This is a genomic window from Ruegeria sp. CI5 (assembly GCF_056536885.1).
In genome coordinates this window covers 1,295,531-1,514,067 of sequence record NZ_JBQFQN010000001.1, presented here as the reverse complement: position 1 = coordinate 1,514,067, position 218,537 = coordinate 1,295,531, and the positions used below count along the sequence as shown (strand labels likewise).

At 61.9% G+C, this 218,537-nt stretch carries 221 protein-coding genes, 4 tRNA genes and 1 other RNA gene (2 of these 226 running past the window's edge); 123 read left to right on the top strand and 103 right to left on the bottom strand.

All coding sequences use genetic code 11. The annotated features are described in order from the left end of the window. The 6 genes from ACR0BA_RS07525 to ACR0BA_RS07500 all read left to right on the top strand — a co-directional run. Positions 1-66, top strand: the 3' end of a protein-coding gene (locus ACR0BA_RS07525) for a DUF2161 domain-containing phosphodiesterase (RefSeq protein ID WP_480727161.1). It extends 609 nt beyond the left edge of the window; the window shows 66 of its 675 coding nt (coding positions 610-675); its start codon lies off the left edge, out of view; it ends in the stop codon at positions 64-66. A gap of 166 nt (positions 67-232) precedes the next feature. Then, the gene (groES, locus tag ACR0BA_RS07520; RefSeq protein WP_093964650.1) at positions 233-520 is read left to right on the top strand and encodes a co-chaperone GroES; all 288 of its coding nucleotides are present in this window, start codon (positions 233-235) and stop codon (positions 518-520) included. 57 nt (positions 521-577) lie between these two features. Continuing rightward, positions 578-2,221 carry a chaperonin GroEL gene (gene groL / locus ACR0BA_RS07515; RefSeq protein ID WP_170339978.1) on the top strand — a complete coding sequence of 548 codons (1,644 nt, stop codon included), beginning with the start codon at positions 578-580 and terminating at the stop codon, positions 2,219-2,221. 220 nt (positions 2,222-2,441) lie between these two features. Continuing rightward, the gene (locus ACR0BA_RS07510; RefSeq protein WP_480727159.1) at positions 2,442-3,284 is read left to right on the top strand and encodes a DMT family transporter; all 843 of its coding nucleotides are present in this window, start codon (positions 2,442-2,444) and stop codon (positions 3,282-3,284) included. A gap of 38 nt (positions 3,285-3,322) precedes the next feature. After that, positions 3,323-4,096 carry an alpha/beta fold hydrolase gene (locus ACR0BA_RS07505; RefSeq protein WP_170340560.1) on the top strand — a complete coding sequence of 258 codons (774 nt, stop codon included), beginning with the start codon at positions 3,323-3,325 and terminating at the stop codon, positions 4,094-4,096. Then, positions 4,093-5,253, top strand: coding sequence for an alpha-D-ribose 1-methylphosphonate 5-triphosphate diphosphatase (locus ACR0BA_RS07500; protein WP_480727158.1), 1,161 nt, complete (start codon positions 4,093-4,095; stop codon positions 5,251-5,253). The genes ACR0BA_RS07505 and ACR0BA_RS07500 overlap by 4 nt, the downstream gene beginning before the upstream one ends. Here ACR0BA_RS07500 and ACR0BA_RS07495 read toward each other — a convergent pair. The 3 genes from ACR0BA_RS07495 to ACR0BA_RS07485 all read right to left on the bottom strand — a co-directional run bounded on the left by ACR0BA_RS07495 (position 5,250) and on the right by ACR0BA_RS07485 (position 7,104). Continuing rightward, positions 5,250-6,317, bottom strand: a complete 1,068-nt coding sequence (locus ACR0BA_RS07495; protein WP_480727156.1) for a 5-(carboxyamino)imidazole ribonucleotide synthase — start codon at positions 6,315-6,317, stop codon at positions 5,250-5,252. The genes ACR0BA_RS07500 and ACR0BA_RS07495 overlap by 4 nt on opposite strands. Further along, positions 6,310-6,798, bottom strand: coding sequence for a 5-(carboxyamino)imidazole ribonucleotide mutase (purE, locus tag ACR0BA_RS07490; protein ID WP_170367967.1), 489 nt, complete (start codon positions 6,796-6,798; stop codon positions 6,310-6,312). The genes ACR0BA_RS07495 and purE overlap by 8 nt, the downstream gene beginning before the upstream one ends. 81 nt (positions 6,799-6,879) lie before the next feature. Then, positions 6,880-7,104, bottom strand: coding sequence for a YdcH family protein (locus ACR0BA_RS07485; RefSeq protein ID WP_480727154.1), 225 nt, complete (start codon positions 7,102-7,104; stop codon positions 6,880-6,882). 165 nt (positions 7,105-7,269) lie between these two features. Between ACR0BA_RS07485 and ACR0BA_RS07480 the strand changes: the two genes are divergently transcribed. From ACR0BA_RS07480 to ACR0BA_RS07465, 4 genes are all read left to right on the top strand, one after another. After that, positions 7,270-7,683 (top strand): Hsp20 family protein, encoded by a 414-nt coding sequence (locus ACR0BA_RS07480; RefSeq protein WP_093964658.1) that lies wholly within the window; start codon positions 7,270-7,272, stop codon positions 7,681-7,683. Positions 7,684-7,686: 3 nt separating this feature from the next. Next, entirely contained in the window at positions 7,687-7,911 is a 225-nt protein-coding gene (locus ACR0BA_RS07475) for a DUF1150 family protein (RefSeq protein ID WP_093964659.1), read from the top strand. A gap of 107 nt (positions 7,912-8,018) precedes the next feature. Beyond that, entirely contained in the window at positions 8,019-8,906 is an 888-nt protein-coding gene (locus ACR0BA_RS07470; RefSeq protein WP_480727152.1) for a PhzF family phenazine biosynthesis protein, read from the top strand. After that, positions 8,903-9,772, top strand: a complete 870-nt coding sequence (locus ACR0BA_RS07465) for a hypothetical protein (protein ID WP_480727151.1) — start codon at positions 8,903-8,905, stop codon at positions 9,770-9,772. Before ACR0BA_RS07470 ends, ACR0BA_RS07465 begins: the two co-directional genes overlap by 4 nt. A gap of 37 nt (positions 9,773-9,809) precedes the next feature. On the opposite strand, the gene ACR0BA_RS07460 is transcribed toward ACR0BA_RS07465, so the two are convergent. The 4 genes from ACR0BA_RS07460 to trxB all read right to left on the bottom strand — a co-directional run bounded on the left by ACR0BA_RS07460 (position 9,810) and on the right by trxB (position 15,218). Beyond that, complete coding sequence (locus ACR0BA_RS07460) at positions 9,810-10,367, bottom strand: hypothetical protein (RefSeq protein WP_170340578.1); 558 nt, start codon at positions 10,365-10,367, stop codon at positions 9,810-9,812. 193 nt (positions 10,368-10,560) lie between these two features. Next, entirely contained in the window at positions 10,561-12,279 is a 1,719-nt protein-coding gene (locus ACR0BA_RS07455; RefSeq protein ID WP_170340581.1) for a bifunctional sulfate adenylyltransferase/adenylylsulfate kinase, read from the bottom strand. A gap of 195 nt (positions 12,280-12,474) precedes the next feature. Next, positions 12,475-14,166 carry an adenylate/guanylate cyclase domain-containing protein gene (locus ACR0BA_RS07450; RefSeq protein ID WP_480727148.1) on the bottom strand — a complete coding sequence of 564 codons (1,692 nt, stop codon included), beginning with the start codon at positions 14,164-14,166 and terminating at the stop codon, positions 12,475-12,477. A gap of 110 nt (positions 14,167-14,276) precedes the next feature. Next, positions 14,277-15,218 (bottom strand): thioredoxin-disulfide reductase, encoded by a 942-nt coding sequence (gene trxB / locus ACR0BA_RS07445; RefSeq protein ID WP_480727147.1) that lies wholly within the window; start codon positions 15,216-15,218, stop codon positions 14,277-14,279. A 222-nt stretch (positions 15,219-15,440) separates the two neighbouring features. On the opposite strand from trxB, the gene ACR0BA_RS07440 reads away from it, so the two are divergent. Further along, entirely contained in the window at positions 15,441-15,941 is a 501-nt protein-coding gene (locus ACR0BA_RS07440) for an Lrp/AsnC family transcriptional regulator (RefSeq protein WP_093964666.1), read from the top strand. 122 nt (positions 15,942-16,063) lie between these two features. Here ACR0BA_RS07440 and ACR0BA_RS07435 read toward each other — a convergent pair whose 3' ends face one another. The 4 genes from ACR0BA_RS07435 to lgt all read right to left on the bottom strand — a co-directional run bounded on the left by ACR0BA_RS07435 (position 16,064) and on the right by lgt (position 20,285). Further along, the gene (locus ACR0BA_RS07435) at positions 16,064-16,846 is read right to left on the bottom strand and encodes a Hint domain-containing protein (RefSeq protein ID WP_170369643.1); all 783 of its coding nucleotides are present in this window, start codon (positions 16,844-16,846) and stop codon (positions 16,064-16,066) included. Positions 16,847-17,578: 732 nt separating this feature from the next. Next, a complete protein-coding gene (pgeF, locus tag ACR0BA_RS07430; RefSeq protein WP_480727144.1) occupies positions 17,579-18,337 on the bottom strand; it encodes a peptidoglycan editing factor PgeF in 759 nt (252 codons plus the stop codon). After that, positions 18,334-19,401 (bottom strand): class I SAM-dependent methyltransferase, encoded by a 1,068-nt coding sequence (locus ACR0BA_RS07425; RefSeq protein ID WP_480727143.1) that lies wholly within the window; start codon positions 19,399-19,401, stop codon positions 18,334-18,336. The genes pgeF and ACR0BA_RS07425 overlap by 4 nt, the downstream gene beginning before the upstream one ends. Continuing rightward, positions 19,398-20,285, bottom strand: a complete 888-nt coding sequence (lgt, locus tag ACR0BA_RS07420; RefSeq protein WP_480727141.1) for a prolipoprotein diacylglyceryl transferase — start codon at positions 20,283-20,285, stop codon at positions 19,398-19,400. The genes ACR0BA_RS07425 and lgt overlap by 4 nt, the downstream gene beginning before the upstream one ends. Positions 20,286-20,382: 97 nt before the next feature. On the opposite strand from lgt, the gene ACR0BA_RS07415 reads away from it, so the two are divergent. From ACR0BA_RS07415 to ACR0BA_RS07395, 5 genes are all read left to right on the top strand, one after another. Then, a complete protein-coding gene (locus ACR0BA_RS07415; protein WP_093964673.1) occupies positions 20,383-20,631 on the top strand; it encodes an accessory factor UbiK family protein in 249 nt (82 codons plus the stop codon). A gap of 322 nt (positions 20,632-20,953) precedes the next feature. Further along, positions 20,954-21,454, top strand: a complete 501-nt coding sequence (locus ACR0BA_RS07410; RefSeq protein ID WP_480727139.1) for a type III secretion system chaperone family protein — start codon at positions 20,954-20,956, stop codon at positions 21,452-21,454. A 39-nt stretch (positions 21,455-21,493) separates the two neighbouring features. Then, on the top strand, positions 21,494-22,309 hold the full coding sequence (proC, locus tag ACR0BA_RS07405; protein WP_480727137.1) for a pyrroline-5-carboxylate reductase: 816 nt from the start codon (positions 21,494-21,496) through the stop codon (positions 22,307-22,309). After that, entirely contained in the window at positions 22,302-22,640 is a 339-nt protein-coding gene (locus tag ACR0BA_RS07400) for a tRNA-binding protein (RefSeq protein WP_170357149.1), read from the top strand. The genes proC and ACR0BA_RS07400 overlap by 8 nt, the downstream gene beginning before the upstream one ends. Beyond that, complete coding sequence (locus tag ACR0BA_RS07395; RefSeq protein ID WP_480727135.1) at positions 22,640-23,590, top strand: 2-hydroxyacid dehydrogenase; 951 nt, start codon at positions 22,640-22,642, stop codon at positions 23,588-23,590. The genes ACR0BA_RS07400 and ACR0BA_RS07395 overlap by 1 nt, the downstream gene beginning before the upstream one ends. Here ACR0BA_RS07395 and ACR0BA_RS07390 read toward each other — a convergent pair. Further along, entirely contained in the window at positions 23,587-24,165 is a 579-nt protein-coding gene (locus ACR0BA_RS07390) for a thymidine kinase (protein WP_170357151.1), read from the bottom strand. The genes ACR0BA_RS07395 and ACR0BA_RS07390 overlap by 4 nt on opposite strands. Before the next feature lie 356 nt (positions 24,166-24,521). Here ACR0BA_RS07390 and ACR0BA_RS07385 point away from each other — a divergent pair, with 356 nt between their 5' ends. Then, complete coding sequence (locus ACR0BA_RS07385) at positions 24,522-24,983, top strand: hypothetical protein (RefSeq protein ID WP_170340605.1); 462 nt, start codon at positions 24,522-24,524, stop codon at positions 24,981-24,983. Positions 24,984-25,074: 91 nt separating this feature from the next. Here ACR0BA_RS07385 and ACR0BA_RS07380 read toward each other — a convergent pair whose 3' ends face one another. Next, positions 25,075-25,803, bottom strand: a complete 729-nt coding sequence (locus tag ACR0BA_RS07380) for a hypothetical protein (protein ID WP_170441670.1) — start codon at positions 25,801-25,803, stop codon at positions 25,075-25,077. Between the two features lie 192 nt (positions 25,804-25,995). Then, complete coding sequence (locus ACR0BA_RS07375) at positions 25,996-27,120, bottom strand: beta-ketoacyl-ACP synthase III (RefSeq protein WP_170454412.1); 1,125 nt, start codon at positions 27,118-27,120, stop codon at positions 25,996-25,998. Positions 27,121-27,286: 166 nt separating this feature from the next. Here ACR0BA_RS07375 and ACR0BA_RS07370 point away from each other — a divergent pair, with 166 nt between their 5' ends. The 3 genes from ACR0BA_RS07370 to ACR0BA_RS07360 are packed head-to-tail and all read left to right on the top strand — an operon-like array spanning position 27,287 to position 31,847. Beyond that, on the top strand, positions 27,287-27,754 hold the full coding sequence (locus tag ACR0BA_RS07370) for a MarR family winged helix-turn-helix transcriptional regulator (RefSeq protein WP_093964681.1): 468 nt from the start codon (positions 27,287-27,289) through the stop codon (positions 27,752-27,754). Next, positions 27,751-28,788: an efflux RND transporter periplasmic adaptor subunit gene (locus tag ACR0BA_RS07365; protein ID WP_170454414.1), complete on the top strand. Its 1,038-nt coding sequence runs from the start codon at positions 27,751-27,753 to the stop codon at positions 28,786-28,788. Before ACR0BA_RS07370 ends, ACR0BA_RS07365 begins: the two co-directional genes overlap by 4 nt. An 11-nt stretch (positions 28,789-28,799) precedes the next feature. Further along, positions 28,800-31,847, top strand: a complete 3,048-nt coding sequence (locus ACR0BA_RS07360) for an efflux RND transporter permease subunit (protein WP_480727132.1) — start codon at positions 28,800-28,802, stop codon at positions 31,845-31,847. Positions 31,848-31,903: 56 nt separating this feature from the next. Here ACR0BA_RS07360 and carB read toward each other — a convergent pair whose 3' ends face one another. After that, positions 31,904-35,257, bottom strand: coding sequence for a carbamoyl-phosphate synthase large subunit (gene carB / locus ACR0BA_RS07355; RefSeq protein ID WP_480727130.1), 3,354 nt, complete (start codon positions 35,255-35,257; stop codon positions 31,904-31,906). 184 nt (positions 35,258-35,441) lie between these two features. Between carB and ACR0BA_RS07350 the strand changes: the two genes are divergently transcribed. Genes ACR0BA_RS07350 through ACR0BA_RS07340 form a run of 3 tightly spaced genes read left to right on the top strand, consistent with a single transcriptional unit; the run spans position 35,442 to position 37,833 of the window. Beyond that, positions 35,442-36,563: an aminodeoxychorismate synthase component I gene (locus ACR0BA_RS07350; protein ID WP_480727129.1), complete on the top strand. Its 1,122-nt coding sequence runs from the start codon at positions 35,442-35,444 to the stop codon at positions 36,561-36,563. Beyond that, positions 36,518-37,165: an aminotransferase class IV family protein gene (locus ACR0BA_RS07345; RefSeq protein WP_480727128.1), complete on the top strand. Its 648-nt coding sequence runs from the start codon at positions 36,518-36,520 to the stop codon at positions 37,163-37,165. The genes ACR0BA_RS07350 and ACR0BA_RS07345 overlap by 46 nt, the downstream gene beginning before the upstream one ends. After that, positions 37,162-37,833 (top strand): CPBP family intramembrane glutamic endopeptidase, encoded by a 672-nt coding sequence (locus ACR0BA_RS07340; RefSeq protein ID WP_480727126.1) that lies wholly within the window; start codon positions 37,162-37,164, stop codon positions 37,831-37,833. The genes ACR0BA_RS07345 and ACR0BA_RS07340 overlap by 4 nt, the downstream gene beginning before the upstream one ends. 5 nt (positions 37,834-37,838) lie before the next feature. Here the strand turns inward: ACR0BA_RS07340 and ACR0BA_RS07335 are convergent, their stop codons facing one another. Then, positions 37,839-39,065 carry a class I SAM-dependent methyltransferase gene (locus tag ACR0BA_RS07335; protein ID WP_480727125.1) on the bottom strand — a complete coding sequence of 409 codons (1,227 nt, stop codon included), beginning with the start codon at positions 39,063-39,065 and terminating at the stop codon, positions 37,839-37,841. Between the two features lie 195 nt (positions 39,066-39,260). Here ACR0BA_RS07335 and aspS point away from each other — a divergent pair, with 195 nt between their 5' ends. Continuing rightward, entirely contained in the window at positions 39,261-41,036 is a 1,776-nt protein-coding gene (gene aspS, locus ACR0BA_RS07330; protein WP_170364775.1) for an aspartate--tRNA ligase, read from the top strand. 263 nt (positions 41,037-41,299) lie between these two features. Here aspS and ACR0BA_RS07325 read toward each other — a convergent pair whose 3' ends face one another. Continuing rightward, complete coding sequence (locus ACR0BA_RS07325) at positions 41,300-42,019, bottom strand: response regulator (protein WP_480727124.1); 720 nt, start codon at positions 42,017-42,019, stop codon at positions 41,300-41,302. Positions 42,020-42,153: 134 nt separating this feature from the next. Between ACR0BA_RS07325 and mce the strand changes: the two genes are divergently transcribed. Beyond that, complete coding sequence (mce, locus tag ACR0BA_RS07320; protein WP_093964690.1) at positions 42,154-42,558, top strand: methylmalonyl-CoA epimerase; 405 nt, start codon at positions 42,154-42,156, stop codon at positions 42,556-42,558. Positions 42,559-42,580: 22 nt separating this feature from the next. Continuing rightward, on the top strand, positions 42,581-42,856 hold the full coding sequence (locus ACR0BA_RS07315; RefSeq protein WP_093964691.1) for a DUF1467 family protein: 276 nt from the start codon (positions 42,581-42,583) through the stop codon (positions 42,854-42,856). On the opposite strand, the gene ACR0BA_RS07310 is transcribed toward ACR0BA_RS07315, so the two are convergent. Further along, a complete protein-coding gene (locus ACR0BA_RS07310; RefSeq protein WP_480727122.1) occupies positions 42,857-43,558 on the bottom strand; it encodes an EI24 domain-containing protein in 702 nt (233 codons plus the stop codon). Next, the gene (locus ACR0BA_RS07305) at positions 43,555-44,133 is read right to left on the bottom strand and encodes a nitroreductase family protein (RefSeq protein ID WP_480727120.1); all 579 of its coding nucleotides are present in this window, start codon (positions 44,131-44,133) and stop codon (positions 43,555-43,557) included. Before ACR0BA_RS07305 ends, ACR0BA_RS07310 begins: the two co-directional genes overlap by 4 nt. Positions 44,134-44,256: 123 nt before the next feature. On the opposite strand from ACR0BA_RS07305, the gene ACR0BA_RS07300 reads away from it, so the two are divergent. Then, on the top strand, positions 44,257-44,532 hold the full coding sequence (locus ACR0BA_RS07300; RefSeq protein WP_480727119.1) for a DUF167 domain-containing protein: 276 nt from the start codon (positions 44,257-44,259) through the stop codon (positions 44,530-44,532). On the opposite strand, the gene ACR0BA_RS07295 is transcribed toward ACR0BA_RS07300, so the two are convergent. Next, the gene (locus ACR0BA_RS07295) at positions 44,529-44,768 is read right to left on the bottom strand and encodes a hypothetical protein (RefSeq protein WP_093964694.1); all 240 of its coding nucleotides are present in this window, start codon (positions 44,766-44,768) and stop codon (positions 44,529-44,531) included. The two genes, ACR0BA_RS07300 and ACR0BA_RS07295, sit on opposite strands and share 4 nt — an antisense overlap. Positions 44,769-44,886: 118 nt before the next feature. On the opposite strand from ACR0BA_RS07295, the gene ACR0BA_RS07290 reads away from it, so the two are divergent. From ACR0BA_RS07290 to ACR0BA_RS07270, 5 genes are all read left to right on the top strand, one after another. Further along, positions 44,887-45,585, top strand: a complete 699-nt coding sequence (locus tag ACR0BA_RS07290; RefSeq protein ID WP_480727117.1) for a M48 family metalloprotease — start codon at positions 44,887-44,889, stop codon at positions 45,583-45,585. Continuing rightward, complete coding sequence (locus tag ACR0BA_RS07285) at positions 45,582-45,950, top strand: YigZ family protein (protein WP_222457376.1); 369 nt, start codon at positions 45,582-45,584, stop codon at positions 45,948-45,950. The genes ACR0BA_RS07290 and ACR0BA_RS07285 overlap by 4 nt, the downstream gene beginning before the upstream one ends. Before the next feature lie 69 nt (positions 45,951-46,019). Next, a complete protein-coding gene (locus ACR0BA_RS07280) occupies positions 46,020-46,271 on the top strand; it encodes a DUF6455 family protein (RefSeq protein ID WP_170450899.1) in 252 nt (83 codons plus the stop codon). A gap of 17 nt (positions 46,272-46,288) precedes the next feature. Beyond that, on the top strand, positions 46,289-46,561 hold the full coding sequence (locus ACR0BA_RS07275) for a DUF6455 family protein (protein ID WP_480727116.1): 273 nt from the start codon (positions 46,289-46,291) through the stop codon (positions 46,559-46,561). Then, the gene (locus ACR0BA_RS07270) at positions 46,558-46,815 is read left to right on the top strand and encodes a DUF6455 family protein (RefSeq protein WP_093964699.1); all 258 of its coding nucleotides are present in this window, start codon (positions 46,558-46,560) and stop codon (positions 46,813-46,815) included. The genes ACR0BA_RS07275 and ACR0BA_RS07270 overlap by 4 nt, the downstream gene beginning before the upstream one ends. Before the next feature lie 5 nt (positions 46,816-46,820). Here ACR0BA_RS07270 and ACR0BA_RS07265 read toward each other — a convergent pair whose 3' ends face one another. Then, entirely contained in the window at positions 46,821-47,063 is a 243-nt protein-coding gene (locus tag ACR0BA_RS07265) for a CDGSH iron-sulfur domain-containing protein (RefSeq protein WP_480727115.1), read from the bottom strand. Positions 47,064-47,292: 229 nt separating this feature from the next. Between ACR0BA_RS07265 and ACR0BA_RS07260 the strand changes: the two genes are divergently transcribed. Further along, on the top strand, positions 47,293-47,481 hold the full coding sequence (locus ACR0BA_RS07260; protein WP_244952318.1) for a hypothetical protein: 189 nt from the start codon (positions 47,293-47,295) through the stop codon (positions 47,479-47,481). A 58-nt stretch (positions 47,482-47,539) separates the two neighbouring features. On the opposite strand, the gene rimO is transcribed toward ACR0BA_RS07260, so the two are convergent. Then, complete coding sequence (rimO, locus tag ACR0BA_RS07255; protein WP_480636551.1) at positions 47,540-48,931, bottom strand: 30S ribosomal protein S12 methylthiotransferase RimO; 1,392 nt, start codon at positions 48,929-48,931, stop codon at positions 47,540-47,542. A 98-nt stretch (positions 48,932-49,029) separates the two neighbouring features. Between rimO and ACR0BA_RS07250 the strand changes: the two genes are divergently transcribed. Continuing rightward, the gene (locus tag ACR0BA_RS07250) at positions 49,030-51,009 is read left to right on the top strand and encodes an AsmA family protein (RefSeq protein WP_480727114.1); all 1,980 of its coding nucleotides are present in this window, start codon (positions 49,030-49,032) and stop codon (positions 51,007-51,009) included. Between the two features lie 30 nt (positions 51,010-51,039). Here ACR0BA_RS07250 and ACR0BA_RS07245 read toward each other — a convergent pair whose 3' ends face one another. Genes ACR0BA_RS07245 through ACR0BA_RS07230 form a run of 4 tightly spaced genes read right to left on the bottom strand, consistent with a single transcriptional unit; the run spans position 51,040 to position 55,602 of the window. Further along, positions 51,040-52,536, bottom strand: a complete 1,497-nt coding sequence (locus ACR0BA_RS07245) for a phosphomannomutase/phosphoglucomutase (RefSeq protein ID WP_170357172.1) — start codon at positions 52,534-52,536, stop codon at positions 51,040-51,042. Between the two features lie 15 nt (positions 52,537-52,551). Then, positions 52,552-53,385 (bottom strand): 3-deoxy-8-phosphooctulonate synthase, encoded by an 834-nt coding sequence (gene kdsA, locus ACR0BA_RS07240; protein ID WP_170340066.1) that lies wholly within the window; start codon positions 53,383-53,385, stop codon positions 52,552-52,554. Between the two features lie 5 nt (positions 53,386-53,390). Beyond that, entirely contained in the window at positions 53,391-54,965 is a 1,575-nt protein-coding gene (locus ACR0BA_RS07235; RefSeq protein WP_480727112.1) for a KpsE/RkpR family capsule polysaccharide export protein, read from the bottom strand. After that, positions 54,943-55,602 carry an ABC transporter ATP-binding protein gene (locus tag ACR0BA_RS07230; protein WP_093964707.1) on the bottom strand — a complete coding sequence of 220 codons (660 nt, stop codon included), beginning with the start codon at positions 55,600-55,602 and terminating at the stop codon, positions 54,943-54,945. Before ACR0BA_RS07230 ends, ACR0BA_RS07235 begins: the two co-directional genes overlap by 23 nt. A gap of 234 nt (positions 55,603-55,836) precedes the next feature. Between ACR0BA_RS07230 and ACR0BA_RS07225 the strand changes: the two genes are divergently transcribed. Beyond that, the gene (locus ACR0BA_RS07225) at positions 55,837-56,424 is read left to right on the top strand and encodes a uracil-DNA glycosylase family protein (RefSeq protein WP_222457382.1); all 588 of its coding nucleotides are present in this window, start codon (positions 55,837-55,839) and stop codon (positions 56,422-56,424) included. Continuing rightward, on the top strand, positions 56,417-57,205 hold the full coding sequence (locus ACR0BA_RS07220; protein ID WP_480727109.1) for an SseB family protein: 789 nt from the start codon (positions 56,417-56,419) through the stop codon (positions 57,203-57,205). The genes ACR0BA_RS07225 and ACR0BA_RS07220 overlap by 8 nt, the downstream gene beginning before the upstream one ends. A 52-nt stretch (positions 57,206-57,257) precedes the next feature. Here ACR0BA_RS07220 and yghU read toward each other — a convergent pair whose 3' ends face one another. Continuing rightward, entirely contained in the window at positions 57,258-58,136 is an 879-nt protein-coding gene (yghU, locus tag ACR0BA_RS07215) for a glutathione-dependent disulfide-bond oxidoreductase (protein ID WP_480727108.1), read from the bottom strand. Positions 58,137-58,377: 241 nt separating this feature from the next. Between yghU and ACR0BA_RS07210 the strand changes: the two genes are divergently transcribed. Beyond that, entirely contained in the window at positions 58,378-58,896 is a 519-nt protein-coding gene (locus tag ACR0BA_RS07210) for a YHS domain-containing (seleno)protein (protein WP_170364746.1), read from the top strand. A 56-nt stretch (positions 58,897-58,952) separates the two neighbouring features. Here the strand turns inward: ACR0BA_RS07210 and ACR0BA_RS07205 are convergent, their stop codons facing one another. Together ACR0BA_RS07205 and metF are read right to left on the bottom strand one after the other, a co-directional pair. Next, positions 58,953-59,606: a J domain-containing protein gene (locus ACR0BA_RS07205; RefSeq protein WP_480727106.1), complete on the bottom strand. Its 654-nt coding sequence runs from the start codon at positions 59,604-59,606 to the stop codon at positions 58,953-58,955. Between the two features lie 181 nt (positions 59,607-59,787). Then, positions 59,788-60,654, bottom strand: coding sequence for a methylenetetrahydrofolate reductase [NAD(P)H] (metF, locus tag ACR0BA_RS07200; RefSeq protein WP_170436534.1), 867 nt, complete (start codon positions 60,652-60,654; stop codon positions 59,788-59,790). Between the two features lie 94 nt (positions 60,655-60,748). Here metF and ACR0BA_RS07195 point away from each other — a divergent pair, with 94 nt between their 5' ends. Further along, on the top strand, positions 60,749-61,654 hold the full coding sequence (locus tag ACR0BA_RS07195) for a LysR family transcriptional regulator (protein ID WP_170581684.1): 906 nt from the start codon (positions 60,749-60,751) through the stop codon (positions 61,652-61,654). A 108-nt stretch (positions 61,655-61,762) separates the two neighbouring features. Further along, positions 61,763-62,548, top strand: a complete 786-nt coding sequence (locus tag ACR0BA_RS07190) for an inositol monophosphatase family protein (RefSeq protein WP_170340678.1) — start codon at positions 61,763-61,765, stop codon at positions 62,546-62,548. A gap of 76 nt (positions 62,549-62,624) precedes the next feature. Here the strand turns inward: ACR0BA_RS07190 and bhcD are convergent, their stop codons facing one another. Genes bhcD through bhcA form a run of 4 tightly spaced genes read right to left on the bottom strand, consistent with a single transcriptional unit; the run spans position 62,625 to position 66,973 of the window. Next, positions 62,625-63,611 carry an iminosuccinate reductase BhcD gene (bhcD, locus tag ACR0BA_RS07185; protein ID WP_480727104.1) on the bottom strand — a complete coding sequence of 329 codons (987 nt, stop codon included), beginning with the start codon at positions 63,609-63,611 and terminating at the stop codon, positions 62,625-62,627. A 14-nt stretch (positions 63,612-63,625) separates the two neighbouring features. Further along, the gene (gene bhcC, locus ACR0BA_RS07180; protein WP_480727102.1) at positions 63,626-64,789 is read right to left on the bottom strand and encodes a 3-hydroxy-D-aspartate aldolase BhcC; all 1,164 of its coding nucleotides are present in this window, start codon (positions 64,787-64,789) and stop codon (positions 63,626-63,628) included. Further along, positions 64,786-65,772 carry a beta-hydroxyaspartate dehydratase BhcB gene (gene bhcB / locus ACR0BA_RS07175; RefSeq protein ID WP_170371646.1) on the bottom strand — a complete coding sequence of 329 codons (987 nt, stop codon included), beginning with the start codon at positions 65,770-65,772 and terminating at the stop codon, positions 64,786-64,788. Before bhcB ends, bhcC begins: the two co-directional genes overlap by 4 nt. A gap of 10 nt (positions 65,773-65,782) precedes the next feature. After that, the gene (bhcA, locus tag ACR0BA_RS07170) at positions 65,783-66,973 is read right to left on the bottom strand and encodes an L-aspartate--glyoxylate aminotransferase BhcA (protein WP_170340086.1); all 1,191 of its coding nucleotides are present in this window, start codon (positions 66,971-66,973) and stop codon (positions 65,783-65,785) included. Between the two features lie 196 nt (positions 66,974-67,169). Between bhcA and ACR0BA_RS07165 the strand changes: the two genes are divergently transcribed. Beyond that, positions 67,170-68,009: an IclR family transcriptional regulator gene (locus ACR0BA_RS07165; protein WP_480727101.1), complete on the top strand. Its 840-nt coding sequence runs from the start codon at positions 67,170-67,172 to the stop codon at positions 68,007-68,009. Here the strand turns inward: ACR0BA_RS07165 and ACR0BA_RS07160 are convergent. Genes ACR0BA_RS07160 through putA form a run of 3 tightly spaced genes read right to left on the bottom strand, consistent with a single transcriptional unit; the run spans position 67,985 to position 72,536 of the window. Next, complete coding sequence (locus ACR0BA_RS07160) at positions 67,985-68,356, bottom strand: GFA family protein (protein WP_480727099.1); 372 nt, start codon at positions 68,354-68,356, stop codon at positions 67,985-67,987. The genes ACR0BA_RS07165 and ACR0BA_RS07160 overlap by 25 nt on opposite strands. Further along, positions 68,353-69,096: a rhomboid family intramembrane serine protease gene (locus ACR0BA_RS07155; RefSeq protein ID WP_480727097.1), complete on the bottom strand. Its 744-nt coding sequence runs from the start codon at positions 69,094-69,096 to the stop codon at positions 68,353-68,355. Before ACR0BA_RS07155 ends, ACR0BA_RS07160 begins: the two co-directional genes overlap by 4 nt. Positions 69,097-69,137: 41 nt before the next feature. Continuing rightward, positions 69,138-72,536: a bifunctional proline dehydrogenase/L-glutamate gamma-semialdehyde dehydrogenase PutA gene (putA, locus tag ACR0BA_RS07150; protein WP_480727095.1), complete on the bottom strand. Its 3,399-nt coding sequence runs from the start codon at positions 72,534-72,536 to the stop codon at positions 69,138-69,140. A gap of 102 nt (positions 72,537-72,638) precedes the next feature. Here putA and ACR0BA_RS07145 point away from each other — a divergent pair, with 102 nt between their 5' ends. Beyond that, positions 72,639-73,127: an Lrp/AsnC family transcriptional regulator gene (locus tag ACR0BA_RS07145; RefSeq protein WP_093964720.1), complete on the top strand. Its 489-nt coding sequence runs from the start codon at positions 72,639-72,641 to the stop codon at positions 73,125-73,127. Between the two features lie 30 nt (positions 73,128-73,157). Further along, complete coding sequence (locus tag ACR0BA_RS07140) at positions 73,158-73,724, top strand: tetratricopeptide repeat protein (RefSeq protein WP_093964721.1); 567 nt, start codon at positions 73,158-73,160, stop codon at positions 73,722-73,724. Positions 73,725-73,778: 54 nt separating this feature from the next. On the opposite strand, the gene ACR0BA_RS07135 is transcribed toward ACR0BA_RS07140, so the two are convergent. Continuing rightward, positions 73,779-75,668: a PhoX family protein gene (locus tag ACR0BA_RS07135; RefSeq protein ID WP_480727094.1), complete on the bottom strand. Its 1,890-nt coding sequence runs from the start codon at positions 75,666-75,668 to the stop codon at positions 73,779-73,781. Between the two features lie 307 nt (positions 75,669-75,975). Between ACR0BA_RS07135 and ACR0BA_RS07130 the strand changes: the two genes are divergently transcribed. The 4 genes from ACR0BA_RS07130 to ACR0BA_RS07115 all read left to right on the top strand — a co-directional run bounded on the left by ACR0BA_RS07130 (position 75,976) and on the right by ACR0BA_RS07115 (position 80,978). Beyond that, a tRNA-Gly gene (locus ACR0BA_RS07130) sits at positions 75,976-76,049 on the top strand. 128 nt (positions 76,050-76,177) lie between these two features. Then, positions 76,178-77,998 (top strand): ABC transporter transmembrane domain-containing protein, encoded by a 1,821-nt coding sequence (locus ACR0BA_RS07125; protein WP_170340700.1) that lies wholly within the window; start codon positions 76,178-76,180, stop codon positions 77,996-77,998. Between the two features lie 154 nt (positions 77,999-78,152). Beyond that, positions 78,153-80,042, top strand: a complete 1,890-nt coding sequence (locus ACR0BA_RS07120; RefSeq protein WP_480727092.1) for an acyl-CoA synthetase — start codon at positions 78,153-78,155, stop codon at positions 80,040-80,042. A 12-nt stretch (positions 80,043-80,054) separates the two neighbouring features. Then, the gene (locus ACR0BA_RS07115; RefSeq protein WP_480727090.1) at positions 80,055-80,978 is read left to right on the top strand and encodes an alpha/beta hydrolase; all 924 of its coding nucleotides are present in this window, start codon (positions 80,055-80,057) and stop codon (positions 80,976-80,978) included. A gap of 6 nt (positions 80,979-80,984) precedes the next feature. On the opposite strand, the gene ACR0BA_RS07110 is transcribed toward ACR0BA_RS07115, so the two are convergent. The 16 genes from ACR0BA_RS07110 to ACR0BA_RS07035 all read right to left on the bottom strand — a co-directional run bounded on the left by ACR0BA_RS07110 (position 80,985) and on the right by ACR0BA_RS07035 (position 98,278). Beyond that, positions 80,985-81,821, bottom strand: a complete 837-nt coding sequence (locus tag ACR0BA_RS07110) for an alkaline phosphatase family protein (protein ID WP_480727088.1) — start codon at positions 81,819-81,821, stop codon at positions 80,985-80,987. A gap of 158 nt (positions 81,822-81,979) precedes the next feature. Continuing rightward, entirely contained in the window at positions 81,980-83,617 is a 1,638-nt protein-coding gene (locus tag ACR0BA_RS07105) for an ABC transporter ATP-binding protein (protein WP_480727086.1), read from the bottom strand. Beyond that, entirely contained in the window at positions 83,614-84,429 is an 816-nt protein-coding gene (locus tag ACR0BA_RS07100; protein WP_170340710.1) for an ABC transporter permease, read from the bottom strand. The genes ACR0BA_RS07105 and ACR0BA_RS07100 overlap by 4 nt, the downstream gene beginning before the upstream one ends. Then, positions 84,426-85,382 (bottom strand): ABC transporter permease, encoded by a 957-nt coding sequence (locus ACR0BA_RS07095; protein WP_170340107.1) that lies wholly within the window; start codon positions 85,380-85,382, stop codon positions 84,426-84,428. Before ACR0BA_RS07095 ends, ACR0BA_RS07100 begins: the two co-directional genes overlap by 4 nt. 15 nt (positions 85,383-85,397) lie before the next feature. Further along, positions 85,398-86,984 carry an ABC transporter substrate-binding protein gene (locus tag ACR0BA_RS07090; RefSeq protein ID WP_170340108.1) on the bottom strand — a complete coding sequence of 529 codons (1,587 nt, stop codon included), beginning with the start codon at positions 86,982-86,984 and terminating at the stop codon, positions 85,398-85,400. Positions 86,985-87,111: 127 nt separating this feature from the next. After that, the gene (locus tag ACR0BA_RS07085) at positions 87,112-89,106 is read right to left on the bottom strand and encodes a CocE/NonD family hydrolase (protein WP_480727084.1); all 1,995 of its coding nucleotides are present in this window, start codon (positions 89,104-89,106) and stop codon (positions 87,112-87,114) included. Positions 89,107-89,157: 51 nt separating this feature from the next. Continuing rightward, positions 89,158-90,261, bottom strand: a complete 1,104-nt coding sequence (locus tag ACR0BA_RS07080) for a glycerate kinase type-2 family protein (protein WP_170390942.1) — start codon at positions 90,259-90,261, stop codon at positions 89,158-89,160. After that, positions 90,261-90,698 (bottom strand): D-aminoacyl-tRNA deacylase, encoded by a 438-nt coding sequence (dtd, locus tag ACR0BA_RS07075; protein ID WP_480727082.1) that lies wholly within the window; start codon positions 90,696-90,698, stop codon positions 90,261-90,263. The genes ACR0BA_RS07080 and dtd overlap by 1 nt, the downstream gene beginning before the upstream one ends. Before the next feature lie 24 nt (positions 90,699-90,722). Beyond that, complete coding sequence (locus ACR0BA_RS07070) at positions 90,723-91,403, bottom strand: nitroreductase (protein ID WP_170357195.1); 681 nt, start codon at positions 91,401-91,403, stop codon at positions 90,723-90,725. Positions 91,404-91,502: 99 nt separating this feature from the next. Next, positions 91,503-92,618, bottom strand: coding sequence for a TFIIB-type zinc ribbon-containing protein (locus tag ACR0BA_RS07065; RefSeq protein ID WP_480727080.1), 1,116 nt, complete (start codon positions 92,616-92,618; stop codon positions 91,503-91,505). A gap of 6 nt (positions 92,619-92,624) precedes the next feature. Then, positions 92,625-92,942 carry a CPCC family cysteine-rich protein gene (locus ACR0BA_RS07060; RefSeq protein WP_480727079.1) on the bottom strand — a complete coding sequence of 106 codons (318 nt, stop codon included), beginning with the start codon at positions 92,940-92,942 and terminating at the stop codon, positions 92,625-92,627. Between the two features lie 9 nt (positions 92,943-92,951). Next, positions 92,952-94,100 (bottom strand): SPFH domain-containing protein, encoded by a 1,149-nt coding sequence (locus ACR0BA_RS07055; protein WP_480727078.1) that lies wholly within the window; start codon positions 94,098-94,100, stop codon positions 92,952-92,954. 22 nt (positions 94,101-94,122) lie between these two features. Further along, entirely contained in the window at positions 94,123-95,076 is a 954-nt protein-coding gene (locus ACR0BA_RS07050; protein WP_480727076.1) for a DUF2927 domain-containing protein, read from the bottom strand. 13 nt (positions 95,077-95,089) lie between these two features. Beyond that, entirely contained in the window at positions 95,090-96,280 is a 1,191-nt protein-coding gene (locus ACR0BA_RS07045; protein WP_170340124.1) for a toxic anion resistance protein, read from the bottom strand. Positions 96,281-96,310: 30 nt separating this feature from the next. Further along, entirely contained in the window at positions 96,311-97,225 is a 915-nt protein-coding gene (locus ACR0BA_RS07040; protein WP_480727074.1) for a 5-bromo-4-chloroindolyl phosphate hydrolysis family protein, read from the bottom strand. 177 nt (positions 97,226-97,402) lie between these two features. Continuing rightward, positions 97,403-98,278, bottom strand: a complete 876-nt coding sequence (locus ACR0BA_RS07035; RefSeq protein ID WP_170436590.1) for a pseudouridine synthase — start codon at positions 98,276-98,278, stop codon at positions 97,403-97,405. Here ACR0BA_RS07035 and ACR0BA_RS07030 point away from each other — a divergent pair. Beyond that, the gene (locus ACR0BA_RS07030) at positions 98,277-98,747 is read left to right on the top strand and encodes a nucleoside deaminase (RefSeq protein WP_480727072.1); all 471 of its coding nucleotides are present in this window, start codon (positions 98,277-98,279) and stop codon (positions 98,745-98,747) included. The genes ACR0BA_RS07035 and ACR0BA_RS07030 overlap by 2 nt on opposite strands. A 7-nt stretch (positions 98,748-98,754) precedes the next feature. Here the strand turns inward: ACR0BA_RS07030 and ACR0BA_RS07025 are convergent, their stop codons facing one another. Together ACR0BA_RS07025 and ACR0BA_RS07020 are read right to left on the bottom strand one after the other, a co-directional pair. Next, positions 98,755-99,933, bottom strand: coding sequence for a M24 family metallopeptidase (locus tag ACR0BA_RS07025; RefSeq protein WP_480727071.1), 1,179 nt, complete (start codon positions 99,931-99,933; stop codon positions 98,755-98,757). Then, a complete protein-coding gene (locus ACR0BA_RS07020) occupies positions 99,930-100,622 on the bottom strand; it encodes a metal-dependent hydrolase (protein WP_480727069.1) in 693 nt (230 codons plus the stop codon). The genes ACR0BA_RS07025 and ACR0BA_RS07020 overlap by 4 nt, the downstream gene beginning before the upstream one ends. Positions 100,623-100,679: 57 nt before the next feature. Between ACR0BA_RS07020 and ACR0BA_RS07015 the strand changes: the two genes are divergently transcribed. Continuing rightward, entirely contained in the window at positions 100,680-101,366 is a 687-nt protein-coding gene (locus ACR0BA_RS07015; protein WP_480727068.1) for a ceramidase domain-containing protein, read from the top strand. Here ACR0BA_RS07015 and ACR0BA_RS07010 read toward each other — a convergent pair. From ACR0BA_RS07010 to ACR0BA_RS07000, 3 genes are all read right to left on the bottom strand, one after another. Continuing rightward, positions 101,326-102,084: a class I SAM-dependent methyltransferase gene (locus tag ACR0BA_RS07010; protein ID WP_480727066.1), complete on the bottom strand. Its 759-nt coding sequence runs from the start codon at positions 102,082-102,084 to the stop codon at positions 101,326-101,328. The two genes, ACR0BA_RS07015 and ACR0BA_RS07010, sit on opposite strands and share 41 nt — an antisense overlap. A 6-nt stretch (positions 102,085-102,090) precedes the next feature. Beyond that, on the bottom strand, positions 102,091-102,654 hold the full coding sequence (locus ACR0BA_RS07005; protein WP_170440682.1) for a DUF4202 domain-containing protein: 564 nt from the start codon (positions 102,652-102,654) through the stop codon (positions 102,091-102,093). Positions 102,655-102,855: 201 nt separating this feature from the next. Continuing rightward, positions 102,856-103,017, bottom strand: a complete 162-nt coding sequence (locus ACR0BA_RS07000; protein ID WP_170340142.1) for a hypothetical protein — start codon at positions 103,015-103,017, stop codon at positions 102,856-102,858. 227 nt (positions 103,018-103,244) lie between these two features. On the opposite strand from ACR0BA_RS07000, the gene gatC reads away from it, so the two are divergent. From gatC to rnpB, 5 genes are all read left to right on the top strand, one after another. Further along, positions 103,245-103,532, top strand: a complete 288-nt coding sequence (gene gatC / locus ACR0BA_RS06995) for an Asp-tRNA(Asn)/Glu-tRNA(Gln) amidotransferase subunit GatC (RefSeq protein ID WP_480727064.1) — start codon at positions 103,245-103,247, stop codon at positions 103,530-103,532. A gap of 3 nt (positions 103,533-103,535) precedes the next feature. Further along, positions 103,536-105,023 (top strand): Asp-tRNA(Asn)/Glu-tRNA(Gln) amidotransferase subunit GatA, encoded by a 1,488-nt coding sequence (gene gatA, locus ACR0BA_RS06990; protein WP_170450831.1) that lies wholly within the window; start codon positions 103,536-103,538, stop codon positions 105,021-105,023. Positions 105,024-105,063: 40 nt separating this feature from the next. Beyond that, complete coding sequence (locus tag ACR0BA_RS06985; protein WP_093964748.1) at positions 105,064-105,762, top strand: hypothetical protein; 699 nt, start codon at positions 105,064-105,066, stop codon at positions 105,760-105,762. Beyond that, on the top strand, positions 105,746-106,468 hold the full coding sequence (locus ACR0BA_RS06980) for an N-acetylmuramoyl-L-alanine amidase (RefSeq protein ID WP_480727062.1): 723 nt from the start codon (positions 105,746-105,748) through the stop codon (positions 106,466-106,468). The genes ACR0BA_RS06985 and ACR0BA_RS06980 overlap by 17 nt, the downstream gene beginning before the upstream one ends. Positions 106,469-106,480: 12 nt before the next feature. Next, positions 106,481-106,896, top strand: an RNA gene (rnpB, locus tag ACR0BA_RS06975) — RNase P RNA component class A. Between the two features lie 7 nt (positions 106,897-106,903). On the opposite strand, the gene ACR0BA_RS06970 is transcribed toward rnpB, so the two are convergent. The 3 genes from ACR0BA_RS06970 to ACR0BA_RS06960 form a co-directional block, all read right to left on the bottom strand. Next, positions 106,904-107,236, bottom strand: a complete 333-nt coding sequence (locus ACR0BA_RS06970) for a GYD domain-containing protein (protein WP_480727060.1) — start codon at positions 107,234-107,236, stop codon at positions 106,904-106,906. Positions 107,237-107,313: 77 nt separating this feature from the next. After that, a complete protein-coding gene (locus ACR0BA_RS06965; protein WP_480727058.1) occupies positions 107,314-108,174 on the bottom strand; it encodes a DUF2182 domain-containing protein in 861 nt (286 codons plus the stop codon). Next, positions 108,155-108,790 (bottom strand): DUF1326 domain-containing protein, encoded by a 636-nt coding sequence (locus ACR0BA_RS06960; protein ID WP_480727056.1) that lies wholly within the window; start codon positions 108,788-108,790, stop codon positions 108,155-108,157. The genes ACR0BA_RS06965 and ACR0BA_RS06960 overlap by 20 nt, the downstream gene beginning before the upstream one ends. A 292-nt stretch (positions 108,791-109,082) precedes the next feature. On the opposite strand from ACR0BA_RS06960, the gene rpmG reads away from it, so the two are divergent. Then, complete coding sequence (gene rpmG / locus ACR0BA_RS06955) at positions 109,083-109,250, top strand: 50S ribosomal protein L33 (protein ID WP_007799108.1); 168 nt, start codon at positions 109,083-109,085, stop codon at positions 109,248-109,250. Between the two features lie 219 nt (positions 109,251-109,469). Beyond that, positions 109,470-109,976 carry a lipoprotein gene (locus tag ACR0BA_RS06950; RefSeq protein WP_170340151.1) on the top strand — a complete coding sequence of 169 codons (507 nt, stop codon included), beginning with the start codon at positions 109,470-109,472 and terminating at the stop codon, positions 109,974-109,976. A gap of 140 nt (positions 109,977-110,116) precedes the next feature. On the opposite strand, the gene ACR0BA_RS06945 is transcribed toward ACR0BA_RS06950, so the two are convergent. Further along, positions 110,117-110,854, bottom strand: a complete 738-nt coding sequence (locus ACR0BA_RS06945; RefSeq protein ID WP_170340154.1) for a Bax inhibitor-1/YccA family protein — start codon at positions 110,852-110,854, stop codon at positions 110,117-110,119. 173 nt (positions 110,855-111,027) lie between these two features. After that, entirely contained in the window at positions 111,028-111,243 is a 216-nt protein-coding gene (locus ACR0BA_RS06940) for a DUF1127 domain-containing protein (RefSeq protein ID WP_170340757.1), read from the bottom strand. A 127-nt stretch (positions 111,244-111,370) separates the two neighbouring features. On the opposite strand from ACR0BA_RS06940, the gene ACR0BA_RS06935 reads away from it, so the two are divergent. Continuing rightward, positions 111,371-112,252 (top strand): LysR family transcriptional regulator, encoded by an 882-nt coding sequence (locus tag ACR0BA_RS06935; RefSeq protein WP_093965049.1) that lies wholly within the window; start codon positions 111,371-111,373, stop codon positions 112,250-112,252. A 5-nt stretch (positions 112,253-112,257) separates the two neighbouring features. On the opposite strand, the gene ACR0BA_RS06930 is transcribed toward ACR0BA_RS06935, so the two are convergent. After that, on the bottom strand, positions 112,258-113,214 hold the full coding sequence (locus ACR0BA_RS06930) for an NADPH:quinone oxidoreductase family protein (RefSeq protein WP_480727054.1): 957 nt from the start codon (positions 113,212-113,214) through the stop codon (positions 112,258-112,260). A gap of 301 nt (positions 113,215-113,515) precedes the next feature. On the opposite strand from ACR0BA_RS06930, the gene ACR0BA_RS06925 reads away from it, so the two are divergent. The 3 genes from ACR0BA_RS06925 (at position 113,516) to ACR0BA_RS06915 (ending at position 116,171) form a co-directional block, all read left to right on the top strand. Further along, the gene (locus ACR0BA_RS06925; protein WP_093964756.1) at positions 113,516-113,887 is read left to right on the top strand and encodes a helix-turn-helix domain-containing protein; all 372 of its coding nucleotides are present in this window, start codon (positions 113,516-113,518) and stop codon (positions 113,885-113,887) included. 44 nt (positions 113,888-113,931) lie between these two features. Beyond that, a complete protein-coding gene (gene hisN / locus ACR0BA_RS06920) occupies positions 113,932-114,723 on the top strand; it encodes a histidinol-phosphatase (protein WP_480727052.1) in 792 nt (263 codons plus the stop codon). 113 nt (positions 114,724-114,836) lie between these two features. After that, the gene (locus tag ACR0BA_RS06915) at positions 114,837-116,171 is read left to right on the top strand and encodes an 8-oxoguanine deaminase (RefSeq protein ID WP_480727050.1); all 1,335 of its coding nucleotides are present in this window, start codon (positions 114,837-114,839) and stop codon (positions 116,169-116,171) included. A gap of 7 nt (positions 116,172-116,178) precedes the next feature. Here the strand turns inward: ACR0BA_RS06915 and guaD are convergent, their stop codons facing one another. After that, the gene (gene guaD, locus ACR0BA_RS06910; protein ID WP_480727049.1) at positions 116,179-117,468 is read right to left on the bottom strand and encodes a guanine deaminase; all 1,290 of its coding nucleotides are present in this window, start codon (positions 117,466-117,468) and stop codon (positions 116,179-116,181) included. 138 nt (positions 117,469-117,606) lie between these two features. Between guaD and mgtE the strand changes: the two genes are divergently transcribed. Both mgtE and ACR0BA_RS06900 read left to right on the top strand, forming a co-directional pair. Beyond that, positions 117,607-119,001: a magnesium transporter gene (gene mgtE, locus ACR0BA_RS06905; RefSeq protein ID WP_480727048.1), complete on the top strand. Its 1,395-nt coding sequence runs from the start codon at positions 117,607-117,609 to the stop codon at positions 118,999-119,001. After that, the gene (locus ACR0BA_RS06900) at positions 118,998-119,555 is read left to right on the top strand and encodes a 5-formyltetrahydrofolate cyclo-ligase (protein ID WP_093964760.1); all 558 of its coding nucleotides are present in this window, start codon (positions 118,998-119,000) and stop codon (positions 119,553-119,555) included. The genes mgtE and ACR0BA_RS06900 overlap by 4 nt, the downstream gene beginning before the upstream one ends. A gap of 3 nt (positions 119,556-119,558) precedes the next feature. On the opposite strand, the gene ACR0BA_RS06895 is transcribed toward ACR0BA_RS06900, so the two are convergent. Further along, positions 119,559-119,789: a putative hemolysin gene (locus tag ACR0BA_RS06895; protein WP_093965053.1), complete on the bottom strand. Its 231-nt coding sequence runs from the start codon at positions 119,787-119,789 to the stop codon at positions 119,559-119,561. 128 nt (positions 119,790-119,917) lie between these two features. Here ACR0BA_RS06895 and ACR0BA_RS06890 point away from each other — a divergent pair, with 128 nt between their 5' ends. The 3 genes from ACR0BA_RS06890 to ACR0BA_RS06880 all read left to right on the top strand — a co-directional run bounded on the left by ACR0BA_RS06890 (position 119,918) and on the right by ACR0BA_RS06880 (position 123,436). Further along, the gene (locus tag ACR0BA_RS06890; protein ID WP_170357221.1) at positions 119,918-120,730 is read left to right on the top strand and encodes a TIGR00282 family metallophosphoesterase; all 813 of its coding nucleotides are present in this window, start codon (positions 119,918-119,920) and stop codon (positions 120,728-120,730) included. 90 nt (positions 120,731-120,820) lie between these two features. Beyond that, a complete protein-coding gene (locus ACR0BA_RS06885; RefSeq protein WP_170365626.1) occupies positions 120,821-122,599 on the top strand; it encodes an SLC13 family permease in 1,779 nt (592 codons plus the stop codon). 99 nt (positions 122,600-122,698) lie between these two features. Beyond that, complete coding sequence (locus tag ACR0BA_RS06880; RefSeq protein WP_480727046.1) at positions 122,699-123,436, top strand: YbaY family lipoprotein; 738 nt, start codon at positions 122,699-122,701, stop codon at positions 123,434-123,436. 13 nt (positions 123,437-123,449) lie between these two features. Here the strand turns inward: ACR0BA_RS06880 and ACR0BA_RS06875 are convergent, their stop codons facing one another. The 4 genes from ACR0BA_RS06875 to ACR0BA_RS06860 all read right to left on the bottom strand — a co-directional run bounded on the left by ACR0BA_RS06875 (position 123,450) and on the right by ACR0BA_RS06860 (position 128,600). Continuing rightward, the gene (locus tag ACR0BA_RS06875) at positions 123,450-125,111 is read right to left on the bottom strand and encodes an FAD-binding dehydrogenase (protein WP_170390962.1); all 1,662 of its coding nucleotides are present in this window, start codon (positions 125,109-125,111) and stop codon (positions 123,450-123,452) included. Between the two features lie 11 nt (positions 125,112-125,122). Then, positions 125,123-125,980 (bottom strand): bile acid:sodium symporter family protein, encoded by an 858-nt coding sequence (locus ACR0BA_RS06870; protein WP_480727044.1) that lies wholly within the window; start codon positions 125,978-125,980, stop codon positions 125,123-125,125. Between the two features lie 72 nt (positions 125,981-126,052). After that, the gene (locus ACR0BA_RS06865) at positions 126,053-126,787 is read right to left on the bottom strand and encodes a glutamine amidotransferase (RefSeq protein ID WP_480727043.1); all 735 of its coding nucleotides are present in this window, start codon (positions 126,785-126,787) and stop codon (positions 126,053-126,055) included. A gap of 40 nt (positions 126,788-126,827) precedes the next feature. Next, a complete protein-coding gene (locus tag ACR0BA_RS06860; protein ID WP_170365637.1) occupies positions 126,828-128,600 on the bottom strand; it encodes an SLC13 family permease in 1,773 nt (590 codons plus the stop codon). A gap of 110 nt (positions 128,601-128,710) precedes the next feature. Here ACR0BA_RS06860 and ACR0BA_RS06855 point away from each other — a divergent pair, with 110 nt between their 5' ends. Together ACR0BA_RS06855 and ACR0BA_RS06850 are read left to right on the top strand one after the other, a co-directional pair. Next, the gene (locus tag ACR0BA_RS06855) at positions 128,711-129,451 is read left to right on the top strand and encodes a YebC/PmpR family DNA-binding transcriptional regulator (protein ID WP_170340180.1); all 741 of its coding nucleotides are present in this window, start codon (positions 128,711-128,713) and stop codon (positions 129,449-129,451) included. 177 nt (positions 129,452-129,628) lie between these two features. Then, entirely contained in the window at positions 129,629-130,894 is a 1,266-nt protein-coding gene (locus ACR0BA_RS06850) for a permease (protein ID WP_480727041.1), read from the top strand. A gap of 21 nt (positions 130,895-130,915) precedes the next feature. Here ACR0BA_RS06850 and ACR0BA_RS06845 read toward each other — a convergent pair whose 3' ends face one another. Beyond that, on the bottom strand, positions 130,916-131,800 hold the full coding sequence (locus ACR0BA_RS06845) for a LysR family transcriptional regulator ArgP (protein WP_480727039.1): 885 nt from the start codon (positions 131,798-131,800) through the stop codon (positions 130,916-130,918). 84 nt (positions 131,801-131,884) lie between these two features. On the opposite strand from ACR0BA_RS06845, the gene ACR0BA_RS06840 reads away from it, so the two are divergent. The 6 genes from ACR0BA_RS06840 to ACR0BA_RS06815 all read left to right on the top strand — a co-directional run bounded on the left by ACR0BA_RS06840 (position 131,885) and on the right by ACR0BA_RS06815 (position 137,725). Then, complete coding sequence (locus ACR0BA_RS06840; RefSeq protein ID WP_093964771.1) at positions 131,885-132,484, top strand: LysE/ArgO family amino acid transporter; 600 nt, start codon at positions 131,885-131,887, stop codon at positions 132,482-132,484. A 40-nt stretch (positions 132,485-132,524) separates the two neighbouring features. Continuing rightward, the gene (locus tag ACR0BA_RS06835) at positions 132,525-133,433 is read left to right on the top strand and encodes a DMT family transporter (RefSeq protein WP_170357230.1); all 909 of its coding nucleotides are present in this window, start codon (positions 132,525-132,527) and stop codon (positions 133,431-133,433) included. Between the two features lie 102 nt (positions 133,434-133,535). After that, positions 133,536-134,108 carry a choline-binding transcriptional repressor BetI gene (gene betI, locus ACR0BA_RS06830; RefSeq protein ID WP_170364644.1) on the top strand — a complete coding sequence of 191 codons (573 nt, stop codon included), beginning with the start codon at positions 133,536-133,538 and terminating at the stop codon, positions 134,106-134,108. Continuing rightward, positions 134,105-135,613, top strand: a complete 1,509-nt coding sequence (betC, locus tag ACR0BA_RS06825) for a choline-sulfatase (RefSeq protein WP_480727036.1) — start codon at positions 134,105-134,107, stop codon at positions 135,611-135,613. The genes betI and betC overlap by 4 nt, the downstream gene beginning before the upstream one ends. Before the next feature lie 86 nt (positions 135,614-135,699). Further along, on the top strand, positions 135,700-137,358 hold the full coding sequence (gene betA, locus ACR0BA_RS06820) for a choline dehydrogenase (RefSeq protein ID WP_170454516.1): 1,659 nt from the start codon (positions 135,700-135,702) through the stop codon (positions 137,356-137,358). Positions 137,359-137,485: 127 nt separating this feature from the next. Then, positions 137,486-137,725: an HP1242/YdcH family protein gene (locus ACR0BA_RS06815; protein WP_480695809.1), complete on the top strand. Its 240-nt coding sequence runs from the start codon at positions 137,486-137,488 to the stop codon at positions 137,723-137,725. A gap of 46 nt (positions 137,726-137,771) precedes the next feature. On the opposite strand, the gene ACR0BA_RS06810 is transcribed toward ACR0BA_RS06815, so the two are convergent. Both ACR0BA_RS06810 and ACR0BA_RS06805 read right to left on the bottom strand, forming a co-directional pair. Further along, positions 137,772-139,172, bottom strand: a complete 1,401-nt coding sequence (locus ACR0BA_RS06810; RefSeq protein ID WP_093964777.1) for a helix-turn-helix domain-containing protein — start codon at positions 139,170-139,172, stop codon at positions 137,772-137,774. A gap of 65 nt (positions 139,173-139,237) precedes the next feature. Next, positions 139,238-140,443: a multidrug effflux MFS transporter gene (locus tag ACR0BA_RS06805; RefSeq protein WP_170369477.1), complete on the bottom strand. Its 1,206-nt coding sequence runs from the start codon at positions 140,441-140,443 to the stop codon at positions 139,238-139,240. A 172-nt stretch (positions 140,444-140,615) separates the two neighbouring features. On the opposite strand from ACR0BA_RS06805, the gene ACR0BA_RS06800 reads away from it, so the two are divergent. From ACR0BA_RS06800 to ACR0BA_RS06780, 5 genes are all read left to right on the top strand, one after another. Continuing rightward, the gene (locus tag ACR0BA_RS06800; RefSeq protein ID WP_170340194.1) at positions 140,616-142,148 is read left to right on the top strand and encodes an acyl-CoA carboxylase subunit beta; all 1,533 of its coding nucleotides are present in this window, start codon (positions 140,616-140,618) and stop codon (positions 142,146-142,148) included. A gap of 70 nt (positions 142,149-142,218) precedes the next feature. Then, a complete protein-coding gene (locus ACR0BA_RS06795; RefSeq protein ID WP_170364635.1) occupies positions 142,219-142,704 on the top strand; it encodes a DUF6497 family protein in 486 nt (161 codons plus the stop codon). Positions 142,705-142,831: 127 nt separating this feature from the next. Beyond that, positions 142,832-143,185 carry a hypothetical protein gene (locus ACR0BA_RS06790; RefSeq protein WP_170340793.1) on the top strand — a complete coding sequence of 118 codons (354 nt, stop codon included), beginning with the start codon at positions 142,832-142,834 and terminating at the stop codon, positions 143,183-143,185. A gap of 485 nt (positions 143,186-143,670) precedes the next feature. Next, positions 143,671-143,874, top strand: coding sequence for a hypothetical protein (locus ACR0BA_RS06785; RefSeq protein ID WP_093964781.1), 204 nt, complete (start codon positions 143,671-143,673; stop codon positions 143,872-143,874). Positions 143,875-143,991: 117 nt separating this feature from the next. Continuing rightward, positions 143,992-146,037, top strand: coding sequence for an ATP-binding protein (locus tag ACR0BA_RS06780; protein ID WP_480727034.1), 2,046 nt, complete (start codon positions 143,992-143,994; stop codon positions 146,035-146,037). Between the two features lie 115 nt (positions 146,038-146,152). Here ACR0BA_RS06780 and ACR0BA_RS06775 read toward each other — a convergent pair whose 3' ends face one another. Next, complete coding sequence (locus tag ACR0BA_RS06775) at positions 146,153-146,599, bottom strand: DUF4174 domain-containing protein (RefSeq protein WP_170441842.1); 447 nt, start codon at positions 146,597-146,599, stop codon at positions 146,153-146,155. A 144-nt stretch (positions 146,600-146,743) separates the two neighbouring features. Here ACR0BA_RS06775 and scpA point away from each other — a divergent pair, with 144 nt between their 5' ends. The 6 genes from scpA to ACR0BA_RS06745 all read left to right on the top strand — a co-directional run bounded on the left by scpA (position 146,744) and on the right by ACR0BA_RS06745 (position 152,309). Continuing rightward, positions 146,744-148,909: a methylmalonyl-CoA mutase gene (gene scpA, locus ACR0BA_RS06770; RefSeq protein WP_480727475.1), complete on the top strand. Its 2,166-nt coding sequence runs from the start codon at positions 146,744-146,746 to the stop codon at positions 148,907-148,909. Between the two features lie 157 nt (positions 148,910-149,066). Beyond that, on the top strand, positions 149,067-149,669 hold the full coding sequence (locus ACR0BA_RS06765) for a VOC family protein (RefSeq protein ID WP_480727032.1): 603 nt from the start codon (positions 149,067-149,069) through the stop codon (positions 149,667-149,669). Continuing rightward, on the top strand, positions 149,666-150,154 hold the full coding sequence (locus ACR0BA_RS06760; protein ID WP_480727030.1) for an N-acetyltransferase family protein: 489 nt from the start codon (positions 149,666-149,668) through the stop codon (positions 150,152-150,154). Before ACR0BA_RS06765 ends, ACR0BA_RS06760 begins: the two co-directional genes overlap by 4 nt. A gap of 45 nt (positions 150,155-150,199) precedes the next feature. Then, a complete protein-coding gene (locus ACR0BA_RS06755; RefSeq protein ID WP_170340209.1) occupies positions 150,200-150,880 on the top strand; it encodes a molecular chaperone DjiA in 681 nt (226 codons plus the stop codon). Between the two features lie 4 nt (positions 150,881-150,884). Further along, positions 150,885-151,898, top strand: a complete 1,014-nt coding sequence (locus tag ACR0BA_RS06750; protein WP_480727473.1) for an endonuclease/exonuclease/phosphatase family protein — start codon at positions 150,885-150,887, stop codon at positions 151,896-151,898. A gap of 51 nt (positions 151,899-151,949) precedes the next feature. Next, on the top strand, positions 151,950-152,309 hold the full coding sequence (locus tag ACR0BA_RS06745; protein WP_437436398.1) for a hypothetical protein: 360 nt from the start codon (positions 151,950-151,952) through the stop codon (positions 152,307-152,309). 9 nt (positions 152,310-152,318) lie between these two features. On the opposite strand, the gene ACR0BA_RS06740 is transcribed toward ACR0BA_RS06745, so the two are convergent. The 5 genes from ACR0BA_RS06740 to ACR0BA_RS06720 form a co-directional block, all read right to left on the bottom strand. Further along, positions 152,319-153,860 (bottom strand): Ppx/GppA family phosphatase, encoded by a 1,542-nt coding sequence (locus ACR0BA_RS06740; RefSeq protein ID WP_170364623.1) that lies wholly within the window; start codon positions 153,858-153,860, stop codon positions 152,319-152,321. Between the two features lie 49 nt (positions 153,861-153,909). After that, positions 153,910-154,599: an HdaA/DnaA family protein gene (locus tag ACR0BA_RS06735; RefSeq protein ID WP_480727027.1), complete on the bottom strand. Its 690-nt coding sequence runs from the start codon at positions 154,597-154,599 to the stop codon at positions 153,910-153,912. Beyond that, positions 154,600-155,673, bottom strand: a complete 1,074-nt coding sequence (locus ACR0BA_RS06730; RefSeq protein ID WP_170340814.1) for an AI-2E family transporter — start codon at positions 155,671-155,673, stop codon at positions 154,600-154,602. 87 nt (positions 155,674-155,760) lie between these two features. Then, positions 155,761-156,735 (bottom strand): isopenicillin N synthase family dioxygenase, encoded by a 975-nt coding sequence (locus tag ACR0BA_RS06725; RefSeq protein ID WP_480727025.1) that lies wholly within the window; start codon positions 156,733-156,735, stop codon positions 155,761-155,763. After that, on the bottom strand, positions 156,735-158,099 hold the full coding sequence (locus ACR0BA_RS06720; RefSeq protein WP_480727024.1) for an FAD-dependent oxidoreductase: 1,365 nt from the start codon (positions 158,097-158,099) through the stop codon (positions 156,735-156,737). Before ACR0BA_RS06720 ends, ACR0BA_RS06725 begins: the two co-directional genes overlap by 1 nt. 165 nt (positions 158,100-158,264) lie before the next feature. On the opposite strand from ACR0BA_RS06720, the gene proS reads away from it, so the two are divergent. Beyond that, positions 158,265-159,605, top strand: coding sequence for a proline--tRNA ligase (gene proS, locus ACR0BA_RS06715; RefSeq protein ID WP_480727022.1), 1,341 nt, complete (start codon positions 158,265-158,267; stop codon positions 159,603-159,605). Further along, on the top strand, positions 159,589-160,482 hold the full coding sequence (locus ACR0BA_RS06710) for a glycosyltransferase family 2 protein (RefSeq protein ID WP_170390980.1): 894 nt from the start codon (positions 159,589-159,591) through the stop codon (positions 160,480-160,482). The genes proS and ACR0BA_RS06710 overlap by 17 nt, the downstream gene beginning before the upstream one ends. On the opposite strand, the gene ACR0BA_RS06705 is transcribed toward ACR0BA_RS06710, so the two are convergent. After that, complete coding sequence (locus ACR0BA_RS06705) at positions 160,479-160,838, bottom strand: hypothetical protein (protein WP_480727021.1); 360 nt, start codon at positions 160,836-160,838, stop codon at positions 160,479-160,481. The genes ACR0BA_RS06710 and ACR0BA_RS06705 overlap by 4 nt on opposite strands. Before the next feature lie 312 nt (positions 160,839-161,150). On the opposite strand from ACR0BA_RS06705, the gene ACR0BA_RS06700 reads away from it, so the two are divergent. The 3 genes from ACR0BA_RS06700 to ACR0BA_RS06690 all read left to right on the top strand — a co-directional run bounded on the left by ACR0BA_RS06700 (position 161,151) and on the right by ACR0BA_RS06690 (position 164,202). Then, positions 161,151-162,155 (top strand): DUF6492 family protein, encoded by a 1,005-nt coding sequence (locus tag ACR0BA_RS06700; RefSeq protein WP_480727019.1) that lies wholly within the window; start codon positions 161,151-161,153, stop codon positions 162,153-162,155. A gap of 81 nt (positions 162,156-162,236) precedes the next feature. After that, the gene (locus tag ACR0BA_RS06695; RefSeq protein WP_480727018.1) at positions 162,237-163,523 is read left to right on the top strand and encodes a lipoprotein-releasing ABC transporter permease subunit; all 1,287 of its coding nucleotides are present in this window, start codon (positions 162,237-162,239) and stop codon (positions 163,521-163,523) included. Continuing rightward, entirely contained in the window at positions 163,516-164,202 is a 687-nt protein-coding gene (locus tag ACR0BA_RS06690; protein ID WP_170365685.1) for an ABC transporter ATP-binding protein, read from the top strand. The genes ACR0BA_RS06695 and ACR0BA_RS06690 overlap by 8 nt, the downstream gene beginning before the upstream one ends. On the opposite strand, the gene ACR0BA_RS06685 is transcribed toward ACR0BA_RS06690, so the two are convergent. Next, on the bottom strand, positions 164,186-164,623 hold the full coding sequence (locus ACR0BA_RS06685) for a DMT family transporter (protein ID WP_170340233.1): 438 nt from the start codon (positions 164,621-164,623) through the stop codon (positions 164,186-164,188). The two genes, ACR0BA_RS06690 and ACR0BA_RS06685, sit on opposite strands and share 17 nt — an antisense overlap. Before the next feature lie 95 nt (positions 164,624-164,718). Between ACR0BA_RS06685 and ACR0BA_RS06680 the strand changes: the two genes are divergently transcribed. Further along, positions 164,719-165,123, top strand: a complete 405-nt coding sequence (locus tag ACR0BA_RS06680; protein WP_170357253.1) for a c-type cytochrome — start codon at positions 164,719-164,721, stop codon at positions 165,121-165,123. Positions 165,124-165,126: 3 nt separating this feature from the next. On the opposite strand, the gene ACR0BA_RS06675 is transcribed toward ACR0BA_RS06680, so the two are convergent. Both ACR0BA_RS06675 and ACR0BA_RS06670 read right to left on the bottom strand, forming a co-directional pair. Further along, a complete protein-coding gene (locus ACR0BA_RS06675) occupies positions 165,127-165,813 on the bottom strand; it encodes a hypothetical protein (RefSeq protein ID WP_170340237.1) in 687 nt (228 codons plus the stop codon). Between the two features lie 40 nt (positions 165,814-165,853). Continuing rightward, the gene (locus ACR0BA_RS06670) at positions 165,854-166,516 is read right to left on the bottom strand and encodes a DNA-3-methyladenine glycosylase I (RefSeq protein WP_170365692.1); all 663 of its coding nucleotides are present in this window, start codon (positions 166,514-166,516) and stop codon (positions 165,854-165,856) included. Positions 166,517-166,913: 397 nt separating this feature from the next. On the opposite strand from ACR0BA_RS06670, the gene ACR0BA_RS06665 reads away from it, so the two are divergent. The 7 genes from ACR0BA_RS06665 to ACR0BA_RS06635 all read left to right on the top strand — a co-directional run bounded on the left by ACR0BA_RS06665 (position 166,914) and on the right by ACR0BA_RS06635 (position 174,809). Beyond that, a complete protein-coding gene (locus ACR0BA_RS06665) occupies positions 166,914-167,864 on the top strand; it encodes an ABC transporter substrate-binding protein (RefSeq protein ID WP_170369440.1) in 951 nt (316 codons plus the stop codon). Positions 167,865-167,873: 9 nt separating this feature from the next. After that, complete coding sequence (locus ACR0BA_RS06660; RefSeq protein ID WP_093964806.1) at positions 167,874-168,926, top strand: quaternary amine ABC transporter ATP-binding protein; 1,053 nt, start codon at positions 167,874-167,876, stop codon at positions 168,924-168,926. Beyond that, on the top strand, positions 168,923-170,989 hold the full coding sequence (locus tag ACR0BA_RS06655; RefSeq protein WP_480727016.1) for an ABC transporter permease: 2,067 nt from the start codon (positions 168,923-168,925) through the stop codon (positions 170,987-170,989). The genes ACR0BA_RS06660 and ACR0BA_RS06655 overlap by 4 nt, the downstream gene beginning before the upstream one ends. A gap of 105 nt (positions 170,990-171,094) precedes the next feature. Beyond that, a complete protein-coding gene (locus ACR0BA_RS06650) occupies positions 171,095-171,760 on the top strand; it encodes an NnrU family protein (RefSeq protein ID WP_480727014.1) in 666 nt (221 codons plus the stop codon). 71 nt (positions 171,761-171,831) lie between these two features. Beyond that, positions 171,832-172,353, top strand: a complete 522-nt coding sequence (locus ACR0BA_RS06645) for a DUF2478 domain-containing protein (RefSeq protein WP_170599064.1) — start codon at positions 171,832-171,834, stop codon at positions 172,351-172,353. Between the two features lie 90 nt (positions 172,354-172,443). Further along, positions 172,444-173,691, top strand: a complete 1,248-nt coding sequence (locus tag ACR0BA_RS06640) for a D-arabinono-1,4-lactone oxidase (protein ID WP_480727013.1) — start codon at positions 172,444-172,446, stop codon at positions 173,689-173,691. Further along, positions 173,688-174,809 carry an alanine racemase gene (locus ACR0BA_RS06635; RefSeq protein ID WP_480727011.1) on the top strand — a complete coding sequence of 374 codons (1,122 nt, stop codon included), beginning with the start codon at positions 173,688-173,690 and terminating at the stop codon, positions 174,807-174,809. Before ACR0BA_RS06640 ends, ACR0BA_RS06635 begins: the two co-directional genes overlap by 4 nt. A 6-nt stretch (positions 174,810-174,815) precedes the next feature. Here ACR0BA_RS06635 and ACR0BA_RS06630 read toward each other — a convergent pair whose 3' ends face one another. The 6 genes from ACR0BA_RS06630 to ACR0BA_RS06605 all read right to left on the bottom strand — a co-directional run bounded on the left by ACR0BA_RS06630 (position 174,816) and on the right by ACR0BA_RS06605 (position 180,554). Further along, positions 174,816-175,571, bottom strand: coding sequence for an ABC transporter ATP-binding protein (locus ACR0BA_RS06630; RefSeq protein WP_093964811.1), 756 nt, complete (start codon positions 175,569-175,571; stop codon positions 174,816-174,818). Between the two features lie 9 nt (positions 175,572-175,580). Next, positions 175,581-176,336: an ABC transporter ATP-binding protein gene (locus tag ACR0BA_RS06625; RefSeq protein ID WP_093964812.1), complete on the bottom strand. Its 756-nt coding sequence runs from the start codon at positions 176,334-176,336 to the stop codon at positions 175,581-175,583. A gap of 12 nt (positions 176,337-176,348) precedes the next feature. After that, on the bottom strand, positions 176,349-177,554 hold the full coding sequence (locus ACR0BA_RS06620; protein WP_093964813.1) for a branched-chain amino acid ABC transporter permease: 1,206 nt from the start codon (positions 177,552-177,554) through the stop codon (positions 176,349-176,351). Between the two features lie 3 nt (positions 177,555-177,557). After that, the gene (locus ACR0BA_RS06615; protein WP_170340251.1) at positions 177,558-178,589 is read right to left on the bottom strand and encodes a branched-chain amino acid ABC transporter permease; all 1,032 of its coding nucleotides are present in this window, start codon (positions 178,587-178,589) and stop codon (positions 177,558-177,560) included. Positions 178,590-178,693: 104 nt separating this feature from the next. Continuing rightward, a complete protein-coding gene (locus ACR0BA_RS06610; protein ID WP_093964815.1) occupies positions 178,694-180,040 on the bottom strand; it encodes a substrate-binding protein in 1,347 nt (448 codons plus the stop codon). A 430-nt stretch (positions 180,041-180,470) separates the two neighbouring features. Next, positions 180,471-180,554 (bottom strand) — tRNA-Tyr (locus ACR0BA_RS06605). Positions 180,555-180,670: 116 nt separating this feature from the next. Between ACR0BA_RS06605 and rlmB the strand changes: the two genes are divergently transcribed. From rlmB to ACR0BA_RS06590, 3 genes are all read left to right on the top strand, one after another. Continuing rightward, positions 180,671-181,444 (top strand): 23S rRNA (guanosine(2251)-2'-O)-methyltransferase RlmB, encoded by a 774-nt coding sequence (rlmB, locus tag ACR0BA_RS06600; protein WP_480727009.1) that lies wholly within the window; start codon positions 180,671-180,673, stop codon positions 181,442-181,444. 392 nt (positions 181,445-181,836) lie between these two features. Continuing rightward, complete coding sequence (locus ACR0BA_RS06595) at positions 181,837-182,289, top strand: YHS domain-containing (seleno)protein (protein ID WP_170460529.1); 453 nt, start codon at positions 181,837-181,839, stop codon at positions 182,287-182,289. A 201-nt stretch (positions 182,290-182,490) separates the two neighbouring features. Continuing rightward, positions 182,491-182,961 carry a CoA-binding protein gene (locus ACR0BA_RS06590; protein ID WP_093964819.1) on the top strand — a complete coding sequence of 157 codons (471 nt, stop codon included), beginning with the start codon at positions 182,491-182,493 and terminating at the stop codon, positions 182,959-182,961. A gap of 4 nt (positions 182,962-182,965) precedes the next feature. On the opposite strand, the gene ACR0BA_RS06585 is transcribed toward ACR0BA_RS06590, so the two are convergent. The 3 genes from ACR0BA_RS06585 to hisF form a co-directional block, all read right to left on the bottom strand. Further along, positions 182,966-183,541 (bottom strand): hypothetical protein, encoded by a 576-nt coding sequence (locus ACR0BA_RS06585; protein WP_480727008.1) that lies wholly within the window; start codon positions 183,539-183,541, stop codon positions 182,966-182,968. 85 nt (positions 183,542-183,626) lie between these two features. Beyond that, complete coding sequence (locus ACR0BA_RS06580) at positions 183,627-183,944, bottom strand: phosphoribosyl-ATP diphosphatase (RefSeq protein ID WP_480727006.1); 318 nt, start codon at positions 183,942-183,944, stop codon at positions 183,627-183,629. Further along, complete coding sequence (gene hisF, locus ACR0BA_RS06575; RefSeq protein ID WP_170340259.1) at positions 183,941-184,702, bottom strand: imidazole glycerol phosphate synthase subunit HisF; 762 nt, start codon at positions 184,700-184,702, stop codon at positions 183,941-183,943. The genes ACR0BA_RS06580 and hisF overlap by 4 nt, the downstream gene beginning before the upstream one ends. Before the next feature lie 171 nt (positions 184,703-184,873). On the opposite strand from hisF, the gene ACR0BA_RS06570 reads away from it, so the two are divergent. Beyond that, the gene (locus ACR0BA_RS06570; protein WP_480727471.1) at positions 184,874-185,305 is read left to right on the top strand and encodes a DUF302 domain-containing protein; all 432 of its coding nucleotides are present in this window, start codon (positions 184,874-184,876) and stop codon (positions 185,303-185,305) included. Positions 185,306-185,311: 6 nt separating this feature from the next. Here the strand turns inward: ACR0BA_RS06570 and ACR0BA_RS06565 are convergent, their stop codons facing one another. Together ACR0BA_RS06565 and hisA are read right to left on the bottom strand one after the other, a co-directional pair. Beyond that, positions 185,312-185,794, bottom strand: coding sequence for a DUF2867 domain-containing protein (locus ACR0BA_RS06565; RefSeq protein WP_170357266.1), 483 nt, complete (start codon positions 185,792-185,794; stop codon positions 185,312-185,314). A gap of 4 nt (positions 185,795-185,798) precedes the next feature. Further along, entirely contained in the window at positions 185,799-186,521 is a 723-nt protein-coding gene (gene hisA / locus ACR0BA_RS06560; RefSeq protein WP_480727005.1) for a 1-(5-phosphoribosyl)-5-[(5-phosphoribosylamino)methylideneamino]imidazole-4-carboxamide isomerase, read from the bottom strand. A 135-nt stretch (positions 186,522-186,656) separates the two neighbouring features. On the opposite strand from hisA, the gene ACR0BA_RS06555 reads away from it, so the two are divergent. Further along, positions 186,657-187,064 (top strand): DUF2147 domain-containing protein, encoded by a 408-nt coding sequence (locus tag ACR0BA_RS06555; RefSeq protein WP_170340868.1) that lies wholly within the window; start codon positions 186,657-186,659, stop codon positions 187,062-187,064. Between the two features lie 4 nt (positions 187,065-187,068). Here ACR0BA_RS06555 and hisH read toward each other — a convergent pair whose 3' ends face one another. Continuing rightward, complete coding sequence (hisH, locus tag ACR0BA_RS06550) at positions 187,069-187,707, bottom strand: imidazole glycerol phosphate synthase subunit HisH (protein WP_170434620.1); 639 nt, start codon at positions 187,705-187,707, stop codon at positions 187,069-187,071. Further along, positions 187,708-188,295, bottom strand: a complete 588-nt coding sequence (gene hisB, locus ACR0BA_RS06545; RefSeq protein ID WP_480727003.1) for an imidazoleglycerol-phosphate dehydratase HisB — start codon at positions 188,293-188,295, stop codon at positions 187,708-187,710. A 153-nt stretch (positions 188,296-188,448) separates the two neighbouring features. Between hisB and ACR0BA_RS06540 the strand changes: the two genes are divergently transcribed. Beyond that, positions 188,449-188,688: an Lrp/AsnC family transcriptional regulator gene (locus tag ACR0BA_RS06540; RefSeq protein ID WP_050602861.1), complete on the top strand. Its 240-nt coding sequence runs from the start codon at positions 188,449-188,451 to the stop codon at positions 188,686-188,688. A gap of 3 nt (positions 188,689-188,691) precedes the next feature. Here the strand turns inward: ACR0BA_RS06540 and ACR0BA_RS06535 are convergent, their stop codons facing one another. From ACR0BA_RS06535 to ACR0BA_RS06525, 3 genes are all read right to left on the bottom strand, one after another. Further along, positions 188,692-189,555 carry a GNAT family N-acetyltransferase gene (locus tag ACR0BA_RS06535; RefSeq protein WP_170434622.1) on the bottom strand — a complete coding sequence of 288 codons (864 nt, stop codon included), beginning with the start codon at positions 189,553-189,555 and terminating at the stop codon, positions 188,692-188,694. An 88-nt stretch (positions 189,556-189,643) separates the two neighbouring features. Further along, positions 189,644-189,718, bottom strand: a tRNA-Gly gene (locus ACR0BA_RS06530). 34 nt (positions 189,719-189,752) lie between these two features. Further along, positions 189,753-189,827 (bottom strand) — tRNA-Gly (locus ACR0BA_RS06525). Positions 189,828-189,975: 148 nt separating this feature from the next. On the opposite strand from ACR0BA_RS06525, the gene ACR0BA_RS06520 reads away from it, so the two are divergent. Further along, positions 189,976-190,128, top strand: coding sequence for a hypothetical protein (locus tag ACR0BA_RS06520; RefSeq protein WP_480727001.1), 153 nt, complete (start codon positions 189,976-189,978; stop codon positions 190,126-190,128). A gap of 123 nt (positions 190,129-190,251) precedes the next feature. After that, positions 190,252-191,220, top strand: a complete 969-nt coding sequence (locus ACR0BA_RS06515; RefSeq protein WP_170436056.1) for a hypothetical protein — start codon at positions 190,252-190,254, stop codon at positions 191,218-191,220. 62 nt (positions 191,221-191,282) lie between these two features. On the opposite strand, the gene ACR0BA_RS06510 is transcribed toward ACR0BA_RS06515, so the two are convergent. Then, positions 191,283-194,720, bottom strand: a complete 3,438-nt coding sequence (locus ACR0BA_RS06510; RefSeq protein WP_480726999.1) for a pyruvate carboxylase — start codon at positions 194,718-194,720, stop codon at positions 191,283-191,285. A 120-nt stretch (positions 194,721-194,840) separates the two neighbouring features. Next, a complete protein-coding gene (locus ACR0BA_RS06505) occupies positions 194,841-196,001 on the bottom strand; it encodes an alpha-hydroxy acid oxidase (RefSeq protein ID WP_480726998.1) in 1,161 nt (386 codons plus the stop codon). 161 nt (positions 196,002-196,162) lie between these two features. Here ACR0BA_RS06505 and ACR0BA_RS06500 point away from each other — a divergent pair, with 161 nt between their 5' ends. Continuing rightward, complete coding sequence (locus ACR0BA_RS06500) at positions 196,163-198,565, top strand: ATP-dependent helicase (protein WP_480726996.1); 2,403 nt, start codon at positions 196,163-196,165, stop codon at positions 198,563-198,565. A 514-nt stretch (positions 198,566-199,079) separates the two neighbouring features. On the opposite strand, the gene ACR0BA_RS06495 is transcribed toward ACR0BA_RS06500, so the two are convergent. Beyond that, positions 199,080-199,304, bottom strand: a complete 225-nt coding sequence (locus ACR0BA_RS06495) for a DUF1127 domain-containing protein (RefSeq protein ID WP_093964832.1) — start codon at positions 199,302-199,304, stop codon at positions 199,080-199,082. A gap of 918 nt (positions 199,305-200,222) precedes the next feature. Here ACR0BA_RS06495 and mraZ point away from each other — a divergent pair. The 9 genes from mraZ to ACR0BA_RS06450 all read left to right on the top strand — a co-directional run bounded on the left by mraZ (position 200,223) and on the right by ACR0BA_RS06450 (position 209,916). After that, positions 200,223-200,726, top strand: a complete 504-nt coding sequence (mraZ, locus tag ACR0BA_RS06490; protein ID WP_093965061.1) for a division/cell wall cluster transcriptional repressor MraZ — start codon at positions 200,223-200,225, stop codon at positions 200,724-200,726. Between the two features lie 4 nt (positions 200,727-200,730). Then, complete coding sequence (rsmH, locus tag ACR0BA_RS06485) at positions 200,731-201,726, top strand: 16S rRNA (cytosine(1402)-N(4))-methyltransferase RsmH (RefSeq protein WP_480727469.1); 996 nt, start codon at positions 200,731-200,733, stop codon at positions 201,724-201,726. Then, positions 201,723-202,091 (top strand): cell division protein FtsL, encoded by a 369-nt coding sequence (ftsL, locus tag ACR0BA_RS06480; protein WP_093964833.1) that lies wholly within the window; start codon positions 201,723-201,725, stop codon positions 202,089-202,091. The genes rsmH and ftsL overlap by 4 nt, the downstream gene beginning before the upstream one ends. Continuing rightward, positions 202,088-203,875 (top strand): peptidoglycan D,D-transpeptidase FtsI family protein, encoded by a 1,788-nt coding sequence (locus ACR0BA_RS06475; RefSeq protein ID WP_480726994.1) that lies wholly within the window; start codon positions 202,088-202,090, stop codon positions 203,873-203,875. Before ftsL ends, ACR0BA_RS06475 begins: the two co-directional genes overlap by 4 nt. 21 nt (positions 203,876-203,896) lie before the next feature. Next, positions 203,897-205,378: a UDP-N-acetylmuramoyl-L-alanyl-D-glutamate--2,6-diaminopimelate ligase gene (locus tag ACR0BA_RS06470; protein WP_480726993.1), complete on the top strand. Its 1,482-nt coding sequence runs from the start codon at positions 203,897-203,899 to the stop codon at positions 205,376-205,378. After that, positions 205,375-206,769 carry a UDP-N-acetylmuramoyl-tripeptide--D-alanyl-D-alanine ligase gene (locus tag ACR0BA_RS06465; RefSeq protein ID WP_480726992.1) on the top strand — a complete coding sequence of 465 codons (1,395 nt, stop codon included), beginning with the start codon at positions 205,375-205,377 and terminating at the stop codon, positions 206,767-206,769. Before ACR0BA_RS06470 ends, ACR0BA_RS06465 begins: the two co-directional genes overlap by 4 nt. Before the next feature lie 34 nt (positions 206,770-206,803). After that, positions 206,804-207,886 (top strand): phospho-N-acetylmuramoyl-pentapeptide-transferase, encoded by a 1,083-nt coding sequence (mraY, locus tag ACR0BA_RS06460; protein ID WP_170340891.1) that lies wholly within the window; start codon positions 206,804-206,806, stop codon positions 207,884-207,886. Between the two features lie 150 nt (positions 207,887-208,036). Next, complete coding sequence (murD, locus tag ACR0BA_RS06455; protein ID WP_170365759.1) at positions 208,037-209,431, top strand: UDP-N-acetylmuramoyl-L-alanine--D-glutamate ligase; 1,395 nt, start codon at positions 208,037-208,039, stop codon at positions 209,429-209,431. Between the two features lie 110 nt (positions 209,432-209,541). After that, the gene (locus ACR0BA_RS06450; RefSeq protein WP_093964839.1) at positions 209,542-209,916 is read left to right on the top strand and encodes a glycine zipper family protein; all 375 of its coding nucleotides are present in this window, start codon (positions 209,542-209,544) and stop codon (positions 209,914-209,916) included. On the opposite strand, the gene ACR0BA_RS06445 is transcribed toward ACR0BA_RS06450, so the two are convergent. Further along, positions 209,913-211,094: a BaiN/RdsA family NAD(P)/FAD-dependent oxidoreductase gene (locus ACR0BA_RS06445; RefSeq protein WP_480726991.1), complete on the bottom strand. Its 1,182-nt coding sequence runs from the start codon at positions 211,092-211,094 to the stop codon at positions 209,913-209,915. The genes ACR0BA_RS06450 and ACR0BA_RS06445 overlap by 4 nt on opposite strands. Before the next feature lie 129 nt (positions 211,095-211,223). On the opposite strand from ACR0BA_RS06445, the gene ftsW reads away from it, so the two are divergent. The 9 genes from ftsW to ftsA all read left to right on the top strand — a co-directional run. Beyond that, positions 211,224-212,387: a putative lipid II flippase FtsW gene (gene ftsW, locus ACR0BA_RS06440; RefSeq protein WP_170357284.1), complete on the top strand. Its 1,164-nt coding sequence runs from the start codon at positions 211,224-211,226 to the stop codon at positions 212,385-212,387. After that, on the top strand, positions 212,387-213,484 hold the full coding sequence (locus ACR0BA_RS06435; RefSeq protein WP_170391012.1) for a UDP-N-acetylglucosamine--N-acetylmuramyl-(pentapeptide) pyrophosphoryl-undecaprenol N-acetylglucosamine transferase: 1,098 nt from the start codon (positions 212,387-212,389) through the stop codon (positions 213,482-213,484). Before ftsW ends, ACR0BA_RS06435 begins: the two co-directional genes overlap by 1 nt. Beyond that, positions 213,481-214,890, top strand: coding sequence for a UDP-N-acetylmuramate--L-alanine ligase (gene murC / locus ACR0BA_RS06430; RefSeq protein ID WP_480726990.1), 1,410 nt, complete (start codon positions 213,481-213,483; stop codon positions 214,888-214,890). Before ACR0BA_RS06435 ends, murC begins: the two co-directional genes overlap by 4 nt. A 75-nt stretch (positions 214,891-214,965) precedes the next feature. Next, complete coding sequence (locus ACR0BA_RS06425) at positions 214,966-215,214, top strand: DUF2484 family protein (protein ID WP_480726989.1); 249 nt, start codon at positions 214,966-214,968, stop codon at positions 215,212-215,214. Beyond that, positions 215,211-215,453, top strand: a complete 243-nt coding sequence (locus ACR0BA_RS06420) for a DUF2484 family protein (RefSeq protein ID WP_170441924.1) — start codon at positions 215,211-215,213, stop codon at positions 215,451-215,453. The genes ACR0BA_RS06425 and ACR0BA_RS06420 overlap by 4 nt, the downstream gene beginning before the upstream one ends. A 55-nt stretch (positions 215,454-215,508) precedes the next feature. After that, positions 215,509-216,435 (top strand): UDP-N-acetylmuramate dehydrogenase, encoded by a 927-nt coding sequence (gene murB / locus ACR0BA_RS06415; RefSeq protein WP_480726988.1) that lies wholly within the window; start codon positions 215,509-215,511, stop codon positions 216,433-216,435. A 104-nt stretch (positions 216,436-216,539) separates the two neighbouring features. After that, complete coding sequence (locus ACR0BA_RS06410) at positions 216,540-217,460, top strand: D-alanine--D-alanine ligase (RefSeq protein WP_170581470.1); 921 nt, start codon at positions 216,540-216,542, stop codon at positions 217,458-217,460. Continuing rightward, positions 217,448-218,455 carry a cell division protein FtsQ/DivIB gene (locus ACR0BA_RS06405; RefSeq protein ID WP_480726987.1) on the top strand — a complete coding sequence of 336 codons (1,008 nt, stop codon included), beginning with the start codon at positions 217,448-217,450 and terminating at the stop codon, positions 218,453-218,455. Before ACR0BA_RS06410 ends, ACR0BA_RS06405 begins: the two co-directional genes overlap by 13 nt. 7 nt (positions 218,456-218,462) lie before the next feature. Beyond that, on the top strand, positions 218,463-218,537 hold the 5' end (the start) of the coding sequence (gene ftsA / locus ACR0BA_RS06400) for a cell division protein FtsA (RefSeq protein WP_093964849.1). The gene runs 1,260 nt beyond the window's last position; the window shows 75 of its 1,335 coding nt (coding positions 1-75); the start codon lies at positions 218,463-218,465; its stop codon lies off the right edge, out of view.

Here is a 218,537-nt window from a genome sequence, read left to right as displayed (position 1 = left end):
GAACTGTCGCCCTCCGGGACCGAGGGGCTGAAGCACTGGGCTTACAGCTGGGAAGACCCGACCTGACTTGGCCGGCCTCAGGTTGCGCGCGAAAAAAATTCCTCACCGATTGTTGACTCGCCGGAAATCACCCCCTAGCTATGCGTCGTTAGCACTCGACCAAGCTGAGTGCTAACACCCCGCAAGACTGCGGGGGGAGGAAAACAACCTTTGAGCCCAAGGAGCTGCAAAGATGGCATTGAAACCGCTTCATGACCGCGTGCTGGTTCGCCGTACCGAAAGCGAAGAGAAAACCGCAGGCGGCCTGATCATTCCCGACAGCGCAAAAGAAAAGCCCAGCGAAGGCGAAGTCGTTGCAACCGGCGAAGGCGCGCGGAAAGACAGCGGCGAGCTGATCGCGATGGCTGTGAAGCCCGGCGACAAGATCCTGTTCGGCAAATGGTCCGGCACCGAGGTCCACGTCGACGGCGAAGAGCTGCTGATGATGAAAGAAAGCGACATCATGGGGATCATCGAGTAACGCTCACGCGCTTGCTCTGATCTTCATTTCAAACACATTTCTCGAGGAGAAAAAGACATGTCTGCAAAGGACGTCAAGTTCGACACCGATGCCCGCAACCGCATGCTGAAGGGTGTGAACATCCTGGCGGATGCTGTGAAGGTGACCCTCGGCCCCAAAGGCCGCAACGTGGTTCTGGACAAATCCTTCGGCGCGCCGCGCATCACCAAAGATGGTGTTTCGGTCGCCAAGGAAATCGAACTGGAAGACAAGTTCGAGAACATGGGCGCGCAGATGGTGAAAGAAGTCGCCAGCCGCACCAATGACGAAGCCGGTGACGGCACCACCACCGCAACCGTTCTGGCTCAGGCCATCGTCAAGGAAGGCCTCAAGCAGGTTGCTGCCGGCCTGAACCCGATGGACCTGAAGCGCGGCATCGACATGGCAACCGCCAAAGTCGTCGAGGAAATCAAGAACGCTGCCCGCGAAGTCAAAGACAGCGACGAAGTTGCGCAGGTTGGTACCATCTCGGCCAACGGCGAAGCTGAAATCGGCCGCCAGATCGCAGACGCGATGCAGAAGGTTGGCAACGAAGGCGTCATCACCGTCGAAGAGAACAAAGGTCTGGAAACCGAGACCGACGTCGTCGAAGGTATGCAGTTCGACCGTGGCTACCTGTCGCCCTACTTCGTCACCAACGCTGACAAGATGGTCGCCGAGCTGGAAGACTGCATGATCCTGCTGCACGAGAAAAAACTCTCGTCGCTGCAGCCGATGGTTCCGCTGCTCGAGCAGGTGATCCAGTCGCAGAAACCGCTGCTGATCATCGCCGAGGACGTTGAAGGCGAAGCGCTGGCAACTCTGGTTGTCAACAAGCTGCGCGGTGGTCTGAAGATCGCTGCCGTCAAGGCTCCGGGCTTCGGCGATCGCCGCAAGGCAATGCTGCAGGACATCGCAATCCTGACCGGCGGTCAGGTCATCAGCGAAGACCTGGGCATGAAGCTGGAAAACGTCACCATGGACATGCTTGGCACCGCCAAGAAAGTGTCGATCACCAAGGACGAAACCACCATCGTCGACGGTGCTGGCGAGAAGGCCGAGATCGAAGCACGCGTTGCCCAGATCCGTACCCAGATCGAAGAAACCACCAGCGACTACGACCGTGAGAAGCTGCAAGAGCGCGTTGCCAAACTGGCAGGCGGTGTTGCTGTTATCCGCGTCGGTGGCATGACCGAAGTTGAAGTGAAAGAGCGCAAGGACCGTGTGGACGACGCTCTAAACGCAACGCGCGCCGCCGTTCAGGAAGGTGTCGTCGTGGGTGGCGGTGTTGCCCTGGTTCAGGCCGGCAAGGCTCTGGCCGATCTGAAAGGTGTCAACGCCGATCAGGACGCCGGTATCAACATCGTTCGCAAGGCCATCGAAGCGCCGCTGCGTCAGATTGCTGAAAACGCAGGTGTCGACGGTGCCGTCGTTGCCGGCAAGGTGCGCGAGTCCTCGGACACCGCCTTCGGCTTCAACGCTCAGACCGAAGAATATGGCGACATGTTCAAGTTCGGCGTGATCGACCCGGCCAAAGTGGTGCGTACCGCTCTGGAAGACGCAGCCTCGGTTGCAGGTCTGCTGATCACCACCGAAGCCATGGTTGCCGACAAGCCCGCCAAAGAAGGTGCAGGCGCCGGTGCTGGCATGCCCGACATGGGCGGCATGGGCGGCATGATGTAAGACGGCCGGGTTCGCGTCAGCGAATTCAGACAACCCGCAAGGGAAAGTCTTACCGAAAATTTCAGCGGGGTCGCCTTCGGGCGGCCCCGTTTTGGTTTATTTCAGTAATCTGCGGGGTTTCGGCCGGCGCTGCTTGCAATTCTGGGGATCGCCGCAACCGGTCACGCGGAAGCGCAGGAAAGCGGGTGTCCATTGTGTGCAGACACGATATTGGTTGGGCATGCAGCTGTTTCTTCTGACCGCCCTGACAATGTGTGCCTTTGCGGCCAATTCCATCCTGAACCGGTTGGCCGTGGAGAGCGGAGCCAGCGACCCGGCAAGTTTTGCCGTTGTTCGTGTGCTCTGTGGTGCGCTCGTTCTTTGCGCTTTGGTCGTGTCGCGGGGTGGCACCCTGCGGGTGTTCGACAGGCGCCGAGTGATCGGAGCAGGCTCCTTGTCGCTTTACATGGTCGGGTTCTCGGTGGCCTATCTGTCACTTGATGCGGGATTGGGCGCCTTGATCCTGTTTGCGGTGGTCCAGATCTCGATGTTTCTGGCCGGCGCCCTGACTGGGGCGATCCCGACTTTTCGACAGGTGGCTGGGGCAGCAATTGCAATGGTCGGATTGGCCTGGGTGCTGTGGCCAGGCGCTGAGGCGCGTGTGGACCCGACAGGGGCAGCCTTGATGGCCGCCGCAGGGGTCGGGTGGGCTGCGTATTCGATTGCTGGTCGGTCCGAGCCCGATGCGCTGGCGGGAACGGCCTCGAACTTTGTGGTGGCCCTGCCGGTGACCGCTGGCATTTTGATCGCCGGCGCTCCGGCGTGGAACTTGACCTGGGCGGGTTTGGGGCTGGCGGCCGTATCTGGCGGCGTAACCTCGGGGTTGGGGTACGCCCTGTGGTATCGCCTGCTGCCCCAGTTGGCGCCCGCGGTTGCAGCCGTAGTGCAGCTGAGCGTCCCGGTGATTGCGATCATTGCAGGTGTGGCGCTGCTCGGCGAGCAACTGAGCCTGCGGCTGATGGCAGGGGCAGGGTTGGTTGTGGGCGGTATTGCATTGGCAGTTATGCGCGTGAGGCGGCGCTAGGTCTTTCCTCTCTGAAGAATAGCGATTATCTGGCAGCCATGCGGATCCTGTTTTTCATATTGCTTTTCCTGATGCCGATCGCCGCGCAGGCAAAATGCGTTGTCCTGCTGCATGGGCTTGCCCGGACCGAAGCATCGTTTTCGGTCATGGAGCAGTTGTTCAAGGTGCACGGGTACACCGTTGTGCGGCCGGGTTATCGCTCGACGGATCTTCCGATTCCGGAACTGGCCGACCGGACCATACCCGAGGCGTTTGCGGCGTGCGGAGATGACACCGTCAACGTTGTCGCGCATTCGATGGGGGGTATCCTGTTGCGCTACTGGCTGCAGGATCACCATCCGCAGAATCTGGGCCGCGTCGTCATGCTTGGCCCGCCCAACCAAGGCAGCCAATTGGTCGATGAACTGGGCGATTGGGAAGTGTTCGGTCTGTTGAACGGCCCCGCCGGCCTGCAGCTGGGTACGGGTCCCGAAGGTATTCCGCGTCGCCTGCCGCCGGTGGATTTCGAACTTGGGGTGATCGCCGGAGAAAACTCCTTGAACCCGGTCTTTTCGTCGCTGGTTGATGGGCCGGATGACGGCAAAGTCGCTGTCGAAGAAACCAAAGTCCAGGGCATGACCGACCACATCGTGCTGCCGGTGACGCATACGTTCATGATGAACAACCCGCAGGTCATGGCGCAGGCTTTGCACTTCATCGAGTTCGGTGAGTTCGATCCCAACATAACCTGGCTGGACGGTGTGATGGACATCATTGATGAGATCTGCATCGGAGAGGACTGCGCCGAACCCGCCTCGGAACCCACGCGATGACCGCATTGGAGCTGACCTTTTCCGGGGCGCAGGTTCTGCACCCTGATCGCGGACTTGTCGGTAACGATCTCTCAATCGCGGACGGCTTGATCCAGGAGGGCAGCGGTGCGCCGGTCGTTGATCTGAGCGGCTATCTGATCCTGCCGGGCATCATCGACCTGCACGGGGACGGGTTCGAGCGTCACATCGCCCCGCGCCGGGGGGCCATGAAGCAGATGGACGAGGGCATCCGCGCCGCCGAGGCCGAACTGGCAGCCAATGGCATCACCACCGCCGTGCTGGCGCAGTTCTACAGCTGGGAGGGCGGCGTACGCGGCCCAGAGTTCGCCGCCGACGTGTTCCGCGCGATCGCGGCGGTGAAGGGCAGCGTGGTCACCGACCTGATCCCGCAGTTGCGGTTCGAAACCCACCTGCTGGATGACTATGCCGACCTGCCGGGGCGCATCGCCGACTGGCAGGTGCCCTATGTCGTGTTCAACGATCATCTGCCCCATGACCGTCTGGCGCAGGGGCGTACCCCGCCGCGTTTGACCGGGCAGGCGCTCAAGGCTGGTCGCAGCCCCGAGGCGCATCTGAAGATGCTGCAGGACATGCACGCCCGCACCTCCGAGGTGCCAACTGCGCTTGATACGCTATGCGCGGCGCTGGCCCAAAAAGGCGTGCGTCTGGGCAGCCATGATGACGCCACTACAGAGGCCCGTTCCCACTGGCGCGCGCGCGGCGTGGATATCGCCGAATTTCCCGAAACGCTCGAGGCGGCCGAGGCTGCCAAGTCCGCGGGGGATCACGTCATTCTGGGCTCGCCCAACGTGGTGCGGGGCGGATCGCACAAGGGCAATGTTAGCGCGCTGGATCTGATCGCCATGGGGCTGTGCGACGCGTTGGCATCGGACTACCACTATCCCAGCCCGCGCAGGGCGGCGCTGATGCTGATGAAATCGGGGCTGATGGATCTGGCGGGCGCGTGGGCGCTGGTGTCGTCGGGGCCCGCGCGGGTGCTTGGCCTTGAGGACCGCGGGTCGCTGCACCCCGGCAAACGCGCCGATCTGGTCATTCTGGACGCTGAAACGCAGCGCGTGGCGGCCACCATCGCCGGCGGCCGGGTCAGTTTCCTGTCGGGGGATGTTGCCGGGCGGTTCGTCGCCGCGGCGCGCTAGCGTTTGATCCGGTTGAAATGGCCCATTTTGCGGCCCGGCTTGACCTCGGCCTTGCCGTACAGGTGCAGGGCCACGTCGCGCTGTTGCGCAAGCTCGGGCACGCGGTCCATGTCGTCGCCGATCAGGTTCTCCATCACCACATCCGCGTGACGCTGCCCGTCGCCCAGAGGCCAGCCGGCTACGGCGCGGATATGCTGCTCGAACTGATCGACTGCACAGCCGTTCTGCGTCCAGTGGCCCGAGTTGTGAACGCGCGGCGCGATCTCGTTCACGATCAGGCCCTGCGGCGTCACGAACAGTTCGACCCCCATGACGCCGACATAGTCCAGCGCATTCAGGATATTCGCGGCCAGCAGCACCGCGTCGGTCCGCAGGGCAGGGGACAGGCGCGCGGGCACCGTGGTCGTGTGCAGGATGCCGTCGCGATGCACGTTCTCGCCGGGGTCGAAGCAGGCCACCTGGCCGTCCAGCCCGCGGGCGGCGATGATGGACACCTCGTGGCTGAAATTGACGAAACCTTCCAGGATCGCGGGTGCGCCTTGCATGTCGGCCAGCGCGGCCCGGGCGTCCTCGGGCGACTGCAGCCGTGCCTGCCCTTTGCCGTCATAGCCGAAGCGGCGGGTCTTGAGGATCGCCGGCGTGCCGATCCTTTCGATGGCGGCCTGCAGGCTGTCCAGGTCGGTCACATCGGCAAAGGGGGCGGTGTTCAGGCCCAGGCCTTGCAGGAATGTCTTTTCGGTCAGCCGGTCCTGACTGACCCGCAGCGCCTCGCGTCCGGGGCGGATGGGACGGTGCGATTCCAGAATGTCCAGCGCCTCGGTCGGGATGTTTTCGAACTCGTAGGTGATGACGTCGACGGATTGCGCAAAAGCGGCCAGCGCCTCGGCATCCTCATAAGGTGCGGTGGTCACGCGATGCGCCACCTGGCCCGCGGGCGGGTTGGCGCCCGGCTCGAAGATATGGGTCACGAAGCCCAGCCGCGCCGCAGCCATCGACAGCATCCGCCCCAGCTGGCCGCCGCCCAGAATTCCGATCACTGCGCCGGGCTGCAAGGGGTTACTCATCGCGGGGCTCCTCGGGGATCGAGTCCGACAGCGCCGCGCGCCAAACGTCCAGCCGGTCGGCCAGGGCTGAGTCTTGCAGGGCCAGAATAGCAGCGGCCATCAGGCCGGCATTGGCGCCGCCGGCCGATCCGATGGCCATGGTCGCAACCGGGAAACCCTTGGGCATCTGCACGATGGAATAGAGCGAGTCGACACCGGACAGCGCCCGCGTCTGAACTGGAACGCCGATCACCGGCACCCGCGTCTTGGACGCCATCATCCCCGGCAGATGTGCGGCACCGCCAGCGCCGGCGATGATTACCTGAAGCCCGCGCTGCACGGCGGTCTTGCCGTACTCCCACAAACGATCCGGCGTGCGGTGGGCCGAGACGATCTTGGTCTCGTAGGCCACGCCCAGTTCGTCCAGTATCTCTGCAGCGCCTTTCATGGTGGGCCAGTCCGACTGGCTGCCCATGATGATTCCGACCTTGATCTCGCTCATCCGCCCTGTTCCCCGCCTGCGTTAGGAAGCGCGCACTATAGTGAAATCCGCTTGCGTGGCAATGCGGTTGAGCGCGTCCGGTCAGGCGATGATGTCAGGGGTCAGGCGATCCTCGATCAGCCGGATGATATCCTTCAGGCGCAGCTTCTGCTTCTTCAGTCGTTTCACCGTCAACTGATCGGCGGTGCCGGTCGCCTCAAGCGCCTTGATCGCCTCGTCCAGGTCGCGGTGCTGCTGGCGGAACACCTCCAGTTCGACGCGCAGAACATCGTCGGTTTTCATCGAAATGTCGGTGGGCGCGTTCATGGGCGACTCATGTGTGGCTGGTGGTGCGTGTTACACAAGATAGTGCGTTCAAGTGAATCCGCCTAGACCTTGTGGAGACACACGTTTCATCCCATATTGTCTTGTGCGCAGCTGCCGTTACGGGGCCGCGCATCACGTCGCTTTGACAATGAAGGACGAGAAAACGTGTCAAAACTTACTCTTGGCTCATACCCGCATCTTCTGGGGTTCGAGCAGCTGGAACGCCTTCTGGAACGGTCCGCAAAGGCCGGAAACGAAGGGTATCCGCCCTACAACATCGAACAGACGTCGGATCATTCGTATCGCATTACCTTGGCCGTGGCCGGGTTTGCCGAGGATGACCTGTCGATCACCATCGAAGATCGACAACTGGTGATCCGGGGCCGTCAGCGCGACGACAGCGAGGGGCGCGTGTTCCTGCACCGCGGCATCGCGGCCCGTCAGTTCCAGCGCATGTTCGTGCTGGCCGACGGTGTCGAGGTCGGCGAGGCCATCATGGAAAATGGCCTTCTGCATATCGACCTGACCCGCGCCGTGCCCGAAACCGTTGTGCAGACGATCAACATAAGGAAGGGGTAAGCCATGAATACACCGTATGAAATCAACACCGAAGGCAATCGGATCGTCTATGTGAAGGCTGTGAACGTGGCCAACCTGCCGCACGAGGTGCGCACGCAGGTGGGTGATCTGGATCATCTTTATGCCGTTCACGATTCAGATGGGCAGCAACTGGCGCTTGTCGCCGATCGAAAGCTGGCCTTCGTACTGGCGCGGCAGCATGACCTGTCTCCGGTGGCTGTGCACTGACACGGCCACAGACCGATTCGGCGTGACAAGCGGAGCGTGAGGCGTCAAACATGCCACCCGCGGGTTTGCATTCCCGGCACTTTCTGACTGCAGACATGAGAGGGCGCATGAGCTGGTTCGATTTCGATTGGGTGGATGCCTTCAGCGACACGGCATTCGGCGGAAATGGCTGTGCAGTCGTGCATGGTGGCGCGCATTTGCCGGAAACAGTCTGCACGGCATTTGTCCGCGAGACGTCTTTGGTCGAATGCACGTTTACCGGCCCATCGGATGTGGCGGATATCCGAGTGCGGTATTTCCTGGCCAGCCGTGAAATTCCCTTTGCCGGACACCCGACCATTGCGACCGTGGCAGCCATGCGCACCCGTGGAATGATATCTGGTGACGCACTGACGCTGGAAACCGGAGCAGGGATCGTGTCGATCCAGCTGCAAGGCGACCAGATCGAGATGACCCAGATCGCGCCCGAGTTCGGCACGCGGGTGCCAGAAGACCTTGTTGCCGCTGCGATCGGCCTACCTGCAAGTGCGATCATTTCCCCGCCGCAGATGGTTTCGACTGGGCTTCCGTTCTGCATTACAGTTCTGCGGGATCACGCAGCCTTGCGCGCGGCACAACTGAATGTGGATGCGCTGCAACGGGTGGCGGAAACTGCCGGATATGCCGGCTCGGACATGGCCGAACCCTTTCTGGTGACCCTGCAGGGGGCCACGGCTCAAGGGGATACGTTCTCGCGTCTGTTGCTGGCACCGCCCAGCCCGCCCGAAGATCCGTTCACCGGCTCCGCCACCGGCGCAATGGCGGCTTACCTGTGGAAATACGGGCTGATGCCGAAAGACAGCTTTATCGCCGAACAGGGCCACGACATGGGCCGTCCCGGCCAGGCGACCGTAACGCGGGTCGGGCCAACGGATGCGATGACGGGCATCAAGGTTGCCGGGCGCGGGTTCGTCCTGATGCGCGGACAGACCGACCTGCCGGACAGCCTGCAATGACCGAACCTGCGATCGCGATTCTGCCCTATGGCCACCGTCTGGGGCCGAAACTGGCCTCGGTTCCGCTGGCAGATCTGAATTGGCCGCTGGGCTGCCCCGAGCGCCTGTCAGGAAAGACCGTTGGTGACCTCGCGCCCTCCGACCACCTGATCATGTATCCCAATTCCACTGTACACCTGCGCCTGCGACGCGGCACGCGGGCTCGGATATCGCTGATGATGGGCGAGCCATCGGCCATACATGGCAAGCACGATCGGATGCTGCGCTGGACCTGGCGGCGTTTTTTCCGGGTGTTCACCTTTCACGACGTATTGCTGAACAGCCTGCCCAACGCGGTTTTCCTGCCCTACGGCGTGACCCAAGTTCCCGAGTGGCAGGATCTGAGCGTCGTCAAGACGCGGTCATGTTCGCTGATCGCGTCGGCAAAGCGCGATCTGGAGGGGCACCAGCTGAGGCACAGGCTGATCGATTGGGCCCGCGACACAGGCGCTGACATCGACATCATGGGCCGCGGCTATCAGCCGTTCGAGAACAAGTCAGACGGGTTGGCACCTTATCGTTATTCGGTCGTCATCGAAAACGTGCGCGAGAGGAACTACTTCTCGGAGAAGCTGATCGACGCCGTTCTGTGTTCGACAGTCCCGATCTATTGGGGGTGCCCCAATATCGGCGACTTCCTCGATACCGAGGGGATGATCCTGTGCGAAACCGAGGCAGACATCCAGCAGGCCGTGCAGATGCTGTCGGTGGAAGACTATGAAAAACGCCTGCCATATCTGCGGGCGATGCAGCCGCAGGCCGCCATCTATGGAGAGTTCGAACTGAGGGCTGCCGAGGCCCTGCGGGATCAGCTTTCAGCAGGCTGACTGTGCCGAACGCGCGCTTTGGCTGTGCCGCAGTGGGTCAGTGCCTCGAGACACGTTCCAGGTAATCGATCGCGTCCTGCAATTCCTCCAGAATGTCATACCAGCCATCCACGTCGTTCAGCCGGCGGAACTCGGCTTTGACCGAGTCGTGGTGCATCATGTCCTTGGCCTCTTTGAGACTGTCGCGCGCCGAGTCTGGCTCCATGTTGCCGGCAGCGGTCTTGGCCGCATCGATGACCTCAAGTATCTGGCGAAGACGGGTCGTGCCGGGCGTCGGCGGAACCGGTGGCACGACAAGCCCCAAAGGGTGATCCTGGGGTGGCGGCTGCAGTGTATCCAGCGCCTTTTGAATCTTGGCTTTGATCTTGTCGCATTCCTTCACCCAATCCGCGTAGGTGCGGATCGATTTCAGAAGGTCCAGCAGCCAGTCTATGGGGATAAATGGTGTCAGGCCCCCTGCCATAGCCGGCGAAGCCATCAACGCCGGAAGTTGCAACCGGGAAAACTGGGCGATCTTGTAGTCGGCAATTACCGCTGCGCGATTGTCTCCCGCAAACATGGCTCCGCCATCGTCGGTATTTTTCTGAGTTGCCATATGTTCACCCTCCCAAAGGATGCAGACAAATTATGTCTGCTCAAAACATGCGAAATAGTAGCATTTTTTGGATGAAACGTCGAACGCCGCCAATCTTCGCGGATGGAAGGGGGGTGTTCAAAGCAGTGTTCTGGAAATGAAAGACCCCCGGAGATGTCTCCAGGGGTCAGTGTTGACAGCAGTTGGCTGTGGCTCAAGATCCGGCAATCAATCCCATGCTTTCCAGCTTCAGCAGAACCTGGTGGGCGCAGTTGTCCACGTCCACATTCTCGGTCTCGACGCGCAGTTCCGGGTTTTCCGGCACGTCGTAAGGGTCCGAAATACCAGTGAACTCTTTGATCTTGCCTTCACGCGCCAGCTTGTACAGGCCCTTGCGGTCGCGGCGCTCGCATTCCTCGATGCTGGTGGCCACGTGAACTTCGCAGAACGCGCCGAACTGTTCGATCTCCTCGCGCACGGCGCGGCGGGTGGTGGCGTAGGGCGCGATCGGGGCACAGATGGCGATGCCGCCGTTCTTGGTGATCTCGGAGGCCACATATCCGATGCGGCGGATGTTCAGGTCCCTGTGTTCCTTCGAGAAGCCCAGTTCCGAGCTGAGGTTCTTGCGGACAATGTCACCGTCCAGCAACGTGACGGGACGGCCGCCCATCTCCATCAGCTTGACCATCAGAGCGTTGGCGATGGTCGATTTGCCCGAGCCCGAGAAACCGGTGAAGAAGACGGTAAAGCCCTGCTGGCTGCGCGGCGGATAGCGGCGGCGGAGCTGCTCGACCACCTCGGGGAACGAGAACCACTCGGGGATCTCAAGCCCCTCGCGCAGACGGCGGCGCAGTTCGGTGCCCGAGATGTTCAGGATCGTGACGTTGTCGCGGTCCTCGATCTCGTCCGCGGGTTCGTACTGGGCGCGTTCCTGCACATAGACCATATGTTTGAAATCGACCATCTCGATGCCGATCTCGTCCTGGAATTTGCGGAACAGGTCCTGGGCGTCATAGGGGCCGTAGAAATCTTCGCCCTGGCTGTTCTTGCCGGGGCCGGCATGGTCGCGGCCGACGATGAAGTGGGTGCAGCCGTGGTTTTTGCGGATCAGGCCGTGCCAGACCGCTTCGCGCGGCCCAGCCATGCGCATCGCCAAGTTCAGCAGGCTCATGGTGGTGGTCGAGGCCGGGTATTTGTCCAGCACCGCCTCATAGCAGCGCACGCGGGTAAAGTGATCGACATCACCGGGCTTGGTCATGCCCACAACCGGGTGGATCAGCAGGTTGGCCTGCGCCTCACGCGCGGCGCGGAAGGTCAGTTCCTGGTGTGCGCGGTGCAGCGGGTTGCGGGTCTGAAAAGCCACGATGCGGCGCCAACCCACCTTGCGGAAATAAGCGCGCAACTCGTTCGGGGTGTCGCGGCGCGCCTTGAAATCATAATGCACCGGCGGCTGGATGCCGGTCACGGGGCCGCCCAGATAAACCTTGCCTGCCACGTTGTGCAGGTAGTTCACGGCCGGATGCGCATCATCATCGGCACCGAACACCTTCTCGGCCTCACGTGATTTGTCCGGGGTCCAGCGGTCGGTAACGGTCATGGTCGCCAGGATCACGCCTTCCTGGTCGCGCAGCGCAATGTCCTGACCCAGTTCGATCTGATCGGCGAAATCTTCGTTCACATCCAGTGTGATCGGCATCGGCCAAAGGCTTCCGTCGGCCAAGCGCATGTTTTCGACGACGCTGTCATAGTCTTCCTGACTCAGAAAGCCCTTTAGCGGGTTGAACCCGCCATTCATCAGCAATTCCAGATCACAGATCTGGCGCGGGGTCAGGTCCCAGCTGGTCAGGTCGGCGGCTTCGACTTTCAGCTTTTGGGCGGACTCATAGGAAACATACAGTTCTGGGATCGGAGCCAGGTTACTCAACATCGTCATCGCAATACTCTTGAGGCAGTGTGGTCAGTCAGTGATTCAGGTGCATTTCCGGGCCATGTGCCCCGGTCGTCAGTCGAAGTCCATATACATTCATGAAACAAAGGAGGATATGCGCGGTTTTTCCCCGGAATGGAAGGTTTTTCCGGGCCGGAGCCGAAAAAGCGACGAAAATCCCGCCGGATGGGGACAATATCGTCAACCGGCGACGATCTGTTCTGGTGAGGTCAGAAGTTGGTCCAGATCCAGAGCGCGCTCGACGGGCAGGGCAGGGACGGACTCGGTTACGCCCCGCAGTTGGAACAGACGCAGGTCAAGCCCATCGGTCTCAAACCCGGCCGCGCGCAGCACGGCTTCCGAGACCAACAGCTCAGCCCCGAGCGCCTTGGTTTCTCCTTCCAGCCGACTGGCGACGTTCACGGCGTCACCGATGATGGTCCGCGCGGCGTGGCCGGCAGCGCCGATCTCTCCCAACACAAGGTCGCCCAGGTGCAGGCCCATGCCGATGCGGATCTCGGGGCTGTTTTCCTGGGACAGCTGCTGGTTGAACTGCGCAAGCGCATGACTGATGTCGATCGCAGCTTTCAGGGCAGAACGGGCCGAGCTGGACGTGTCGGGTGTTTCGAACACGGCCAAAAGGCCATCGCCCATGTATTTGTCGACGACCCCGCCGTCTGCGGTAATGGCTGGAACAATGGCGTCAAAGAACCGGTTCAGCAGGAACACGATGTCATAGGGCAGTTGCCCCGTTGTGCGCGCAGTAAACCCGCGCATGTCCAGAAAAAGCACGGCCAGTTTTCGCTCTTGCCCCTGACTGGCATGCGCCCGCTGACGTCCACCATCCGGCCGGAAAACGCGGAAAACCGTCAAGGGGCTGGAAGGGCGGACCTGGCAGGCTAGGCGCGTGCGCTGTGTGGCCCCCACGGCCTTCAGGCTGCGGGCTTCGACCTCGCTGGGCGGTGGCAGTGACTCGGCGCCATCCTCGACGATGACGCGGCAGGTCGTGCAGCGCCCCCGGCCGCCGCACAGTGCAGTATGCGGAATACCGTTGGCTTGTGACATCTCAAGCAGGGTCATGCCTTTCTCTGAGGTCACTTCCGGCCCATCGACATATCTGACGCGCACCGAGTGTCGTCTGCGCCAAAGCTTGCCTCCGAAATGGAACGCAAGAGCTGCACCAAGCGCGATCCAGAAGGCGATCAAGGCGTTGTCCTTGACGCTGAACAAAACCTGGAACTCTTCGGGGCCGGGCCAGTTGTAATGCTCAATATACTGTTCGCGTAGATCCGGATCCGCAAAATCCATCCAGATGCGCCGCCCTTCGGTCAGCAAACCGGCCAGGGCAAAGCTTGGGATGAAGACGGCAACTCCGATCAGATAGGGTACGGTTTGGCGCCACCACGAAGTCAGTCGCAGCCAGATATGCAGTCCGATGCACCCGTGTATCCAGACGATCAGCATCAGCAGACTTTGCATCCAGATGGCCGAATTTGGCCACATCAGAATGATGATGTAGCCCATCTCGTCATTCACGTCGAAAACCTGATGCGCATAGCGTGTCTGGACGATGTGCGAGATCAGTTGCAGCGGAATGAGAAGGCCAAGAACGATCTGCAGGGCCGTATGAAAAGGCATTCGCAGGGTTCGGCGCTGGGCGATCGACACCAATGCCAGACCCGCATGTACGATCAGGGCAAGATACAGGACAGCGCTGCCAATCGAATGGCGCGTGACCGTTTTCCGAGAGTCCTGCATGTCATGCAGGTAGTCGGTGTGAAACAGCCCCAGCCCGATATTGATGAAGTGGAAGAAAGCAAAGGCAAACAGCACAAGACCACTGATGATCCTGAGACGGGTCGCCCAACTGCCCTGCCAAAGGGGGGTGTTCAAAAGATCACCTGAAATCTGCCGCGCTCGGGGCAAGTCTGCGTTGCCGCGCAGTGCGGGTCAAGGTGCCAGAGGAGGGCGGTACGCAGCGCCGAAGGCGCTGCGCGTCGCGGTCATTCCTGTTCGGCAAGGAACCGTTCGGCATCCAGCGCCGCCATGCAGCCCATTCCGGCCGAGGTCACCGCCTGCCGGTACACATGGTCGGTCAGGTCACCGGCCGCGAACACGCCGGGGATCGAGGTCTGCGTGGTGCCGGGTTTGGTTTTGACATAGCCGCCCATATGGGTTTCCAGCACGTCCTTGACCAGTTCGTTGGCAGGTGCGTGGCCGATGGCAACGAACACGCCTTTGCAAGGGATCTCGGTGATTTCGCCCGTCTTGACGTTCTTCACCCGCACGCCTTCGACGCCCAGCGGGTTATCGGTGCCAATCACTTCCTCCAGCTGGTGGAACCACAACGGCTCGATCTTGTCGTTCTTGAACAGGCGGTCCTGAAGGATCTTTTCGGCGCGCAGTTCGTCCCGGCGGTGGATCAGCGTGACCTTGCTGGCGAAATTGGTCAGGAACAGCGCTTCTTCCACGGCGGTGTTGCCGCCGCCGATCACCACGATCTCCTGCCCGCGGTAGAAGAAGCCGTCACAGGTGGCGCAGGCCGAAACACCGAAGCCCTTGAATTTTTCTTCCGACGGCAACCCCAGCCATTTGGCGCGCGCACCGGTCGCCAGGATCACCGCGTCGGCGGTATAAATCGTGCCGCTGTCGCCCTTGGCGGTGAAAGGACGTTTGGACAGGTCCAAGTCGTTGATGATGTCGCCGATCACCTCGCAACCCATGGCCTTGGCGTGATCCTGCATGCGCACCATCAGGTCGGGGCCTTGAACTTCGGTGTCGCCAGGCCAGTTTTCGACCTCGGTGGTGGTGGTCAGCTGGCCGCCCGGTTCGATGCCCTGCACCAGAATCGGGTTCAACATCGCGCGGCTGGCATAGACGCCCGCAGTGTATCCGGCAGGCCCCGATCCGATGATCAGAACCTTGGTGTGTCGTGTCTCGGCCATGGAACCCCCACTCGATTATTGCCTGAGCGCCGTCGTGGGCGCCGGGCTTCGATATAGCGATAGCATCGATCGGCTTAAAGCCCCTTCGTCTCACGCGTCCGTCATGTGGTTCCAAGGTGCCGGCTCGCCTGATCGACAGACAAAGATTATTGCGCTGGTGCGAAAGAATATTGCGCATGGCACCTGCGCTGATATAAGAACCGAAAATTTTAGGAGCACCGCATGGTCACGACACGGCTGGACGAGATCGACCGAAAGATCCTTGCAGAACTGCAGGCAGACGGACGAATGACCAATGTCGAGCTCGCAAAACGTGTCGGAATCTCGGCCCCACCCTGCCTGCGGCGCGTGCGCACGTTGGAGGAGGCTGGTTTTATCCGAGGATACCACGCCGAGGTCAACGCCCGGGAACTGGGGTTCGAAGTTCAGGTCTTTGCGATGGTAGGCCTTGAAAGCCAGGCCGAAGCGGAACTGCGGGCGTTCGAAGACCGCTGCCGAGACTGGCCCTTGGTCCGGGAATGCCACATGCTGAACGGCGAGGTCGACTTCATCCTGAAATGCGTCGCCCCCGACCTCAGCAGTTTTCAACAGTTCCTGACGGGTGAGTTGCTGACCACGCCGAACGTGGCCAGCGTCAAGACTTCGCTTGTCATCCGCGGTGCAAAAGACGAACCCGGCGTGCCGTTCGACGTATTGGAAGAACGGATGAACCGGACGGCGTAACGCCGGCGCGTCTGGTTTGCGATGCGCATGGCGGCAGCACCGCCACGATGGCCAGAGAAATGGCCCAACTCAGTAAAATCTGCATGTTGCCCCCCAAAATGCAGTGGTGATGGTCAAAGCTGTCACGCCGTGATGGCGTCGATCTCGCCCTCCCCGGCGCGTGCCATAAGCAGCGGACCGAAATCGTGCAAGGAATGGATATGCGCGAACAGGTTCAGGTAGATCGAGCGCAGCGAGTGGCTCATCATCCGGACCGCGTTCACGCCGGGATGATAGGTTTCGAACTGCAGCCCATCGACATTGATGACCGCGTGGCGCTCCAGGCAGATATGGAACAGCTCGACCGGAGTGGGCGGCTGCGTTTCGATCACGGACATGCCGTCCTGAAATTCGGCAACGGGTGTCAGCATCGGCTGGCCACCTCCAAGATGCCGCAGATGCGCCGGCGTCGCCAGCAAGCGGGCTGCGGGGCCGGCAATGACGCCGGACAATGGTTTTTGCATGCCGAACGTGTCTGCCATGATGCGGGTCAAAGGGCGTGTCCGCCCGCGCGAGTCTTCGCGGCCAGGTACCAAAGTGACCGAGCCTTTCCACAACACCTTTTCGGATGCGCCGGTCTGGGTCAGGACCGTGTCGCCCGGCATCAAGTCCTCGATGGCGACCGGGCCGTGTTCCGTCTCGACCAGAGACCCACGTGTAAAGGCGCAGAACGCGTCTTCAAAAACTGGCAGCGCCGGTGCGATGTGGCGTGTCTGCGAAACTTCCCCGTTTTTCAGCAGTGCACTCACCTCGTATCGACGCAGTTGCGCCTTCTGTTTGGTGCCTGGACGCGGTGCTTCGCGCAGCAGTGCCGAAGTGTCGACGGCATTCTGCGCGGCACGCGCCAGTGAATTTGGAATAGTCATATTATTCCGTTCCTTCCAATACGCCGAACAGGCGGGAAACATCCCTGTGCAGGCCCGCCTGACAGCTTGATTCTTTGTCTTGAAATAAAGTGCGCCACCTCCATGCGGGTGCCGACATGGCCGCGCATGGCGAATGGATTTCGCATTCGTTTGGTCAACACAATGACCCCCCAGACAAACTCGTACATTGCGAACGTAATTGTCCGCACACAAACGCCCTGAAAAACGTCGGCTGCGAATACCAGCCTCGGTTAACGCACCGGCCCAGAGCAGCTTCCGGCGCGCGTCTTGCCCTGTTGAGGCCGGCAGCTGGCCCCAGAGGGATTTCGTATCAGCGTCGCGCGGCCAACCGGCGCACAACCCTTGCAGAGTGACTGGAAACCCGCTTCCAGGGCATTTCCGGTTGTTGGTCCCTGGCGGCCGCGACAACGGCGCGAAGAAAGCGAGATTTCAACTTCATATTCATGTCCTGCTCGATGTTCGGGCCTAAGCCCTTTTCCCTTTGTAAAGCCAATGTGACGCGTCTTTGCGGCAGCGATGTGGCTGTTCCGGGATCAATTGAGGACAAAGATGAAGTCTTGCGGCACCCCCTGAGTTTGGATGCCAGAAATCAGAAGTTCGGAGAACGGATAACCATCTGAGCACTGGCAAAAATTAACAACGATTCTGATGACAGATAGACACAATAAATGTGGCGGAAAAGTGGCGCTTTCGCCTCAATTCGGCCGATCTTTACAATCGTATGGCGGAAATCAGGCGGCCGTAATCCGCCTCGCCGGCATGGGTCGCGCGCCGGTAGGAATAGAACTTGTCGGGATCGGAATAGGTGCAATGCCGCGTCCATTCTGCCTGCCCGACGCCGGCCTGACGCAGCTTGTGAAGGCCAAAGGCCGGCAGGTCGAAATGCATCCGGTCACCTTGCCCATTTGCAAAGAAACGCGCGTTGTCCTGGCTGTCCAAAAGGAAGTCATCCAGAAACTCGGGGCCAACCTCGTAGGCGCGCTGCGAGATAGTCGGGCCGATGACGGCTGTGATGTCTTTTCGGTGCGCGCCCAGCGCCTCCATGGCGTCCAGCGTCGCCTCTAGGACACCGTCCAGAGCACCGCGCCATCCCGCATGTGCCGCACCGATCACTTTCGCTTGAGGATCCGCAAACAGCACCGGCTGGCAGTCGGCCGTCAGGATCGTCAGCGCGAGACCCGGCGTTGCGGTAACGATTGCATCGGCCCTTGGCTTCTCGCCTGCAATCGGCTTGTCGACGGTGATCACGTGCGGGGAATGTACCTGATGCACGCCGACCAATGCATCCAGTTCAACGCCCATGGCCTCGGCCACTCTGCTCCGGTTCAGCGCGACCGCCTCGCTTAGGTCGGACGAGCCGGTGCCGCAATTCAGTCCGCTGAAGATACCGGAAGAGGCGCCGCCCTTGCGACTGAAGAACCCGTGTCGAATCGGTGACAGCAAATCCGAGGTCAGAATTTCCAGAGTCATGTCCCAAGTCCCGATGGTGGCATCGCAGTTTTCGGGTAGAGGCCCAGCACCTTGAACAGGTTTCCCATTTCCTCGGGATGCGTCAACCGCCGATGTGCACGAACCAGCGTTTCCAGTTTTGATCCGGTCAATGCGCTGGCCAGAGATTGTGCGCGTTGTGTGATGCCCAGACGCTCAAGAAACACACCCTGAGGCGTTAGCCGCGTATGGGCGCAGCCCGTCGCGCGCGACGCCAATGCCAGCGTTTCGAAATCCACATGTGCAGTCAGGTCGGCCTGACCCGGTGTGGCGAGCGGATCGACGTATTCGTGCCCCTTGACGGCCTGCAACGTATCGCCCAGCGAACGCCAGTCGCCATAGTCGATGACGAGAGCCATACCACCGTGGCTGCGGATGATGCGGGCCGTTTCGGTCACTATGGGAACGGCAGCCGCGCAAAGCTCGACCAGATCACCGTCCCGTGTATCCTCGAGGCGCGTCGCCAAGGCCGCTTGTGTCGCCCTCGGGCCAAGGCCGAATGCCAGCTGATCGCCCTGCAGGCCCACGAGACGTTCGCACCAGCCGTCGCCGTCGCGCAGAAACTGGCGGATGGGCAAAGCGTCGAAGAATTCGTTGGCCACAAGAAACAGCGGAAGCTCTGGGAGATCGCCCACCGAAACGATCCAGTTCGGTGCGTGCGCATCCAGGGCCTCGGCCTGAAGTCCGCGCAGAACGGGCGAGGCCTCGAGCAATACCACCTGCGCGGCGTCGTGAAACCCGGGTACGCCCCGGGTGGCCCGCAGAATATCGGCCATGAGTGTTCCGCGCCCCGGACCCAGCTCGGCCAGTGCAAACCGGGCGGGTCTGCCTTGATCAATCCAGCCCTGCGCGAGGCAAAGACCAATCACTTCGCCGAACATCTGGCTGATTTCCGGAGCGGTGACAAAGTCTCCATGTGTGCCTAATGGGTCGCGGGTGGTGTAGTAGCCGTGCGTTGGATGCAGAAGGCATTCGGCCATATAGTCCGCCACGCTCATCGGCCCGTCCTGCCGGATGCGGTCGGACAGATGGCCAAGCAGGCTCATGCCGCCCGCCGTGCCCGTAGGGCAAACCACAAGCCGACTGCGATCATCGGTACAGATAGGATCTGGCCCATCGTCAGGCCGTAGCCGCCCACATGCCACGCAAGTCCAAGCAGGTTTCCGGCCGAGACGAATTGCGCGTCGGGTTGACGAAAGAACTCGACGATGAAGCGCGAAGCGCCATAGCCCGCCAGAAACACGCCCATGATGCGGCCTGGCCGATGAAATGCGCCGCGCCGATAGACCAGCCACAACAATAGCAGGCCCAACAGCACGCCTTCCAGCGCAGCCTCGTACAACTGCGACGGGTGGCGGGCGCAAAGCCCAGCAGCGACATTGGCGCAGTCCTGAGCTGCTGCGCCGGGAAAGATCACCGCCCAGGGCAGTTCGCTGGGTCGGCCCCACAGCTCGGCATTGACGAAATTGGCCAAACGGCCAAGTAAAAGGCCGGGGGGGACCGTATGGGCGATCAAGTCGGCCAGTGAAAGCAAGGGGGCCGAATGGCGTCGCGCGAAGACCAGCGCTGCGGTCACCACACCCAGAAGGCCGCCGTGAAAGGACATGCCACCCTGCCAGACCTTCAGGATCTCAAGCGGGTGGAACAGGTAGTATTCGGGCTGATAGAACAGGACAAAGCCCAACCGCCCGCCGATGATGACCCCCAGGATGATCCAGGTGATCAGGTCCTCCAACTGGTCCGGTCTCAGAGGAGGGGATTGATCCGGCCACAAAGCGGGACGGCGCACCGCCATCACCGCCATGCGCCACGCGATCAGGATGCCCGCGATATAGGCCAGCGCATACCACCGCAGCGCGAACTCGATCCCGAAGGCGGAAATCGAGAACAGCTCGGGCGACAGATCGGGGAAATTCAAAACAGCTTGCATGTGCGTCTCATTGCCCGGGGTTGGCTGACCAAGTCAACCTTGAGACTGGGCTCTCTATCCCCCATATAGAAGGCATTCGCGATTCCGGAGTAGACACATGCAAACCCGCAACAAGTTTCTGGACGATATGTCCCAGTTGATGACCAACGCAATGGGCGTGGCGCAGGGTGCGCGAGAAGAGGCTGAAACGGCGATGAAATCCTTGGTCGACCGCTGGCTGGCGGATCGCGACTTTGTCACGCGAGAAGAGTTCGATGCCGTCCGCGCGATGGCCCAGAAAGCGCGCGAAGAAAACGCGGCACTGGAAGCGCGGATCGCCGCGCTTGAAGCCAAGCTGGACAAATAAGCCCAGCCGCAGATCGGCATTTCAGAATTTTTGGCAAGACCCTACACCGCTCAACCCGCGCTGGGTGTCGCAGTGTGGGGAGTCTCGCCGCATTGCAAAAATAAATCAAGGCAAAGCTGCAGGGTGCGCCAATATTTTGGTGGCCGTTGCCAGCTGTCCACAACTTATTGCTGTTATCCCCAAGAATGGGGGTTGCCAGAGTCCCAGCCACAGCGCACCATATTTAGTACAGGCCTATGGGGGAAGCCCGGCTTGTAGAGCAGGCAACTAGCGCTGGGGCGCTGCCAGCCCCGAAATGCTAGGTATTAAGTGAGGTGGCACCATGGCACTTTCCGAGCAGTATTTCGAAGAAGACATTCATCCGATTGATATTGTCGAACATCTGGCTGAACACCACGATTGGGATTTCGACCGGATCGGTGACGACCAGATCGCCATGGCGGTCGAAGGACAGTGGCGCACCTACTCGATCACGTTGGCCTGGTCCAACTATGACGAGACCCTGCGGATGGTCTGCTCGTTCGAGATGGAGCCGCCCGAGGACCGGGTTTCCGATCTCTATGAATTGCTGAACCGCATGAATGACCAGTGCTGGGCCGGCGCCTTCACCTACTGGGGCAATCAGAAGCTGATGGTCTACCGCTACGGTCTGGTGCTCAGCGGCGGGCAATCGGCCAGCCCCGAACAGATTGACACGATGATCACCGCCGCTGTCCTGAGCGCCGAGCGTTACTATCCTGCGATCCAGTTGGTAACCTGGGGCAACCGTACGCCCGAGAATGCGATGCAAGTCGCCATTGCAGAGGCTTACGGCCGCGCGTAAAGCTTTGCCCCAAACCGCAAAAGCAGGGGAGGGGCAATCATGGACATGTCACGCGTCGCGGATCAGGGGCTGGTGCTTCTGGGATGCGGCAAAATGGGGTCGGCCATGTTGGCCGGTTGGCTCGAACATGGCCTGCCATCCGCATCCGTATGGGTGATCGACCCCAACCCTTCCGATTGGCTCAGGGCGCAAGGGGTCAATATCAACACCCCACTTCCTGAAAGACCTGCCGTCGTGCTGGTTGCCGTCAAACCTCAGATGATGGGCGAGGCATTGCCGGCAATTCAGGCGTTTGGGGGCGGCGGAACCCTGTTCATCTCGGTCGCCGCCGGAACTTCCACCGCCACGTTCGAGCGTGTTCTGGGTGCTGGTACTCCGATCATTCGGGCCATGCCGAACACGCCCGCGGCGATCCGGCAAGGCATTACCGCGCTGATTGGAAACGCCAGCACCTCGGGTTCTGACATGACCCTGGCCGAAGGTCTGCTTTCGGCCATCGGTGATACCGTGCGCCTGCAGGATGAGGCGCAGATGGACGCGGTCACCGGTCTCAGCGGCTCGGGGCCTGCCTATGTCTTTCATCTGATTGAAACGCTGGCTGCCGCGGGTGAGGCGCAAGGCCTTCCGCATGATCTGGCCATGCGCTTGGCCAAGGCGACGGTTGCCGGGGCAGGGGCCCTGGCGATAGCGTCCGAGGAAGATCCGTCGCAATTGCGCATCAATGTCACGTCACCCAACGGAACGACGCAGGCAGCGCTGGAAGTCCTGATGCATGAACAGGAAGGGTTTCCAAACCTGTTGCACCGAGCCGTAAAGGCGGCAACCGATCGATCCAAGGAGCTGTCCGGTGAGTGAAATATCCTTCGACGACTTCCTCAAGGTCGACATCCGCGTCGGTGAGGTCATTCGGGCCGAACCCTATCCTGAGGCGCGCAAGCCCGCGATCAAGATGTGGATCGACTTCGGCGACGAGATCGGCGAGCGCAAGACCTCGGCACAGGTTACCGCGCATTACACGCCCGAATCCCTTGTCGGAAAACATGTGCTGGCCGTGGTCAATTTCCCGCCGCGTCAGATCGGGCGGTTCATGTCCGAGGTTCTTGTTCTGGGTCTGCCCGACGAATCGGGCGAGATTGTTTTGATCGGTCCTGATGGCAAGGTTCCCGTGGGCGGGCGGATGCACTGATGAAGCTGTTGATCACCCGACCGATGACTGCCGCCGTAACTGCCCGCGCGCGGGATGAGTTTGACGTCGACTTCCGAGATAGCAACGCACCGCTCAGCATTGATGAGATGGCGCGCACATTGCGGGGCTACGACGTGGTCGTTCCGACCTTGGGCGATGTCTTTTCGGCCAATGTCTTTGAAATGGTCACGGTTCCGCGGTGCAAATTGCTGGCCAATTTCGGGGTGGGTTTCAATCACATTGATGTGGCGGCAGCGCAGGCTGCTGGTGTTCGCGTGACCAACACACCGGGGGCGGTCACGGATGCAACAGCGGACATTGCCATGACTCTGCTGCTGGCAACGGCCCGCCGCGCGGGCGAGGGTGAACGGCTGGCCCGGTCCGGCAATTGGCAGGGCTGGCACCCGACCCAAATGCTGGGACAGCACGTCACCGGAAAACGGGTCGGAATCATCGGAATGGGACGGATCGGGCAAGCCATTGCCCGGCGCTGTCATTTCGGATTCGGGATGCAGGTCAGCTATCAGTCCCGCACGCCCAAGGATCTGGATTTCCCTGCCGAGTTCGTTCCCGACTTGGCGGCCCTGGCTGCTGTGGTCGATTTTTTGGTCGTCGCCGTCCCCGGTGGCGTTGACACCTTCCACCTCATAGACGCTTCGGTTCTTTCGGCTATGCGGTCGTCGGCCATTCTGGTCAACATCGCTCGCGGAGGAGTCGTGGACGAAGCTGCACTGATCCATGCATTGAAGACCGGCCAGATCGCCGGGGCCGGGCTGGATGTCTACGAGTTTGAACCCGCCGTGCCGCAGGCGTTCCGCGAGATGGAGAATGTCACCCTGCTGCCGCATCTGGGCACTGCGACCGAGGAAGTGCGCACGGATATGGGGCACATGGCATTGGACAATGTGGCGGCTTTTGTCGCCGGGCGACCGCTGCCAAATCTGGTCTAACTGCCCACGGCCTCGCGCCAGTGTTTCCGGCAGAGTGAAACATAGGTCTCGTTTCCGCCGATCTGCACCTGCGCGCCTTGGGTGATGGTTTTTCCGTTTTCGTCCTGACGGATCACCATCGTGGCCTTTCGCCCGCATCTGCAGATGGTGCGGACCTCGCGCATTTCATCGGCCAGGGCCAGCAGAGCCGCTGATCCTGGGAACAGCTTGCCCTGAAAATCCACCCGCAACCCGTAGGCCAGAACCGGTACTTTCAGGTCATCCACCGCACGAGCCAATTGCCAGACCTGTTCTTCGGTCAGGAACTGCGCCTCGTCCACAAAAACACAGGCCACTTTCCCCTGATCAAGACGATCTTGGATCATCGCGAACACATTGTCGTGGGGATTGAACGTATCGGCCTGTTCCGAGATTCCGATCCGCGATGCGATGCGCCCCTGGCCCGCGCGCCCGTCAATGGCTGCGGTCATCAGATAGGTGTCCATGCCGCGCTCGCGATAGTTGTGCGACGCCTGAAGCAGCACCGTGGACTTGCCTGCGTTCATGGTTGAGTAGTTGAAATACAGCTTGGCCATGGGCTGGGTCTAATCGGCTCACGCTGCACGAGCAAGTCGTCAATGTCCTGAAAGAAATCGACGCCGCCATTGCAGTCGCAGAGGCCGAGCAGATGCTCTTGGGGATGGATAACCCCGCTTCCGCAACAGCGACACCGCCGGCCACGAAATGGCCGAAACAGCGCAGGGCCTGAAATACTGCCCCACAAACACTCTTTACCGGCATTAACTGCCGCCACTCACTCACAAAACCCCCGCATATCTGAGGGATAGCCAAGATATGACATTTCAATTATGACTCGAGTATGGGAAATTTCCCCTCCCTTTCCCCGGTGCGGACAGCCGGGCAAGAGGGCGCAGCGAACAAAGGTACAAAAATGGCAGATATCGGGGCCTATCTGAAAAAGCACACCGAAGCTTTGGTCAAGGACGTGGGGATCGAGGCAGCATGCGAGATCACAGGGAAATCCAAGGCCACATTGGGCCGGTATTACTCCGACAATCCCGAGCACAGCGACCGGTTCATGCCGGTGGATGCGGTCGCACGTCTGGAAAACGCGGCCAGCTACCCGCATGTGACCTCGGCCCTGGCGGACCTGAAGAACATCACCTTGTCCTATGATGAGCGCAATTCGACCCGTACGCGCACCGGGGGCGTCAATTCGGACGTGATCGCACTGAGCCAGCGGTTTGCGATGCTGATGACCGAATACCAGGCCGCGATCGAGGATGGCATCATTACCGTCAACGAAGCCAAGCGTCTGCTGAAAGAAACTTCGTTGCTGCAACAGGTTCTGATCGAGATGAAATTGCACCTCGAAGAGGAAAGCGTCAGCTGACCTAGTTTCCGAAAAGCCGCCATAGGGCGGTGAAAAAGGCGATGTGCGCATCGCCTTCCTCAAGCTGAGCTGAAGTAGCTCTTAGCCTTAGTCAGTTTTCGTCGTTGTTGGCATTGTTCCCGCGTCCGGGGCTTGAGCCCTCGGGCCCATTTCCGCCCCCGTTGTTGCCTTTGCCGCCGCCATTGTTGCCCTTGCCGCCGCCTTTCCCGTCGCCGTTGTTTCCTTTACCGCCGCCGTGACTGCCACCCTTGCCGGGCTTGCCGTCACCATGGCCGGGCTTGCCGCCGCCCTTGCCGGGCTTGCCACCGCCATCGCCAGGCTTGCCGCCGCCGTTGCCGGGATCATCATTCCCGCCGCCGTTGCCCGGATCGTCGGATCCGCCATCACCGGGGTCATCGTTCCCCCCGCCATTGCCGGGGCCGCTGTTTCCGCCGCCCGACCCGGATCCGCCGCCGGCGGATGGGCCGGTGCTCGATGCGGGTTGAAATCCGCTGGGGTCGTTTTCGCGGCCGTCAAAGCTGTTGGCGTTGGAAATCGATCCGGTCGGCAAATCGCTCAGCAGATTGGCCAGCCCCGGACATTGCTGCGAGGTATTGGCAAGAACCGACCCGAAATCTGCCCGTTGTTGCAGATGCGAGAGGAAACTGGGCGTAACCTGCGAACAGCCGCAAAGGGCCGCATAGTCACCATTGTTGGCTGCAATCCGTGCTGTGTTGGCGTTGCAAACCTGGGGCTCGGCCATGGCCGCGCTGGCTGCAGCAACCCCCAAAAACGGGGCGACAACCCAGGCCGCCATTCCTGACTTAGAACTCTTGAACATGGCGCACCTTTCTTAACCTAGCGTCACCTGACATGCGGAATTGCATGGCCTTCCAGATGGAGGCCGCGGGTTAAGCTGCGCTGTATCAATTCTGAAGAAGTGTTCAGGAATACAAAAACAGTCCGCCTGCGCGGGCGAAATATTCGAGGTTATCGCTTGTTGCGCCGGACGTGGACTGGCGGCGCCGGCGTGTCAGGCGTGGCGTTTGACGATGACGGACCCCACCGAATACCCCGCACCGAACGAGCAGATTAGGCCGACATCGCCATCCTGAAGATCGTCTGAATATTTGGAAAAGGCGATGATCGACCCTGCGGACGATGTATTGGCATAGTCCTGCAGGATGTTGGGCTGTTCGCCCGGCTCCGGCTCTCGGCCCAAGACCTTTTTGCCGATGAAATCATTCATCGTCTTGTTGGCCTGGTGCAGCCACAGCCGCTTGAGATCGCCACTTTCGATCCCTTCGGAATCCATGTGGTCGCTGATGTGTTTGCTGACCATCGGCAGCACTTCTTTGAACACCTTGCGGCCGTTCTGCATGAACTGCATGTCGCGGCGGTCTTTCAATCCATCGGGCCGGGTGCGCCGCAGAAAACCGTTGTTGTTGCGGATGTTGTTCGAAAACTCGGTTGCGCATCGGGTCGACAGGATTTCGAAATGCGGGCCCTTTGCATCCTCGATGCGCTCGATCAGCGTGGCGGTGGCCACGTCACCGAAGATAAAGTGGCAATCCCGGTCGCGCCATTCCAGGTGCCCCGAGCAGATCTCGGGGTTGACCACCAGCGCCGCCCGTACGGACCCCGACCGGATCATGTCGGCCGCGGCCTGAATGCCGAACGTCGCCGAAGAACAGGCCACATTCATATCGAACCCAAAACCAGTGATGCCCAACGCGTTCTGGATTTCGACCGCAATGGCGGGATAGGCGCGTTCATGGTTCGACGCGGCACAGATCACCAGATCGACATCCGCCGCCGTCCGCCCGGCCTGGGCCAGCGCCTTGTTGCAGGCGTCCAGCGCCATTTCGGTCATGATGCCCGGTTCGTCATCGCTGCGCTGGCGCAGCAGGGGGTGCATCACGTCCGGGTCCAGCACGCCGGTCTTGTCCATGACGTAGCGGTTCTCGATGCCCGAGGCCTTGACGATGAACTCTTCCGAGGAGTGCTGCATCGGCTCCATCTCGCCCGCGGCGATGGCATCGGCGTTGGCAGCATTCATCTTGTCGGCATAGGCGTTGAAGGCTTTGACCAGCTCGGCATTGGTGATGACGTTTTCGGGCGTGAAAACCCCGGTACCGGTGATTGCGGGCGTGTACATGTCGGGTCCTGAATGTTTCGGATTCGCCCAAAATGCAGTCACAGCGCCCCCAGATCAAGAGATGTTGACCCAAGGGAACGGCATAGGTTTGCGCAAATTCAACTTCACATCTTGAATAGTTCGGAATCCGAAGTATATCACCGCTCGACTCGCGCGGAGAGCATCCATGACGAAAGACATCAGTGAACGGCTGGCCCGACTGACCCCTGAGATCCAGGCGATGATGGGCGTCTATGCGCTGTACTGGAAACTGGAAGAGAGTTTCGGCTGCATCGATACCGATCTCAGCCATCAGGAATGCCACATGTTGATCAAGTTGGATCAGCCCAAGCGGATGGGAGTGTTGGCAGCCGACATGCTGACCGTGCCGTCGACCATTACGGCCACCGCCGATGCGCTTGAGGCGGCCGGTTATCTGACCCGCCAACAGGACCCCGATGATCGCCGTGCGTGGTTGCTGGTGCTGACCGACAAAGGTGCCGAAGCCCGCAACATGCTGGTCACCACCGCCGGTGAGCTGTTTCACCGTGCCTCCGGGTTGGATGACGAGGAAACCGCTCAATTTGCCCGGCTTGCCCGTAAGATCCGGGACAACATTCTGAAAACGGGAATACCCGAGGGATTGACGAAATGAAGCTGCTGACTTCGCTGGGCCTCGCCCTTGCCGTACTGGCCGCACCGCTTGCGGCGCAAGACGACACCAAGCCTGTGAAACTTATGGTGGTGCATGAGACCGCTCCCGGATTTTCACGCCAGTTCTTCGGGCGCGTGGCCGCGCGGCAGACTGTCGATCTGGCGTTTCAGGTCGCCGGACAGATCGTGGAACTGCCCGTCAACGAAGGATTCCAGGTGCCCAAGGGCAGCCTGATTGCAAAGCTGGACCAAGAGCCGTTCGAACTGGCACTGGAACGTGCGCGTCTTCAGAAGGATCAGGCTGACCGCACCGTGGCCCGCCTGTCGCGCCTGCGGGGGACGACTGCAAGTCAGGTCGCTGTCGATGACGCTGAAACCGCCGCCCAACTGGCTGCAATCGCGGTGCGTGACGCCCAGTACAACCTCGAGCACACGACCCTGACCGCGCCGTTCGATGCGCTGGTATCGCGGCGTGAGGTCGAGAACTTCACGACCGTGGCCGCCGGAACGCCGATCGTCCGGATCCACGATCTGTCCGAATTGAGGATCGAGGTCGATGTGCCCGAAATCCTGTTCCAGAGGACCAGCCAGGAAGATGGCATTTCGATCACGGCAAAATTCCCCGCAAGTGACGAGGTCTTCCCGTTGGAAATCCGCGAATTCGACGCCGAAACTTCGAGCGTCGGCCAGACGTTCCGAATTCAGTTCGGCCTCACGCCGCCGGAAAACTTGCGGGTGCTGCCCGGCTCGTCGGTAACCGTCAATGTTCAGGTCGACGACAAGCGTACTGGCATCATCGTTCCCCCAACCGCGATTGTCGCCGACGCCGAGGGCAATCTGGGCGTCATGGTCTTTTCGCCGGTCGGTGCAGATGTCGGCACCGTGCGGCGTGTTCCCGTGACCATCGAACCAACCCAGACAGGGGACGTCCGGGTTCTGACCGGATTGTCGGACGGCGACGAAATCGTGGTGGCCGGCGGGTCCGTTCTGACCGATGGGCAGACCGTGCGCCGCTTTGCCGGCTTTGCGAACTAAAGGGGGCGAATATGAATATCGCACGCGCCTCGATCGACAGGCCGATCTATACGTGGCTGGTGATCCTGATCGCCTTGCTGGGTGGGATCTGGGGATTTTCGTCGCTCGGGCGGCTCGAAGATCCGGCCTTTACCATCAAGAACGCCGTAGTGTTGACCACGTATCCCGGTGCGACGGCTGAACAGGTGGCCGAGGAGGTCTCGGAACCTTTGGAATCTGCCATCCAGCAGATGGGCGAGGTCGATGTCATCACCTCGGTCAACCGTCCCGGTCAATCGCTGATCGAAGTCGAGATCAAGTCCACCTACGATGGCAGCGAATTGCCGGATATCTGGACCCGACTCCGCGCCAAGGTCCGGGATGCGGCCCGTGGATTGCCGTCCGGTGTCAGCCAACCTTTTGTGAATGACGGGTTCGGTGACGTGTTCGGTCTTTTCTATGCGGTCACCGCGGAAGGGTTCAGCGACGCCGAAAAGCACGAATTGTCGACCTTCTTGCGGCGCGAGTTGCTGACCGTTGAGGGCGTTGCGGACGTTGAAGTGCAGGGCTTGCCGGACGAAGCCATTTTCATCGAGCCGGACCTGGCCATTTCGGTCAACCAGAATGTGCCGTTGCAGTCGATCAACGAAGCAATCGCGAACGCCAATTCGGTCCAGTCGTCAGGGACGCTTCGGTCAAACGACGATCGCACCACGATCCTGACGGCCGACGGATCGGACAGCGTGTCCGAGATCGCAGGGCTGTCGGTTGGCTCTCAGGGGCAAGTGATCAACCTCTTTGACATGGCTGATGTCTACCGGGCCCGTCAAACCGATCCTGACATCATGATCCGGTTCAACGGCGTCGAAGCCTTCACCCTGGGTATTGCCGGCCTGTCGACGGAAAACATCGTGGAGGTCGGAAAGCGCGTCGACGCCAAGCTGGCCGAACTGGATGTGGAAATTCCCGCGGGCGTCGATGTATTGCCGATCTACCAGCAGCACGTCGTGGTCGAGCAGGCTTCGAACGATTTTCTGGTGAACCTGGCCATGTCGGTTGCCATCGTGGTGGCGGTGCTTGGAATATTCATGGGTTGGCGCGCGGCGGTCGTTGTGGGCTCGACCCTTTTGTTGACCGTTGTCGGGACCCTGCTGTTCATGGCGCTGTTTTCCATCGAGATGGAGCGCATTTCGCTGGGCGCGCTGATCATTGCGATGGGGATGCTGGTCGACAATGCCATCGTGGTGGCCGAGGGGATGCAGATCTCCATGCTCAAGGGGAAAAACTCGCGCGACGCTGCCGACGAGGCCGCGTCCAAGACCCAGATCCCCCTTCTGGGGGCCACGGTCATCGGAATCATGGCATTTGCCGGGATTGGGCTCAGCCCGGATGCGACGGGCGAATTCCTGTTCTCGTTGTTTGCGGTGATCGCGATCTCTTTGCTGCTGAGCTGGGTGCTGGCCATCACGGCGACACCGTTATTGGGGCATTATTTCTTCAAACAGGGCAAGGACGTGGATGTCGACGCCTATAGCGGCATCCTGTTCCGTACCTATGGGGCGATCCTGCGCTGGGCATTGCGGTTCCGTTGGCTGGTGGTGGCCGGTTTGGTCGGGGTCACCGTAGTCTGTTATGCCGGCTTCGCGATGGTGAAACAGCAGTTTTTCCCGGACTCCAACACGCCGCTGTTCTTCGTCCATTACAAGCTGCCGCAGGGGACACCGATCGCGCGGACGAGTGCCGATATGCAAGTCTTTGAAGACTGGCTGGCCCAGCGGAATGATGTCGTCTCGGTCACCACGTTCGTGGGGCAGGGCGCGACGCGGTTCATGTTGACCTATTCGGCCGAGAAGCCCAATCCAAGCTATGGGCACATGATCATCCGAACGGAAACACTCGAGGACATTCCCGTCCTGCGTGCTGATCTGGAGGCCTTTGGTGAAACCCAATTCCCCGAAGGCGAATTCCGGACCAAGCGTCTGGTCTTCGGCCCCGGCGGCGGTACCCCGATCGAGGCGCGGTTCTCGGGCAGCGATCCGGTCGTCCTGCGGCAACTGGCCGACGAGGCGGTGCGGCGCATGTCGGCGGCATCGCCAAATGCGCTGGACGTGCATCACGACTGGCGTGAAATGGAATTGGCGGTCCAGCCGATCTATGCCAGTGAGCGTGCGCAGACGGCCGGTGTCACCCGCGAAGACATCGCCGCCACCCTGCAATTCTCGACAGACGGCATCACCGGCGGCGTGTTCCGCGAGAGGGACCGCCTGATCCCGATTATCCTGCGTCGCCCGGCGGACGGAGAATACTCGATCGTGGATCAAGTGGTGTACTCGGACCAGTCACAGAAATTCGTGCCGATCGAGCAGATGGTGGACGGGTTCCAGTACAAAGCGCTCAATACACTGGTGCATCGACGCGATCGCGTTCTGACCGTCACGGTTGGCGCAGACATCCCGGCCGGCCTGACCGCTGCACAGGTTCATTCCGAGGTTCGCGATGCGATCGAGGACATGGAGCTGCCGCTGGGCTACAAACTGGAATGGGGCGGCGAGTTCGAAGATTCCGGCAAAGCGCAAGCCAGCCTTGGCAAACAGTTGCCGCTGAGCCTTTTGATCATGGTTCTGATCTCGGTACTGCTGTTCAACGCGATCCGGCAACCGGTCATCATCTGGCTGCTGGTGCCGATGTCGGTGAACGGCGTGGTGATCGGGCTGCTGGGCACGGGCCTGCCATTTACATTCACCGCGCTTCTCGGGCTTCTCAGCCTGTCGGGGATGCTGATCAAGAACGGTATTGTTCTGGTCGAAGAGATCGACCTTGTCCGCGCCACGGGCAAGCCTCTGCGCGACGCGATCATCGAAGCCTCGGTCTCGCGTCTGCGCCCGGTCATGCTGGCAGCGATCACCACGATCCTGGGGATGGCGCCGCTGCTGACCGACGCGTTCTTCGTGTCGATGGCAGTCACGATCATGGGTGGTCTGGCTTTCGCGACGATCCTGACCATGGTCGCCGCGCCGGTGTTCTACCTGCTGTTCTTCTCTCGGGAAGAACAGCGCAGGTTGGCGGCGCAGACTGCATGATCCCACAAAAAAGCCCCGGCGAACGGCCGGGGCTTTTTGCTTGTCCGCTGCGGGCTTCAGCCCTGTAGCGATTTGACCTCCACATCCCCTTCAGCCTGCGCCTTGATGGCCAGTGCGGCGGCGTGGCTGGCCGCAGCCGTGGTGTAGTAGGGGATCTTGTCATAGAGCGCGATCGAGCGGATGGCCTTGCTGTCCTCAACTGCCTGCGCGCCTTCGGTGGTGTTCATGACCAACTGGACCTGACCGTCCTTCAGCATGTCCACCACATCGGGGCGGCCCTCGTAGACCTTGTTGACCACGTCACAGGGCACGCCCTTGGATTCCAGCCAGGTCTGTGTTCCGCGGGTGGCCACCAGCGAGAATCCCTGCTCGACCAGAACCTGCGCAGCCTCGATCATCGCCGGACCCTTGTCGGCATCCTTGATCGAGATGAAAGCCCGTCCCTTGGACGGCAGCACCATGCCCGCGCCCATCTGCGCCTTGAGGAAGGCGCGGGGGAAGTCGCGGTCCCAGCCCATGACCTCACCGGTCGAGCGCATCTCGGGGCCAAGGATGGTATCGACACCGGGGAAGCGGGCGAAGGGCAGCACCGCTTCTTTCACCGAGAACCACGGCATGTCCGGGTCGGCCAGGGTCATCTGGTCAGCGATCTTGGTATCCTGACCCTCCTTGTAGGGCGGGCGTTGCGGGAAGTTCGAAAGCGGCTCGCCCGCCATCACCCGTGCGGCGATCGAGGCGATTGCGCTGTCGGTCGCCTTGGCCACGAAGGGCACGGTGCGGCTGGCGCGCGGGTTGACCTCGATCAGGTAGATCTCGTCATCCTTGATCGCGAACTGCACGTTCATCAGGCCCACGACGTTCAGCGCCTTGGCCAGCTTGTAGGTCTGGTCCTTGATTTCGGAGATGATCTCTTTCGACAGCGAATAGGGCGGCAGCGAACAGGCCGAGTCGCCCGAGTGCACGCCGGCCTCTTCGATATGCTGCATGATGCCGGCCACATGGACATCCTTGCCGTCGCACAGCGCGTCCACGTCCAGTTCGACCGCCCCGGCCAAGTAGCTGTCCAGCAGCACGGGGCTGTCGCCCGAGACCACCACGGCCTCGTTAATGTAGCGCTTCAGCTGATCCATGTCGCGCACGATCTCCATCGCGCGGCCGCCCAGCACGTAGGACGGGCGGATCACCAGCGGGAACTCGATCTCTTCTGCAATCTCAAGCGCTTGCGCGTCGGTCGAAGCGATGCCGTTCTTGGGTTGTTTCAGGCCCAGATCGTTGACCAGTGCCTGGAACCGTTCGCGGTCTTCGGCCAGGTCGATCGCGTCGGGCGTGGTGCCCAGGATCGGAATACCTTCGGCCTCGAGCGCATTGGCCAGCTTCAGCGGGGTCTGACCACCGAACTGAACAATCACGCCGTGCAGTGTGCCGTTCTGCTGCTCGGTCCGCAGGATCTCCATCACATGCTCGAAGGTCAGCGGCTCGAAATACAGCCGGTCCGAGGTGTCGTAGTCGGTCGACACCGTCTCGGGGTTGCAGTTGACCATGATGGTTTCATAGCCCGCGTCGGTCAGCGCGAAACAGGCGTGGCAGCAGCAATAGTCGAACTCGATCCCCTGGCCGATCCGGTTGGGGCCGCCGCCCAGAATGACGACCTTCTTGCGGTCGCTGGGGCGCGCCTCGCATTCGACCTCGCCCATCGTTGGGGCCTCGTAGGTCGAGTACATGTATGGCGTCTGCGCCTCGAACTCGGCGGCGCAGGTGTCGATCCGCTTGAAAACGGCGGTGACGCCCAGGTTGTGGCGGGCGCGGCGCACGTTGGCCTCGTCGCGGCCGGCCAGATTGCCCAGACGCGCGTCGGTAAAGCCCAGCATCTTGAGCCGGCGCAGGCCGTCCTCGGTTATCGGCAGGCCGTCCTTGCGGACGGTGCGCTCCGCGTCGATGATCTCGCGGATACGGGCCAGGAACCACGGGTCGAACTTGGTGACGGCAAAGATTTCGTCGTCGGTCAGACCGTGGCGCATCGCCTGTGCGATGGTGCGCAAACGGTCGGGTGTCTGCTGGCTGATGGCCTTGATGACATGTGCCTTGTCGTCGCTGCTTTCGACCGCATCCCATGGGCCGATGCTGAGGCCCGGAATTTCAACTTCGTCAAACCCGGTCAGGCCCGATTCCATCGAAGCCAGCGCCTTTTGCATCGATTCGTGGATGGTACGACCGATGGACATGGCTTCACCCACCGATTTCATCGCGGTGGTCAGGTAGGGCTCGGATCCGGGGAATTTCTCGAAGGCGAATTTCGGGATCTTGGTGACGACATAGTCGATGGTCGGTTCGAAAGACGCAGGCGTGACCTTGGTGATGTCATTGTCCAGCTCGTCCAGCGTGTAGCCCACCGCCAGCTTGGCGGCGATCTTGGCGATCGGGAAGCCTGTCGCCTTCGACGCCAGCGCCGACGAGCGCGACACACGCGGGTTCATCTCGATCACGACCATGCGGCCGTCTGCCGGGTTGATCGCCCATTGCACGTTCGACCCGCCCGTTTCGACCCCGATCTCGCGCAGAACGGCGATCGAGCCGTTGCGCATGATCTGGTATTCCTTGTCGGTCAGCGTCAGCGCCGGGGCCACGGTGATCGAGTCGCCGGTATGTACGCCCATCGGATCGACGTTCTCGATCGAGCAGACGATGATCGCGTTGTCGGCGGTGTCGCGCACCACCTCCATTTCATATTCTTTCCAGCCCAGAAGGCTTTCGTCGACGAGGATCTGGTTCACCGGCGAGGCATCCATGCCCGAGCGGCAAAAGTGGATGTAATCCTCACGGTTGTAAGCCACACCGCCGCCGGTGCCGCCCAGAGTAAAGGCCGGGCGGATGATCGCGGGCAGGCCGATGTTTTCCAGCTCGTCCAGGGCCATTTGCACGCCGGCATCCAGATCGGCAGAGCCGTCGGCCTTTTTCGGGGCGGTGATGATGGTGGCCTTTGGGTTTTCAAGGCCTAGGCGGTCCATCGCTTCGCGGAACAGCTTACGGTCCTCGGCCATCTCGATGGCCTCGCGCTTGGCCCCGATCATCTCGACTCCGAATTTTTCCAGCACGCCCATCTCCTCCAGCGCCAAGGAGGTGTTCAGGCCGGTCTGACCTCCCATCGTAGGCAGCAGGGCGTCAGGGCGTTCCTTTTCGATGATCTTGGCGACGACCTCGGGCGTGATCGGCTCGATATAGGTGGCGTCGGCCAGTTCGGGGTCGGTCATGATCGTTGCGGGGTTCGAGTTCACCAAGATGACCCGATACCCTTCCTCGCGCAGGGCCTTGCAGGCCTGGGCGCCGGAATAGTCGAATTCGCAAGCTTGCCCAATGACAATGGGCCCCGCCCCGATGATCATGATCGACTGGATGTCGGTTCTCTTCGGCATGGCCTGGCCCCTTCGATTTTGCACGAGTCGCGGGCGCCGCCCATGCGCCCAAATTGTCGTGCGTTATAGGGACCCGGGCAAAAGGTGCAAGGGGGATCGGAAACGGAAGCGAAATTGCCGCTTTCCCCCCTTTCCCTTGGCACCGTATTCTCTATATGCCGCTGCACGACAGATGAGGAAGCAATTGCGCATTCGTTTCGATCATGGACCCGCCGGTCCGGGCACCGGTTTCGACCGGCCTGCCCAGGTGATCCGCGCCGACCGGGCGGAGCAGGTGCCCCAGGCATTGGCGGCGCTGGATGACGCGCGCGCGCAGGGCGGCTGGCTGGCCGGATATGCCAGCTACGAGCTTGGCTATGCGCTTGAGCCGAAACTGACCGCAAGGCTGCCCGCGAATTGTCGATTGCCGCTTTTGTGCTTTGGGGTGTTCGATGGCCCAAGCGTGCAGGACCTGCCGCCCGGTGCGGCCGGTTTGAGCGCGTTCCAGCCGCGTTGGAGCGAGGCGCGCTATGCCGAAGCCTTCCGCGCCGTGCATGATGCGATCGGGGCCGGGGACATCTATCAGGCCAACCTGACCTTTCCCATCGACCTGGAAACCGAGGGCGACAGTGCCGCGCTCTATGCCGCGCTGACCGCCGGGCAGCCGGTCGGCCATGGCGCGCTGGTGCAGCAGGACGGGCTGCCCGACTTGCTCAGCCGTTCGCCCGAGCTGTTCTTCCGCACCGATGCCGACGGGATGATCGAGACCCGGCCGATGAAGGGCACCCAGCCGCGCAGCGCCGATCTGGCCGAAGATGCGCGGCGGCGCGATTTCCTGTCCTCGGACGAAAAGAACCGGGCCGAGAACCTGATGATCGTGGACCTGCTGCGCAATGACATCAGCCGCGTGGCGCTGCCGGGAACCGTTCAGGTGCCCGAGCTGTTCAAGGTCGAGACCTACGCCACCGTGCATCAGATGGTGTCGCTGGTGCAGGCGCGGCTGCAGGTGGGGGCCGGGCTGTCCGACATCCTGGCGGCGCTGTTTCCCTGTGGATCGATTACCGGGGCGCCCAAGATCCGTGCGATGGAGATTCTGTCGGATCTGGAGCCCTGGCCGCGCGACATCTACTGCGGCACCATCGGCTGGGCCGCGCCGGACGGGCGGTCGGAGTTCAACGTCGCAATCCGGACCTTGATGGTCGAGGGCAATCGGGCCACGTTGAACGTCGGCGGAGGCGTCGTCTGGGACAGCACCGCCGCATCGGAATACGAGGAAGCGCTATGGAAAGCCCGGTTCGCGCACCAACTGAGCCTGATTTCCGCCTGATCGAAACCTTTGCGTTTCGACCCGGGCAGGGCTTTGTACGTGTGACCCGTCACCTGCGGCGCATGGCGCGGACGGCTGACTGGCTGGGTGTTCGGTTCGACGTGCGGCGCGTCGGCGAAGTGGTGGACGGTGCGTCCGGCGCTGATCGGCTGCGGTGTCGGTTGACTCTGGACCTGACCGGTGCACCCAAGATCACCACGGGGCCTTTGGCAGACAACCCGCCGGGCTGGACGGTGGGTCTGGCGACAACAAGGCTGACGTCCTCGGACATCTGGCTGCGCCACAAGACCACCCGCCGCGCGATCTACGATCAAGCGCGGGCGGAATTACCCGACGGCGTGGACGAGCTGTTGTTCCTGAACGAACGGGATGAACTGTGCGAGGGCACCATCACCAACCTGTTCGTCGAAACTGAAGACGGGCGCCTGCTGACACCTCCGGTTGCCGCGGGCCTGCTGCCGGGCATACTGCGTGAGGAGTTGATCGAAACCGGACGCGCGACCGAGGCGGTCCTGACCCTGCATGACCTAGTCGCCGCGCACCGGGTCTGGATGGGCAATTCCTTACGCGGTTTGATACCGGCCAAGGTAATGCTGCCATGAGCGACCGCAGCTCCGCGCGTGGATTGCAGGTGTCGAACCTGCGCCTGAAGGCTGAATTCGTGGCGTTCTATGTCGCGGTTCCCTTGCTAATCGCGGTTCTGTTTCCACCCGACTGGATGTTTCCGGCTCTGTTCTTCTTCACCGCCATCGGAATCGCCTTGCTGCATCGCACTCCGGGCTTTTCCTGGGCCGAGCTGCGCTATGGCTGGCGCAACTGGCGCTGGGCCGAGGTGATCGGGTTTTCATTGGCAATGGCGGCAATCTGTTCGGCCCTAGTGATGGCTACGCGCCCCGATGCGGCCTTTTTCCTGCTGCTGAACCGGCCCGAATTTCTGGTCGTGATCTGGCTGGGCTATCCGTTGCTGTCGGCACTGCCGCAAGAACTGCTGTTCCGCACGCTGTTCTATCGCCGCTATCACGCGATCCTGCCTAACGGCGCGGCCTTGCCGTTGCTGAACGCCGGGCTGTTTGCCTTTGCCCACCTGATGTATTGGAGCTGGATCGTCACCGTGATGACATTCGCGGGCGGGCTGCTGTTTTCCTGGGCCTACCGCAAGCGCGGGTCGTTCTTCTATGCGGTGCTGCTGCACGCGATCGCGGGCAACATCATCTTTGCCGCCGGGCTGGGCGTGTTCTTCTATTCCGGAAACGTGCAGCGCCCGTTCTAGGTGCTTTACTCCGCGGCATCGCGCATGTCCTGATCGGGCTGATACAGATAGTCCCGCGTCAACGGCGCCGCGTCGCGGCGATGACCCAGCTGCAGTTGGAACACGGTCTGGTCGCGCTCCTCGAACACCAGGATGCAGGCGGTCAGATAGAACCGCCACATGCGGATGAACCGGTCGTCATACATCGCGCGCACCTGGTTCAGGTTGCTCTCGAACCGGTCGCGCCAAGCACGCAGGGTCAGGGCATAATGCAGCCGCAGGCTTTCGACATCCAGAAACCACAGACCGGTGCGTGCCACGGGTTTGACGATTTCCTCGAGCGACGGGACATAGCCGCCCGGGAAGATGTACTTGTTCAGCCAGGGCGACTGGCCGGTGGGCGGCCCGTTGCGGCCGATGGAATGGATCAACGCCACGCCGTCGGGCTTCAACAGGGCTGCGACCCGGTCGAAATAGGTGCGCAGCTGTGGCGCGCCCACATGCTCCAGCATCCCGACCGAGACGATCCGGTCGAACTGATCCTGCATCTGCCGGTAGTCCATCAGCCGAATGTCGATGCGGTCGGTCAGCCCGGCCTTCTGCACCCGCGCGGTCGCGGTGCGGTGCTGGTTCTGCGACAGGGTCAGCCCGGTCACCTGCACGCCGTGGTCACGTGCCAGCGTCAGGGCCAGACCGCCCCAGCCGCAGCCGATGTCCAGCACGCGCATGCCGGGCTCAAGGCACAGCTTACGCGCGATATGCGCCTTTTTGGCGGCTTGTGCCTGTTCCAAAGTCATCCAGGGCTGCTGGAAATAGGCGCAGCTGTACTGCATGTCAGGGTCCAGCATCAGCCGGTAGAAGTCGTCGGAAAGGTCATAGTGATGCGCCACGTTGCGCCGCGCCGAGCGGACCGAGTTGCGCTGCAGGATCGGCCGCAGCAGATACCCGGCCCAGTCCTGGATCTGCTGCAGCAGGGGCAATGACCCGCTGGCCGCACATCGAATCGCGATCCGCATGGCGCTTTCCAAACCGCCTTCGTCGACGGTCAGGGTGCCGTCGATGTAGCCCTCGCCAAATGCCATCTCGGGGCTGTGCACCAGGCGCGCCATCAATGCAGGGTCATGCAGGGTGATATGCGCCTCGGGCTGCGTGGCGTCGCCATAGGTGCGCGCCGTCCCGTCAGGATAGGTGATCCGCAGAGTTCCGCGGGTGATGAAACCCCGCAATACGCGATCCAAAACAGTTTGCCACATCGGCCGAAAACCTCCTTGCTCAAGGGGCCTGGCTCCCGCGTGCCGGGAAAACTATTTGAGTTCACATGTCCGAAACATAGCGATTTTTTTCGAATTTGTCTGCATTCCGGCCCGCATCGCGCCCCGACACTTGACTTCCCGACCCGATCGCGGTGTATCGGCGCGACGAATTCAGCGCCCGAAGGGATATCATCCATGCACGCCTATCGCAGCCACACCTGCGCCGATCTGACCGCCGCCAATGTCGGTGAAACCGTCCGCCTGTCGGGCTGGGTTCACCGGGTGCGAGATCACGGCGGCGTGCTGTTCATCGACCTGCGTGACCACTACGGCGTGACCCAGGTCCTGTGCGACGGCGACAGCGCCGCGTTCAGCGCGTTGGAGAAAGTGCGCTCGGAATGGTGCATCCGCATCGACGGCACGGTCAAGGCGCGCGATCCCGAGTTGGTGAACCCCAAGCTTCCCACCGGCGAGATCGAGGTCTATGTCCGCGAACTGGAAGTGCTGGGCGCGGCCGAGGAACTGCCGCTGATGGTGTTCGGCGATCAGGAATACCCCGAAGAAACCCGCCTGCGCTATCGCTACCTGGACCTGCGCCGCGAGGCGATGCAGCGCAATATGGCGCTGCGCTCGGACGTGGTGGCCAGCATGCGCCGCCGCATGTGGGATCAGGGCTTCCGCGAATATCAGACGCCGATCATCACCGCCTCCAGCCCCGAGGGCGCGCGCGACTTCCTGGTGCCCTCGCGTCTGCATCCGGGCAAGTTCTATGCGTTGCCGCAGGCGCCGCAGCAGTTCAAGCAGCTGATCATGGTGTCGGGCTTCGACAAGTATTTCCAAATCGCGCCCTGCTTCCGCGACGAAGACCCGCGCGCCGACCGGTCGCCCACGGATTTCTACCAACTCGACCTCGAGATGTCCTTTGTCACCCAGCAGGACGTGTTCGATACCATCCAGCCAGTTCTGACGGGGATCTTTGAAGAATTCGGCGGTGGCCGGAAGGTTGATCAGGAATGGCCGCAGATTTCCTACAAGGACGCGGCGCTGTGGTATGGCACCGACAAGCCCGATCTGCGCAACCCGATCAAGATGCAAGTGGTGTCTGAACACTTCCGCGGGTCCGGTTTCGCGATTTTCGCCAAGCTGCTGGAACAGGAAGGTACCGAGATCCGCGCGATCCCCGCGCCGGGTGGCGGCAGCCGCAAGTTCTGCGACCGCATGAACGCCTTTGCACAGAAAGAAGGTCTGCCCGGTATGGGCTATATCTTCTGGCGTGATCAGGGTGAGGGGATGGAAGCGGCCGGCCCGCTGGCCAAGAACATCGGCCCTGAACGCACCGAGGCAATTCGCCAGCAGCTGGGCCTTGGGGTCGGTGACGCGGCGTTCTTCCTGGGTGGTAAGCCCAAAGCCTTTGAAAAAGTCGCCGGCAAGGCGCGCGACGTTATCGGCGAAGAGCTGGGCCTGACCGACAAGGACCGGTTCGCCTTTGCCTGGATCGTGGATTTCCCGATCTACGAGAAGGACGAGGAAACCGGCGAGATCGATTTCGAACACAACCCGTTCTCGATGCCGCAGGGTGGCATGGAGGCGCTGCAGGGCGACCCGCTTGAGGTCAAGGGCTATCAGTACGACCTGGCCTGCAACGGTTACGAGCTGGTGTCGGGTGCGATCCGGAACCACAAGCCCGAAATCATGCTCAAGGCGTTCGAACTGGCCGGCTACGGCGAGGACGAGGTCAAAAGCCGCTTTGGCGCGCTGTTCAACGCGTTCCACTATGGAGCTCCGCCGCACGGGGGCTGCGCCGCCGGTATCGACCGGATCGTCATGCTGCTTGCGGACGAGGCCAACATCCGCGAGGTCATGATGTTCCCGATGAACCAGCGCGCCGAAGATCTGATGATGCAAGCGCCTTCGGACCCGACTTCGGATCAGCTGATGGAACTGGGCCTGCGGGTCATCCCTCAGGAATGAGCCAAGGACCGTACCCAGAGTGTGAAAAACCTTTGGGTGCGGTCAAAACTACTGCGGTGGCGCGAAGCGAACTTTCCGCCAAGTACTTCAGTGCTTATCGGTGCCCGCGTTTTCCAAGTGGCTAAAATCCCTTGAACTTGAAATCAGTCCAGCCAGTTCGGCTGTTTTTCGCGGTTGGCGCGAATGGTCCGTGCGGATCTGCGGGTGTGCCAATACCACCAAGCGCAGAGCATGGCTGTTGTCACGAAATAGGCCAGTGTCATTCAGATCGCCTTTCGTCTTTCCAGACGGCTTTGGACAAGACCGGCAACGCGCGCAGCCAAAGCTGTTACCGGAGCGCCCTTGGCGCGCGAGGATGCGAGGTCATGGGCTGCTTGTTCCAGAACCGTATCCTCGGCATCTCGGGCAACACCGCGCAGGAATTGCGCGGCATAGTCCAGCGTGCGTGAATCCGCAGGCCCGGTCAGAACATCTGCGATATGCGCCATGTCATCCTGATAAGCCAGCGGATCGGGGCAGATCTGTTCGTCTTTGACGGATTGGAGCGAACCCGGACGGCGGTCTTCGGGGAGGTTCTCCAGGATGGCCCTTTGGAAGCTGATCAGCGAATTCAACGGTTTCGCCAGAAAACCATCGGCTCCGGCTTGCAAGGCAAGCGTTTCGGCGCAGTCGTCGCCGGACATACCAAGGATGACGCTGATACGTGGGGAAACCGCGTTCAGTTCCGCGATCAGGTCTGCGCCAGAGCCGTCCGGCAGGCCCATATCCACCACGATCACCGACGGGCGATAGATCTGAAGGTGCCTGCGCGCCGACCTCAGGCAATCGGCCCTGCGAATGCGGGCGCCACTGTGCAGGCACATCAGTCGCATCGCATCACAGGCATAACGACTGTCCTCGACAACCAGAATGGTCTGACCCAGCAAAGGCCGGTTGGCGCTGGGGGCGACGGCGGATGGGGCGAACGGCACCGAATCGTCCATGGCAGAACTCCTTTCAGCAGATGCCCCACGCTAGGAACTCCTGGCTAACACAGGGTTAACGCGCGTTTTGGCGCACTTGCCCTTTGACAGGGCAGCCCCCATAAACGCTGCAACGCAGAACAGAGGAGACCGCCATGATTGGCCGCCTGAACCATGTCGCCATCGCCGTGCCCGACCTCGAGGCCGCATCCGCCCAATACCGCAACGCGCTGGGCGCCAAGGTTGGTGAACCTCAGGATGAACCGGATCATGGGGTTACGGTGGTCTTCATCGAACTGCCCAATACCAAGATCGAGCTGCTGTACCCGCTGGGCGACGACAGCCCGATCAACGGCTTCCTGGAAAAGAACCCGGCGGGTGGCATCCACCATGTCTGTTATGAGGTCGAGGACATCATCGCCGCACGGGATCACCTGAAGGCGACCGGTGCCCGGGTTCTGGGAACCGGAGAGCCCAAAATCGGCGCGCACGGCAAGCCTGTGCTGTTTCTGCACCCCAAGGACTTCAACGGGTGCCTTGTGGAGCTGGAGCAAGTCTGAGCCGGGCTGAGGAGGCCTCGAAATGACAATCACTGCTGCGCTGGTATTGTTCGCCGTGATCTGGTTCATGACCTTGTTGGTCGTGCTGCCGGTCCGGATCAAGACGCAGGGCGATCTGGGCGACATCGTGCCGGGGACCCATGCGGGCGCTCCGGAAGTTCACCACATGAAGAAAAAGATCTGGATCACCACCGGTATTTCTATCGTGTTGTGGGCGGTGATCGCAGGGATCATTGTTTCTGGCGTAATCTCAGTTCGTGATTTCGACTGGTTGAACCAGATGGAACCGCGCGAGTAATCAGTGCTCGGCCTGTCGCGACACCCCATGAAAGATATGCGTGAACGTTGCGGCTCCGATGATCGGAATGACAAGGTTTACCAGCGGGATCGACAGGGGGATGGCCATCAAGGTTCCGGCGACCCAGATCGTCCCGGCATGGCGTGCCCGCAACGCCCGCGCACCTTCGCGCCCAATCCGGCGCATGGCCGCCAGCGTGAAATACTCCCGACCCAGCAAAAACCCGTTCATTCCCCAAAAGATGAACGGAGCGAGGGGTGTGAACAGCGCGTAGAGGACCAGCGCCATTACGTTGGCCACGATCAAAACGCCCAAGAATCCCAACGAGTCCAACAGTGCGTCCCAGATCGGGACGGACGGAACAGGGGGGAGGTTCGGGTAATGCCGGTCTTCAACGGCCTGTGCGACCTCATCCAGAAACATCGATGTGATGGCTGAGGCCACCGGCACCATCAGAAAGACCGGCAGGATCAGAACCAGAAAGATCCCTGAATAGTTCAGAACGTCGTTCAACCACGGGACGTCTCCGACAAATGGCAGCGAGATCTCCTGACCAGAAAGGGCGTTGATGCCCCAAATCGCAACCGCACAGGCAACAACAAGCAGCACAATCGTCAGGCCGACACCGCGCAGTAGCACCGATCGGAATCGAGCATCGCCGAGCTGCCCCAAGGCCGCGAAGAACGCGTTGAGGATGATCATTCCGTCACCCACTCGGTGACTGCGGCCACGTCCGGGCGGGGCCTTTCGGGCGGAACGGCCCCTTCGGTTGCGATGTGAATCAGTCCGGCAATGCGTTCATTGTCGGCCAAACCCAAACCGCGTTCGCAGAATTCGCGGTCGTGCGACTGCCAACCTGAAAGCCAGTTGGCACCCCAACCCGCAGCAAGGGCTGCGTTGAGCAGTGCAAGGCAGACCGCCCCGGCCGAGTAGGTTTGTTCGATTCCAGGGATTTTCGGCGATGGTTTTTGCACTTCGATGACGGCAACAGCGAGATGCCCCATATCGAACTGACTACGGGCCTTGGCAATGTCTTCGGGGCTTTTCCCCAGCGCAACGCCTCGTTCCTCGGTCAGATCGGCCAATCGCGGCATTGCGGCTTTTTCGATGACGATGAAACGCCAAGGTTCCAACTTGCCATGATCGGGGCTGCGAGCGGCTGCGGTCAGCAACGGGATCAATTCGTCGCGGGTCGGCGCCGGGGCCATCAACGTCTTGGCGGGCCGCGACCTGCGCGACTGCAGGAACTCGAACGCAGCCGGGTTTTTCAGCGTCATATGTTAAATTCCTTTACATGGTTCTGTCGTATCTCGGGCAGACACGCGCCGGTTTCAAGGGCAAGATGCAAAACTGTTGGATATTGTGCCACCCGGCACCGTCCAAATGCGGAAGAGAACGTGATGGCAAAACCGAAACTGCGAAACCTGCCGGACCTTGCGCATCTGGCGCGACCCGGGCAATCGATTCCCGTGCGGGTGACTCCCAAAGCTGCGCAGGACCGGATTTTTTTCAACGGGGCGACAGTGCACATCGCTGTCACCGCCGTGCCCGAGGATGGAAAGGCGAACCTGGCCGTGGTCAAGCTGCTGGCCCGGGCCATGGGTGCCTCACCGTCAGCTTTGACGCTGAAAAAAGGCCATACAGGGCGCGACAAGGTCTTTGTCTACGATCCCTAGGCTGGTGTCTCCCTGATCTGGTAGACCCCTTCGGGCAGATCCAGAGCGGCGGCAAGATCGCGCACCTGTTCGGGCGAAAGGGTGATTTTCTGCATCTGGTCCGTTCGGGGGTCCAACTGCTCGATCGTTACGCACTCGGCGAAACTGTTGATCACCACGTCTTCTTGCAAAGGCTCCGGGCCTTCGTCCACCAGGGTAATGACTGTCGAGTCGAATTCATGCTCAATCGAAAACATGTTCCCAGACTGCCCAGCCTGCGATCGCAATGCAACCCGCTGATTGGGTTTCGGGCTGTGGTCAGGGGGGCCACATCGCGCTAAGCTTTCCTGCCGGCACGAACAGAAAGGATCCGGAATGCACCGCCTCAGGTTTTTGCTGGTCTTGGTTGTGTCCGCATGCACTGCGGGCGGGTTCATTGCGGTTGATGATTGGTCACCATCCTCGCCCGAACTGCGCGACTCGGCACTGACGTTTCAGCAGGTCAGCAGATCGGTCGGGGCGGCGGCGCAAAAAGTCTGTCAGCGCGAGACACGGGGGCAGAACTGCGATTTCGGCATTCTGATCGACACGGATCCGTTTGCCGAGCCAAATGCGTTCCAAACGTTGGACAAGGATGGGCGTCCGTTCATCATTTTCACGCAGGAAATGGTCAAGTCGACGCAGAACGCTGACGAGATGGCGTTCGTGATGGGACACGAGGCGGCGCATCACATCCTGGGCCACATCGCCCGGCAGGTAAAAAACGCCAAGGAAGGGGCTCGAATTTTCGGAGAACTGGCTGAGGCGCAAGGCGAGGACGCGGCAGGAATTGAACGTGCTCAGAAGCTGGGTGCCGAGGTCGGAGTTCAGAGCTACACGAAAGAATTCGAGCTTGAAGCGGACCGGATGGGAACTTTGATCACCTATTCGGCCGGGTACAATCCGCTGGTCGGCATGGCCTACTTCGGCCGGATTCCCGATCCGGGTGACCGCTTTCTGGCGTCTCATCCGCCCAATGCCAAGCGCATCGATGTTGTTCTGGAAACAGCCGCCCAGCTCGGCTTGACCCAATGACCCAGATCCAGCGGATGGGGGTCGTGCTGACGGACCGAGGCTCGAAATACGCGGTGAGCGGCGCGCCCGTCAGGTCGCGAGATGAGGTCGATGCGGTATTGCGCGACCTTAAATCGGACAAGGCATATGCCAAGGCGACCCATAACACGTGGGCCGCGATTTTGCCGACCGGCGCTCTCAAGGCAGATGATGGCGAAACCGGTGCGGGGATGGTCATATTGCGCATGTTGGAACGCGCCGGTGTGCAGGATCACGTGGTCATTGTGACCCGATGGTATGGCGGCAAAAAGCTGGGCGGAGATCGTTTCAGGCGCGTCCAGGACGCCACACGGGCCTACCTGGACGACCTGGGGGTAGTCTCTTGACCTGAATCAAGGGCGCCGCGGGGTTATGGCGCTAGTGTTCTTTTCAGCGAGACAGCGAAAGGAACTCGGATGTCCAGACGCGAAGAACTGCGCCGCCACGCCGCTTTGGTGGATCGAATGGCCCTGAAACTGGGCGTTGACCTGCAGGAGGCCGCAATCGGCGGTTCGGTTTCCATCGACGAAATCACCGACGCGGTGCTGCGCTGTACAGGCTGTACGAACCCCGATCACTGCGACCGCGCGTTGGCGCTTCAAAACAGCGACGGACGGCCACCGGAGTATTGCCGAAACCAGGAGTTGCTGGCCAGGCTTGCACCCTAGCGCGGACGGGCAGAACCATGAACGTCCTTGGCCAGACCATGAAACATGTACGCCTTGTTCTGCGGATGGGGCAGGCGACCGGCGTTGACCTTGTAGATGCCCATCGCACGGGTCGGCTCAGTCCCGACGAATGGGCCCGCATGGTGGGACGGTGCCGGGGCTGCGAGTGGGCTTGCGACTGTACCGATTGGCAGACGCACCGAGGTGGCAGGGTTGAGGCCCCAGAGACATGTCCGAACCGGAACCGATTCGCCAAACTTAAGACGCTGCAGAATCAGGAAAAACAATGAAACATGTGCGACTCGGAGACATAGAAAAACACTTCTGGCTAACGCGGTCGGTTGCGCGCTGCATGGAAATCTCGCTGTCCGAAGCCATCGCCGAAGGGCGGCTGACCGCGCAGGGATACAGCGAAATGGTGACCCGTTGTCGAGCCGCTGACTGCAGCGAAAGATGTGCCGTCTGGCTTGCGTGCCAACAGAGCCGGGCGACCGCCGCCCCGGAATTTTGCGCGAATGCCAAGGCTTTGAATGCGCTGACCTGATTGGCCTAAAGCTTGGAATGGCTTCCGTCGCACAGCGGCGGATTAGCGGTTTGCTTGCATCCGCAGAAGAAGACCTTCTTGCTTGATTCTGCTACATATTTTACCGGCTCGACCCCGGTTTCCTTGTGCGAACCGTCGCAGAATGGCTGACGTTTGGAGCGTCCGCAAGCGCACCAGAAGTAGCTTTTGCCTTCAGTCACCTCGATGGGGTAGGGCGATTTCTGGGCGATTTGAGATCCTTTTGGCATTCTGGCGCTCCGGCTGTTGAAAGGGACATCCGTGAGCTTAGCCCAACGCAGAGAAATGTGTAGTTCGCGCGTCCCGGTCCGGCGGTGGCACGTCGCGGTGCAAGCGTGGATTCGCCTCTGATCACACGGATGTGACCGTATCTGTTGCCAGAAAGCCGAACTGCCCGTATCCTTAGCCTGGCCCCGAAAAGTTGGGCAATATCAGAAAAGTATTAAAGGATTGATGGACATGAAACTGAAATTCGCTGCCGCCGGCGCCTTTGTTTTGATCCTGACTGCTTGCTCGCAGCAGGAAGAGCCCACCCCGGTTTACGTTCAGCCAAGCTATGACAAATATGGCTCGCCCAGCTGTTCGGCAGGCTATGAACTGGCCACCACCGAGGCCGGCCAGACCGTGTGTAACCCGGTCACTCAATAAGCTTTTTGCAGACGGTCCCGATTTGGGGGCCGTCTGCCTTCTTCCGCCGGATGGCGGTTCAGCGCACCAGCTTCCCCCACAGATCGTATTCACCAGCCTCGTCGACCTGAACAAGGACGATGTCGCCGGGTTTCAGGTTTTCATGACCGTCGTCGATGAACAGGTTGCCATCGATCTCAGGCGCGTCTGACTTGGTGCGGCAGGTGGCGGCCTCGGCATCCACCTCGTCCACGATCACTTGGATTCTCTGGCCCACTTTTGACGCGAGTTTTGCTTCGGAGATCGCCTGGGCCTTTTGCATGAAACGCTCCCAGCGCTCTTGCTTGATCTCATCCGGGACGTGATCCGGCAAGTCGTTCGAGCGGGCCCCTTCAACGTTTTCGTATTGGAAGCACCCGACGCGATCCAACTGCGCCTCGTCCATCCAATCCAGCAGGGTCTGGAACTCGGCCTCGGTCTCCCCGGGGTAGCCGACAATGAAGGTCGATCGCAGCGTGATGTCTGGGCAAATCGCGCGCCAGGCGGCGATCTCGTCCAGTGTCTTGGCGCCGGCAGCGGGGCGCGCCATTCGTTTCAGAACGTCCGGATGCGCGTGTTGGAACGGGATGTCCAAGTAGGGCAAAAGGTTGCTGCCTGCATCCGCCATCAGCGGGATCAACTCGCGCACATGTGGATAGGGGTAGACGTAGTGCAGTCGTATCCACGCATCCAGTTGGCCCAGTTCACGGGCCAGATCGGTAATGTGGCTGCGCACCTCCCGGTCTTTCCAGGGGTTCACGTCGTATTTTCGATCCAGGCCAAAGGCCGAGGTGTCCTGGCTGATCACCAGTAATTCGCGCACACCGCTGTCGACCAGTTTTTCAGCCTCGCGCAGAACGGCGTGGGCCGGTCGGCTGGCCAGTTTTCCGCGCATATCCGGGATGATGCAGAACTTGCACTTGTGATTACAGCCCTCGGAAATCTTGAGATAGCTGTAGTGGCGCGGGGTCAGCTTCACGCCCGAAGCCGGCAACAGATCCACATACGGATTGGGATCAGGCGGAACGGCGGCGTGAACGGCATCCAGCACCTGTTCATACTGGTGCGGCCCGGTCACGGCCAGGATCCGGGGGTGATGTTCGCGGATGTAGTCAGGTTCCGCGCCCAGGCACCCGGTCACGATGACCTTGCCATTTTCCACCAGCGCCTCGCCGATTGCTTCGAGGCTTTCGGCCTTGGCGCTGTCCAGAAACCCGCAGGTGTTCACGATCACGGCATCCGCACCTGAATAGTTGGGCGAGATCCCGTATCCTTCGGCGCGCAGGCGCGTCAGGATGCGCTCGCTGTCGACCAGTGCCTTGGGACATCCCAAGGACACCATTCCGATGGTGGGTTGGCCGCTGCGCGGTGCGTCGGTGATCCGGGCTGCGGGTGCCAGATCGGGGCGTAGGTTTGGCGGGTTGGTGCTCATTGCGCGGCATATAGTGGGGAAATCTTCCCCTTGCAAATCCTTCGCACGCGAGGAACATCGAAGCTGAGGCAAAAAGCCGGCAAGGCAGAGAGCAAATCATGAAGTGGCTGATACGCATTCTATTCATTCTGGTTGCGGTCGCGGGGCTGGTGATCGGGGCGTTGCTTTTGATGCCCGGCGACAAGCTGGGCAAAATCCTCGCTGAACAGGTCAAGGCGCAGACCGGGCGTGAACTGACGTTGTCCGGTGATGTCCGCCTGTCCTTTTGGCCGGTTCTGGGAATGGAAACCGGGCCGGTTACGTTTGGGAACGCGCCCTGGGCCAGCTCCGAACCGATGCTGAGCGCGCAAAGCCTGGCAGTTGGCGTGGACGCATCAGCGCTGTTGGCGGGGGATGTGCGTATCCGGCGCGTCGTGGCCGAAGATCCCGTCTTGCGGCTGGAGCTGTCACAAGGGCGGGGCAACTGGGAAATGTCAGCGTCGCAAACCGGGGCGTCAAACACGGGCTCTGGCAATGCAGATGCGCCCGCACCCAACTCAGCGGCACCGACCGAGACCGGAACCGTGACCCTTGACCAACTGGAGCTCAGCAACGCGCGTCTGGTTTATGTGGAAAACGGTGTCCCTCAGATGGATTTTTCCGGGGTCGATCTGAAGGCCAGTTGGCCCGATGTCACTGCGCCGATGAAGATGAGTGCATCAATGCCGGTGCCCGGTGGCGCGGTTGAGGTTGATCTGGAAATTCCTGATTTACCTGCCTTCTCCAGTGGTGCGGTGACGCCATTGGTTCTTGGCCTGACAGCGCCGGGCGGAGAGATCAGTTTTGACGGGCGCGTCAACTTGGCCGGTGAAATGGACGGAAAAACTCATGTCCGGACCCCAAACACCGACGCGATGCTGGCCGCTTTTGGTCAGGGTGGGGTGTCAGTCCCCATGGGACTTGGACGGGTCGCGGATGTGTCCGGCCATATGACCTACACCAAGGATGGGCGCATTTCCTTGCGGGATATGCGGGCCGTTCTGGATCAGAACAGTTTTGACGGTGCCGCCGATATCGTTATCGCAAGCCCACCAAAGATTACTGCGCGGCTGAGCACCGGTGACCTTGACCTGACGCAGGCAACGGCCGGCAGCGCGCCCAACAGCGGCGGCACGGGCGGAGGAGGCAAACAAGCGCCCGAAGGCTGGTCCCAGGCGCCGATCGACGCGTCACCCCTTTCGTTGGCAAATGGAACGATCCGGTTGAAAGCCAATTCGATCGCTATTCCGGATATGACCTTTGGCCCCAGCGATCTAAGCCTCAGCCTGGATCGGTCGCGCGCGGTTCTGAAAATGGAACCGGCCACGCTGTTTTCCGGAAAGCTGACCGGAGAAGTCGTTGCCAACAACAGAAACGGACTGTCGGTCGGGGGCAACCTGACCGCCACCGGTATCGACCTCAAGCAGGCTTTGACCACATTGGGCGGTGTCGAACGTCTGTCCGGTACTGCGTCCGGAACATTACAATTCCTGGGCGTGGGGCAAACCGAAGCGCAGATCATGCGCTCGCTCAGCGGCAAGGGCAGCCTGGACGTCGGCAAGGGGGTGATCTCCGGGTTTGATCTGGATCGTCTGATGGGGCGCGGCGAAGGCAGTGGAGGAGCCACCGTCTTCAACAGCCTGACTGCCACCTACACGATTCAGGACGGCAACCTGACGAACAACGACCTTCTGATGCAGCTTGACAATTTCCGTGCCGATGGCGCGGGCCGTGTCGGGCTGGGCGCGCGGGATATCGACTATGTGTTCACGCCGGTCGCGCTGCGGGCGAACGGGGGCAATGGCATTGCCGTTCCCGTGCGGATCAAGGGGCCGTGGAGCGATCCGTCGATCAAGCCCGACCTGAGCAAGGTGATCGAAGCTGCGACGGAAGAAAAGCTCAAGGAACTGGAGCAGGACGCGAAGGACAAGGCGCTGAAGAAGGTCGGAGAGGAGTTGAATACAACCATCTCCGACAGCGAACAGGTCGAAGATGTACTGAAGCAGAAGCTTGAGGACGAGGCCAAGAAGGGTTTGCTTAAACTGCTGGGACGGGATTGAGAAAGGGGCGCCTCCGCGCCCCTTTTTTGCTCAGATCGTCTGGTCGTAGTCGCCCACACCTGGCTCGGTGCGGATCACGGCATCGATATCGGCGAAAATTGCCCGCATCTCATCTTCGCTCTCGCTGCTTTCGCAGACCACCACCAGGTTGGGCGTGTTCGAAGACGCCCGGACCAGGCCCCAACTTCCATTGTCGAGGATGACGCGGGCACCATTGACGGTCACGACTTCCTTGATCGGCCGACCGGCCAATGTTTCACCCGCCTCTGCCTTGGCAACCAGCTTGTCCACCAAGCGGGCGAGGATGTCATACTTTTCGGTATCGGCAGCATAGGGCGACATGGTCGGGGTCGACCACGTCTTGGGCAGGGCGCGACGCAGATCGGACATGCTCTGTCCCGGGTTGCGGTCCATCAGTTTGCAGATTTCCACCGCGACCCGCATTCCGCAGTCGTATCCACGCCCGATTGGCTCGGCCAGAAAGTAATGGCCCGACTTTTCGAACCCGGCCAAAGCGCCGATCTCCTTCACGCGCCGTTTCATGTGGCTGTGGCCGGTTTTCCAGTAATCCGCCTTGACGCCATGGGCCTGCAGTTCGGGATCGCTGGCGAACAGGCCGGTCGATTTCACGTCGGCCACGAATGTCGCGCCGGGATGCAGCTTGGCCAAATCACGCGCCATTATGACACCGACCTTGTCGGCAAAGATCTCCTCGCCCTCGTCATCGACCACACCGCAGCGATCGCCGTCTCCGTCAAACCCAAGCGCCAGGTCCGCCCCGCTGGCTTTGACGGCGTCAGCCATGTCGTGCAACATCTCCATCGCTTCGGGGTTCGGATTGTAGTTGGGGAAGGTGTAATCCAACCGGTTGTGGCTGGGCACGACCTCGACCCCGATCCGCTCAAAGATCTCGGGGGCAAAGGCAGATGCGGTGCCGTTCCCTGTCGCGCACACCACCTTGAGGGGGCGTGACATTTTGAAATCACCGACCAGATCGTCGATATAGGCCTCTTTCACGCCGTCCACGAATTCATAGGACCCGCCGGGGCGTGCCACGCCTTCGCCGTTCAGCACGATGTCGCGCAGCTCGGCCATTTCGTCAGGGCCGTGGGTCAGAGGGCGGTCAAAGCCCATCTTCACCCCGGTCCAGCCGTTGGGGTTGTGGCTGGCCGTCACCATGGCGACCGCAGGAACATCCAGGTGGAATTGGGCGAAATACGCCATCGGGCTGAGCGCCGGGCCAATATCCTTGACCTGGATGCCGGCCTGCATGAGGCCCAGAATCAACGCATTCTTGATCGCCAGAGAATAGTCGCGGTAGTCGTTGCCGACCGCGATTACCGGCTCGATCCCACGCTTGTGCATCTGAGTTCCCAAACCAAGACCAAGAGCCGTCATCCCCGGCAGGTTGATCTCGTCAGGGTATTTCCAGCGGGCATCATATTCACGAAACCCGGTGGGTTTGATCATCGCATCGCGCAGAAAGCTCCAGGTGTTCGGGGTCACCTCGGGGATTGGTTTGGTCATGGAAAATCTCGATCGTTAAATCTGAACTGGGTTGGCCTTGGCCAGGGCATCGAAACGCATCAATGTGTCAATCAGTTGGCCCATCTGGTCCAACGGGATCATATTCGGCCCATCAGACGGCGCCGTGTCCGGATCCTGATGCGTTTCAATGAATACGGCACCGACGCCCAGGGCCACGGCCGCGCGGGCCATTACCGGTGCAAATTCCCGCTGCCCGCCGGACGAGCCGCCTCGGCCACCGGGCTGTTGAACGGAATGGGTTGCATCCATGACAACCGGATACCCGGTTTGCGCCATTTGCGGCAGGGATCGCATGTCGGCGACAAGCGTATTGTAGCCAAACGAGGTTCCGCGCTCGGTCAGCAGGATGTTGTGGTTGCCCGTGCTTTCGATCTTTTCGACGATGTTTGGCATTTCCCAGGGGGCCAGGAACTGACCCTTCTTGACGTTGACGGCCTTGCCTGTTTCTCCGGCTGCCAGCAGCATGTCTGTCTGGCGGCACAGGAAGGCCGGGATTTGCAGGATATCCACTGCTTCGGCCGCGATGGCACATTGCGCTTCAGTGTGGACATCCGTCAGGACCGGAATACCCATCGTTTTGCGAATGTCATCCAGCACCTTCAGCCCGGCCTCGATCCCCATGCCGCGTTTCCCGGACAGGGACGTACGGTTGGCTTTGTCATATGAGGCCTTGAACACATACTGTGCCCCCGCGGCTTCACAGGCTTCTTTCATCCTTCCCGCGATCATCTGTGCGTGATCCGCCGTTTCAAGCTGGCAAGGGCCCGCGATGATGGTCAGCGGAAGGTCGTTGCCAACGGTGACGTTGGCTATTTTTACATGTTTCATGAGCTCTACGAGGATACCTGTTCACGAAGGACTGACGTAGTCAGCGAAATCATCAGGTAGATACCAGCAAACAACAGGAAAGCCAAAATCGTATTTTCGAACTTTCGCGGATAGGTGGGCTCCTGACTGGCGACCGGGTTCACGGAAACGGTGAGGTATCGAACCTTGCGGTTGGCCTCGGTCCGGGCGGTTTCCATTTGCTGCATGGCCGATTGCAGCATCATGTCCCGTGCGGCCAGATCGGCCTGTGCCATCTGGATCCGAACGCTCAACCGCGCCAGCGAGTTTTCGCCGGCGGAGGCGTCCAGCATCTCGGCATTGAGCTCTTCGAGCACGGCCTCAAGCCGGTTGATATCGGCTTGGACACCGTCGACCTTGGCTTTGTTCGGCCGAAGGTTGTCCAGCAACGCCGCCAGTTCCAATTCCTTGTCTTGAAGCTGTATCTCGATCTCGTTGATGCGGGCGCGCAGCCCGGCAATCACGTTTTCGGGGTCCAGCACGGCACCCTGCAACTGCAGTTCGATCAGCGCTTCCTGGGCTTTGCGCCGTTCTTCCTGAGCGTCCTCGAAGGACTGCAGAGCATCTCGCATCTGATCTTCGCGCTTAAGCTCGGTGAGGCCGTTGATCTTTTCTTCGGCGTAGGAAATCAGAAGATTTGACAGGTCGACGGCGGTGTCCGGGTCGGGTGCCGCAACCTCCATCCGGATGATACCGTCGCTGGGGTCATAGCCGATTGTGACCATGCGCTTGTACAGTTTGAACGCCTCTTCCAGCGTGGCGTCCTGAGGCAGTCTTTGAATCGGATCTATCCAGTCCTGCTTGAAAATCTCGGCAAAACCAGTGTCCCGTTCCAGACGGTTGAGCGCATCCTTGGATTCAAGGAACTCCTGGGTCGCGACCGAGTCCTGCGTGGTGGCGTATTGCGTCCCGGCCAAAAGCCCGCCGATCTCACCAGCGCCACCATCTGCCTGTAGAATGGAAAACGCGGACTCGCTGGCGTACATCGGAGTGGCTATGCGATAGAAGTAATAGCCGACAATAATCGTGGGCAGCAGAACAAAGGCGAATAGACGGGCAAACAGACCAAACAGCTTTCGTCTGCGCCGACGGGCGATATCCTTCTGAATCTGGCCGATTTCGAATTCGCGCCGCTGTGCCGGGCTCCATTCGGGGCCGGGAAGGGTCTGTTGCTTTTCTTTCACCGTTTGCGGCAGCTGGATCGTGACCTTGTCTTTTGGCTGGTCTTCCGCATCCGCGGTATCGGAAGAACCCGCCGCAAAATCCAGAAGGTTGGAGCGCGGAAACGGATCGATCCCCTTTTTTCGTAGCAGACGCACGGCATCGTAGTCCGACGTCGTAGCCAGACCGTGTTTCTGCGCCAGGCGTCGGGCTATGCGCAGCTGACGACCGGTCAACCCTTCTTTCTTGATGGCATCCAGTTCAGTTCCGGCCGGGGCTTCCTCGGCCGGTTGAGTTGCTTTTCTGATGCGCGAAATCGCCTCGGCACGCGCCTCAACCGTGCCTTCGGCCTGCGAGGCATGGTTCGGGTCGTATTTTTTAACCTTGGGTTTGGTAGTCATATAGCTGCGTCGCCTCTTCCAAGGAGTCAAACATATGAAGCTGCCCATCCACAAGCACGGCGGCCTGGCGGGCGAATTTTTCGAGGGTTTTGGGATTGTGTGACACAATCACCAAAGTCGTGGTTCGCAAGCGTTCCTGCAGGATTGAACCTGCTTTTTTGTTGAATTCGACATCGGTGGTGGCAGGCATACCTTCGTCGATCAGGTACATGTCGAAGTCCAGAGCCAGCATCAACGAAAAGGTGAAGCGGGCGCGCATGCCGGCTGAGTATGTCGCCAAGGGTTGGTTGAAATACTCGCCCAAGTCGCACATCCAGCTGCAGTAAGCCTCGACATAGTCGGGGTCCATTCCATAAATCTTGGCGATGTAACGGGCATTCTCGAGCGCGGACATCTTCTTGGAAACGCCGCCGGCAAAGCCCATGGGGAAAGACACCCGGCACTCTCGGCGGATCACGCCTTCGTCGGGCTTTTCGAGGCCGGCCATCATGTTGATAAGCGTGGTTTTTCCGGTGCCGTTCGGGGCCAGAACGCCAAGTGATTTTCCCAGCTCGACCCGGAACGAGACCCTGTCCAGGATCACCTTGCGGCGAGTCCCGGTCCAAAAGGACTTGCTGACATTCTCGAACTCAAGCATTCACTGCCTGCTCATGTTTTTGCTTTGGGTGCGGCCACCGGTGGCTGGCTGACGGCCGGGTGTTCTACCGCTCCATGTTGGCCACATTATGTCGAAATATGAAACAAATGTTCAATGCGCGTTCGATACGCCTGACCACAATTGTGACGCATAGAGCCGACAACTGGATCGGTTTGCGGGAACGACTATGATCCATCCTAGGATTGCAGAAAGCGCCAAAGGGCTGGAGATCAGGTGAAGCAACTTGCTGAGGAAATCAGATCGTGCCGGTTGTGCGCCGACCGCTTTGCTGCGACTGCAACCGCGCATCAGCCGCGCCCGGTGGTGTGGTTCCGCCCCGGTGCGCGCATCCTGATTGCAGGGCAGGCACCCGGGGCACGGGTCCATGAGAGCGGCCGACCGTTCACCGACCCCTCAGGCGACCGGCTGCGGGATTGGCTGGGGTTGGAGGAAGAACAATTCTACGATCAGGCGCGGGTTTCGATCGTCCCGATGGCGTTTTGTTTTCCGGGGTACGATGCGCGAAAGGCGGACTTGCCGCCGCCGGCGATCTGCAAGAAGACCTGGCATCACAGGGTGATGAGTGAACTTGGCGATGTTCCGTTGACCATCCTTGTCGGTGGCCACGCGCATAAATTCCATCTGGGCGCACAAGCTTCGGTGACCGATACGGTGCGCAATTGGCAACAGCATGCGCCGCGGGTATTTGCCTTGCCTCATCCGTCATGGCGCAATACGGCATGGCTGAAGAAAAATCCCTGGTTCGAAACGGACCTGTTGCCGGTGCTGCGTGCCCGGGTCAAAGAGGTGATGGATGACTGACACGACCGCGCTGGACATTGCGCATGCCCAGATGGAGGCCGACCCTCAGAGCGATGCCGCGCGGCTGAGGTTTTTCGAACGGCTCGCGGACAACGAACTGTTTCTGTTGCTGACCGAAGAGGCGCGAGACGAAAACATCTCACCCGAGCTGTTTGACGTGGCAGATGGTCGGTTTGTGCTGGCCTTTGACCGCGAAGACAGACTGGCGCAGTTTGCGGGCTGTCCTGCCCCTTATGCCTCTCTGTCCGGACGTGTTCTGGCGGGGATGCTTGCAGGGCAGGGCATCGGGTTGGGGCTGAACCTCGAGGTGGCGCCGTCGTCGATGCTCGTCCCTGCCGAAGCGTTGGCCTGGCTTGCTGAAACCCTCAGCCATGCTCCGCAAGAAGTGCGATCCCGTCTGACGGAGTTCCTTCCGCCCGCGGGGTTGCCAGACATTTTGCTGACGGCGCTGGACACCAAACTGGCCACAGCTTCAGGTCTGGCCTCCGCCGCATATCTCGCCGGAACTCGCGCCGAGGGCGGCGGGCAGGGTCATCTTCTTGGTTTCGTTGACGCGATACCCGGTGCCCAGACGGCCTTGGCCAAGGCAGTGTCCGAAGCTCTGACATTCTCGGGGATTGAGGCTGGTGCCTTGGATGTCGGTTTTTTCGCGGCCAGCGATCCGGCTGCCGCAGCATTGGCGAAAGTGGGCCTGCGATTTGATATCCCCGAGCCTGTGCGCGCCTCCGGGTCCCGACCAGCGCCCGGAAGCGACCCGGACAGTCCCCCGATCTTGAAGTGAAGTCGAGGTTTCGGCGCAGGGATGGTTTGCTCCCTGCGCCAAATGAACAGATTTATTCGGCAGCTGTTTCCAGCTTGTCCTGCGTACGGGTTTCGAAGTCGCTTGCATCATGCCGTTCGCGCAGTTGGGTGTGCAACTCTCCGAAGGCGCGGTTGACCATGCGGCCCCGCTTCACGGCTGGCCGCGCGTCAATCTCTTGCGCCCATCGCATGACGTTCTTGTAGGACGTCACATCAAGGAACTCGGCCGCGTCGTACAAGCGACCCAGAACCAGTTGCCCATACCACGGCCAGATTGCCATATCAGCGATCGAATAGTCCGAGCCGGCGATAAAGGTTTTGTCGGCAAGCTCGCGGTCCAGAACATCCAGCTGGCGTTTGGTTTCCATCGCAAAGCGGTTGATCGGGTATTCCCATTTCTCCGGCGCATAAGCGTAGAAATGCCCGAACCCACCACCCAGGTAAGGCGCGCTGCCCATCTGCCAGAAAAGCCAGTTCATCACTTCGGTGCGCTCAGGGCCGGATTTGGGCAGGAATGCACCGAATTTTTCGGCCAGATGGACAAGGATGGAGCCGCTTTCAAACACCCGTATCGGCGCTTCAGCCGAGCGGTCCATAAGGGCGGGGATTTTCGAGTTCGGGTTGATCGCGACAAAATCCGAGCCGAACTGATCGCCGTCACCGATATTGATCAGCCATGCATCATATTCTGCGCCTGTGTGACCCAGGGCCAAAAGCTCTTCCAGCATGACCGTCACTTTCACCCCGTTGGGCGTTGCAAGCGAATACAACTGCAAGGGATGTTTACCGACGGGCAATTCCTTGTCATGGGTCGCCCCTGCGATGGGGCGGTTGATATTCGCGAAACGCCCTCCGCTTTCACTATCCCATGTCCAGACTTTTGGTGGGGTGTATGTGGTGGTGTCGCTCATCTTCTGCCTTTCGTCCCAGAGCCGATCTGCGCCCGGCCCGACAAGAGTTAGTGTTGCAGAACAAGAACGCCAACCCCCGACGTGGCGGCTGTTCTGTAACAATTGCGGCAAGACTGCTCACGTTTGCTCGTCAATGGTCACAGCGGCGTTAACGGGTCTTCGCCGTCGAAGGGAATTGCTTATTGTCTCTGCAGACAGCCACTCTGGCCCTGCAACCCGTCAAGACACGAGGACATGAAACATGAACAGATTTGCTCTGACCTTTGCTGCTGCAATGGCGTTGGCCGTGCCCGCCTTTGCCGGCCCGCAATATGTCGATGGGACCGGCTTCGCCGTGTCCGGATATGATGTGGTGGCCTATCGTGGGCTTGCACAATCGCCGATTGGACAATCCCAGCCAGAAGGCGTGCGCGGACGGTCGGATATCACTGCGGATTACAATGGGGCGACCTGGGCTTTTGCGACCGAAGAAAACCGCGCGAAGTTCCTTGAAAACCCCGCGTTCTATGCGCCGCAATATGATGGGCATTGCGCCTATGGCGTGTCAAAGGGCGGCAAGGTTCCCGGCAACCCCAACCTTTGGCGGATCGTTGACGACAAGCTGTATCTGAACATCACCGATGTCGTGGTCGGTTTTTGGGAAGAAGACGTCCCGGGCAACATCAACCTGGCTGAGGGGAACTGGCCGGGGCTCGAAGGCAATGACGCCTCGACCAACGTGATCCCGAAATTCACGTCCGAAGGCCCGATCGCGAACTGACGTGACGCGCGTTGCAGGCCCGGCAGACCCGCCGGGCCTTTTTCTATGCTAAGTCTTCAACAAGCCTGCCAGAACTGTTCCCGAGTGGCCTGATCCGCCTCAAACCGGATCCGGACGCTGCGCGCGCCGGGAAACTTGCGTTCTCGAATGGTGTCGGGAACAACGACCTCGCCCGCTCCGCCATTCTTGGCCTGGAAGGACAGTATTTCGGTTTCGACGGTCCGAAAGCCGGCCAGAACGGATGTCGGCAGGGCAACGCGGTTTTCACCTTCGCAAACCGGCGTCGCAACGAAATAGGTCAGGTCGCGGCCATAGCATCCGATCGCCTCTGGTACATGGTCCGAATTGCGCGCCGATAGCGGGCAATCTTCCGTGCTGGTCTCGCCAAAGGATAGGGCGCGACTTGGATCGAGCAGCTTCAGGCAGGCGGAAATATCCTTCTCGTCCAGCTCGATGATACGCTTTCTGAGTTTCGGGCGTCGCGGTTGGGCCGGCCCGGCGCCTTTTCCTGCCAACCCGTTTTTGCGCAGAAGGTCATAGGCCGACTTCGCCTGCGCAAACTGATTGCAGTCGCCGCCTGTATGGTCGGGATGTGCATGAAAGGCGATGTCACGCCACGCATTCCGGATGTCCGATGCGGTGGCGGTCTGATCAAGGCCCAAGACGTGCAGTGCATCTACGCGAGCCTGAATTTTCTCGACTGGCTCCATACCAAAATCACTCGATAAAACAACTGTCTCCTATTTTCCGGAGCCTTGAGTTTCTGTCAAATTATCCAGTGAATTGGTAGGATTGGCGGGGACAGTGCGCCGTTGCAGGGGGAATTGTTCGCACCTTACAAAGGGCCGCAGGTGGCAATCCCCCTTTGGCCAGTGCAAATGCAAGGAACAGTCAGGCGACGTTTTGTAGATCGGCTTTGGGCGTGATCCCAAGGGCAAAACACACATCGCGGGTCAGTTCGGGGCGGTTCAGCGTATAAAAATGCAGCTTGTCCACGCCTTCGTCGATCAGGTCCGAACACAGCTCGGTGCATAGCGCAGTGGCCAACAAGTCGTGCCGGTTGTCACGGATTGCTTTGTCAAAGGCCTGGTCGACCCAGTCCGGCACCTGCGCGCCACAGCGTTTGGCAAATTTCTTGGCACCGGCCCAGTTCTCGATTGGCAGGATGCCCGGCACGATCGGCTTGTCGATCCCGGCTTTGGCGCAGGCATCACGAAAGCGTAAAAACGTTTCGGCCTCGAAGAAGAATTGCGTCAAAGCCTCGTCTGCGCCGGCGTCCAACTTGGCTTTCAACCAGTCGATGTCAGCCTGTGCATGTGGCGCTTCGGGGTGAATGTCGGGATAGGCACCGACGCGGATGGTGAAACTGCCGGTTTCCGCCAGTGCTGCGATCAATTCGACCGAGTGGGCGAACCCATCGGGATGCGGGACGAACCGTTCCTGCCCCTTGGGTGGGTCGCCGCGCAACGCAACGATGTCAGTGACGCCGGCCGCGGCAAAGCTGTCGGCTATGGCCAAGGTCTCGCCGCGTGAGGCGTCGACACATGTAAGATGGGCCGCGACTTTCAATCCCGAGGATTTGTGCAACGTCGCCACCGCATCGCGGGTCAATTCACGGGTGGTGCCCCCCGCTCCATATGTGACCGAGACAAAACGGGGTGCCAGTGGCGCCAGTGTCTGGACCGTATCCCACAGGCGAAACGACGCTTCGAGCGTCTGAGGCGGAAAGAATTCGAAGGAAATCTCGGGCTGGGTCATGGCAGTCTCGCAGGTTGTGTTGCGGCTCTTGTGCCATGGAGTTCTTTGTGAGACAAACTCATATTATTCAAGAACAACATGAACGACGCGAAAGATGCATATCGAATTTCGACACCTGCGCACGATCAAAGCCATCCATGAATGTGGTGGGTTGGCCCGTGCGGCGGATCAACTGAACATCACGCAGTCGGCGCTCAGTCATCAGATCAAAGGGCTGGAGGATCAGGCCGGCGTCGAGCTGTTCCTGCGCCGGTCGAAACCGATGAAATTGTCGGCCGCTGGGCTGCGCCTTCTGCGTCTGGCCGAGCAGATTCTGCCGCAGGTCGAAGCGATGCAGGAGGAGTTTTCCTCGCTGCGCGACGGGCGCACGGGGCGGATGCACATCGCGATCGAATGCCACGCCTGTTTTGAATGGCTGTTCCCGGTGCTCGAGGCCTTCCGCAAGTCTTGGCCGGATGTGGATGTCGATATCCGGCCGGGTCTGGCCTTTGACGCGCTGCCCGCGCTGCAGAAGGAAGAGGTCGATCTGGTCGTCTCCTCGGACCCCGAAGACCTGCTGGGCGTCGAGTTCATCGAACTGTTCGACTACAATCCTGTCTTTGTCGCCGCCTCGACCCACCCTCTGGCCGGGAAAGCGTATATCGAGGCCGAGGATTTTCGCGGTCAAACGCTGATCACCTATCCGGTCGAACGCACGAGGCTTGATATCTTCAGCCAGCTTCTCATCCCGGCCCGCGTTGAGCCTGCTGCGATCCGGCAAGTTGAGTTGACCGCCGTGATCCTGCTGCTTGTGGCGTCAAACCGTGGAATATCCGTTCTGCCCGACTGGGTGGTGCGCGAGGTCAAGTACAACTCGGACTATGTGACCCGCCCGCTGACCAAGGATGGCATCACGCGTCGGCTGTATGCCGCGGTGCGTACCGAGGACATGGAAAAACCCTTTGTGCAGGAATTGGTCAAGCTGGCCAGCCTAGAGGCGCGCAAGCTGCAGCAGCAATAAGGTTTTGGCCACGCGGGAAACGGCATGCTGCTATGCGCATCATTCCTCTTGGCAAGGGGGCGTTGCGCCAGTATACGCGCGGTTTGACCGGACAGGAGCCTCGGAACTATGGTTGGCAGTGCAAATCTCAACATCATGATCAAGGCCGCGCGCAAAGCGGGCCGATCGCTGGTAAAAGACTTTCGCGAAGTCGAGAACCTGCAGGTGTCGATGAAGGGCGCGGGCGATTTCGTCTCGAAGGCCGACATTGCAGCCGAGAACATTCTGAAAGAAGAACTGCTGGGCGCGCGACCCACCTACGGTTGGCTGGCTGAAGAAGGTGGTGTGATCGAGGGCGAAGACCCGACCCGGCGTTGGATCGTTGATCCTTTGGACGGGACGACCAATTTCCTGCACGGCCTGCCACATTGGGCGGTTTCGATCGCACTTGAACACAAGGGCAAGATCGTCGCGGGCGTCATCTACGATCCCGCGAAGGACGAGATGTTCTTTGCCGAAAAGGGCGAGGGTGCCTGGATGAACGACATGCGTATCCGCGTGTCGAGCCGCAGCCGGATGATCGAATCGATCTTCTCGACCGGTTTGCCGTTTGGTGGCCGCTCGGACCTGCCGGCCACATTGCAGGACCTGGCCCGTCTGATGCCCGCCTGCGCGGGTGTGCGCCGCTGGGGTGCAGCTGCGCTGGATATGGCCTATGTTGCCGCTGGCCGCTACGAAGGCTTCTGGGAGCGTCGCCTGAACGCCTGGGATCTGGCCGCCGGCATCATCATCGTGAAAGAAGCGGGTGGGTTCGTTCAACCGTTGAACCCCGAAGGCAGCATTCTGTCTGACGGGGAAGTGATCTGCGCCAACGAACCGATTTTCGACCAGTTCGCCAAGGTGATCCGCGGCTGATCCGCCTTTACGGCGGCTGGAAACGACCAGAACCAATTTCTAAGTTCGCGCGGCCGAATTGGCCGCGCGTTTTGTTTCAAAGCCGTACAGTACTTGCCAGACCTGCCTCGGAGGCCAGCCGCGCGGCCACGGATGCCACAGCCAGGTCCTGCAACCCAACTCCGGTCCCATCGAACAGGGTGATCTGATCAACCTTTGTCCGGCCAGGATGATCGCCATTGATCACCGCTCCAATCGGGGTGATGACGTCAGGATCCAGCGCTCCCGAAGCCACGGCATGTTGCGCCTCACCTATGGTGACGGACTGGGCAACCTCGTCGGTGAAGACCTGAGCCGAAGCAACCAGTTCGGGGTCGACTTCCATCTTGCCCTTCGTGTCGGTTCCCATGCAGGCCAGATGCGTTCCGGGCTTGATCCAATCGCGCATCAACAACGGTTCGAACGCCGATGTGATCGTGATGATGACGTCGGCCTGTGCCCCCAGTTCCCGCTGCGAGACGGATTCGAAATCCAGTCCGATGTCCTGCGCGACGGCGGCCAGTTTCGGAAGCATTTCGGGATGGGGATTCCATGCCACCACCTTTTCGAAGTCGCGCTGCTTGGCGGCGGCGCGCAACTGAAAGGCCGATTGATGGCCCGCGCCGACCATGCCAAGCACCTTGGCGTCCGTGCGGGCCAGGTGCGCAATCGACACTGCCGAGGACGCAGCCGTGCGGATAGCCGTAAGGTAGTTTCCTCCGACCAGCGCGGAGGGCTGCCCGGTATCGGGATCGAACAGGATGACGGTGGATTGGTGGTTGGTCAGCCCGCGATCGGCGTTTCCCGGCCAATATCCACCAGATTTGACACCCAGAACCAGGCCTTCGGCGTCAAAGCCGGATTTGAACCCATATACGGCGCCGGCATGACTCAGCCCTTCGCGGATGACGGGGAAGTTGCGCGCTCCGCCGCGTGCCATCGCTGAGAACACGTCTTGGATTGCGTCAAACGCCAGCTTGCGGTTGACCAATTGCCGGCAGAGGTCTTCGCCAACGATCTGTATCAGATTGGTTTCAGCGTTCATCTCGTCCCTCATGATCAAAACGCCTTACCGCGAGCAGAGACCGGCCACAGGGTCTCGACCCTTCCGTTGCGCACGCCAACATACCAGTCGTGCACGTTGCAGGTCGGATCGCAGTGCCCGGGGACCAGACGCAACTTGTCGTTCACCCGCAGCACGCCGTTGGGGTCGCCGATCACACCGTGTTCGTCCGAACATTTCAGGTATTCGACATCATCACGGCCAAAAATCACCGGCAAACCGCTGTCGATCGACTGCGCCTTGAGCCCTGCGTCACAGATCGCCTTTTCCGGTTTGGCGTGGCTCATGACGCTGGTCAGAATGAACAAGGCGTTTTCCCATTCGCCCCGATCGATCCTTTGGCCATTCCGGTCCAGAATCCGCCCATAGTCGGCATCCATGAACGCGTAGGACCCGCACTGCAATTCGTTGTAAACGCCAGAATTGCTTTCGAAATAATAGGATCCCGTCCCACCACCCGAAACCAGTTCGCACTTAATCCCGTCCGCCTTCAACCCGTCGACGGCGTCCCGCACCATGGCGATTGCTGCATCCAGTTTTTCCTTTCGCTCGTCATAGCTGTCGAGATGTTGCATCGCACCCTGATAAGCTTGGAGGCCGGTGAACTTCAGGTTCGGCGCCTCCTCTACAGCGTGGGCAATGGCAATGACTTCAGCCGTACTGGTCACCCCACAGCGCCCCGCGCCGCAGTCGATCTCGACCAGGATCTCCAGCTGCGTTCCATGGGTCTGCGCCGCAGAGGACAGCTCGGACACATTCGCGATGTCGTCCACGCAGACCAGCGTTCGCGCGCCCAGCTTCGGCAGCCGAGACAAGCGGTCAATTTTGGCCGGATCGCGCACCTGGTTGGACACAAGGATGTCCTTGATCCCGCCGCGCGCAAAAACCTCGGCCTCCGAGACCTTCTGACAGCACACGCCAACTGCGCCGCCCAGTTTCTCCTGCAGGCGCGCGACGTCCACAGACTTGTGCATCTTGCCATGCACCCGATGGCGCATGCCGTGCGCTTTGGCGTAGTCGCCCATTTTGCGGATGTTCCGCTCCAGCGCGTCGAGGTCCAGTATCAGGCAAGGGGTCTGGATTTCGCTTTCATCCATGCCGATTGCTGCGGGGATGTCGAAGCCGACGTCCAATTGATCGATGTTCACGGGTTTGTTCATCCTTCTCCTCCTTGCCCGGCCAGCCAGGGCAGCTTGTCCAAATCCACATTTCCGCCGGTCAGGATCACGCCGACGCGTTTGCCTCGAAAAACCTCGGGGTTGTTGAGAATGGTTGCCAATGGAACAGCCGAAGATGGCTCAATCACCAGTCGCAGGTGTTTCCAGGCCAGTTTCATGGCCGCCACGATTTCGTCTTCGGAGGCCGTGAAGATGTCGGCAACGTTCCGCGACACGAAGTGCCAGGTGTTTTCCTTGAGCGGAACCAGAAGGCCATCGGCCACCGTCTTGGGTGCGTCGTCGGCGATGATCCGACCGGCTTTGAAAGATCGGTATGCGTCATCAGCCTGCTGAGGTTCCGCGGCATAGATCGCGACATCAGGGGCCAGATTCGATACCGTCAGGCACGTGCCCGACACCATTCCGCCGCCGCCGATCGGAGCGATAACGGCATCAAGCCCACCTGTTTGTTCCAGCATCTCGGCCGAGCATGTGGCCTGTCCTGCTATGACACGCGGATCGTTGTAGGGGTGAACAAATTCGCCACCCGTTTTGGCCTGCACCTGGGCAAAGGTCGCTTCGCGCGATGATGTCGAAGGCTCACATTCGGTGATCGTGCCGCCAAACCTGCGGACCGCGTCCTTTTTGGCCTGAGGTGCGGTGCGCGGCATGACGACGTTGCAGGGAATACCGCGCCGACCTGCCGCATATGACAGGGACAGTGCATGATTCCCGCTGGAGTGGGTGCAGACGCCCTTGCCGGCGATCTCGTCGGGCAATCCAAATACCGCATTGCAGGCGCCGCGGACCTTGAAGGCTCCGGCCTCCTGCAGGTTCTCGCACTTGAAAAAGAGCCGCGCGCCAGTTTGTGCGTTCAGATACTCCGACGACAGGACGGGTGTACGCCGGATATGTGGTTTGATCCGTTCATGCGCAGCGCGCATGTCGTCGATCGTCAGCTCTGCAGCCGAAAGCGTGTCCAACATACCGATCTCCTCAAGCCGCAGCACGCGAGCGGTTGGTGCCGTTTGCACGGAAGTATTCCTGCGCTGCCGCCACGCCGCTGCCCAGTTGTATCGGGTAGTTCAGATCGGCCATCGCCATCTCGATCGTGGCGAGGCCGGACAGAACCATGACGTCCGTCAGGCTGCCAAGGTGCCCGATGCGAAACGCCTTGCCGTTCAATTGGCCCAGGCCGATCCCGAAGGACACTCCATAGGTGTCATAGGTATGGTTAGTCAGGACATTGCTGTCGAACCCATCGGGTACATAGACTGCGCTGACAGTGTCCGAGTAGAGGTCCGGTGATTGAGCGACCAGGTTCAATCCCCACGCGTCGACGGCCCGACGCACGCCTTCAGCCAGACGGAAGTGACGGGCATAGACGTTGTCCAGGCCTTCATCGAACAGAATCGACAGGCTTTCCTGCAGCCCGCAGATCAGTTGCAGCGGCGGCGTGTAAGGAAACCCGCCCGAGGCATTGGCGTCCAACATGTCCCGAAAGTCGAAATAGGTGCGGGGCAGCCGCGCACCATCCATCGCTGCCAGCGCTTTGGGGCTGACGCACAGGATTGCCATTCCAGCGGCCAGCATGAACCCCTTTTGCGACCCCGAAACCGCAATATCGACGCCCCAGCCATCGAATTCGAACGGCATCGAGGCCAGCGAACTGACGCAATCGACCATCAGCAGGGCAGGGTGCGCCGAGGCATCCATCGCCGATCGGATCGACTGGATATCGGATCGCACGCCGGTGGCCGTTTCATTGTGCGTCACCAGAACCGCCCGAATGTCGTGGTTCCGGTCGTCGGCGAGGATCGACTGAAACCGTTCGGCAGGTGCTCCGCTGCCCCAATGGCAATCGATGACTTGCACATCCAGCCCATGCCGTTGGCAAAGGTCGATCCAGCGATGGCTGAATACGCCATGGCGGGCCACAAGAACCTTGTCGCCCGGGCTCAGTGTGTTGCTGATCGCAGCTTCCCACCCACCTGTGCCGCTGGATGGAAAGGTCACAATCTGACCCGTGGTCGACCGGAAGACCTGCTTGAGGCCCTCGAGTACCGGAGCAAAGGCCTGAACGAAATCCGGCGCGCGGTGGTCAATGGTCTGGACCTGCATCGCGCGCAGGAGGCGATCCGGGATATTCGTCGGGCCGGGAATGAAGACCGGGTTCTGTTTTGACATCATCATGTCCTCCGCTTTGCCCCAAGTCTGTCTCCGCGTCGGCGATGATGCAATTTTCTTGAAAAATATTTTCATTATTTCGAAAAAATTCGTAACCTGCCATAAACGCAGGATATTCACTTTCTCATTTCGCTGAGTGTTTGTGATCAACTGAGAAAGCCAGACGGCCGTTCGGCCAAAATGAGGGAGAATCACAATGTCAGCCCAGAAGCGGCCGCGCGGACGGCCCAAGTCGTTGTTCAAGGAAAGCTCGGCCGGAACCATGCAGGCGTTGGACCGTGCGCTGGGGGTCCTGACCACGGTCGCACGGCTTGAACGCACCGCGCTCAGCGACCTCGCGCGTGAGATCGACGTGCCTACTGCAACCACGCATCGCATCCTGACGACCTTGCAAAAGCATGGGTTCGTCAGCTTCAGCGAAGAACGTCAGGAATGGATGATCGGAGTCGAAGCCTATCGCACAGGCGCTTCGTTTCTGCGGCACAACAGCGTTGTCGAGATCGGCCGGTCAGTTCTTAGACGCCTGATGCAGGACAGCGGAGAAACTGCGAACCTTGCAGTTCCCGACGGGTCGGAAGTTGTGTTTGTCGGGCAAGTCGAGACATCGAACCCGATCCGGGCGTTCTTTCCGCCGGGCGCTCGTACGCCGATGTATGCCTCGGGTACGGGCAAAGCGATCCTGGCGGCCATGACCGAGGCATCCCGGGCCAAGGTGTTGGCGGACACCAAGCTTGTGCCCTATACGCCCAACACCTGCGCCACATTGGAAACCTTGCGCGAGGATCTGACCGAAACGCGGCTGCGCGGATGGTCTTATGATCGAGAGGAGCGCCACTCGGGCATGTCCTGCATCGGAGCCGCGATCTTCAACGACAAGCAGGAACCTTGCGCCGGAATCTCTGTCTCGGGGCCGACCGCGCGATTCAATCCGGACCGGGCACCCGAGCTTGCCGCCCACGTCGTTCAGGCTGCGCAAGAGATCACGCGGTTGAGCGGTGGTCAAAGTCCGGATCAGTCAGACCGATCAGACGGGTGATTGACCCCGTCATTCCAGGGAATCGGCCCGTGGGTTCTGGGGTTTCCGCCCTCGATGCAGCCAAGGTTGACGCCACACTCCCCCGGATCCGAGCGTCTTTGGTGATAAACGTATATCCCGCAGGTCTTGCAGAAATAGTGTTTCGCCGTGTGCGTTCCCCACGTGTAGAGGCTCAGGTTCTCGGCGCCTTCAAGAATGCGCAGGCTCTCGGTCGTGGCCGTCACGGCGGCGGCCCCGCGGCGGATGCAGAAGGAACAGTCGCATCGGGCAGCCGTGGACAGGCCACCGGGGAACTCGGCCTCGATCTTCACGGCGCCGCAATGGCAGATGGCAGTCATTCGGGTCATCGGCGAGGTACTCTTGGTATACGGGACTGGCTGAGCTTGTAGCGGTGTTCGGGATGTGGCGGGTGACCATGGGTACGGTTCCAATAAGCTGGTCCGCCTCGTTTCAGCCACATCGGGATGCACAGAACCAAACCGATCACAAAGCCACCAGTATGCGCCCAATAGGCGACACCGCCGGCGTCAGGGTTGCTGGACACGCTGCCAAGGAACTGCATTCCCAGCCAGACGCCCAGCATCACGAAGGCCGGGATGGTGAAGACCCGGAAGTAGATGATCAGAATCAGCAGGATATCGACACGCGCCTTTGGGAACATCAGCAGGTAGCCCCCCATAACGGCCGCAATTGCGCCGGACGCGCCGATGGTGGGAACCAACGACCCGGGAGCCGTGACGATATGGACCAGCCCGGCGCCGATACCCGCGACCATGTAGAACAGCAGGAAGGGCAGGTGGCCCATCTCGTCCTCCATGTTGTCGCCGAAGATCCACAGGAACAGCATGTTGCCGATCAGGTGCATCCAGCCGCCATGCAGGAACATCGACGTCACCAGCGTTTCGAGCGCCACGCCGTCGCTGATGCGGGCAGGGATGATCGCATAGTCGAAATAGAACCGGTTGATCAGCCGGGCATCGTCCATGATTCCGACATAGCTGAGGAAAATCAGGATATTCGCCGCGATCAGCGCATAGACGACATAGGGCGTCCGCCCCGAAGGGTTGTGGTCTCGAATTGGAAACATGGGGGGACGCTGGGCTTTTCCCGGCCCAGCGTCAAGTCAGCTTATGCCGCACCGCCCAGAAGTGCGGCGTTTCCTCCGGCAGCCGTGGTGTCGACGCAGACATGGCGCTCGGCCATCACCCGCGACCGGTCGGGTAAGCCGGGGATCAGCGGCAGGATGGGGCCGCCTCGCCGAGCCAGATGACGCTCGATCTGACGCGCGGTGTCCGCATCGCCCCACCACAGAACCCCCGATATTCCCGGCAGGTTCTCAAGCCGGTGCAGGTCAAGCGCGCCCTCGGTCTGAATCGCGGTGCCGCCAAGCGCGAGAATGGCGTCTGCCTGTGCCTTGGACGCCTCGGGGCCGGGGCCCAGGCACAGAAACGGCGCGCGGGGAAACTCGGTCAGCCGGTTCGATTCGCCGGTCGGTCCGGGCATCGAACGGGTCGTCGGCGCGGCAGGCTGCCCGATCGGCGCCGGCAGGTCGGCTGGGGCGGACCATTCCGCAGCCACGACCTGTCGGTCCGGGGCGCAGAAACGGGCCAGATAGTTCGGGCCGCCCGCCTTGGGGCCGGTGCCGGACAGGCCTTCGCCGCCGAAAGGCTGCGAGCCGACGATCGCGCCGATCTGGTTACGGTTCACGTAAATATTACCGGCGTGGATCGCCTCGGTCACGTGCTGCACCCGGTCGTCGATGCGGGTGTGCAGGCCGAAGGTCAGGCCATAGCCGGTGGCGTTGATGTCGGCAATCACCTGGTCGATCTCGTGTGACTTGAACCGGGCGACATGCAGGACAGGGCCGAAGATCTCGCGTTCCAGCGCATTGATGCCGGGGACCTCGATCAGCGTTGGCGCCACGAAGATCCCCTCGGGCGGCAGCGCCAGTTCCTTCAGAACACGACCCTCAGTGCGGGCCTTGGCGACGTGGTCTGCGATGCCCTGCCGGGCCTGTTCGTCGATCACCGGGCCGCAATCAGTCGAGAGCAGCCAAGGATCGCCCATTGAGAGGGCATCCATCGCGCCCTTGAGCATGGTCAGCACGTCATCGGCGATGTCGTCCTGCAGATACAGGCAGCGCAGGGCGGAACAGCGCTGGCCCGCCGACTGGAAGGCGCTTTCGATGATCGACTGCACGGCCTGTTCGGGCAGGGCGGTGCTGTCCACGATCATCGCGTTCAACCCGCCGGTTTCCGCTATCAGCGGCGTGCCGGGTTTGAGGTTCTGGGCCATCGCGGCGCGGATTTTCAACGCCGTCGCGGTCGAGCCGGTGAAGGCCACGCCGGAAACCCGCGGGTCCGAGGTCAGCGCGGCGCCCACCGATGGCCCGCCCGGCAGCAATTGCAGCGCGTCGCGCGGTACTCCGGCCTGGTGCAGCAGCTGCACGGCGCGGTGGGCGATCAACGGAGTCTGCGGCGCGGGCTTGGCCAGAACCGCATTGCCTACGGCGAGCGCAGCCGAGATCTGCCCGGTGAAAATCGCCAGAGGGAAGTTCCACGGGCTGATGCAGGTGAAGGTGCCCACAGGCTCGCCCTCGGGGATGTTGGCGGCGTAGTAGCGCAGGAAGTCCACCGCCTCGCGCAGTTCGGCTACCGCATCGGGCAGCGATTTGCCGGCCTCACGCGCCAGAAGGGCGAAGAGCTCGCCATACTGCTCCTCGTAGAGGTCGGCGGCGGCATTCAGGATGCGGCTGCGCTCGGCCTCCGGGACCTGCCACGGAGCAGCTGCGGCCAGCGCCAGCTCCACATCCGCGGCGCTGGCCGGGGCGACCGCGCCGGGCCGGTCCTCGGGCAGGGCGGGGTTGATGACATTTTCCTCGGCCTCGGGCGCTGCGTCACCGGCCAGCAGGGGCTGCGCGAACCAGTGATGTGCGCGAAAGGCGTCGCGGCCGGCATCAATCCGGTCCAAAGTCAGCGTGTGATGCAGGTCGAAACCCTGCGAGTTTGGTCTTTCAGGTTGAAACAGTTCGGGGCCGGTTGGGATGTGGCGTGCAGGTTTCCGCACGACCTCGAACGGATCGGCTGCCACCACTTCGGGGGCCACGTTTTCGTCCACGATCTGGTTGACGAACGAGCTGTTGGCGCCGTTTTCCAGCAGCCGCCGCACCAGATAGGCCAGCAGGTCGCGATGCGCGCCAACTGGCGCGTAGATGCGGCAGCGGGTATCGCGTTGGTCCTTGACGATCTGGTGCAGGGTCTCGCCCATGCCGTGCAGGCGCTGGAACTCGAAGGGTTGACCCTCGGCCATGTGCAGGATCGCACTGACCGTGTGGGCGTTGTGGGTCGCGAACTGAGGATAGATCCGGTCGGTCATGCCCAAGAGCTTGCGGGCATTGGCGATGTAAGAGATGTCGGTTGCCGCCTTGTTGGTGAAGACCGGGAAGCCGTCGACGCCCTCGACCTGCGCGCGCTTGATCTCGGTGTCCCAGTAGGCGCCTTTGACCAGACGCACCATCAACTTGCGGTCGTACCGCTCGGCCATGTCATAAAGCGTGTCCAGCACCAGCCCGGCACGCGGCCCATAGGCCTGCACCACCACGCCGAAACCGTCCCATCCGGCCAGCGCTGGCTCGGACAGCACCGCCTCGATCACCTGCAGCGACAGCGACAGGCGGTCGGCCTCTTCGGCGTCCACGTTCAGGCCCATGCCGGCCGCTTTGGCCAACAGCGCCAGCGCCCGCAGACGCGGCACCAGCTCGTCCATCACGCGCTGTTCCTGCGCAACCTCATAGCGCGGATGCAGCGCCGAAAGTTTAACCGAGATGCCGGGATTGGCTCGGATGTCGTCCTGCGTGCAGGCATCGGCAATCGCCGCGATGGCACGGGAATAGGAAAGGTGATAGCGCGCGGCATCCGCCTCGGTGCGGGCGGCCTCGCCCAGCATGTCGTAGGAATAGGTGTAGCCCTTGGCCTCCATCCCGGCGGCGCGTTTCATGGCGGACTGGATGGTTTCGCCCAGAACGAACTGCCGGCCCATTTCCTTCATCGCGCGTCCGACGGCGGTGCGGATCACCGGCTCGCCCAGCCGCTTGATGGCGCCGCGCAGGGCGCTGACCGGCGAGGCCTTGCCCTCGTCCAACACCTTGCCCGTCAGCATCAGCGCCCAGGTCGAGGCGTTGACCAGCGACGACGAGGAGTGGCCCAGGTGTTTGCCCCAGTCCGAGGGCGCGATCTTGTCCTCGATCAGCGCGTCGATCGTGTCGGCGTCGGGAACGCGCAACAGTGCCTCCGCCAGACACATCAGGGCGATGCCTTCTTCGGTCGACAGGCCGTATTCCGCCAGAAACACTTCCATCAGCCCCGGCGATGTGCTGGACCGGATGTCGCGTACCAACTGCGCCGCGGCCGAGCAGATGGCAGCCCTGTCTGCTTGGGTCAGGGCGGCCTGATCGGTCAGGGATTTCAGCAACGCGGTCTGGTCCGCGTAGGTCATGGAATCGATGGTGTGGCGCAGGCTGTGAGTCATGTGTCCTCCGGTCTTTCGATTAGTATACCGGTGATTTGGCGGGACAACGGACCGAAATTGTTCTAACAAGCATGTATCGTCCTGAATTTTGGATCAAATGCCATGCGAAAAGACTTTCCGGGTTTGGACCGGTTCGACCGCGCGATTCTGTCCATCGTGGCCGAGGACGGGCGGATCTCGGTCGCTGATCTGGCCCGGCGGATCGGGCTGTCGAAATCGCCGACACAGGCGCGGCTGAAACGGCTCGAGTCCGAAGGGATCATCACTGGCTACCGTGCCATGCTGGACCCGATCCGCCTGGGCCTGGACCATGTGGCCTTTGTCGAGGTGCGCCTGACCGACACGCGGGAAAAGGCGCTGGCCGAGTTCAACGCGGCCGTGCGCAAAGTGCCTGAGATCGAACAGGCGCATATGATCGCGTCGAATTTCGACTATCTGCTGAAGGTGCGGACCGGGTCAATGACCGAATATCGCGCGGTTCTGGCCGAAAAGATCTCGTCGCTTCCACATGTGGCCAGCACCTCGACCTTCGTGGCGATGGAGGCGGTGAAAGAGACCGGTCTGGCCGATGCCATCGATGGCGCGGGTTGACGAAAGGGCGATCCGCGTCACCATTGAATTATGAGACACCTACTTCTTTCCACAGTTCTGAGCGCGGGCGTTGCGATTCCGGCGCTTGCTGAGACCTGTCCGCCTGCACCCGATCACGCCGCCCGGCTGGGTGAACTTATCGGTCAGATCCAGCAGGCCGAGACCGAGATGGCCGCCCGCGAGATCTCGAACCAGATGTGGGAGTTGTGGGCCGACGCACCTGACGAGGCCGCGCAGACCGTATTGGATCAGGGCATGTCCAGACGAAATGCCTGGGATCTGTTGGGGGCGCTGCAGGATTTCGACCGTTTGATTGCGTACTGCCCCGAGTATGCCGAGGGCTACAACCAGCGCGCCTTCGTGAATTTCCTGCGCCAGGATTTTGACTCGGCCCTGACCGATCTGGACCGTGCTCTGGAACTGTCGCCGAACCATATCGCAGCGATGAGCGGTCGGGCGCTGACCCTCATGGGTCTGCAGAGAATGGAAGAAGCCCGCGTTGCTCTGGCAGAGGCGCTGGAACTGAACCCTTGGCTGCCCGAGCGTCACCTTGCGGCCGATGGTGGGCCTTTGGCGATGCCCGGCCAAGATCTCTGAACGGCGCTGCCACCCCCGACGCTTCGCCGGGGGTGATCGCTGAGGTAAGACGGTTCAGCCGACCAGTCCGTTGTCCTTGCGTTTGATCGCGATGATCGAGGAACGCGGCGTGCCCCCATCTGGCCAGGATCCACCGGGGTGCTGGATGCCTACGAACATGGTCCGGCGGTCGGCCGACCATGTCAGGCCGGTCACCTCGCAGCCGTTCGGGCCGGTCATGAAGCGAACGATTTCACCCGTGATTGGGTCGCCGGCCAGCATCTGGTTGTTGCCATGACCTGCAAAATCGCCTTCGTTGTCGTCGTTCCCGTCGGTCTGGATCCAGACCACGCCGGTGCTGTCGATCATCATCCCGTCGGGCGAGTTGAACAGGTTGCCTTCGTTTACATTCTCGGACCCGGCATACGCATCGGAATGCACTGTCGGGTTGCCGGCCATGACGTACAGATCCCACTGAAACGAGGTTTCTGCATGATCCTGGTTGGCTGGTCGCCAGCGAACAATCTGCCCGTATTTGTTGGCCTCCCGAGGGTTGGGGCCATTGACCGAAGTATCATCGCCACCCGCGTTGGGTTTGACGCCACGGTTCTTGTTGTTGGTCAGGCAGCAATAGACCTCGGCAAGAACCGGGCTGGTTGCAACCCATTCCGGTCGGTCCATCGTGGTGCCACCGGCCTCAGATGCAGCGATGCGGGCGAAGATCAGAATCTCGGCCTCGTCCATGCCAGTGGTTTCCGGCGTCAGCGGCACCCATTCACCGGACATGTCGTCGTTGAATCTGGCAACATACAGAGTGCCGTCATCCAGCAGACCTTCGGTATCCCCGCCGGGGGTGTAGACGCCGTTCGAGACGAATTTGTACAGGTATTCGCCCCGCTCATCATCGCCCATATAGACGACAATGCGACCATCCTTGGCCAGCTCGACCGCGGCGTTTTCATGTTTGAACCGCCCAAGTCCGGTATGTTTGACCGGGGTGCTGTTGGGATCGGTCGGGTCGATTTCGACCACCCATCCGACGCGATGTGGTTCGTTGGGGTTCTTCGAGGTGTCAAACCGCGGATCGAACAACTCATACCCGTTCCAGCTTTCGGCCTTGATGCCGTATCGCTTGAAGCCATCCGCGACCTTTGGAGTATATGTCACGCTTTCGTTGCTGGAGCCGAAGTAGCCGTTGAAGTTCTCTTCGCAGGTCAGGTAGGTGCCCCAAGGTGTCTTGCCCGAGCCGCAATTGTTCATCGTGCCCAGCGACGTTGTGCCGGTCGGATCGGCCTCGGTCTTCAGCAGGTCGTGGCCAGCTGCCGGCCCCACGATCTTCATGGGGGTGTTGTGGTGAATGCGGCGATTGAAAGGGCTGTCCTTGACCACGGTCCAGCCATCCGGGGTTTCGGCAATTTCCATCACCGTCACACCCTGCAGGTTCTGCAACTTTCGAACGTCATCCGCGTTTGCGGGCACACCTTCCTGCGCTGCGGGCAGGTTGATTTTGCGATTGGGATACTCGTGATTGATGGCGATCAACTGGTGCCCTTGGAACGAGAAGGTTTCCATACCATCAGTGTTTTCGCCAAAAACCTTGTCCGAGTTTTCGACCGGTCCACCATCGGTGATGTCATACCCGTCAGCCTCGGAGAACAGCGGATCGCCCCAGCGCATGAGGACTTTCCATTCATACCCCTCGGGTACATGCACGGTGCCATCGGTCTGGGCCGCGATCGGAGTGAAGGCAAAACGAGAAGCGGTCTGTGCGTAGGCTGAGGTCGACCCCAGCAGACCGCTGCCCATGGCCGCAGCGCCCGACCCGAAGGCCAACACTCCGCCCAGAAAGCCGCGTCGCGACAGGGCGCTTTCGACGACGCGGTCAAAGTCGTTTTCGTCGGGGCGGGGAAAATGCAGTTCGTCCCAATCGTCGGCGGAAAGGGTGGCTGGATCAACGTCTTTCATTGGATGATTCCTCGCTGTCGGAATGAATTTGTGAAACGGATTTAGGAACTGATTGTTACAGGTACTTAACAACCCCATTAACCGTTTGGGGCGGTACACACGCTAGGCAGGTTTTCGCGAACGGCAAGCACTGCAATCGTATGCTGCGCCAGTGCGCGACCCCAAAACAAGTGCAATTCAGAGCGATGGGCGGTTGGCCGCGCAGTCTGCAATGGTTGACCGCACGCAGGCAGTCGCAAAAGCGATGCGTAGGTGGATTTCGGTTCTTGACGACGGCCCGGGCATGGACTACTCAGCCCTTCACCAAGCGGGTATAGCTTAATGGTAAAGCCCCTGCCTTCCAAGCAGGCTATGTCGGTTCGATTCCGTCTACCCGCTCCAAACTCTCCGGAATAAGTTGCGTCAAAAAGCCCTTGTCGGGGTGCTATTGCGCGCAGTCTCCTTGACCCGGCGCGCCTGCGCCGCCAAGAAGCCATATCGCGAGTCCCAGAAGGTAAAAAGGGTCAGGCATGGCAAGAACACGCTCCGCCAACCAAGCAAACGTGCAGGCGCCCGGTGCTCATGAAGATCGACCCGGATCCCGGAAGCTGGGCGTGCTGGCCTCTTTGTGGCCGTTCATGAAACCTTATCGGCTGCTGATGCTTGGGGCGACGCTGGCGCTGGTTCTGACGGCCAGCATGACCCTGACCTTGCCTTTGGCGGTGCGGCGCGTGGTCGACAACTTCCGCATCGAAGACGGTGAACTGCTCGATTGGTATTTCCTGGCGGCGTTGGGCATCGCGGCGGTTCTGGCGGTGGGAACGGGTATCCGGTACATGCTGGTGACCCGGTTGGGTGAACGTGTGGTGGCTGACATCCGCAAAGCCGTGTTTGACCGCGTCATCGGCATGAGCCCTGCGTTCTACGAACGCATCATGACCGGTGAGGTCCTGAGCCGTATCACAACGGACACCACGCTGATCCAATCCGTTCTGGGGTCGTCGGTGTCGATCGCATTGCGGAATTTCCTGATGTTCATCGGCGGGCTTGTGCTGATGTTGCTGACCTCGGCCAAGCTGACCGGGCTGGTTTTGCTGCTGATCCCGGTGGTGGTGGTGCCGATCCTGGTTCTCGGGCGTCGGCTGAGGGTCATAAGCCGCGAAAACCAGGATTGGATCGCCGCCTCGTCGGGCAATGCAGGCGAGGCGCTGGGCGCCGTTCAGACCGTACAGGCGTTCACCCATGAGGACGCCAGCCGCCGCCAGTTCGGCGACATGACCGAGACCTCGTACCATGTTTCCCTGCGCCGTATCCAGACGCGGGCGGTTCTGACGGTGATCGTGATCTTTCTGGTTTTCTCGGGGATCGTCGGAGTTTTGTGGATGGGGGCGAACGATGTGCGCAACGGCGTGATGACCGAAGGCGTGCTGATCCAGTTCGTGATCTATTCGATCATCATGGCCGGGTCCGTAGCCGCCCTTTCCGAAATCTGGAGCGAGCTGCAGCGTGCCGCAGGCGCCACCGAGCGGCTGGTCGAGTTGCTGAACGCCGAAGATACGGTCAACGACCCGACACAACCCAAGGCGCTGCCGCAGCCGGTCAAGGGACAGATCACCTTTGACAACGTCACCTTCCGCTACCCGGCCCGGCCCGACGTTCTGGCACTGGACGACCTGTCGCTGACAGTGAACCCGGGCGAGACCGTGGCCTTCGTCGGACCCTCGGGCGCGGGCAAGACGACCGTGATCCAGTTGATCCAGCGGTTCTACGACCCCGAGGCCGGTCAGGTCAGCCTGGACGGGATCGATCTGGGCGACATGCGCCGCTCGGATTTCCGGCAGCACATGGCGCTGGTTCCGCAGGATCCGGTGATCTTTGCGGCCTCGGCGCGCGAAAACATCCGGTTCGGACGGCTGGACGCCTCGGATGCCGAGGTCGAGGCCGCGGCCCGTGCCGCCGCGGCGCATGACTTCATCTCGGCCCTGCCCGAAGGCTATGACAGTTTCGTCGGCGAACGCGGCGTGATGCTGTCGGGCGGTCAGAAACAGCGCATCGCCATCGCGCGGGCGATTTTGCGCGACGCTCCGGTTCTGCTGCTGGACGAGGCGACCTCGGCGCTGGACGCCGAGAGCGAGCGCGCCGTACAGGCCGCTGTCGACCAGATGCGCGCCGGGCGCACCACCCTGATCGTGGCGCACCGTCTGGCCACCGTGAAAAAGGCCGATCGCATCGTGGTGATGGAGAACGGCCGGATCGTGGCGCAGGGCACCCATGACGATCTGGTGGCGCAAGATGGGCTTTATGCGCGTCTGGCGCGTCTCCAGTTCACCGATGGTGTGGCCGCCGAGTGAAGTGACGCGCGGGCATTTCGCGAACCGCCGTAGCGTCATTCTACTTTTTCCCCTTGCCCGAGGGTAAGCCCTCGCTTGCGCAGGGCTGCATTTGCTTACATCTTGGACGCAAGACAGCCTGCAAAAATGCAGGGTAAAAAAGGGGAGGAACCACATGGCCTTTGTGGGCAAGGAAGACAAACTGAGAATGGAGCAGGAAATGCCGTGGGAGGACCGCGACGTCCCCGTCACGTTCCATCATTTGCTCTCGCGGACGGCCACCAAGTTCCCGGATCGCAACGCGATCAGTTTCCAGATCCTGTCCGGCCCCAAGGACAAGGCCGAAACCCTGACATGGTCGCAACTGCTGGCCATGACGAACCAAGCGGCCAACCTGTTCCGCTCTTTGGGGGTCAAGGAAAACGACGTGGTGGCCTATGTGCTGCCCAACTGCAACGAGACGCTGGTCACCATGATGGGCGGCGCGGTGGCCGGGATCGTGAACCCGATCAACCCGCTGCTTGAACCAGAGCAGATCGCGTCGATCCTGCGTGAGACCAAGGCCAAGGTCGTGGTCACGCTGAAGCCATTCCCGAAAACGGACGTCGCGCAGAAGGTCGCCGAGGCCGTGCGCCACGCGCCGGGTGTCAACACCGTGCTGGAGATTGACCTGAACCGGTACCTGACGCCGCCGAAATCGTGGATCGTGCCTTTGGTCCGGCCCAAGATGGCCGACAAAGAGCATCTGGCCCACGCCGACTACCTGGATTTCAACAAGGAACTGGCCAAGCAACCCACCACGCTGACCTTCGAGGACAGCAAAGAGGACCGTGTCGCCTGCTATTTCCATACTGGCGGCACCACGGGTATGCCGAAGGTCGCGCAGCACAAATATTCCGGCATGATCTACAATGGTTGGCTGGGCCACACGCTGCTGTTCTCGGAAGAGGACGTGATCATGTGCCCGCTGCCGATGTTCCACGTCTTTGCCTGCCATGTGATCGTGATGGCAGCGGTGTCGTCGGGCGCCCATGTGGTGTTCCCGACCCCCGCCGGGTATCGCGGCGACGGCGTGTTCGACAACTTCTGGAAGCTGATCGAGCGCTGGAAGGTGTCGTTCATCATCACCGTGCCCACGGCGATTTCGGCCAAGATGCAGCGTCCGGTGGATGCCGACATTTCAACCGTCAAGACGGCATTCTCGGGCTCGGCTCCGCTGCCGGTCGAACTGTTCCGCCGGTTCGAGAAAGCGACCGGTGTGACCATCGTCGAAGGCTATGGCCTGACCGAGGCCACCTGCCTGGTGTCCTGCAACCCGGTGGATGGCGAGAAAAAGATCGGCTCGATCGGGATTCCATTCCCGTACACCGACGTCAAGATCCTGCGCGACAGCCCCGACGGCCCCAAGGAATGCGCGGTGGACGAAGTGGGCGAGATCTGCGTGTCGAACCCGGGCGTCTATGCCGGGAACACCTATACCGAGGAAGACAAGAACGTCGATCTCTACTATTTCGACAAATACCTGCGCACCGGCGACCTGGGACGGTTCGATGCGGACGGGTATCTGTGGATCACGGGCCGCGCCAAGGACCTGATCATTCGCGGCGGTCACAATATCGACCCGGCCGAGATCGAAGAGGCCTTGCTGGGCCATGACGCGGTGGCCTTTGCCGGCGCCATCGGCCAGCCCGACGCCCATGCGGGCGAGGTTCCCTGTGCCTTTGTCGAACTGGTCGAAGGCGCCAGCGTGACCGAGGAAGAACTGCTGGAATATTGCAAGATCCACGTGCACGAACGCGCGGCGCATCCCAAGCACATGACCATCCTGCCCGAACTGCCGAAAACCGCGGTGGGCAAGGTCTTCAAGCCTGAGCTGCGCAAACAGGCGATCACGCGGGTCTACAACCAGGCGTTGGAAACCGCCGGCGTTGCGGCGCGGGTCGTGTCGGTCATCGACGACAAAAAGCGCGGCCTTGTCGCGCAGCTTGACGCGAACGGCGCATCCGAGGACGATGTGAACCAGGTGCTGGGCAACTTCACCCGGCCGTGGGAGTGGGCCGACTGATCCGGAGGGGCAATGGACTATGAACGTCTGATCGACGAGGAGACCTGGGCGTTCATCCGGCGCACCGCCGAAAGCTATCCCGAAGACGCGGTGGATCGGTCCATCGAGGACCAGCGCCGCGTCTATGGCGACATGTGCCGCGCGTTTCGGCAGCCGCGCCCAGCGGGCGTCGAAACGCGGGACACCTCAGCCGATGGGGTCGGGGTGCGCGTCTATTCCTGCGGAGATCCCACCCGAACCGTCGTCTACATGCATGGCGGCGGTTTCGTCGTCGGCGGGCTGGACAGCCACGATGACGTCTGCGCCGAACTGTGCGCCCAAACCGGCTATCGGGTGGTGGCGGTCGACTACCGCCTGTGTCCTGAACATGTTCATCCGGCGCAGTTCCAGGATTGCTGGACCGCGGTGAACTGGGTGCAAGCCGAATTCGGCGATCCGCTGGTTCTGGCCGGGGACAGCGCGGGCGGAAATTTGGCCGCAGCCGTCGCCCATCACGCGCGCGGGCGCATCGGGAACATCCTGGGGCAGGTTCTGATCTATCCCGGTTTGGGTGGCGACCCGAACCAGGGATCGTATATCGAACACGCCCACGCCCCAATGCTGACGCGCGACGAGGTCCTGTTCTATGAAAAAGTCCGGTGTGGCGGCGCCGTCCCGGAACATGACCCCACATTCGCCCCCCTGCACGATACCGACTTTTCCGGGCTGCCGCCGACAGTGGTGGTGACCGCCGACTGCGATCCCCTGCGTGATGACGGAGCCGCGTACTGCGCCAAAATCACCGCCGCTGGCGGGCAGGCGCATTGGATCAACGAGGCCGGCCTCGTGCATGGCTACCTGCGTGCCCGCCATTCGGTGACCCGCGCCGCCGACAGCTTCGAGCGGATCTCGATCGCGGTCGAGGCGCTGGGGCAGGGGTTGTGGAACTACGACTGACCGCGCTCAGCGCAGGAACGGCCTGGCCTTCATCGTCTCGGCCACCGGAGCGCCCATGCGGTTCAGGATCGTGGGCGCCAACTGCAATTGGTCAATGACCGTTTCCGCATCGGGACCCTCGGCATCGCCGAAGTAGTACAGTGCCGTTTCCAGCTGCAGCGCGCTGCGCCCGCCGTGGTGGCCGCGCTCGTCCTGGCCGTGATCGGCGGTCACGATCACCTCGTATCCCAACTGCCGCCAGCGGGGGATGAAAGGGGCCAGCATTTCGTCCATGACGAAACAGGCGTGATCCATCTCTTCACAGTCGTGGTAGAACCGGTGCCCCATGCTGTCGAGCGTACAGGTATGGAGAATGCCGTAATCCAGCCCGAACCGCAGGCACAGGTTGGTCAGGGTCGCGAACAGGTCGACATCCGACGGCGTCATCTGGTTGGCCTTGCCATAGCCCGTCATCGAGTGGAAGCGGCCGTGGTTGATGGTGGCGCTGTCCGGTTCATCATATTCGATGTCGCGCACATAGTCGAAAGGGTGGCGGTTGAAGAACTGCGACCAGAAGCTGTGGGTGACGGCCCCGGTCACGCCGCCGGCCTCGCGCACCTGGCTGAAGATGTCCTTGTGGTCCAACCGGAATACGTTGCCGTTTCCGGTGCAGCCATGCTCCTGCGGTGTTACGCCCGTGTGGATCGAGGCATAGCAGCTGGCCGAGATCGAAGGCAGCACCGAACGCAGCTTCCAAACCCGCGCTTCGCCGCTGTCGACCCAGCCTTCGAGGTTGCCGAATAGCCGGCGGAAATTGCGCCAGGGAACCCCGTCGAGAATGATGAGCAGAAGCTTGCGGTCCATCGCATGGCCCTCGTATTGGATCACTTGTTTGGCCCACCCTAGGAGATTCGGTCAGCCAAGGCTGCCTGTTCCCGTCCGGAATGAGAGAATCCCGACACTTCGATAGAAACAAAGTGTCGGGATTTCAGAGTGTTTTGTCGGCTTGAACAGCCAGCGGCTCAGTTGCCGGCGCTCTCCATCTTGCGGTGGGCCACGACCTCTTCCAGCCAGCCCAGATGCATTTCCGGCACCGAACTGAGCAGCAGGTCGGTATAGTCGTCGAACGGTGGGCTCAGCACCTGCGATTTGGGCCCATAGCGAACCACGCGCCCCTGATACATCACGGCGATGCTGTCGCTGATCGCGCGCACCGTCGCTAGGTCATGGGTGATGAACAGATAGGCCACGTCCTCGATCTTCTGCAGGTCCAGCAACAGCTTGAGGATGCCGTCCGCCACCAGCGGATCCAGCGCCGAGGTGACCTCGTCACAGATGATCATCTTGGGCTTGGCCGCCAGAGCGCGGGCAATGCACACACGCTGCTTTTGACCGCCGGACAGCTCGGCCGGATACCGGTCGATGAAACCTTCGCCCAGTTCGATCTCGTCCAGCAGTTCAACGATGCGCTTGCGCTTCTCGGTGCCGCGCATGTTGAAGTAGAACTCGAGCGGCCGGCCGATAATTGTACCCACCGTCTGGCGCGGGTTCATCGCAACATCGGCCATCTGGTAGATCATCTGCAACTCGCGCAGGTCCTCGCGCGAGCGTCCGGCCAGATCGGGGCTGAGCTTGCGCCCGGCAAAGGTGATCTCGCCGTCGCGCGGGGGCAGCAGGCCGGTGATCACCCGGGCCAGCGTGGACTTGCCCGACCCCGATTCCCCCACGACCGCCAGCGTCTGGCCCGGATGTACCTCGACATTGACGTTGTGCAGCACGTCGAAATTCAGCCCCTTGTAACGGGCCGTGATGCCATCAACCTGCAGCACGGGTTCGGGCGTGGGCTGTTTTTCCTCGTGTTCGATCGAACGGACCGAGACCAGCGCCCGCGTGTACTCTTCTTGTGGGTTGTTGATGATCTGGTCGGTGGTGCCGTATTCGACCGTGTCACCCATGCGCAGCACCATGATGTCATCGCTGACCTGCGCCACGACCGCCAGATCGTGGGTGATGTACAGCGCGGCCACGCCGGTGTCGCGGATTGCTTCCTTGATCGCCATCAGGACGTCGATCTGGGTGGTCACGTCGAGCGCGGTCGTGGGTTCGTCGAACACCACCAGATCCGGCTCGGGGCACAGCGCCAGCGCCGTCATGCAACGCTGCAGCTGCCCGCCCGAGACCTGGTGCGGATAGCGGTTGCCGATGTTGTCCGGGTCGGGAAGGCCCAGCTTGGCGAACAGCTCACGCGCACGGGCCTCGGCCTCTTTGCGGCTGAACTTCTTCTGCTCGACCGCGGCTTCGACCACCTGATCCATGATCTTCTTGGCGGGATTGAAGGACGCCGCCGCCGATTGCGACACATAGGTCACCTCGCCGCCGCGCAGTTTGCGGATATCCGACAGCGACGTCTTGAGGATGTCGCGCCCGTTCACCCAGACCTCACCGCCGGTGATCTTAACGCCGCCCCGGCCATAAGCCATCGATGCCAGCCCGATGGTCGATTTGCCCGCACCGGATTCCCCGATCAGCCCCAGCACCTTGCCGCGCTCGAGGTCAAAGCTGACCCCGTGCACGATTTCGATGTCGCGGGGCTTTTCGCCCGGCGGGTAGACGGTTGCGCCGATCTTGAGGTCACGGACCTTGAGAAGGGTATCGCTCATCCCCGGCCTCCTTTCAGCGATGTGGTGCGGTTCAGGATCCAGTCGGCCACCAGGTTGACCGAGATGGCCAGCGTGGCGATGGCCACCGCCGGGTACAGCGCCGCGCCGATGCCATAGACGATGCCGTCTTTGTTTTCCTTCACGATGCCGCCCCAATCGGCCAGCGGAGGTTGAACGCCCAGGCCCAGGAACGACAGGGTCGAGACGAACAGCACCATGAAGATGAAGCGCAGGCCCAGTTCGGCCACCAGCGGGGACAGCGCGTTGGGCAGGATCTCGCGGAAGATGATCCAGCCGCGGCCCTCACCGCGCAGCTTGGCGGCCTCGACATAGTCCATGACTTCGATGTCAACGGCCACGGCCCGGGCCAGACGATAGACGCGGGTGGCGTCCAGCAGGCCCATGACCACGATCAGAACCGGGATGGTGACCGGCACCATGGCCAGAACCACCAGCGCGGTGATCAGCGACGGGATCGACATGATCAGGTCCACGGTCCGCGACATCACCTGATCGGCCCAGCCTCCCAGCACGGCCGCCAGAAAGCCCAGGATCGAACCGGTGACGAAGCTGAGGATGGTGGCGGCGGTGGCGATGAAGATCGTGGTGCGCCCGCCATAGATCATTCGGCTGAGAAGATCGCGGCCGATATTGTCGGTGCCCAGCCAGAATTCCGAACTCGAGGGCTCCCACACGTCGCCGACCACCTCGGCCATGCCGTAGGGCGCCAGGAAGGGCGCAAAGACGGCGATGATGAAATACAGGGCGGTGAAGGCCAGCCCGATCATTGCAGAGATTGGGATGTTCTTCATTTCGGGTGCCTCAGCCTTGGGTTGGCCAGGATCGCGACGATGTCGGCAACCATGTTCAGCCCGATATAGATGGCGGCAAAGATGACGCCGCAGGCCAGCACCACCGGCACATCGCGCTTGGTCACATGGTCCACCAGATACTGTCCCATGCCGGGATAGACGAACACCACCTCGACCACGACGACGCCGACGACCAGATAGGCCAGGTTCAGCATCACCACGTTCACGATGGGGGCGATGGCGTTCGGGAAGGCATGGCGCCAGATGACCTTGAAGTTGCTCAGGCCCTTGAGTTCGGCCGTTTCGACATAAGCCGACTGCATTACGTTCAAAATCGCGGCGCGAGTCATGCGCATCATATGCGCCAGAACCACCATGGTCAGCACGATGACGGGCAGCGCGATCGAGTTCAGCTTTTGCCAAAAGGACATGCTGTCATTGATCATCGCCAGCGGCGAGAACATGCCCAGCTTGACCGCGATGAAATAGACAAGGACGTAGCCGATCAGGAATTCCGGGATCGAGATTGTCGTCAGAGTAACGGCTGAGATCAGCTTGTCGGGCCAGCGGTTGCGGTAGCGTACCGCGACGAGGCCAAGAAAAATTGCAAGGGGCACCGAGACGATGGCCGCCCAAAAGGCAAGAAACAACGTATTGCCCAATCGGTTGCTGACCGACTCGGCGATGTCCAGCTTGTTGGTCAGGGACGTGCCCATGTCACCTTGGACAATTCCGCCAAGCCATTCGAAATACCGGGTCAAGGCGGGACGGTTCAGCCCCATCTCCTCACGGAGGTTGGCAAGGGATTCAGGGGTGGCGGACTGCCCCAGGACGGCTTGCGCGGCGTCTCCGGGTAGGGCCTCGGTCAGCCCGAAAATCAGGGCCGAAGCGCCAAACAGCAAGAGGAATCCCAGCGCCAGGCGCTGGGAAACCAGTTTGATAATAGGATGCATACCTGTCGATCCGAGTTAGACGAACCACATCTTGCGGGACATGTTGCCGTTCATCATCTCTTGGGTCGGATCAGTCTCCCAGCCATCCAGCTGGTTGCTGATGCCCTCGACAAAGTCGTTGAACATCGGGCAGATCAGGCCGCCCTGGTCACGGACCATCATGCCCATCTGGCTGTAGATGGCCTTGCGCTTTGCCGGATCCAGCTCGGCACGCGCGGCAAACAGCAGGTCGTCGAACTCTTTGACCTTGAACCGGGTGTCGTTCCAGTCGGCGGTGGACAGATAGGCAGTTGCGTACATCTGGTCCTGCACCGGGCGGCCGCCCCAGTAGGACGCGCAGAACGGCTGTACGTTCCAGACTTCGGACCAGTAGCCATCATTCGGCTCGCGCTTGATCTCAAGCGGGATGCCGGCCTGCTGGGCGGTCTGCTGGAACAGGGCTGCGGCATCTACGGCGCCAGGGAAGGCTCCGTCGGCCACACGCAGAATGATGGGCGACCCGTCATGACCGGACTTCTTGTAATGTTCGGCGGCTTTTTCGACGCTGAACTCACGCTGCGGGATCGTCTCATCGAACAGCGGGTATGCTGCGTTGATCGGCATGTCGTTCCCGACCGAGCCATAGCCGCGCAGTACCTTCTCGACCAGTTCTTCGCGGTTGATCGCGTATTTCAGAGCGGTCCGCAGCTCGTTGCTGTCGAACGGCGCCGTGTCACAATGCATGATGAACACGTAGTGGCCGCGTCCTGCCGTCGAATGTACGGTCAGGTTGGGCGCACGACCCAAGAGGTCGGCAACCTTGGGCTCAACCCGGTTGATCGCGTGAACCTGACCCGACTGCAGCGCGGCCGTCCGGGCCGTGGCATCGTTGATGACCACCACTTCGACGCTGTCAAAGTTGCCGAAATCCGGGTTCCAGTGGTTCTCGAATTTGGAGAACAGGTGGCGCACACCGGGTTCGTCCGCTTCCAGCTTGTACGGACCGGTGCCGATACCGGCGCCCGGGTTGTCCATTCCGCCGTCCGGCTGGATGATCAGGTGGTAGTCGGCCATCAGGTAAGGCAGATCGGCGTTCGGCTCGTTCAGGGTGACCTGAAAATACTCGCCATCGGCCTTCATCGACTCGATGCCCTTCATGATGCCCAATGCGCCCGACTTCGAATCTTCGTTCGAATGGCGCTGCATCGTTTTCAGCACGTCTTCGCTGGTCATGGTCTTGCCGTTGTGGAACTCGACCCCCTGACGCAATTTGAACGTCCACACCTTGGCATCGGCGCTGCCTTCAACGCTTTCGGCAAGGCGCGGCTCGATCGTGCCGTCGGGGGCGACTTCGACCAGTTGGTCGCCGAACTGCTTGCCGTTCTGGAACGGAACCGAGCTGGCATAGGTGGCCGGGTCCAGCGAGTTCGTGGATTCACCGCCCTGCAGGCCCAGTTTCAGATCGCCACCTTTCTTGGCGCCGGCGGCGCGGGCCGCGTCGGCGAAGACGGTGCTGGCCATGGCAGCCGACACACCCAATGCGGCTGCCTTCCCCATGAATTCACGTCGGGTCAGTTTCCCGGCGGTCACCTGGCTGGCCATGTGAGTGAGTTGTTCGTTCATTCGGATATCTCCCAGTTGAGTGTTTTGTGTGCCCGTTTTACGGGCTTTTTATTGACGCATGAGTCAACGTTGGCGCATTTCGTCGCGGCGGGCAAGGTCAAATCTCGGGGACGTGCCACCAGCAAAATCACATCTGATCACGAGGTATGGTGTCCTCCACGGTTTTGGAAAAAATCTTCACATCGTTTTCAAAGGCATCAAGCGTCGCGCGCAGATGAAAGTTGGATCGGTCCGACCACATCTCGCAACTGGCCTCGGTTCGCAGTTGGATGCCGTCGCGCCGGGTCTCTTGTACCCATTCGCAGCGACCGCGCGCGCTCAGCGGATCGTCCGGATGGATGGACCACCGTTCAAAAGCGGTTCCGCCGCTGACCAGACCATGATCCGCGTCTTCGACCAGGCCGAAATCATCTTCGATGACCAGATCGATGGTGCCGGTCGTCATGTCTGTTTCGACGCGCCGCGCATGGGTCGCCTCTCGCAATTGGGTTACTTGCCACGGAGAGTCCGCATCGGGCGGGGCAAATTGCCATTCATCCCGATCCGACCTGTCGCGCTGGGGGATCGTGAACGTGCCGCCTGTCAGGTGCAGCTCCGCTGTTTCCGGCGAAGGCCAGATCAGCGGCCAATAGGCGCTTGAGACGGCAACGCGCAGGCGGTGGCCCTCGGGAACCCGGTAGGCGATGTGGTCCAGCACGACCTCGATGTCATAGACCTGTCCGGGTACCAACCTTTTGGGGGACAAATGCCCCTCCGTATGGGTCAGATTCAGTACACCATAGGTGATCCGAGTCGCAGCTCCGTCGGGGTGGATGTGGTTCAGCCGAACGGCAATTTGGGCTTGTGGTTTGTCGACACTCAGCTTCAAGCGCAGGCGCGGGGCACCGACAATGTCCAGATCTGCGGTCAGAGGGGTCGTGTCGAAACAGGAGGACAGAGCGTCATCTGCCCGCTGGTCGCCCGGCATGTCCGGACCCAGCCAGATGGCGCAATATTCGCCGCCATCCATGCCGCAATGATGCGGCGAGCGGATTTTGGTATCCAAGGGCCCGTCCTCTCCCAGCCCGGCATCGGAAAGCGGAAGGGTGACCGTCGGCAGGTGGGGCGTGGCGCCGGCATCCTCGGCGATCCACCGACCCGGGCGCTCGGCATACCAGCGCGCCGGGCGCACGCCATCCATCAGATAGGCGCGATAGGCCGGGTCCTGTTCGACGCCGGTCTCTTTGTCCTTCAGCCATCGGTCCCACCAGCGCAGCGCCTCTTGCAGGAAGCCGATGCGAGGTTCGGGGACGGCAAAATGCGGGTATTTGTGCACCCAGGGGCCGACGATGCCCTTGACCGGCGCAGTCAGGTTCTCGACCAGCCAGGGCACCGTGTTCTTGTAGGCATCACCCCAGCCGCCCACCGCCAGTGTCGCGGCTCGGATCGCGCCGGGGTCTTCGCAGACAGACCCATGTCGCCAATAGGCATCGCGGGTCTGATGCCGCAGCCAGACCGAGGGCAGAAACGGTTCGGCCTTCAACCGTTGCAACCACATCTCACGCCAGTCGTCACGCAGCGCCGGGTCGGGCGGGCGGGACGAATACGACCACATGGTCGCCCCCCAGCCCAGGTTCTCGTTCAACAGGCAGCCGCCTTTGTAGTGGATGTCATCGGCATAACGGTCGGCGGTCGAACACAAGGTGATGACGGCCTTCAAGGGTGCGGGCTGCAGCGCCGCCACCTGCAGCGCGTTGAAGCCGCCCCAGCTGATGCCCATCATCCCGACTGCGCCGCTGCACCATGGCTGTTGGGCCAGCCATTCGATCACCTCGACGGCGTCGTCCAGTTCCTGCTGTGTGTATTCATCCTCCATCAGCCCCTGGCTGTCACCATTGCCGCGCATGTCGACGCGGATGCAGGCGTATCCCCGTTTGGCAAACCAGGGATGGGTCAGGGCATCGCGCGCCGTCGTGCCGTCGCGCTTGCGATAAGGCAGGTATTCCAGGATGGCGGGCACCGGGTGCCGCGCCGCATCGACAGGGCGCCAGATCCGCGCCGACAGGCGGCAGCCGTCCGATAGAATGATGCCCTGATCCGGAACCTCTTCGATCTCGGACAGTGAGTTCTTCGCCTGCGTCATGCGCCCAGTCTCGGGCGGTTCGGCGGATCGTGTGCGAGGAAAAGCGTCAATTCATTCCTTCGTTGCGACAAGCAGATCCATGACATTGGTTCCCGTGGGGCCGGTCACCAGCAGAGCGCCGGCTCGCTCAAGGAACGTCCCCGCATCGGCCTCGCGCAAGGCTGGGTCCGCCCCATCGGCCCATGTCGCGCCGGTCACGACACCGCCGGCCGCATCAGTCGGCCCGTCGGTGCCGTCGGTTCCACCGACCACGACACACAGCCCCTCGCATCCTTGAATCTCGCGCGCCAACGCCAGTGCCAGCGCCTGGTTGCGCCCGCCTCGGCCCGGGTTTTCGGGCAGGACGACCGTCGGCTCTCCGCCAAAGATCATCGCGCCCGGCGGCATCTGACGCAGCCGCGCGCCGATATCTGCGGCGACGGACAGATAGTCGTCGTGCAGGGCCTCTTCCTCAACCAAAACGTCCAGACCGGCGGCACGTGCCGCGTCGGCTGCGGCGCAGCGCGCATGGGCGTTCGAGGCAATGATTTCGACACTCGCTTCGAATTGCGGGGCGTTGGGCAAGGCGCCGATGCCCGATCCGATGACGCCGATGTCGTCCCCCGGCACGTCCGAAATGGCCAGGACCGTCGCGCGCGCTCCGCCGAAACCGGTCAGCAGACCGCCGCCCTTGATCCGCGAAATCTTGCGCCGGCGGGCGTTCATGGCGGTGATGTCCAGCCCCTCGGACAGCAGCTGCGCGTTCAGCCGCGCCAGATCTTCGAGGGTGGCCCCCGGCACAAGATCCTCGGCCAGCGAAGACGCACCGCCCGAGACCAGCAGCAACAGATGCGTGCCAGGCTCCATGGCCTGAACAGCCGCGCGCAGGGCCTGGCCACCCTTCAGGCTGCGGGCATCGGGCACGGGGTGAGAGGCTTCGATGACCTGCAGATGTGACGGCAGCCCTTCGGCATGGCCGTCTTTCGTGACCACAAGGCCCGGTGTTCTGCCGAAATGATCCTGCGCCGCATTCATCATCGCCGCCGCGGCCTTGCCCACCGCCAGAATCAAATCGGGGCGCGGAACATTAGGCAGTGCCGCCTTGACCGCGCCATAGCCGTCAACGGCGGCAACGCCCGCCTTCCAGATCGCGATCGCCTGATCCTGCATCGTCATCACATGTCCATCCAGATCGTAACCGGGCCGTCATTGACTAGGGACACCGCCATATCCGCTCCGAAAGACCCGGTTTCGGTTGGAACGCCAAGCGCGGCCAGCGCGCGGGCAAAATGTTCGTACAGGTGTTCGCCGGTTGCCGGATCGGCCGCCGCGGCAAATCCGGGCCGGTTCCCGCGCGACGTGTCGGCGGCCAAGGTGAACTGGCTGACCACAAGGGCCGAGCCGCCGATATCCAGCACCGACCGGTTCATCTTGCCCGCGTCATCCTTGAAGATCCGCAGCTTGGCAATCTTGGCCGCCAGTTGCTCGGCGTGCGAGTCGTCGTCCCCCTGCATGGCGCAGACCAGAATCAACAGCCCCGGCCCGCACTGGCCAATAACTTCCCCCTCGACCGAGACCGATGCCTCGGACACCCTTTGTATCAATGCGCGCATGACAGTGTCTTTCTCAAACTCCGCTCACTCGGCCGGCGCCTCACGCCAGCTGACGAACTCGTCCAGCTTGGCGCGTTCGGTCCGGAATCGGTTGGCCGGATGATCGGCATCCGGATAGCCGAAGGAAATCGCGCACAGGATCAGCCGGTCATCGGGGATGTTGAAATAGCGGTGCAGGAACGGCCCATAGGCGGCCACCGCCGCCTGTGGGATCGTGGCGATGCCCAAGGCCTGTGCCGCCAGTGTGAAGGCCGTGACAAACCCGCCGCAATCCATCGCGCCATAGGGGCCGAGTTCCGCCGGGCTGGACAGGATGGCGCAATGCGGGGCGCCGAACAGGTTGAAGTTTTCCATCATCTGCCGGGCCGATCCAGCGCGGTCACCCTTTTCCACGCCCACGGCCTCGTACAGGGCCCATCCGCAGGCGCGGCGCCGGTCCTGATAGACGCCGGAATAGCCGGTCGGAAAGGGCAGGTCGGGCTGCGCCTGGCCGGTCTCGGCTTCGGCCCGCAAGGCGCTGCGGAACGCATCCGTTTCCGCGCCGCTGGTCACGACCACCTGCCAGGGCTGCGCGTTGCACCAGCTGGGCACTTGGGCGGCGCTGGTCAGAATCTGTTCGATGTCACCCCGCGGCACCGGATCGGACCGGAAGGCGCGGCAGGACTGGCGCGCGGTCAGAAGCGTGTTCAGATCGGCCAGGGTCACGTCGTCCTCTCCTCCGGGGCAGCCGGCGGCAGGATGGCTGAGAAGCCCGGGATGTTCAAGGGGTTCCGAGGCAGAGTTTTCGGCGGCGGAACCCAGCGGTCATTGCTGTCCGGTCGCCACCAGATACCCGATGCCGGCTGCCGCCAGCAGGCCCAGGGCCACCGCAATCGTGATCTTGATCGCCGACCAGGGCCGTTCGCCCTGCACCTGCCCGGTGCGGCCGTTGACGACAAAGCGATAGGTCTGGCCGCGATACTTGTAGGCGGCCATCCAGACCGGCAGCAGGATGTGCTTGAAGGTCACGTTTCGGATGTCGGTTTCGATCGCGTGGATGCGCTGCCGGTCACCGCCGATGTCAAAGCGGACGTCGCGCTCGATCACGCGGGCCATGTGGCCGCGGGCCTCCTGATAGCCTTGCTGCAGATCGACCGTATAGGCCTCGGCCCGGAACCCGGCCAGGTACTCGGGCTGGTAGGGCTCGAGCGCGGGCAGGTCCCAAGGTTGCAATGCGTCGGTGTAGGATTTGGGCAAGGATTGCGAGGCCAGCACCAGCACGTCGTCAAAGAGCCGGGCTACCCGGCCGGATTTCGGCGTCCAGCGCACCTTGGGCACCTGCTGCTGCACCCGCTTGCCGTCACGCATCACCGTCCGGGTTTCGTAATAGACCACGCCCCGTTCGCCGCGATAGGCCGATTTCGTGTCGGCGTCGAACGTCCAATAGGGCACATAGATGCCCTGCATCCTGCGGCCCTTACGGGCGTAGTCTTTGAGCCCGTTCGGCGCGAACCACAGCCGCCCCAGCCAGTCACTCATGGCCCTGTGCGCGGCGCGTTCGTCCAGCGCAAAGGGCAGAACGCCGCGCGGCTTGATGTGCCGGTTCACGCCGGTATCGGTCACCACCGGGGTGGCGCAGAACGGGCATTCCGCGGCGTGGGTGTTGGGGTCGAACTCGACCTGGGCCGCGCAATTGGGGCAGGTCAGAACCCGCGTCTCTTCGATCTCGCTGTCGGGAAGGCGGTCGGCGATGGCGGCGTCGAAGTCCAATTCGCGAAGGCTGGCGCCGCCCCAGGGGCCAGCCCCGATCGGTTCGGAATGGCCGCAATGGTCACAGGTCAGCGTGCCGGATTGCGGGTCGAAACGATAGTCCGCGCCGCAATTGTCACATGGAAAACGATGTTCCGCAGAGCCGGGTGGCGGGGCAGGGGGCTGTGTCATGGGTGGTCACTTGTCGAGGGGAAAGTGAAGATAGGCTGCGCGCTGCTCCTCGGGCAGGACATGCGGCAGCATCGCGGCCTCGCAGGCCCCGATCGCCCTGAAATTCTCGCGCGCCTCGGCCAGTGTCAGGCCGTGATTGGCGGCAGAGGGCTCGCGGGGGTTCTTGTCGTACAGAATGTCCTCGTCCTCCCAAAAGCAGATCGCGCAGATCAGGTAGGCCCCGCGCTCGGCCAGGGTGACATAACCGCAGCACGGGCAGATGAATTGCGGCGGCGGCGGCGCTTTGCGCCCGCCTGTGTTCGAGCGTTTCCGCGATGCGGGCATGCTGATGCCTCACGCCCCGGGCGGCGGAGGCGGCAGGATCGTGAACAGCTGCGCGAGCTCCTGCACCTCGCCCGCTTTCTTCCATCCGTCCTGACCGGGCGTCCACACGAAAGTGTCTCGCGTAATTTCTCCCTCGCTGGCCATGCGGCCCATCTTGGCCTTCGAGAACGGGCCGCTGGTCTGACCATCCACCGCGATATGCCACACATGCTCGACCGGCGGCGGAGGCGGCGGGGCCACATGCGCGGCCGGTGGCGGGGCAGCGGGCGCGGGCGCGCCCCACGGGCCAGTCGGCTGACCCGCTGCCATGTTCGACATCTGGTTCGCCATCGCCATGCCCATTCCCATACCAAGGCCGGCACCCATGCCACCGCCTCCATTCGGGTTGCTGGCGGCCGCCGTCATTGCCTCGGCCGCCGAATACTGGGTGAATTTGCCCAGATCCCCCGCCAGCCCCATCGAGGTACGCTTGTCCAGCGCCGCCTCGACCGCCGGCGGCAGCGAGATGTTCTCGATGTAGAACTCCGGCATCTCGAGGCCGTAGCCGTCCAGCACGGGCGAGACCTCGGCCGCGATCAGCTTGCCCAGATCGGCGGTGTTTGCAGCCATGTCCAGAACCGGAATGCCCGAGCCTGCGATGACCCGGCTGAATTCCTGCACGATGATGTTGCGGATCTGAAAGCTGATCTCGTCCATGGTGAATTCGCCATCGGTGCCCACGATCTCGACCAGGAAACGGGCCGGGTCCTTGACCCGGATCGTGTAGGTGCCATAGGCGCGGATCCGGGTCGGGCCGAATTCCGGGTCGCGCAGCATGATCGGGTTCTTGGTGCCCCACTTCAGGTCGTTGAACCGGGTCGTGTTGACGAAATAGATCTCGGACTTGAACGGCGACTGGAACCCGTGATCCCAGTGCTGCAGCGTCGTCATGATCGGCATGTTGTTGGTCTCAAGCATGTAGAGGCCGGGCGTGAACACGTCGGCCAGCTGGCCTTCGTGCACGAATACGGCCGCCTGGCCCTCGCGCACGGTCAGCTTGGCGCCATACTTGATCTCGTGGCCTTCGCGCTCGAACCGCCAGACCATCGTGTCGCGGGTGTCGTCCACCCAATGAATGACATCAATGAATTCTCCGGTCAGAAAATCGAAAATTCCCATCTGGGTTCTCCTGTCATCGGGGTCAGAGCGACTGCCCCATCAATTCACGGGCGATGATCCGCACCACCGGCGCGGCCTCTTGCGCGGTCATCCCGGGTTTCAGGCGCGGATCATACAACATCGTCAGCAGCTTTTCGTCATGGCTGGTCAGCAGGGCGAATTCGTCGTCATCGTTGAAGATCGACGGCCGCGCCCGTGGGCTGTCGTTGGGCAGGCCCAGCCCCTGGGCGATTTCCTCATGGATGCAGCTCAGCCGCATCAAGTCGGGGTGCTCGGCCCGCACCAACGCAACCGCACCAGTGTAGGTGTTCGGTGCCCCGTTCGACGCCGAAGCGAAGACAAAGCAGTAGAACGAGCGCGGTAAATCCTGAAACAGGTTCAACTGAGCCTGTCCGATATTGGGAAACAACTGGCGCAGTCGCGTTTGCACGAATTCCGTATCGTCATCGCCGGCGACGAACACATGGAAGTTCGCGTTTCTGGTTACGGTCGAGATCGGGTGGCCAGTCAAGGACGACATGCGTTCGGAATAGGCCCGGATCTGTTCCTTGTCGGCCGCACGTTGGTCTGGCGATACTGACGGCCCGAATTCTGCCTGTATTCGGACCGGGCCAGACCAGCGGCTTAGCCTTCCGCTGGTGCGTTGGCTGCTGCCGGATACGGCGGCGCCGGGATACTCGCTGTAGAACGCGATGGCTTCGAAATTCCGCGCCAAATCATTCGCATCAAACGGGGTGTCCGGCCCGCCACCGTCTGTACGCATCAGACCACGGGTCAACAGGTCGCGCTCGACGCGCTGATAATATCGCGCCAGATCCCGGCTTGCGGCCGAAGGTTCGACATAAGCATTGGCCAACTGCGGCTGGGACGGGCGCGCCTGCGGGGCAATCGAGGACTCGAGCGCGTCATCGCAATTGGCCAAGATCAGCAATGCAGCTGCCCCCAACCCGTGCCCTAGAAATCTCCGAAGCCGCACCTGCGATCTCTCCTCAGCCCGGAACGGCGGTTCCGGCCGTGTCGCCCAGCCCGTCTTTCCGAGCCTTGGCCGAAGCCAAGGTGTCCCGCAGCTCGGCTTCCATCTTCTTCAGCTCTTCTTCTGCGGCGGCCCGTTTCGCCTTGCCTTCGTCAGCGATGGCGAGGCTTTCATTGATCGTGCCGATCAGATCCTCGTTGGCCTTCTTGACGGCTTCGATGTCGAACACGCCGCGCTCCATTTCCTCACGGATCATCTTGTTCGACTGGCGCAGATTCGCGGCGTTCGAGGTCAGTAGCTCGTTCGTCAGATCGTTGGCGTCGCGCACGGCGGCAGCGGCCTCGGCGCTGCGCTGGATGGTGACCGCCTGCGCCAGCTGGGTTTCCCACAGCGGCACGGTGTTCACCAGCGTCGAGTTGATCTTGGTCACCAGCGACTTGTCGTTTTCCTGAACCAGCCGGATCGAGGGCAGCGATTGCATCGTCACCTGTCGCGTCAGCTTCAGGTCATGCACACGCCGTTCCAGATCGTCGCGGGCGGCCCGCAGGTCGCGCAGTTCCTGCGCCTTCATCACCTGCTGATCTTCCGGGGCGGCCTGCACCTCGGCCTCTTTCTCGGGGATGTCATGGCTGTCCAGTTCGGTCAGCTTCTCTTCGCCGGCCGCGATGTACAGCGCCAGTTCATCATAGAAATCCAGCGTCTTTTCATACAGCAGATCCAGAGACTTGATGTCCTTCAGAAGCGTGTGCTCGTGCGACAGAAGGTTGTCGGTGATCCGGTCGATCTGATCCTGCACCTCTTCGTAGCGCGCGGTGAACTTGGCGAAAGGCGCGGCGCGGCCCAGCAGTTTCTCCCACCAGCTGCGCTCGCGGCGCACGTCCAGTTCAGACACGGAAAAGCCACGGATCGTGGTGACGATGTCGCGCAGGCTGTCACCGGCGGGGCCGACATCCTTGTTGCGCACGTCAGCCAGCATGGCCTGGCTGATTTCCTGCAGCTCGGCCTGCGCAGCCGATCCAAATGCAACGATCGAGTTGGTGTCGCCCATGTCGATTTCGGACATGCGCTTGCGGATTTCGGCGCCCACCGGTTCGTCGGCCTCTTCCAACGGCACGATCTCGGAACTCGGCTCGGGCAATGAGACTGCTGCAACTTCCTGAACCAGCGTTTCGGCCTCGGCCGCCTTTTTCTTGATTTCGTCAGACATGAGAAGCTTCCCTGTTCTTGGTTTGGCCGGTCAGTCGAGCCGGACGCCTTCGCGCTGCAGTCGTTCACGCAGCACGTCGATTTCGACCGTCAGATCACTGCGGTCATCCAATAGCATCTTTCGGGTGCGGGCCGAGAAATTCTGCTCGAGGTCGTCCAGCAGCGCCGAGTAATCGGACAGAGCCTGCGGGTCGCGGGTGCGCGCATAGACATCGGCAAACTTGATCGTCGCATCGCGGGCGCCCTGCAGATAGACGGTCAGGTATTTGCGGGCACCGGCCAGATCGCGCGGGTCCTCCTCGACCGTGCGGAACAGATCGCGAGCGGTGGTCTGAAACCGCTCGACCCGGGCTTCGATCCTGCGGTCGCCGGCCCGTTTGATGGCATCCGTCATTTGGTTCAGATGGGCTTCGGCATCTTCGACCACGCGGGCGACCCGGTCCTGTTGATAGGTGTCCACACCTTCCATGCCTTTGTTTTTCATCGGGTCGAGCCCGAAGGCGACGGAATGCAGGGCCGTTGCCACGCCGCCGAACAAGACCGGCGCCAGCAGGCTGACCTGGCTGGCGGTCTCGGCATCCAGATAGTCGTTGCGATAAGCGGCCAGACCCACCCCCAGCCCGGTCAACACCGACGAAAATATCTTGCGGGGAAAGGCGGGGCGGCGCGCGGTGCGACGTGCGTTGTAGGCATCCTCGGCTTTCAGCCCTTCGCGCAGCAGAAAGGCTGCAGCGGTCAGAATGCCGGCGGCGACCAATCCAAGTGTCATCCCGATCGCGCCGTCGTTGAGCGACAGAAAGACCAGCGAGATCGCCGGAACGAACATCACATTGGCGCGGGCGCCGACCGGGTTCACCCGGGCACCATCGTATTGCCCGCGCGGGGCGGGCGCGTCGGTGTCGGACTGGCCGTCGGGGCTGAACTTTCCGCCGTATCGCTTGGCCATGGCGTCAGAGCCCCCCAAGCCAACCGGTGCAGACGCCGAACAACAGTACCAGTAGGGCCGCGTAGGCCATTTTTTGCACTCCGGTCCCGGACATGACGTCCTCCAACTGCGGTTGTCCCCTTGAAAACCTAGGGGATCAAGGGGCTTGGCGCTAGGGGGAAGGTTCGATAACCCGCGTCAATTGCGTGATTTCTTGCCGACCGGCCTGCGGGATCTTTGAGGGCGGCTTGGGCGTTTCGCAGCAGCCGGTGGGGTTTCAGGTTCCAGACCCAACTGGTCGCGCAGAACGCGGCGGCGGATTTCCTCGACCTCGCCGGGTTTGAGATTGCCCAGCTGGAATGGCCCGTAGGACACGCGCAACAGCCGGTTCACGGTAAAGCCGATGTCTTCGATCGCGCGGCGGATTTCCCGGTTCTTGCCCTCGCGCAGTCCGATCGTCAGCCATGCATTCGCGCCCTGCTGGCGGTCCAGCGTCACGGTCATGGGCTGGAACTTTTCGCCCTCGATCACAAGACCCTGGCGCAGAGCGGCGAAATCCTCGTCCTTGGGGCGGCCGTTGATCCGCACCCGGTACTTGCGCAGCCACCCGGTCGAGGGCAGTTCGAGCTTGCGCTTGATGCCCCCGTCATTGGTCAGCAGCAGCAGGCCTTCGGAATTTAGGTCCAGCCGACCGACGCTCATGACGCGGGGCATGTCCTCGGGCAGGTTGTCGAAGATTGTGGGGCGGCCCTTTTCGTCGCGGTTCGTGGTCACAAGGCCGGTTGGCTTGTGATACAGCCACAGACGCGCGGGTTCGGGCTCGGCCACGGGCTTGCCGTCAACGGTGATCCTGTCGCTGGTCGTGACGTTCAGCGCCGGGCTGTCGATGGTCTTGCCGTTCACGGTTACGCGGCCTGCTTCGATCATGCGTTCGGCCTCGCGGCGCGAGGCGATGCCGGCGCGGGCCAGCACTTTGGCGATCCGGTCGCCAGGAGGAGGGGTGTTGCTCATGCCCTGCGCATAGCGCATCGGCGCGGCTTGCGAAAGGTGGGTTTCTGGGGCAGTCAGGGGCATGGTCTTCAGAACGCATATGGACAAGGCGCTGGAACAGGCGCGCGCGGCGGGTGATCGGGGCGAGGTTCCGGTGGGCGCGGTGATCGTGTCGCCCGATGGGCGGATCATCGCGGCGGACGGCAACCGTACGCGCGAGTTGCACGACCCAACCGCGCATGCCGAGATCCTGGCCCTGCGCGCCGCCTGCCGCGCCGTCGGGTCCGAACGTCTGACGGGGCATGACCTGTATGTCACGCTGGAGCCCTGCGCCATGTGTGCCGCGGCGCTGGCGGCGGCGCGGATCCGGCGGATCTACTATGGGGCCGCCGATCCGAAATCGGGCGGCGTGGCGCATGGGGCGCGGGTGTTCTCGCACCCTCAGGCCCATCACAGGCCGGACGTCTATGATGGCATCGCGGCAGAGGACTGCGCCCGGTTGCTGCGCGACTTCTTTGCCGCGCAGCGCGGTGGCGGCGGGCCCAAAGGCTGAGGCGCGCTCAGGCCGGTTTAACGACCAGTTCGCGGGGGATGTCTGCCAAGGGTTGCCCGCCCGTCGGCGTGACGACGAAGGTTTCGGTGATGGCCAGCCCCCAATCAGGGGTCCAAAGGCCCGGCATCAGGTGAAAGGTCATGTTGTCCTGCAGAACGGTGCTGTCGCCGGGACGCAGGCTCATGGTGCGCTCGCCCCAATCGGGCGGATAGCTCAGGCCCACCGGATAGCCCGTGCGATTGCCTTTGACATATCCGGCCCGGGCAAAGCTGTCATAGACGCTGGCGGCGACCTCTTCGCAGGTGGCGCCGGGGCGGGCGGCGGCCAGCGTGTCCTCGATCGCGGTGAGGATCGCGGTTTCCGCGCGCCGGATATCGGCGGGCGGGTCGCCCAGAAACAGGCTGCGGCTGGCCGGGCAGTGATAGCGGCGGTGGCAGCCCGAGATTTCGAAATAGGTCGCCTCGCCCGGTGTCAGCGGACGGTCGTTCCAGGTGATGTGCGAGGCCGAGGCCTCGGCCCCCGAAGGCGCGATGGGCGCGATCGCGGGATAGTCGCCCGCAAGACCCGGAAGCCCGGCGATGCCCGCCGCCTGAACCTCGGCCACGAGCACGTTCTTGGGAATCCCGGCGCGGAACCCGTCGCGCAGCACCGCGTGCATATGCGCAGTCAACTGCCCGGCCTTGCGCATCAAGGCGATCTCGGCCTCGCTTTTGACCGCGCGCTGCCAGTTCACCAACCCGGTCGAGTCGATCAGCGCATCCCGGCCCAACGCGGTCTCAAGGATCCGGTGGCTGGCGGCCGAGTAGTAATAATTGTCCATCTCGACACCCAGATCGGTCGTCCAGCCGCGCGCGCGCAGCAGCGATGCCAGCGACTCGACCGGGTGATGGTCTGGGTGCTGCACATGTTCTTCGGGCCAGTCGAACAGGTCGGCGGGGTCCAGCCAGGTGGTCTGCGCCGCGCCGGGCTTGTCCTGCGTCCGGCCCCACCACAGGGGCACGCCGTCGCGCGGGACGATCACCATCTGCGGGACGTAGAAGCTCCAGCCGTCATAGCCCGTCAGCCAGGCCATGTTCGACGGGTCGGCAACCAGCAGGGTCTCGACACCCCGCTGGGCCATCGCGGAACGGGTCTTGACCAGCCGCGCCGCGTATTCTTCCGCCGAGAAGGCCAGCGCGGGTGTCAAAGCTCGATCTCCTGCAGGACCTCGGGCTCGATGACGGTTACGCCCGGTAGCCCGTCCGCCAAGTCCTTGGCGGATTGTTCCAGGATCGGGAAAGTCCGATAGTGGCAGGGGATCACCGTCTTGAAGTCGAAATACCGCCGGGAGGCATAGGCGGCGGCTTTCATGTCCATCGTGAAATAGCCGCCCGCCGACAGGATGCCGATATCGGGTTTGTAATAGTCGCCGATCCACTCCATGTCGGCCATGATCGTGGTGTCGCCCGAGACATAGACCGTGTGACCATCGGCCGACAGGATGAACCCCACCTCGGACCCACCGGTGCGCGGGCCATCGGGTGTAGCGAAGGTCGAGCTGTGCGAGGCCGGCACCATGTCGACCTTGACCCCGTTCAGATCGACCCGGCCGCCCTTGTTGAAGCCGATGGTCTCGATCCCTTCGGCCTCGGCCCAATGGGCCATGACGTCGTATTGGCCCACCACAGGAATGTTCAGGCGTTTGGCCAGCGGCAGAACGTCGGCAACGTGGTCGAAATGCGCGTGGGTCAGTAGGATATGCGTGGCGCCCTGGACGGCGGCCTCGTGCTGATCCTCGGGCAGCATCGGGTTGCCGCTGAGCCAGGGGTCGATCAGCAGGACCTGTCCCGCTGCGTGAATTCGGAAACTGCCATGCCCCAACCAGATGATTTTCATGAAAGACCCTCCTGAAACCGGTTCAGGGTCAGCCTAGCATCGGCTATGTAAAAATCCATGGACTGGATGCGAGAAATCGACGGCTATTGCGAGCGCCTGTCGCCGGCCTATTGGGCCGAACCCGTAAACGCCGTGACCAACGCGGCCTTTCTGCTGGCGGCATGGGTGATGTGGCGGCGGGTGCGGGGGCAGGGTCTGCCCTTGGCCAACCTGCTGGTCGCCATTCTGGCGGTGATCGGTATTGGCAGCTATCTGTTTCATACCCATGCGCAGGTCTGGGCCGCGCTGGCGGATACGACGCCGATCTTGCTGTTCATCCTGGTCTATATCTTCGCGGTGAACCGGGACATCTGGCAGCTATCCACGCCGAAGGCGGCGGGGCTGACGGCCTTGTTCATTCCCTATGCGGCGCTGACCATTCCGGTGTTTCAGCTGGTTCCCGGGTTGGGCGGGTCGGCCGCCTATGCTCCGGTGCCGTTGCTGATCCTGATCTATGCGTATCTTTTACGCGCGCGCAGGCCGCAAGTGGCCCGGGGTCTGGCGGGCGGGGCTGTGATCCTGATTGCGTCGATCACTTTTCGCGCGCTCGATGCCCCGCTTTGCGCCCGCATCCCGATGGGAACGCATTTCATGTGGCACATCCTGAACGCCACCATGCTGGGCTGGATGATCGAGGTTTATCGCCGGGCCATGACGGATGCGGTCAGTCCGGCAGACGCCGCGCCAGATAAAACCCATAGCTGACAAAGTCGGAATAGGTTTCATACAAATCGATCTCGGCCTCTTCGGCATCGACAATGGCTTTGGCCTGCTCGGAATGGCCATGCCTGTCAAGGAAGGCAGCGAAGCTGCGTTGAAGGGGGAGGTAGTAGTTCTCCATCCAGCAGTCGGTGCCCAGCGGGAAATAGCCGACAGGTTCATAGCCGGCGGTCTCGATCTGGCGGATCTTCTGTCCGGCGGTCGCAACTTCGGGATAGGCGGCATCCCAGTGCCGTGTCAGCGGTTCGGGGCGTCGATCGGTCAGCCAGGTCAGCTCGGACACAGCCAGGAGCCCGCCGGGTTTCAGGAACCGACGCCAGGCGGTCAGGCCGTTTTCGAAACCCATGTTGTAGATCGCGCCTTCCGACCAGATCACGTCAAGGCTGGCATCGTCGAAGGGCAGGTCCTCCATCGACGCCTCAAGCGTCTGAACCCGGGCCGCCAGACCCAAGTCCTGTGAACGCCTGTTCAGCTCGGCCAGAAACTCCGGCAGGAAATCCACTGCCGTCACCGATGCGCCCAGATGGCGCGCAAGGCAGAAGGCCGCGGCTCCGGTTCCGCAGCCAATGTCGGCAACCTTCAGTCCGGGATCGGCTTGCACGCCCGAAAGCGTCAGCGCCAGTTGCGTTGCCGCGTCGCTGCCGGGGCCTTGCCGGTCGTTGGGCAGGTGCAGGTCGATCAACAGCTGCATGTCATCAGTCATGACCCGTCAATCCTTGAAAGCGCTGGCCAGGTCTTCGGGTAGGTCGAACTCGTCCAGCACGCGTCGGCGCGCCTCGGCCGACATCTTGCGGGCGGTCTTTTCGACGATGCGCTGGACCTTTTCGTCCGAGTGTTTCGTGGCGAAGGGCGCAAAATACCATTTCAGAAAGACAAAGCAGATCACGTCCTCCAGCGCCTGAACGTCGTCGTCGCGCTTGATGCCCTGTTTGCGCAACATGCGACGGGCGGCGTCGATCTCGGCCTGATCGTAGCCGGCCTCGGACATCAGCTCGGCAACGACCTGCGCGTGATGCTCGGCCTGGGCCTTGCGCCAGGCCAGATAGCCCGCGCGCCCTTCAGGGTAGGCCGAGCGGGCCAGCTTCCAGCGCTCGACATGCTGGCCGCGGGCGGCGATCTGCAACGGCTCGGAGGCGTCGGGGAACAGCCGGTCCAACTCGGCGCTCATCCGTTCGCCATAAAGCAGCGCGGCGGGGCGGCCGTCTTCCTGGGTGGGATCGGCCGAATTGGCCGTATCAATTGCATCCAGAACCTTCTGCTTGCGCTCTGTCATGGCATCTCCTGCTTTGGCAACGGCACCTCGGGACATTCGGTTATGCTGACCTGAAACTCTTGAGTGAATGAACGATAGAGCACCGTGCTTCAACAAAAAAGCGCCGACCCATTCAGGGCCGGCGGCGCCACGAGGGCAGGTGCAGGATCGGGGCGGAAAAAGGGGGGAGAACCGGCCCGATCCAACAGGGAAGCGGTAGGGTTAGTTGCGGAGCGAAGATTTCTCCTGGCTCACCTGGTCCGAGGGGTGCTGATCGGGGAAGGTCAGCGTCGGTGTCAGGTCGCCCATGGGAACCCCCAGCGCGAGGGCCGGCGCGGCAGCGGTTGTCAGAACAACGGACACAGCAATCAACATGCGTTTCATGATTATTCTCCGGACTGAACTGTTTCGTTCAGTACATAAAGTAACTTTTTGCGTCGGCTTCAATCGTCAAAGTGAACTAATCCGTTTACTTTTTTGCATAGCGGGTATTCAAAATTGTTTGGCTTGGCGGCAACCGCGTGGGCTTTGGACAAATCGCTGTGGCTCAGTGGTCTTGCGACTGCTGCATCAGACGGGTAAATGCCCCTGTAACGCATATGAGGTTTCCCATGTCGATTGACCAAAGCACCGCCGCCAAGGTGGCCAAACTGGCCCGGATCAAGGTCGAGGATGACGCGTTGCCCGCGCTGGCCTCGGAATTCAATACGATCCTGGGGTTCATCGAACAGCTGAACGAAGTTGACGTCGAAGGGGTCGAGCCGATGGTCTCGGTGACGCCGATGCGGCTGAAGCGGCGCGAGGACGTGGTGACCGACGGGAACATGCAGGGCAAGATCCTGTCCAACGCCCCCGACGCGCGCGAGGGCTTTTTCGCGGTTCCCAAGGTGGTGGAGTAAGACATGTCCGATCTGAACAAACTGAGCCTTGCCGAGGCCCGCGACGCCCTGCGCAACGGAGATGTGACCTCGGTCGAGCTGACCGAGGCCTGCCTGAAGGCGATCGACGCAGCCGATGTCTTGAACGCTTTCGTGCACAAGACTCCGGAAATCGCGCTGGAGCGTGCGAAGGCCGCAGACGAGCGGATCAAGGCGGGCGACGCGCCTGCCATGTGTGGCCTTCCGATCGGCATCAAGGATCTGTTCTGCACCAAGGGCGTGCCCTCGCAGGCTGCGTCCAAGATTCTGGACGGGTTCAAGCCCGAATACGAATCCACGGTCTCGCAGCAACTGGCCGATGCGGGCGCGGTGATGCTGGGCAAACTGAACATGGACGAGTTCGCCATGGGTTCGTCCAACGAAACCTCGGTCTATGGCAATGCTGTGAACCCTTGGCGGCGCGGTAATGATGACGCGCAGCTGACCCCGGGCGGTTCCTCAGGTGGTTCGGCGTCTGCCGTCGCAGCCGATCTGTGTTTGGCAGCGACCGGAACCGACACCGGTGGCTCGATCCGGCAGCCCGCCGCCTTTACCGGAATCACCGGCATCAAGCCGACCTACGGCCGTTGCTCGCGCTGGGGCATCGTGGCCTTTGCGTCCTCGCTGGATCAGGCCGGGCCGATGACCAAGAACGTGCGCGACGCGGCCATCATGCTTGAGGCGATGTGCGGGCACGACCCGAAGGACTCGACCAGCGCAGAATTGGCTGTTCCGAATTTTGAGGCCATGCTGACCGGAGACATCAAGGGCAAGAAAATCGGCATTCCAAAAGAATACCGGATGGATGGCATGCCCGCCGAGATCGAAAAGCTCTGGGCCGATGGGGCCGAAATGCTGCGTGATGCGGGGGCCGAGATCGTCGACATCTCGCTGCCGCACACCAAATACGCGCTGCCCGCCTATTACGTGATCGCGCCGGCCGAGGCGTCGTCGAACCTGGCGCGCTATGACGGCGTGCGCTATGGCCGCCGTGCGCAGCTGGCGCAGGGCGACGGCATCACCGAGATGTATGAAAAGACCCGCGCCGAAGGCTTTGGCCACGAGGTGCAGCGCCGCGTCATGGTCGGCACCTACGTGCTGTCAGCCGGTTTCTATGACGCCTATTACAACCGCGCGCGCAAGGTGCGGACCCTGATCAAGAAAGACTTCGAGGATGTCTTTGCCGCAGGCGTCGATGCGATCCTGACACCGGCGACACCTTCGGCGGCGTTCGGTCTGGGCGAAATGACCGAGGCTGACCCGGTGCAGATGTATCTGAACGACGTGTTCACCGTGACCGTCAACCTCGCGGGTCTTCCGGGTATCTCGGTTCCCGCCGGTCTTGACGGGCAGGGCTTGCCGCTGGGGCTGCAGCTGATCGGTCGTCCGTGGGAAGAAGGTGACCTTCTGAATACCGCCTACGCTCTCGAGAATGCCGCCGGGTTTGTGGCCAAGCCGGGCAAATGGTGGTAACCCTCAGGCAGCGGTAACAACGCGAGGACGGAGCAGTTCCATGCGCAAAATGCTTCTCATTCCGGCCTTCGGGTTCGTCGCGGCTTGCGATACCGTGGCACCAGTCACGGACTCCGGCTTCAATACGCCGCAGTATCAGGCCGAACGCGAGGCGCAGCTGGCCGGGCAGGGCGCAGCAGGCAACCCGCTGCTGCCGCCCCCGGCCATTTCGCAGGAGCAGTTGAATGCCGAAGCCGGTCCTGCCCCCTTCACGACGGGCGATAGCGCCACGGACATTGCCAACCAGACCGCGGCGGCATTGGCGAGCACATCGGCGCAGCCGACTGCACCGGTGGCCGTAAGCTCAAACGGCATTTCGAACGAGCAGGATTTCGCAGCGGTTTCAAGCAGCCGCAGCATCCAGGATGATGCCGCGCTGATTCAGCAGAACCGTCAGACATACGAGGTTGTCGCGCCGACGGCGGTTCCTCAGCGCGGGTCGGACGGACAGCCCAATATCGTCCAATATGCTCTGACTACGACCAATCCAGTTGGAACACAGCTCTACAGCCGAGCTGGGTTCAATTTGCAGGCCAAGGCACAACGCAACTGCGCGGGATACGCATCGCCTGACCAGGCACAGATCGATTTCCTGGCCAATGGTGGCCCCCAGCGCGACCGCAAGGGCCTGGACCCGGATGGCGACGGATTTGCCTGCGGCTGGGACCCCAGCCCGTTCCGCAGTGCCGTCGGCAACTGAGTTCTCGCCGATCTGGCACCCATCCCCCAATTTCGGCCCCCGCCGGGATGGGTTGAAGCCGTCGCTGGTGGTGCTTCACTACACCGCGATGAACAGCGCTCAAGCCGCGCTGGAGCGTTTGTGCGACCCGGACTCCGAGGTATCGGCCCACTATCTGATCGGCTGCGACGGAACGCTCTGGCAGATGGTCCGTGAGGAAGATCGCGCTTGGCACGCCGGTGCAGGCGCGTGGCGGGGGTTCAGCGACATCAATTCCCGCTCCATCGGGATCGAACTCGACAATCGCGGCGATCATCCTTTCTCCGAACCGCAGATGGCGGTATTGGAAAACCTGCTTTCACATCTGCAAGAGCGGTTGGGGATCAAGCCCTGGAACGTTATCGCCCATTCGGACATGGCCCCCGAGCGAAAGCTTGATCCCGGTCCCAAGTTTGATTGGGATCGTCTCGCGCACCAGAAACTGGCGGCCGGGCCGGCCGTTCTGAAGGGTATATGCCTTGATGAATTGCCGCCAGACGACCAATACTTTGCATTGGTTGCCAAGAGGGCCGGGTACCCCAAAGCCCCTGCCGCGGATCTGCTGAAAGCGTTCCGAAGCCGGTTTGCCCCGTGGCGGCGCGGGCCCCTGTCCAAGAAGGATATGGGCGACATCGAACGACTGGCTGGTTTGATGGAACACCTTGACGGTATTCGGGTGGACGTTTAACCCGGCAACCGCGCGGAGGGCCGGATGGCCGCTGGGGCTCAGGCCCGAGAGGAAAGTCCGGACTCCACAAGGCAACGGTGCCGGGTAACGCCCGGGCGGGGAAACCCGACGGAAAGCGCCACAGAAAACAGACCGCCATGACGGATCGGAGGTTCGCCTCTGGCAACTCATGGCAAGGGTGAAACGGTGGAGTAAGAGCCCACCGCGCCGCTGGCAACAGCGGCGGCACGGCAAGCCCCACCGGGAGCAATGCCGAATAGGGTCCCCGCGCGGGCCGGTCGGCGTCAGCCGATACCGCCGCTAGGCTCGCCTTGGCCGAGAGGGACCGGGTTGGCAGCTCGAGCCGCGCAGCAATGCCCGGCCTAGAGGAATGGTCATCGAAGGGGGCAACCCCGGAACAGGATCCGGCTTACAGGCCCTCCGCGCGTATCTTCTTCATCCTCCGGGCGGTGTGTAGGCCGCGACCAGTTTCGAGGCTTTCTCGGTGATGGTAACAAATTCGTCGGCCGACCAGGCCCGAACCGTTTCGACACGCGAAACCGCCCCCGAAGCCGCAACGGCCATACCAACGGCCACGGCATCCGTTCCGTCCGGAGCTTCGCTGATGACCACCACGTCATTGCTTCCGGTCGTCACGTAGAACGCCAGCAGTTTGCCGCCAACCTTCTCCAGCAGCGCCGCCACCGGCCCGGTGCGGTTTTCCGGTTTCTTCAGCATCCCTTTGACACCGGCGTTGGAATAAGAGGCATAAGTGATGAAGACAGGCATGACGATCTCCTCGTGAACGAAATGTGCAGAGCGCTCCAATTGGCCGGCTCCTTGGCCCGGAAGACAGGCTTGCCGCATCAAACCAATGCGGTGATCGACACCCAGGCTCCCAATCCGATCAAAACGACACCGACGACCGGCGTCAGCCATCCCGCCCGGGGCAACAGCTTTTCCAGCGCGACGTAGACGGCGATTGCGACGATCCACCAAAGGTTCATGATGCCGCCGACGAACAGTAGTGCCATCAAGGCCCAGCAGCAGCCCAAGCAGTAGGCTCCGTGCAGGGTGCCGCATCGAAACGCACCCCAATGCCCGGGCCGGTTGTGGCGGGTCAGAAAGGCAGCCGGGCTCTGACAATGGCGGAGGCACGCGGATTTCAACCCGCTGAACTGATACATCCCGGCAGCACAGAGAACGATGCCCGCCAGGATTCCGGACCGGATGGTCATCATCGGGCCATCCATCGCTCCGATCTGTTGCAGGCCCCATTGCAGTCCGGTTGCCCCAAGGCTGAACACGGCCCAGGCAAAAAGATACCCCGACAGAAAGGCCAATCCGAAGCTGGCGCTGCGCTGCCTGTCGGGTCCAACCCGTTTCAACGCCACAAACAATAGGGCAGTCGGGGCCGCGCTGGGCGTCATCATTGCGACCATCATCACCCACCACATGGCAAAGACCAATGCGGCGTACCAAAGCGTCCAGACGGCACCGGCCCCCATCAACATGGGCTGGCCAATTGGACCGGCCATCCGAGTCATCTCGACGGCCGACATCTGCATCCCGACACCGGCGACCGTGTACCAGACCGCACCCGAAACGATCAGAAGGACACTTCCAGCGACGATCAGACGTTCTTTTCGCAGTACTCGCTCGAGGCTGATCGTTCGGGCAGGGCGGGCCTGTTCTGACGCGTCTGCACTATGGCCCGACAACGCCATGACCTGAGATGTTTAAATGCGCCAGATGGGCATGTGAGGACTCGAAAGTCAGGTTTATGGCTGAACCGCTTGTCCTGGCCGTTCCCGATGCGACCTCGGCGTGGCGGTATTCGAAGCCATGCGGCAACTGGATCGACGCGCGATGCGGTTGGCCCGAGACGATATGGGCGATCGGCTTGACGTCCACGTCGAACACGTTCTTGACCTTCGCGTAGCCGGTCCGGTCTTCGCGGCTCCAGTTCACGTCGAGTTCAGCAAACAGTGTCTCATGCTTGGTCGGCGCCATGGCGCTGTAGACATACCACATGGTGGCCATTTCATCGGTGTCCTCACCGGACATGATGGCCTGCAGGGCGGCCCGCTGATCGGCGTCCGCCCGTTCGTCGATGATCAGTTGCATCTGCCCGTTGCCCTCGTGAATCGGGCCTGGCCAGTGGTAGACACCCGCAGCCCGCAGGCCGGAAAGATCCGTGTCCCCGTAGTGGCCGCTTGTGATGTCAAAGACGACCACGGCCTCGCAATTCCCGTGACTGGGCAGGCTGCTGAACTGGCAGGGGCAACCGAAATCACAGTTGCAATTGGCCAGAGTCTCGCCCTGAAGTTTCCATTCTGTCATGATTTCCCCCAAGCAGACGTACAAGAAAACTCTGCCGACAGAGGGTCTTGCCCGGTTTCGCTGCCTCACGCCGCACAACCTTGGACCGCGGCGTTCTGGGATGCTGTGACGCGATCATATCACGAAACCGTGATCTGTCCAAACCGGGCGCTGATCCACTGTGTGTCGGATACTGTGATTTGTGTTGAAACACCGCCGATTCCGGTTGACTCGGGCGCGCGACCGGGTAAAAGCGCACGCTCATAGGAATTCAACCGAAAGGCCCCTGCCTTTCCGGACGCAGGAGATAACCATGGCGAAGCCGACGACAATCAAGATCCGTCTGAACTCGACCGCGGGCACGGGCCACTTCTACGTGACCAAAAAGAACGCTCGCACCATGACCGAGAAAATGACCGTTCGTAAGTACGACCCGGTCGTTCGGAAGCATGTCGAGTACAAGGAAGGCAAGATCAAGTAATCTGCCTTTTTTCGACGCGAAAGCTTAGGGGGTTCTGCTTCGGCAGAACCCTTTTTCGTTGTTTTGACCGTGTCGTGTAGCCCTGACGCCGCCCGATCCGGCCGTTTCGGGCCGTTGCAGAGGCGCATCAGGCCGACAGGTATTCTGATTGGTGTTGGCTTGCTTTTTTGCCCCGCCTGCCAGTACGGTTCAGCAAACCGCCACAAAATGTTGAGCGCCATGAAAAAAATCTTGTTGCCCGCAATCGCCATTCTGACACTTTCGGCCTGTGAGGACCCGTTCAACCGCCAAGGCGTCGGGTTCACCGGCATTGATGGCGAACCAAGAACCGTTTCGGACGTCAAAGGCGCCGTTGCCTTTGTTCCGCCTGCGACGAACGTTCCGGCTGAGTTGGCTGAATTGCCGACCATTCAGGCCAGCACTGACAAGACAGAATTCGACAAGGTCGCGGGCGTTGCCATCGACAATGGCGGACGGTCCGACACCACGGCCGTACAGTTGACCGGCAGCAGCAGCACCATGTTCCTGAGCACGGTGAGCGTGAACGGAACCCTGTTCGGCGTGTTGCGCACCGAAAACAACAGCACCAAGGTGGACAACTCGGTTGGGGCCGCGTTCGGCAGCCAGACCGAGCGCTTTACCGGCTGTCTGCCTGCCGGCGACGTATACCGCAAGGGCGGGTCGTCGCGCAGCTCGGGTTTCGCGGTTCCGCTGAACTGCAGCTGATCGGATCCGTTGCGATTACAATGATGTAAGGCCCTTGCCATTTGGCTGGGGCCTTTTTCTTTGGGCTGGCTTTACTTGCACCTGAACAAAAAAAAGGCGGGCCATTCGGGCCCGCCCTTTGATTTGGTGTTCCGGCAGTCTTACTCGCGATTGCCGAGCAGCTGCAGCAGGAACATGAACATGTTGATGAAGTCCAGGTACAGGTTCAGCGCACCCATGATGGCGGCCTTGCCCAGCCACTCCTGATCGCCCGCATGGGCCATCTGGATGTAGGTGGTCTTGATCTTCTGCGTGTCATAGGCGGTGAGGCCCGCAAAGATCAGAACACCCAGGATCGACACGGCGAACATGATGGCCGGCGATTGCAGGAACAGGTTGATGACCATGGCCACAATCAGGCCGATCACACCCATCATCAGGAAGGTGCCCATACCGGACAGGTCCTTCTTGGTGACGTAACCGTACAGCGACAGACCGGCGAAGGCGATCGAGGTCACCAGAAAGACCTGGGCGATCGAAATGCCGGTGAAGGCCACGAAGATCCAGCTGAGCGACAGGCCCATCACCGCCGCAAAGGCGTAGAAGAACAATTGGGCGCCAGCTGCGCTGAGGCGGTTGATGGCCGCACCGAAGGCAAACACCATGATCAGCGGGGCGAACATGACGATCCAGCCCAAGATGTTCGGGCTAAGGGTCACCGGATCGCGGAATACTGACAACAGTTGCGGGCTGGTGCCGACGGCCCATGCAACCGCAAAGGTGATCAGCATGCCCACGGACATCGTGCCGTAGACCTTGTTCATGTGGGCGCGCAGGCCCTCGTCAATCTCGGCAGCGCGCGCGCCGGTCGCCGTCCGGATCGTATCGAATTGTGCCATAGAGGTCTCCCTTGAATTCAGCTTTCAGCCCCCGGTTGCGGGGCGATTTCCCTGCAAATATCGGAGAGTGTAGCGCATGTTTCAAGGGTTTTGGGGTCAAAACTCAGCAATATGGTCAACAATTTCAGCGCCGCTTTGGAAGGTGGCGCTGAAATCCGTTGCAGGCCGTGCATTCAGGGCCGCTTGCGCCAGGTTTCGGGCGCGTCCCAGAACGGGCGGGATGCTTCTGTCAGGGCCTCTGATCGGGTGATCCCGATGTCTTGCAGGGCGCGGTCATCCAGCCGGGCCAGCTCCCGCCGTTGATGAGCGGCCGCAAGCATACGCTGAAACCAATTGCCCGTTCTGATCGATGCCGAGGCACAGGGTCGGTGTGCTGCAATTTGGGTCATGGCTTATGTCCTTTCATCGGTAGGTGATGTAAAGCCGTTTTTGCATCAACGTCCTTGAACTATATGGCGGGTTGTGGCATATTTTAAAAATGAATGTTTTTGAATTCATCCATAAGGATTGTTGATGATGCGGAACCTGGACATCACCACCCTGCGCTCATTCGTGGCGGTCGCGGACCACGGGGGCGTAACGCGCGCCGCCGGTTTCCTGCATCTGACACAGTCGGCTGTGTCCATGCAGCTGAAACGTCTGGAAGAGTTGTTGGGCCTGGAATTGCTGGACCGGTCTGGGCGCACCATCGCGTTGACGGCCTCTGGCGAACAGCTGTTGGCTTATGCCCGGCGAATGGTGGCGTTGAACGACGAGGTCATCTCGAAGCTGACCGATCAGGCCTTTGAGGGCGAGGTGGTGCTTGGGGTGCCGCACGATATCGTCTACCCGGCCATTCCACGGGTTCTGCAGCGGTTCAATGCCGATTTCCCCCGCGTGCGCGTGCAGTTGGTTTCGTCCTATTCAATCCAGTTGAAAGAGATGTTTCGGCGTGGTGAATGTGATGTGATCCTGACGACCGAGGCTGCGAATTCGGACGGCGGTGAAACCATTGCAGAGCTGCCTCTGCGCTGGATCGGCGCGTCAGGAGGCTCGGCTTGGCGACGGCGGCCGCTTCCGTTGGCGCTGGGTCGGCGCTGCCTCTTCCGGCCTCAGGTCATTGCCGCCTTGGATGCAGCAGGCATTCCATGGGAGCTGTCGGTTGAAACCGAGAACGACCGCACGATCGAGGCAACCGTCAGCGCGGACCTCGCCGTCCACGCCATGCTTGAGGGGACCGAGGCGGCACATCTGGAGAAGATCGATTCAGGTGGGGTTCTGCCCGAGTTGCCGGCGCATATGATCAACCTTTACGGAGGCGATCAGGGGCGCGGCGAAGTGGTGGAGGCCCTCGCTGCGCTGGTGCGGCAGAACTTCCACATGCTTGGTGGTACACCACTGCGCGCCGTGGTGGGCTGATCCGGTCAGATCGTGATGACGACTTTCCCGGTCGACTTTCGTTCCTTCAGCAGAGCCATGCCCTGCGCCACTTCGGACAGCGGCAGGCTGTGGCTGATATGGGGCCGGATGCGTCCCTCGGCATGCCAGGCAAAGAGGGTCTCAAAGCTGTTGCGAACGACCTCGGGCCGGAACCTCAGATAGCCACCGATGTAGAACCCGATCACGGTCAGGTTCTTCACCAGCAAATGATTGGCCGGTATCTGCGGGACTTCGCCGCCGGCAAAACCTATCGGCAGCAGGCGGCCTTCGGGATTGGTCGCCCGGAAGGCAGCCTTGAACACGTCGCCACCGATGGCGTCATAGACAACGTCTGCGCCACCCAATGCCAGCACGCGCTCGCGCAGATCTTCGTCCGCGTCGATTAGGTGATCGGCCCCGGCCGCGCGGGCGACCGCCAGTTTATTGGCGCCACGGGCCTGTGCGATCACCGTCGCGCCCATAAGCTTGCCGATCTCGACCGCCGTCAGCCCGACACCGCCGGCGGCACCGGTCACCAAAAGGGTCTCGCCCGGCTGCAGTCGCGCCCGATGGTCCAGCGCCATTTGGCTGGTGCCGTAGGCGATCTGGATGGCTGCCGCATCTTCAAAGCTGCACGACCGGGGGATGAGTACGGCACGGTCGGCGTCAAAAACCCCGAATTGCGCCAATCCGCCCTGGCCTGAGTATACCGCGACCCGGTCTCCGGGCTTCAGATGGCTGACCCCTGCGCCGATCGCGTCTACGACCCCCGCAACCTCAAGCCCCAATGTGAAAGGGGCCGCTGGCGTATCCTGATACGTGCCCTTCTGCATCAGAAGATCGGCAAAGTTCAGCCCGCAGGCGCGAATGGCCACGCGGATCTGGCCTTCGGCGGGTGCGGGCACGGGTATCTCGCGCAATTTGGCCTGCTCTTCGGCAGACTGGATCTGGTAGGCCAGCATCTCAAATCTCCATGTTGGCGCCATTGATCGGGGCCGCCCCTGACTTGTCAATCATTCCGGAAGGGAACGGCCCGGGCGTCGTTGTCGCACTGGCCAAATCGTGCACAACCGTAAACCTTCCTTCGGGCGCGCAGATTCAACCATCTTGAAAATTTTCCAAAAAGCGGCAATATTGCTTGTCAGTGCTGTTTCGGGGGGCACGTTCCGTATTAGAGAGTTTTTTACAAGCGTCTCGCTAGTGTGCGGTCATGGTTCAGTTAGCGTTTTCCCGGGCGGTTGTGTGTAACAGAGGAGAATACCAATGACCCATCACGTCGATGTCCATGTGGGCAAGCGCGTACGGCATCGCCGCTGGTTGATTGGCATGACGCAGCAGCAGCTGGCACAGCAGGTCGGTATCAAGTTCCAGCAGATCCAGAAATACGAAACCGGGGCCAACCGCATCAGCGCATCACGCCTGTGGGACATTGCCGAAGCTCTGGACGTTCCGGTCAGCTTTTTCTTTGAAGGTCTGGAGGACGCCCAAAAGGAAGACTCGGGCAAGAAATCGGTTCCCGCTGATCTGATGGGCGACAAGGAAGCGTTGGATCTGGTTCGGTCCTACTACGCGATCCCGGAAAACCAGCGCCGGCGCCTGTTTGAGCTTGCGCGCGTTCTCAGCGACGTGGCCTGAGACCGGGACTTGACTTCGCACAGGGCTGAGCGCACCAGTGGCTTATGACCAAAGCCTCTGCAAGTGACCTTGAAGTTGCCGAGAAAATGGCCGACGCGGCGCGTGCGGCCATTTTGCCGTATTTTCGCCAGTCGAATCTTGAAACCTCAAACAAGCTGCAAGGCGGGTATGACCCTGTGACCGTGGCCGATCGCGAAGCCGAGCAGGCCATGCGATCCGTTCTGGCCGAGCTCCGCCCCGACGACGGCATCTTGGGCGAGGAGTACGGTGCGGTCGAAGGCAAATCGGGGCGAACCTGGGTGTTGGACCCGATCGACGGCACCCGCGGTTTCGTCAGCGGCACACCGACATGGGGCGTTCTGATCGCGCTAGGCGACGATAGCGGGCCGATCATGGGGGTGATTGACCAACCCTATATCGGCGAACGGTTTGTGGGTCATGCAGACGGTGCGTTCATGACCGGTCCTCTGGGCAGAACCAGCTTGGCGACCCGTCGGACGGATGCCTTGCGGGACGCAATCCTGTTCACGACATTCCCCGAAGTTGGCACGACCGCCGAAGGAGACGCCTTTCGCGCCGTGGCTGGACAGGTGCAACTGACGCGCTACGGCATGGACTGCTACGCATACGCGCTGCTGGCGGCCGGGCAGGTCGACCTGGTGATCGAGGCTGGACTGAACGCGTATGACATTCAGGCACCGATAGCGGTGATCGAGGCCGCCGGCGGCGTAGTGACCGACTGGCAGGGTGGGCCGGCCCATCAGGGGGGGCGGGCACTGGCGGCTGCGAACCCTGAGATCCACGCCGCGACCCTCGAGATTCTGCGCGGCTTCTGACGACGGTTGCCGCTGCGGCCGCGATTGATTAGGGTCGTCGCGCCGGTTCTTGCGCCCGTTTTCCACCGGCACACGCATTTCTGGCATGAGGCGGGCAGATGCAGGAGTGCGAGATGCCCGAAATCCTTCTTAGAAACGCCGATGCGATCCTGACCATGGACGACAACCGGCAAGAACTGGCCGGCGCCGATTTGCTGATCCGTGACGGGCAGATTGCCCGCATCGGCCAAGGTTTGACCACCGACGGAGAGGTGCATGACCTCAGCGGCTGTGTCGTGACGCCGGGATTGGTCAATACCCACCACCATCTCTACCAGACACTTACCCGAGCTGTTCCGGCGGGCCAGGATGCGCTGCTCTTTGGCTGGCTGCAGACGCTCTATCCGATCTGGGCGCGGTTCGGTCCCGACGAGATGTTCACTTCGGCTCAGATCGGCCTGGCTGAGTTGGCCTTGTCGGGCTGCACGCTCAGTTCCGACCATCTGTACCTGTATCCGAATGGGTCCCGCTTGGATGACACGATCGCGGCCGCTGCGGAGGTGGGGCTGCGGTTCCATCCGACCCGCGGCGCGATGAGCATCGGCGAAAGCGACGGGGGTCTGCCACCCGATACGTTGGTCGAGGCCGAGGCCGACATCCTGAATGACATGATCCGTGTGGTCGATGCGTTCCATGACCCGTCCGAAGGCTCAATGTGCAGGGTTGGACTTGCGCCCTGTTCACCCTTTTCGGTCAGTCGGGATCTGATGCGCGACACCGCACTGCTGGCACGGGACAAGGGGGTCATGCTGCACACCCATCTGGCGGAAAACGACGAGGATATACTGTATTCAGAATCCCAGTTTGGCTGTCGACCCGGCCAGTATGCCGAGGAACTTGGCTGGATCGGCCCCGATGTCTGGCACGCCCATTGCGTGAAGCTGGACGGGGCAGAGATCGACCTGTTCTCTCGGTCACGCACCGGGGTTGCGCACTGTCCCTGTTCGAATTGCCGTCTGGGCTCGGGGATCGCGCCGGTGCGCGCGATGCGTGACAACGGGGTCAGGGTTGGCTTGGGCGTTGACGGTTCCGCAAGCAACGACAGCGGCAACCTGATGGCCGAGGCGCGGCAGGCGATGCTTCTGCAACGCGTGGCGAACGGTGCCGATGCCATGTCGGCGCGCGAAGCTCTGGAAATTGCGACGCGGGGTGGGGCGGACGTGCTGAACCGGCCGGACTGCGGCCGCCTGATGCCGGGCAAACGTGCCGATATCGCTGTTTGGGACACAAGGGGTGTGGAATGCGCGGGCAGTTGGGACCCGGCCGCCCTGCTGCTGGCAGGTCCGGTGCACGTCAAACATCTGTTTGTCGAGGGGCGACAGGTCGTCCGGGACGGCAACATTGCCACATTCGATCTGCCGCGCGCGATCGAACGGCAGAACAGGTTGGCCCTCGCCTTGCAGGGCTGATCTGCCTTCAGGTCGAAACGCGCCGTCCGCCGATCCACACATCGGCGATGGCGCGGTCGTCGCCCATCATGATTGTCGGGAACACCGCCTCCCAAAGGGACTCGGCATTGGCTTCTCGCTGGGCAATCGCGGGGGTCGAGGCGAGGTCGAGCACGATCAGGTCCGCCTCCATTCCGAGGGCGATATTGCCGATGCGGTCGTCCATCCGCAGCGACCGGGCCGAGCCTGCGGTGCCCAGCCACAGCAGTTGCGCCGGGTGCAGCGGATGTCCGCGCAATTGGCCGATTTCATAGGCGGCCGCCATGGTCCGCAACATGGAAAAGCTGGACCCGCCGCCGGTGTCGGTTGCCAGGCCGATACGATGGCCATCCCGCATCAGCCCGTGCAAATCGAACAGACCCGAACCGATGAAAGTGTTCGAGGTGGGGCAATGGATCAGCGACGCATCGACCTCACGCAGGCGGTCTCGCTCGCGCGGTTCCAGATGGATCACGTGGCCATAGAGGCCATTCGCGCCGAGCAGTCCGAATTTTTCATAGGTGTCCAGGTAGTCACGCGCCTCGGGGAACAGCGCCCGAACCCATTCGATTTCGTCCGTCTGCTCGCTGAGATGCGTCTGCATGAGGCAGTCCGGGTGTTCTGCCCACAGCGCGCCCATTGCCTCAAGCTGTTCGCGGGTCGAGGTCGGGGAAAACCGCGGCGTGATCGCATAGGCTATCCGGTCGACACCTTGCCATTTTTCGATCAGAGCCTTGGACTGGTCATAGGCTGTTTGGGCCGTGTCCCGAAGACCGTCGGGCGCGTTGCGGTCCATGCAGGTCTTGCCGGCCACGACACGCTGACCGCGTTGCTGAGCGGCCGTGAAAAAGGCATCGACGCTTTCAGGATGAATGGTGCAGAAACTGCACATGGTCGTGGTGCCGTGTGCGGCGGTCAGGTCAAGATACCGGTTCGAAATCTCGGCAGCGTAGTCTGCATCACCGAACTTCATCTCTTCGGGAAAGGTGTAGGTGTTCAGCCAATCAATCAGCCGTTTGCCCCAACTCGCGATCATCGCCGTCTGGGGGTAGTGGACATGGGGGTCGACAAAACCAGCCAGGATCAGGTTATTACCATGATGATGAATGGCGGCCTCGGGGTGCGCGGTTTGCAGGTCAGCGGTACTTCCCAACTCCTGGATTTTCCCGCCCTCGATCAGAACGGCTTCGTGCAGCCGGACCGCCTGATCCGGTTGCGTTTCGAAGGGGGAGTGTTCGAAACTCAGTACGCGCCCTGTCAGAAGCGTCTTTTGCGCCATCCGCCGTGATCTCCGCCTTGGTGAATCCGGCTTGCAGCATAGGGATGTGAAAGATGCGGGTAAATCGCACCATTGTCATTGTTTTCCGGTAGCTGCTTCTTCTATTTAGGGGCCAATTCCCAGAACAAGGGGCAGCGCATGACGACCGGCACCGAAGACAACAAAACCGACCCCTCCCGCGATGATGACGTCTATGCGCTGGACCGGCGAACGGTTGCCGCAATCCTTTACGCCGTCGATGTCGAGGATCGCGAGAAGCTGATCGAGCTGATGGAGCCGCTGCACGCGGCCGACATTGCCGACCTTCTGGAACAGATCAACCCCTATGATCGGGCGCGGCTGATCCGCCTGTATGACCGGGAATTCGATGGGGACATTCTGTCTGAACTGGACGAATCCGTCCGCGAAGAGGTCATTGGAGTTCTGCGGCCCGACGTTCTGGCCGAAGCGGTCCGCGAGATGGAAAGCGACGATGTCGTGGACCTTCTGGAGGATCTGGAGGAGCCGCAGCAGGAAGCGGTGCTGGAGGCCCTTGAGGCCTCGGAACGGATCGCTGCCCTGCAGGCGCTGGCCTATCCCGAGAACTCGGCAGGCCGTCTGATGCAGCGCGAAGTGGTCATGGCTCCCGATCATTGGACGGTCGGGCAGGCGATCGACTACATGCGCTCGCAGGACGATCTGCCCGAGCAGTTTTATCACGTTGTTCTGGTCGATCCGCGGCTGAAGCCGGTGGCGCAAGTCATGTTGGGCAAGTTGATGGCCGCGCGGCGCGATACCAAGTTGCTGGACATCGCCGAGGACGAGTTCCACATCATCCCGGTCGATCAGGATGAAGAAGACGTTGCCTATGCATTCAACCAATACCACCTGATTTCCGCGCCGGTGGTGGACAGTGACAAACGGCTGGTCGGGGTCATCACGATTGACGACGCGATGGCCGTTCTGGATGAAGAAATCGAGGAAGACATGCTGCGACTGGCAGGTGTCAGTGATGACAGCTCGATTTCAGACAGTGTTGCAGCAACCAGTCGTCGTCGTTTGCCCTGGCTGACGGTCAACCTGTGCACCGCCATTTGTGCCTCGCTGGTGATTTCACAGTTCGAGGCGGCAATCGAGCAGATCGTGGCGTTGGCGATTCTGATGCCCATCGTTGCCTCGATGGGTGGTAACGCCGGAACACAGTCTCTGACCGTTGCCGTGCGCGCGTTGGCGACCCGCGACCTGACGGGCTCGAACGTGGCGCGGGTCATCCGCCGAGAATTGCTGGTGGGCATGTTGAACGGACTGTGTTTCGCCATCGTTCTGGGGACGGTGGGGATGATGTGGTTTGAATCCCCGCTGCTGGGTGTCGTGATCGGTTCCGCCTTGGTCGTGAACATGATCATCGCCGGGTTCGCGGGTACGGTAGTACCGGTGGTGCTGGATCGCCTGGGTGTAGACCCGGCATTGGCCTCGGGAACCTTCGTTACGACCACGACGGATGTAATGGGGTTCTTCATCTTTCTAGGGCTTGCAAGCGTGGTGCTGCTGTGACCGATCTGACTGAAATCAAGGCCGCAGCGCGCAAGGCTGCCTTTGCCCGACGCAAAGCGGCCTTCGACGCGGGGCCGCCGGCCGCCGCGGGCCGCCTGTCCGAGGTGCTGGCCGGATTTCGTGGCGTTCCCCTGTCTGGCTACATGCCGATCCGCACCGAAATCGACCCGCTGCCCGCCATGGCCGAGGCCGCAGCCTATGGTCCCGTGGGTGTTCCGGTCATCCAGGGCGCCGGACGGCCTCTGCGGTTTTCGCGCTGGACACCCGAAGGGCCGCTGAAAGATGGACCATTTGGCGCCAAGGTGCCGGAAACGGACGACTATTTTGATCCTGAAATCCTGATCGTGCCCCTTGTGGCATTCGATCCGCAAGGCGGGCGATTGGGCTATGGGGGCGGGTTTTATGACCGCACGCTTGAAGGGCTGCGCGCCAAACGTCCCACATTGGCCATCGGTTTCGCCTTCGACGCCCAAGAGGCCGAAGCCTTGCCGCTGGAACCGACGGACCAGCCGCTGGACATGATCGTTACCGAGACCAGGGTCCTGACGTTTTAGGCGTCAGTTCTCAAAGTGGCTCCGCAGATAGTCCCAGGCATCAACCTCGGTTCCATCCTCAAGGATGCACACGCCGTATTCCGATCCATCGGTGTTCTTGCGGATCTGATATTCGCCGCCGTTTTCGATGCAGAAGGTCGCGGCCGGATTTGCCATTGTCGTCTTGGTCGTCGCGTGGGCAAAGCTGCCCGAGATAGCGAGAGAGACAGCTGCGGTCAGGACTATGCGTTTCATCGAAATCTCCAAGTGAAAAACCGGTTGCGTCAGAATTGCAGGTTTCCTCCGGAATTCAACCCGCATGCGGCCCGCGAATTGCATCGTTCCGCCTTGTTATTGCCGTTTGCAGGGCCTAGGACCGCGATATGAGAATCTTGTTCCTAGGTGACGTCATGGGGCGCGCGGGGCGCGCCGCCGTTCAACAGCATCTGCCCCGTTTGCGCGACGAGTGGCGGCTGGATTTCGTGGTGGTCAATGGCGAGAATGCTTCGAACGGCATGGGGCTGACCGGCGATCATGCCAAGCTGCTGCTGGAGTCGGGCGCAGATTGTCTGACGTTGGGCGACCACGCTTTCGACCAGAAAGACATGCTGCAGTTCATCGAACGCGAACCCCGGATCGTGCGCCCTGTGAATTTCGCCAAGGGTGCTCCGGGTCGCGGACACCGACTGTTCACCGCGCCGGGCGGACGCAAGGTACTGGTGGTTCAGGTTCTGGGACAGGTGTTCATGAAACGGCCGTTCGACGATCCGTTCTCTGCGGTGGAACCGATCCTGAAGTCCCACCCGCGGGGCGGTCAGGCGCAGGCCATCATCGTGGACATGCATTGCGAGGCGACTTCGGAGAAGATGGCCATGGGCCACTATTGCGACGGACGCGCCAGCCTCGTCGTGGGAACCCATACCCATGTCCCGACCGCCGATGCCCAGATCCTGCCCGGCGGCACCGCTTACCTGACCGATGCGGGCATGTGCGGCGACTATGACTCGGTAATCGGAATGGACAAGCAGGAGCCGATGCGCCGCTTCATCACGGGGATGCCCAAGGCTCGGTTCACCCCGGCCAATGGCGAAGCGACGCTAAGCGGCGTTTTCGTAGAAACTGATGACCGTGACGGGCAAGCCAAGACGATCAGCATGGTCCGGGTTGGCGGGCGCCTGCAGCAGGCAGCACCGTGAACGCACGTCAGGCTTGCTCTGCGGCCTGCAATACGTGAAACTGACCCTCAGGCGCTTGGGCCGGGACAGGTTTCGGACAGAACACCACGAATGCAACTCCTTCAATTGTCAGATATGGGCAGCGCGATACTTGCGCTGGCGGTTGTTGCGGGCATGTTCATCATGTTCATGCGCGAGGTCTATCCGACCGAGGTCGTTGCCATAGGCGGCGTTTCGGTGATGCTGGTCACCGGCGTGCTTCCCTACCAAAGCGCACTGGCGGTTCTGTCGAACCCGGCGCCCTGGACCATCGCGGCGATGTTCATCATCATGGGCGCCCTCGTCCGGACTGGTGCCCTGCACGCCTTTACAGCGACGGCGCAGAAACAGGCGCAGGTCAACCCGCGCATTGCCATCGGTTTGCTGATGGCATTTGTCGTCCTGGCCTCGGCGGTCGTGTCGAACACGCCCGTCGTCGTCGTGATGATCCCGGTGTTCATCCAGATTGCCCGCACGCTGAATATTTCAGCGTCGAAGCTGCTGATCCCGCTCAGCTACGCTGCGATTCTCGGCGGGACGCTGACCCTGATCGGAACCTCGACGAACCTGTTGGTCGATGGTGTGGCCAGGGCACAGGGCCTGCCGGCCTTCACGATTTTCGAGGTCACGCCGTTGGGCATCATTCTTGTCATTTACGGTATGATTTACCTGCGCTTCATCGCGCCGCGCCTTCTGCCCGAACGTGACAGCATGGCAACCATGCTCAGCGATCGGTCGAAGATGAAATTCTTCACCGAGGCGGTCATTCCGCCCGACAGCAACCTGATTGGCCGTGAAGTGACCGGCGTGCAGCTGTTCAAACGTCCGGGCGTGCGGCTCATCGACGTGATCCGCGGCGACGAGTCATTGCGGCGGAACCTGAAAGGGGTCGAACTGAAGGTCGGTGACCGCGTGGTGTTGCGCACGGAAATGACCGAGCTGCTGAGCCTGCAAAGCAACAAGGAACTAAAACGCGTTGATCAGGTTTCGGCGGTCGAAACACGCACGGTTGAGGTTCTGATCACCCCCGGTTGTCGCATGGTCGGGCGCACATTGGGTGCGTTGCGGCTGCGTCGTCGCTATGGGGTTTACGTCTTGGCCGTGCACCGGCGCAATCAGAATATCGGGGGGCAACTGGACGATCTGGTCGTCCGGGTCGGTGATACGCTGCTGCTCGAAGGCTCGCCGGCCGATATCAGCAAACTGGCTGCCGACATGGACATGGTCGACGTCACCCAGCCGTCGGCCCGCGCCTTCCGGCGGGGTCATGCTCCGATCGCGATTGCTGCGCTGATTGGGATCGTGGTGTTGGCGGCGCTCGGCGTGGCTCCGATTTTCCTGCTGTCGATTCTGGCGGTTGCGGTTGTGCTGCTGACGCGATGCATCGACGCGGACGAGGCGTTTTCTTTTGTCGAAGGCCGTCTGCTGGCGCTGATCTTTGCCATGCTGGCCATCGGGGCTGCATTGGACAGCTCGGGTGCGGTCACGCTGATCGCCAACGCGATTGCTCCGTCTTTTGCCAACCTGCCGCCGTTCCTGATCGTCTGGGCCATCTATCTGCTGACCTCCGTCCTGACGGAACTGGTCTCGAACAACGCCGTGGCGGTTGTCGTCACGCCGATCGCCATCGGTCTGGCGCAGGCTGTGGGGGTGGACCCCCGCCCGCTGGTGGTGGCAGTGATGGTCGCGGCCTCGGCCTCGTTCGCCACACCGATCGGGTATCAGACCAACATGATGGTGTACGGCCCCGGTGGGTACCGGTTCACGGACTTCATGAAGGTCGGGATTCCGCTGAACCTGACGGTTGGATTGCTGGCTTCGCTGATCATCCCGTTCCTCTGGCCGCTTTGATCTCCGGCACGAATTTGCCGCTTGGAACTGAAAAACCTTGTAAAACGCGCTGATGTCCCGATCTTTTGTGCTGGAAACTGGTGACAAAGGGATCGGACAATGCAAACCGCAAAAAGCCTGCTGGCAGGAACCGCGTTGTGGGCAGCCGTGTGGGGCGCCGCCCAGGCGGGGACCGTCGAGGGAACAGCCACATATCGCGAACGGATCGCGGTTCCGCCCGGGGCAACCCTGTTCGTCGAACTGCAGGACGTTTCACTGGCTGACGCGCCAGCCGTCACGCTGGCTGCGCAACGCTATGCTTTGACGGGCGTGCCTGCACAGTTCGAGCTGACTTATGACGACGCGTTGATTCAGGATCGGCACCGCTATGTGGTTCGGGCCTCGGTGCATCAGGACGGCAAACTGCTGTTCACCACCGATACCGCTTACCCGGTTCTGACCAACGACGCCGGAAACTCGGTCGATCTGGTCATGGTCAAGGTGCAGGAACGGGGTGCGGCGATGCTTGAGAACACGCAATGGACCGCAACCGAGGTGAACGGCTTTGCGCTGGAGACCGAGAAACGCCCGCAGATTACCTTTGCCGAGGGCGGAGCCTTTGGGGGAACGGGCGGCTGCAACCGGTTCAGCGGACAGGCCGAGATATCGGGCAAGTCGATTTCCTTCCCCGACAACATGGCCGCCACCCTGATGGCCTGCCCGCCGCCGCTGGACGAGGTTGAGCGGGAATTCCTTGCTGCTCTGCCAAAGGTCGCAAGCTTTGTTCAGCGCGGGGACACTCTGGTTCTGCTCGATGCGGCAGGTGAACCGGTTCTGCAGTTCCGCCGCGACCAATAATGCCCAAGGGCCGTCAGGCGACGGCCCTCGACCGCCCGGCATTGCGGCCCGAGAAGATGCATCCGCCCAGGAACGTGCCCTCGAGCGCGTTGTACCCGTGGTAGCCGCCGCCGCCGAACCCCGCGACCTCTCCGGCCGCGAACAGGCCGGGCACCACCTGGCCGTCCGCTCCGATCATCTGACTGTCCAGATTGGTCTGCAAACCGCCCAGCGTCTTGCGGGTCAGCACATGCAGCTTGACCGCGATCAGCGGGCCGTTTTTCGGATCGAGGAACTTGTGCGGTTTGGCAGTGCGGATCAGCTTGTCTCCGCGATAGTTCCGCGCCGCCAGGATCGCCATCATCTGCGCATCTTTCGAGAACGGATTGTCCACCTGTGAATCGCGGGCTTCGATCTGGGCGCGCAGATGTGCCTCGTCGATCAGACCGCCGCCCAGATGGTTCATCCCGTTCACCAATTCGGTCAGCGTGTTGGCGACGACGAAATCCTCGCCCTTTTCCTTGAACGCTTCGACCGGCCCGGTGGCCTTCGACCCCGAAAGGACCCGCTGGCGGATGACCTCCTTCCAACTGCCCGAGGTGAAATCGGGGTTCTGTTCAGACCCGGACAGGGCGAATTCCTTCTTGATGACCTTCTGGGTCAGAACGAACCAACTGTATTCATAGCCGGTTTTCAGGATCTCGCGCAGGGTCCCCAGCGTGTCGAACCCGGGCAGGCAGGGGGGCTGCAGCCGGTTGCCGCGAGCGTCGAACCACATGGAGCTGGGGCCGGGCAGGATGCGGATACCATGCGCGGGCCAGATCGGGTCCCAGTTGCGCACGCCTTCGGTGTAGTGCCACATGCGGTCGCCGTTGATGACTTGCCCGCCGGCCTTTTCACTGATCGCGATCATCCGACCGTCCACATGGAAGGGCACACCCGCCACCATGTCCTTGGGCGGTTCGCCCAAGCGGTCGCGGGGCCAACTCTGGCGCACCATCTCGAAATTGCCACCGATCCCGCCCGAAGTGACGATGACCGATGGGGCATAGACCTCGAACTCGCCCACTTCGTCGCGGTTGGTCTTGCCGCCGCGCTGGGCCGCGTCATCGGCCAGAACCTCACCCGAGACGCCCTTGGCCTCGCCGTTCTGCATGATGATGTGGCTGACCTGATGGCGGAACTTCAGCTGGATCAGGCCGGCGCTGACATGGTCGCGGACCCGGCGGATGAAATGCTCCAGCACGCCCGGGCCGGTGCCCCAGGTGATGTGAAACCGCGGGACCGAGTTGCCGTGACCGTCGGCATAGGACCCGCCGCGTTCCGCCCAGCCGACCACGGGAAACCAGCGCAGGCCCATCTGGTGCAGCCAGGGGCGCATCTCGCCGGCGGCGAATTCGACATAGGCCTCGGCCCATTTGCGGGGCCAGGCGTCCTCGTCCCGGTCGAACTGGGCGCTGCCCATCCAGTCGCGCAGGGCCAGGTCGCGGCTGTCGCGGACACCCATGCGGCGCTGCTCAGGCGTGTCGACCATGAACAGGCCGCCCAGGCTCCAGAAGGCCTGACCGCCCAAGAAATGCTCGGGCTCCTGATCCAGCACGATCACCTTTTTGCCGCGGTCACCCAGCTCGGCCGCCGCGGCCAGCCCGGCCAGCCCGCCGCCCACGACGATCGCATCAGCAGTGTTTTCGGTCATGCTCTGTCCTTTCAGCGGTTGCGGTACCAGGCGATGAAGGGGATCGCGACGGCGTACATGGTGATCCCGTAGACGGCCGAGGGCAGGGCCAGCGGGCTGAAGCCGCTTTCGGTTCCGGTGATCAGGGCCGCCAGCGTGATGCCCAGGGTCGAGTTCTGGATGCCGGTTTCGATCGAGATGGTCTTGGCCTCATTCCACGACAGTTTCGCCGCCCGCGCCAGCCCCAATCCGATCAGCAGCAGCGCGAGGTTCAGCGAGATCAGCCCGGCGCCCATGATGCCCAGATTGTCGACGAACAGTTGCCAGTTTCCAGCCAGCGCGGCGATCACGATCAGCACGAACAGGATGGTGGCCAGTTTCGAAAGAGTGCCTTCGATCCTGTCGGCGAAACCAGTTGCAAAATGGCGCAAGCCAACGCCGATGGCGACGGGCAGCGTGGTGATCAGGAACATCGCCAGCGCCAAACCGCTGATCGATACCTCGGGCGCGTCCTCGGCCATGAAGTGGTCGATCGACCAGGCCGCCAGAACCGGCACCGTGACGATCGACAACAGGCTGATCACCGCCGTCAGGCTGACCGACAGCGCCACATCGGCCTTCGCCAGTTTCGACAGAATGTTGCTGGTGACACCGCCCGGGCAAAAGCTGAGCAGCATGAACCCGACCGCAATCGCTGGCGGCAGCGCGAACAGCTTGACCGTGACGAAGGCCGCGACCGGCAGCAGAACGACCTGGCAGACCGCGCCGATCGCAAACGGATAGCGCCGGCTGATTACGCGCCGGAAATCCGCCACCTCAAGCCCGATGCCCAGAGACAGCATGATGATAGCCAGCGAAACCGGCAGGCCCACGTTTATCAGAAGATCCAAAACAACCCCTCCCAAAGTCGTTTCGGTCCAACCTAAGCGCGCGGTCCCCGGTCAGGCAACCGCGCCGTTGGGTCACCCGAAGCGCTGGGCGAAACGGCGCAAGATTTCGCCGGGCTGCGTGACCTCGGCGGCATGGCAGCGGTCGATCAGCGGCTGGGCGTCCTCGGGACGGAAATAGCCGTGGTCCTTGTAGATGTGGATGCGCTGTTCAAAGTCCTTGGCGTCGGCTTCGGGGTGGAACTGCGTGGCATAGACATTCTGGCCCCAGCGGATCATCTGGAACGGGCAGGGGTCTGACGCGACCAGATGCACGCAGCCCGCGGGCAGGGCCTGCACTGCCTCTTTGTGACCGACGAAGGCATCGAAGTCGGGCTCGAGCCCGGCGGTCAGCGGGTCGCGGGCGCCATCCTCGGTCAGGTGGCAGCGCGACGGGCCGACCGGCTCGCCATAGCGGTCCTTGCTGACCGGCGCGCCCAGGTGCGCGGCCAGAATGCCCAGGCCGTAACAGCAGCCCATGAAGGGATGATCGTGCGCCGTGATCTGCGGCATCAGTCCCATGATCGCGCCCTCGATCCGGGCATCCATCGGCGATTTGCTGGCCGGATCGTCGCTGACGCAGCCCGGCCCGCCGCCTACGATCACGCCGGCATAGTCGGTCACGTCAAGACCTTCGGGCAGGGCCTCGCAATCCAGTCGGATGCGGTGGGTACGCTCGGGTGTCAGCCCGGACCGGTTCAGGATCGAGGCATATTCGGCGTCCGAGGCGTCGGTCTCGGGGCGCAGCTGCAGGATCAGAAAGCGTTTCATGCGCTGCCCTTAGCGCGCGGTCCGGCAGTCACGCAAGCCCTCACAGCGGCCAGAACACGAGGATCGCCGGGACCGAAACCGCCACGATCAGAATTTCCAGCGGCAGGCCCATACGCCAATAGTCGCCAAAACGATAGCCGCCGGGCCCCAGCACCAGCGTATTGTTTTTGTGCCCGATCGGGGTGAGGAACGCCGCCGAGGCGGCCACCGCCACCGTCATCAGGAACGGATCGGGTGAAACCTCTAGCGTGCGCGCCATCTGGATGCCCACCGGCGCGGCCACGATGGCGGTTGCTGTGTTGTTCAGCACGTCCGACAGCGTCATGGTCACGACCATCAGAACCGTCAGGATGGCCCATGCCGGCAGGCCGTCGGTCAGTTGGACCAGCGCGTTCGCGATCAGTTCCGTCCCGCCCGAGCTTTCCAGCGCGCTGCCCAGCGGGATCATCGAGCCCAGCAGGACCACGACCGGCCATTCGATCTGATTGTAGATCTCGGTGATCGGGATGATCTTGGTCAGCACATAAGCGATCACCACAAGCCCCAGCGCGATCGGCAGGTAGATCAGGCCGATGCTGGCGGCCAGAACGGCAGCGGCGAACAAGCCGATCGCCAGCCACGCCTTGTCATTCGCGGTCACGTTCAGGCCGCGCTGGGCCAGAGGCAGGCAGCCGAGCCACTCGGTCACGTCCGCGCCCCGGTCGCGCGGGCACAGCAACAGCAGGATGTCGCCCGGCTGTACCTCGGTCTTGCGGACCTGTTGGGTGATGCGCCGGCCCTGGCGGGAAATGCCCATCAGGATCGTGTTCTGCCGCCAGGCCAGCCCCAGCCCCTGTGCCGTTCGGCCATTGATGCGAGCGCTTTCGGGTACGACGACTTCGATCACCTCCAACCCGTCGCCGGCCGCGGTCAGCAGCTCTTGCCGGCGGGCATCCGAGAAATCCAGGTTCAGCGCGGCACGGAATTCGTCCAGCGCCTCGGGGCTGGCTTCCAGCACCAGCGCGTCGCCTTCCTGAAGGATCGCGTTTGCCGCGCGGCCATAGCGGCGCTTGCCGTCCCGGATCAGGCCGATGATGGCGACGTCGGATTTCTCGGCGACCTCGTCCAGCTCGGCGACGCGCTTGCCGATATGGGGAGACTCAGCCGGGATTGTCAGTTCAGCGATATATTCCGCCAGCGTTTCCGAACTCTCGGTCTGTTCGCCGCGGTTGGGGATCAGTCGCCAGCCGATCAGGGCGACGAAGGCCAGACCTGCGATGGCCGCCAGCCCACCAACCGGGGCGAAATCGAACATGTGGAACGGCTCGCCCAGGGTTTCCTGTCGGATCGACGCGATGATGATGTTGGGCGGTGTGCCGATCAACGTGGCCATGCCGCCCAGAATGGTTGCAAAGCTCAGCGGCATCAGCGTCAGCCCAACTGAACGCCCCGCCTTTCGCGCGGTCTGAATGTCGACAGGCATCAACAGCGCAAGCGCCGCCACGTTGTTCATGAAGGCGGATAGTACGGCTCCGATCCCGCCCATCAGTGCGATATGCGCGCCCAGGCCCCGCGAGGCATCGACCAGCGTGCGGGTGATCAGGAACACCGCACCCGACCGCACCAACCCGGCCGAGACCACAAGCACCAGCGCCACGATGATCGTGGCCGGATGGCCGAACCCTGCAAAGGCTTTGTCAACCGGAACAACGCCCAGGATCACGCCGACCATCAAGGCGGCAAACGCCACAAGGTCATAGCGGAACCGCCCCCAAAGCAGCAGACCGAATACCGTAATAAAGAGTGCAAAGAGAATGATCTGATCTGTCGTCATTGGGCCACCATAAACGCGCTGACTGCACGAGCAAGCGGGTGTCTTGATCCTTTGCCCCGCAAAAGTCTATATGTGCGCCGAATACGCAATCACGATTACGAGGACGCAACATGGCAGGCCACTCAAAATGGGCCAACATCCAGCACCGCAAGGGGCGCCAGGACGCCGCGCGGTCCAAGCTGTTTTCCAAGCTGTCGAAAGAGATCACCGTGGCCGCCAAGATGGGCGACCCCGATCCCGACAAGAACCCGCGCTTGCGTCTGGCGGTCAAAGAGGCCAAGTCGAACTCGGTGCCGAAGGACGTGATCGAACGCGCGATCAAGAAATCCCAGGCGGGCGACGGTGAGGATTACGAAGAAATCCGGTACGAAGGCTACGGTCCCAACGGTGTGGCCGTGATCGTCGAGGCGATGACCGACAACCGCAACCGCACTGCGTCGAACGTGCGTTCGACCTTTTCCAAGAATGGCGGAAACCTGGGCGAGACCGGCTCGGTCGGGTTCATGTTCGACCGGAAGGGCGAAGTGATTTATCCCGCATCGGCGGGCGATGCCGACACGATCTTCGAGGCGGCCATCGAGGCTGGGGCCGAGGATGTGGAAAGCTCGGAAGACGGTCATATCATCTGGTGTGCGGATACCGACCTGAACGAAGTGTCCAGTGCGCTCGAGGCGGCTCTGGGTGAATCTGAATCCACCAAGCTGGTGTGGAAACCCACGACCACCACCGAACTGGGCCTCGAGGACATGCAGCGCCTGATGAAGCTGGTCGAGGCGCTAGAAGACGATGACGACGTTCAGCGCGTGACCACCAATTTCGAGGCCACCGACGAGGTGATGGCGCAACTCTAAGCGTCGCACTCGGTTGTTTTTGGAGCCCGGCCGAACACGGCCGGGTTTCTTTTTTTGCCTGCGTCGCAGTTGGTCCTTGGCGCATATGGGTCCTGCGCATACCCTTAGGGTTGAACCGCGCACAAAGGAGCTGGCAGAGACCTTGCGACAGACAGGTCGGGGCCGGCACGACAGGACATGACAGGCAAATCCACGGAATTGGAGCGGCGAAATGTGCCGGTTCTGGCAAGCCAAAGCGTGCTGTCCCAGGTCGCGTGGACGATGGGCAGCCCTTCGATCGTCTTGCCGTTTCTGGCGGTCTCATTGGAGATGCCCATGTTTCTTGCCGGGGCGCTGGTTTCCGTGCGTCAGGCAGGCAACATGATTTCGGACATGTTCTTTGCGGTCCCTGTGTCCGCGAAGCAGCAGAAGAAACGTTCCATTGCCCTGACCGAGGTCGCGATTGGTGCGTGCCTTCTGGCAGCCATCGTGGTTGCGGCGATCGGGGGCTCGCCCATGGTGGCTGCGGCTTTCGTCCTAGCCTTCTTTGCAATCGGCATAATCGAAGAGGTCCAGGCGCTGATGTTCACTGACCTTTGGGGGGATCACCTGCGCTCGAAATCCCGGATTTGGATGAGCTATCTTCAACTGGGGGCAGGGGGGCTTGGAGCCATCGGGCTGACACTGACGCTGCATCATCTGACTTCGGACAACCCGCCATTCTCGCGTCACTCGACCGTGATCGCGGTGTCTGCCGGGTTCTTTGTGCTGTCCGGATTGTCCATTCTTGCCCTTGCGGAACTGTCGCGGTCGCAACCCCAGGCGCAAACCGGTCGTCGAGCGGCGGGGCAGTTCCTGTCGGACGCTCGGGCCATGTTCGAATTCCCCTGGTTCCGACGGTATCTGACCATGCGGTTGCCGCTGGTCGGGGTTTCTCTGTCGGTGCCGTTCTTTGCATTGATCGCAGCCGAGGCGCATCATGGATCGGCCAAGGGACTGACGGCGTTGATCATTTCGTCGGCGACCGGCTATCTGGTCGCCGCGCCCCTGTGGCAGCTCGTGAACATGAAGTCACACCGGGCGGTCATGGTGGCCGGGTCGTTGATGGTGGGGGTGACGGGCGTCGTTCTGGTTGCGGTTCACTATTTGAATTTTGACCACGACGTTCACCTGCACGCGATCGCCCTGTTCGTGGCGACCGTCGCGACAACCGGCATCGGCAGTGCGCGCAAGCTGTATTTCATCGACACCGCGCCCAAGGAACAGCGGGTCAAGGCGTCGGCCGCGATCAAGAGCATTTGTAGGCTCGTGGCGATTGTCGGGTCGGCGGGATTGGCGGCGGTTGCGCATATGAACGAGGTCGCATTGGCGGTCGCTTTCCTCACCCTGTGCAGTTTCTGGTCCGCAATCGCATGCTATCGTCTGGTCACGCCGCAGCGGAAGGATGCGGAACGCGCCACCTGAGCCATCGATCACAGCGTGGTGTTACGGGTTTGCCAGCACTTGCGCCGCAACTTTCCGGACCGCTCGCGTCAACGGTGAAAGCGCCGGTGCAAGGATACGCCCGACCTGCCAGGTCAGAGGCACATCCAGCGGGGTGTCGGGCACAAGCTCGCGCAGACGGCCATCCGCGATCGCGCTTTGGACCAGATGCGCTGGGTTCATCCCCCAAGCCAAACCTGCGGCAGCAGCGGCTACGAACCCGTGAGACGAGGGCAGAAAGTGGGTCGGCGGAGACAGCCGGCTACCCGTTTGCGCATGGATCCAGGCCTTTTGCAGGGCATCCTTCCTGTTGAAGGTCAGGCAGGGTGCCCGCGACAGGCTCTGAGCATTCACTCCGTCAGGGAACCAACGAGCCATGAACTCGGGGCTTGCCGTCGGCAGGTATCTGAGCGTGCCGAGGGCAATGGAATCGCATCCAGGGACGGTCTGCCCGCCGACCGAGATGGCGGCGCTGACATCCCCGCGCCGCAGCCATTCAGCCGAGTGATCCTGATCGTCGATCACAAGGTCAAACAGCATATCATCAACGGCTGCCATCGCGTCTATGAACCAGGTGGAAAGAACATCCGCCGGAACCGCGATCCTGACTCGGGTGGGGCCTGTGCCCTGTTCCAGCGAAAGCTCGCGATTGAGTTGCGCTTCAAGCAGGCCGATGTCTTCGGCATGGCGGGCAAGCCGCAAGCCAGCCGGGGTTCCGGTGCAGGGTGTGCCGCGGTGAATCAACGATACGCCGACCCGATCCTCCAGCGCCTTGATCCGTTGCGAAATCGCAGATGGCGTTACCGCCAGTTCAGCGGCGGCGGCGTCAAAGCTGCCATGCCGCAGAATAGCGGCCAACGCGGCCAAGTGATGTGGGTCCAAGTGCATTAGAAAAACTAATTATGGCTCATTATCTTTAATTTGATACATGCGTATCTGTCGCGTAGTCAACAGACCTGAACAGGAGGGTCCATGTCTACATCCGTCATCGCCGGCTTTGCGCTTGGCTTCAGTTTGATCCTGGCAATCGGCGCTCAGAATGCGTTTGTCCTCAGACAAGGGCTCCGGCGCGAGCATGTTTTTGTGTTGTGCCTGACATGCGCCGTGTCGGACGCCATTCTGATCGCCGCAGGTGTCGCGGGTTTCGGCAGCCTGGCAACTGCGGCGCCGTGGTTCGAGCCGATGATGCGATACGGCGGCGCGCTGTTCTTGACGTGGTACGGACTGCGCAGTCTGGCGTCAGCCTGGCGCGGCGGCGCCGCGCTTGAGGTCGGAGAGGCGAAGCGTACAAGTCTGCGCGCGGCCTTGCTGACCGTTCTGGCTTTCACCTGGCTCAATCCGCATGTCTATCTGGACACGGTGGTGCTGATCGGTTCGATTTCGGCGCAGTATGAAGACCGGATGGGTTTCGCCATCGGCGCCATGTCCGCCAGTTTCGTTTTCTTCTTCTCTCTGGGATATGGGTCCCGGGTGCTGTCTCCCATTTTCGCAAGGCCCAGGGCATGGCAGGTGTTGGATGTGCTGATTGGTATCGTCATGTTGGCGATCGCCTGGAAGCTGGTCGCAATGTAGAGGCTTGTTCGTCGCCGGGTTTCCGTGTTCAACCGGACCCATGACAACGATCGCCACCCAATCCCGCCCGCTTGCCGGAATGTTCTGGATGTTCAGCGCTGGGCTGTCTTTTGTGGCGATGACAGCCTTGGTCAAATCTCTGGGTACCTCGATGGATCCGATTGAGGCTGCGTTCCTGCGTTATGCTTTGGGGCTGGTCTTTCTGCTGCCAGCCATGCGGGCGATCCTGACCACGCATCTGACCCGCCGGCATATCGCCTTGTTTGGACTGCGTGGGGCCATACATGCGGTCGGGGTCATGTTGTGGTTCTTTGCGATGACCCGTATCCCGCTGGCGGAAGTGACTGCGATGAACTACCTGACGCCGGTCTATGTGACCTTGGGCGCCGCGCTTTTTCTGGGCGAGACGATGGCCTTTCGCCGTATCGCGGCCGTTCTTGTCGCCATCGTGGGCGCTGTGATCATTCTACGGCCCGGTTTCCGCGAGATTTCCGCCGGACATCTGGCGATGCTGGGCACCTCGCTGATGTTGGGGGGGTCGTACCTGCTGGCCAAAGCGATGGTGCAGGACGTGCGGCCTTCGGTCGTTGTGGCGCATCTGTCGATCTGGACGACGTTGTTTCTGATCCCTTTTGCGATCGCCGTCTGGACTCCGCCCAGCCTGCGCGACATCGGCGTGCTGTTCATGATCGCCAGTTTTGCAACGGCGGGGCACTATTTCATGACCTTGGCTTTGCAGGCTGCACCTGTCGCGGTGACTCAGCCGGTCACCTTCCTGCAGCTGATCTGGGCCACGCTTCTGGGTGCGCTCGTGTTTCAAGAGGGCATCGATATCTGGGTCGTCGCCGGGGGGACGCTGATCCTCGCGGCGGTCAGTTTCATAACCTGGCGCGAGGCCGTCCTGAACCGCAGTGGCTTGACCCCTCCAAGCCTTGCCCCCAAGCTGTAAAAGCCCCGGAGCCCTGGAGCCCTCAAGGGCAACGTTATTGATTGACGAGTCAATAAAAAGCCCTTAGCGTTTGTTCTGTTGAGACTAGGTTTGGGGGCGGTTATGCCAAAACTCGGAATGGAGCCGATCCGGCGCGATGCGATCGTCAGGGCGACGATTGCCGAGTTGGGGTCCAAGAAGTCTCTGGATGTAACCGTCAGTCAGATCGCCAAACGCGCCGGCATGTCCAGCGCTCTCGCGCACCATTACTTCGGGGGGAAAGACCAGATCTTTCTGGCGGCGATGCGGCGCATCCTTGGCGATTTCGGCGCCGAAGCCCGAACCGAACTGAAGGCCGCGGCCCCGGACCAGCGCGCCCAGGCCATCATCCGCGCCTGTTTCGCGCCGTCCTGCTTTACCCCCGACGTGATCGCCGCGTGGATGACCTTTTACGTTCTGGCCCAGACCAACGATGACGCGCTGCGCCTGTGGCAGATCTATCAGGCGCGGATCCGGTCGAACCTGATCCACGCGTTGCGCCCGCTGATGAAGGACCCGGTCGAAGCGGCCGAGAACATGATCGCTCTGATCGACGGTCTGTACATCCGCGCCGCTTTGTCCGCGCCCGAGGAACCGCAACTGGCGGTTACCCACGCCATGCGCGTCCTGACGACCTTGCTCGAGGCCGAAAAATGACACGACCCAACATTCTGATCCTGATGGTGGATCAGCTCAACGGAACCCTCTTTCCCGACGGTCCCGCCGAGTGGCTGCACGCGCCCAACCTCAAGAAACTGGCGGCGCGGTCAACGCGGTTTGCCAACGCTTACACGGCCTCACCGCTGTGTGCGCCGGGGCGGGCCAGCTTCATGTCGGGCCAGTTACCCTCGCGCACGGGCGTCTGTGACAACGCGGCCGAGTTCCGCAGCGACATCCCCACCTATGCCCACCACCTGCGCCGCTCGGGTTATTACACCTGCCTGTCGGGCAAGATGCATTTCGTCGGCCCGGACCAGCTGCACGGGTTCGAAGACCGCCTGACCACCGACATCTACCCGGCCGATTTCGGCTGGACCCCGGATTACCGCAAACCGGGCGAGCGCATCGAATGGTGGTACCACAACATGGGCTCGGTCACCGGGGCAGGCGTGGCCGAGATCACCAACCAGATGGAGTATGACGACGAGGTCGCCTATCACGCCAAGGCCAAGCTGTATGATTTGGCCCGTGGCAAGGATGACCGCCCGTGGTGCGTGACCGTCAGCTTCACCCACCCGCATGACCCCTATGTTGCGCGGCGCAAATACTGGGACCTGTACGAGGATTGCGAGCACCTACTGCCCGAGGTCGGCGATCTGGGCTATGAAAACCAAGATCCACATTCCCAGCGCATCTTCGACGCCAATGACTGGCGCAGTTTCGACATCACCGAAGAAGACATCCGCCGCTCGCGCCGGGCCTATTTCGCCAATATCTCGTATCTGGACGACAAGATCGGCGAGATCCTCGACGTGCTGCAGACCACCCGGCAGGAGGCGATCATCCTCTTCGTCTCGGACCACGGCGACATGCTGGGCGAGCGGGGCCTTTGGTTCAAGATGAACTTCTACGAAGGCTCGGCCCGGGTGCCGCTGATGATCTCGGCGCCGGGCCTGCCGACGGGCCGCATCGACACCCCGGTTTCAACGATAGACGTGACCCCGACGCTGGGTGAACTGGCGGGGGTGGACATGGCGGAGATCGCTCCGTGGACGGATGGCGAAAGCCTGGTGCCGCTGGCCAACGGCACCGAGCGCGCGGCGCCGGTTCTGATGGAATACGCGGCCGAGGCGTCTTATGCCCCGCTGGTGTCGATGCGCTATGGAAAGTGGAAATACAACCGCTGCGCGCTGGACCCCGATCAGCTGTTCGACCTCGAGGCCGACCCGCACGAGTTGGTGAACCTGGCCGGCAAGCCCGAACACGCCGGTACGCTGCAAACCCTGCGCGCCAAGTCAGAGGCGCGCTGGGATCTGGACCGGTTCGACGCCGACGTGCGCGCCAGCCAGGCGCGGCGCTGGGTCGTGTACGAGGCGCTGCGGCAGGGCGGCTATTACCCGTGGGATTATCAGCCGCTGCAGAAAGCGTCGGAACGCTACATGCGCAACCACATGAATCTGGATAACCTCGAGGAAAGCCAGCGCTTCCCACGCGGCGAATGACCTCTTTCGCATTTTGAAGATACGCCCACCGGTGGCAACGCATGGGACATCCCGCGCCACCGGTCGGGGCCAATGGAGACACGACCATGGAAGCAGATTTCGTCATCGTCGGCGCCGGATCCGCCGGATGTGCGATGGCCTATCGTCTCAGCGAGGCAGGGGCCTCGGTTTTGGTGATCGAGCACGGCGGCACCGATGCCGGGCCGTTCATCCAGATGCCGGCGGCGCTGAGTTATCCGATGAACATGCCGATCTATGACTGGGGTTATCAGTCCGAGCCCGAACCCCACCTGAACAACCGGCGGCTGGCCTGCCCGCGTGGCAAGGTGATCGGGGGGTCGTCCTCGATCAATGGGATGGTCTATGTGCGCGGCCATGCGCGCGACTTTGACACCTGGGCCGATATGGGCGCGGATGGCTGGTCCTTTGCGGATGTTCTGCCCTATTTCAAACGGATGGAAAGCTGGCACGACGGCGGCCATGGCGGTGACCCGAAATGGCGCGGCACCGATGGCCCGCTGCATGTGTCGCGGGGGCCGCGCAAGAACCCTCTGTTCAAGGCCTTCGTCGAGGCCGGGCGGCAGGCGGGGTACGAGCTGACCGACGACTACAACGGCGAGAAACAGGAAGGCTTCGGCCCGATGGAGCAGACCGTCTGGAAGGGGCGGCGCTGGTCGGCGGCCAATGCCTACCTGAAGCCCGCGCTGAAACGGCCGAACTGTGACATCGTCCGGGGCCTCGCCACGCGCGTCGTGATCGAGGACGGCCGCGCAACCGGGGTTGAACTGATCCGCGGTGGCCGCACGCAGATCGTGCGCGCCCGGCGCGAGGTGGTGCTGGCGGCCTCGTCGATCAACTCGCCCAAGCTTCTGATGTTGTCGGGGATCGGACCGGCCGCGCATCTGGCCGAGCACGGCATCGACGTGGTCGCCGACCGGCCCGGCGTGGGCGCGAACCTGCAGGATCACCTGGAACTGTATATCCAGCAGGCCTCGCTGCAGCCGATCACGCTGTACAAATACTGGAACCTTTTCGGCAAGGGCCTGATCGGGGCGCAGTGGCTGTTCACCAAGACCGGTCTTGGCGCGTCGAACCAATTTGAAAGCGCGGCGTTCATCCGGTCGAAGCCAGGGGTCGAGTACCCGGATATCCAGTACCACTTCCTGCCCATCGCCGTGCGTTATGACGGCAAGGCCGCAGCCGAGGGGCATGGCTTCCAGGCGCATGTCGGGCCGATGCGTTCACCCTCGCGCGGGGCGGTGACGCTGCGCTCGGCCAAGCCCGAGGACGCGCCGGTGATCCACTTCAACTACATGAGCACCGAGCAGGACTGGGAGGATTTCCGCACCTGCATCCGCCTGACCCGCGAGATTTTCGGCCAGGACGCGTTCAAACCCTATGCGGGCAAAGAGATCCAGCCCGGTGCGGACGTGCAGACCGACGAAGAACTGAACGCCTTCATCGCCGAACATGCCGAGAGCGCCTATCACCCCTGCGGCACCTGCCGCATGGGGCGGGCGGACGACCCAAACGCGGTCGTCGACCCGCAGGGCCGTGTCATCGGGGTGGATGGGTTGCGTGTGGCGGACAGCTCGGTGTTCCCGCAGATCACCAACGGCAACCTGAACGCGCCGTCGATCATGGTGGGCGAAAAGATGTCGGATCATTTGCTGGGCAAAGACCCGCTGCCCCGGTCCAATGACCGGCCGTGGATCCACCCCAAATGGGCCGAGGCGCAGCGTTGAATGCATTGTCGGTAAGGGGGATGCGACCGCGAGGGAAACATTCCCCTTCCAATTGATCCGAGTCAAAGTCAGCTTTGGTATTAGGGTCTAGCTGTAGTGCGAAACCAAACTGAAGGAGCGAGCAGGAATGTCCCATACCCCGCATGAACTGGCCGAGGAATTCCCGGACAAGGTTGAACAGATGAGCCAGCTCAAGCAGACCGATGCCCATTTCGCCCGGCTTGCGGACGAATATCACGAACTCAACCGTATGGTGCATCGGGCGGAAACCAATGTTGAGCCGATGGAAGACCTGGCCGAGGGCGAACTGCGCAAAAAGCGGGCCGCGCTCAAGGATCAGATCTGGTCGATCCTGAGCAAAGCGTGAACCAAAAAGGGGGCAGGATATGATCCTGCCCTTTCCGTTTTTCAGCTCAGGTGACTTCGTAGGGCAGCGTGCCGCGCGTATGGGCGTCGATCTTCAGTCGGCGCTCCAGCGGTGGCACGGACCGTTGGTGGCAGGTCTGGCGTTCGCAGATGCGGCAGGAAATCCCGATCGGTTCGTAGGCGCTGGTGTTGTTGATGTCCAAATTGTCGGCATAGACCAGTGCTTCGGCGTGCCGGACCTCGCACCCGAGGGCGATGGCATAGCGGCGCACTGGCGCACCGAAGGACCCGCCTGACTTTGAAACGTCGCGCGCGATCGAGATATACCGAACCCCGTCGGGTGTTTCCGCCAATTGCAGCAGGAAATGACCCGGCGTTTCAAAGGCCCGGTGCACGTTCCAAAGCGGGCAGGCCCCGCCGAACCGCGCAAATTGCAGCCGTGTGGCCGAATGGCGTTTGGTGATCGTGCCCGCCTGATCGACCCGCACAAAGAAGAACGGGATGCCCTTGGCGCCCGGTCGCTGCAGCGTGGACAACCGGTGGGCGACTTGTTCGATCGAAGCGCCGAACCGGTTGCTCAGCAATTCAAGATCGTGCCGGTCTTCCTGCGCTGCTGACAGAAAGGCGGTGTAGGGCATCAGTGACGCGCCAGCGAAGTAGTTTGCGAGGCCGATCTTGGCGATCGAGCGGGCTTCGTCGCTTTGAAACTTGGCAAAGTCCAGCGTGGCCTCGAGCAGTTTGTCCTGGCTGATCAGCGCGACCTGCAGCAGCAGTTGAAACACTTGGGTCTGCGGCGCTGCGCGCGAAGACAGGCGCAATGTTTTTGTAGCGTTGTCGTAGCTGCGCAGGGCCGGAATGTCTTCGAACATCACCTGAACCCCGCGTTCCTTCAGGCTGTCCAGTGCTGCCTGCCGAATGCCTCCCGGTCCTTCGGCGCGGGCGGCGAACCGTTCAGCGGCCCGGTCGACCGCGTCGATGTAGTTGTCGCAGTAGTGAAAGAAATCGCGCACCTCTTCCCACGGGCTGGCCTGGATGCGGGCATCCTCACGTCCGAGGGCCTCGTCCAGTGAGGCGAGCCTCTCGTGGGTCTGACGGTAGGCTTTGTGCAGCTCGATGAAGGACCGCGCCAATGCGGGGGCATTGGACGCCGTTAGCCGCAGGTCCGCCAGAGGGGGGATGGCATCCGCGAAGACAGGATCGGCCAACGCCTCGCGCATGTCCGAGACCAGACGCTCGCTATCGCCGGTGCTCAGCTCGGTTACATCCATGCCGAATTCCTGCGCCAGCGCCAGAACAACCGTGGTCGAGATCGGCCGGTTGTTGTTCTCCATCTGGTTCAGATAGGGCAGGGAAACACCGAGCTTGGCGGCAAATTCCTTTTGCGTCAGCGTCAGACGCGTCCGCATTTCACGCAGCTTTGCACCTGCGTAGAGTTTCTGAGTGGCCATCGGGTTTTCTTTGCAGTTATTCCGTCTGCGCAGGCTAACTTTGCAAAGTCCCGGGTGCAAGATGGCTAGATGCCGAGTTGACGTTCCCGCCAGATCACGCTGCTGATCGCGACGATGGCCAGAACCGATGTGGCCAACATCAACCACAACAGCGGCATGGCGCCGGTTTCATTGGTCAGCATTGCACCGGCCAGGGCGCTGAGAGCTGCGCCGCCGCCCAGCATGATCGCGCCGCTTAGCCCGGATGCGGTCGCGGCCAGATGTGGTCGCACGGACAGCGATCCGGCGGTTGCATTCGGGATCGACATGCCGTTGCCCAAGCCGACGAATGTCATGAACCCGAAAAAGCTGAGCGCCGAGCCCCAACCCGCCAGAAACAGAACCGCGGACAGCGCGACGCCGATTGCATTCAGCCAGCAGCCCCAGCGCACCATCCGGTTGACGCCATAGCGCACCGAGTACCGGCCGCTGATGAAGTTCCCGAAGAAGTAACCGACGGCCGGGGCGCCGAAATAGATTCCGACTTCGGCGGCGGTCAGGCCAAAGATCTCGGTACCGATGAAAGGCGCGCCGCCCAGATAGGCGAAGAACGCGCCAGACGACAACGCGGATGACAGCGAATACCCCCAGAACCGCGGAGAGGTCAGCAGTTCGGGATACTCCCGAAACTGTTGGATCAGGGTTTTGCCGCTCTTGGCCGAGGTTTCTCCGAAGTCATGATAGGTCAGCGCCAGCGCGAAGGCGGCCAGTCCGAAAGGCAGCCAGAAATTGGCCTTCCAGCCAAAGCTTTCCTCCAGAATGCCCCCGATGGCCGGTCCGATCATCGGCACGACCGCCATGCCCATGGTGACGTAACCGATCATGGATGCGGCCTGATCCTGGTCATACATGTCGCGCACCGCTGCACGGCTGAGGACGATCCCTACGACGATAACGGCCTGCCCCATGCGGAAGGCAAGAAATGTCTCGACGTTTGGGGCGTAGATGCACCCCAGCGTTGCCAGCAGAAACAGCACCAGACCCCACAGCAACACCGGTCGCCGCCCGGCCTTGTCGGCGATCGGACCGATCAGAATCTGCAGAACGGCGTTGATCAGCAGGTACAACGCAATCGACAGCTGCATGACCTTGTAGTCTGCCTCAAAATACACCGCCATGAAAGGCAGGCTGGGAAGGAACAGGTTCATGCTGAGCGCCGACAATCCCGACAGCAGGACAAGCGTTAGCAGCTTGGGCGGAGAGCGGTGCGTAGACGTGGAACTGAACTGCATGGTTCACTCATAGTTCCGGTATTCGGGAAAGGCCATGCCGATGCACAAACATTAACTGATTTGCAATTCCCAGAAATGTAATTGCCAAAATTTTGCAAATTTGCCGAAAAGGCCTTTGGGTGATGCGGAGCAATCTATATTGTCGCCACAAATTTGACAGGGGAAAATCGTGATGAAGGACATCCTTGCCGAGCTTGAAAACCGCCGTGAGGACGCGCGCCTGGGTGGCGGGCAAAAACGGATCGATGCGCAGCATGCGCGGGGCAAGCTGACGGCGCGCGAGCGGATCGAGCTGCTGGTCGATGAGGGCAGCTTTGAAGAGTTCGACATGTTCGTGACCCATCGCTGCACCGATTTCGGCATGGAAAAACAAAAACCTGCCGGGGATGGCGTTGTGACCGGCTGGGGTACGATCAATGGCCGCATGGTCTATGTGTTCAGCCAGGACTTTACGGTGTTTGGCGGGTCTCTGTCGGAAACGCATGCGCAGAAGATCTGCAAGATCATGGATATGGCCATGCAGAACGGCGCGCCTGTAATCGGCATCAACGACTCGGGAGGGGCGCGAATCCAGGAAGGCGTCGCCTCGCTGGCGGGCTATGCCGAGGTGTTCCAGCGCAACATCATGGCCTCGGGCGTGGTGCCGCAGATCTCGGTGATCATGGGCCCCTGTGCCGGTGGCGCGGTCTACAGCCCGGCGATGACCGACTTCATCTTCATGGTCAAAGACACTTCCTATATGTTCGTGACTGGCCCCGACGTGGTGAAGACCGTCACCAACGAGGTCGTCACCGCCGAGGAACTGGGCGGGGCGTCGACCCATACCAAGAAGTCCAGTGTGGCTGATGGCGCTTTCGAAAACGATGTCGAGGCGCTGGCCGAGGTGCGGCGACTGGTGGACTTCCTGCCGCTCAACAACCGGGAAAAGCCGCCTGTGCGCCCGTTTTTTGACGAGCCGGGGCGGATCGAGACTTCTCTGGACACGCTGGTCCCGGAAAACCCCAACACCCCCTACGACATGAAGGAACTGATCACCAAGGTAGCCGATGAGGGTGATTTCTATGAAATTCAGGAGGATTTCGCGAAAAACATCATCACTGGTTTCATTCGGCTTGAGGGGCAGACCGTCGGCGTGGTGGCAAACCAGCCGATGGTTCTGGCGGGGTGTCTGGACATTGACAGCAGCCGCAAGGCCGCACGGTTTGTACGGTTCTGCGACTGTTTTGAGATTCCGATCCTGACCCTGGTGGACGTTCCCGGCTTTTTGCCCGGCACCAGCCAGGAATATGGCGGTGTCATCAAACATGGCGCCAAACTGTTGTTCGCCTATGGCGAAGCGACTGTGCCCAAGGTAACCGTGATCACCCGCAAGGCTTACGGCGGCGCCTATGACGTCATGGCGTCAAAGCACCTGCGCGGTGATTTCAACTATGCCTGGCCAACCGCCGAGATCGCAGTGATGGGCGCGAAGGGTGCAACCGAAATCATCCACCGCGCCGATCTGGGAGACCCGGACAAGATCGCGAAGCACACCCAGGACTATGAGGATCGGTTCGCCAACCCGTTTGTCGCCGCCGAACGCGGCTTCATCGACGAGGTGATCATGCCGCACTCGACGCGCCGCCGTGTGTCGCGGGCCTTTGCCAGCCTGCGCAACAAGCAGCTGAAGAACCCTTGGAAGAAACACGACAACATTCCGCTGTAATCAGCCGGGGCGCTTTGCCCCGGTTCGATCCACGAATGTTCCCGATTGACCGCTGACACAAAACCGTTTCATGATCCCAGCCACCAGATACGGAACAGCGCAGGAGATGATCCTGGCGCCTGCGACCCCGGAAGGAGGAGCCTGCCTGTGGCGGGTCCGGGGTCGCGCTCTTGTTCTGGCATTCATGTGTTTTGGATCGCCCGGTTTCGCGCAGGACGGGAACCTGTTGCCGGTTCCATCCGGCCAGCCGGTGACACTTGAGGACGTTCTGGTCGATACCAACCCGGGCGAACTCTGGCTGCGGTTTCGATTTGTCGCGCCCAAGATCGGCGATGAGGTGGGCGGTATCGGCTATGACGTGGCCGCGACCGACATGGAGCATCTGTGTCAGACACTGGCCATTCCTTATGTCGCGCACCATCAACTCAGCCCGGCGCGGGTCGTGATCTCGCTGTCCGACCGCCCGGTGGAATTCGGCAACTCGTCTCCGGACGCGACGCAGTATTTTGAAGCCTACCGGTTGGAGCAATCCGCATGTATCTGGGAGGGACTCTGAACATGATTTCCCGATCTCATGTCGTCGGAGCATTCCGAGAAACTGATGCGGCTTTGGAGATACGCATGACACATTCATCCCTGCGCGGGTGCCCGTCGCGGACCGGTTTTTTGAACGAGGTGCCGGCATGTTGAAGCACCGTGGTTTCCCCGGACGGCTGCCGGGAACCGATTTCCAGTTCACGATCCGCCGGGCAAACCCCAAGGGCGTGACGCCATTGACCCGCCGTGAACGCTATCGGGACCGAAAAGCCGCGGACAAGCGTGCCGATACGGCATTCCTCGAAGCATTGTGGGAGCATTTCGGAGATCAGCCGTTTGAACGCGGAAATCTGGACGCTGGCCGTCTCAGCTGGCTGTTTGGGCGCGAGGTCGTGCCTGCCGAGGATCCGTTCGATCCGGCCAGCTATGATGCGTTGCTGAAGATCGACTTTGAGACCGCGCGGCAATCCTTCCCCGATATCTTCGGTGGGGAGGCGTAGTTCAGCATGAGCTTTCAGCCAAATATTATGGGTTCATCTGCTTGGAGCGCGATCCGGCGGCGACCGGGTATGCGGTCCAGTCGGCGCCCAGTGATGGCTGAAGTCTGTGCCGGAACCCGTTGCAAACCGGGCTCTTTCGGCACGAACCTGCGCGCCGTTTCCGGGAATGGGCAATTTCCAGCCGGAATTTCCGGCGTTGCAATTGATCCGTTGGCGGCCGCATTTTTGCTGTGCAAGGTGATCGGGCCGTGCGGCTCGACTTTGCCTGCGCCGCACATGCACCTACTATTCCGTACCCCTTCCTTCCGCGGGCAGGACCGTGTTTCCAACACAGACCTGCCCGCGCTTTTCTTTGCCCGAACTGCGGAGCCAAGGCGGCAAAAACCTGCGCAAAGCCCTGTTTCACCCCGTTTGATATTGAATAACAAAGCCCGATTCAGGCATTTGCTGTTCAATTCGACAAGAAACCAAAAGGGGCAGTATACATGCGAATCTCACGAGTTTTCCTTGCGCTCGCAACCTGTGGCGGGTTGGCAGCCTGCGGTGATTCAACCGGGGAACAGGCGCTGCTCGGCGGCGGTGTCGGGGCTGTCGGGGCTGCGGTTCTTAGCGCGGACCCGATCCTTGGGGCTGCGGTCGGTGCGGCCGGCAACGTGCTGTATTGCAAGACGCAAAACAACTGTAACTGATACCGGTTTCCCGGGGCGCACGGCGTCCCGCCCATCAATTGACGGAACGCCGTTGCGGGGCATCAGCCCGGCAGCGGCGTTTTCGTTTGTCCAGAACACAAAGACAGAGGACGTTCCATGTTCAACAAGATCCTGATCGCCAACCGAGGCGAGATTGCCTGCCGGGTCATCAAGACCGCTCGGAAAATGGGAATCGGCACTGTCGCCATCTACTCGGATGCCGACAAGCACGCGTTGCATGTGGAAATGGCCGACGAGGCGGTTCACATCGGCCCCCCGCCGGCGAACCAGTCCTATATCGTGATCGACAAGGTGATGGACGCCATCCGCCAGACGGGCGCGCAGGCGGTGCATCCGGGCTATGGTTTCCTGTCCGAAAACGCGAAATTCGCCGAAGCGCTTGAGGCCGAAGGCGTCGTGTTCGTGGGCCCCCCGAAAGGGGCGATCGAGGCCATGGGTGACAAGATCACTTCGAAGAAGATCGCGCAGGAGGCCGATGTCAGCACCGTTCCCGGATACATGGGCCTGATCGAGGATGCGGACGAGGCGGTGAAGATCAGCCAGCAGATCGGCTATCCGGTGATGATCAAGGCCAGCGCCGGCGGCGGCGGCAAGGGCATGCGCATCGCCTGGAACGACGAAGAGGCGCGCGAGGGTTTCCAGTCGTCCAAGAACGAGGCGGCAAATTCCTTCGGCGACGACCGGATCTTCATCGAGAAATTCGTGACGCAACCGCGCCACATCGAGATTCAGGTTCTGTGCGACACGCATGGCAACGGCATCTATCTGGGCGAGCGTGAATGCTCGATCCAGCGCCGCAACCAGAAAGTGGTGGAAGAGGCCCCGTCGCCCTTCCTGGACGAAGCGACCCGCCGCGCGATGGGCGAGCAGGCCGTGGCGCTGGCCAAGGCCGTCGGGTACGCCAGCGCAGGCACGGTGGAATTCATCGTGGATGGCGACAAGAATTTCTACTTCCTGGAAATGAACACCCGCCTGCAGGTGGAACACCCGGTGACCGAGCTGATTACCGGTGTCGATCTGGTCGAACAGATGATCCGCGTCGCCGCGGGCGAGCCGCTGTCGATCACCCAGGACGACGTCAAGCTGACCGGCTGGGCCATCGAGAACCGGCTGTATGCCGAGGATCCTTATCGCAACTTCCTGCCCTCGATCGGGCGGCTGACCCGCTATCGTCCACCGCAGGAGGTGGCCGCGGGGCCGCTGCTGGAAAACGGCAAATGGCAGGGCGATGCGCCCAGTGGCGAGACAGCCGTGCGCAACGATACCGGCGTCTATGAGGGCGGCGAGATCAGCATGTACTATGACCCGATGATCGCCAAGCTGTGCACCTGGGCGCCGACCCGCGAGCAGGCGATCGAGGCGATGCGCGTGGCGCTGGACAGTTTCGAGGTCGAAGGCATCGGCCACAACCTGCCGTTCCTGTCGGCGGTGATGGATCACCCCAAATTCGTCAGTGGTGACATGACCACCGCATTCATCGCCGAGGAATACCCCGATGGGTTCAACGGTGTAGAACTGCCCGAAGGCGACCTGCGCCGCATTGCGGCCTCGTGCGCGGCGATGCACCGGGTGGCCGAGATTCGCCGCACCCGCGTTTCGGGCCGGATGGACAACCACGAACGCAAGGTCGGCAAGCGCTGGGTGGTCACGCTGCAGGGGCAGGAATATGCCGTGCAGGTGAATGCAGACCGCGACGGCGCCACGGTCAAGTTCGAGGGCGGTGCCGCCCTACGCGTCAGCTCGGACTGGACTCCCGGCGACCAACTTGCGGTTCTGGACGTGGACGGCAGCCCGCTCGTGCTGAAGGTGGGCAAGATCTCGGGCGGGTTCCGCATCCGCAACCGGGGGGCGGACCTGAAGGTGCATGTGCGCCGGCCGCGCGCTGCCGAACTGGCCAAGCTGATGCCCGAGAGACTGCCGCCAGACACCTCGAAGATGCTGCTGTGCCCGATGCCGGGCCTGATCGTGAAGATCGATGTCGAGGTCGGCCAAGAGGTGCAGGAAGGTCAGGCGCTGTGCACGGTCGAGGCGATGAAGATGGAGAACATCCTGCGCGCCGAGCGCCGGGGCGTGGTGTCCAAGATCAACGCCGGTCCGGGCGACAGCCTCGCCGTCGATGACGTGATCATGGAGTTCGAATAACGCCCATGTGCGCTTGCCCGGAAAATGTGGGTTTTGCCCGTGTTGCCGAGATCTGCACCGTCGGTGCGGAGGAGGCGGGCGTGGCAGACCCCTTGCGCCGGGCGGGTCTGGGTCGTCAGCGCCCCTCGCGCCGCTCGCGGACTTCGCGTTCGCGCAGGGGGGTCTTGTCGATGGACCGGCTGATCTCGCGCACGCTCCACGGCGTGGGCTTGCGCAGCTTCACCACACCGTCCTTGTCGACGAAGACCATCGCGAACCCGCGCGGGCGCAGTTGCGTCCGGATCGGGGATCGCGCCGAAGGGTCGGTGTCGGTCAGCACGATGACATCCCGGTCACGCATCATGTCTTCGCCCTCCAGCAACATGTCGATCTGCTGCTGGAACCGGGGATCGGCTGGCGTATCGGCAAACACCACTATGGGGCGGTGTGTCCACAGAAACTCGTTCAGATCGCTGTCTCCGGCTGGCCGGATATATGCAGTTTCATCCGGGGCCGCACCGTCGGCGGCGACGGCAGTCACAGGCAAAAAAGCTGACAAAACAAGGGCAAGCGTGCGGGTCATGTGGTCTCCTGTTCCTTTGAATATAGACCCAGTTGCCGCGAATGCGACCGGCGAAATGCGTGCGACGATCAAAAATTTGAATGATCGGACCTGCCGTGGGCCGGGTCAGCCCTTCCATATTCATACCCAGCCCCTCGGCGCGCCATTCGGGCCCGCGACGGGAACAGACAAGAGGATTACTCTATGACCGATACGAAGGATTGGCGCGCCCTGGCCGAAAAAGAGTTGCGTGGGCGCCCTGTCGAAGACCTCAGCAAGACGACGCTGGAGGGGATCGAGGTCAAGCCGCTGTATACGCAGGACGACATCGAGAACCTGCCGCATATCGGGTCGCTGCCCGGCTTCGGGCCGTTCACACGCGGTGTGAAGGCAACCATGTATGCGGGCCGCCCGTGGACCATCCGCCAATATGCAGGTTTTTCCACGGCCGAAGAATCGAATGCCTTTTACCGCCGCAACCTCGCGGCCGGTCAGCAGGGCGTTTCGGTAGCTTTCGATTTGGCCACGCACCGCGGCTATGACAGCGACCACCCGCGCGTGGTGGGTGATGTGGGCAAGGCCGGTGTTGCCATCGACAGCGTCGAGGACATGAAGATCCTGTTCGATGGCATTCCGCTGGATCAGGTCTCGGTTTCGATGACGATGAACGGCGCGGTGATCCCGATCCTGGCCAATTTCATCGTCACCGGCGAAGAGCAAGGCCATGACAAGTCGGTTCTGGCGGGCACCATTCAGAATGACATTCTGAAAGAGTTCATGGTCCGCAACACCTATATCTACCCGCCCGAGCCCTCGATGCGGATCATCTCGGACATCATCGAGTACACCTCGAACGAGATGCCCAAGTTCAACTCGATCTCGATCTCGGGCTACCACATGCAGGAGGCCGGGGCGAACCTGGTGCAGGAGCTGGCCTATACCCTGGCCGATGGGCGCGAATATGTGCGCGCAGCCATCGACGCGGGAATGGACGTGGACAAGTTCGCTGGCCGTCTGTCGTTCTTCTTTGCCATCGGCATGAACTTTTTCATGGAGATCGCCAAGCTGCGCGCCGCGCGTACTCTGTGGCACCGGGTGATGACCGAATTCGGGGCCAAGTCGGACCGCTCGAAGATGCTGCGCACCCATTGCCAGACCTCGGGCGTTTCGCTGCAGGAGCAAGACCCGTACAACAACGTGATCCGCACCGCATATGAGGCGATGAGCGCGGTGTTGGGTGGCACACAGTCGCTGCATACCAACGCGCTGGACGAAGCGATTGCTCTGCCTACCGATTTCTCGGCCCGCATTGCGCGGAATACACAGTTGGTGTTGCAGGAAGAAACCGGCGTTACCGATGTGGTCGATCCGTTGGCTGGCTCCTACTATGTGGAAAGCCTGACCAATGAACTGGTCGAAAAAGCCTGGGCCCTGATGGAAGAGGTCGAGGAAATGGGCGGCATGACCAAGGCGGTTGCCAGCGGCATGCCCAAGCTGCGGATCGAGGAAAGCGCCGCGCGCCGTCAGGCCATGATCGACCGTGGCGAAGAAGTAATCGTCGGCGTCAACAAATACCGCAAGGAAAAGGAAGACCCGATCGAAATCCTCGAGGTCGACAACCAGGCCGTCCGCGAGGCGCAGATCGCCCGGCTGGAACGCATCCGCGCGACCCGGGACGAGGCCGCCTGTCAGGCCGCGCTGGACCAACTGACCCGGCGCGCGAAAGAAGGGGGCAACCTGCTGGAAGCCGCCGTCGAGGCCGCGCGTGCTCGCGCAACCGTAGGAGAGATCAGCATGGCAATGGAAAAGGAATTCGGCCGTCATCGGGCCGAAGTGAAAACGCTGGCTGGTGTCTATGGCGCAGCCTACGAAGGTGACGAGGGCTTTGCCGCCATCCAGAAATCGATCGAGGAATTTGCCGAGGAAGAGGGCCGCCGCCCGCGTCTTCTGGTGGTCAAGATGGGCCAGGACGGTCACGACCGCGGGGCAAAGGTGATCGCCACCGCGTTCGCCGATATCGGTTTCGACGTGGACGTCGGTCCGCTGTTCCAGACCCCGGCCGAGGCCGCGCAGGACGCGATCGACAATGACGTGCATGTGGTTGGCATTTCCAGCCAGGCGGCGGGCCACAAGACGCTGGCACCGCAACTGGTGGAAGAGCTGAAAAAGGCCGGCGCCGAAGATATCATTGTTATCTGCGGTGGCGTCATCCCTCAGCAGGATTATCAGTTCCTGTATGATCACGGGGTCAAGGCCATCTTCGGGCCGGGGACCAACATCCCTGAGGCGGCACAGGACATTCTGCGCCTGATACGCGAGGCGCGCGCCTGAACTGTGACTTTGGGGGGCTTTCTGCCCCCTTTTTCGCGATGCCTGCGGCCTCGGGCATTCACCCGCTGGGATGTTTGGTGTCAGACGAAGTGCCCAAGTCGGACTTTTCATGGTATCCGATGGCATGAGGTCGGTTTTGGACGCTGGAGGCGCAATTATGGAGCTTGATCATCTGGCGGTGGCCGCGTCGACTTTGGACGAGGCGGTCGCGCATGTAGAGTATGCCTTGGGTATTCCGATGATGCCCGGTGGCAAACATGGAAAATTCGGCACCTACAACAAGCTTCTTGGGCTGGACGAGGGCCTGTATCTTGAAGCGATCGCGATTGACCCGGACGCTGCCGATCCAGGGCGGCCACGTTGGTTTGATCTTGATCGTTTCTCGGGGCCGCCGAGGCTCAGCAACTGGGTCTGCCAGGTTTCGGATCTGCAGACCTATTCCGATGGGTTCTCAATCGACATAGGCGATATCCATGACCTTGATCGTGGTGCCTTGCGGTGGAAGATGGCGGTGCCGGGATCGGGGCGTTTGCCGTTCGACAACCTGTTTCCCGCTTTGATTCAGTGGCAAGGTGACTTGCATCCGGCAGGCATGCTGCGGGCCAGTGGCTGCCACCTGCGGCGGCTGGTGGTCTATCACCCGGACGCGCTGGATTTGGCGCAATTGCTCGGCCCGCTCGACAAGGTTGTTTTCGATTCCGGGCCTGCGGCTTTGCGGGCTGAATTTGAAACGCCGCACGGACCGCGGGTGCTGGAATGATCATTCGCCCGGCTCTGCCCCGGGATGCGGCTGAAATTGCGGAGATCACCAATTCGATCATCCGCGAGACGCTGATCACGTTTACCACGACCGAGCGAAGCCCCGAAGAAATCGCGCGGGATATCGACGAGCGAGGGCTGGCGTTCCAAGTTGCCGAGCTTGAAGGCCGTGTCGCGGGATATGCGACTTACGGCAGTTTTCGCTCGGGTCCCGGATATGCGCACAGCCGGGAACACACCATCCTGCTGGCTCCTGAAGGCCGGGGGCGCGGCGCGGGTCGCGCGCTGATCCGAGCCTTGGAGGAGGTGGCGCGATCGCAAGGCGTGCATGTTCTGGTCGCTGGAATCTCGGCCGAGAACCCGGGCGCGATTTCCTTTCATGCGGCGGTCGGTTTTGAGACGGTCGGCCGAATGCCGGAAGTTGGTCATAAATGGGGGCGTTGGCTGGATCTTGTGCTGATGCAGAAAATTCTGGCCCCGGAATGAATGGTCGCACCTGACAGTCCGTACTCGGCGCGCTAGTGTGCGCTCATGTCGATCTGGTCCCGCATATCCGAGGCGCTGAGCGCGCTTGCCAAAGGTGAAAGCCTGACGGCCGTTTTTGAGAAGCTACGCACGCCGCCCGAACGTTCGGTGGCCTTCGCGATTGCTGTGATCGCCTTGGGCGCAAAGATGGCCAAGGCGGACGGGCAGGTGACCCGCGACGAGGTGACCGCTTTTCGCGAGGTGTTTCGTATTCCGCCGGAGGAAGAGGCCGGCGCGGCGCGCGTGTTCAACATGGCCCGGACGGATGTGGCCGGGTATCAGGAATACGCACGCAAGATCGCGCGCATGTTCGCCGAAGACAGCACCACCCTGTGCGACCTCATGGAGGGGCTGTTTCACATCGCCATGGCGGACGGGTTCTATCACCCCAACGAGAACGAGTTTCTGGAGGATGTGGCGCGGATTTTTGGCCAGACCGATGCACAGTTCAAAGCCCTGCGTGCGCGCTTCGTTCCAGATGCGCCCAAGGATCCCTACACCGTTCTGGGCGTGACCCCTGACACTCCACTACCCGAGATCCGAAAAATCTGGCGCAGGCTTGTGCGTGACACACATCCAGATGCGATGATGGCCCGTGGTGTTCCCGAAGAAGCAATTCGGCTTGCCGAGAAAAAGATGATCGACATCAACCGCGCCTGGGATGAAATCAACGGCGCGCGGGTCTGAGGCGATGCGTCTGGCGACCTACAACATTGAATGGTTCGCCAATTTGTTCGACCGCAATGATGAACTGGTTGCCGATGACAGCTGGTCGGGCCGGCACAATGTCACCAAGGCACAGCAGATCGAGGCCATTGCGACGGTGCTGACGGCCGTCGACGCCGACGCCATGCTGATCGTCGAGGCGCCGAATACGGGCAAATCGCAAAACACGGTGCGCGCCTTGCAGCATTTCGCCGAGACGTTCGATCTGCGTACATCCAATGCGATCATGGGTTTCGCCAACGATACGCATCAGGAACTGGCCCTCTTGTATGATCCCGAGGCCCTGACCGCCCGGCACGACCCGAAAGGAGTGCAAGATGGCGGCCATGACCCCGACGATCTCCCACGCTTTGACCGCGAGTTTCGGATCGATCTGGACATTGACGCGACCGAGGATCTGGTGCGGTTTTCAAAACCACCCATGGAACTGGCGGTCCGAACCCGGGCCGGGTTCGAGTTCCGGTTGATCGGTGCACATCTGAAGTCCAAGGCACCGCACGGTGCCCAATCGCGCGACGAAGCCTTGCGCATCTCTATCGCCAACCGCCGCAAGCAGTTGGCGCAGGCTGTCTGGCTGTCGCGCCGGGTGCGCGCGCACATAGCCGCTGCTGAACCGGTGATCTTGCTGGGCGACTTGAATGACGGGCCGGGATTGGATGAATTCGAACATCTTTTCGGGCGGTCATCGGTGGAAATCCTTCTGGAAACCGGCCTGTACGATCCGCATCCCGCACAGGCACTTCGACCTCGGCCGGGCTGGATCCCATCGACCGCGCGCTTTGCCCGCCCGAAGGAAGGCCAATATCTTGAGGCGTTGTTGGACTACATCATGATCAGCGAGGATCTGAGGGCCCGCAGTCCGGTCTGGCGCATCTGGCACCCGTTCCGGGACGAGCACTGCTGGACGGTGCCGGAGTTGCGCGATGCCTTGGTCACGGCCTCAGATCATTTTCCGGTGACGCTGGACATCGACATCTGACCCTTTCAACAACTGTTCCCGCCCCTTATATTTCAGGTCATGAAACGATTGATGCTGATAGGTGCCACGGCCCTTTTTGCCGCGCCGGCCGCGGCCCAGGACGAAGGCGGTAAGTCCCTGATGGAGCAGGGGGCCGAGCTGTTCTTCGAGGGCCTGCGAAAGGAAATGGAGCCCGCGCTCGAGGATCTTCTGGGGCTTGCCGAGCAATTCGGCCCGGCCATGCAGTCCTTTATCGAGGAGATGGGCCCGGCCCTTGCCGAGATCGGCGGCAAGGTCAAGGATTGGAGCGCCTATGAGGCGCCCGAAATGCTGCCCAATGGCGACATTATCATCCGCAGGAAACCGGACGTTCCCGACCAGCCCGATGAGGTTGCTCCCAAGGAGGACGACGAAGGTGCAACCGATATCTGATCGTCCGGATCAGCCCTGCATTTTGACTATCGGGCGTGATTTGAGCGCGTTCGCCAGTGACTCGAATCTTGCCTCGGCCACTTCGTTGAACAAAGGGCTGAGCGACTTGGGCAGGTAAAACTCCAGTTCGCGCTTCTTGGGGTAGAACCGCAGCTTGCCAGTGGCCGCGTCGTTCTGCATCCACAGCATTGCGCCGAAACGCATGGCCTTTCCCAGAATCTCGGCCTGCTTCTGGTCGCGCTCGTCCAGCAGTTCGTACAGAGGGGCGAAGCGGTTGCCCTCTCGCTTGTTCCGGTAACGATGCTGCAGGGCAAGTCCGATGAAGACACGTTCCGAGTGTTTCAGGCCGCCCAGGTTGGCGCGAGTCACATTGTCGAAACAGACCTCGGCCCGATAATCGGGGTGGGCGCGCCAGCTGACATCGTGCAACAGGCAGGCCGCCTTGATCAGCCGAACTCGGGCCGGAGGGGCGGACCGGAACAGCGGCATCACAAAATCATAAAGATGCGGCCCGAAACCGGGCAGGCGAGCGTCCTTTTGCTCCGAGAACCGGCAGGCCTCGATCAAAGGGTCGCAATCCCGCAGAATCTGCGGCATCTGCTCATACAGCAGACCCTCGCGGATACCATAGCTGGATATTGCGATGTCTTTGGGTTTGAAGGTGCGGATCAGCCGCGACAGCACGTCCATGGCATACGGAATCAGGGCCATCCGCGAGCTTGAGACCCCGGCCTGAGAGCGCAGGTGTTCGTGGTCGCCCTTTTCGATGAACTTGATCGTTTCGCGCACCTGCTTGGTGGTCATGCGGTATTCGTGCAGCACGTTCAGCGGATATCCGCGGCGCAGCATGTCCAACCTTGCAAAGGCTCGCCAGCTTCCGCCGACCAGGAACAGTCGGTCGCGCTGCGGCCCCATCTGGTCACGAAGCGCCTCGAGTGTTTCCTTGATGTGGGCCTTGCGGGCGCGGCGTCCGCCCTTGATATCCCGGAGTTTGAGCGGCCCCAGAGACGAGGACACGCACCTTCCGACCGATCCGCCGCCGATCTCTGCCAGCTCCATGGACGAACCGCCGATGTCGCAGATCAGGCCGTAGGCGCCCGGCCAGCCCAGCAGGACGCCCTGTGCCGACAATCGGGCCTCTTCCTCGCCGTCGATGACCGAGATATGCAGCCCTGTCTCGGCCAGAACCTCCTGACAGAACTCCGGACCGTCTTCCGCCTCGCGCACGGCGGCGGTGGCTACAACGTGCAGTCCGGGCAGGCCAAGATCGCGGGACAGGTGTTCAAAGCGCCGCAGCGCCGCCAACGCACGTACGCGACCGCGCGGGTTCAGCCTGCCGGTTTCCGACAGCCCGGCGCCAAGCTCGCACATGACTTTTTCGTTGTAGAAATAAGCGGGTGACCGGGCCGCGCCGTCAAAGATAACCATCCGAACCGAGTTCGATCCGACATCGACCACGCCAACGCGCGAGAGATCGCGGATTCCCGGATGGTCGAACAGCGGTCTTCCGAATGGTCCCCAGTCCGGGATCCTTGCAGCGCTCTGTTCCATGATCTCCCCAACGTTGCCTCGCGCAGGATGCGAAATCGGACCCCACGGGTCAATCACCGGAAACCGCCGTATCGATTTCGTTGTTCAGAACGCGCACGGCCAAGGCCCGTGTTATCTCGCGCTTTTCTGCCAAGGCGACCTGATCCAGTTGCGCCACCACGTCGGCTGCGGATTCAAACCGGCGATCCATGTGCTTGACGAGGTAGGCGATGACGTCCGGCCCCGGGTTCAGCTGTCGGTCGACGAACAGTTTCGCCAGAACCGCACACAGCAAGGCATCATCGGGCGGATCAAGCGCCACATGATGGGCACCTTCCACCCGGCTTTGCAGGTCGGCCAGCGGCAGTTCCCAGTATTTGGGGGCAAGGCGCCCGGTCATCAGCAGGGCATGCCCCTCGGCCAGAACCAGATTGTGGAGGTGAAACAGGGTTTTCTGCTGGTCTATATCCCCGGCGATCATCGGGATGTCCTCGACCGCCACGGGACTTTGCGCAAGTGCGGGAACATCTTCGTGTTTCAGATCCGCGGCCTGCACGATACGCCCGCCTGTCTCGGCGGCCCAGACATGCGCAAGATGGGTTTTGCCCGATCCGGCCGGGCCGCTCAGGACCAGCTTGTTGCCCGGCCAAGAATTGGCCGAGATCATTGCGACGGCCAGCGCATTCGCGGGAGATACGAAAAAATCCTCGCGCCCCAGCGCCGTCATCGCCGGAAGATCAAAGCTCAGCTGTTTGGCCATTCACTCGCTTTCCGGATCCAGCTCGTCACGCCCCGTGTACAGGCGGCTTGTCAGATATTGCGAAGTTCCGAAACGTGCAAGCACGCCCAAGGCCGCCGCGACCGGAACGGCGATCAGCATGCCGACAAACCCGAATAGCGCGCCAAAGACGGACAAGGCCAGAAGCAACCAGACCGGGTGCAACCCGACCGAGTCACCAACCAGTTTGGGCGTCAGGAAATTGCCTTCGACGACTTGGCCGATGGCGAATATCCCTGCCACCAGACCGATCGAGGCCCAGTCACCCCAGAATTGGAATAGCGCCAAGCCAATGGCCAGCGTACCGCCGATCAATGCGCCCAGATAGGGAATGAAGGTGACCAACCCGGCGATGAAACCGACCACCAGGCCGAATTGTAGGCCGACGATCATCAAGGCAACGGCGTAGTAGGTGCCCAGGATAAGGCAAACCGTACCCATGCCGCGCACGAACGAGGCAAGAACAGCGTCAATATCGGCGGCCAGCTTGCGGATCGTCGGCGCATGGTCCCGGGGCAGCAGATCGTTGATCCGGGCGATCATTCGGTCCCAGTCCAGCAAAAGGTAGACGGCCACGACGGGCACAATCACCAGAAGGACCACGATGTTCACCGCTGACCCGACCGAAGCCATGACCGTTTCGAGGATGTCGCCTGTTTTGCCCTTCAGCGTGTCGCCCATTGAAAGAAGGAACTGGTGGGTGTTCGATTCCCGGTCCAGCAGCGACGGGAATTGCCGCTCGACGAAGGCTCGCAATTCCTGGAACAGGCTGGGCAGTACGTCCACCAGATCGATCAGCTGAGTGATCAGGGCCGGAACCACCATCAGGATCATCAAGGCAAAGGCAAGAATACTGAAGACGGTAATGATCGCCGTCGCAGCCGCGCGGGAGAGCCCCATGTTCTCCAGCCGATCGGCTACGGGATCCAGGAAATAGGCCACTGCGCCGCCGATCACGAATGGCAGCAGAACGTCGCCCAGCAGCCACAACAGCAATATGAATATCGCAGCGGCGATGCCCCAATATCTGAATTGATCCCGAACCGGCAACGCCATCGCGGCCTCCTGACTGCGTCGTTGCCCTTGTTCTTGGCTGATGAAGGCCCGCGATGCAAGCGGTTCATGGATCAGTGTTTTTGTGTCTCAGTCGTGCAGAGTGCCCAGTTCCGGCGTGTCTTCGGCGGCGGTCTCGTCGGACCAGTTGGTGCGCCAGATCTCGGCGGACCAGTGACCGCAATGTACGGACGGGCGGTCAAATCCCGGCAGCGGCGGCAGCAGCGGAGAAACCACCACGTCGTGCCGTGGTACCGCGAAATAGGGAAAAGAGTAGCGCTCCTTTCCGGATCGGTTGACCACGCGGTGCGGGGTCGATTTCAGGCGCCCTCCGGACCAGAGCTCGAGCATGTCCCCGATGTTGACGACAAACCCACCAGTTGGGCAGTCGGGAGTGATCCAGCCGCCGCCCCGCGTCTGGACCTCCAGCCCACCCACCGGGTCAGGGGCGATGATGGTCAACGCGTCAGTGTCCTTGTGGGGGTGGATGCCATAGCCGCCCTCTTCCGGGGCCTGCGGCGGGTAGTGCAGCAAAGTCATGTTGGTCAACGGGTCGCGGAACGCATTCCGCAGGCTGCCCGCAGGCAGTTCCAGCCCGGACTCCAACGCGCCCAGCAAGCTGTCGGCCACCTGATCCAGTTGCGCCCAGTATTCCAGGATGATACCATGCGCATCCGGTATTTCTGCGGGCCAGAGGTTGGGTCCGTACAGCGCGCAATCCCGGCGGATGGGCGCATCTTCGGCCACTTCGTGGTGCAGCTTGTAGCCCTCATACTTGTCCGCATGTCCCGATCCGTCATTGGGGGTGAAAAACCCCATCGGGATATATCCGCGATAGTTCTCGCGGGTGATCGCCTGCTGCCATTTGCTGGCTTCGTCCACGTCGAAGATTGCGCGAACGCAAACCCGGACCCGCTCGACCAGCTCTGGCGGGATGCCGGTGCCGGTGATCGAAAGGAAACCTATCCCGGTGCACGCGTCCATAACCTGCTGGACGGTTTTTCCGTGGTAAGGGTGGGCCTCCTGCATCAAGGGCGCAAGGTCGATCGTCGGGATGTGTTCCATCAGTGGATCCTCACGCCTTGTCTGTCCAATTCGGAATGAACCGGGGTCAGGTTCAATTCGGACAGATCCTGATTGCTTTTCAGTGCGATGGCGGCCGCGATGCCGGCCCCTTGGCCCATCACCGCGCAGCAGGCCATGTTGCGTGTCGCCGCGTGGGCGATGCGGTCGGCCCCGTGAGACCGGCCAGCCACCAGCAGCCCGCGCACCCCCTTGGGCAGCATCGAGCGGTAGGGTACCTGCATGTAGCGCCCGGTGGTGGGCAGGATCAGGATGCCGTAACCGTCGATGAACTCGGGGTAGATGCCGATCGTGTCCTCGAACCGGCCCTGATGGCGCACATCGTCCTCGGTCATGTTGTAGACCGCGTCGATCTTGCGGGTGTCACGGATGCCGATGGTCATGCCGAAGTTGCGCAGCCGTGCGTTTTCGCATCCGGGCATGAACCGACGCAGAGCGTCAATCGCCAGCATGGTCTGGCGGCGGCCCTCGATCTCGCCCCTGGTCAGGCTGTCCGGGTCCGTCCCGTCGATCCCGGCCAGGTGGATCAGGTTCATATAGGTCAGCTCGCCCGTGTCATGCATTGCACCCCAGGTGCCCGCGATTGTGTTCAGGTGCGCCGGAATGAGGCCTTGGTCGATGGCCTGCTGGAACGGCTTGTAGACGAAGGGCGAGAACATGTTGTCCTCTTTGCCGCTGGTCTCGATGTTCCATTCACCGCCGCCGCCCCAGTCCTTGTAGGTCTGCGGGTCGGCCTTTACGCCATCCATGAAGGCGCGCTTGTCGACCCCGGCCAAGTGGAACATGACCGAGGCCGCCATCATCTGTTCCGACTCGGTCTTGCGGGTCGGTGCGCCGGCACGGTGGGCCACGTCGGCATCACCCGTGGCGTCGATCACGATGCGGGCAAGGATTGCCTCGCGCCCCGCCTTCGACTCGGTGATCACACCAGTGATCCGGTCGCCGTCCATGATCGGGGCCACGAACTGGCGATGCAGCATCGGGCGGACACCGGCCTCTTCCACCAACCGGTCGGCCACCAGCTTGAAACCCTCGCTGTCCAACTCGTAGCTCAGCGATTGGCTTTCCGGGACCGCCGCGCCCATCTCCTTGGCGCGTTGCTCGAACTCCCATCCGATGCCGCCGGCCTCGATGGTCTTGTCGTGCCGGTACCAGGCAAAGCCCTCGACCCCGACAGCGGTGATATTGCCGCCCATGCAGCCGAAACGGTCCAGCAGAGCGACCTCGGCCCCGGCGCGCGCGGCAGCAAGCGCCGCGGCCAGCCCTGCCGGGCCAGAGCCCACCACCAATACGTCAGTCTTGTGCACCACGGGGATGTCTCGGGCGGGTTCGCGGATGGTCTGCATCGGGGCCTCGTCTTCAGAAGTTTTCCCACTGTTTCGAGACCTGATTGGCGGGTCAATCAAAATTCCGACTGACCTGAGGTCGCAAATCCGCCATTGCCCGATTGCCCCCGGCGGGGCTTTCGCATAATCACGTGGCCGTGGAATTCTCACCTGCAAGGTAAAAACATGCGCCTCAGCCGTTACTTTCTGCCCGTACTCAAGGAAAACCCGTCCGAGGCCCAGATCGTCAGCCACCGGCTGATGCTGCGCGCCGGGATGATCAAGCAGGCTGCCGCCGGGATCTATTCGTGGCTGCCGCTGGGATTCAAGGTGCTGCGCAAGCTGGAAAACATTGTGCACGAGGAACAGATCCGCGCCGGGCACATTCCGATCCAGATGCCGATCCTGCAATCCGCCGATCTGTGGCGGGAATCCGGGCGTTATGATGATTACGGTCAGGAAATGCTGCGTATGCAGGACCGCCACGGCCGCGATATGCTCTATACCCCCACCGCCGAGGAACTGGTCACCGACATCTTCCGCGTTCACGTCAGCAGCTACAAGGACCTGCCGCTGACCCTGTACCAGATCCAGTGGAAGTTCCGCGACGAGATCCGCCCCCGTTTCGGCGTGATGCGCGGCCGCGAATTTTACATGAAGGACGGCTACAATTTCGACCTGACGAAAGAAGACGCGCTGCACGCCTACAACCGCCACCTGGTCAGCTATCTGCGCACCTATGAACGCATGGGGCTGCAGGCGATCCCGATGCGCGCGGACAGCGGCCCGATCGGCGGTGACGACACGCATGAATTCCTGGTGTTGGCCGATACCGGCGAATCCGAGGTGTTCTATGACAGCGCGGTTACTGATATCCGTCTGGGCGAGCGCGACATCGACTATGACGACAAGGCCCAGTGCCAGGCGATCATGGAGGAGTTCACCTCGCTCTATGCCCGCACGGACGAAACCCATGACGAGGCCCTGTTCCAGCAGGTGCCCGAGGAACGCCGCCGCAGCGCGCGTGGCATCGAGGTTGGGCAGATCTTCTATTTCGGCACCAAGTATTCCGAGCCGATGGGCGCCACGGTGCAAGGCCCCGACGGCAAGCAGGTTCCGGTGCACATGGGCAGCCACGGCATCGGCGTCAGCCGCCTGATCGGTGCGATTATCGAGGCCAGCCACGACGACAAGGGCATCATCTGGCCCGAGGGCGTGACCCCGTTCCACTGCGGCATCGTCAACCTGAAGCAAGGCGATGACGAGGCCGACGCGGCCTGCGACAAGATCTACAAGGCGCTGACCGCGCTGGGGCTCGAGCCGCTCTATGACGACCGCAACGAGCGGGCAGGGGGCAAGTTTGCCACGATGGACCTGATCGGCCTGCCCTGGCGTATCACCGTCGGCCCGCGCGGGTTGAAGAACGGGGTGGTCGAACTGACCAGCCGCCGCACGGGCGAAAGCGAAGAGCTGAGCCCCGAGGCCGCCGTAACCCGCATTGCCGAGATCTATGAGCGCTCCGTCTGAAACCGGTGACGCGCCGCTGATCTCGGTGATCACGGCAACTTGGAACCTGCTGTCCCAAGGGCGTCAGGACACATTTCCCCGCGTCATCGAATGCATGGCGCGGCAGAATTGCGACAGTTCCGAGCACATCATTCAGGACGGAGCATCGACGGACGGGACGGTCAAATTCATTCAGGATTTGATCGCCGACGCTCCGCGCACGCGGCTGATCAGTGAACCGGACCAAGGCCTGTACGACGCGATGAATCGCGGCGTCAAAGCCGCACGCGGCGAATACGTGCTGTTCCTCAATTCCGACGACTCGTTGGCAGCGGATGATGTTCTGAACCGGGCGGCCGAGCGATTGACCGCGACCCACCCCGACTATCTTTTTGGGTCAACCCTGCACCGGTCCGCTGACGGCGGGGAAAAGATGGAAAAACGGATGTCGGTCAAAGCCATCCTCCAGCGTATGCCGTTTTGCCATAATTCTGTTTTTTTGAGACGAGATGTTTTTCAGGAATTGGGGGGACACGACACACAGTTTCGCATCGCCGCGGACTACGACCTGATGCTGCGACTGGTTGCCGGGGGCTATCGCGGCGAAAGGATGGATGAGCCGATTTCATTGTTCTGGGACCGAGGCGAGACCAGCGACCAGCAAGCGACGGGGCAGGACTATGCCCGAGTCTGGCAACGGTTCTTTGCCGATTATCGTGCGGCACAAGGATTGGATCTGGATGATTTCGCGGAGTTCTATCGCCGCGGGCATATGCCGGCAAACCTGCTCATCGAGGTGCTGAGGCGCCCGGAAACGCCACTGCCGATCCGGCGGGCCGCCAAACACGGCCTTGCCAAGTCTCTACGCCGGTCCGTCCAGTTCTGGCGGCGGTACTAGGGCCCGCCCGTCGCCGGACGCGCGCGAAGTAGTTCCCCATCCGCCCTGTCACCTCGGGCGACTACGACGGGGCGGCCCATACGTCGGACCAGATCCTTCAATTCGATGTCCAGGAACCGCAACCCGCAAAGCCGTTTGCCGGTCGCCCGGTCCATCAGGCACATGCGCCCGCTTTGGAATGCCAGGCGATAGCCTTTTTCGCGCAGCGTGTCGGCTAGACTGGCCCAACTGGCCGCACCAGCAAACAGCGGTCGGATGACGGCCCGCAGCAACGCTGCGGTTTCGCAATCCATGTCCTGAGAAGTGATCGTCGTGGCTGGCGCACCAACCTGTTCAATTTCCTTTTCAATATTCATGAGCGACCCCCGCTCTTTAAAATGTATTCCCCCACAATCAGGGTGCCAAAATTTCTCAAAAGAAGCAAAATGCGAAACAAAGTTGCTGTGAAAATGTTGCATTTCAAGTTCAGTTTAATGTCTGAACCTCACATTGACTTCATACCTGAAACAATAAGGGCCTGTCTGTGATGGGCTTCACAACCAGCGGTATAATCGCCTTTCGAAAATCATCCGCTGCTGGAATTTGCGCCCGATGGCTGATTCTGCGCCAACACGGCAAAGCGGATTTGGCGGCCGGTCGAGAAGCTGATACAGCGGCGCCAAGTGATTATGAAAGGCAACCCGACCGTGCTGAGTTTTGCCACGATAGTGTATTCCAAGGATTACCCGCTGCTCGAGTTGCAGGCGCGTTCCTTTGCGCGATTTGCTGATCCGGCCAAGGTTGCTTCTATCCATGTAGTTCTGAACGACGTCGACGAAACCGCATTGCGGGCGCGTATCGAGCCCATATTGGCGGCCTACGGTCCTTTGCAATCCAAGGTTCGGGTCGTCGGGGGCGATGACATTCTGCTTGGGGCAGGTCAATACACCCGGCGTTCACTAGGCGAGCGGCTTCTGATTGAAGGACGGCACCGTATCCCTTTCGTGCGAAAGGGGGGCTGGCGCGGCAACAACGGATACCGCGCGCAGCAGGTGCTCAAGCTGGGTGCCGCACGGATCGCCGAGGCGGAGCAGATGGTTATTCTGGACACCAAAAACCTGTTTCTGCGGTCTTTCGCTGAGGCAGAGTTCTTTTCGGATGGCGGAGCCGCCCGGCTTCCGTTCATTTCGGTCAAAAGCGACTTTCACCGCAACTGGCTGCAGCAGAGCCTGGACGCTTTGCAGGTCACCGTTCCGGATATCGAGGCTTTGAAGACCACGACGTTTTCGACGCCGTTCCCGGTGCGTAGGTCGTTGGTGCTGGAGATGTTGGACGAGATCAACGAACGCTACGGTTCGGTGCAGTCGCTCTTCGGGTCGCGCCGGAGACCCTCGGAATTCATGCTGCTGAATGCATTTTGTCTCCGGTCGGATCTGGCTTTGCGCCCGTGGTTCGAGGACGCGCCCAGCACCGCGTTGGGGCTGTGGCCAACCTATTCGCAACAAAAGCTGGAAGACCTGATCGCCAGGATCGACGACCCGGAACTGTTGAGCCTTGGTCTGCACAACCGGGCGGTTTCCATGCTGACGCCTGAAACCCAAGATCGCTTGTTCGATGCCTTGGCGCGTCGGGGGATCAGTGATCGTGAGACGACCCAGTCCGTGCTGAATGCAACTGCGTCGCTGGCCGGTTGAACGGGCGCGTACATCCAGAACCGGCTTGACCATCCAGCCAAATCCCGAAAATGTCCCCACCACAGATTTGCCGGAGCAGGAATGGCCAGAACACCCCCTCCCTTTGCCGCCTTCGAATGGAAGATCGCCTGGCGCTATCTGCGCGCCCGGCGTGCCGAAGGCGGTGTAAGCGTGATGACCTGGATCTCGTTGATCGGGATCACGCTGGCCGTGTTCGCTCTGATCGCCACGCTGGCGGTCCGGTCAGGGTTCCGGTCCGAATTCGTGGGCACCATTCTTGGGGCCAACGCTCATGTAACAGTCTACTCGGCCGGCGAACTGGACGCGCAAGGGCAGGTTGATCGCACCATCGTTGAATACGACGCCATGGCCGAACGCATCGCGCAGGTGCCGGGTGTTCAGCGCGCCGCTCCGCTGGTCAAGGGGCAAGTTCTGATCACCAACCGCGATCGTAGCAGCGGGGTCGAGGTGTTCGGTATCCGCCCCGACGACCTGTACAGCCTTCCCGGTATCGCCGAAAGCGATCAGGCTTACGGCGACCTGTCCCGGTTCGAGGAGGGGATCGCCATCGGCTCGGGCGTGGCCCGCGCCATCGGTGCAACGGTGGGGGATCGGGTCAAGCTGACCTCGCCCAACGGGGTCAAGACCGCCTTCGGCACCTCGCCCCGCGTGAATGCCTATGAAGTCGTCTACGTGTTTTCGGCCGGGCGCTATGACATCGACCGCACCCGCGTCTACATGCCGTTTTCCGAGGCGCAGAGCTTTTTCAACCGCGAAGGTGTCGCCGACGAGATCGAAGTGATGGTGGACCGCCCCGAGGACCTGAACCCGGTCCTGATCCCCATCCTTGAGGCGGCGGGAGAACGCTCGCAGATCTGGACATGGCAGGATGCCTCAGGCGGTTTTCTGCGCGCGCTCGAGGTCGAGGACAACGTGATGTTCATCATCCTGTCGATCCTCGTGCTGATCGCCGCGATGAACATCGTCTCGGGGCTGATCATGCTGGTGAAAAACAAGGGCCGCGACATCGGCATCCTGCGCACTATCGGGCTGAGCGAGGGTTCGGTGCTGCGGGTGTTCTTCATCTGTGGCGCCTTCACCGGGATCATAGGCACCGCGATGGGCGTCATCCTGGGCTGCCTGTTCGCGCTCTATATCGATCCGATCTTCTCTTTCGTGAACTACGTGATGGGCGGCGGCGTCTGGGATCCGGCGATCCGCGGCATCTATGCCTTGCCGGCCGAGCTGCACCTGTCGGACGTGCTCAAGGCGGTGGGGCTGTCGCTGGGCCTGTCCTTCTTCGTCACCTATTTCCCGGCCCGCCGTGCGGCGCGGCTGAACCCGGTCGAGGCGCTGCGCTATGAATGATGTCACCTTGCGTCTGACCGGCCTGACCAAGACCTATTTGAAAGGCACGCCCGCCGAGGTGCAGGTGCTGCGCGGCGCCGATCTGGAGCTGCGGGCGGGCGAGGCGGTGGCGCTTGTGGCGCCTTCGGGGGCGGGCAAGTCGACCCTTTTGCATATCGCCGGTCTTCTGGATACGCCGGATTTCGGGACGGTCGAAATCGGCGGGCAGGATGCGACCGGCAAGGGCGACCGCACCCGCACCGCGATGCGTCGGCGGGATGTGGGTTTTGTCTATCAGTTTCATCACCTGCTGCCGGAATTCACCGCGCTGGAAAATGTCGTGCTTCCGCAATTGGCCAACGGGGTGTCCGACAGGGCGGCCAAGGCCCGCGCGATGGATCTGCTGGGACGTGTCGGCGTCGCCGACCGTGCCGACCACCGCCCGGCAGCTTTGTCGGGGGGCGAGCAGCAGCGGGTGGCTTTCTGCCGGGCCCTAGCCAATGAACCGCGTGTACTGCTGGCGGACGAGCCGACAGGGAATCTGGACCCAGGTACCTCGGATCAGGTCTTTGCCGCGCTGATGGGTCTGGTGCGCGAGTCCGGCCTGTCGGCGTTGATTGCCACGCACAACCTTGACCTGGCGGCGCGGATGGACCGGATGCTGCGGCTGGACGGGGGTGTGCTCAGGCCAGCTGAGTGATCGCGACGCCTACGGCCATCACCGCGATCCCGCCGGCGCGCATCAGGGTCAGCGGTGTGACCTGCGCGCCGAAAAGGCCGAAATGGTCAATGGCCGCGGTGCTGATCAACTGCCCCAACAGCACGAAGAACACCGCGTTGCCGACGCCGAAATGCGGTGCGACGTGGGTAATGGATAGCACGTAGAAGGCAATCAGAACCCCACCCAACAGCAGATGTTTCGGGGTCTGCGCAACCTTTGCCAAAGCTTGTGTTCCGGGGAACAGCAGCATCACCAGCGCCGAAGACCCAAACGCCACTGCAAACAGGATGACCGCAGCGGTGGTGGGCGAGCCGATCAGTTTTCCGAGCGCCGCATTCAGCGCGGCGAGAATCGGAACTCCGATCCCGGCGGCGAGCATGATGGCTGCATAATGTGTCATGGCCCGGACCCCTTAGCCGATTTCGTTGATCTGGATCATTGCGGGTCGTTACGGTTCGGGCAACCCTGCTTTTGGCGTTAGAACGGAGGAACGCAATGAAACTGTTGACGTTTACGGCCTTGGCCATGGCGGGTACGATAGCCGCCACAGGTGCTGAAGCCCAGGATGCCGAAGCCGGGGAGCAGCTTTACCTGCACCATTGCGCCACCTGTCATGGACTGGATGCGACTGGACATGGGCCAATGGCCGGCGTGCTGTTGATCCAACCTACCAATCTGAAGACGCTTGGGAACGCGGGCGGTAAATTTCCGACCGCGCGTGTGGTGCAGCGGATAGACGGCCGTGATCCTCTGGTCAGCCATGGCAGTCCGATGCCGGTCTACGGGCCATATTTCGAAGGGCAGGACACCGCCATCAAGACAGATGCCGGCCAGCCGATCCTGACAAGCAAGCCGATTGCCGATCTGGTCGCGTATCTAAAGACCTTGCAAGGCAAGTGAACCTCATCTGCAGATGCCTTCCACCTTGGCACCGCTCCAAGGGATAACCACGTCGCTTTCTCGCCGGGCACCCGGCAGTTTTTCCGGGTCGAAATGCTTGGCCAGCATGTCATGCAAACGCTGGGTCCGCGGGGCGTCCGGATCCAATGCGCGGCAGCAGACATATTCCTCGACGATGGCGCCCTGCTGTTCAAACCCGTAGTCCAGAAAATCGGCCGAGTTATCCAGATCGAACAGGTAAGGATCCTTGCGGCCACCATGTTCGGCAGCCGCCCGCAACGGGTGATAGCCGGTGGTTTTCCTGTTCTGCCATTGCCAGACATGGGTTAGTTCATGGGCAAAGATCATGGCGGCCACAAGGTTCATCTGGTCGGGGTACCGCGCCATGTAGTCGTCAAGATACCAGTCCTTGGTGAAGTATACCCGGTTGAACAGCGCGATCGCCGCCGGTTTTCCGGTTACGATCTCGTCCTTGACCGGCGGCAGGATACGCTCGCGGCAAGCCAGCCTCGGTCTGGCTTTTCGTTCGTAGGTGATGGAGGCGACCGGCGCGCCTTCGACCAGCCGAACCCGGTCAAGATCCAGCGTTTCGCCTTGAACCTTGCTTGCAAAGGCGCGCTCGTTCTCGGTCAGAGGGCGACCGCAGGACAACAGAGCAAGAAAAAGCAGGATCGAAATCAACCGGACCATGACCAAACCCTAGCCCGCTGTGGTTCGGTCGCAAGCGATTCTAGAGGCTCATCGCAAGCACCCGGCTGATTTCGGTCAACGACCTGCCGGATTGACGCATCCAGGTGTTGAAGGCGTCCTGTACCGCAGCCATCGCTTTCTTGGAGGTGGCTGGCTTGTCGATGACGCCTTCGGCGATCAAACGGGCGGTTACGTCGCGTGACAGGATAAAGCTGTCTCTTCCGGCAAAGCGCATCGCATACTGGGCTGAAGCCCCGCCCAACCGAGAACCACGTTTTGCGAGCATGTCCAAAAGTCCGACATAGTCGGTCGATGGCCAGCCGCCCAACACTTTGCCAACGCCGCCTTCCGTGCGGAGTTCCATAAGAAACGCTGCGTTGTCGCGCACGGTGGCGATCTTGGTGCCGTTGCGCACGATGCGCGTGTCCTGCAACAGCGCGTCGAATTTCTCATCATCCATGAAGGCGCAGCGCCCAACGTCGAACCCGTCAAAGGCCGCCTCGAAACCGTCCCATTTCGCCTCGATGACCTTCCAATTGAAGCCAGCCTGGAAGATGCATTTGGTGATTGTCGAAAGCCACCGATCCTCTGACAGGGCGCCCAATTCCTTGGCGGATTTGGGCTTGGACAGTTTGTCTTCAAGCGCGTGCGGTCCGCCGTGCCGGTCGGCCGCCAGCCCATAGATCTCATCGAAATGGTGCATCGCAAAGCTCCCTTCGCGCCAAATGTTGCCAATTTGTTCCGGTAAATGCAAGGGCAGCCGCCCAGTACGGTCTGCCATTTGGGCAAAACAGTCGGAAAGTCAGGATTTTGCCCCATCGTCACAAGAAATACTCGACAAACGACCCCAATTGGGTTTGTGATTGACTCGTCAATCAATGTCCGGTCCGCGAAACCTCGGGCAAGCCGCCCCATGACACGAGGGCGCGAGAGGAATGAAATGCGGTACCGAGGCCGTTTATTGGGAATGACGCGAACTGTTCGCTTTCCTTTTCCGGCCAAATTTGTGCATGTTGCGACATGGTATTGTCGTTAGACAAGTCAGCCGGCGGGCACGTTTCCGCCGGGGTGGGCAAAACAAAGAAACAGGGAGAAAATCCATGAAAAAACTGAATGTAAGCCTTCTGGCGATCATGGTCGCTGGCGCCGCGCACGCGGCTGACATGGGCGCAGTGGACGAGCCGATCAAACTGGCGATCAACGAGTGGACGGGCCAACACGTCACCACGCATGTCGCTGCAGAGATGCTCAAGGCCGCCGGTTACCAGGTCGAATTCGTCACCGCGGGCATGTTGAACCAGTTCCAGGCGCTGGCCGACGGAGACATCGACGCCACGCTCGAGATCTGGTCGTCGAACGTGTCGGACGAATACGCCAAGAAAATTGAAGAGGGCACCGTGGTCGAAATCGGCGACCTTGGCCTCGATGCGAAGGAAGGCATCGCATATCCGGCCCATGTCGCCGACCTTTGCCCGGGCCTGCCCGCGTGGGAAGCGCTGAAGGACTGCGCACAGAATTTTGCGACGGCTGAGACCCTGCCGATGGGACGTCTGGTCGACTATCCGGCTGACTGGGGTACGCCCGGGGCAGACCGCATGGTCGGGCTTGAACTGCCGTTCAAGGCTATTCCTGCCGGGTCCGAGGGCGCGCTGATTGCCGAACTACGCGCTTCGACCGAACGCAAATCGCCTCTGCTGATCACCTTCTGGCAACCGCATTGGGCCATGTCGGCCTATGATGTGAAATTCGTTGAGTTGCCGCCGGGTGAAGACGCTTGCTTCAACGATCCGGCCTGGGGGCCAAACCCCAATGCCGTCAATGACTGCGATTTCTCGCCCTCGCGCATCTTCAAAGCCGGGTGGAGCGGTCTGGCGGACAAGTGGCCTGCCGCCTATGAAATCCTGAGCAACTATCAACTGGCGGTCGAAGACCAGCAGCCGATGATGGGTGCGATCGATGTCGACGGCGGCAAGGTCGAAGAGGTTGTCGCGGCCTGGATGGCGGACAACGAAGACAAGTGGCGTCCGGTCGTGGACGCGGCAACGAAGTGAGCCACCTAAGTGACTGACGCGAATACGCCAGCCATTGCCTGCCAGTCTCTCTGGCAGGTTTTTGGCCAAGGCGCAGAAAAAGCCCTGACCGACGCGTTGTCTCGGTCAGGGAACGACGCCGACAAGGCCGCCGCCGATTTGCGCGAACAGGGTTTCATCCCGGCTGTTCAGGATGCAAATTTCGAAGTCCGCGATGGTGAATTGTTCGTCATCATGGGTCTGTCGGGGTCCGGCAAGTCGACCCTGATCCGTTGCATCTCGCAACTGTTGCCCGGAACGGGTGGCGAGATCCGCATCGACGGCGACAACGTGATGGGTGCCCCGAAGAAGCAGCTGACCGAACTGCGCCGCAAGAAACTGGGCATGGTGTTCCAACATTTCGGACTGTTCCCGCACATGACGGTGGCCGAGAACGTCGCCTATCCGCTACGCGTGCAGGGTGTGGGCCGCAAAGAACGTCTGGCCCGCGCGCAGGAAGTCATTTCGCTGGTAGGGCTTGAGGGCCGCGAGGACAGCTTTCCCCGGCAACTTTCGGGCGGTCAGCGTCAGCGCGTGGGCATCGCCCGGTCTTTGGCAGTGAACCCCGACATCTGGTTCTTGGACGAGCCGTTTTCGGCCTTGGACCCGTTGATCCGGCGGCAGCTGCAGGACGAATTCCTGCGCATTCAGGCGACGCTGAAGAAATCCATCGTCTTCATCACGCATGATATTCAAGAAGCGCTAAAGCTGGCGGACCGCATCGCAATCATGCGGGACGGCAAGATTGTGCAGATCGGCACGCCGACGGATATCGTTCTGCGCCCCGTCGACGACTATGTGCGCGAGTTCTCAAAGGACGTGGCCAAGGGCCAGCACGCCAAAGTCGCCTCGGTCATGCAAGCGGGCGAGGCCGAGCGCGGTCCCGATGACCCTGGCCTGACAACAAAGATGACATTGGACGCGGCGCTGGCGCGCTGTATGGCATTGTACGAGCCCGTGCCGGTGCATGACGAAACCGGCGCGATCGTCGGCACCGTGCACCCCTCGGATCTGGCCGCAGCCCTGCAGGTGGATGACGCATGACCGTCGTCGCCGATGTTCCCAGACCCACTCGGATTCACCTGACAGCCGGAGCGCAGGCGGCCCTGATCACGCTGATCGTGGGCGCGCTGTGTCTGGCGCTTGAGCCGCACGCGCCCTGGCTCGTCAAATGGCCTGCGTCATGGGAAGTGCCAGCCACACAATGGGTGGGCGCCTTCCTCGACTGGTTTCTGAACGCGATCAAACCGGCGGCCCGGCTGTTTTCCGACCTTATGGCCTACCCGATGAACTGGGCCAATTTCGTGCTGGGCAATACGCCCTGGCCAATTCTGATCGGGCTGGTGACTGCACTCGGCTGGTATTTGGGCGGGTTGCCCATGGCGGCGCTGGGCTTTCTGGGCCTCAGCTTCGTGCTGGCTTCGGGCTATTGGGCCGAGAGCATGAACACCTTGGCGCTGGTGGCCGTATCGGTACCGGTCGCGCTGATCGTCGGCAGTGCAATTGGCATTCTGGCCAACGAAGTGCCGCGGGTGAAATCGGCCGTTCAGGCGGTGTTGGACATCATGCAGACGGTGCCGACCTTTGCCTATCTGACGCCGTTGCTGTTGTTGTTCGGGTTTGGCCCTGTGGTGGGGCTGATTGCCTCGGCCATCTATGCAGCGCCGCCGATGGCGCGCAACGTGATGCTGGGGTTGGAGCGCGTGGAGCCCGAGATCAAGGAAGCCGCTATCATGTCGGGCGGCACCCGGTTCCAGCAGCTGTTCCAGGTCGAAATCCCGGCGGCGGCGACGCAGATCATGGTGGGTGTGAACCAGTGCCTGATGGCGGCTCTGTCGATGGTGATCATCGCTGCGGTCATCGGCGGGTTCAACGACATCGGCTGGGAGGTCCTGCTGACCATGCGCAAGGCGCAGTTCGGTGAATCTCTGCTGGCCGGCATGGTAATCGTGGTCTTTGCCGTGGTGATCGACCGCATGAGCGGCACGCTCGCAACCGAGCGCAATCGCCATGACAACCGCGTCGTCTGGGCGGTTCTTGGCTTTGCGGTCCTGTTCACGCTGCTGTTCTGGGCGCGGCTGCCCAACCCGTCCGAACTGACGCTGCTGGATCCGGTCGCGGAGGCGGTGGACAGCGGCCTGACAGCCTTTACCCAGAATAACGGCCCGTGGCTGGATTCGCTCAAGAACAACTCGATGTTCTATGTCCTGCTGCCGCTGCGGATCGGTCTGGATCAGGCGGTTCTGCCCTTTACCTGGGGGTTCCAGTGGACCCCGGCCATGAGCTTTGGACTGTTCGCCGCCGGTGCGGTGATCGCCTTGCTGATGGCGTGGCGCGGGCACCTGACTGGCGGTCTGGTCACGCTGATCCTGATCGGCATGCTGGAAACCGGCATCGCGAACCTGCCATGGCCCTTCGTGCTGACCGGCGCGGCGGCGTTGGGCTGGGTGGCGGGCGGTTGGCGTCTGGCGGCGCTGTCGGTGGCGCTGCTGAGCACGATCCTGATCTCGGGCCTGTGGGAGAGGGCGCTGCTGTCGCTCTATCTCAGCGGTGCGGCGGTGTTCTTCTGCGCCGTTGTCGGCGGGCTGATCGGCCTCGCCAGCGCGGTCTGGTCGCCGGTCTGGAAGATCGTGCGCCCGATCTGCGACATGCTGCAGACGATTCCCCTGTTCGTGTTCCTGATCCCGGTGCTGATGGTGTTCCAGATCGGCGAGTTTTCGGCCTTTCTGGCGATCTGCGCCTATGCTATCGTGCCAATGATCCGCTACACCCGTCACGGTCTGGTCAACACCCCGGACGAGATGATGGAGGCCGCGATCTCGAGCGGCGCGACCGAGTGGCAGATCATGCGCGACGTGCGTGCGCCCTATGCTGCGCCCACGATCCTGCTGGGGCTGAACCAGACGATCCTCTATGCCTTTGCGATGCTGGTGATCGCGGCGCTGATCGGCACGACCGGTCTGGGCCAGTCGATCTATCTGGCGCTGGGGCAGGCAGATGTGGGGCTGGGCATTTCGGCCGGGGCGGCGATGGCCATTCTGGCGCTGATCGCCGACCGCATGGTTCAGGGATTTGCCGAGGAACGCCGCAAGGCGCTGGGCCTGTAGCCTTGGATCGGGGGCGGCGCAGCTGCCCCCGACCACACTTGATTTCGGACAAGGACCGGGGCCGTTTCCCCCGGTATCTCGGGCGCAAAACAGGCGGAGATGACCATGGCCGGTTGGGGCGCTTTTGTTGCTGCACTTCTGATCTTTCTGCTGAGCCACGCCATTCCGGCGCGTCCGGCAGTGCGTGGCCGGCTGATCGGGTTGATGGGGCGCGGGCCCTATTTCGCGGTCTATTCGGCACTGTCACTGGCAGTTCTGGCCTGGCTGATCGTGGCCGCGGCCGATGCGCCTTATGTCGAGGTGATCCCACCGCTGGCGATCCTGCGCTGGATGCCGCTGCTGGTTATGCCCGTCGTCTGCTGGCTGGCGGTGGCCGGACTGGCGGCGACCAACCCCTTTTCCTTCGGCGGCCTGGGACGCCGCCCGTTCAACCCCAATGAGCCCGGCATCCTGCGCACCTCCCGTCACCCGATCCTGCTGGCGATGATGCTGTGGGCGCTGGCGCATCTGTTGGCCAATGGCAGCCTGGCGCATGTGGTTCTGTTTGGCCTGTTCGCGGGTTTCGCCTGGATGGGCATGGCCCTGATCGACAGGCGCAAGGCGCGCGAGATGGGGGCCGATTGGACGCGCCTGTCGCGCAACACAGCACGCCTGTCGCTGCGGCTGCCAAGCCCCTGGCCGCGGCCTTGGGTCTGGTTGGTGGCGGGGCTGGCCTATGTCGCGCTGTTGCACCTGCACGCGCCGGTGATCGGGATGTCTCCGCTGCCTTGATGCGGGTGCTGGCAGGGGCGCCTCATGCGTGCTAATTGAAACAACAAGATGAAACCCAGAAAGGTCTGCCGATGCACTTGGCCTACGTCACCACCACCGATCGCGGCGCAACCGACCGCCTGCTGAGCGCGGTAGCCGAACGTCTGCTGGCCAAGGGCGCCCGTCTGGCCGGTGTGGTTCAGACCAACACCGAATGCGCCGACAGCAGCAAATGCGACATGGACCTGCGGGTGCTGCCGAATGGCGAGACCATCCGTATCTCGCAATCGCTGGGCAGCCAGTCGCGCGGGTGCCGGTTGGACCCCGCCGCGTTGGAGCATGCGGTGGGCTATGTGACTGCTTCGCTGGCAGACCGTCCGCAACTGCTGATCGTCAACAAGTTCGGCAAGCACGAGGCCGATGGCCGCGGGTTCCGCCCCGTCATCGCCGAAGCGCTGGCGCTGGATATCCCGGTGCTGGTCGGGGTCAACGGCCTGAACCGTGACAAGTTCGTGGATTTCACCGATGGTTCTGCGCAGTCGCTTGAACCCGATCTGGACACCATCGAGGCCTGGTTCGACAGCGTCGCCAACCTGCGGCCTGCGGCCGAATAACTGCTTTCCCGACGTAACGTCCTGAAAACCGGGCTTGTTCCCTGTCGCCCCGGCTGCAATCTTCTGCCCCGGATGGGAGGAGGATCAGCCATGTGGCAGAACTGGGCAGGCAACCAGACCAGCCAAATACGGCCCAAGCGGCCGACCACGACCGAAGACCTGCAGCAGCTGATCGCCTCTGCAGAAACCCTGCGTCCGGTCGGGGCAGGGCATTCCTTCACCCCGCTGGTTCCGGGCGCGCAACATATCATTGACCTTACCGCCTTGGACCTGCCTGCCGTGACGCAGATCGAAGGCGAACGGGCCTGGGTCAACGCCAATGCCCGGTTGCGCGATCTGTCGCCGGCCCTGGGTCAGCACGGCCTGGCCTTCCGCAATCTGGGTGATATCAACGTGCAGACACTGGCCGGCGCGGCGGCCACGGCGACCCATGGCACCGGGCGCACCCTGCCGTGCCTGTCTGCCGAGATCACGGCGGCCCGGCTGATCGGCGCTGACGGACAGACCCTGACCACCGACGACATTCCGCTGAACATGGTGCAGGTCTCGCTGGGTCTGCTGGGCATCCTGACCGAGGCGCAGATCAACGTCGTGCCGAAATACAACCTGCGCCGCCGGGTGCGTCTGTCAGGCCTGCAGGACACACTGGAGCGCATGCACCAGCATTGGGACGAGAACCGGAATTTCGAGTTCTTCTACATCCCCTTCACCGGCAAGACCGTTGAAATCCGGCATGAAATCACCGATGCACCCGAGACCCGCGCGCCGCGCGATTTGGACATGATCGCCGTCAAGGTTCTGAAGCTGGCGCGCAGCGCGGGTCGGCTCAGTCCCGGCCTGCGGCGCGCCCTGCTGCGTCTGCTGACGATGGCCCAGTCCGACGAGGACTACACTGGCGAAAGCTGGCGTGTGTTGTGCAGCGACCGGCACATCCGGTTCAAGGAAATGGAATACCACCTGCCGCCGGAAAACGCCCGTGACGTGCTGTCCGAACTGATCCGACGGTTGGAGCGTGACCACGCCGACATCTATTTCCCCATCGAGGTGCGCCAGACCGCGGGCGACGACGCCTGCCTGTCACCATTCCAAGGTGGCCCACGGGTATCGGTTGCCATCCACACCGATGCGAAGGAAGGCCATCTGCGCTATTTCGAGGCGATGGAGCCGCTGTTCCTGCAGGCCGGCGGCCGCCCCCATTGGGGCAAGTTGCACAGCCTGACCTATTCCGATCTGTCGCGCCTCTATCCCGATTTCGATGCCTTCTGCGCATTGCGTGAACGGCTGGACCCAAAGGGCAAGTTCCTGACACCCGCGCTGGCCCGGATGTTCCGCCCATGACCGCAGAGTATCTTGAACATCTCGCCCAAGTGCTGCGTGATCATGGCGTCGATCGGCCGGTTGCCGTCGTCGATCTGGACCGGGTCGAGGCGAATTGTGACGCTGCCCGCGCGGGGTTGGGCCACGGCCTGCAGGTCCGGTTGGTGGCCAAATCGCTGCCGTGCCTGCCTCTGCTGGACCATATTCGCGCCCGGATTTCCACAACGGGCCTGATGAGCTTTTCCGAATCCATGCTGTCGGCCCTGCTGGCCGCCGAGCCGGACACCGATCACCTGCTGGGCAAACCGCTGCCGGTCACCGCCGCCCGGCGGATTCTTGAGACGCATCCCGACGCCGCCCGGCGGGTGCAGTGGCTGATCGACACGCCACAGCGGCTGGACGCGTATCTGTCGCTGGCCGCTGACACGGACCAAACCCTGCGCCTGTCGCTCGAGATCGACGTGGGCCTGCACCGCGGTGGCTTGGCCGCCGATCAGGTCGCAGGCGTTGCGGCGCGGATCGCGGGTCATGCCCATGCCGCTCTGTCGGGGCTGATGGGGTACGAGGTGCATTTGGCCAAACTGCCTGCGTTGCTCCGACGCCGCGCGCGGCGAGCCAGTGCGAAAGCCTATGAGCAGGCGGTCGCTGCGCTTGGGCAGGGGGCGCAGGGGCTGTGCCTGAACACCGGCGGCAGCCTGACCTTCCAAGATCCGGCCACGCGGAGCCTGGCGACCGAGGTCGCCTTTGGGTCGGTTTTGGTGAAACCTTCGGATTTCGACCACGCATCGACGCAGGCGTTTTCGCCCGCTCTGTTCCTGGCCACGCCGGTTCTCAAGGTGATGCCGCGCAACCCGGTGCCGGGGATCGACCTGCCCGGCCTGCGCCGCTCCAACCTCGCCATTTCCGGTGGGCACTACCTGGCCAGCCCCATCTGGCCCGAAAGGTTCGGCTATTCCGGCGTGTTCGGGCGATCTAGCAATCAAGAGGTCTGGGTGGGTCCCAAAACAACCAGGGCGCAGCCCGGCGATATCGCCTTGCTGCGCCCCAGTCAGAGTGAAGCGGTTGTGAACCAGTTCGGCACGGTTCTGGCCCTGCGGCAGGGGCGGGTCGTGGCCGAATGGGCCTGCCTGCCCAACTGACGCGGGTCAGATCGCCAGATATTCCTCGCGCAGCTGGGTGTTTTCCAGAACTTCGTCGGCGGTGCCGTCAAACACGATGCAACCCGTGTCCAGAATGATTGCCCGGTCGGCCAGTTGCAGCGCGCGCACCGCGTTCTGTTCGACGATGATGGTGGTCATACCCTGCTGCTTGATGTGGATCAGCGTCTTTTCGATCTCGTCCACGATCACCGGGGCGAGGCCCTCGTAGGGTTCGTCCAGCAGCAGCACCTTGATGTCCCGGGCCAGCGCCCGGGCGATGGACAGCATCTGCTGTTCGCCGCCCGAAAGGGTCACGCCCTCCTGCTTGCGTCGTTCGCCCAGACGCGGGAACAGCTCGTAGATCCGTTCCAGCGACCAGCCGATCGGGGGGGCGATCTGGGCCAGCTGCAGGTTCTCCTCGACCGTCAGACCGGGGATGATCCGCCGATCCTCGGGCACAAGACCCAACCCGGCGGCGGCGGCCTCGTAGCTGGTCATATTATGAAGCGGCTTGTGGTCCAGCCAGATTTCGCCGTGGCGCACCTCGGGTTCGCCCACCCGCGCGATCGAGCGCAGGGTCGAAGTCTTGCCCGCCCCGTTGCGCCCCAGCAGGGCCAGGATCTCGCCCTCGTGGACGTTGAAGCTGACGCCTTGGACGATGTAGCTTTCGCCATAATACGAATGCATGTCCCACACCGACAGGAACGCGGGCGCGGTGCTGGCCATGTTGGCGTTTTTCGAAAAGTCAGGTTTCTCGTTCATAGCTTTTCCTCACGCCGCCTCGCCCAGATAGGCCTCTCGGACCTTGGGGTTTCCGCGGATGTTTTCGGGGGTGTCCTCGACCAGCGGCGTGCCCTGCGCCAGAACGGTGATCCGCTCGGCCAGGCTGAACACCACGTGCATGTCATGCTCGATGATCGCGATGGTGATGTCACGTTCATCCTTGATCTGTTTCAGCAGGTCGATGGTGTTGTTGGTGTCGGCCCGTGCCATGCCGGCCGTGGGCTCGTCCAGCAGCAGCAGGCGCGGCTTCTGGCTGAGGCACATGCCGATTTCGAGCCGCCGCTTGTCGCCGCGCGACAGCGAGGCTGAGTGCATGTGCCGCTTGTCGGCCATGTTCATCTCTTCCAGCATGGCCTCGGCCTGTTCGACCACCTCTTTTTCGTTGGCGATGGTCTCGTAGGCGTGCATGCGGAATGCCCCGTCGCGCATCGCGAAGATTGGGATCAGCATGTTCTCCATCACAGTCAGCTCGCCAAATATTTCGGGCGTCTGGAACACCCGGCTGATGCCCATCTGGTTGATCTGGTACGGCTCGCGCCCAAGCACCGACTGGTTGTCGAACAAGACCGAACCGGTATCCGGGATCAGCTTGCCCACCAGGCAGTTCAGCAGGGTGGACTTGCCCGCCCCGTTGGGGCCGATGATCGCATGGACCGAGTTTTCCTCGACGCTCAGGTTCACGTCCGTCAGGGCCTTGAGGCCGCCGAAGCGCTTGCTGACATCTTTTACTTTCAGAATTGCCATTGACGCGTTTCCTTATTCTGCCGGCTCGGTTTTGCCCTCGCGGGTGTCATCCCCGCCAACGCTTTTGCGGCGGATCCAGTTCAGCAATCGCTGACCGCCCTCGACCAGCCCGCCGGGCAGGTAGATCACCACCAGCATGAACAGGATGCCCAGGGTCAGGTGCCAGCCCTTGCCGATGAACGGGTGGATGATGAACACCACCGCGTCCTCAAGCCCGTCAGGCAGGAAGGCGAACCAGCTGTGCAGCACGTTGTCGTTGATCTTCGAGAAGATGTTCTCGAAATATTTTATGAAGCCCGCACCCAGAACCGGCCCGATCAGGGTGCCGGTGCCGCCCAGGATGGTCATCAGAACGACCTCGCCCGAGGCGGTCCATTGCATCCGTTCTGCGCCGGCCAGCGGGTCCATGGCGGCCATCAGGCCGCCGGCCAGACCGGCATACATGCCCGAGATCACGAAAGCGGCCAGAGTGTAGGGCTTGGAGTTCAGACCGGTATAGTTCATCCGCTGCTGGTTCGACTTCACCGCCCGCAGCATCATGCCGAAGGGCGAGCGGAAGATGCGGATCGCCAGGTAGAACACCACCATCATGATCACCGCACACAGGTAGTAGCCCGCGTTGAAGTCAAAGCTCCACGCGCCCACATCCATCGTGTAGGTCGCGCGCATCGGCAGTCCGAACAGATGCGGTAGATCGGGCGCATTGGCCCCCTGCAGGATCTGCGGGTCGTCGGCATAGACCTGCAGGCCGGTTTCGCCGTTGGTCAGGTTGAACTTGGGGTTCGACAGCACCGAATAGGCCAGCGCAAAGCTCATCTGCGCGAAGGCCAGCGTCAGGATCGAGAAGTAGATCCCCGACCGGCGAAGGCTGACATAGCCGATCAGCACCGAGAACAGCCCGGCGACCACGACGCTCAACGCGATGGCCGGGATGACGTTGTAGCTGAGCAGTTTGAACATCCAGACGGCCGAGTAGGAACCCACCCCAAGAAAGGCCGCGTGGCCGAAGGAAAGGTATCCGGTCAGGCCGAACAGAATGTTGAACCCGATGGCAAAGATGCCGAAGATCACGAACCGCTGCATCAGGTCCGGATAGCCCGCATTGAACTGCGCCATGGCGCTGTCAGTGGGGAAGGGGTTCAGGATGAAGGGGGCCAGCAGCGTCAGGATTGCGACGACGATCAGCAGGCTTGTGTCTTTTTTGTTCAGTCCCAGCATGGGTTATTCCTCCATCACGCCTTTGCGGCCCATCAGACCCCGCGGACGGGTCAGAAGAACGATGATGGCGACAAGGTAGATGATGATCTGGTTGATGCCCGGGATCGTGGTGGTCGCCCAGGTGGTCGAGGCAAAGCTTTCAAGGATGCCCAGAAGGAACCCGGCCAGAACGGCGCCGGGCAGCGAGCCCATGCCGCCGACCACGACGACCACGAAGCTGAGCACAAGGAAATCCATGCCCATGTGATAGTTGGGCGGGTTCAGCGGGCCGTACATTACGCCTGCCAGACCGGCCACCGCGGCGGCGATCCCGAACATGATGGTGAACCGCCGGTCGATGTTGATGCCCAGAAGGCCCACGGTCTCCCGGTCGGCCATTCCGGCGCGCACGACCATGCCGAAGGTGGTGAACTGCAGGAACGAGAACACGCCCCCGATGATCACGACCGCGAACAGGAAATAGACCAGACGCCAGATCGGATAGATGATCGCGTTGGGATCGAACCCCAGCGCCACGCCCAGATCGACGGACCCGCTCAGTGCCGCAGGCGGCGGGGTCTGGATCGGGTTGGCGCCGAAGAAATACTTGATGATCTCTTGCAGAACGATGGCCAGGCCGAAGGTCACAAGGATCTGATCTGCATGGGGACGCTTGTAGAAATGCTTGATCAGGCCGCGTTCCATCACGTAGCCGACCATCAACATGATCGGGATGGCAAACAGGATGGCCAGTGGCACGGACCAGTCGATGATGGTCGCGCCCAGTTCGGGGCCGAACCAGCTTTCGACATAGGGGGTCTTCACCTTCAGCGGGTTGCCCAGAAAGTCTGTTTGGGTTTCGTCGACCACCTCGTAGCTGAGGTTGAAGATCTTCTGAAGCGTGACGGCACAGAAGGCGCCGATCATGAACAGGGCCCCGTGGGCAAAGTTCACCACGCCGAGCGTGCCGAAGATCAGCGTCAACCCCAGCGCGATCAGCGCATAGGCCGAGCCCTTGTCCAGCCCGTTCAGAATTTGCAGTAGGATTGCGTCCATTGTCCTTACCTTTGACTGGTCCCGGCAGCTCTCCCCGGTCGTCTGACCGGAGAGAGCCGTTTTGAGGACTCAGGGGTTTTCTTGCGAAAAACCGAGTGTCGGGGTTACGCGCCCGGGTTGCACTTGCCCAGTTCGCCGCCGGCGAACATCGGGTGATCCGGATCGTACTCGACCTGCGCCCGCGGAGTGATCTCGACGATCTCCAGCGTGTCATAGGCGTTGGTTGGGTTTTCGTTGCCGCGCACGACCAGCACATCCTTGAAGCACTGGTGGTCGGCACCGCGATACCAGGTCGGGCCGTTGCCCAGACCGTCGAACTCGAAGTCCTCGAGAGCTTCGACCACGCCGCACGGGTTGAAGGTGCCTGCGCGCTCGCAGGCATCCGCGTACAGCAGTACCTGGGCATAGCAAGTCTGGGCCGAGTTCGACGGCGGCTTGCCGTACTTCTCGCCGAAGGACTTCACGAAGGCCTTGGTGCCCTCATCCTGCAGCTGCCAGTTCCAGTTCATCGAACCCAGAACGCCTTTGATGTTCTCGCCGGCGCCGGCGGCCATCAGTTCCGAGTACAGCGGAACGACGATCTTGAAGTCCTTGCCGTTCACGACCTTGTCAAGCAGGCCGAACTGGATCGCGTTGGTCAGCGAGTTGACCATGTTGCCGCCGTAGTGGTTCAGAACCAGCACGTCCGCGCCCGAGTTCAGAACCGGCGCGATGTAGGACGAGAAGTCGGTCGAGGCCAGCGGGGTCTTGACGGTGTTGACCGTCTCCCAGCCCATCGCCTCGGTCGACGCCACGATCGACTCTTCCTGGGTCCAGCCCCAGTTGTAGTCGGCGGTCAGGTGATAGGCGCGGCGTTCGGTACCCATCTCCTTGGCCAGCACCGGCGCCAGAGCGGCACCCGACATGTAGGCGTTGAAGAAGTGACGGAAGCCGTTCGCCTTCTTGTCCTTGCCAGTGGTGTCGTTGGCGTGCGTCAGGCCGGCCATGAAGATCACGCCCGCCTCCTGGCAGAGGCCCTGAACCGCAACGGCCACGCCCGAGGACGAACCGCCGTTGATCATGATCGCGCCGTCTTTTTCGATCATCGACTTGGCCGATGCACGGGCGGCGTCGGACTTGGTCTGCGTGTCGCCGGTGACGAACTCGACCTTCTTGCCCAAGATGCCGTTGCCTTTCAGCGCCTTCGACGTGAAGGTGTTCAGGCAGCCGCCGTCGCCTTCGCCATTCAGATGCTCGACCGCCAGCTGCTGCGCCAGCAGTTCGTCATTGCCTTCTTCGGCGTAGGGGCCGGTCTGCGGCACGTTGAAGCCCAGCGTGACTGATCCGCCAGTGGGTTCGTTGGTATAGGCGGCGGCCGACGAGGCCGTGAAGATCGTCGGCAATGCCAGACCGGCGCTTGTGACGGCACCAGACTTCAGCACGCCGCGACGCGTGACAGATTTGTTTGACATGAATTCCTCCCAATTAGCAGGCTACGCCCTCGGGCTCCTCTTCCGTCGGGTAAAACGCAACCTGCGCAGGGCAAGTATGAGGGGCAGAATGAAAATTCCCCAACAAGTCCCTAGAAATGAAATATTATTTTGTAAATTCTTGAACTCTTTGATTTATGAATTTGTAAATTATTGGAGCTGGCGGATGCTAAGTTGCTCTTTGGAAAGGATGAGTCAGAAAATCCCGTTTCGATACAAGCATCGGGTGTCTCGACGCAACCGCCATTCCCACGCCGTCCGATGTCCGGCCGTTGATGCTCGGGGCATCGCATGATCTCCGGGCACTCAACCTTTGCCTGAATTTCCTTGCAGAATCGAGGGCAAGCGCAAGGGACCACCCGGACAAACCCGGTGTGTGCCATCTATCTGCGTTCTGATTTGCGGAAGAAGATGGTGGGCGACCCTGGAATCGAACCAGGCGTGCGTCTCCGCGAGGGAGTTACAGTCCCCTGCCACACCTTGCGGCCTGTCGCCCACTGTCAGGCGTTGCACCTGACGTGGAGGCGTGATTACTAGCGCTCAAAAGGAGCGTCAACAGGAAAATTCCGCTTTGGCGCAGGAAACATTGTTCCCGGCCCGGAGGCCAGTAAAATGAAGAAACCGAAGTGGGTGGTCGAAAAAGAGCAGGCGCGCAAAGCGGCGGCTTCCGAAACCGTCTGGTTGTTCGGATTGCACGCCGTGCGTGATGCGTTGATGAACCCCAAACGGCAGAAACTGCGCCTGATCGTGACCCGCAACGCGCAGGACAAGCTGGCAGATGCGATCGCGGAATCCGGCATGCAGGCTGAACTCGTAGATCCGCGAAAATTCAACGCGCCAATCGACCCGGGCTCGGTGCACCAAGGCGCGGCGCTTGAAGTCAAGCCGCTGGAATGGGGCGGTCTGGCCGAGAATTGCATCGGGCGCGAAAACCCTCGGGTGCTGCTGTTGGACCGCGTGACCGATCCGCACAATGTGGGCGCGATTCTGCGCTCGGCCGAGGTTCTTGGCGCCAGCGCGGTCATCGGCACGCGCCACCACTCGGCGCCGGAAACCGGTGCGCTGGCCAAGACCGCCAGCGGTGCGTTGGAACGCCAGCCCTATCTGCGGGTGCGTAACCTGGCTGATGCGATCGTCGAGTTGCAGAATATGGGGTTCCTGGTTCTGGGCTTGGATGGTGAGGTCGAACAAACCATCGAGGCCGCTTTGGAGGGCAAGCGCGATCGGCCGGTTGCGCTGGTTCTGGGCGCCGAGGGGCCGGGGTTGCGGCAAAAGACCAAGGAAACGGTGGATACGCTTGTCAAAATTGACGCAGCGGGCGGTTTCGGATCGCTGAACGTCTCAAATGCCGCGGCGATTGCCCTATATGCTTCTCAGCCGCATTGAGAGGAGAGACCCATTCCCGCCCCGTCCAAGATTGCTACGTGCTGCTACTGCGGCACCCGCGCGGCGCTGGTCCTCAAGGGTCGCCAGCGGCACGAACTCAGCTGTTCCAGTTGCGGTGCCCCGCTGCATAACCTGAAGATGATCCCTGTCAAAAAGGCTTCGGATCCACAGCCGCGACACAGCATTCCGATGCAAAAGCCCAAAAAAAAGAGCTACAAGAAAAGGAAAAAGGGCCTTTTCTCGCGCGTTCTGGACGAAGCTTGGGATGTGATCGAGGACGTGTTCGACTGAGCCCGTTCCGACACGACCCTTCACAACTGCGTCAAATGGGTTTCGCGGCGCGTCAAAAGTTGCATCTTATAGCGTCTGTAAAACACAACCCGTGAAATCTGATGCTATCCCGACGCTCCGTACTTGCCGGTCTCACATTTTCAATCGCTGGTCCGCTGACATTGCGGGCGCAGACCGCCCCGGTCTTCTATTCCGCAAAAGGTGCGGCCATTACCGGTTATGACGCGGTCAGCTATTTTCGCGATGGCGGCCCGGTTCAAGGGCAACCCGACATTGCGGTGATGTGGAAGGGCGCTACCTGGCGGTTTGCCTCGCAGGAGAACCGAGAGGCGTTCGAGCTTAATCCGCGTGCCTACGCGCCGAGGTTCGGCGGATATTGCGCCTATGCCATGGCCTATGGCGAGCTCACCAGCACGGACCCGATGGCGTGGAAAATCGTAGGTGGCAGGCTGTATCTGACGCATTCCCTCGAGATCGAAAAGATGTGGCTGACGGACACGACCGGCTTTATCCAGAAGGCCGAGAAAAACTGGCCGGCGATCCTATACGGTTGACAGGCAGATTCCCGCTTATCCGCTCGTGTCATCACAAAAATGCGCGCAGCCCCTTTTTTTTCCTCAACTCATGCCTAAATGTCACAGTGACCGCGGAACGGAACTGCCGCGGGTCATTTCACTGTCCCTCGTTCCAACAACTGGCGCCCAAGGTATCCTTGGGCGCTTTTTTCTTTTCCAAGTCACGGCTAGGCTGCAGCCATGACCGACTATTCCGATGACTTCCTCAGATCCGTCCTGAAACGCACCAAGGTGGTTGCGGTCGTTGGCGTGTCGATGAACCCGGTGCGGCCCAGCTATTACGTCGCGCGCTACTTGTCGCTCAAGGGGTATAGGGTGATCCCGGTCAATCCCGGCCATGCCGGAGCCGATCTTTTTGGGGAAACCGTTCGGGCCTCGTTGTCCGAAATCAGTGAACCCGTTGACATGGTGGATATTTTTCGCAGGTCCGAAGCCGTTCCTCCGATCGTGGATGAAGCGCTGGCTGCATTTCCCGACCTGCGCACGATCTGGATGCAGATCGGCGTCGAAAACGCCGAGGCCGCCGCGGTGGCGCAGGCGCGCGGTGTCGATGTCGTCATGAATCGCTGCCCCAAGATCGAATATCAGCGCCTGTTCGGCGAGCTGCGCATGGGCGGGTTCGCCACCGGCATCATCTCATCAAAACTCTGACCGCTCAGTTGACCGCCACGGCGTTGAGTTCCGCAAGCTGCTCTTGCCGCCGTTTCTCCAGCACGATGTCGCGCGGGACCCAGTCATAGCGCGTGTCCTCGCGCAAAGGACTCCAAAACAGGACCCCTCCATAGCGCCATGGGTCCAGAACGACACCGTCGTACATCGAATCACCGCGTCGGCTGATTATTGCCGTGCTGTGATCGATTCGGAACGGGTTGTCGGCGTTGGCGATCGCGCGGTGCAGGGTCAGCGTGCGAAAGTTCTCCTGCTTCAAGCGCCGTTCGATGTCTTCGGCCCAGTGCCAGCACAGCCCGCGCGGGCGCAGTCCTTTGTTGACCTTGGCGTTATGGATCAGAGGGGGGTCTGTGATCTGGTATTCCTGCGCCAGCTGCGCGGTATAGGCATAGGTGACGCGGGCCGCGCGCCGGGCCTCTTCCGGGTCGACCTCGGGCCCCAGCGCCTGGATCTGGGCTGCAAGCCGCGCGACGTCGTCGCTGCGAGCGGGCGGCGCGGATGAGCATGCGCCAAGCCCCAGAATGGCCAGCGTCGTCAGCGCCCAGATCATGGGTTTGAACATGCCTGTGTCCCTCGTCGCCCCTGCGCCCGGCAGGCGCTTCGGTCAATCAGTATAGGGCGCGGACGCTATTGGTGAAAGCCGGGTCTCAGCCCCGGTCGCGTGCGGCCTTTTCGGCGATGCCGCTGGTGCCCTGCCGCTTGGCAAGCTCGGCCAGAACGTCATCCAGCGCCACGTCGCGCGCGGCCAGCATGACCAGCAGGTGATACAGCACGTCGGCGGCCTCGGATGTCAGCCGGTCGCGGTCACCCTTCACGGCTTCGATGATCGCCTCCACGGCCTCTTCGCCGAACTTTTCCGCGCATTTCTCGGGACCTTTGGACAGCAGCTTGGCGGTCCAGCTTGATTCGGGGTCCGCGCCCTTGCGGGATGCGATCGTGGCGGCCAGATCGTCCAGTATGCTCATGTCAGCCTCATGGGGATACCCGCGGATGCCATGTGCTCTTTGGCCTCGCGAATGGTGTATTCGCCGAAATGGAAGATCGATGCCGCAAGCACCGCGCTGGCTCCGCCTTCCGTCACGCCTTCGACCAGGTGGTCCAGATTGCCCACGCCGCCCGAGGCGATCACCGGCACGTCGACCGCATCCGAGATGGCGCGCGTCAGCGGAATGTTGAACCCCGCCTTGGTGCCGTCGCGGTCCATCGAAGTCAGCAGAATCTCACCCGCCCCCTTGGCGACGACGGTCTTGGCGAACTCTACCGCGTCGATGCCGGTGGGTTTGCGTCCGCCGTGGGTGAAGATCTCCCATTTGCCGGGGCTGACGGTTTTGGCGTCGATGGCGCAGACGATGCACTGGCTGCCGAACTGGTCGGCAGCCTCGGCGATCACGTCGGGGTTGGCCACGGCGGCCGAGTTGAAGCTGACCTTGTCGGCCCCCGCCAGCAACAGCGCGCGCACGTCTTCCTTGGTGCGCACGCCGCCACCCACCGTCAGCGGTACGAAGCACTGCTCGGCCGTGCGCTGAACCACGTCGAACATGGTGCCGCGGTTTTCGTGGGTGGCGTGGATGTCGAGAAAGCAGATCTCGTCAGCGCCGGCGGCGTCATAGGCCTTGGCCGATTCCACCGGATCGCCCGCGTCGCGCAGGCCCACGAAATTCACGCCCTTGACCACGCGGCCATCGGCGACATCCAGACAGGGAATGATGCGGGTTTTCAGCATGGTTTGTCCTTTGTTGCCGCACCTCTACCGGCAAAGCCCCGCCGATGCCAGAGTTGTGATTGTCCTGCGCCCGGAACCTCGTGAAACTGAAGCGGATTTCAGCAGGAGGTGAAAACCATGCGCAACTTGTTTCTTACAACCGCTTTCATTCTGTCCGGTGCGACGTGGGCGATGGCTGACGACATCATCAAGGTCCCGACCGACAAGTCCGTGACCGAGGCCATCGACAAGGTCCCGACCGACAAGTCCGTGACCGAGGCCATCGACGCGCTGCAGGCTGCTGTCGAAAATGCAGGCGCGACCGTATTTGCCCGCGTTGACCACGCGGCCGGTGCGCACAAGGTCGACATGACGATACCGCCCAATCAGGTTTTGATCTTCGGAAACCCGGCCCTGGGAACGCCCGCCATGCAGATCGACCCGCGTGCGGGATTGTTCCTTCCGCTAAAGGTGCAGGCCTATGAGGATGCCGACGGTCAGGTCTGGTTGGCCTACGAGGATCCCAAGGAAACCATGGACGAGCTTGATGCGGTGGAAAAATCCCCGGTGATCGACAAGATGCGCGGTGCGTTGAGCAAGCTGACGGATGCCGCAGCCAACTGATCGGCGTCATACCTGAGAAGCGCGTGCGATCCGTTTCATGCAATTGCGCACGATCAGAATGTGAAGGGGCATGATCACCGTCAGATAGATACGTCCCAAACGATTGTGAGTCCGCACCCAGGTTGCCATGACTACGCGGTCTTTGTCGCGATGCACGGCGATGCGAAAATCCAGATGGCGGTCATCGATTCCCACGATGACCTCTGTCTCATCCCTGTAGGTCACAGGAAAAATCGCGCCGGTGCCTGCGTCGGGCGAGCCATTGTCGGTGTTCAAGTGCTTGCCGCCCTTCAAGCCGAATGGGGCAACGATTGCGTTCCGGATTCCCATCAGGATCTTCACCCACCCCGGCATGTTCAGACCGGTTTTCATCGCGTCAAACGGTGCAAGGTCGCTTTGGACCGAGTACCCATCAACGAAATCACCCGGAGTGAACAGCGACCACAATTCAGACTGCTCGGGCAGAACCTGTTTGCGGACCGCTTGCAATATCCTAACCCTTCAACGCCGCCAGGGCTTCGCGCAGATCCAGCGCGCCGTCATAGAGCGCGCGGCCTGAAATCGCGCCGTTCAGGTTTGCGCCGCAGTCGCGCAGGGCGATCAGGTCGTCCAGCGAGCTGACCCCGCCGCTGGCGATCACCGGGATCGAGACTGCCCGGGCCAGGTCGGCCGTGGCCTCGACATTGGGGCCTTGCATCGCGCCGTCGCGGTTGATGTCGGTGTAGATGATCGCTGCCACGCCCGCGTCTTCGAAGCTGCGCGCCAGGTCGGTCACCATCACGTCGGTTTCCTCGGCCCAGCCCTTGGTGGCGACGCGTCCATTGCGCGCGTCGATCCCGACGGCGACCTGGCCGGCAAAGGCCTTGGCCGCCTGACGGACCAGATCGGGGTTCTCCACCGCAACCGTGCCCAGAATCACCCGGGCCAGCCCTTTGTCCAGCCAGGTCTCGATCGTGGCCATGTCGCGGATGCCGCCGCCCAGCTGGGCCGGCACGTTGCAGGATTTCAGGATCGCCTCGACCGGGGCGGCGTTCACGGGTTCCCCGGCGAAAGCGCCGTTCAGGTCCACCAGATGCAGCCATTCGCAGCCGGCTTCGACAAACGCGCGGGCCTGGGCGGCGGGGTCTTCGTTGAAGACTGTGGCCTTGTCCATCTCGCCGCGCAGAAGGCGCACGGCCTGGCCGTCTTTCAGGTCGATTGCGGGGTAGAGGATCATGTCGGGCGGCCTTCTCGTGACTGGTACTGGCGCGGGATATGGCACAGGCGGGGCAGGGGATGCAACGCGACGCAAAGTCAATCTTGCCGGAACGGGTGCCGGCGGTCAGACTGCCTGCAAAACAGGGAGGACACCATGAACAAACTTGCTCTGGCCGCTGCGGCTGCACTTGTCACCTTGGCCACCGGCGCGCGCGCGGATGACCCGGTCGACGGGCTTTGGAAAACCCAGCCGGGGGATACCGGCGGATATCTGCACGTCTCGATCGGGCCTTGCGGCAGCGCCGTTTGCGGCACCATCGACAGCGCCTTCGACAAGGACGGAAACCAGCAGCTGGATTACGAGAACCTTGGCAAGAACATCATCTGGGACATGGTCTCGGATGGCGGCGGCAGCTATAGCGGCGGCAAGATCTGGGCGCCGGACCGGGACAAGACCTACAACTCAAAGATGTCGCTGGACGGTCAGAACAAGCTGACGGTCAAGGGTTGCGTCGCGGGCGGCTTGATCTGTCGCGGTCAGACCTGGACCCGCGTGCAGTAACCGGTCAGGGGGCCCAGGTCAGGAAGTTTCCGATCATCCGCAGGCCCACATCCTGGCTTTTTTCAGGGTGAAACTGCATCCCGATCATCGTGTCGCGGCCGATCACGGCCGTGACCTGCCCGCCATAGTCCACATGGGCCAGACGTTGCGCCGGGTTGGCGACGCGGAAATGGTAGGAGTGGACGAAATAGACGTGATCGCCTGAGGCGACGCCGTTGAACACCGGGTGCTCGCTCTCGATCACCAGATCGTTCCACCCCATATGCGGAACCTTCAGCGCGCGGTCTTCGGGCTCGATCCGCACCACATCTCCGGTCACCCAATTCAGGCCCGGCGTGTCGGTATATTCACGGCCCGTGGTCGCCATCAGCTGCATGCCGACGCAGATGCCCAGAAACGGGCGGCCCTTCTGCTCGACCGCTTCGACCATCGCATCATGGATGCCCTTGTGCCCGCGCAGCTCGGCCGCGCAGGCGGGAAAGGCGCCGTCGCCGGGCAGCACCAGCCGGTCGGCGCGCGCGACGACATCGGCATCCGAGGTCACGACGACCTCACCCGCGTCCAGCTCGCGCGCCATGCGTTGAAACGCCTTTTCCGCCGAGTGCAGGTTGCCGCTTTCGTAGTCGATGATCGCGGTCAGCATCTATAGCGCGCCCTTGGTGGACGGAATCGCATTCCCCTTGCGCGGGTCGGTCTCGACCGCATGACGCAGGGCGCGGGCGACGGCCTTGAACGCCGCTTCGGCGATGTGGTGGCTGTTGAAGCCGTGCAACTGGTCGATATGCAGGGTGATGCCGCCATGGGTGGCCAGCGCCTGAAAGAACTCGCGCACCAACTCGGTGTCGAAACTGCCGATCTTGGGCGTCGGCAGGTCCACGTTCCACACCAGAAACGGTCGGCCCGACAGGTCCAGCGCGCAGCGCACCTGCGCATCGTCCATCGGCAGATGGCACTCGCCATACCGCCGGATGCCTTTCTTGTCCCCCAGCGCCTGCGTCAGCGCCTGACCCAACGCGATGCCGGTGTCCTCGACCGTGTGGTGGTCGTCGATGTGATAATCGCCTTTGGCCCGGATCGTCATGTCGATCAGCGAATGCCGCGCCAGCTGGTCCAGCATGTGATCGAAGAACCCCACACCGGTCTGGTTGTCATAGGTGCCGGTGCCGTCGAGGTTGACCTCGACCGTAATCGCGGTCTCGGCGGTCTTGCGGCTGATCGAAGCTGTGCGCATTGGCGAAATCCTCTTGCTACAGGGGCGCTTATAGACGGGGACGGGCGGCCTTATCCAGCCCGATCATTGCAATCGCAGCAAACTGTTGCAGGGGATTGCGCCCGGGCGCGGGGCGTGCCAGCCTGCGCCAAACGGAAGCAACAAGGCCACGAAATGTCCACCTGCGTTTTCATCCAGATCCGCTGCAAGCCCGGCACCACCTACAAGGTGGCCGAAGAGATCGCTCTGCGCGAAATCCACTCGGAACTCTACTCCACCAGTGGTGAATATGACCTGCTGCTCAAGCTTTACATCCCCGAAACCGAGGATGTTGGCCATTTCATAAATGAACACCTTCTGGTCATTCCGAACATCGAACGGTCGTTGACAACAATGACCTTCAAGGCGTTCTAAGGCTCAGCCAAGTTCGAACGTCGTCACGCCGAACACGCGGTTCAGGTCGATATCCGGCTCGTGGTCGGAATACATGCGCGCGGTTTCAAAGACTTTTTCCAGGCCCAAAGCGTCAGCCAGTGCAAAGGCCGCTGCGTTGGGCTGTGGCATGTCGACATAGACCTCAGAACTGTGGTGATCAGCGGGAACTTCGGCCAGGACCGCAGCCAGAAGCGCCTGCGCGATGTCCGGATCGTCGGCGAACAGCGGCCCTACCTTGTAGCCATTCAGGCAGGAGCGCAGAGTTGCATACCCGGCGATGCGACCTTTCTGGATACAAACACGCGAGATGTGGCCCGGTGCGCTCAGCCACTCCGTCAGAAAGGCATCCCGATGCGCGGGGAACAGGGCACGGTCATAGATGCGAAGGTCTTCGGACAGGCCACCGAGGGGCGCAACCTCGATACTGGTCTTGGGTAGGCTGGAGAGGATGCCTGACACTGTGCCGGAGAACCGATAATTGTTGTAGGCGAAGACAAAGCCCGACTTGCGGTAGTTGTCCTGTTGTTCGACCACCCCGTCCAAACCCATGTTTCGCCCCGTACAATGCGCCAGGGCGTGCTGGGCGATTTCCAGACCATGACCGGATCCGCGAAACTCGGGCCGCACGATATAGAAACCCAGAAACGAAAACGCGTCGTCGTAGTTCACGGCTGAAACCGAGGCGATCATCTCGCCATCCAGAAACCCGCCCAGAAATCCGTCGGGGTCGGTCGAGCGGAAACAGATTGCGTCCTCATGACCCGGGTTCCAGCCCTCGCGCCCGGCCCAATCCACTGCTTGGCGCAGTTCTTCGGCGGTCAGCGTGCGAATTTGGTAGTCTGACATAGGGGCATCCATCTGACTGCTGCATGTCAGAACAGAATGGCGCAGGACCGACCGATCCGCCAGTGCTTGTTGTGGGAAGGTGGATATCTGGAGCGGGCGATGAGATTCGAACTCACGACCCTAACCTTGGCAAGGTTATGCTCTACCCCTGAGCTACGCCCGCAATCAGATATCTTGTGCGACCTTTCGGTCCTCGTTGGAGCGGGCGATGAGATTCGAACTCACGACCCTAACCTTGGCAAGGTTATGCTCTACCCCTGAGCTACGCCCGCGCCGTCGAGTGAGGCGTGAACTATAAATTCTGGCGGAAAGCTGCAAGAGGAAAAACGCACTTGGCCGGAAAAAAATTTGCGACGGAACAGGTGTGCTGAGCCGTTGAAACCTACAGCTACGGATATTGACAACGGTGGAGACGGAGGGATGAACAAGGTTGAGAACATAAAACTGACTGCGTTGGTCGGAGCCATGCTTCTGAGCCTCTTTGCAGGTCAGTTGAGAAACGAGCAAGCCTATGAAGTTAATGATATTTTCAAACTGCCGTCCGAGGTCAATTCTCTCGAACTGAGTGGATAACAGCGGTTTCGTTCGAAGGCCAAATTTTGCCGTATTCGATAACTAGTATATGCATAATGCGAAATTTCTGCTCAAACTTGTGCCGGTTGGCGCAAGTATTTGGATACCTAAGAGGGGATTGGCATGCACTGGTTTATTTCTATGTCACGGGTTGTGGCGACATCTTTGTTGCTGACCGGGGCAGTTAGCTTCGTTGCGGTGTTGGCTACGCCAGATATCGCCATAGCCAAGAACGGGAATGGCAATGGAGGCGGAAATGGTAACGGTGGTGGAAACGGAAATAGTAACGGTGGCGGCAACGGAAATGGCAAAAGCGCCGAAAAATCCAGTGCCAGCCTCGGAGGATCTGCGCGCAGCACGAAGGGTGGGTCCGGCCAGGGCAAGGGTTTTCTCGCCGGTCTCGGTCTCGCTAAACCAAAGGCACAACGAAAGAACACCAAAACTACATCACGGACCAAAGGGCAGAACGGTTTTGCAGCCAAACTCGACGAATTCTTCACTGGAAAAAAGAAAGTCGAGAAGCCGATCCGTAAAGCGCGGGTAGCGGCGGCAGTTGTCGAGGAGCCGTATGTCAAACCAATCAAGCACGGCAAAATCGCGTCCGAGCTCAAGGGCTTGAATGCCGCGCACGCCAGCCAGACTGCCCTGATGAATGCGGCCCCTAACAGCATGCCGGGCAAGCTCTACAGCTATCAGCAGAGTATACTTGGTTTCTCTGGCGCGACAGAGGAGCTTGAAATGCGCGAACAGGAATTGTCCGAACTGGAAGGTCTGACCGAAGCGGAGATCGAGGACCAATTTGCGCCAACTGAAGAAGAAGCAGCCGAGGGCATCACCGCACAGGACAAATACGAGGATGCCGTGGCCGAAGCGGAGCAGGCTGTGACCGAAGCCGAAGAAGCCTTGGCAGGGGCGGATGATCCGCAGGAAGCACTTGATACCTTGACCGGTGGCCGTGACTTGTCCGATCCGGCTCTTCATGAACTGCACGATTTGTTGGGCTTGCCAGCGCCAATCGAGGAAGAGGTTTCGATTGACAGCACGCCGGAACAGTTGCCGCAACAGCCTGTCGCGGAGTCCAGCGACGGTTGAACTAGCCCGCTCGGATGAAAAAAGGCGCGCCTGATGGCGCGCCTTTCTGTGTTTTAACGGTTTTATTCCAACTCGACCAAAAGATCCTTGGCGTCGATCTGGCCGCCGGGCTGGACATGCACCGCCTTCACGGTTGCGTCGCGTTCGGCATGGATGCCGGTTTCCATCTTCATCGCCTCGATGGTCAGCAGAAGGTCGCCTTCTTTGACCTCCTGCCCGGCGGTGACGGCGACGGTCGAAACCACGCCCGGCATTGGCGCGCCGACATGGTTGGCGTTTCCGACCTCGGCCTTAGGGCGCTGGGCGGTCGAAGCTTGCACAAGGCGGTTGGGAACGCGGATGACGCGCGGTTGGCCATTGAGTTCAAAGAACACTTTGACCTCGCCATTCTCGTCCGTCTCCCCAATAGCCTGGCAGCGGATTTCCAGCGTTTTGCCCGGGTCGATCTCGGCCGAGATCTCCTCTCCCGGCTCCATTCCGTAAAAGAAGGTGCGGGTGGGCAGGGTGCGTACCGGGCCATAGATGCGGTGACGGCCCATGTAGTCCAGGAACACCTTGGGATACATCAGGTATCCGTTCAGGTCCTCGTCATCGACCTCCATGCCTTCCAGCTGTTTCGAGAGCTCCGCGCGGGTGGCCTCCAAATCAACCGGAGGCACGTCTTTGCCCGGCCGTTCGGTGTTCGGCTTTTCGCCTTTCAGCACCTTGGTCAAGATCGTTTCGGGGAAACCGCCCGGAGGCTGGCCCAGATTGCCGCGCATCATGTCGATGACTGAATCGGGGAAGGCCACGTCGGTCGAGGGATCCTCGACCTGCTCGCGGGTCAGGCCCTGACTGACCATCATCAGCGCCATGTCACCCACAACTTTCGAGGACGGCGTCACCTTGACGATGTCACCGAACATCTGGTTCACGTCCGCATACATCTGCGCGACTTCGTGCCAGCGTTCCTCCAGCCCCATCGAGCGCGCCTGCGCCTTGAGGTTGGTGAACTGGCCGCCCGGCATTTCGTGCAGATAGACCTCGGAGGCGGGGGCCTGCAGCCCGGATTCGAAGGCCGCGTATTGGCCGCGCACCGCCTCGAAGTAGTCGCTGATTTCGCGGATCACCTTCACGTCCAACCCGGTGTCGCGGTCGGTGTGGCGCAGGGCCTCGACCACGGTGCCCAGCGTCGCCTGGCTGGTGTTGCCCGAGAAGCTGTCCATCGCGCAATCCACCACGTCCACGCCCGCCTCGCTGGCGGCCAGGATGGTGGCGCTGGCGATGCCGGCGGTGTCGTGGGTGTGGAAATGGATCGGCAGGCCGACCTCTTCCTTCAGTGCGCGGATCAGCACCCGCGCGGCGGCGGGTTTCAGCAGGCCGGCCATGTCCTTGAGGCCCAGAACATGGGCGCCGGCGTCGCGCAGTTCCTTGGCCATGCCGACATAGTATTTCAGGTCATACTTGGCGCGGTTCGGGTCGAGGATATCGCCGGTATAGCAGACGGTGCCTTCGCAGATCTTGCCGTTCTCGATCACCGCATCCATCGCCACGCGCATGTTCTCGACCCAGTTCAGCGAGTCGAAGACGCGGAACACGTCGATGTTCTGCGCGGCCTGGCGCACGAATTCCTGCACCACGTTGTCGGGATAGTTGGTATAGCCCACCCCATTCGCACCGCGCAGCAGCATCTGGGTCATCAGGTTGGGCATGGCCTCGCGCAGGTCGCGCAGGCGCTGCCAGGGGCATTCCTGCAGGAAACGATAGGCCACGTCGAAAGTCGCCCCGCCCCAGCATTCGACGCTGAACAGCTGCGGCAGGTTCGCGGCATAGCTGGGTGCGACGCGGATCATGTCGATCGAGCGCATCCGGGTGGCCAGCAGCGACTGGTGCCCGTCGCGCATGGTGGTGTCTGTGATCAGCAACTGGCGCTGGGCCTTCATCCAGTCGGCCACGGCCTGCGGGCCCTTCTGTTCCAGCAGGTTGCGCGTGCCCATCAGCGGTTCCGCCTTGGGCGCGGGGGGCTTGGGTTCCTTGAGGTCGGCACGCGGCCGCGGGCGATCCTTGGTCTCGGGGTGCCCGTTCACCGTTATGTCGGCGATATAGGTCAGAACCTTGGTGCCCCGGTCGCGGCGCTTCTTGAACTGAAACAGCTCGGGCGTCTCGTCGATGAACTTGGTGGTGTATTCGTTCGACAGGAAGGTCGGGTGCTTCAGCAGGTTTTCGACAAAGGCGATGTTGGTGGAAACACCGCGCACGCGGAACTCTCGTAGGGCGCGGTCCATCCGGGCAATCGCCTTTTCCGGCGTCGGCGCCCAGGCGGTGACCTTGGTCAGCAACGAGTCGTAATACCGCGTGATCACCCCGCCGGCATAGGCCGTGCCGCCATCCAGCCGGATGCCCATGCCCGTGGCCGAACGATAGGCCGTGATGCGCCCATAGTCGGGGATGAAGTTGTTGAGCGGGTCTTCGGTGGTCACGCGCGTCTGCAGCGCGTGGCCGTTCAGGCGGATTTCGTCCTGGCTGGCCTTGCCGGTGGCCTCGGCGAGGGTCTTGCCCTCGGCGATCAGGATCTGCGCCTGCACGATGTCGATGCCGGTGACTTCTTCGGTCACGGTGTGTTCGACCTGGACGCGGGGGTTCACCTCGATGAAATAGAACTTGCCGGTTTCCATATCCATCAGGAATTCGACCGTACCGGCGCATTCATAGTTCACATGCGCGCAGATGCGGCGGCCCAGATCGCAGATCTCGGCGCGTTGTTCTTCGGTCAGATAGGGGGCAGGGGCGCGTTCCACGACCTTCTGATTGCGGCGCTGAACCGAGCAGTCGCGTTCATACAGGTGATAGATCTGCCCATGCTTGTCGCCCAGGATCTGCACCTCGACATGGCGGGCGCGGGTGATCATCTTTTCCAGATAGCCCTCGCCATTGCCGAACGCTGCCTCGGCCTCGCGACGGCCTTCCAGAACCTTTTCTTCCAGTTCGTCTTCGGAATAGATCGGGCGCATCCCGCGGCCGCCGCCGCCCCAAGACGCCTTGAGCATCAGCGGATAGCCGATCTCGGCCGCTTCCTTGCGGATCGCGTCCATGTCGTCGCCCAGCACCTCGGTCGCCGGGATCACCGGCACACCGGCGGCAATCGCCACCTTGCGGGCGCTGGCCTTGTCGCCCAGGGCGCGCATGGTCTCGGCCTTGGGGCCAATGAAGGTAATGCCGTTCTGAACGCAGGCATCGACGAAATCGGGGTTTTCCGACAGCAGGCCATAGCCCGGGTGGATGGCGTCAGCGCCGCTTTCCTTGGCGACGCGGATGATCTCGTCGATCGACAGATAGGCCGCGACCGGGCCCAGACCCTCGCCGATGCGATACGCCTCGTCCGCCTTGAACCGGTGCAGGCCCAGCTTGTCCTCCTCGGCATAGACGGCAACGGTGCGTTTGCCCATCTCGTTCGCTGCGCGCATCACGCGAATGGCAATCTCACCCCTGTTGGCGATCAGGATTTTCTTGAAGTCAGTCATGGCAAGTCCCGGTCTTTTGCATTTGGCCGTGTTAATAGACCGAGATTACGCGCAGATATATCTGTAGTTCTGGGTAGAACCGGCATGTTATCGCTCGCAAACGCCGCCTATTGCGGCGTTTTATGGCACATGCTGCATCGCGGCATCAATGTTTGCGTTAACATTAGGCAAATCTTCTAGCGTTGCGGCACCCAATTGTCCCATATTTGCAAGCATATCTTGCCGCAACATATCGATGACATGGGCCGGGCCGCGCACGCCCAATGCTGCAACGCCATAGAGGAAAGCCCGCCCAAGCATGATCAGATCGGCGCCCAAGGCCCGCGCCCGCAGAATATCCAGCCCACCCGAAACGCCGCTGTCGAAGATCAGCGGCAGGTCGGTGGCGGCGTGGATGGCGGGCAGCATGTCGATGCTGGCCGGCGCGCCATCGAACTGGCGGCCGCCGTGATTCGACACCCACAGCGCGTCGATCCCGGCCTGTTTCAACCGCTCGGCATCCTCGGGGCGCAGCACGCCCTTGATGATGAACGGCCCCTGCCAGTGGTCGCGCAGCCACTTGACGTAATCCATGCCCGGAGAGGTCCTGAGCAGGTACCCGATATGCGCCGTGGGCGGCAGGTTGGCGGTGCCGTCGATATATTTGTCCAGCGTGCGCATCCGGGGCTTGCCGTGACGCGCCATGCCCCAGGCCCAGGCCGGGCGGGCGGCGATCTGCGCCAGCAGGCGCGGAGTCAGGCGCGGCGGATGGGTCAGGCCCGAGCGGGTCTGCCGTTCCCGGCGCGAGGCCACGGGCACATCGACCGTCAGCACCAGCGTGCCGAACCCGGCGGACCGGGCGCGGGACAGCAAGTCGGCGCGAATCTCGGGGTTTTTGGGGGGGTACAGCTGGAACCAGGCGTCGGGGCCGATATGCGGGGCCATGTCCTCGGGGCTTTGGCTGGCGACGGTGGACAGAACATAGGGTATGCCTGCCTGCGCGGCGGCGCGCGCCATCAGCGCCTCGGCCCCCGGCCAGACCAGCCCGCACATCCCGATCGGGGCCATGCCGAAGGGCAGGGGATGGTCGCGCCCCAGAAAGCGGATGCTGGTGTCGAATTCCAGCGGGCCTTTCAGGATGGCGGGCAGAAACCCGATGCGGTCCAGCGCCGCCCGGTTGCGTTTCAGCGCGGTCTCTGCCCCGGTGCCGCTGTCGACATAGTCCCAGACAAAGCGCGGCAGCCGACGGCGTGCGCGGCGCTTCAGATCCTCGATGCCCGGATAGGTGCTGTGCAGGTCCATGCAGATTGATCCGACCTGCCGCGCGATTCGGCAAGGGTTTCAGTCGGATGCAGCCCGCGCCTGACGGCTCAACCAGCGCTACGAAAGAAATTCGCAAAACCGTGCGAACAAGCCGTGAACAAACCCTTTCCCTCGGCGCGCTTCCGGCTTAGTTTGGGCGCATGAGCAGTTTCGATGAAAATGACGCCTTCGAAGGCGCCTCGCTGTCGGCCCGCGCCATGGCCGCGCTTCGGCCCGAGGCGCACTACTTGGATGAATTGAACCCGGCGCAGCGGGAAGCGGTCGAGCTGTTGGATGGCCCGATCCTGATGCTGGCCGGGGCGGGCACCGGCAAGACCAAGGCCCTGACCACCCGCATCGCGCATCTGCTGAACACCGGCCGGGCGCGCCCGAACGAGATTCTGGCGGTGACCTTTACCAACAAGGCCGCGCGCGAGATGAAGGAACGGGTCGGCCGCCTGCTGGGTCAGCCCGCCGAGGGGATGCCGTGGCTGGGCACCTTTCACTCGATCTGCGTCAAGCTGCTGCGCCGCCATGCGGAACTGGTGGGGCTGAAGTCGAACTTCACCATTCTGGATACCGACGACCAGCTGCGCCTGCTCAAGCAACTGGTGCAGGCCGCCAATATCGACGACAAGCGCTGGCCCGCGCGGATGCTGGCAGGCATCATCGACGACTGGAAGAACCGCGCCCTGACACCCGACAAGGTGCCCACCGCCGATGCCGGGGCCTACAACAACAAGGGCGTCGAGCTTTACGCTCAGTACCAGACCCGCCTGCGCGAGCTGAACGCGGTGGATTTCGGCGACCTGCTGTTGCACATGGTCACCATCTTCCAGACCCACCCGGACGTGCTGGAGCAATACCAGCGCTGGTTCCGCTACATCCTCGTGGACGAATACCAGGACACCAACATCGCCCAATACCTGTGGCTTCGGCTGCTGGCGGGCGGGCACAAGAACATCTGCTGCGTGGGCGACGATGACCAGTCGATCTATGGCTGGCGCGGGGCCGAGGTAGGCAACATCCTGCGGTTCGAAAAAGACTTTCCCGGCGCCCATGTGGTGCGACTGGAACAGAACTACCGCTCGACCCCGCATATCCTCGCCGCCGCCTCGAACGTCATTCGCGGCAACGAAAGCCGTCTGGGCAAGGAGTTGTGGACCGACAAGCCCGAGGGCGAAAAGGTCCGCCTGATCGGCCATTGGGATGGCGAGGAAGAGGCCCGCTGGATCGGCGAAGAGATCGACGCCATGCAGGGTGGCACCCGCGGCGTGCGGCCGATGAACCTGGACGAAATCGCCATCCTCGTGCGCGCCAGCCACCAGATGCGCGCCTTCGAGGACCGGTTCCTGACCATCGGGCTGCCCTACAAGGTGATCGGCGGCCCGCGATTCTATGAACGGATGGAGATCCGCGATGCCATGGCCTATTTCCGGCTGGTGGTCTCGCCCGAGGACGATCTGGCCTTCGAGCGGATCGTGAACACCCCCAAGCGCGGTCTTGGCGACAAGGCGCAGCAGACGATCCAGCGCACCGCGCGCGAACATGGCGTGTCTCTGGTTCAGGGCGCGCGGATCGCGGTTGAACAAGGGCTGATCAAGGGCAAGGGCGGCGCGGCTTTGCGCGACCTGGTCGAAGGGCTGGCGCGCTGGAACGCGATGACCCGCGGCCCCCGGATCGAGATCGAGGACGATTCGGTCATCGACGACGGCACCGCGCCCGTGCGCTATGGCCCACCCGAGGTGTCGCATATCGAACTGGCGCAGATCGTGCTGGACGAATCCGGCTACACCGCCCACTGGCAGAACGACAAAACGCCCGAAGCGCCGGGGCGGCTGGAAAACCTCAAGGAACTGGTCAACCAGCTGGACAACTTCGAGAACCTGCAAGGATTCCTGGAGCATGTCAGCCTGGTGATGGACAATGAACAGGACAGCGGCGGGCCCAAGGTCTCGATTATGACCCTGCACGCGGCCAAAGGGCTGGAGTTCCCGGCCGTGTTCCTGCCGGGCTGGGAGGACGGGCTATTCCCCTCGCAACGGTCGATGGACGAATCCGGCCTCAAGGGGCTCGAGGAGGAACGGCGGCTCGCCTATGTGGGAATCACCCGCGCCGAAGAGGTCTGCACCATTTCCTTCGCCGCCAACCGGCGGGTGTTCGGGCAGTGGCAGAACGCGATGCCTTCGCGTTTCATCGACGAATTGCCCGAGGACCATGTCGAGGTGCTGACGCCTCCGGGCCTCTATGGTGGCGGGCAGATGTCGGCAGGTATCGAGACCCGCGCGGCGCAGGCCAATGTCTACAACTCGCCCGGCTGGAAACGAATGCAGGCGCGGCAGGGGCAATACGGCATGTCACAGCCGCGCGAAGCCCGCAACACCGTGATCGACGCGACCGCCGTGGCCAGCTTCACGTTGGGCGAGCGAGTGTTCCACCAGAAGTTCGGCTATGGCGGCGTGGTCGGGATCGAAGGGGACAAGGTCGAGGTCGAGTTCGACAAGGCCGGGACAAAGAAGGTCGTCGCGCAGTATCTATCCGCAAAAGACGACGTTCCGTTCTGATCCAGCGGAATGTGCCTGCCGGCACATGCTCGATTTGTTGATTGGCGCCCGGTCCTGCACGTGGTGCCTTTTTCATGCCCGAAAGAAATAAAACGGCGGTTCCCAGGGAGGAGGAGGGAACCGCCGTTCTTGTCAACATCAGAGCAGGGAGGAGGAGAGCCCCGATGTATCCGAACCCGGGTTTTCCCCGGTATCTGAAGCGCGCGGTGACACCAGGGAGGAGGAAGGGTGCCACCGCGCTCTTTTCACATCGGGAAGGGAGGAGGAGAACCCGATGTATGCGTTTCCGGGTCTGGCCCGGTATTCGAAGGGCGCGGTGGCATCAGGGAGGAGGAAGATGCCACCGCGCGCTTTCAACATCAGAGCAGGGAGGAGGAGAGCCCCGATGTATCAGCATCCGGCAGGTTGAGGCCGGTATAGGGTGCGGCAGCATCAGGGAGGAGGAGAGATGCTGCCGCTGAAATACAGGTCCTATGGGAGGAGGAGTGGACCTGATCTCGGTGTTTCGTGGCGCTCAGCGCGCGAATTGTTCTTCGGCGGCCTGCATGGCCAAGCGACGGATCATGGAACGGTGAAGGCCCAGATCGGCCAGCTCACGGTCCGACAGTTCCGACAGTTCGTTTACCGTCTGGCGGTACACGCGATAGCGTGCGATACGGGTTTTCATGGTTTCGATCAGAGAGGCGAAACCAAATGTCGATGCGCTCTTGTGTGCGCTGTTGGTGCTTGCGACTGCCATGTTCGTTACCCAATCATCTGTCGTTTCCGCCGCGATGTTCCGGCGCTTGCTTGAGACTGAAGATAGGCAAATGCTGCGATTGCACAATACCGGACAGGATCAATGCTGCTATGCAGCAAGTGCATAGATTGACTGCCGGAATCCAGACACCCGAAAATATGCCTTTAAAATATGGATATTTTCGTTAGCGCGAACTGCGGGGCATTGCTCGGGTCTGGCTGCCGCCCATCATTTTGATGAAAATTTGCGCGCGTAAACGTGGAATTTGTGCGGTTCAGGATTGCGCGATTTTTGTGCGTCTGGGTCAACTCCCGATTTGGGTGGGGTCATGGGACTTTGTGGGACTGGCGGGAATTGGTGGGAAATCCGGGGCGGTCTCTCTCGGGTTCGGCCTGGAACGCAGGGTGATTCGGCGCCATTTGGTCGAAAAAGTGAGGGGTGTTGGGTGGAATCAGGGTTATCATGCAAGAAATGTGGGAAATCGTGGGAAAATTTTGGCCGCGCTGAATACGTCTATATGTTGTGTTTGAATATTGTGTGGCGTCTATCTGTGGTCATTTTTCATGTTTGCGTAAGAATTTCCACTGCTGTAGTTTTCCAAAGCTAACCTTCTTGGAAAAAAATCTCATTGATTTCCATGAATTCCCATGGCATCCCTTGTTCATCCGATGAGGACGAGGCACATGGGGCGCCAAACGACCCCGAACCAAAAATAAACAGGTTTCATACAGGCATCTCGCTTTCATCACTCAAGAGATCCGGCGCGCGGGCGAGCAGACATCCCCCCAGGTGGCGCGCGCAGCTGGACATCCCGCAAAGCGGGTCAATGCGGCGGGTTGATCAGTGGCAGCAGATCAACCCGCCGTTTTTCATCCGGGGGAAGACGTAGGTGGGGCGCAAGCGAAAGGGACAGTCGTCTTGGCGCGCAGGTTTAGAGGTGAAAGCCACCACAAGGTGGACGCGAAGGGCAGGGTGTCGATCCCGGCCTCGTTTCGCCGTGTGCTCGAGGCCTCGGACCCCAACTGGCAGCCCGGTGACAATCCTGAACTGGTGATCGTTTACGGTGACCACCGCCGCAAATACCTTGAATGCTATACTATGGAGGCGATCGACGAGGTCGACGCCAAGATCGACGCGCTGCCGCGCGGCTCGATGCAGCGCAAGATGTTGCAGCGCCTGTTCCACGGGCAGTCTTTCCCGACCAATGTCGATGAAACGGGTCGCCTGGTGTTGCCGGCCAAGCTGCGCAACAAGATCGGGCTGGAGGGCGAGGCGTTCTTTATCGCCGCGGGCGACACGTTCCAGATCTGGAAGCCCGAGACATACGAGGCCGAGGAACTGGCCGCCACCGAAGACTGGTTGGACGAACTGCCCGAGGATTTCGATCCGATGCAGTTCCTTGACGGCATCGAAGGTGCGTGACGGCATGGCCGGCGCGGATCACACTTCATCTGACAAACCCCATATTCCCGTTCTGCTGCGCCCGTTGCTGGACGCGGTTCATCCGGTATCCGGCACCTGGCTGGATGGTACCTTTGGTGCGGGCGGCTATACCCGGGGTTTGCTTGAGGCTGGCGCCGACAAGGTAATCGGCGTCGATCGCGATCCATTGGCCTTTGAAATGGCGGCGGATTGGGCAGCCGAATATGGCGACCGGCTGGTGATGCAACCGGGTGTTTTCTCGCGCATGGATGAATATGCCAACGACCTTGATGGCGTGGTGCTGGACCTTGGTGTCTCGTCCATGCAGCTGGACCAGGCCGAGCGCGGCTTTTCCTTCATGAAGGACGGCCCGCTGGACATGCGCATGAGCCAGGAGGGCGAAAGCGCAGCTGATCTGGTCAACACCGCGACCGAGGAGCAATTGGCCGATATCCTGTTCCACTACGGTGAGGAGCGGGCCAGCCGTCGCATCGCGCGCGCCATCGTCAAGGCCCGCACCGAGTCGCCCATCACCACCACCCTGCGTCTGGCCGAGATCGTCGAATCCTGCCTGCCCCGCGCCAAGCCCGGCCAGTCCCATCCGGCCACCCGGTCGTTCCAAGCGCTGCGCATTGCGGTGAATGCCGAATACGAGGAATTGTTCCAGGGCCTGATGGCCGCCGAGCGCGCGTTGAAGCCGGGCGGACAACTGGCCGTGGTCACTTTCCACTCGGTCGAGGACCGGATGGTCAAACGCTTTTTCCAGTCGCGCGCGGGCAAGACCGGCCGTGCCAACCGCTATGCGCCCGAGATCCAGCAGGATCAGCCGCAATTCACATTGAAGACCCGCAAGGCCATCGGCCCCGACCCGCAGGAGTTGCAGGACAACCCGCGCGCGCGCTCGGCCAAGTTGCGGGTTGCTGTTCGTACCGATGCTCCGGCGGGGGAAATTGATGCCCGCGCCATCGGCATGCCCATGATCGGGGGAAAGGCAAGATGAAGAGTATTCTGTTTGTATTGACCGCCCTGGGTGTTTTCGGGCTGGCCTTGTGGGCCTATCAGGAAAACTACCGCACCCAACAGGTACTGAAGGAAACCCAGTCTCTGCAGCACCAGATCGGCGCGGCGCAGGCCCGGCTGGCTGTATTGCAGGCCGAATGGGCCTATCTGAACCGTCCGGACCGACTGCGTGAATTGGCCGACCTGAATTTCGAGCGTCTGGGCCTGCTGCCGCTTCGTGCCGAGCAGTTCGGACGCGCGGACCAGATCGCCTATGCCGAGGATCCCGACCTGCCCATCGCCGACCCGATTGAACTGCAGGCCATCACCGACACCCAGGCCCTGGGCGAGGTGCAGATCCCATGACCCGAACACCGCTCCGCCCGCTTGCCCGCATCCTCGAGGCCCGCGCCCGCGGGGAAAACCCCAAGGTGATCGAACGCGAGAACATCCGCCGCCGCCACGAAGAGATGAAGGACCGCGCCCGCGCCCGCGCCGAGGGGCGGTTGCTGGTGCTCAGCGCGTTTTTCTTTGCGGCATTTGCCATTGTCGGGTTCCGGATGGGCGCATTGGCTACTTCGGAGGCGCAAGAGCCGCTGGCGAGCGCCCCGGGCGCGTCGATTGCCATGCAGCGGGCGAATATCGTGGACCGCGAAGGCCGAATCCTTGCGACCAACCTTGATACCTACTCCGTTTATGCCCAGCCCCCGCTGATGATCGATCCGATCGCGGCCGCGGAAAAGCTGGTGGCGATCTTCCCGGATCTGGACAAAGAGCGGTTGGTCAAGGACTTCACCGGCAAGCGCAAATTCCTGTGGATCAAGAAACGCATCTCGCCCGAGCAGAAACAGGCGGTGCACGACATCGGCGATCCGGGCATCCTGTTCGGTCCGCGCGAGATGCGGCTTTATCCCAATGGCCGGCTGGCCGCGCATATTCTGGGTGGGTCAGGCTTTGGGCGCGAAGGCGTCTCGGCTGCCGAGGTGATCGGTGTGGCCGGGGTGGAAAAACAGTTCGATGACTATCTGCGCGACCCGGCCAACGGAACCAAGCCGCTGCAGCTGTCGCTTGACCTGACCGTTCAGGCGGCGGTGGAACAGGTGCTGGACGGCGGCATGAAGATCATGAACGCCAAGGGCGCCTCGGCGGTGTTGATGAACGCCCATACCGGCGAAGTGATTGCTGCCGCCTCGTTGCCCTCGTTCGACCCGAACGACCGTCCGCGCCCGCCGACCTCGGGCTTTGACCCCTCGGACAGCCCTCTGTTCAACCGCTATGTGCAGGGCGTGTACGAATTGGGGTCGATCTTCAAGATCTTCACTGCCGCGCAAGCGGTCGATCTGGGGCTGGTGAATGCAGACACGATCATCGACACCTCGGGCCCGATGAAGATCGGGCGTTTCCCGATCGGCGAATTCAACGGCAAGAATTACGGCAAGATCAGCGTAACCGACGTGATCGTGCACAGCTCGAACCGCGGCACGGGGCGGTTGGCGCTGCAGATCGGCGCCGAGCGCCAGCAACAGTTCCTGGACGCGCTGGGCATGTTCGACCCCACCCCGTTCGAGATCGTCGAGGCCAAGGGTGGGGTGCCGCTCAAGCCCAAGAAGTGGGGCGAATTGAGCACCGTCACCATTTCCTACGGCCACGGCCTGTCGACCAGTCCGATGCATCTGGCGGCGGGCTATGCGGCCATTGCCAATGGCGGGCATTATGTCAGCCCCACGATCCTGCGCCGCAACGGGCCGCAATACGGGCCGCGCGTGATGTCGGAAAACGCCGCACGGCAATCGCTGATGATGTTACGCAAGGTGGTGACGGACGGAACCGCCAGCTTTGGTGACGTGCCGGGTTATGCCGTGGCCGGCAAAACCGGCACCGCCGACAAGCCCAAGCCGCGTGGCGGGTACTATGATGACAAGGTGATCGCCACCTTCGCATCGGTCTTTCCGGCCTACGATCCGAAATACGTTCTGATCGTGGCGCTGGACGAACCGTCGATCCTGGCCTACGGCGAAAAGCGCCGCACGGCAGGCTGGACGGCGGTACCTGTGGCGGCCGAGTTGATCGGCCGCATCGCGCCGCTGCTGGGCTTGCGTCCGCGGCTTGAGCCTGAGGATCGCGCTGCTATAACGCTGACCTCGAATTAGGCAGTCCGACAGAGGTGGGTCATGGGCGCAAGGTCAAAGAAACTCAGCCAGCTGGCCCTGACCGCGCGCGGCGGTGCCGACCCGGAGATTACCGGGCTGGCCGTGGACAGCCGTCAGGTCAAGGACGGCTTTCTGTTCGCGGCGCTGCCGGGGACGCGCGTGCATGGGGGCGAATTCATTCAATACGCCCTGCGTATGGGGGCTGCGGCCATCCTGACCGATGCCGAAGGCGCGCGGATCGCCGCTGAAGAACTGGCCGCCTCGGACGCCGCCCTGGTGGTGGTGCAGGACCCGCGCCAGACGCTGGCCTATACCGCTGCATTGTGGTTCGGGGCGCAGCCGCGCACCATGGTGGCGGTCACCGGCACCAACGGCAAGACCTCGATTTCGACCTTCGTGCGCCAGATCTGGACCGAACTGGGCCACATGGCCGTCAATCTCGGCACGACAGGGGTCGAGGGCGCGTGGACGGCACCGCTGGCCCACACGACACCCGAACCCATCACCCTGCATCGCTGTCTGGCCGAGGCCGCCGAGGCCGGCGTGACCCACGCAGCGATGGAGGCCTCGTCGCACGGGCTGGAACAGCGCCGGCTGGACGGTGTGCACCTGACGGCGGCGGGGTTTTCGAATTTCACCCAGGATCACCTGGACTATCACGCGACGTTCGAGGCCTATTTCGCCGCCAAGGCCGGCCTGTTCGACCGGGTTCTGCCGCAGGACGGAACGGCCGTGATCAACATGGACGACCCGAAAGGCGCCGCGATCCGTGATATCGCGCAGGCGCGCGGTCAGACAGTTTTGACCGTAGGCAGCGGGGATGTCGATCTTTGCCTGTTGAACCAACGGTTTGACGCCACCGGGCAGGATCTGCGCTTTGCCTGGCGCGGCAAGACCTTCCAGACCCGGCTGAACCTGATCGGCGGGTTCCAGGCCGAAAACGTTCTGCTGGCCTGCGGATTGGTCATCGCCAGCGGAGACGAGGCTGAACATGTCTTCGACACCCTGCCGCATCTGACCACGGTGCGGGGGCGGATGCAGTTGGCGGCGACCCGCAGCAACGGGGCGGCGGTATTTGTCGACTACGCGCACACGCCCGACGCCGTGGCCACCGCCTTGCAGGCGCTGCGTCCGCATGTGATGGGCCGGTTGATCGCCATCGTCGGCGCGGGCGGCGACCGCGACGCGACCAAGCGCCCGCTGATGGGCCGCGCCGCGGCCGAGAACGCCGACATCGTCTTTGTCACCGACGACAATCCGCGCTCGGAAGACCCCGCCGCCATCCGCGCCGCGGTGATGGCCGGGGCCCCCGACGCGACCGAGGTTGCCGACCGGGCCGAGGCCATCCTGCGCGGCATAGATGCATTGCAGCCGGGCGATGCGCTGCTGATCGCGGGCAAGGGGCACGAGACCGGGCAGATCGTGGGTGACCAGGTTCTGCCCTTCGATGATGTGGAACAGGCCAGCATCGCCGTGGCCGCGCTGGACGGGAGGGTCGCATGACACTCTGGACCGCATCCGAGGCCGCCGCCGCGACGGGCGGACGGGCCACGACCGACTGGCAGGCGGGCGGCGTGTCCATCGATACGCGTACGCTGCAACCGGGTGACCTGTTCGTGGCGTTGAAGGCGGCGCGCGACGGGCATGATTTCGTGGCGCAGGCGCTGGACAAAGGGGCTGCTGCCGCGCTGGTCACGCGGGTGCCCGAAGGTGTGGCCGCCGATGCGCCGCTGCTGATCGTCGATGACGTACAGACCGCGCTCGAGGCGTTGGGTCGCGCGGCCCGTGCCCGGTGCAAGGCCCGCGTGATTGGGGTGACGGGCAGTGTGGGCAAGACCTCGACCAAGGAGATGCTGGCGACCATCCTGTCGGATCAAGGCCGCACCCATGCCAGCGTTGCCAGCTACAACAACCATTGGGGCGTGCCGTTGACTCTGGCCCGGATGCCGCGCGACACCGAATATGCGGTGATCGAGATCGGCATGAACCACCCTGGCGAAATTGCACCCCTGGCGCGGCAGGCTCGCCCGCATGTGGCGCTGGTCACCACCGTCGCCGCGGTTCACCTCGAGGCGTTCGAGTCGGTTGCCGGCATCGCTCACGAAAAGGCCGCTATCTTTGATGGGCTGGAGGCCGGCGGCACCGCCATCGTGAACGCCGACCTGGATCATACCGTCATCCTGCGCACCTGCGCTGCCCGGCATGGCGCGGTGATCGTGGATTTCGGCCGCACCGCATCGGATTATCGGCTGACCGGCGTGACCCAGTCGCCCACGGACATCCACGTGACCGCCGAGGCCATGGGCCAGCCATTCGCTTTCGACGTGCAATCTGCGGGGACGCATTTTGCCATGAACGGTCTAGGCGCGCTGGCTGCCTGCGTCGCGCTGGGTGTCGAACTGGACGCGGCCATCACCGGCCTCGCCAAATGGGCGCCGGTCACGGGGCGGGGCGTGCGCGAGATGCTGGCCCTGCCGGACGGCGGGCAGATCGAGCTGCTGGATGACAGTTACAACGCCAATCCGACCTCGATGGCGGCGGCGCTGGATGTGCTGGCGGCAGCGAAGGGCGAAAGGCGCATCGCCTTTCTGGGCGACATGAAGGAGCTGGGTCCAAAAGAGCGCGCAATGCACGCAGGGCTGGCCGATGTGCCGGCCATGGCACGGATCGACAAGGTGCATTGCATCGGTCCGTTGATGCGGGCGCTGCACGAGGCCTTGCCCGAGGACAAGCGCGGGCTGTGGTTTGAGACCAGCGCCGAAATGGTTCTAGAGCTGCCGCAGCTGGTTCGGGCGGGCGATGCCGTGTTGGCCAAAGGCTCCCTCAGCATGGCGCTGGCACGGATTGTTGACGGTTTGCGGAAAATGGGGCAAGTGGGCGCGCTTGATGCATGACCACCCATGACCGCGGTGTGAGAAAGGTTTTGTAATGCTCTATTGGTTGACCAGCCTGTCGGACGGAGGGGATTTCTTCAACCTCTTCCGCTACATCACGTTCCGCGCAGGCGGCGCCTTTCTGACGGCCCTGATCTTTGGCTTCCTGTTCGGCAAGCCGTTGATCAACGTGCTGCGCCGGAAACAAGGCAAGGGTCAGCCAATTCGGGATGACGGCCCCGAGGGGCACTTTTCCAAGGCCGGCACGCCCACGATGGGGGGCCTGCTGATTGTCGGTGCTCTGGTGACGTCCACGCTGATTTGGGCGCGGTGGGACAACCCCTATGTCTGGATGGTTCTGTTCGTCACGCTGGCCTACGCAGCCATCGGATTTGCGGACGACTATGCCAAGGTATCGAAGCAGAATACCAAGGGCGTTTCAGGCAAAATGCGCCTGGCTTTGGGCATCATTATTGCCGCGCTGGCCGCGCTGTGGGCGACGCTGCACCACCCCGAAATGCTCCAGAACCAGCTGGCCGTGCCGATCTTCAAGGACACGCTGATCAATCTGGGTATCTTCTACATTCCGTTCTCGATCGTGGTGATCGTGGGGGCGGCGAATGCCGTGAACTTGACCGACGGGCTGGACGGGCTGGCCATCATGCCCGCGATGATCGCAGCCTCGACCTTGGGCGTGATCGCCTACGCGGTGGGTCGCGTCGACTTTACCGAATATCTGGACGTGCACTATGTCCCCGGCACGGGTGAGATCCTTATCTTCACCGCCGCATTGTTTGGCGGTGGGCTTGGGTTTCTGTGGTACAACGCTCCGCCAGCGGCGGTGTTCATGGGGGATACCGGCTCGCTGGCCCTCGGCGGCGCACTGGGCGCCATCGCCGTTGCCACCAAGCACGAGCTGGTTCTGGCCATCGTCGGCGGCCTGTTCGTGGTCGAGGCGTTGAGCGTGATCATTCAGGTGCTGTATTTCAAACGCACAGGCCGGCGGGTCTTCCTGATGGCTCCGATCCATCACCACTATGAGAAGAAGGGCTGGGCCGAGCCAACTATCGTGATCCGGTTCTGGATCATCTCGCTGATCCTGGCGATGATTGGTCTTGCGACACTGAAAGTACGGTAAGGCTCCCGCCGGGCGCGGTGGGCCTGCGGCCCGCCTGTACCCGTTGGGCCCAGCTCGCGCCGAGGGCGCGAGCCTGACGCTGCCCTTGCCAAGGGTCAATTCTTCGGTACAGGGTGGCGGCGCATTGGCAGATGGAAGAGGGTGCGCGGCATGATCCCGGTCAAAGGGTTTTCAGGACATAAGGTTGCGGTTCTGGGGCTGGGGCGGTCGGGCCTGGCCACGGCGCGCGCATTGCGGGCGGGCGGAGCCGAGCCGGTGTGCTGGGATGACAACCCCGCCGCGCGCGAAAAGGCCGAGGCCGAGGGGTTCATGTGTCAGGACCTGCGGCGGGAAGGCGCCTTTGACGCGATTGCCACGTTGATCGTATCGCCCGGCATTCCCCATCTTTATCCCGAACCCAACCCGGTTGTTGCCGCCGCGCTGCAGGCCGGCGTTCCGGTCGACAATGACATTGGTCTGTTCTTCCGCTCGCTGGGCGGTGCCGAATGGGACAAGTTCGATGTGCCGCCGCGTGTGGTCGCCGTCACCGGCTCGAACGGGAAGTCGACCACGGCGGCGCTGATCCACCATATCCTGACCCAATCGGGGCGCGAGGCGCAGCTGGCGGGCAATATCGGGCGCGGCGTGCTGGATATCGAGCCCGGCGGCGACGGATCAGTGGTGGTGCTGGAGCTTTCCAGCTATCAGACCGAGCTGGCGCGTGCGCTGACGCCCGATGTGGCGGTGTTCACCAATCTCTCGCCCGACCATCTGGACCGGCATGGGGGCATGGGCGGCTATTTCGCCGCCAAACGCCGCCTGTTCTCAGAAGGCGGTCCCGACCGCGCCGTGATCGGCGTGGACGAGATCGAAGGCGCGTTTCTAGCCGGTCAACTGGCCGAAGGGCCGGGCGACGACCGGGTGATCCGCGTCTCGGTGGCGCGCAAATTGGCCGGCCCGGGCTGGCAGGTCTTTGCCCGCAAGGGGTTCCTCTCGGAATACCGCAAGGGGCGCCAGGCCGCTTCGATCGACCTGCGCGGCATCAAGGGCCTGCCCGGAACCCACAACCACCAAAACGCGTGCTCGGCCTATGCCGCCTGCCGCGCGCTGGGCCTGGCGCCCAAGTTGATCGAGGACGCGCTGCACAGCTATCCAGGCTTGCCGCACCGCAGCCAGATCATCGCTGAGGCAAACGGTGTGACATTCGTGAATGACTCCAAGGCCACCAATGTCGACAGCGCGGCCAAGGCGCTGGGCGCGTTCAAAAAAATCCGCTGGATCTGCGGCGGGCTTGAGAAAGAGGGGGGTATCGCCGCGCTGAACGACGCGACCGACGAGGTTCTGTGCGCCTATGTGATCGGGCGCGAGGCGGCCGGCTTCGCCATGCAGTTGTCGGTTGAGGCCCGCGTTTGCACCACAATGGCCGAGGCAGTCGAACAGGCCATGCGCGACGCCGCGCCGGGTGAAACCGTGCTGCTGGCGCCCGCGGCGGCCAGTTTCGACCAGTACGACAATTTCGAACAGCGCGGCGACGATTTCGTGGCGCAGGTTCAAAAGCGGCTTTGAACTGTACATTTGCAATGAACCGCCGGTTGGGCCAAATTGAAGTGCTATCAGCTTGACGCACCAGAATTAATGATTTTGTTACCCTAGGAATTCAACACGAGGTTAAGACCATGCTGAACCGCAAGCTTTCAATGATCCTGCCGGCCATCCTGGTGGCAGGGGCCTGCACGAACACAGGCGCGAACTACCAACCCATTGTGGATGGACCCGTCAGCCCGAACTACAACGCAGACCTGGCGCAGTGTCAGGCCGTAGCGCGGCAGCAGGGCACGATCGACAGCAATACCGCTGGGGCGGCGGCCATTGGCGCGGCGGGTGCTGCGGGCACCAAAGCCATCATCGACGACAGCGCAAGCGATCTGGGCCGTGCGGCCGTAGCTGGCGCACTGGTGGGGGCAGGCGCCAGCGCTCTGCAAAACACCCAGAAGCAGGAAGTCATCGTCCGCAACTGCATGCGCGGCCGCGGCTACAACGTCGTAGGCTAAAGGCGACCGGCGATCGCAATTCCGGCGGCGTGGCCCGAGGACCACGCCCACTGGAAATTGTATCCGCCCAGCCATCCGGTGACATCCACCGCTTCACCAATTGCATAGAGGCCGGGGACATCCCTGGCCTCCATCGTTTTGGAAGACAGGCTGTCCGTGTCGATGCCGCCCAGGGTGACCTCGGCGGTGCGGTACCCTTCGGTGCCCGAGGGGGTCAGTGCCCAGTCGCTCAGCGCATCGGTCAGTGCCTGCAGCGCCGCATCCGACTGATCGGCCAGGTTGCCGTGCATCGGGATCTGGGCGCTCAGAAACTCGACCAGGCGGGCGGGCAGGTGGCGCGCGAGTTCGGTTGTCAGGGCCTTGCGGCCCGCGCTTTGCCGCCGTTCGCGAAGCAGGTCGAACAGGGGCAGCTCGGGGATCAGGTTGACCCGGATCGCCTCGCCCTCGCGCCAGTATGAGGACAGTTGCAGCACCGCCGGACCGCTCAGGCCGCGATGGGTGAACAGCAGCGCCTCGTCGAAACTCGTGCGATCGTTCGACAATCGCGCGGGGACGGAAACACCGGACAAGTCTTTGAACCGCCCATCGGGGAAGGTGAACGGCACCAGTGCGGCACGGGTCTCGGTGACGTGCAATCCGAACTGCGCGGCGATGTCATAGGCCAGCCCGGTCGCACCCATCTTGGGGATGGATCTTCCGCCGGTGGCCAACACCACGTTGGCACAGGTCAGGTCATATCGCTTACCCTCGCGCTCGACCACCAGTTCAAAGCCGAATTCGGTCTTGCGCAGACCGCGCAGCGACGTGTGCAACCACAGCTCTGCGCCCGCGCGGTCCATCTCGGCCAGCAGCATGGCGATGATCTGCTTCGATGAGCCGTCGCAGAACAGCTGCCCCAGCGTCTTTTCATGCCATGCGATGCCGTGACGGCCCAAAAGGTCGATGAAGTCCCACTGGGTGTATCGCGCGAGGGCCGATTTGCAGAAATGCGGGTTCTGCGACAGGAAGTTCTGCGGCCCGGCGTAGAGGTTGGTGAAGTTGCACCGCCCCCCGCCCGAGATGCGGATCTTTTCCCCCGGCGCCTTGGCGTGATCGATCAGCAGCACACGCCCGCCGCAATGGGCGGCGCACATCATGCCGGCGGCTCCGGCGCCCAGTATGATCGTGTCAAATCGCATCTCTCGCCCTTGGCGCGGATTGACGCCAATGACAAGAGGAAGAGGCTGGCCTGAGGGGCATTTTCCCTGTAGACTCTCGAACAGATCCCGAAAACGGGACGGTAACGAGGCAGATAGTGGCGGTATCTCATGACTGAGATGGTGTATGGCGCGGTCCAGGACCAGCGCGGTGAACCGATCCTTCCGAAATGGTGGCGGACGATTGACCGCTGGACGATGTCCTGCGTGCTGATCCTTTTTGCGATCGGGCTTCTGTTGGGGCTGGCCTCGTCGCCGCCGTTGGCGCAGCGCAACGGGTTCGATCCGTTTCACTATGTCGAGCGTCAGGCCCTTTTCGGTGTGTTGGCGCTGATCGCGATGATGCTGACCTCGATGATGTCACCCACCTTGGTGCGTCGGTTGGCGGTGCTGGGCTTTCTGGCCTCATTTGTTGCGCTGGCCTTTCTGCCGGTCTTCGGAACCGATTTCGGCAAGGGTGCGGTGCGCTGGTATTCGCTGGGCTTCGCCTCGCTGCAACCGTCCGAGTTTCTGAAGCCGGGCTTCATTGTCGTGGCCGCCTGGCTGCTGGCCGCAGCGCAGGAAATCAATGGCCCGCCGGGGCGGTTGTGGTCGTTTGCGCTGTGTATGTCGATCGTTGGGATGTTGGTGATGCAGCCTGATTTCGGTCAGGCCTGTCTGATCCTGTTCGGCTGGGGCGTGATGTATTTCGTGGCGGGTGCACCGATGTTCCTGCTGCTGGGAATGGCCGGAGCGGTCGTCTTGGGTGGCATGTTCGCCTACGCCAATTCTGAACACTTCGCCCGGCGCATCGATGGTTTCCTGAATCAAGAGGTCGATCCGACGACCCAGTTGGGCTATGCCACCAACGCAATCCGCGAGGGCGGGTTGTTTGGCGTTGGGGTTGGTGAGGGCCAGGTGAAATGGTCGCTGCCCGATGCACATACCGATTTCATCATCGCCGTCGCGGCCGAAGAATACGGCCTGATCCTGGTGCTGATCATCATCGCGCTTTATTCAATCATCGTGGTACGGTCCCTGCTGCGCCTGATGCGCGAGCGTGACATGTTCACCCGGTTGGCAGGCACGGGGCTGGCTTGCATGTTCGGTGTGCAGGCGATGATCAACATGGGCGTCGCGGTGCGCCTGCTGCCGGCCAAGGGCATGACGCTGCCTTTCGTCAGCTACGGCGGCTCGTCGTTGATTGCGGGTGGTATTGCGTTGGGGATGCTTCTGGCGTTCACGCGGTCGCGGCCCCAGGGCGAGCTGGGCGACATTCTGCGCGGACGAGGCTGATGACGAACCCCTATTTGCTGATTGCGGCTGGTGGAACCGGGGGCCACATGTTCCCCGCCCAGGCGCTGGCCGAGGCCATGCTGAACAAGGGTTGGCGCGTGCGCCTGTCCACCGACGCGCGCGGCGCGCGTTATACGGGCGGCTTCCCGCATTCCACCGAGATCGTCGAGGTCTCCTCGGCCACCTTCGCACGCGGCGGGCTGGCGGCCAAGGCGCTGGCCGGCCCGCGGATCGCAGTCGGGGTTGCCGGGATGACGGCCCAGTTGCTGCGCGACAAGCCGGACGTGGTGGTGGGGTTCGGCGGCTATCCGTCGATCCCGGCACTGAGCGCGGCAGTGATGCTGCGTCTGCCCCGCATGATTCACGAACAGAACGGCGTTCTGGGGCGTGTGAACCAGCTGTTCGCCACCCGTGTGGCGCATGTGGCCTGCGGCGTCTGGCCCACCGACCTGCCCGAAGGCGCTCACGGCATCCACACCGGCAACCCGGTCCGTGCTGCCGTTCTGGAACGCGCCGCCGCGCCTTACATCCCGCCCGGAGATTATCCGATGTCGGTGCTGGTAATGGGCGGCAGCCAAGGCGCCCGCATACTCAGCGACGTGGTGCCCGGCGCCATCGCTGCACTGCCTGAGAGCCTGCGCCAGTATATCCGTGTTTCGCACCAGGCGCGCGAAGAGGACGCCGAGCGGGTCACCGCCTTCTACGCCGACCACGGGATTCTGGCCGAGGTCCAACCGTTTTTCCACGACGTCCCCCGCCGCATGTCCGAGGCGCAATTGGTGATCAGCCGTTCGGGCGCCTCCAGCGTGGCTGACATCTCGGTGATCGGGCGGCCCTCGATCCTGATCCCCTTCGCCGCCGCCGCAGGCGATCACCAAACCGCCAATGCGCGCGGGCTGGTGCAGGCGGGCGGTGCGATCATGATCCCCGAAAATGCGCTTGACGTTCCCGCCCTGACCGAGCAAATCGCACTGGTTCTGACCAACCCCGAAGCCGCACAGAAAATGGCCCATGCCGCCCTGTCGGTCGGGGCGCCCGACGCGACCGAGCGTCTGGTGGCCCTTGTCGAACAGCTGGCGCAGAAGGAGACCCCATGAATCCAGCAACCAAACTGCCGCAGGATGTCGGACCGATCCATTTCGTGGGCATCGGCGGCATCGGGATGTCGGGCATCGCCGAAGTGCTGCTGAACCTTGGGTACCAGGTGCAGGGATCCGATCTCAAAGCCTCGAAGATCACCGACCGTCTGGCGTCGTTGGGGGCCGAGATCTTTGTGGGTCAGCAAGCTGAAAACCTCGACAACGCGGCCGTCGTGGTCGTTTCGACCGCGATCAAGCCGGGAAACCCAGAACTGGACGGTGCCCGTGCGCTGGGCCTGCCGGTGGTGCGCCGTGCCGACATGCTGGCTGAGCTGATGCGGCTGAAATCCAACATCGCCATCGCCGGAACCCACGGCAAGACCACGACCACCACGATGATGGCCGAGTTGATGGTGGCGGGCGATTTCGACCCGACCGTCATCAACGGCGGCGTGATCCATGCCTATGGCTCGAACGCGCGGATGGGGCAGGGCGAATGGATGGTGGTCGAGGCCGACGAGTCCGATGGCTCGTTCAACCGGCTGCCCGCGACCATCGCCATCGTCACCAATATCGACCCCGAGCACATGGAGCATTGGGGCGATTTCGACCGGCTGCGCGCGGGCTTTCATGATTTCGTCTCGAACATCCCGTTCTACGGTCTGGCGGTGTGCTGCACCGACCATGCCGAGGTTCAGGCGCTGGTGGGCCGCATCACCGATCGCCGCGTGCGCACCTATGGGTTCAACGCTCAGGCCGACGTGCGTGCAGTCAACCTGACCTACAAGGGCGGCATTGCGCATTTCGACATTCATCTGCAATACGAGGATACCGTGATTGAGGGTTGCACCCTCCCGATGCCGGGCGATCACAACGTCTCGAACGCGCTGTCGGCGGTCGCCGTGGCACGTCATCTGGGCATGAAGACCGCTGAAATCCGCGACGCGCTGGCCAATTTCGGCGGCGTCAACCGCCGCTTTACCAAGGTGGGCGAGGTGAACGGCGTCACCATCATCGACGACTACGGCCACCACCCGGTGGAAATCGCGGCGGTGCTCAAGGCCGCGCGCCAGGCGACCGAAGGCCGCGTGATCGCCGTGCACCAGCCGCACCGCTATTCGCGCCTGTCCAACCTGTTCGACGATTTCTGCGCCTGTTTCAACGATGCCGATGTCGTGGCCATTGCCGAGGTCTTCTCGGCCGGTGAGGACCCGATCGAAGGTGCCAGCCGCGACGATCTGGTGCAGGGCCTGATCCGCCACGGCCACCGCCACGCGCGCGCGCTGCTGGACGAAGGCGACCTGGAGCGTCTGGTCCGCGAACAGGCCCGGCCCGGCGACATGGTCGTCTGCCTGGGCGCGGGCACCATCAGTGCCTGGGCCAACGCGCTGCCTGACCGGTTGAAGGTAAAACAAGCCGTTTGACGTTAGCAGGCATTTGGGTGCACAACTTGCGGATGTGTCGCTGCCCTGGTGCGTGACTCATTTGCGGAGAGAACCATGGATTATTCCGTCATCTTTGCCGCCCTTTGGGTGATCTGCGCCACTGTCGTGGCGCTGTTGCCGATGCGCCTGCAATTCCCGCCGGGCATCGTGCTGCTGATCTGCGCGCCGGTTCTGATCGTCTGGCTGGGTGTGGTACATGGCTGGCTGATCGGAGTGCTGGCTTTTGCCGGGTTCGTATCGATGTTCCGAAACCCCATCCGGTACTACTGGCGCAAATGGTCCGGCCGCGAGGTGGGGCAATGAGCTGGTCGCTTGCGCTTGCAGCCCTGTGGGGCATCGCCGCCAACGTGCTGGCCATGATCCCCAGCAAGGACAACCACTGGACCCGCGCCTATGCGCTGATCGCGGTGGGCATCCCGATCCTGGGTTATGTCACCTATGAAAACGGCCCCTGGGTCGGCCTGTTCGTTTTGGCCGCCGGCATGTCGGTGCTGCGCTGGCCGGTGATCTACCTCGGGCGGTGGCTGCGGCGGCGGATTTGACCCTGCGGCTTGGAACGGGCTTGCCACGCCCCGCCGAATCCGCGATCTAGCCTCAATGACCACTTTGCCAACGCCTCAAGGCCGCCTGACGCCGAACCGACCACTGAACGACCTCACGTGGCTGCGTGTCGGCGGCCCGGCGGATTATCTGTTTCAGCCGGCTGACCTTGAGGATTTGCAGGCCTTTCTGCGCGACCTTCCGGCCGAGGTGCCGGTGTTTCCCATGGGCGTCGGCTCGAACCTGATCGTGCGCGACGGGGGCTTGCGGGCCGTTGTGATCCGGCTGGGGCGCGGCTTCAACGGCATCGCGGTCGACGGCACCACCGTCACCGCGGGGGCAGCCGCGCTGGATGCGCATGTGGCGCGCAAGGCGGCGGATGCGGGGGTGGACCTCACCTTTCTGCGGACGATTCCGGGTTCCATCGGTGGGGCCGTGCGGATGAACGCCGGCTGCTATGGCAGCTACACGGCGGATGTTCTGAAATCGGCTACGATCGTCACCCGGCAGGGCGAGGTGGTCGAGTTGAAACCAGCCGATCTGAACTTCCGCTATCGCCAGTCCGACCTGCCCGAGGGTGCGGTGCTGGTGTCGGCCACGTTCCAGGGCCCGGCGGGTGACCCGGCCGACCTGCACGCCCGGATGGAGGCGCAGCTGAAAAAGCGAGACGAGACCCAGCCCACCAAGGACCGCAGCGCCGGGTCGACCTTCCGCAATCCGGCGGGGTTTTCCTCGACCGGGCGGGCCGATGATGTGCACGACCTGAAGGCCTGGAAGGTGATCGACGACGCCGGAATGCGCGGCGCCCGGCGCGGAGGCGCACAGATGAGCCCCAAGCACTCGAATTTCCTGATCAACACCGGAAACGCCACCGCCGCCGACCTCGAAGGGCTGGGTGAAGAGGTGCGAAAAAAGGTTTACGAAACAAGCGGGATCACGCTAGAGTGGGAAATCATGCGGGTCGGTGATCCGCTGACAGATTAAAGCCCCGACCGTCAGACCAAAACAGGCAAATTCAGGCGACGGATCAAAGGCATAACGAAATACGGACCACCAGATAAGGTCCGGGGACATTGAGGCGCACGAACGTGGGTAGGTCGAGCAGGACAAACCCCAAAGTGGCGGTATTGATGGGTGGCCCCTCGGCGGAGCGCGAGGTGTCTCTCAGCAGCGGGCGCGAATGCGCAGCCGCCCTTGTGGGAGAAGGGATCGAGGTCGTCGAGCTGGACGCCGGTCCCGACCTTTGTGCGCGTTTGCAGGACATCAAGCCCGACGTGGTCTTCAACGCCTTGCATGGCCGCTGGGGCGAGGACGGTTGCGTGCAGGGTCTGCTGGAGTGGCTGCGAATGCCCTACACGCATTCCGGCGTTCTTGCCTCAGCGCTGGCCATGGACAAACAGCGCAGCAAAGAGGTTTTCCGCGCGGCCGGCCTGCCCGTGGCCGACAGCGTGATCGTCCCGAAATCGGACGTGATGGCGGGGCACGTCATGCCCGCGCCATATGTGGTCAAGCCCAACAACGAAGGTTCGAGCGTCGGGATCTATCTGGTGTTCGAAGGCTCGAACGGCCCGCCGCAGCTGTCGGAGGACATGCCCGAACAGGTCATGGTCGAGCAATACGTCGCCGGGCGCGAGTTGACGGTGACCGTGATGGGCGACCGCGCCCTGACCGTGACCGAGATCCTGACCGACGGCTGGTATGACTACGACGCCAAATACAAGCCCGGCGGATCACGCCACGTGCTGCCCGCCGATATCCCGCCGCGGATCTTCGATCTGTGCATGGATTACGCCCTGCGTGCCCATCAAGTTTTGGGCTGCCGGGGCGTCAGCCGTACCGATTACCGCTGGGACGAGGCCCGGGGCGAAAAGGGCCTGTTCCTGCTGGAGACCAACACCCAGCCGGGTATGACCCCCACCTCGCTGGTGCCTGAACAAGCCGCGCATCTGGGCATGACCTTCGGTCAGCTCTGCGCCTGGATGGTCGAGGACGCCTCATGCGACCGCTGACCGCCACTCGTGCGCCGGTGATCCACCGCGCCAAGCCTCTGTCCGGCCCGGATGCCGAGTTCCAGTCTGCGGACGCCGACGCCGAACGTGCAGAGCCCAAATTGCTGTTGCGCGGTGGTAGGTTTTTCCGCCGTGGCAAGGGCCGTGCGGACCCGGCACCGTCGCGGTTCAGTTATCGGTTCCAGCGATGGATGCTGACGCCGGGAATCCGGCTGGGGGTCAAGATAGGTGTGCCGCTCTGCGCGGTCGTGGCAACGGTTGGGCTCTACTTCGCGGCCGAAGAGCGGCGAGAAGCGGTTCGGGCGCAGGTGGACAACCTGATCACGTCGTTCCAAGAGCGTCCTGAATTCATGGTCAAGCTCATGGCTATCGACGGGGCGGGGGCCGGCCTTGCTGATGACATCCGCGAAGTCGTGCCTTTGGACTTCCCGCTCAGCTCCTGGGACCTGGATGTCGAGCAGATCCGGGATACGATCACCGGCTTGGATCCGGTCAAATCGGCAACCGTGCGGATCCGTCCGGGCGGCATTCTGCAGGTCGATGTTGTCGAACGTCAGCCCGTGATCGTCTGGCGCACCCGTGAAGGCATCCAGCTGTTGGACGAAACGGGCACCCACGTGGCCGAGATCGCGGCTCGGACCGAGCGCTCCGATCTTCCGCTGATTGCCGGTCAGGGTGCAGATCAGCATGTGGCCGAGGCACTGGAACTTCTCGCCACCGCGCGCAGCCTGGGCAGCCGGGTGCGCGGTCTGGTCCGCGTCGGCGAGCGGCGCTGGGACCTGGTTCTGGACCGAGGCCAACGGGTCATGCTGCCGACGGAACGTCCGGTGCGCGCGCTCGAGCGTGTACTGGCGGTGAACGAGGTGCAGGACCTTTTGGAACGGGATGTTGCCGTGGTCGATATGCGCATTGGGGCGCGGCCGACCATTCGGATGACAGAAGCCGCCAGCGCAGACTGGTGGAATACAAAAGTGACTATGGGTAACGGGCAGTAATACGATGATGACGGATCTCTATCAGTCTCAACGCGCAATGCGCCAGATGCGCAGACAGGCCATGCAACGCGGTGTCGTTGCG

What these genes read in the sequence shown, in the direction of transcription:
- hisA (WP_480727005.1), bottom strand. Translation starts at nt 186,521, where the DNA reads ATGATCCTCTACCCCGCAATCGACCTGAAAGACGGCCAGGCCGTGCGC.
- ACR0BA_RS06650 (WP_480727014.1), top strand. Translation starts at nt 171,095, where the DNA reads ATGGCCGGTTGGGGCGCTTTTGTTGCTGCACTTCTGATCTTTCTGCTG.
- ACR0BA_RS06885 (WP_170365626.1), top strand. Translation starts at nt 120,821, where the DNA reads ATGCAACTCCTTCAATTGTCAGATATGGGCAGCGCGATACTTGCGCTG.
- ACR0BA_RS06580 (WP_480727006.1), bottom strand. Translation starts at nt 183,944, where the DNA reads ATGAGCATACTGGACGATCTGGCCGCCACGATCGCATCCCGCAAGGGC.
- gatC (WP_480727064.1), top strand. Translation starts at nt 103,245, where the DNA reads ATGTCGATTGACCAAAGCACCGCCGCCAAGGTGGCCAAACTGGCCCGG.
- ACR0BA_RS06695 (WP_480727018.1), top strand. Translation starts at nt 162,237, where the DNA reads ATGGCCAGAACACCCCCTCCCTTTGCCGCCTTCGAATGGAAGATCGCC.
- ACR0BA_RS07265 (WP_480727115.1), bottom strand. Translation starts at nt 47,063, where the DNA reads ATGCCAAAAGGATCTCAAATCGCCCAGAAATCGCCCTACCCCATCGAG.
- ACR0BA_RS06595 (WP_170460529.1), top strand. Translation starts at nt 181,837, where the DNA reads ATGCTATCCCGACGCTCCGTACTTGCCGGTCTCACATTTTCAATCGCT.
- ACR0BA_RS07470 (WP_480727152.1), top strand. Translation starts at nt 8,019, where the DNA reads ATGAGCTGGTTCGATTTCGATTGGGTGGATGCCTTCAGCGACACGGCA.
- ACR0BA_RS06890 (WP_170357221.1), top strand. Translation starts at nt 119,918, where the DNA reads ATGAGAATCTTGTTCCTAGGTGACGTCATGGGGCGCGCGGGGCGCGCC.
- bhcC (WP_480727102.1), bottom strand. Translation starts at nt 64,789, where the DNA reads ATGAACAAACCCGTGAACATCGATCAATTGGACGTCGGCTTCGACATC.
- ACR0BA_RS07285 (WP_222457376.1), top strand. Translation starts at nt 45,582, where the DNA reads ATGACCCAGATCCAGCGGATGGGGGTCGTGCTGACGGACCGAGGCTCG.
- ACR0BA_RS06850 (WP_480727041.1), top strand. Translation starts at nt 129,629, where the DNA reads ATGACAGGCAAATCCACGGAATTGGAGCGGCGAAATGTGCCGGTTCTG.
- ACR0BA_RS06875 (WP_170390962.1), bottom strand. Translation starts at nt 125,111, where the DNA reads ATGACCGAAAACACTGCTGATGCGATCGTCGTGGGCGGCGGGCTGGCC.
- ACR0BA_RS06630 (WP_093964811.1), bottom strand. Translation starts at nt 175,571, where the DNA reads ATGAACGAGAAACCTGACTTTTCGAAAAACGCCAACATGGCCAGCACC.
- ACR0BA_RS07030 (WP_480727072.1), top strand. Translation starts at nt 98,277, where the DNA reads ATGGTCTTCAGAACGCATATGGACAAGGCGCTGGAACAGGCGCGCGCG.
- ACR0BA_RS07280 (WP_170450899.1), top strand. Translation starts at nt 46,020, where the DNA reads ATGTCCAGACGCGAAGAACTGCGCCGCCACGCCGCTTTGGTGGATCGA.
- ACR0BA_RS07460 (WP_170340578.1), bottom strand. Translation starts at nt 10,367, where the DNA reads ATGGCAACTCAGAAAAATACCGACGATGGCGGAGCCATGTTTGCGGGA.
- rsmH (WP_480727469.1), top strand. Translation starts at nt 200,731, where the DNA reads ATGGCCGGCGCGGATCACACTTCATCTGACAAACCCCATATTCCCGTT.
- trxB (WP_480727147.1), bottom strand. Translation starts at nt 15,218, where the DNA reads ATGGCCGAGACACGACACACCAAGGTTCTGATCATCGGATCGGGGCCT.
- ACR0BA_RS06510 (WP_480726999.1), bottom strand. Translation starts at nt 194,720, where the DNA reads ATGACTGACTTCAAGAAAATCCTGATCGCCAACAGGGGTGAGATTGCC.
- ACR0BA_RS07165 (WP_480727101.1), top strand. Translation starts at nt 67,170, where the DNA reads ATGTCAGCCCAGAAGCGGCCGCGCGGACGGCCCAAGTCGTTGTTCAAG.
- ACR0BA_RS07095 (WP_170340107.1), bottom strand. Translation starts at nt 85,382, where the DNA reads ATGCATCCTATTATCAAACTGGTTTCCCAGCGCCTGGCGCTGGGATTC.
- ACR0BA_RS06685 (WP_170340233.1), bottom strand. Translation starts at nt 164,623, where the DNA reads ATGACACATTATGCAGCCATCATGCTCGCCGCCGGGATCGGAGTTCCG.
- putA (WP_480727095.1), bottom strand. Translation starts at nt 72,536, where the DNA reads ATGACTCACAGCCTGCGCCACACCATCGATTCCATGACCTACGCGGAC.
- ACR0BA_RS07250 (WP_480727114.1), top strand. Translation starts at nt 49,030, where the DNA reads ATGAAGTGGCTGATACGCATTCTATTCATTCTGGTTGCGGTCGCGGGG.
- groES (WP_093964650.1), top strand. Translation starts at nt 233, where the DNA reads ATGGCATTGAAACCGCTTCATGACCGCGTGCTGGTTCGCCGTACCGAA.
- mce (WP_093964690.1), top strand. Translation starts at nt 42,154, where the DNA reads ATGATTGGCCGCCTGAACCATGTCGCCATCGCCGTGCCCGACCTCGAG.
- ACR0BA_RS06470 (WP_480726993.1), top strand. Translation starts at nt 203,897, where the DNA reads ATGGGCGCAAGGTCAAAGAAACTCAGCCAGCTGGCCCTGACCGCGCGC.
- ACR0BA_RS07295 (WP_093964694.1), bottom strand. Translation starts at nt 44,768, where the DNA reads ATGTTTTCGATTGAGCATGAATTCGACTCGACAGTCATTACCCTGGTG.
- ACR0BA_RS06680 (WP_170357253.1), top strand. Translation starts at nt 164,719, where the DNA reads ATGAAACTGTTGACGTTTACGGCCTTGGCCATGGCGGGTACGATAGCC.
- ACR0BA_RS06700 (WP_480727019.1), top strand. Translation starts at nt 161,151, where the DNA reads ATGAAAGGCAACCCGACCGTGCTGAGTTTTGCCACGATAGTGTATTCC.
- ACR0BA_RS07375 (WP_170454412.1), bottom strand. Translation starts at nt 27,120, where the DNA reads ATGTACACGCCCGCAATCACCGGTACCGGGGTTTTCACGCCCGAAAAC.
- hisH (WP_170434620.1), bottom strand. Translation starts at nt 187,707, where the DNA reads ATGCTGACCGCGATCATCGACTACGAAAGCGGCAACCTGCACTCGGCG.
- murC (WP_480726990.1), top strand. Translation starts at nt 213,481, where the DNA reads ATGAATCCAGCAACCAAACTGCCGCAGGATGTCGGACCGATCCATTTC.
- ACR0BA_RS06435 (WP_170391012.1), top strand. Translation starts at nt 212,387, where the DNA reads ATGACGAACCCCTATTTGCTGATTGCGGCTGGTGGAACCGGGGGCCAC.
- ACR0BA_RS06950 (WP_170340151.1), top strand. Translation starts at nt 109,470, where the DNA reads ATGAAAAAAATCTTGTTGCCCGCAATCGCCATTCTGACACTTTCGGCC.
- ACR0BA_RS06495 (WP_093964832.1), bottom strand. Translation starts at nt 199,304, where the DNA reads ATGGCAGTCGCAAGCACCAACAGCGCACACAAGAGCGCATCGACATTT.
- ACR0BA_RS07290 (WP_480727117.1), top strand. Translation starts at nt 44,887, where the DNA reads ATGCACCGCCTCAGGTTTTTGCTGGTCTTGGTTGTGTCCGCATGCACT.
- ACR0BA_RS07505 (WP_170340560.1), top strand. Translation starts at nt 3,323, where the DNA reads ATGCGGATCCTGTTTTTCATATTGCTTTTCCTGATGCCGATCGCCGCG.
- ACR0BA_RS07455 (WP_170340581.1), bottom strand. Translation starts at nt 12,279, where the DNA reads ATGACGATGTTGAGTAACCTGGCTCCGATCCCAGAACTGTATGTTTCC.
- ACR0BA_RS07055 (WP_480727078.1), bottom strand. Translation starts at nt 94,100, where the DNA reads ATGGGAATTTTCGATTTTCTGACCGGAGAATTCATTGATGTCATTCAT.
- rlmB (WP_480727009.1), top strand. Translation starts at nt 180,671, where the DNA reads ATGAAGAAACCGAAGTGGGTGGTCGAAAAAGAGCAGGCGCGCAAAGCG.
- bhcD (WP_480727104.1), bottom strand. Translation starts at nt 63,611, where the DNA reads ATGAACGCTGAAACCAATCTGATACAGATCGTTGGCGAAGACCTCTGC.
- ACR0BA_RS07125 (WP_170340700.1), top strand. Translation starts at nt 76,178, where the DNA reads ATGGCAAGAACACGCTCCGCCAACCAAGCAAACGTGCAGGCGCCCGGT.
- ACR0BA_RS06500 (WP_480726996.1), top strand. Translation starts at nt 196,163, where the DNA reads ATGAGCAGTTTCGATGAAAATGACGCCTTCGAAGGCGCCTCGCTGTCG.
- betA (WP_170454516.1), top strand. Translation starts at nt 135,700, where the DNA reads ATGGAAGCAGATTTCGTCATCGTCGGCGCCGGATCCGCCGGATGTGCG.
- ACR0BA_RS07435 (WP_170369643.1), bottom strand. Translation starts at nt 16,846, where the DNA reads ATGACTATTCCAAATTCACTGGCGCGTGCCGCGCAGAATGCCGTCGAC.
- hisN (WP_480727052.1), top strand. Translation starts at nt 113,932, where the DNA reads ATGACCAAAGCCTCTGCAAGTGACCTTGAAGTTGCCGAGAAAATGGCC.
- ACR0BA_RS06985 (WP_093964748.1), top strand. Translation starts at nt 105,064, where the DNA reads ATGCGCAAAATGCTTCTCATTCCGGCCTTCGGGTTCGTCGCGGCTTGC.
- ACR0BA_RS06925 (WP_093964756.1), top strand. Translation starts at nt 113,516, where the DNA reads ATGACCCATCACGTCGATGTCCATGTGGGCAAGCGCGTACGGCATCGC.
- ACR0BA_RS07100 (WP_170340710.1), bottom strand. Translation starts at nt 84,429, where the DNA reads ATGAAGAACATCCCAATCTCTGCAATGATCGGGCTGGCCTTCACCGCC.
- ftsL (WP_093964833.1), top strand. Translation starts at nt 201,723, where the DNA reads ATGAAGAGTATTCTGTTTGTATTGACCGCCCTGGGTGTTTTCGGGCTG.
- ACR0BA_RS07040 (WP_480727074.1), bottom strand. Translation starts at nt 97,225, where the DNA reads ATGGCCAAGCGATACGGCGGAAAGTTCAGCCCCGACGGCCAGTCCGAC.
- ACR0BA_RS07360 (WP_480727132.1), top strand. Translation starts at nt 28,800, where the DNA reads ATGAATATCGCACGCGCCTCGATCGACAGGCCGATCTATACGTGGCTG.
- mgtE (WP_480727048.1), top strand. Translation starts at nt 117,607, where the DNA reads ATGACGACCGGCACCGAAGACAACAAAACCGACCCCTCCCGCGATGAT.
- ACR0BA_RS06765 (WP_480727032.1), top strand. Translation starts at nt 149,067, where the DNA reads ATGGAGCTTGATCATCTGGCGGTGGCCGCGTCGACTTTGGACGAGGCG.
- ftsW (WP_170357284.1), top strand. Translation starts at nt 211,224, where the DNA reads ATGACTGAGATGGTGTATGGCGCGGTCCAGGACCAGCGCGGTGAACCG.
- ACR0BA_RS06730 (WP_170340814.1), bottom strand. Translation starts at nt 155,673, where the DNA reads ATGGCGTTGCCGGTTCGGGATCAATTCAGATATTGGGGCATCGCCGCT.
- ACR0BA_RS07390 (WP_170357151.1), bottom strand. Translation starts at nt 24,165, where the DNA reads ATGGCCAAGCTGTATTTCAACTACTCAACCATGAACGCAGGCAAGTCC.
- ACR0BA_RS07110 (WP_480727088.1), bottom strand. Translation starts at nt 81,821, where the DNA reads ATGGACCGCAAGCTTCTGCTCATCATTCTCGACGGGGTTCCCTGGCGC.
- ACR0BA_RS06795 (WP_170364635.1), top strand. Translation starts at nt 142,219, where the DNA reads ATGATCCCAGCCACCAGATACGGAACAGCGCAGGAGATGATCCTGGCG.
- ACR0BA_RS06915 (WP_480727050.1), top strand. Translation starts at nt 114,837, where the DNA reads ATGCCCGAAATCCTTCTTAGAAACGCCGATGCGATCCTGACCATGGAC.
- ACR0BA_RS07310 (WP_480727122.1), bottom strand. Translation starts at nt 43,558, where the DNA reads ATGATCATCCTCAACGCGTTCTTCGCGGCCTTGGGGCAGCTCGGCGAT.
- yghU (WP_480727108.1), bottom strand. Translation starts at nt 58,136, where the DNA reads ATGAGCGACACCACCACATACACCCCACCAAAAGTCTGGACATGGGAT.
- ACR0BA_RS07115 (WP_480727090.1), top strand. Translation starts at nt 80,055, where the DNA reads ATGGACTATGAACGTCTGATCGACGAGGAGACCTGGGCGTTCATCCGG.
- ACR0BA_RS06785 (WP_093964781.1), top strand. Translation starts at nt 143,671, where the DNA reads ATGCGAATCTCACGAGTTTTCCTTGCGCTCGCAACCTGTGGCGGGTTG.
- ACR0BA_RS06610 (WP_093964815.1), bottom strand. Translation starts at nt 180,040, where the DNA reads ATGTCAAACAAATCTGTCACGCGTCGCGGCGTGCTGAAGTCTGGTGCC.
- ACR0BA_RS07155 (WP_480727097.1), bottom strand. Translation starts at nt 69,096, where the DNA reads ATGTTTCCAATTCGAGACCACAACCCTTCGGGGCGGACGCCCTATGTC.
- ACR0BA_RS07045 (WP_170340124.1), bottom strand. Translation starts at nt 96,280, where the DNA reads ATGTCTGACGAAATCAAGAAAAAGGCGGCCGAGGCCGAAACGCTGGTT.
- ACR0BA_RS07510 (WP_480727159.1), top strand. Translation starts at nt 2,442, where the DNA reads ATGCAGCTGTTTCTTCTGACCGCCCTGACAATGTGTGCCTTTGCGGCC.
- ACR0BA_RS06420 (WP_170441924.1), top strand. Translation starts at nt 215,211, where the DNA reads ATGAGCTGGTCGCTTGCGCTTGCAGCCCTGTGGGGCATCGCCGCCAAC.
- ACR0BA_RS07020 (WP_480727069.1), bottom strand. Translation starts at nt 100,622, where the DNA reads ATGAAAATCATCTGGTTGGGGCATGGCAGTTTCCGAATTCACGCAGCG.
- ACR0BA_RS06740 (WP_170364623.1), bottom strand. Translation starts at nt 153,860, where the DNA reads ATGGAACAGAGCGCTGCAAGGATCCCGGACTGGGGACCATTCGGAAGA.
- ACR0BA_RS06665 (WP_170369440.1), top strand. Translation starts at nt 166,914, where the DNA reads ATGAAAAAACTGAATGTAAGCCTTCTGGCGATCATGGTCGCTGGCGCC.
- ACR0BA_RS07270 (WP_093964699.1), top strand. Translation starts at nt 46,558, where the DNA reads ATGAAACATGTGCGACTCGGAGACATAGAAAAACACTTCTGGCTAACG.
- ACR0BA_RS06705 (WP_480727021.1), bottom strand. Translation starts at nt 160,838, where the DNA reads ATGAATATTGAAAAGGAAATTGAACAGGTTGGTGCGCCAGCCACGACG.
- ACR0BA_RS06620 (WP_093964813.1), bottom strand. Translation starts at nt 177,554, where the DNA reads ATGCTGGGACTGAACAAAAAAGACACAAGCCTGCTGATCGTCGTCGCA.
- ACR0BA_RS06750 (WP_480727473.1), top strand. Translation starts at nt 150,885, where the DNA reads ATGCGTCTGGCGACCTACAACATTGAATGGTTCGCCAATTTGTTCGAC.
- ACR0BA_RS07380 (WP_170441670.1), bottom strand. Translation starts at nt 25,803, where the DNA reads ATGTTCAAGAGTTCTAAGTCAGGAATGGCGGCCTGGGTTGTCGCCCCG.
- ACR0BA_RS07465 (WP_480727151.1), top strand. Translation starts at nt 8,903, where the DNA reads ATGACCGAACCTGCGATCGCGATTCTGCCCTATGGCCACCGTCTGGGG.
- proC (WP_480727137.1), top strand. Translation starts at nt 21,494, where the DNA reads ATGGACATGTCACGCGTCGCGGATCAGGGGCTGGTGCTTCTGGGATGC.
- purE (WP_170367967.1), bottom strand. Translation starts at nt 6,798, where the DNA reads ATGAGCGAGATCAAGGTCGGAATCATCATGGGCAGCCAGTCGGACTGG.
- ACR0BA_RS07195 (WP_170581684.1), top strand. Translation starts at nt 60,749, where the DNA reads ATGCATATCGAATTTCGACACCTGCGCACGATCAAAGCCATCCATGAA.
- ACR0BA_RS06810 (WP_093964777.1), bottom strand. Translation starts at nt 139,172, where the DNA reads ATGGCCACTCAGAAACTCTACGCAGGTGCAAAGCTGCGTGAAATGCGG.
- ACR0BA_RS07475 (WP_093964659.1), top strand. Translation starts at nt 7,687, where the DNA reads ATGAATACACCGTATGAAATCAACACCGAAGGCAATCGGATCGTCTAT.
- ACR0BA_RS07210 (WP_170364746.1), top strand. Translation starts at nt 58,378, where the DNA reads ATGAACAGATTTGCTCTGACCTTTGCTGCTGCAATGGCGTTGGCCGTG.
- metF (WP_170436534.1), bottom strand. Translation starts at nt 60,654, where the DNA reads ATGACCCAGCCCGAGATTTCCTTCGAATTCTTTCCGCCTCAGACGCTC.
- ACR0BA_RS07345 (WP_480727128.1), top strand. Translation starts at nt 36,518, where the DNA reads ATGGAAAGCCCGGTTCGCGCACCAACTGAGCCTGATTTCCGCCTGATC.
- ACR0BA_RS07065 (WP_480727080.1), bottom strand. Translation starts at nt 92,618, where the DNA reads ATGACACAGCCCCCTGCCCCGCCACCCGGCTCTGCGGAACATCGTTTT.
- ACR0BA_RS06755 (WP_170340209.1), top strand. Translation starts at nt 150,200, where the DNA reads ATGTCGATCTGGTCCCGCATATCCGAGGCGCTGAGCGCGCTTGCCAAA.
- ACR0BA_RS07135 (WP_480727094.1), bottom strand. Translation starts at nt 75,668, where the DNA reads ATGAAAGACGTTGATCCAGCCACCCTTTCCGCCGACGATTGGGACGAA.
- betC (WP_480727036.1), top strand. Translation starts at nt 134,105, where the DNA reads ATGACACGACCCAACATTCTGATCCTGATGGTGGATCAGCTCAACGGA.
- ACR0BA_RS06880 (WP_480727046.1), top strand. Translation starts at nt 122,699, where the DNA reads ATGCAAACCGCAAAAAGCCTGCTGGCAGGAACCGCGTTGTGGGCAGCC.
- ACR0BA_RS07105 (WP_480727086.1), bottom strand. Translation starts at nt 83,617, where the DNA reads ATGAGCGATACCCTTCTCAAGGTCCGTGACCTCAAGATCGGCGCAACC.
- ACR0BA_RS07305 (WP_480727120.1), bottom strand. Translation starts at nt 44,133, where the DNA reads ATGACGCTGAAAAACCCGGCTGCGTTCGAGTTCCTGCAGTCGCGCAGG.
- ACR0BA_RS06855 (WP_170340180.1), top strand. Translation starts at nt 128,711, where the DNA reads ATGGCAGGCCACTCAAAATGGGCCAACATCCAGCACCGCAAGGGGCGC.
- ACR0BA_RS07315 (WP_093964691.1), top strand. Translation starts at nt 42,581, where the DNA reads ATGACAATCACTGCTGCGCTGGTATTGTTCGCCGTGATCTGGTTCATG.
- bhcB (WP_170371646.1), bottom strand. Translation starts at nt 65,772, where the DNA reads ATGTTGGACACGCTTTCGGCTGCAGAGCTGACGATCGACGACATGCGC.
- ACR0BA_RS07035 (WP_170436590.1), bottom strand. Translation starts at nt 98,278, where the DNA reads ATGCCCCTGACTGCCCCAGAAACCCACCTTTCGCAAGCCGCGCCGATG.
- ACR0BA_RS06640 (WP_480727013.1), top strand. Translation starts at nt 172,444, where the DNA reads ATGTGGCAGAACTGGGCAGGCAACCAGACCAGCCAAATACGGCCCAAG.
- mraY (WP_170340891.1), top strand. Translation starts at nt 206,804, where the DNA reads ATGCTCTATTGGTTGACCAGCCTGTCGGACGGAGGGGATTTCTTCAAC.
- ACR0BA_RS07370 (WP_093964681.1), top strand. Translation starts at nt 27,287, where the DNA reads ATGACGAAAGACATCAGTGAACGGCTGGCCCGACTGACCCCTGAGATC.
- ACR0BA_RS07160 (WP_480727099.1), bottom strand. Translation starts at nt 68,356, where the DNA reads ATGACCCGAATGACTGCCATCTGCCATTGCGGCGCCGTGAAGATCGAG.
- ACR0BA_RS07205 (WP_480727106.1), bottom strand. Translation starts at nt 59,606, where the DNA reads ATGGAGCCAGTCGAGAAAATTCAGGCTCGCGTAGATGCACTGCACGTC.
- ACR0BA_RS06405 (WP_480726987.1), top strand. Translation starts at nt 217,448, where the DNA reads ATGCGACCGCTGACCGCCACTCGTGCGCCGGTGATCCACCGCGCCAAG.
- ACR0BA_RS07230 (WP_093964707.1), bottom strand. Translation starts at nt 55,602, where the DNA reads ATGCTTGAGTTCGAGAATGTCAGCAAGTCCTTTTGGACCGGGACTCGC.
- groL (WP_170339978.1), top strand. Translation starts at nt 578, where the DNA reads ATGTCTGCAAAGGACGTCAAGTTCGACACCGATGCCCGCAACCGCATG.
- ACR0BA_RS06655 (WP_480727016.1), top strand. Translation starts at nt 168,923, where the DNA reads ATGACCGTCGTCGCCGATGTTCCCAGACCCACTCGGATTCACCTGACA.
- ACR0BA_RS07000 (WP_170340142.1), bottom strand. Translation starts at nt 103,017, where the DNA reads ATGAAACGCATGTTGATTGCTGTGTCCGTTGTTCTGACAACCGCTGCC.
- ACR0BA_RS06970 (WP_480727060.1), bottom strand. Translation starts at nt 107,236, where the DNA reads ATGCCTGTCTTCATCACTTATGCCTCTTATTCCAACGCCGGTGTCAAA.
- ACR0BA_RS07260 (WP_244952318.1), top strand. Translation starts at nt 47,293, where the DNA reads ATGAAACTGAAATTCGCTGCCGCCGGCGCCTTTGTTTTGATCCTGACT.
- ACR0BA_RS06635 (WP_480727011.1), top strand. Translation starts at nt 173,688, where the DNA reads ATGACCGCAGAGTATCTTGAACATCTCGCCCAAGTGCTGCGTGATCAT.
- ACR0BA_RS06930 (WP_480727054.1), bottom strand. Translation starts at nt 113,214, where the DNA reads ATGCTGGCCTACCAGATCCAGTCTGCCGAAGAGCAGGCCAAATTGCGC.
- bhcA (WP_170340086.1), bottom strand. Translation starts at nt 66,973, where the DNA reads ATGTCAAAACAGAACCCGGTCTTCATTCCCGGCCCGACGAATATCCCG.
- ACR0BA_RS07090 (WP_170340108.1), bottom strand. Translation starts at nt 86,984, where the DNA reads ATGAACGAACAACTCACTCACATGGCCAGCCAGGTGACCGCCGGGAAA.
- ACR0BA_RS06935 (WP_093965049.1), top strand. Translation starts at nt 111,371, where the DNA reads ATGCGGAACCTGGACATCACCACCCTGCGCTCATTCGTGGCGGTCGCG.
- hisF (WP_170340259.1), bottom strand. Translation starts at nt 184,702, where the DNA reads ATGCTGAAAACCCGCATCATTCCCTGTCTGGATGTCGCCGATGGCCGC.
- hisB (WP_480727003.1), bottom strand. Translation starts at nt 188,295, where the DNA reads ATGCGCACAGCTTCGATCAGCCGCAAGACCGCCGAGACCGCGATTACG.
- ACR0BA_RS06450 (WP_093964839.1), top strand. Translation starts at nt 209,542, where the DNA reads ATGCTGAACCGCAAGCTTTCAATGATCCTGCCGGCCATCCTGGTGGCA.
- ACR0BA_RS06735 (WP_480727027.1), bottom strand. Translation starts at nt 154,599, where the DNA reads ATGGCCAAACAGCTGAGCTTTGATCTTCCGGCGATGACGGCGCTGGGG.
- ACR0BA_RS06845 (WP_480727039.1), bottom strand. Translation starts at nt 131,800, where the DNA reads ATGCACTTGGACCCACATCACTTGGCCGCGTTGGCCGCTATTCTGCGG.
- ACR0BA_RS06570 (WP_480727471.1), top strand. Translation starts at nt 184,874, where the DNA reads ATGGCTGACGACATCATCAAGGTCCCGACCGACAAGTCCGTGACCGAG.
- ACR0BA_RS06590 (WP_093964819.1), top strand. Translation starts at nt 182,491, where the DNA reads ATGACCGACTATTCCGATGACTTCCTCAGATCCGTCCTGAAACGCACC.
- kdsA (WP_170340066.1), bottom strand. Translation starts at nt 53,385, where the DNA reads ATGAAACATGTAAAAATAGCCAACGTCACCGTTGGCAACGACCTTCCG.
- ACR0BA_RS07300 (WP_480727119.1), top strand. Translation starts at nt 44,257, where the DNA reads ATGGCAAAACCGAAACTGCGAAACCTGCCGGACCTTGCGCATCTGGCG.
- ACR0BA_RS07235 (WP_480727112.1), bottom strand. Translation starts at nt 54,965, where the DNA reads ATGACTACCAAACCCAAGGTTAAAAAATACGACCCGAACCATGCCTCG.
- proS (WP_480727022.1), top strand. Translation starts at nt 158,265, where the DNA reads ATGCGCCTCAGCCGTTACTTTCTGCCCGTACTCAAGGAAAACCCGTCC.
- murB (WP_480726988.1), top strand. Translation starts at nt 215,509, where the DNA reads ATGACCACTTTGCCAACGCCTCAAGGCCGCCTGACGCCGAACCGACCA.
- ACR0BA_RS06965 (WP_480727058.1), bottom strand. Translation starts at nt 108,174, where the DNA reads ATGGCGTTGTCGGGCCATAGTGCAGACGCGTCAGAACAGGCCCGCCCT.
- ACR0BA_RS06745 (WP_437436398.1), top strand. Translation starts at nt 151,950, where the DNA reads ATGCTGATAGGTGCCACGGCCCTTTTTGCCGCGCCGGCCGCGGCCCAG.
- ACR0BA_RS07085 (WP_480727084.1), bottom strand. Translation starts at nt 89,106, where the DNA reads ATGACGCAGGCGAAGAACTCACTGTCCGAGATCGAAGAGGTTCCGGAT.
- ACR0BA_RS06860 (WP_170365637.1), bottom strand. Translation starts at nt 128,600, where the DNA reads ATGACGACAGATCAGATCATTCTCTTTGCACTCTTTATTACGGTATTC.
- ACR0BA_RS06835 (WP_170357230.1), top strand. Translation starts at nt 132,525, where the DNA reads ATGACAACGATCGCCACCCAATCCCGCCCGCTTGCCGGAATGTTCTGG.
- ACR0BA_RS06710 (WP_170390980.1), top strand. Translation starts at nt 159,589, where the DNA reads ATGAGCGCTCCGTCTGAAACCGGTGACGCGCCGCTGATCTCGGTGATC.
- ACR0BA_RS07365 (WP_170454414.1), top strand. Translation starts at nt 27,751, where the DNA reads ATGAAGCTGCTGACTTCGCTGGGCCTCGCCCTTGCCGTACTGGCCGCA.
- ACR0BA_RS06775 (WP_170441842.1), bottom strand. Translation starts at nt 146,599, where the DNA reads ATGACCCGCACGCTTGCCCTTGTTTTGTCAGCTTTTTTGCCTGTGACT.
- ACR0BA_RS07060 (WP_480727079.1), bottom strand. Translation starts at nt 92,942, where the DNA reads ATGCCCGCATCGCGGAAACGCTCGAACACAGGCGGGCGCAAAGCGCCG.
- ACR0BA_RS07275 (WP_480727116.1), top strand. Translation starts at nt 46,289, where the DNA reads ATGAACGTCCTTGGCCAGACCATGAAACATGTACGCCTTGTTCTGCGG.
- ACR0BA_RS07220 (WP_480727109.1), top strand. Translation starts at nt 56,417, where the DNA reads ATGACTGACACGACCGCGCTGGACATTGCGCATGCCCAGATGGAGGCC.
- ACR0BA_RS07500 (WP_480727158.1), top strand. Translation starts at nt 4,093, where the DNA reads ATGACCGCATTGGAGCTGACCTTTTCCGGGGCGCAGGTTCTGCACCCT.
- ACR0BA_RS07335 (WP_480727125.1), bottom strand. Translation starts at nt 39,065, where the DNA reads ATGTGGCAAACTGTTTTGGATCGCGTATTGCGGGGTTTCATCACCCGC.
- rpmG (WP_007799108.1), top strand. Translation starts at nt 109,083, where the DNA reads ATGGCGAAGCCGACGACAATCAAGATCCGTCTGAACTCGACCGCGGGC.
- ACR0BA_RS06960 (WP_480727056.1), bottom strand. Translation starts at nt 108,790, where the DNA reads ATGACAGAATGGAAACTTCAGGGCGAGACTCTGGCCAATTGCAACTGT.
- ACR0BA_RS07005 (WP_170440682.1), bottom strand. Translation starts at nt 102,654, where the DNA reads ATGACAGAGCGCAAGCAGAAGGTTCTGGATGCAATTGATACGGCCAAT.
- ACR0BA_RS06675 (WP_170340237.1), bottom strand. Translation starts at nt 165,813, where the DNA reads ATGGTCCGGTTGATTTCGATCCTGCTTTTTCTTGCTCTGTTGTCCTGC.
- aspS (WP_170364775.1), top strand. Translation starts at nt 39,261, where the DNA reads ATGCACGCCTATCGCAGCCACACCTGCGCCGATCTGACCGCCGCCAAT.
- ACR0BA_RS06690 (WP_170365685.1), top strand. Translation starts at nt 163,516, where the DNA reads ATGAATGATGTCACCTTGCGTCTGACCGGCCTGACCAAGACCTATTTG.
- ACR0BA_RS06760 (WP_480727030.1), top strand. Translation starts at nt 149,666, where the DNA reads ATGATCATTCGCCCGGCTCTGCCCCGGGATGCGGCTGAAATTGCGGAG.
- ACR0BA_RS07325 (WP_480727124.1), bottom strand. Translation starts at nt 42,019, where the DNA reads ATGGACGATTCGGTGCCGTTCGCCCCATCCGCCGTCGCCCCCAGCGCC.
- ACR0BA_RS06865 (WP_480727043.1), bottom strand. Translation starts at nt 126,787, where the DNA reads ATGAAACGCTTTCTGATCCTGCAGCTGCGCCCCGAGACCGACGCCTCG.
- ACR0BA_RS07415 (WP_093964673.1), top strand. Translation starts at nt 20,383, where the DNA reads ATGCAAACCCGCAACAAGTTTCTGGACGATATGTCCCAGTTGATGACC.
- ACR0BA_RS06840 (WP_093964771.1), top strand. Translation starts at nt 131,885, where the DNA reads ATGTCTACATCCGTCATCGCCGGCTTTGCGCTTGGCTTCAGTTTGATC.
- ACR0BA_RS07340 (WP_480727126.1), top strand. Translation starts at nt 37,162, where the DNA reads ATGAGCGACCGCAGCTCCGCGCGTGGATTGCAGGTGTCGAACCTGCGC.
- ACR0BA_RS07410 (WP_480727139.1), top strand. Translation starts at nt 20,954, where the DNA reads ATGGCACTTTCCGAGCAGTATTTCGAAGAAGACATTCATCCGATTGAT.
- ACR0BA_RS06625 (WP_093964812.1), bottom strand. Translation starts at nt 176,336, where the DNA reads ATGGCAATTCTGAAAGTAAAAGATGTCAGCAAGCGCTTCGGCGGCCTC.
- ACR0BA_RS06505 (WP_480726998.1), bottom strand. Translation starts at nt 196,001, where the DNA reads ATGGACCTGCACAGCACCTATCCGGGCATCGAGGATCTGAAGCGCCGC.
- pgeF (WP_480727144.1), bottom strand. Translation starts at nt 18,337, where the DNA reads ATGACTCTGGAAATTCTGACCTCGGATTTGCTGTCACCGATTCGACAC.
- ACR0BA_RS07395 (WP_480727135.1), top strand. Translation starts at nt 22,640, where the DNA reads ATGAAGCTGTTGATCACCCGACCGATGACTGCCGCCGTAACTGCCCGC.
- ACR0BA_RS07385 (WP_170340605.1), top strand. Translation starts at nt 24,522, where the DNA reads ATGGCAGATATCGGGGCCTATCTGAAAAAGCACACCGAAGCTTTGGTC.
- ACR0BA_RS06895 (WP_093965053.1), bottom strand. Translation starts at nt 119,789, where the DNA reads ATGAAACGCATAGTCCTGACCGCAGCTGTCTCTCTCGCTATCTCGGGC.
- murD (WP_170365759.1), top strand. Translation starts at nt 208,037, where the DNA reads ATGATCCCGGTCAAAGGGTTTTCAGGACATAAGGTTGCGGTTCTGGGG.
- gatA (WP_170450831.1), top strand. Translation starts at nt 103,536, where the DNA reads ATGTCCGATCTGAACAAACTGAGCCTTGCCGAGGCCCGCGACGCCCTG.
- ACR0BA_RS06815 (WP_480695809.1), top strand. Translation starts at nt 137,486, where the DNA reads ATGTCCCATACCCCGCATGAACTGGCCGAGGAATTCCCGGACAAGGTT.
- ACR0BA_RS07080 (WP_170390942.1), bottom strand. Translation starts at nt 90,261, where the DNA reads ATGACGATGCAGGATCAGGCGATCGCGATCTGGAAGGCGGGCGTTGCC.
- ACR0BA_RS06540 (WP_050602861.1), top strand. Translation starts at nt 188,449, where the DNA reads ATGTCCACCTGCGTTTTCATCCAGATCCGCTGCAAGCCCGGCACCACC.
- ACR0BA_RS06670 (WP_170365692.1), bottom strand. Translation starts at nt 166,516, where the DNA reads ATGCACCATTTCGATGAGATCTATGGGCTGGCGGCCGACCGGCACGGC.
- ACR0BA_RS06445 (WP_480726991.1), bottom strand. Translation starts at nt 211,094, where the DNA reads ATGCGATTTGACACGATCATACTGGGCGCCGGAGCCGCCGGCATGATG.
- ACR0BA_RS07245 (WP_170357172.1), bottom strand. Translation starts at nt 52,536, where the DNA reads ATGACCAAACCAATCCCCGAGGTGACCCCGAACACCTGGAGCTTTCTG.
- dtd (WP_480727082.1), bottom strand. Translation starts at nt 90,698, where the DNA reads ATGCGCGCATTGATACAAAGGGTGTCCGAGGCATCGGTCTCGGTCGAG.
- ACR0BA_RS07485 (WP_480727154.1), bottom strand. Translation starts at nt 7,104, where the DNA reads ATGAACGCGCCCACCGACATTTCGATGAAAACCGACGATGTTCTGCGC.
- ACR0BA_RS07440 (WP_093964666.1), top strand. Translation starts at nt 15,441, where the DNA reads ATGGTCACGACACGGCTGGACGAGATCGACCGAAAGATCCTTGCAGAA.
- ACR0BA_RS06790 (WP_170340793.1), top strand. Translation starts at nt 142,832, where the DNA reads ATGTTGAAGCACCGTGGTTTCCCCGGACGGCTGCCGGGAACCGATTTC.
- ACR0BA_RS06805 (WP_170369477.1), bottom strand. Translation starts at nt 140,443, where the DNA reads ATGCAGTTCAGTTCCACGTCTACGCACCGCTCTCCGCCCAAGCTGCTA.
- rimO (WP_480636551.1), bottom strand. Translation starts at nt 48,931, where the DNA reads ATGAGCACCAACCCGCCAAACCTACGCCCCGATCTGGCACCCGCAGCC.
- ACR0BA_RS07015 (WP_480727068.1), top strand. Translation starts at nt 100,680, where the DNA reads ATGGACTGGATGCGAGAAATCGACGGCTATTGCGAGCGCCTGTCGCCG.
- ACR0BA_RS06945 (WP_170340154.1), bottom strand. Translation starts at nt 110,854, where the DNA reads ATGGCACAATTCGATACGATCCGGACGGCGACCGGCGCGCGCGCTGCC.
- ACR0BA_RS06615 (WP_170340251.1), bottom strand. Translation starts at nt 178,589, where the DNA reads ATGGACGCAATCCTACTGCAAATTCTGAACGGGCTGGACAAGGGCTCG.
- ACR0BA_RS06780 (WP_480727034.1), top strand. Translation starts at nt 143,992, where the DNA reads ATGTTCAACAAGATCCTGATCGCCAACCGAGGCGAGATTGCCTGCCGG.
- ACR0BA_RS07010 (WP_480727066.1), bottom strand. Translation starts at nt 102,084, where the DNA reads ATGACTGATGACATGCAGCTGTTGATCGACCTGCACCTGCCCAACGAC.
- ACR0BA_RS06940 (WP_170340757.1), bottom strand. Translation starts at nt 111,243, where the DNA reads ATGACCCAAATTGCAGCACACCGACCCTGTGCCTCGGCATCGATCAGA.
- ACR0BA_RS06475 (WP_480726994.1), top strand. Translation starts at nt 202,088, where the DNA reads ATGACCCGAACACCGCTCCGCCCGCTTGCCCGCATCCTCGAGGCCCGC.
- ACR0BA_RS07145 (WP_093964720.1), top strand. Translation starts at nt 72,639, where the DNA reads ATGCGAAAAGACTTTCCGGGTTTGGACCGGTTCGACCGCGCGATTCTG.
- ACR0BA_RS06585 (WP_480727008.1), bottom strand. Translation starts at nt 183,541, where the DNA reads ATGTTCAAACCCATGATCTGGGCGCTGACGACGCTGGCCATTCTGGGG.
- ACR0BA_RS07190 (WP_170340678.1), top strand. Translation starts at nt 61,763, where the DNA reads ATGGTTGGCAGTGCAAATCTCAACATCATGATCAAGGCCGCGCGCAAA.
- ACR0BA_RS06425 (WP_480726989.1), top strand. Translation starts at nt 214,966, where the DNA reads ATGGATTATTCCGTCATCTTTGCCGCCCTTTGGGTGATCTGCGCCACT.
- ACR0BA_RS06725 (WP_480727025.1), bottom strand. Translation starts at nt 156,735, where the DNA reads ATGGAACACATCCCGACGATCGACCTTGCGCCCTTGATGCAGGAGGCC.
- ACR0BA_RS07140 (WP_093964721.1), top strand. Translation starts at nt 73,158, where the DNA reads ATGAGACACCTACTTCTTTCCACAGTTCTGAGCGCGGGCGTTGCGATT.
- ACR0BA_RS06720 (WP_480727024.1), bottom strand. Translation starts at nt 158,099, where the DNA reads ATGCAGACCATCCGCGAACCCGCCCGAGACATCCCCGTGGTGCACAAG.
- ACR0BA_RS06465 (WP_480726992.1), top strand. Translation starts at nt 205,375, where the DNA reads ATGACACTCTGGACCGCATCCGAGGCCGCCGCCGCGACGGGCGGACGG.
- ACR0BA_RS06555 (WP_170340868.1), top strand. Translation starts at nt 186,657, where the DNA reads ATGAACAAACTTGCTCTGGCCGCTGCGGCTGCACTTGTCACCTTGGCC.
- betI (WP_170364644.1), top strand. Translation starts at nt 133,536, where the DNA reads ATGCCAAAACTCGGAATGGAGCCGATCCGGCGCGATGCGATCGTCAGG.
- ACR0BA_RS06520 (WP_480727001.1), top strand. Translation starts at nt 189,976, where the DNA reads ATGAACAAGGTTGAGAACATAAAACTGACTGCGTTGGTCGGAGCCATG.
- lgt (WP_480727141.1), bottom strand. Translation starts at nt 20,285, where the DNA reads ATGCAAGCTGTTTTGAATTTCCCCGATCTGTCGCCCGAGCTGTTCTCG.
- ACR0BA_RS06800 (WP_170340194.1), top strand. Translation starts at nt 140,616, where the DNA reads ATGAAGGACATCCTTGCCGAGCTTGAAAACCGCCGTGAGGACGCGCGC.
- guaD (WP_480727049.1), bottom strand. Translation starts at nt 117,468, where the DNA reads ATGGCGCAAAAGACGCTTCTGACAGGGCGCGTACTGAGTTTCGAACAC.
- ACR0BA_RS07120 (WP_480727092.1), top strand. Translation starts at nt 78,153, where the DNA reads ATGGCCTTTGTGGGCAAGGAAGACAAACTGAGAATGGAGCAGGAAATG.
- ACR0BA_RS06535 (WP_170434622.1), bottom strand. Translation starts at nt 189,555, where the DNA reads ATGTCAGACTACCAAATTCGCACGCTGACCGCCGAAGAACTGCGCCAA.
- ACR0BA_RS06515 (WP_170436056.1), top strand. Translation starts at nt 190,252, where the DNA reads ATGCACTGGTTTATTTCTATGTCACGGGTTGTGGCGACATCTTTGTTG.
- ACR0BA_RS06645 (WP_170599064.1), top strand. Translation starts at nt 171,832, where the DNA reads ATGCACTTGGCCTACGTCACCACCACCGATCGCGGCGCAACCGACCGC.
- ACR0BA_RS07495 (WP_480727156.1), bottom strand. Translation starts at nt 6,317, where the DNA reads ATGAGTAACCCCTTGCAGCCCGGCGCAGTGATCGGAATTCTGGGCGGC.
- ACR0BA_RS07425 (WP_480727143.1), bottom strand. Translation starts at nt 19,401, where the DNA reads ATGAGCCTGCTTGGCCATCTGTCCGACCGCATCCGGCAGGACGGGCCG.
- carB (WP_480727130.1), bottom strand. Translation starts at nt 35,257, where the DNA reads ATGCCGAAGAGAACCGACATCCAGTCGATCATGATCATCGGGGCGGGG.